We start from the raw sequence: 165057 nt of genomic DNA, 5'->3' as shown, positions 1-165057 counted from the left end.
CACCGTGTCTCCTCGCATCCAAGCCGGCGGACCGGAGGGGATGCGTACGCATACGCCACACGAGAGAAGGCCACGCCCGACTCGGGCGGTGCCGGAAATGGCCGCAGCGCTGTCAAGAGCGGCGCTGCGGGCCACCGCTAAAGATGGCTGTGTATCAACAATCCTCTATCGTTCTCCTAACAGCGGGACGATCGGGGAAAACATCTGCGCGCGCGGCGCGTCATGTGCCTGGGATCGGAGAGTCGAAGCCCAGCCCGCAACTTGGGGAAGACTCGGGCCGATTCGTCGATCGACTTGGACCGGGCCCGCCGTTGCAAGATTTTGTTAATCTACACGGTGCGGAGCGGCGGGCGCAACGGTGACTCCTTGACCTATGGTTAACGCGAAGTTGTCGGTGCCTCGATCGGACCGCTGCAAGCCGCGATTCGGGATAACCGGACGGGACCTGTGGAGAAGACGAAGCGCACGGTGCACAAGTCCGGCTCTGGAGGCCCTTGCGCCTCGGCGGCCGCGCGTCCGAACGCCATGGCATCCGCCCAGGGTTTCCACGGCTTCGGCCCGCGGTTCCCCAACCCTCGATGTCGGCGGGCCATATCATCGCGACGGCACCGCGGGTGGCCTCGGCGATCCGGCCCCGGATTACGGACATGGATCGGACGAAGGATCGCGATTGAAGAGACTTCAGCTCGCTCGATGGCGTGAAGGGGGAGCTCGACGGCCTACGGCATGCTCGACGAAATCGTCGTTGCGGACTGGCTTCTCATCGAGCCGCTCGATCTCGGCGAGCATTTCGCCTGGATCGGATCGGCGAAGATTGTCGTCCATGTTCAGGACAACAGGGTGATTGCCGTGGGGATCAACCAGAACGTCTTCGCAGCGGACGAGGTGGCACGGACACGAGCGTGAGTCGATCGAGCGAAGGGATGCAAGACAGAAGGGCAAGACATAAGGGAATGATGCGCGGCAGGCACCACAGGAATGGCGGCGAAGCCGCGGTTCCGGACGATCAAGCCGAGCGGGCAACAACGCCCAAAGATCGGAGGGATCGAAAAAAAGCCCGACCGAAGGGCCGGGCTTGATCAAGCTTCGAGATGGCGCGTCTCTCTGGCGACCTTCCGGCCGAAGAGAAGACCCGCGAGGCCTCAGGCTGCGATCGACTTCACGCGAGCGGCGAGGCGAGACACCTTCCGCGAGGCGTTGTTCTTATGAACGATGCCGTGCTGGGCGGCGCGCATGATCTCCGGCTCGGCAGCGCGAAGAGCGGCGAGGGCCTGGCCCTGATCGCCGGTGGCGATCGCCTCCTCGACCTTGCGAACGAAGGTGCGCATCCGCGAACGGCGCGAGCGGTTGATCGCGGTACGCTTGGCGATCTTGCGGGTCATCTTCTTGGCCGACACGGTGTTGGCCATGGGGCATCCTCGTTTGGTCGTGGCGGCAACGACCCGGTCCGGAAGCATCCGGTGTCGGTCAGCGCAGCCTGATGATAAGCAAAGGCGAAACGACCGGGCGCAGTGCTGCGGCCGGACGTGGAGGCCGCTCTATAGCCATGCCCCCGTGATCCGTCAACAAATCGTCACGCCGGCCGTCCCGCGGACCATTCGTGCATTTTGTTCGCCTAAAGAGCGTTGCCAAGCGGAATTCGATCGGCTAATGCCGCGTTCAGTTCGGCGGCGGCACCGCCCCCCGACACCGCGCTGCGGTAGCTCAGTGGTAGAGCACCTCATTGGTAATGAGGAGGTCGAGAGTTCAATCCTCTCTCGCAGCACCATTCTTCCCTAACGATATCAGTAGGTTAGGGCGAACGACACGCTGAGGATGACCGCACTCTCACACAGCGGTCTCACACATTGTCACTCAGAATAGCGCGACCGTGGAAGAACCCTAGGACGGGCGTTTTTCATCTACGGCAGCGAACGCCTATCGATCTTCTCGGACGCTTGAAGGGACAGTGCGTCTGCCTTCCCATCGGAGATATGCGGGCGTCCATAACCGTCGGTCCAATCGTTCAAGCATCATTGCGAACGAAAGAACCGCGTGAGGCCCGCCAGCGTCATTCGATTGCGGATGGCGCCCTCAAGCGATTTTGGCACGAGCAGCGCGTCGGTCCCTCTCCAACCTTCGATAGCAGTGACGCTGATGGAGGTAGGAGTGAGCATGTTCTGACGACGCCGCTCCTACAGATTGCCGTGACTGGCGACCGCGAATCGATTCCGGCAGTGTCTGACTCGGCCTCGGCGCCCCTAAGCGTGGACGCACTGTTTGAGCGGTGGGCAGCCTGCAACGCCGATAAGCGGGCACGGAACACGATCAAACGGTATCGTGCCAGTTTTCGTTCACTCGCCGCCTTTGCCAGCCAGCGTGATGCGCGCAGCCTAAGTGCCGACGACCTATTCGAATGGGCTGAAAAGCGCCGTGATGTCGAAGGCGTTTCACCGCGTGCAATCAATAAAAACGATCTGGTGGCGGTCAGTTCTGTTTTCCAATGGGCTTGCGGTCGATCTGGAAGACAAGTTCTGACGCGCAATCCAGCCAGGGGCCTATCTCTCGACGAACCTCGGGTTGTCGGACAGCGTGAAAGAACGTTCCGAGAGCAGGAGATCATCGCGATCCTGAAAGCAGCTTCGGCGGTACAGCAGGATCATGCTCATCCAACACGCTCGGCCGTTAGACGTTGGTGCCCGTGGCTAGCAGCCTACTCAGGAGCAAGGATCGCCGAACTGACTAGTCTTTTCAGGGAGGATATACGTATCGAATGCGGCGCTCTGGTCATGGACTTGCGGGTCACAAAAGCCGGCGAACCCCGCACTGTCCCGCTCCATAAGCATCTGCTCGAACAGGGGTTTTTGGAGTTCGTGGAAGCGTCAGGCAGCGGACCGCTATTTTATGACCTTAAACGACACAAGGCGAATGCAGAGACTTCCCCCGCTGAGCAACAAGCGAAAGCAGTGGCGAAGTGGGTTCGGGAAACTGTGCATCTTGATCCTGGCGTCGATCCCAATCACGGCTGGCGGCACACATTCAAGACAAGAGCACTTGGCGCAGGGATAGAAGAACGGTTACGTGACGCTATCACCGGTCATCGTGTTGCATCAGTAGGACGACGATACGAAACACCGTCGTTATCAATGCTAAGCGGTGCGATTGAACGGTTTCCTCGCTACGAAATCAGCACCAGCACGGCAACGCAACAACACTAGTCTAAGCGTGTCGAGGTCGCAAGAAAAACACTCCTCCCCCTGCATCAAGCTTAAAGCACCTAGAATCGCATTTCGTGACTGTCATTACGATCGGAAGTTTTTGGAGCGTGAATAAACTAGACAAGTTGCAGCAATAATCCTGGCGCATTGATGATGTTCGATATGATAGCAGTTTGGATCGATGTGCCCATTCAAGACGCCTTATCGTAACCTCGGACAATCTAGCTAATCTTCTATTGTGAACATTTCTTCGCTACAACACTTCTACTGACCAAGCACACACCAAGGATGAGAGTGCGGTCGGTAGCAACGCATATCAATCCAACATCTACTATCGTGAGCAGATTCGTCCTTTTCACGTATTATAGTAATGCATTGGTAGCTGTATAGACTTAGAGAAGGTAACATTACATTGTACTACAAAATATGTTTTCAGACTAGCGTGATGCCTACACAGCATCATACCGAAACTCCGAATATCGAGCTTCCAGAGTTTCAGAAGTCAGTTTTCTACTACGACTCCCGCAGGGCCGGTGGTGGCAAGACGCGTGACATTATATCGGCAGCGGGTAAGAGGGCCGAGCGAGGACAGAAGTGTCTTATCGTTCAACCTACTACCGGACTCATTGATGAAACGTTTGACAATCTGAAAAAGCAGTACCCGTCGATCATAGTCCGCAAGTTCCACTCCGATGATGGAGAAGGCGGTTATGTGAGCTTGAGGGTGATGAAGTACTTTAACAATGCCGATCTTGCAGGCGCTGTTGTATTAATCACCCATAGAACCCTAATCAGCCTGCCCTTCTTCTATCATAAAGATCGCTGGTCCGTCTATTTCGACGAATCTCCAAATGTGTTCGAAACATTTAGTGAAAACTTGTCGATAAAGCACGACCTCATCACCGATCATGTTCGCACAATGGATGCGGCCAGTGCTTATAGCCGTTTGAAAGTTACGAACCGGTCCGAGATGGTTAAGTTGGCACAGAATCAAGGCCAGGATACCATTGTCGGACATGTTCAAGACTTAGCCAAACTTCTGTTGTCGGAGCACTATGATAGTTACGTAAACATTGCGAAGTTCGAGGCACTCAAATCTAAGACATCGAACGATGGTATCCTCTCTGTGTTCTCCATCCTGAAACCAAGCATTCTGGATGGCTTCCATAGCGTGACTATATCCGCTGCGTTGTTCGAAGAAACCTTCGTCTTCCATCAGTGGTCTCAGGCGGGTGTCATATGGCAGAAATCTTGGGAGTTGGCACGTGAGAATGACTGCAACTCCCATCCGTATAACCCGAGCGTAACCATCTACTATGGGTACGAGCTACGATATTCGAAGTATCTACGAAACAAACTCGGTGGTGACAACACACCGATCATTGCGGCTACGGTCAAGAAGCTCGGGCGTGAAAGGTATGTGCGAGTTGAGAATAACGACGTCAAGCTTGAGAGTCCTTTGAATAAACTTGTAGGCGACAATCTCATTCCCGGCATCTCGCATGGTCTCAACCGATACAGAGATGTTCACCACGCAGCAATCATCATTTCTGCTAATCAGATACCGGAGGCTAGCAAGTTCCTGAGAGAGTATTGCGACTTCGATGATGATAAGCAGTTCAGGGCGTTCACCGATCATAGCGTCTACCAAGCGATCTGTCGTACGTCTATCCGGGATAATGATCTGGCCCATGATAAGACGTGGATAGTTGCTTCGAAAGACACCGCTGATTGGTTGCATCGAATCTTCCCTGGTTCACGTGTCGAATCACTCGGACTAGTTCAACCTGAGAAACAGAAGGTGGGCAGGAAGCGCACCCATAAAGGTGGTAATGAAAGGAAGAAAGCATCAAAGGAACGTATTCGAGTCGAGCTATCACTCGCCTCGGGCTTCGCCCATAACATTGATTCGTCATATCTTGAACAAGTTAGTTATCTCAATGGCGACGAATCAGCTATTAAAGATGTAAGCTATTTCGTCGCCCGATTCAGGGGTTCTTTCTTCAATAACTACTTTTCAACTGATCCATTTGTCATATCGAAGACAGAGGACCAGTTCATCGCCTATCTGAGGAATCATTCTAGACATGTGTACACGAGCAAAAACGAAATACCTTGTGTCAGCGGTGCCCTGTTCGACGTGACAAAGTCCGATGATACCAACAGAGGCGAGAATAACGTCGAGTTGGTCCGAGGTATGTGGATCGATATCGAGAAGGGGACTATGAGTCACGAGGACTTCTCTAGATCATTCCCATATCTACGCTTTGTCGCCTACAACACGTTTGGTCACACAAAAGACAGACACCGTTTTCGTATTTACATCCCCACTAGTAGAGTAATGATGGATAATGAGTACAGAATGATTTACAATGAGATAGTTTATGTACTTGAAACGGCTGGATACCGATCTGAGAAGCTGTCCGATGAAACGTGTCGGAGGAATCTAACAGGTAAGCATCACGGTATTGATCGCATTCCTCATCCTTGTGCTGTCTTCGCTCTCCCGTGTCAGGCTCAAGAGCGATCAGCGAGCTTCTTCAAAGAATACAAGGGTGATCGACGGGCGCCACTTGATGTTGATGACTGGATACAACACCGGATTGCTCCTGACGATACGTCTATGCCATTCAAGTACGTACCAGAAAGTGAGGATCATCTAGAAATCAGTCTGGAACAACGTGCGGGAATCGATACGTGTATGGCGGAATGGTACCGTATCGGTGTATTTCCAGGAGAGGGAGATACAGCGATGTTCATGTTATATCGATCTCTATGTGCCTTGAAGCTGCATCCTCAAACGATCTCTGAGCGTCTATATGAAGCAGCACAATCCGCGCATTCACCGAAGGACAGACGGAGGCAGGCTGATCGATTGATGACTAGCCTTCGGCGCTGGTACAAGTCAGGCTAGGGATCGCGTCTATGGAGCTAGGGGATGTCTCGTACCATTCATGATTTGAGACATCCCTCAACAAGCCCTACTTGCTAACCTCTAGGCTTGCCCTCTCATTTGTATTCGACATAGAGGCTGTTCCAATCGTCATCGTCCAGTCCAACTTTTCTAGAATAGTTCCGTCAAGACCGATCCGAATCCCTTTCTTCGGAGCAAGGTTGATGACTATCGAAACTGGACGTCCGAACGATGGTATTTCCTTGCCTCCAAATCGATCAAGCTTAACCTGTAATCCTGCCAATGCCTGATCGATGAATGTGTCTTCCGGCTGCGACAGGTCGAGGTCGATGCGTTTCAGATTCGCCGCTCCCAACGCCCATATCGTCATAAGCGAAGTAGGCGGCCAGTTCGCAGTTTCGATCACGGCATAGGGGATGAAGGGTTCGTCCATCAGTGCAGGCTCTCCGTGAAGAGACGATCTGCAAGGCCCTCGATCCGATCATTCCACGCGAGACGTTTTCGCCATCGTTCGGGAATGCCTGAAAGACCGTAGTAGGAACCGGCAAGCTGTCCTACGGTTGCCGCCGTAGTGTCAGCATCATCGCCCAGGTTCACCGCCTTTAGGACAGCCTCCGAAAAGCTGCCTGACGAACCCACGCACCATAGGGCCGCCTCAAGCGAATGGAGGACGTAGCCGGAGGATCGGATGCCGTCCCGGTGCTTACCCCGCCACGATCCTTCGATGATCGCCTGCACACCATCACATAGAGGATGGCCGCAGGATGCGCTCAGAACGTCGGTGAGAGGCTTTCCCTGGATCGCCGAGGCTAGGATCGCCGAGAACGCTTCACAGGCGTCTACGGCCTCTTGAGCGCCATGGGTCGTGTAGCTTTGCCGTCTTGCTGCGTTCCTCAGGCCGTCGGGATCATTCCAGTAGCGGATCGCGACCGGCGACAAGCGCATCAGACTCCCGTTGCCGGCCGTCATCCTATTAGTTGGGCCAGCGCGAACGTCGCCGGTCTGTTCGAAGTAGGTGAGGGCGGTCGCAGTCACGTTGCCGATATCGAAGCAGCGGCCCGTGACGGAGTTCTCGCCTTCCCTGAACCATCGGCAGAACCGTTCGAGTAGGTCACGTTCATCTAATCCGCCGCACGCGATCAGACTGTCCGCGAGGCACAAGGCCATCGACGTGTCATCCGTCCACTGACCCGGCCTCAGATCGAAGGGACCACCGCCAGACATGTCTGTGACGGGATCGAAGCTGCCACGCGGTTCGAACTCGACCGTGGTCCCGATAGCGTCACCCACGGCTAAGCCGACCAGGGCACCAAGGGCACGATCCTTGATCGCGTCTAGTGTTGCTGATGGAAGGCGTTCGGGGATAGACCGGATACCGTGGACGTACCGTTCCTGCTCAAGGGTCTCGATGGCGCCAGGACGAGCCTCACGAACCCTCTGAATGGCATCCTCGGGATCAGCACCAAGCTCCACTAAGAGACGCGCCGCGATGGTCCCGGCACGTCCGAGGCCACCCTTACAGTGGACGCAGACTTTGAAGCCGTTCCTAAGGCATGACCGCAGCCCTCCGCCGACCGTCACCCATGCTGCCTCAAACGCTTCGTCGGGGATCGACACATCCGGGATGGGAAGGTGGAGCCAATCGATACCGCGAAGCCGACACTCAGCCTCAAGACCGGGAACCCTGAGGGCCTCGATCTCGTGATCCTCGATCAGGGTGACGAGTGCGTTAGCTCCAAAACCGGCTATGGCCTTGATATCGGTCTTGAGATCGCGATTCCACGAGCCTGCAGCCCCATCTGCCTGAACTTTACCGGGACAGAACGTGATGCCGATCTCCCCGAAGCCAGTACCAGCCGGAAGCGTCGCAATCTCAAGGGGATGCGTCAGGCTGGTTCTCTGTTTCGGCTGACTGTGACAACCGAAGACCGTTTGGAAAGTATGGTATGTATCCTCTGACATAGAATGAATGCTCCTATCACCAATCTATGCCACACATGATTATTATTCAACAAATATCTTTTGAGCTCTCTGACTAGCGGTAGCTTCAATAATGACGAGCGCAAGCGTCCGGTCGTCCTGCGAGAGGCCGTTTAGGATTAGCTTGATACCCGACAACATTCGTTTATTCCTGCTTACTATCGGCCGTCTCAGCCATGAACGTCACCGGAACTCTTGTGACTTGGCTGATGCGGCAAAAGTGCCGAGTTAAGGCAGGTAAACACCTCTCACGATGCTAGAAACAGCTTCCTTTGTTTTCTCAATGAGTCCGACTAGCCGTTCTCGAGTGAGGTCGGCATTCTCACGGGCATGCGTGGGCTGCTTTCTTCCCTAACACCTCCGACTTAATAGGGTGAAACCGGCATTCCATTGAACAGCAATCCAAACTGCGCAGCTTAGTGGCCTCGTGTGGATATCCGGATGAGCCGAACGATGCCAGCGTAAGATCGTGCTGGACGACACCGACCTTGGTACTATACGGGATAGGCGATTGTGCCCGCCGATATCGGAGACGTGAGTGGCTAGCAAGGTTTTAAACGGAAACTTCGCAGAAGCCAAGAGAGTCAAGGAAGATGAGTTCTATACGCAGCTCGCCGACATTGAGCGCGAACTCAGACATTATAAAAAGCACTTTCAGAATAAGACTGTTTACTGCAACTGCGACGATCCTCATATCAGTAACTTCTTTCATTACTTTAGCTATAGCTTCGAACAGCTGGGTCTTAAAAGGTTGATAACGACCTGTTATAAGAATCAAGACGCAAACTTATTCAGCCGCAATGACTCAGATTTCGCCCTATACCTTGAATACTTCGGCGACAAAAATGGAAACATGGTACCTGATCCTAAAGAGATCGGCATCAAGCCCCTCAACGGTGACGGCGATTTCCGCAGCCCAGAAAGCATCGATCTGCTCAAGCAGGCCGACATTGTGGTCACAAACCCTCCGTTTTCTCTGTTCCGTGAGTATGTTGCGCAGCTAATCAAATACGATAAAAAGTTTATCATCGTTGGAAATCAAAACGCTATCAGCTATGCTGAAATATTCCGACTTATCAAAGACAACAAGTTGTGGCTGGGCTACAATAATGGGGACATGAAGTTCAGGGTGCCTGACTACTATGCTCCTCGCGACACGCGCTTTTGGATAGACGATGAAGGGAAAAAGTGGCGAAGCCTCGGCAATGCCTGCTGGTTCACCAATCTTGACATTGCCAAGCGTCATGAAAGTCTCATCCTATACAAGAGCTACAATCCCAACGACTATCCAGCATATGATAACTATGATGCCATCGAAGTTTCCAAAGTCGTTGATATACCTGCCGACTATAACGGCATCATGGGTGTGCCTCTGACTTTCCTCGACAAACATAATCCTGATCAGTTCGAAATCCTAGGACTCAGCGGGACAGATTATCCAACTACAAAAACATATGGGAAAAAGGAGCGGGTCGTAGACGGAGTGCGCAAGAAGTCCCTCACTGGAACACTGGGTTCTGTCATCAGAACAGAATCGTTCGGAGCGGGGGCTCATTTCGATGTTGGCTATCCTGTCAAGGGCACATACAGGCGTCTGTTTATCCGGCGCAAGGGGGCAAGACATGAAGATACAGCTCCAAAAAGTCACAATCCGTAATCTTACCGAAGGTTATGCTGATAATAACGAGGCGGGCGTTGTCGGCTACGGGGGTCAACTCGACATCCGTCCGCCCTATCAACGCGAGTTTATCTACAAGGACAAGCAGCGAGATTCTGTTGTTGAGACAGTATTTAAAAACTTCCCTCTAAATGTGATGTATTGGGCCGTACGAGATAGCGGTGACTTCGAAGTCATAGACGGCCAGCAACGCACAATATCTATCTGTCAATACGTTGCAGGAGATTTCTCCTTCAAGGGACGTTTCTTTTACAATCTTCATTCCGACGAGAAGGAGCAGTTCCTTAAGTATGAGCTAATGATTTACCAGTGCAGTGGGACGGACAGTGAGAAACTTGATTGGTTTCAGACCATCAACATTGCCGGAGCACAGCTGACCAATCAGGAGCTTCGCAACGCTGTCTATGCCGGGTCGTGGGTAACTGACGCCAAACGGTACTTTAGCAAGACTGGCTGCCCCGCCTACAATATAGGAAGCAAGTACATCACTGGTGAGTTGAATCGTCAGGCTTACTTAGAGACAGCCATCGACTGGATCAATGGCGGCAATATCGAACAATATATGGCGTTGCATCAGCACGACTCTGATGCAAGCAAGCTATGGCTTTATTTCCAGGCGGTGATGGCATGGGTACAAGTCACATATCCAACTTACCGCAAAGAGATGAAGTCTGTTCCTTGGGGCACGCTATACAACCAGTTTAAGGACGAACCGCTCAACTCAAAGGAGTTGGAAGCCGAAGTGACTCGTCTAATGCTGGACGAAGACGTAGAGCGCAAACGAGGCATTTACTCATATTTGCTAGATCGCAAGGAGAAACACCTCAGCATTCGAGCCTTTAGCCCTTCCATGAGACGTGAGGCATACGAGCGCCAAAAAGGCGTATGTCCGGACTGCGGCAAGCATTACGAGTTTGAGGCTATGGAGGCTGACCACATCACGCCTTGGCATGAGGGTGGCAAAACTACGGCCGCCAACTGCCAAATGTTATGTATGGAGGACAACCGCCGAAAGGGTGGACGCTAGATCAGTGGGCCGGCAAATGTGGTCGAACAGATGGTCTGGGGAAAGTATCCGCCTTCATATTAGAATCGGGCGACCTATACCCAGCAGCAAGGGGATGATCCAGCATTGGAAGCGGCCGCTCATATCGTTAGGCTGAAAGGTATCGATCTCGGCGATGGCCCGACCACATCCGCCGTTGCCAACGCCATAGTTCACAGTGCATGAATCCCTGACTACTAAGCAACCTCGAACTACCAGAGCGGCACCTATCGAGTTGCTTTGACGATCAGACGGATTGTGCGAGAGCCTCCGAACCGATGATCCGGTAAACTTGCATACGCGAGCAACCGAGCGCCTTGGCGATAGCGGCGGGTCCGTGACCTTCTGCCTTCATTGCCAGCACCTTGCTTCGGTCCAGCCGCCGTGTCCCACCCTTGTAGACACCCTTCGCCTTTGCCGCCTGAATGCCCTCCCGTTGACGCTCGAGGATGAATCGGCGCTCCATCTGCGATACCATTCCGAGGACGGTCAGCACGATCCTCCCACTCTCGCCACGGGTTGAGACGTGAGGGTCAAGGACGGTGAGGTAGGCGCCACGCTGATCCAGTTCGTGGACGATGTTGAGAACGTCCCTGGTGTCTCGCCCCAACCGGCAGCACCGTACCACGACTAACTCGTCACCCTCACGGATGAAGTCGAGGATCGCCGCCAGTTCCGTGCGACCGTCGCGGGATACACCGGACACCTTCTCTGATCGGATCGGCTGGCACCCTTCGGCCTTGAGCCGTTCGATCTGGATGTCGAGAGACTGATCCTCCGAACTGCATCTCGCATACCCGATCCTCGCCAAGCGTCACTCCAAGCTCTAGACCCAGTGACAATGCCGTAACATCAAAGACCATGCAAGCCTGATGTTACACTGGCGCTTAGGGAGGATCGTAGGCGATGTTACGTCACGCCACGGTGCACCCACATATGACAACCCAACGTCGCTTGAGCCGACAGCGACGCTTACTAAGGGGCTGCCATCGGAGATCGATTGGAACGACGCGGGATGAGCCGCGACCGCCTGCAATGCCTTCCACACCTTACTTACCGCCTCGAGTTGCAATCGCTATTTCAAGTATGCTCTCCTAACACCCTTGGCCTAGCCCTAAGGCATTGTCGGAAGAAGATTCATTTCGATGTCGGCCGTTGTTCAGTTCAGCATCTCATATTCTGGTAAGCAGTCAGACGATCATATCATAGATTTTTATGATGTATCTGATGCGCTGGTCGGCTTTCAACGATACCTCGCGCTTACGACACACTTCTTACTCAACGGCGAGATTATTACGCAGGCTCCCAAACTCAAAAAGGCTAGAATATACGCTCTGCCGGCAGAGGAGGGGAGCTGGAAGTTTACTGTCAATATAGCGATGCTCGGCGCCACATTAGCAGCGGTTAATCATGGAATATTCGTCATTGGAACCGCCGACAAAGACACGCCTATAGGCAACCTTGGTCGATCAGTATATGAGTATGTCGTATCAGAACTTACCGGAGTTAATCCCGATTATGAGAAAACAATCGGGAAGGTATACAGAGAAGAAAAAGCCAAAAATCCGAACTTTCCAGACCTTAGTCAGCATAGGCTAGATTCTCTTACCGAGAAATGTCAGGGCGCGCTGCTGAGAATGCATCGCCCTATTGTGGCTTCTAAAACAGCGAAGAAGGCTACGCTGCGTATAAACGAAGGCACTGGCGACGTAAATATGACGGGGAACCTGGACAAAGACAGCTACGATTATATGGCTCACGATATCAAGGACAAGAATGAAGTCGCGGTTGTGGGTCGTGTCACCAGCTACAACGTTAACACCTATAAAGGCCGCATATATCTTCCTGCTGAGAAGCGCCCCATACCATTCGTACTGTCGGAATATTCGCGCGACAAGGCTACTGTAGATGCCATTATAGACAGCCTGTCAGCCACGGCGAGAGACAAGATTGACGGCACCAGCGACATCAAATGCTTTGTATGCAGAACCAAAAGTAGAAGCAAAAGATTGAAAAGTCTTTTGATAACAAACGTACTCGCCCCCCAACAATGATTGCACCATAGTTTGATAACCGGCCCCCAACATGATTATGAATAGATCAATACTAATCATCATGGTCTAGATATTCGTTGAAGCCATCAATCGAATCCATATCGACGATGCGTTAGGTTCGGTTGACGGATACACTAAACTCTCGCACAATACGGTGTATCAAGTCGTACTCAGCTTCGGATCAACAGTAAAATGATGGTTCGAGTCCTCCTGGCTGGAACTTCACATCTTCTTTCAAGTCGTCACGAAGCGTCACAAATCACCGCTCAGGAAGCATAGCCGGTCGATTTGCGTGATTGATCCGCTGCCATCGTTGAAGTATGTTGACCTCGTAACTGGCTGATCATAAACGTGATTGTGGAGCAGAATGGTTGCCTACCCTTCGAGGAAGCTTCATTTAGCGTCCCTCCGAAGGCAAAACAAATATATCATGCACGCATACCGTAGGCTTGTAGATGGGTGATTCGGCAACTCAACCATCAGCCAGTCATTGTTGCGCTTCCGAATCTTTACCCACGTCGAAGCCTGACCGAGCGTCATGATCCTCGTTCGAAAAAAATCCTATGAACGTGTCGGAAACACGATTCGTTAGGTTCGCTTGACGGATACATAAAACTCTCACACAATACGGTCGATCAGGTTGTCCTTTGTACTGTTGTTAAGGTGTATTCGTTAGAGTTCAATCCTCTCTCGCAGCACCATTCTTCCCCCATCATCATTTCCGGCGCGACCGCGAATACCTTGACCGTTGGGTCCGGAATTGCGTTGTGCGTCGATGGATTGTCCCAAGACACGTGATTTTCAGTACGCGCTTGCCGCAGGCCTGCTGAAAATCGGTCAATCAGGATTGCACCCGACAATCTGGCGTTTTGACAGGACACGATTCGGATTTAGATCACATAAATCTAAGCAATCGCGCAATTATTATTGTAAATCTATAGATCTATAAAGCACAAATCATTTGATGTGCCGTAAAATACCGATGAATTTCGGTGATTTGGATCGATACCACAGCGTCTTCCGCAGGCCGCACGTTGCCGAAATCGTAGGATGCGGCACCTGGATCGGGATATTAACTGTCCCGAGCTCGACGTTGACGATTTGATTGATATCGCGCATGGCACCGCATCTGCGCTTGCGCGTTATAGGACGAATAGCTGCCAATCGGGCTGGATTCCCTCTGCGACAGAGACGGTCCAGTAAAGGATTTTTATCTTAAATTCATATCGGAGGCCAATGCATTGCCTGGGACAAGAAAAGCATTACACTCTATTTCAGAAATTTAGCAAGTCGATCCGGATCGTAATGTTGGAATTTTCAGTGACCATCTTCCGAGTACCCTCGACTCGGTGAGCTCGAACTCCGTCTCACCATCGATCGGACCGAACCGAGGCGTGGCTGCTGGCCGTGTCGGAACCCCTTCTTTGCGTATGGTTCGGTCGATGCAGCGTTTCGCGGCACGACCAGTGCGGGAGTTCAGCCGATGAGCGCCTCAGCGATGTGTCAGGACCAACATCGGCATCGCTCGCCCGATCGCGTGGCGACCCAGGGTATCGCGGCCTTGCCGGTCATGCTCGAAATCATCTGCCGTATCGCCGGCTTGGGCGTTGCAGCCGTTGCACAGATCAAGGACGATGCGTGGAAGGTCTGCAGCGTCAAGGATGATGTTGGCTTCGGCCTACGAGAGCACGACGTGTTCCGTATCGATGCCGTCCCTTGGCAGGAGATGCACACGCATCAGCGGCCGATTGTCATCGACGATGCGGGGGACGATCAGGCGATCCATCGGCTTTCCGATTTGGAGCGCTTCGGCTTTCGAAGCTGCATTGCCTTCCCGATCACGCTATCGCAGGGGGGCCTATTCGGAGCCCTCTGCGCGTTCGGCACGACGCCTGCTCGACTGGATCAGACGGAGATACGAGGGATATTCCGGCAATTCGCCGAACTCATCGGACTGCAGCTCGACGCGCAGCGTCAATCGTCCGGGCCGACGGGTTCGCTGTACGATGACGCGGTGATCGCATCCTCAAGGGGCGAAGAGCCGCTCGCCACCGTGATCGAACATCTGCCAATCGCTGCCGGATTGTTCACGCCGGAGGGCCGAGTCCTCCTCGATAACCCGATTCTTCGTCGGCTTCTCCGGCAGGGCCTCATCCCCGGCGTGGACTTCGGCACAGATCCGCGGTGGGCCGGTTGTGCGGCGGACGGCACCGTCCTCGATCCGCGCGAACATCCTTTCGCAAGGGCATTGCGCGGCCACGTCACGCTGCGCACGCGCTTCCTCTATCGGACGGACGACGGTTTCGAGCGCTGGATGCGTATCAGCGGGTTGCCTCTCAGAAGTCGTACCGCGCCGGCATGGCAAGCGAACCCGCCCGCGCCGGCCGTGCTCCTCATCGTCGAGGAGGAGCACGAGGCGGAACGGACAGCGGACGCGCTGCATCAGAGCGAGGCTCGACTACAGGCCGCCGTCGATCTGATCGGTCTGTCACCCTGTGATTGGAACCCGGTTACAGGGGCGCTGAACTGGAACGCGCGCCTCAAGGCGATCTGGGGATTGCCACCCGATGCGCAGGTCGATCGCTCCGCCTGGCTTTCGGCCATCCACCCCGAGGACCGTGCGCGCGTGGAGAATGCGATTGCCCGCTGCGGCGACCCGGCCGGAGACGGCATCTACAATATCGAGCACCGCGTGATCGGGATCGAGGACGAGGTCGAGCGGTGGGTGGCGATGCACGGTCGCACCGAATTCGAGGATGGTCGACCCATTGGCTTTGTCGGCGTCGGGCTCGAGATTACCGAACGGAAGCGAGAGGAAACCATCCGTCGCGAGAACGAGGAGCGCTTTCGGCGATTTGCCGAGCACTCGACCAACGTCCTCTGGCAGGCCAATCTCGAGAGCCGGCGCCTGACCTATCTCAGCCGCGCCCTTCGGCACGTCTGGGGCGTCGCGCCCGAGCAACTGGCATCGATCGAGAGTTGGCTTGCGACGATCCATCCCGATGACCGGGACACCGCGTATCGTACGGTCGAGCGCGTGGGCGGTGGCGACGTTGCCGTCTTGGAGTACCGCATCCTGCGCCCTTCCGACGGCACCGTTCGGCGCATACGTGACACCTTCTTCCCGATTCGGAGCGAGGATGGTCGCATCCGTCACATGGGCGGCATCGCCGAGGATGTGACCGGCCGTACCGGTGCACGGATATACGTGGTGGACGAGAATCCGGGCTCGCGGCAGGCACTGCTCTCATTGCTGCAGCCGGCCGGCTACGAGGTTCAGGTCTTTCCCAATGCCGCGGCCCTGGCGGAGATCGCGGGATCTCTGCAGCCGGGCTGCGTGATCCTCGACATGGAGGCGGCCGGCCCAGAAAGCCTCACGGTCGCGAAGGCGCTGAAGGCCGGTGGGCTCTCCTTGCCCGTCGTCATGATCGGGCGCAGCCACGGCGATGTCGGTTTCGGCGTGCGCGCCATGAAGGCCGGCGCCGTCGATTATCTCGAAAAGCCGTGGCAGCCCGCGGCGCTGTTGACCGCGGTGTCGGCCGCCTTGGCCGAACTGCGTACCGACACCGAGCGAAGCCAGGCGCGCGACGACGCCAAGCTTCGCATCGGCGCCCTGTCGCAGCGGGAGCGGGAGGTTCTTGAAGGATTGCTCGCCGGGGGCACGAACAAGTCGATCGGCCGGGCCCTCGGCCTCAGTCCCCGCACCGTCGAGATTCACCGAGCCCATGTCATGGAGGCGCTCGGGGTCAAAACCCTGCCGGAAGCCGTGCTGATGGCAGCCAGAGCCGGGGTGCAGCCGACCCGCGACCTCTGACGGATCTGGCAAGGTCTCGCCGGACGCCCCCGGGTCGCCGCCCCGAAACGGGGAGGGAGCCCTAAGCGGCGGGGCGGTCGCTCGCGGAGGGGCGGAGCGGCGTCGCCGCGGGCTTGAGATAGGACCCGTCGTATTCAGCCAGTGACTTGAGCCCGTCGGGCCTGAGGATCGTGAGCCTGCGGCCGGAAAGCTCGATGAGCCCATCGCGGCGAAGCTTCTGCAGGACGCGGTTGACGTGCACGCACGACATTCCGAGCGTATCGGCGAGATCCGCCTGCGTGATGGGGAAACTGTACTGGTTCTCCGAGGCGAGCCCGGTCGTCCGGAGCCGCAGCAGCATCTCGCACAGGAAGTGGGCCAGACGCTCCGGGCCGGACCGGGACCCGAGATTGGTGATCCACTCTCTCAACGTCGCGGCCTCGGTGAGCCGGGCTATTTGCAGAGCGTGCGCGATCCTCGGGCGTCGGCGGATGAGGTCCTCGTATTCCGGGCGCGGAATGAGGGCGAGACGACAGGCCGTCAGCGTTCCGAGGGCGCAGTCGAGCGGCAGTCGGAAATCGAGATCGAGTTCGAACAGGTCGCCGGGGAGGAGATAGGCTGTGATCTGGCGCCGTCCGTTCGGCAGGAACTTGTAGCGGCAGGCGAACCCGTCCAGGACCAGGATGGCGCTTTCCGGAATGTCCGACTGATGGAGGAGCGGAGTTTGCGCCGGGTAGCGGCGAGCACCCGCCGCCAAGCCGTCGAGTTCCCGGACATCGCCTGATGTCAGTTCCACATGCGCAGCGAGCTTGCGTCGCAGAGGATTGCCGGACTCCGACTCGATCACGCCCATTCGGAGTGTCGCCTCGTGATCGTGACGAGGATCGACAGCCTGTTTCTCATCGGGCGGTGCGTGAACCGGCGCAGGCATGAGAACGGATGTGATGAGGCGATTCGGATGAAGTGGCCGCATACGTTTTCGGTACTCGATGTCACAGGCTGCCGGACTATGCGGCTCGGCCTGTAACGTCGCATCCGGCACTTACCTTAGGTAGTCCCCCATGTCAAAAGGTTGTGTCCGCACCCCGAAGACGGTGTTTTAGGGACCTTTCGCAACTAAACAATCAGCTCCGAGCCCGACGGAAGGACACGATAGCGTCAGACGCTGCGGCGATGTAACTTTCGTCAATCTCGGGCGGTCGCGCCGCACCCGGCTCGCATCGCTGTGATTTGCGGCGCTGATCCGGTCATGCCCGAGCCGCGCAATCGACGAACACCCGAGTTCCGACACGACGATGGTTTCCACAGGCTACAACGCGGCTCTCGTGGCGCTGTCCGTCGCCATCGCCGTGCTCGCCTCCTACACGGCACTCGATCTCGGCTGGCGCATGCGTAGCACCGGGTCACGCGCGCGCTGGGCTTGGCTCATCGGCGCCGCCCTCGCCATGGGGGGCGGCATCTGGTCGATGCATTTCGTCGGGATGCTGGCCTTCGAGATGGGCCTTCCCGCGGCCTACGACCTCGGCAGCACGCTGCTGTCGCTTCTGATCGCCATCGGTGTGACCGGGGCGGCCTTGGCATGGCTCGGCCGCGGCGGGGCCGGCCGTTTGGATGTTCTCGTGGCCGGGCCCGTCATGGGGATTGGCGTCGCGGCGATGCACTATACCGGGATGGCCGCAATGCGGATGCCCGGCAACCTCGCCTACAGCGCGCCGATCGTGGCGTTGTCCGTCGGCATCGCCGTCGTGGCCGCGACCGTCGCCTTGTGGCTGACCTTTCGGCCGACCGGCGTCTGGCAGCGCTTCTTGGCCGCCCTCGTCATGGGCGTGGCGGTGGCCGGCATGCATTACACCGGCATGGCGGCGGCCACGATCACCGCTGAGGAAGCGGGCATCCATTCCGCCCATCTCGCCGCGACGAGCGTCGATCAGCAGAACCTCGCCCTCTCCGTCGCGGGCGTCACCTTCGTCATCCTGTTCCTCGCCATGCTCGCCGCCGCGTTCGACCAGCAGCGGATCCAAGGTGAATTGCGGGCGAGCGAGGAACGCTTTCGAGCCGCCGTCCGAGCTGTTCGCGGCGTTCTGTGGACCAATGATCCGCAGGGGCGGATGACTGGCGAACAGCCCGGCTGGGCCGCGCTGACCGGACAGACCCGCGCCGAGTATGAGGGCTTCGGCTGGGCCGACGCCGTTCATCCGGATGACCGGCTGCCGAGCGTCGAGGCCTGGAACGCGACGGTGGCAGCCCGCAGCACCTTCGTCCACGAACACCGGGTGCGCGCGAGCGACGGGCTGTGGCGCCACTTCTCAATCCGCGCGGTCCCCGTGCTCGACGCCCAGGGCGCCATCCGCGAATGGGTCGGCGTCCATACCGACATCACCGAGCAGCGCGAGGCCGAAGCCGAGCTGCGGGAATCGAACGAGGAAATCCAGCGCTACGCCTACATCGTCAGCCACGACTTGCGCGCGCCGCTCGTCAACGTGATGGGCTTCACCAGCGAGCTGGAGGCGGTTCGCGAGGAATTGCGTACCCTTTTGCGCGATCATCCGCAGGGTAAGCGGATCGACGACGACATCGGTGAGTCGCTGAGCTTCATTCAGGCGGCGATCATCAAGATGGAGCGGCTGATCGCGGCGATCCTGAAGCTGTCACGGGAGGGCCGGCGCCGCTTCAATCCGGAGCCGCTCGCGATGACTGCCCTCGTCCGAGGCATCGCCGATGCGCAGCGGCATCAGGCCGGCCGTCAGGGTGCGACGGTCACCGTCTCCGAGACGCTGCCTGAGATCGTCGCCGACCGCCTCGCCGTTGAGCAGGTGTTCGGCAACCTCATCGACAACGCTCTCAAGTATCTCGACCCCGCCCGACCCGGTCAAATCGCGATCTCGGCCGGGCCCGCGCCTGGTAAACGGATCCGGTTCACCGTGTCCGACAACGGCCGGGGCATCGCTCCCCAAGATCACGGCCGGATCTTCGAGCTGTTTCGGCGCTCCGGCGTGCAGGATCGCCCGGGGGAGGGGATCGGCCTCGCCAGCGTGAAGGCGCTGGTGCGCACACTCGGCGGACGAATCGAGGTGTCCTCGCAGCCGGGGAAGGGCACAACCTTTATCGTGACGCTGCCGCGCGAGCCGGTTACAGGCCGAAGCGAGGCGGCGACATCGAACCCTCCCGAGACGATGTCCCTGGCCGCGGAGTGACCATGCAGCCGCCCTTCCACGCCGTCAGCATCGTGATGATCGAGGATGACGAGGGTCACGCCCGTCTCATCGAGCGGAATATCCGCCGCGCGGGCGTCAATAACGAGATCGTGCCGTTCCGTGACGGCACCTCGGCGCTCGAATTCCTGTTCGGTGCCGACGGCTCGGGCGAGGTCAGCAACCGGCGCCATCTCCTGATCCTGCTCGACCTCAACCTGCCGGACATGACCGGCATCGACATTCTGGAGCGGATCAAGGCCAATCCGAACACCAAGCGTTCGCCGGTCGTCGTCCTGACGACGACCGATGACAGTCGCGAGATCCAGCGCTGCTACGATCTCGGGGCGAACGTCTACATCACCAAGCCGGTCAATTACGAAGGCTTCTCGAACGCGATCCGTCAGCTCGGGCTGTTCTTCTCGGTCATTCAGGTACCCGAGAACTCATGAGCGACGCGAGTCCGGCCCTTATCCTCTACATCGACGACGATCCCGGCCTCGGGCGCTTGGTACAGCGCTCGCTCCAGGCACGGGGCTATCGGGTCGAACTCGCCGTGAGCGGCGAGGAGGGGCTGGCGCGGGCGCAAACCGGCGGGATCGATCTGATCGCCCTCGACCACCACATGCCCGACCGGACCGGGCTTGACCTGCTGCCGCTGCTCCGCAGCCTGCCGGATGCGCCGCCGGTCGTCTACGTCACCGGCTCCGAGGACAGCCGGGTCGCGGTGGCGGCCCTCAAGGCGGGCGCGGTCGATTACGTCTGGAAGGACCTCCACGGACAATTCCGCGAATTGCTCGGCGGGGCGGTCGACACGGCCCTGCGCCAGGAATCGCTGCGGCGGGACAAGGAGCGGGCGGAGGCCGCCGTCCGCGAGGCGCGCGACCGGGCGGAGCTTCTGCTGCGCGAGGTGAATCACCGGGTCGCCAATTCGCTGACCCTCGTCGCCGCACTCGCGCGCATGCAGACCAATGCGGTGGCCGATCCGGCCGCCAAGCAGGCCTTGGAGGAGATGCAGGCCCGCATCTCGGCCATCGCCGGCATCCACCGCCGGCTCTACACCTCGCAGGACGTGGAGGCCGTGGAACTCGACGCCTACCTCACGGGGCTCGTCGAGGAATTGCAACTCGCGATGAAGGCGTCTGGCCGCGACCACGCCATCCGTCTCCAGGCGGAGCCGATCCGGCTCGCCACCGATAAGGCGGTCTCGCTGGGCGTCGTCGTCACCGAGCTGGTCACCAACGCCTACAAATACGCCTACCCGTCCGAGACCCAGGGCGAGATCCGCGTGCGCGTCGTGCGGGAGGGGCCCGATACGCTTTCCCTTGCGGTGGAGGATGACGGCATCGGCTGGACGGGGGAGGGCGAGGCGAAGGGCACCGGCCTGGGCTCGCGCATCATCCGGGCGATGGCCTCCAACCTGCGCTCCGCGTTGACCTACGCTCCCGGTCGGATTGGGACGCGAGCCGTGCTGTCCTTTCAGGCCTGATCTCGGATCATCGGTTCGGCGAGCGACGGAAAGACTCGGCCAGTAGCCTCGGCCCGCCAGAGCGTGACGCGTGATGCTGCCTGAGATTTCCGCTCTGGACAGGACCATGGAAGCTTGGCCTGAGGCGATAATTTCTATCGCAATCGATGAACCGAGTCCGCCGAGACAGGTTGCCCGAGCGGCAGGTCTGCTGCCTGTTTCTCCCAAGACTTCGACCCGCCCGACCCTGTCGGCGCGGGCTTCTTTTTGACCGGGGACCCTCTGATCGAAGATCGGTCGTCGGGCCCTCAGAAGCGGCGGCAGCGAACGGCCTCGTCGGCGAGGGAAGTGCGCACGACCTGCCCACCTGCCGCCTCGCAGGTCGAGCGGAACGACCGTTCGGGCCGGTGAAAACCCCAGATGGCGATCATCGGCGCCACCATGATGAACACGGTCATACCCATGATGAAGGCGGGAAACCATTCCGGCATCGGCCGGGAGGAGGGCGGTTCCGGACGGATCGGCGGCATGGGTGCCAGGAAGGCCAGGAGCGGGAGCAGATCCAAGGCGCTCATGGTTCGGGGTCTCTCGCGATGGCGGTACGGACCGCCGAGGCTGGACGTCTCGGGATCAACGCGTCGTCGTCCTATCCGGTCACGTTGAAGACGGAAGGCGATGCGTCGCAGGTCTGGTTGGCCGGCCGGGCGCTCACGGCACCGGGACCGGCTCGGTCAACGCGTCGACCGACAGCAGGTAGGTGACGAGGTCGCTCTGCTCATTGCCGCTCACGCCGGCGGCCGTATCCGCCCAGTAGCTGTGGCCTTTGCCCGTGACGCGGGCGGTGCGCGCCTTTTGTGAGGCGGCATTCGCTGCAACGACGCGCGCGCGCAGGCCGCGATCGACGAGAGCCCTCAGACTGTTGGCCGGATCAGGCGCGACGCCTGCGTCGAGCGTGCCCGGAACGCCGAGTTGCCTCTCCGCATCGGGACCGACCGCGACACCCGAGTCGTGCAGATAGGGCGCGCTCCAAGCGAGACCGACGAGATTCTGCACCTTGTAACCGCCCCTGGTGCCGGCATGCGCCCAGGCGAGCTGCACCTGCTTGAGGACATCGCCCTCCAGAGGAATCGGGACGAGCTTCGGATCGGGCGGGAGCGGAAAGGGGGTGTCGGTAGCAAAGACAGCCGGGGGCGCGAGACGCGCCTCCATCCGTACGGTCGATCGCGCACGGCTCGGCTGCGTCCCGATCTCCTCGACCGGAATGACCCGGTTGTTGCTGAGCGCCGGCCCGGCATGGCAACCGGCGCAGCCCACGCGCTCGAACACCGCGCGGCCACGCTTCACTTGCTCCGCGTCGACAGCGACACCGGGCGCACGCAGGAGATTCTGAAAGGCCGACATCGCATTGTTGGCGTAGTTGGCGGGTTCTCCCGGCACGGAAGCCAGAAGTCCGTTATCGGTCATGTAGTTCGTCGCAGGGAAGCTCGGCAGCACGGCGTAGCTGTTGAGACCCGATGTCCCCGGCGTCGGGTCGGCCGCTTCCAGTACCTCGGTGGGGAGCTTTCCAGAGCCCGGCTCGTAGCGGAGCGACGCCGCCGCGGCGCCCTGCAGCACCGTTCCGAGATAGACCTGAGGATCGATCCCGAACAGGGTCTTGGCGGCTCGCGTCTGCTGCGTCGTATCGGAATTGGCGGCGTGAACGTTGTTGTTGAGCGCCGACAATCCCCTGAAGGGTCCGATCCCGGCCCGCCCGCTCCAGCTATAGGGCTCGGCATAGGCCGAGAAGCTCGACGGGATCGAGGTCGGGTTGGTCTCGCGGTCGGCGGAGGAATCGAAGCTGCCGGCGGGCCAGCTCGCGACCTCCACCTTGGCCGCCGCCTCGAACGCGGCCCGATCGGGCAGCAGTGCCTGTCCGCCATCCTCGGTCGTCATGCTCCGGGCCGGATCGCCCGGATGGGCGGACGGGTCGGCGCTGCCGTGCATGAAGTAGGCGGTCGCGTTGCTCGCCAGCGCCATCAGCAGGCCGGCATTGAGGTCGGTGTTGGGCGCACCCTCCACCACCTTGCCCGAGGCCGGATCGACTGCTGCATGACAAAGCGCGCAGGTGATCCCCATGCGCAGGCGTCCGCGGTCATAGAAGGTGCGGATGCCGAGGATGAAGGCCGAGCCCCGCGGCACGTCGAGCCCGGTCGGCACCAGTTCCCCCGTCTTCCAGACCCTGTCGCCCACCGTCACGTCGCGGGCCATGCGGACCTGGAGATTGGACGTGCCCGCACCGCCGAGCAGGAGGATCGCGCGAGCCACTTCATAGGGCGTCACGCCGCCGTCAAGCATTCCCATCACGTCGGAGAGGAACACTTCGTTGCCGAAGGTCTCGCGATAAAAGGCGTTCCGGCCGCGCGTCACCAGCGCGTCGTCGATGGCAACGGCGCCCTTCTCGGCGGACAGATCGTTGCGCCCCTCCGGCGTGGCCTTGAGCCGCTCAGCCTCATCCCGCGCAACGCGCCGGCCGAGGATGTCGTACGCGGTCTGCAATGGGTAGCGCCCCGGATTCAGCAGGTCCGCCTCGTCCGGCATCGGCGCGTAGCTGAAGCGGGCGATAGCACCGAGCGCGATGATGGCGCCGGCTGCAACGGCGGAGATGGTGAGAAGACGAAGTGGCCTCGCCATTAGGGCGCATATCTCCGGCGGCAATAGGTGAAAAAGATGTTTCCGGACAACCTTGTCCGTAGAATGATGACCGCCATGACTGGGAATAACGTAGGCCAGGTTGTCTTTGACGAAGGACATATGGTGCGGCCGGCCCGTTTTCGGTCACGTCCACATGCCTCTGAACAACGATACGCTCTTTGGAGCCCTGATAATCTATGTTGGCGCAAGGCACAGCAAATCGCGGGACAAGTCCGAAGCCGGGGCACAAGCCCCTGCCCAAGTCCGTGATCTGCCACAGGACCTGATGCAACAGACTGCCCTTGACGAACTTGCCTCGCCCCTCGACGACGAGGTGCCGACGCTCCCCCCTGAGGTTCAGCAACGCCTCGGATCCCTCCTTGCCGAAGCCTATGCGCGAATGCCGGGTCATCCGAATGCGGAGGCCGGCCGTTTCGACGCCCTTCTGGCTCGGCTGGAGACCGTCCTCGTCGCCCAGGAAGGCAAGGACGAGGAATCGTTCCGGGCGTCCATCATCGAAATGACGCCGCGGCTCTACAACTTCGCCATGTCGCTGACGAAGAATCCGTCGGCCGCCGACGATCTCGTGCAGGACACGTTCCTTCGGGCTTGGCGCAGCCGCTCCCGCTTCACCGTCGGTACGAATCTCGGCGCGTGGCTGTTCACGATCATGCGCAACGCCTTCTATTCGCGCCACCGCAAGGAGGTGCGCGAGGTCGCCGACAGCGACGGCGATTACGCCGAGCGCCTCGCCGCGGCCCCCGAGCAATCGGGCCATGTCGATCTGATGGATGCGCAGACGGCGCTGGCCAAGCTGCCGCTGCCGATGCGCCAAGCGCTGATCCTCGTCGCGATCGAGAACCTCAGCTACGAGGAAGCGGCGACCGTCATGAATTGCCGCATCGGCACGGTGAAGAGCCGTGTCTGGCGTGCACGCGAACAGCTCGCGCAGATCCTCGGCTACAGCGCCGCCGATGTCGGCTCCGACAGCATGACGCTCTCGGCCGTCGGCGGCTCGACCTGGATGGCCTGACCCTCGGCGATCTGAGGCGCCGAGTCCGGCTCGGCGCCCGCTCCCATCAGGCGCTCATCTGCAATTGGAGCTGCGGCAGGCGCGACGTCCGTGCAAGGCCGAACTCCTTGAGCGACACGACCTCGACCAGCGCGTCCTTGCGGGCAATGACGACGCTGTTGTCCGGCACCGGCGTCCAGGTCGCGTGCTCCTTATCGAGCGGCTCCGAAACGACGACGACGCCGTCCGCCGACTGCCGGTAATACATGCTGTTGGCCGCATCGTTGGCGGCGTAGCGGAAGGCGTAGAGGTCGCGCCCGTCGGCGAGCGCCGCCGTGAAGCGGAATGGGTGCCCCCCCTCGATGCCGCCGACCATCTCGGTGACCTTGGCCAGTGCCAGAGCCGTCGCGGTAATCGGGTCGCGCTCGACCTCCGAGGCCATCAGGCCTTGCCCGAGGATCGCCAGGAACAGAGCCTCCGAGTCCGTGGTGCCGTTGCGCGAGGGATAGAGCTCGTCCGGAATCAGCGCCTCGATCGGGCGGCGCAGTCGCGCCCAGTCGCCGACATAGCCGTTATGCATGAACAGCCACGGCCCGCAGGCGAAGGGATGGCAGTTCGGCCGGGTGATCGGCGTGCCGGTCGCCGCCCGCACGTGGGCGAAGAACAGGTGCGAGTGCAGGTGGCGGCAGATGTAGCGCAGGTTCTCGTCCGACCAGGCCGGTTGCACCTCGCGGAAGCGGCCGGGCTCGGGATGGTCACCGTACCAGCCGAGGCCGAAGCCGTCGCCGTTGGTGCTCGCGGTCGATTCGAGCGCCTTGATGCTCTGCGAGACCAGCGAGTGCGCCGGCTCGGTCACATAATGTTCGAGCGGGATCGTGCGGCCCCGATAAGCGATCCAGCGACACATCGTTTCGGGTCTCCCACAGCGTTCCAGCGCATCGCGCATCGGGGATGATCGTGGAGAAACCGCGTCACCTTGAGCGCAGCCGCGCGCGCCGGTCCAGCGCGGCGGGTCATGCGGGCAACGCGGCAGCGGCGGATCAGATGCCGTGCGATTGCAGCCACGCTTCGAGCAGCGCCACCTGCCAGAGCTTGGAATTGCCCTTCGGCGTCAGCGTCCCGTCGGGATCGGCGAGCAGGCGATCGACGTAAGTTCGGTTGAAGATGCCGCGCGCGCGCGCCGCCGGCCGGTCGAGCACGTCGCGCACGAAATCCATGAACGGCCCTCGAATATGCTTGAGGGCGGGCACCGGGAAGTAGCCCTTCGGCCGGTCGATCACCTCGGCCGGCACCACGGCGCGGCTGGCCTCCTTGAGGATGAACTTGCCCCCGTCGCGCACCTTCAATTTCGCGGGGATGCGGGCAGCAAGTTCCACCAACTCATGATCGAGGAAGGGCACCCGCGCTTCGAGCCCGCAGGCCATGGTCATGTTGTCGACCCGCTTGACCGGATCATCGACGAGCATGATCCGCTGGTCGAGGTCGAGGGTCTTGTCGATGGCGCTCGCGCTGTTCGACTCTGCAAAGAAGCGGGCGATGAAGTCGCGGCTGTAATCCTCATCGACGAAATCGGGGGCCAGCGCCTCGCGCATCTCCGCGTGGTCGCGATCAAAATAGGCGCGGGCATAATCCGCAGTCGGGTCGGTCGAACCCATCAGCTTCGGATACCAGTGGTAGCCGCCGAACACCTCGTCGGCGCCCTGGCCGCTTTGGATCACCTTCACGTGCTTCGACACCTCCTGCGACAGGAGCAGGAAGGCCACCGCGTCGTGGCTCATCTGCGGCTCAGCCATGGCGTGGATTGCCGCCGGCAGAGCCTCCAAGGTGCGCGAGCCGTCCACGACGAGCTTGGCGTGGTCGGTCTCGAATCGTTCTGCGATGATGTCGGAATACTTGAACTCATCACCCTCGACGCCGTTCACCGCGTCGAAGCCGACCGAGAAGGTCTTCAACCCGCGTTGTCCGTTCTTGGCCAGGAGCGCGACAATGACAGAAGAGTCGAGGCCGCCCGAGAGCAGCACACCGGTCGGCACGTCGGCGATCTGGCGGCGGGCCACCGCGATGGCGAGCGAATCCAGCACCGCCGCGCGCCAATCCGCTTCCGTCATGTGGCGGTCCTCCTCACGCGGGCCGACCGTCAGCGTCCAGTAGGTCTCCTCCCGGCGGGAGCCGTCCGGCTCGAAGGTCAGGGTCGTCGCCGGATGGACCTTCCGCACACCCTTGAGGATCGTCAGCGGTGCCGGCACGCCGGCATGCCAGCTCATGTAATGGTGGAGGGCCACCTTATCGATCGTGGTGTCGACGTCGCCAGCCGCGAGCAGGGCCGGCAGCGAGGAGGCGAAGCGGAAGCGCCGGCCCGTTTCGGCGTAGTAGAGCGGCTTGATGCCGAGCCGGTCGCGGGCGAGCGTCACGCGGCCCGAATCGCGCTCGTGAACGGCGAAGACGAACATCCCGAGGAAGCGCTTCACGCAATCACGGCCCCAGGCGTGAAAAGCCTTGAGCACGACCTCGGTGTCGCTGGTCGAGAAGAAGCGGTAGCCCTTGGCGACAAGCTCCTCGCGCAGGTCCTTGTAATTGTAGATGCAGCCGTTGAAGACGATCGAGAGTCCGAGCTCGGCATCGATCATCGGTTGCTGGCCGGCCTCCGACAGGTCGATGATCTTCAGCCGGCAATGGCCGAACAGCACGCCGCCCTGGCCATGAACGCCGCCGGCATCGGGGCCGCGGGGGCGCAGCACCTCCATCATCGCCCGCACGGCGTTCGCATCGGCCGCCCCGCCGAAATTGATCTCTCCGCAGATCCCGCACATCGCCGCCGGCCGTCCTCGTTTCGTGCTCGGTGCCCGAACCTGAGCGTGAGAACCGGGCGGCGCCCGACACGTTCCCTTCCGCCCCCGCAACCCCGACCCTCGTTCGGTCCCGCACGGCCAAGCCGCCTGAGCCGCTCCGGCCAAGCGCTTTTCCAGCCATCACCGGAGGTAGGGGGACGGGCGCGTCGACGACGAATCGAGGCCGGGCCGGCGCCTCAGGCCGGCAGCGTCAGCCCCTCGCGGGCGAAGACGGTCCGAACGGCGGGGCGCTCGGCCATGCGGCGGGCCTGCGCCGTCCAGGCCGGGAAACGGGCCGGCATGTCGAAGCCGATGACGGGACCGCGAGCCCAGATCCAGAACACCATCAGGTAGGCATCGACGACGGAGTAGCGTTCGCCGAGCGCCCAGTCTCCGTTCGAGAGACGCACCTCGGTCATGGTGCAGAGATCGCCGAAGGTGTCGGTCCCCTTGGCTCGGATCTCCGGGAAGGCCGCCTCGTCGGCGCTGTAGCGCTCGGGACGGCGGACATGGGCGTAGGCGATGTGATGACCGGTCGAGAGCCACGCCATCCATTCGTCGGCCGCCGCCTGGCCGCGCAGATCTTCCGGCAGCAGGCCGGCCTCGGGATGCGAGCGGGCGAGATGGCGCAGGATCGCCGCGTTCTCGGTGAGCACCCAGCCGTCCTCGTAGAGCGCCGGCACGCGCCCGCGCTCGTTGACGGCGAGATATTCCGGCGCTCGCTGATCGCCTTTGGCGAGGTCGAGGCGGATCGTCTCGTAGGGCGCGCCGATCTCCTCCAGCACGATGTGGGAGGCGAGCGAGCAGGTGCCGGGGGCGTAGTAGAGGGTGCGGACGGTCATAGGCCTTCGTATCGCTGCGGACGACGGTCGGCTTTAGCTAGCGCCGTCCGCACAAACGTGCAGTTACAGCGGCTCCGCGCCGCGCCCCATGGCGGCGATGCCGGTGCGGGAGATCTCCACGAGGCCGATCACCGTCAGCAGGCGGATGAAGCGGTCGATCTCCTCGGTCGAACCGGTCAGCTCGAACACGAAGGAGTTGAGGGTCGCATCGAGCGTGCGGGCGCCGAATGCCGAGGCGAGGCGCAGGGCCTCGCTGCGATGTTCACCGGTGCCGGCCACCTTCACGAGACAAAGCTCTCGCTCCAGCGCCTGCCCCTGGAGAGTCAGATCGACGACGCGGTGGACCGGCACGAGGCGGTCGAGCTGCGCCTTGATCTGGTCGATCACGGCATTGGTGCCGGTGGTGACGATGGTGATGCGCGAGAGGTGGCGCGCCTCTTCCGTCTCCGAGACGGTCAGGCTCTCGATGTTGTAGCCGCGGCCGGAAAACAGGCCAGCGATGCGGGCGAGCGCGCCGGGCTCGTTGTCCACGATCACCGCTAGGGTGTGGCGGTTGACGGTCTCGATCCGCGTCGGCTCGGGGTAGTGCGTGTTCATCGCGTTCATCGTCTGGCGTTCCTCAACTTGAACCCTGTGTGTTTCTGCCTTCGCCACTTCAGGTCGGCACCGTGATGCTGGACCCACCTGCCGGTGGCGTGATACCGGCCGCGCCATGGATCGGCGCCAGCGTGTTTTGAATCTTGTCCTGCCGCAGGGCCGAACCGGCGTCGAGATCGGCCCTCTCACCAACCCTCTCATCCGCAAGGACGAGAGCGAGGTGCTCTACGCCGACCATCTGCCGACGGATGCGCTGCGCCGCCAGTACCAGGGCCATCCGACGCTCGGCCCGGCCGGCACCGACGGGATCCATCCGGTCGATATCGTGCTGGGTGAGGGCGGCTTGTCGGAAGCGCTCGGTTCGCGCGGGCCGGTCGATTACATCGTGGCCTCGCACGTCGTGGAGCACGTTCCCAACCCGATCGGCTGGCTGCGTGAGGCCGGCGACGCCCTCCGGGAGGGCGGTGTGTTCTGCCTGATCGTGCCCGACAAGCGCTTCACCTTCGACCATTTCCGCACTCCGACGACCGCCGGCGCGCTGGTCGCCGCCCATCTCACCGGCCTTCGCAAGCCGCCGCTGGCCACCGTCTACGAGCATTTCGCCCGCGCCAGCCCGGTCGATGCCGGTGCGATCTGGAGCGGCCGACCGGTGCCGCTCAGGCCGATCAGCGGCGGACCGGCCGAAGCCCTCTCGATCGCCGCCGGCCTCGCCGAGACCGGCGCCTCGGTCGATGTGCATTGCGCGGTGTTCACGCCCTTCAGCTTCGCCGAGATCCTCACGGAGCTGATCGGCCTCGACCTGCTGCCGTTCGAGTGCGCAGCCCTTGAGCCGACCCGCCCCTGGGAGAGCGAGTTCTTCGTGCTCCTGCGCAAGCGCAGCGATCGGAACGCGGCGGAGCGCGCCGCGAGCGTGCCGCGGCTCGATCCGCACCGCCACGACGCCCTGCCGCGGCCGACATGGCCGCAGCGGATCGGCCAACGGCTTCCGCGGCGCTGGCGACGGGCCTTCCGCTAGGGAAGGGCCCGCCACCACCGATCGAGGCGTCCGGTCCATGGCGCGCGTGCCGCGTGACGGATGCCGGCCCGATCAGACCAGCATCTTGCCCTCGGCCGAGATGACATCGCCGAGCTCCACCCCGGTCTCGCCGAGATAGTCGGACAGCAGCATTTCGTTGTGCGCCTTGCCCGACGGGATCATCGGGAAGCAGTTCTCGGTCTTATCGACGATGCAGTCGAAGATCACCGGCCCGTCATAGTCCAGCATCTCCTGGATCGCGGCGTCGAGCTCGCCGGGCTTCTCGCAGCGGATGCCCTTGGCGCCGTAGGCCTCGGCCAGCTTCACGAAGTCGGGCAGGCTCTCCGAGTAGCTCTGCGAGTAGCGCGAGCCGTGCAGCAGCTCCTGCCACTGGCGGACCATGCCCATGTACTCGTTGTTCAGGATGAAGATCTTGACCGGCAGCCGGTACTGCACCGCCGTCGACATCTCCTGGATGTTCATCAAGATCGAGGCCTCGCCGGCGATGTCGATGACGAGCCCGTCCGGGTTGGCGAGCTGCGTGCCGATCGCCGCCGGCAGGCCGTAGCCCATGGTGCCGAGGCCGCCGGAGGTCATCCACCGGTTCGGCTCATCGAACTTGAAGTACTGCGCCGCCCACATCTGATGCTGGCCGACCTCCGTCGTGACGAAGGTCTTGCGATCCTTGCAGGCCTCGTAGAGTCGCTGCACCGCGTATTGCGGCTTGATGATCGTGCCCGAGGGCCAGTAGGCGAGGCAGTCGCGCGACTTCCAGCGGCTGATCTTGTTGAACCAATCCTCCATGCGGCCCTTGTCGGGCTGCTTCGGCAGGGCGCGCCACTGGGCGAGCATCTCCTCCAGCACCGCGGCGCAATCGCCGAGGATGCCGACATCGACCTTCACGACCTTGTTGATCGAAGAGGCGTCGACATCGACGTGGATCTTCTTCGAGTACGGCGAGAAGGCATCGAGGCGGCCGGTGATGCGGTCGTCGAAGCGCGCGCCGATGTTGATCATCACGTCGCAGTCGTGCATCGCGAGGTTCGCCTCGTAGGTGCCGTGCATGCCCAGCATCCCGAGGAATTTTTCGTCCGAGGCCGGGAAGGCACCGAGGCCCATCAGCGTGGAGGTGACCGGGAAACCGGTCTCCGCGACGAGCTCGCGCAGCAGGCGCGAGGCTTCCGGCCCCGAATTGATCACGCCGCCACCGGTGTAGAAGATCGGCCGGCGCGCGCCCGCCATCAGCTCGACGGCGGCACGGATCTTCTCGGAATCACCCTTGACCGGCGGCTTGTAGGTCTTGTGGCCGTCCTGCGCCGGGCGGGAGTAGACGCCGCTCGCGAACTGAACGTCCTTCGGCAGGTCGATGACGACCGGGCCAGGGCGTCCATGGCTCGCGACGTAGAACGCCTCGTGCAGGATGCGCGGCAGATCCTCGATCGATTTGACGAGGTAGTTGTGCTTCGTGCAGTGCCGGGTGATGCCGACCGTGTCGCATTCCTGAAAGGCATCCGAGCCGATCAGGTGCGTCGGAACCTGGCCGGTGACGGCGACGAGCGGGATCGAGTCCAGCATCGCGTCGGTGAGGCCGGTGATGATGTTGGTCGCGCCCGGTCCCGAGGTGACGAGGACGACGCCGACCTTGCCCGACGAGCGGGCATAACCCTCGGCCGCATGGACCGCGCCCTGCTCGTGGCGCACCAGCACGTGCTTGATCGTGGTCTCGTCGAAGAGCGCGTCGTAAATCGGAAGCACGGCACCGCCCGGATAGCCGAACAGGGTGTCCACCCCCTGATCCTGGAACGCCCGGATGACCATCTGGGCCCCGGTCATGACCTCGCCGCTCATCGACTCCTCCATCAATCCGTTCTTCGTGTTCCGATCCGCATGCCGGCCCGTTGGATTTCGCGCAATAAAAAAGGGCCCCTAGGGGACCCTGCATGCGCCACCGACCGGGCCTGTCGGGCTTGAGATCAAGCCCGCCCCGTCCGTGGCGCTTCCACTACGATAAGAACCGTGCGCATCGTCGATCCGTTCGCCGCTTCCCCGCCGGATTCTGGCGAGGGTCTCTCAGCAAGTGAGGGGCGGGGAGTAAGCGATACGCATCGCTCCGTCAATCCGCGCCGCTGGTCTTTGCGGCGTCGCCCGCATTTTGTGCGTAGCGCCGCCGCTTTACCTCAGGCCGCCCGCACGGTGCCGAGGAAGCGAGCCACCTCGGCGCTGAGATGCTCCGATTGCCGCGACAATTCGGAGGCGGAGGACAGCACCTGGGCCGCCGCCGCGCCGGTCTCCTCGGAGGCGCGCGCCACGCCGGCGATGTTCGAGGTCACGGCGCCGGTGCCGCTCGCAGCCTGGGCGACGTTGCGCACGATTTCCTGCGTCGCCGCCCCCTGCTCCTCGACGGCCGCGGCGATCCCGTTGGCGACGTCGCTGATCTCGCGGATACGGGCGGTGATGCCGCCGATCGCGGCGACGGCTTGGCCGGTCGCTCCCTGAACGCGGCCGATCTGGCCGGAAATCTCCTCGGTTGCCCGTGCCGTCTGGTTGGCGAGTTCCTTCACCTCGGCCGCGACCACGGCGAAGCCGCGGCCAGCCTCGCCGGCGCGCGCCGCCTCGATGGTCGCATTGAGCGCGAGCAGGTTGGTCTGTCCCGCGATGGTTGCGATCAGGCCGACGACGTCGCCGATCCGGCTCACGACGGCATCGAGTTCATGGACTAGGATCGCGGTCCGATCCGCCTCGGTGACTGCGCCTGCGGCGAGGTCGGACGAGTTCGAGACCTGGCGGCCGATCTCCTGCACCGAGGCGCCGAGCTGCTCGGCGGCGGCCGCCACGGTGCCGACATTCGAGGCGGCGTCCTCGGCTGCGCCGGCGACGTGCCCGGATCGGGTCGCGGTCTGGCGCGCCGTCGCCGCCATGGTCTCGGCCGTGACCTGCAGCTCCGTGGCGGAGGCTGCCACCATGCCGACGATGCCGCCCACCGCCTGCTCGAACCCTTCGGCGATGGCGCCGAGCGCCCGCTTGCGCTCATCCTCGGAGGCGGCGCGGGCCAGCGCGCTCTCCCGTTCGAGTTCGCGGGTGCGGATCAGGCTCTCCTTGAACACCTGCACCGCGGCGGCCATGGCGCCGATCTCGTCCCGCCGGCTCAGGCCGGGCACCTCGGCCGCGATATCGCCCTCGGCGAGCCGGGTCATCGTCCGGCCCAATCCGTCGAGCGGACGCAGGGTACGGCGGATGGCGAGCCAGAGCAGGACCATCGCCGCCGCGATCATGCCGCCGCCCACCAGGGCCGCCTGACGGGTCATCCGGTCGAGCCCGGCCAGGACGTCGCCCCGCTTCAGGCCGACATAGAGGATGCCGGTGACATGACCGTCCGCGCCGAGGATCGGCTCGTACAGAGTCAGGTAGGGCATGCCGAGAATGTCCGCCTCGCCGCGATAGATCCCGCCGCGACCGAGCACGGTGTCGTGAACAGGGCCGGGGGCGAGCCGGGTGCCGACCGCGCGGCTGCCATCGGCCTTGCGCACCGTGGTGGCGGACCGGACCTCGCCGGTGAAGACGGTCGCGGTCCCGCCGGTCACGCTCTCGACACGATCGACGGCGGCGTTGAGGTCCGGTTTCTCCCCGGCCGCGTGCTCCATGCCGGCCCGGAGCAGGCGCATGGAGCTATCCAATGAATCCGCCGCCCGGGCGTGCATGACGGCGCGTGCTTCAAGCAGAAGGTTGCCGCCGACCGCGAGGGTCGCCACCAAAACGAAGAGGCTGCCAAGCAGGGCAACGCGGGCAGCCAGCGTCAATCGAATCGTTAGAGGCGAGCGAACGGGGTCCGCCATGATGTACTCCTCGATCGCATCGCGGAAGATGATGTATCGAGGGCGGGAAGTACGGACGTATCGTTACCGAATGATTGATCGAGGATGGACTTACCCATAGTGCAAAATTAACATACACTAAGGAATTTATATTCATCAGATCTGATCACAGCGCGATGATTCGAGGAAAGAATTCTTCTCAGGTCCCACAGAAAGTTCGATAGCCGCGTCCGCCGCCTTCGGGAGCCTCCGCAAATTGCGCAAAGTCGGGCTGGTCGTCAAAGGGCCGGGCGAGGACCTTCAGCAAAGTCTCGAACGGTGCGAAATCCTGGCGCTCGACCGCTGCCTCGATCATCGCCTCCACGCGGTGGTTTCGCGGAATGAAGGCAGGATTGGCCGTGCGCATCATCTGCCGCCGCGCCGTGCCATCACCCGGCTCTTCGGCAAGCCTGCGGTGCCAGCGCTCGGCCCAACGGTCGTAGGCGGTCGGATCGATGAAGAGGCTGCGCACCGCCTCGATGGCGGCCGGATCGGGAGCCTTGCCGGCCTCCGGCACGGCGTCGCCGAGGCGCCGGAAGGTGAGGGTGAAGTCGGCTTCGTTCTCGGCCATGGTCTTCAGAAGGTCGCCAGCGAGGGCGGCATCGCCGTCCCGCGTCGTGGCGACCCCGAGCTTACGATTCAGCCCACCGTGATAGGCGGTCTCGAACAGTGCGGCGAAGCCGCTCAGCGCGGCCTCGGCCTCGGCCACCGCCCGCGTCTCGTCGTCCGACAGGAGCGGCAGCAGCGCTTCCGCCAGCCGGGTGAGATTCCACAAGGCGATGCGGGGCTGGTTGCCGTAGGCGTAGCGCCCGTGCCGGTCGATCGAGCTGAAGGCGGTCGCCGGATCGTAGGTGTCGAGGAACGCGCAGGGACCGTAATCGATGGTCTCGCCGGCAATCGACATGTTGTCGGTGTTCATCACGCCGTGGATGAAGCCGACCGTGAGCCAGCGGGCCACCAACTCGGCCTGCCGGCGGATCACGCCTTCGAGAAAGGCCCGGTAGGGGTTGTCGGCGTCCGCCGCCGCCGGATCGTGCCGCGCGATGGCGTGGTCCGCGAGTGCGCGAAGGCCCTCGACATCGCCGCGGGCGGCGAAGAACTGGAACGATCCGACCCGGATATGGCTCGATGCGACCCGCGTCAGGACGGCGCCGGGCAGGACCGTCTCGCGGATCACCTGCTCGCCCGTGGTGACGGCGGCCAGCGCGCGGGTGGTCGGGATGCCGAGGGCATGCATGGCCTCGCTGACGAGATATTCACGCAGTACGGGCCCGAGGGCGGCACGCCCGTCACCCCGGCGGGAGAACGGCGTCGGGCCCGATCCCTTGAGCTGGATGTCACGCCGCCGCCCGTCGCGGCCGACGACCTCCCCGAGCAGAATGGCCCGACCATCGCCGAGCTGCGGCACGAATTGTCCGAACTGGTGACCGGCATAGGCCGCCGCGAGCGGCTCGGAGCCCTCCGCGACGTGCTGCCCGGCCAACACGGAGACACCCTCCGGACTTTCAAGCCGCACAGCGTCGAGCCCGAGATCCTCGGCAAGCGCTCGATTGAGCCGTATGAGCCGCGGTGCCTCGACCGGCGTTGGCGCGATCCGCTTGAAGAAGCGGTCCGGCAGGCGCGCGTAGCTGTTGTCGAAGGGGAAGAGGGCGGTCATCGGCGGTACCGGCGCGGGAAAGACTCGAAACAGAACAGAGGGAACCGCGCGGACACGCGCAAGGTCCACGCCCGTGGTTTCAGGGCGTCGTCCGGCGCGACATCGCTGCCGGATGGACCTGCCGTCGAAGCGGCTCTGGACATGGTCGGCCCACTTTTCCGGCGCGGCGACGCCGCGAGGAATTGATCGACAACGCCGCGTCCGGAAATTTAAAAGGGCGCTCGACTGAGGCATTCGAGACGGAAGAGACCGCGCCCGTTTTCGCCGGCCGGCACTCGTCCGTCGGGGACGGTGTCGGCCGAACGGAAGCGAGGGGCGGCTCAGCCGCTCCCTGCCTTGTTCGATGGCCGCGCCGCATCCTCGGTCGGCGGGGAATGGGGACCGGGCTGCGGATCGGATCGCGGCCGGTCGATCCCCGGGACGGGCCCCTGCGCGGGCGGCACGGAACGATCGTCGGAAACGGGACGCTCCGGCTCGGCCATGATCAAGCGGCCTTCTGGTTCACCCGGCTCTCAGCCAGTGCCGTGAGCTTCTGATCGGTCGCCTTCTCCTCGTCTAGCGTCTGCTGGAGCACGGCGGCGCAATCGTCCCGGCCGAGCCGCTTGGCCCAGGCGACGAGGGTTCCGTAGCGGGCGATCTCGTAATGCTCCACAGCCTGCGCCGCCGCGAGAAGCGCCGCATCGAGCACTTCTTTATCGGCGACCTCGCCCGCGGTCTCGTTGGCCTCCTTGATGATCCCGTCGATGGCAGGGCAATTGACCGCCTTCGGCTTGTGACCGTGCATCTCGAACACCTGCTCCAGGCGCTTGATCTGCCCTTCCGTCTCACGCAGATGCGTCTCGAAGCCCTGGCGGAGCTGCGCGTTCGTCGCCTTCCCGATCATCGTCGGCAGAGCCTTGGTGATCTGGTTCTCGGCGTAATAGACGTCCTGCAAGGTGTGGACGAAGAGGTCGTCCAGCGACTTGATGTCCTTCGTGAACAGACCCATGGCGTCCTCCTGTCACGATTGTCGGGGTCGTGCGGGAGCAGGACCCGTGACAGGAGAAGCCCGGCCGCGCGGCGGCGGTTCCGAGGGACGCTCAGGCCGGCGCTGCTCGATCTGAGCCCGCTTCTATCCGGCTGCCGGCAAGTTCGTTACGAGGGCCGGACGATGTGAAGGGTAGGACGAGCGAATGGCGGATGCGCTCACGGGCAAGGTGGCGCGGCGCCTGCTGCCCTTCCTGATGCTTTGCTACTTCTTCGCCTATCTCGACCGGGTGAATGTCGGCTTCGCCGCTCTCACCATGAACCGGGATATCGGCCTCTCGGCCACGGCCTACGGGCTCGGCGCGGGGCTATTCTTCCTCGGCTACGTCGTCTTCGAAGTGCCGAGCAACCTGATCCTGGAGCGGGTCGGCGCGCGGATCTGGATCGCGCGGATCATGGTGACGTGGTCGCTGATCTCCGCCTCGACGGCGTTTGTGACCGGCGAATGGTCGTTCTACCTCGTCCGCATCCTCCTCGGGCTTGCCGAGGCCGGCTTCTTTCCCGGCATCATCCTCTACCTGACCTACTGGTTTCCCGCCGCGCAGCGCGCGGGCATCGTCGGCACCTTCATGATGGCGGTCCCGCTCTCGGCGGCGATCGGCGCGCCGCTTTCCGGCCTCGTCATGAGCCTCACCGACGGTTGGCTCGGCCTCGCGGGATGGCAGTGGCTCTACCTGCTGGAGGCCGCCCCCAGCCTGGCTCTCGGCCTTGCGACCCTGTTCGTCCTCACCGACCGGCCCGAACGCGCCACCTGGCTGACCGACGCGGAGCGGGCAACCCTCATCGCGCGGATGGCGGAGGATCATCGCCTGCGGCCGGGCCGGACGGCCCATCTCAGCGACGCTCTGCGCGACCCGCGATTGCTCGGGCTCGGGCTGGTCTATTTCGGGCTCAGCACCGGCCTCTACGCCGTCGGCCTATGGTTGCCGCAGATCGTGAGCAGCTTCGGCTTCTCGACGACGGCGACGGGCTTCGTCACTGCCGTTCCCTATATCGTCTCGGCGGCCGGGATGCTCGCCTGGACGCGGCGCTCCGATCGTAGGGGAGAGCGGGTCCGCCACGTCGCCATCCCGACCGTCGCCGCCGGCCTCGCCCTTCTCGCCGCGAGCCAGGCCGGTACGCCGCTCCTCACCATCGTCACGCTGAGCCTGGCGGCTTTGGGGGTGTTCGCGGCGCTGCCGACCTTCTGGACCCTACCGACGCGGCTGCTCAGCGGAACCGCGGCGGCGGGCGGCATCGCGCTGATCAACGCGCTCGGCAGTCTCGGCGGCTTCGCCGGGCCGGCCCTCATGGGGTGGGTCCGCGACGCAACCGGGCGCTTCGACGACGGTTTGGCCGCGGTGGCCGTGGTGCTTATCGTGGCGGGCGCGTTGGTGCTGCGCATCGGCCGTGAAACCGAACGCGATATGGCCCCGACGGCCGATCCTGCAGGAGCGCTCAACCGGTCGAGGGAGACCGCGAAGCACGGGACGGCGGTAGGAGCGACGAAGCGACGATCGGATTGACCGGACGCTGAACGCGCACCTTGCGCTGAAGCACCGCGTGGAGATCCCCCGGAAGCGCGGCCGGCTCATCCTCGGCTTCGCTGCCTGCCGTCGCGTTCCCTTCGAGCGGCGTTGCGACCGGGCTCGGCACGATGGCAGGCCCGGCTTTCCGGCGCGGCATGAGGCGGGACACCCCGAAGAGAAGGAGCCCCAGGCACCCCCAGCCGAGCGATGCGACCGAGGGCTGACCGGCGAGCATCATCACGAGGAGGCCGCCGATGGCGGCGGCCACGCCCAGCACTCGAAACTCGGAATCAGGAAGACTCATGATCGCGTCGTACGCCGCCGCAGTTGCCGAGCCGTGCATGCGGCCTGTCGAATTTGAGATATCGGCCGGACCCTATGTCCTTCGAGGCCCGATACCGCGGCCGTATGAGCGGCGCAGGACTGGCGCTCTCGGCTGGAACGAGAAGCCCGGCCGTCCTGGTGAGACTGCGTAGCTTCGTGAAGCCGCCGGTCGCTTTCATCGTATTGGAAGCCCACGCGCCGCGTTTCGCAAACCGTCATGCACCCAGCCAGGACGAGCGGCCGCTGAACCGGTCCCGCGCGTACCCGTAGCGACGGAGAAGAGCGCGTCGTTCGATCAGATCGTGCTCACCCACGCCGTGGCGAAAGTTCTTATCCTTCCCTTCACTTCGGTCATTTTGGATGGCAATCGGCTGCCGGGATCCGATGCGATCTCCGCTGCGTGATCGGGAGCAGTCGGCAAGCGATCGAAAGAACACCGCCGACGGCCTCATCCTGCGGCGAACACGGCATCTCGGACGATCTCATCGCGTTGACTTGCCGCGACCCGCGAAGACGTGATGATCCGGCTTCTCGCAGGGGTCGCGATGATCGAGAAACCTCGTCAGCGGACGGGAGAGAGGGGCAACCGGATGCATGGACGACGGCCCGCGACCGCTCCTGACACACCCCGGCAGGCGCTGGCGACCCGCCTCTCGCACGAGATGATCGCGGCCGAGCGGCAGGGATTCGGGACGTCGACGGTCTGGCTCACGCGCGACGAGACCGACTTGATCTGCGAGGCCTTGCGGATGGTGGCGGGAAGCGATGCGGCCCGCCTGGATTTCCTGGACCGCTGCGCCACCGCCATGACCGCCCACGACGGAGTGGTTCGAAACTGGCGCCTGTCCATCGACCAGGATGGCTTGGTGCTCGACGCGTCGCCTGAGACACGCCGGTCGGTCACCGCGCCCGGCGGACACGCCTCCTGCCGAGAGGCCATCGACGAGCGGATCGACGAGTTGGACTCCGCCCGAGCCGTTCCGGGCGAAGACCGGCCGATCCGTGAACGACGCCTGAACGACGCGCCCAAAAGAGCCTGACGGAACGGCAGACCCTGATCGGGCCCGATCGGCCGGCACCGGCCTTTGTCTCACCGGCCGGGCTCGTGCCGAAAAAAGCCCATGCTCGACCGGCACGGAAATGCTATGCACGCCGGATCATGACGGCCACCCGATCCTTCTGGCGCTCGCTGCTGACGGTCTTTCAGATCGTGGCACTCGTCGCCTTCGCGGTGGCGGATGCCGGGCACGCGCACGCGGGAACGGCACATGCCGGCCATGTCGCGTCCGCACATGCGGAAGCGGCCGGAGCGCAGGCGCTCGGCAGTCTCGCGGACCATGCCGAGCCGATCGGCGATAAGGCGGCATGCGGCGCTTGCAGCCTGTGCTGCGGTCATGCGTCGTTCGTCCGGTTGGACGCCGCTGCAGTGATGCTCGCGCCGCAGCCCGGCCGGACCTTGTCCGGAACCCCGACGGTCGCGTTCGAGAGCGTGGCCCGCGAGACGCCGTCGGAACCCCCTCGAACCTTCGCCTGAGGTCCGCGCTCCGACGCGCGCTCTGAGCGGCGGCCCCTGACGGCTGCCGCCAGCCTCTCTGGCGAAGGCTCAGTTTTTCCATGCGTTTTTTCTCCGCCGCCGCCCTGCGGATGGCTGTCCTCGCGCTCGGCCTGTCGGCCGGGACGCCGACGATGTCCCTTGCCCACGAGGGCCACGATCACGGCAACGAGACGCCGGCCGCGCCGGTGGCCGCCGCGCCGCGCGGTGCTTCGAGCACGGACGCGCTCGAACTCGTCGCCATTGCCCGCAACGGCCGGCTGGTGGTCTTCCTCGACCGCGCGGATTCCAACGCGCCGGTCACGGACGCCGTGGTCGAGGCCGAGACTCCGGAAGGCCCCGCCAAAGCCCTGCCTCTGCCGGACGGCAGCTACGGGCTCGATGCGCATTGGAGCCAGCATTCCGGTGCGCACGACGTGCTCTTCACCGTGACGGTGAACGGAAGCGCCGACCTGTTCCCGGTGACACTGAATGTCCCGGAGCCGCCACCAGCGCCACCCGCAGCGGGTGCCTCGGCCTGGGCAGCCGGCCTCGCGGCGGCTCACGACTTCCAGAGCCACCTCAAGGAAGCCGATCCGCTCGCGTTCGCCATCGGTGGCGCCGGCTTCGTCCTCGGCATCGCCGTCACGCTGCTGATGCGCAGGCGGCGCTACTTGCCCGCCACGGCCCTGGTCGCGCTCGTCTTGGCCCTTGCGCTCGCCCCCCGCGCCTTCGCGGCCGAGGGCCACGACCACGGCGGCAGGCCCGCGCCCCACGCCTTGCCGATGGCCGCGCCGTCCACCGGCGGACAGGATCTGGCACGACGCCTGCCGGATGGGGCGATCTTCGTGCCCAAGCCGACCCAGCGGGTGCTCGCGGTCCGGACCGTGGTGACCGCCTCCGATACGCTCCGCCGCACCGTCGAGCTGCCGGGGCGCATCGTTCCCGATCCGAGCGCCAGCGGCGTCGTCCAATCCTCGGTCGGCGGCCGGCTGTCGCCACCGGAATCCGGCATCTTCCCGCGCCTGGGCACGCGGGTGCGCAAGGGTGAGGTGCTGGCCTATGTCACGCCGCCGGTCCAGGCGGTGGATGCCTCCGACATGCGCCAGCGCCAGGGGGAACTCGATCAGCAGATCGCCATCACGGAGCGCCGCGTCGAGCGCTACCGCAAGCTCGCGCCGGGCGGCTCCGTCTCGCAGGTCCAGCTCGAGGATGCCCAGGCCGAACTCAAGGGCCTGCTCGACCGCCGCGCGGCCCTCGACAACATTCGTCAGAAGCCGGAAGCGCTGGAGGCGCCGGTTGACGGGGTCATCGCCGAGGCGAACGCGGTGGCCGGCCAGATGGCGAGCCCCGGCGTGCAGGTCTTTCAGATCGTCGATCCTGCCCGCCTCTGGGTGGAGGCCCTGAGCTTCGATGCGCTGGCCGGTGGGCAGGACGCCACGGCCCGGATGGCCGACGGACGGATCCTGCGGCTCGCCTATATGGGGGCGGGCTTGGCCGACCGCAGCCAGGCGGTGCCGATGCACTTCGCCGTGCTCGGGGGCCCGCCTGAGCTGCGCACCGGACAATTTATCACCGTGTTGGCCGCGACCGACGCGCAGCAGGAGGGCTTGGCCCTGCCGCGCACCAGCGTGGTCCGCGGCGGCAACGGGCAGAGCATCGTCTACGAGCACGCCGCGCCCGAGCGCTTCGAGCCGCGCGAGGTCCGGGTCGAACCGCTCGATGCCGGGCGGGTCCTCGTGGTGTCGGGGATCGCTCCGGGCAAGCGGATCGTCAGCCAGGGCGCCGAACTCCTCAATCAGGTCCGCTGAGGAGGCCCGCCGATGTTCACGCTCCTCGTCACGCAGTCCCTGCGCAACCGCCTGCTCGTGCTGGCGCTCGCCGCCGTCCTCGTCGTCTACGGCGCGTTTACGGCGACCAAGCTGCCGGTCGACGTCTTCCCCGACCTCAACCGGCCCACCGTCACCATCATGACGGAGGCCGAGGGGCTCGCGCCCCAGGAGGTGGAGCAACTCGTCAGCTTCCCGGTCGAGACGCAGATGAACGGCCTACCCGGCGTCACGCGGGTGCGCTCGGTCTCAGGCGTCGGCCTCTCGGTGATTTATGTCGAGTTCGATTGGGGCACCGACATCTACCGCAACCGCCAGCAGGTCTCGGAACGCCTTGCGATGGTGCGGCCGCAACTGCCGCCGACGGTGACCCCGATGATGGGTCCGGTCTCCTCGATCATGGGCCAGATCGTGATGGTGGCGCTGAGCGGCGGCTCGGTCTCGCCGATGCAGTTGCGGGAGCTGGCCGATTTCACCATCCGGCCGCGTCTGCTCTCCATTCCGGGCGTCGCCCAGGTGATCCCGATGGGCGGCGAGGTGCGCCAGTTCCGCGTCGCCCCGCAACCGACGGCCCTGCGGGCGCTCGGCGTCACCCATGCCCAGTTGGAAACCGCGCTCGCGCAATTCGGCACCAATACCGGCGGCGGCTTCACCGATCAGTACGCCCGCGAGTACCTGATCCGGAATCTCGGACGGACGATGAACCTCGACGACCTCCGGAACATGGTGGTCGCGACGGTCAACAATCGGCCCGTCTACCTGCGGCAGGTGGCCGACGTGTCCTTCGCGGCGCGGGTGAAGCGCGGCGACAGCGGCTATATGGGCGCGCCCGCCGTCGTGATCTCGGTGGAGAAGCAGCCGGGTGTCGACACGGTCCGCCTCACCCGCGAGGTCGAGGCGGCGCTCGCCGAGATCACGGCGAGCCTCAACACGTGCGGTCCCGACGCCGACAAGCGTAGTCCGGGTCAGCTCGGTACCGAACCGGCCGGCGAAGCCTGCGCCTTCAAGGGCGTGCGCGCCGACCAGATCATTTTCCGCCAAGCCAAGTTCATCGAGACGTCGATCCGCAACGTCGAAACGGTGCTGGTCGAAGCGGTGGTCGTGGTCGCAATCGTCCTGTTCGCCTTCCTGCTCAACGTCCGCACCACCGCGATCTCGCTCACGGCGATCCCGGTCTCGATCCTGGCGACCGCCGTAGTGTTCCACGCCTTCGGGCTCTCCATCAACACGATGACCCTCGGCGGTCTCGCCATCGCCATCGGCGAGCTCGTCGACGACGCCGTGGTCGATGTGGAAAACATCTTCCGACGCCTCGGCGAGAACCGGCGGGCCGGAAATCCGAGGAGCGTCTTCGACGTGGTGGTCGCGGCCTCGAACGAAGTGCGTTCCGGCATCGTCTACGCCACGATGGTGATCGTGCTGGTCTTCGTGCCGCTCTTCGCCCTGTCCGGCATCGAGGGCCGGCTCTTCGCGCCGCTGGGCCAAGCCTACATCATCTCGATCCTGGCGAGTCTCCTCGTCTCGATCACGCTGACACCGGTGCTCGCCTACTATCTGCTGCCCGGCCTCAAACGTCTGGAGGAGCACGACAGCCGCTTCCTCAAAGCGCTCAAGCGCGGCAACGCCGCCCTGCTCAGGGGCCTGCTCGGGCATGCCCGCCCCGTCATGGCGGTCGCCGCGTTCGCCGTGGCGGCGGCCGGTCTCGCGGCCTTCTTCCTTCCGCGCACCTTCCTGCCGCCGTTCAACGAGGGTTCGTTCACGGTCAACATGACCTTCAATCCCGGCATTTCGCTCGCCGAGAGCAACCGCATCGGCCTCGTGGCCGAGCGCCTGCTTCTCGAGATGCCGGACGTCCGGTCGATCGGCCGCCGCACCGGCCGGGCCGAACTCGACGAGCATGCGGAGGGGGTGCACTCCTCCGACCTCGAGATCGACCTCAAGCCGGGGGCCCGGCCCAAGCCCGACCTCGTTGCCGATATCCGCGGGCGCCTCGCGGTGCTGCCGGTCAACGTCAATGTCGGCCAGCCGATCTCGCATCGGCTCGACCACATGCTCTCAGGCGTGCGCGCCGAGATCGCGCTCAAGATCTTCGGCGAAGATCTCGACACCCTGCGGGCGCTGGCCGAGGACCTGCGGCAACGCTTCGCCGATATCCCCGGCATTGCCGACCTGCAGGTCGAGAAGCAGGTGCTGATCCCGCAGCTCGAAATCCGCGTCGATTACAATCGCGCGGCCCTCTACGGCGTGCAGCCCGCCGCCCTGGTCGAGCAGTTGAGCCGTCTCTCGAACGGCCAAGTGGTCTCGCGGGTGGTGGACGGCTACCGCCGCTTCGACGTGGTGATGCGGCTCTCCGACGCGATGCGCACGACGCAGCGCCTCGGAGACCTCTTGATCGAGACGCCGTCCGGCTGGGTGCCGGCCCGCCAGATCGCCGACATTCGCGAAACCGACGGGCCGAACCAGATCCTGCGCGAGAACGCCCGCCGCCGCATCGTCGTGCAGGCCAACACGCAGCCCGGCGCCGACATGGGCAAGATCGTCGAGGCCATTCGGGAGAACGTCGCCGCAGCAAGCCTGCCCAACGGCTACACGACGCGCCTGGAGGGCTCGTTCCAGGCGCAGGCCGAGGCGAGCCGCACGATCGGTCTCCTGTCGCTCCTCTCGCTCGCCCTCGTCTTCGCGCTGCTCTACAGCCGCTACCGTTCGGTGACCTTCACGCTGATCATCCTCGGCAGCATCCCGCTCGCCCTGATCGGCTCCGTCGCCGCGCTGTGGCTCGCCGGGCAGCCCCTGTCGGTGGCTTCGATGATCGGCTTCATCACGCTGACCGGCATCGCCACCCGCAACGGCATCCTCAAGATCAGCCACTACCTGAATCTTGCCATTCACGAGGGCATGCCGTTCGGGCGCGAACTCGTCATCCGCGGCAGCCTGGAACGGCTCGCGCCGGTCCTGATGACCGCGCTGTCCGCCGGCGTCGCGCTGGTGCCGCTGCTCATCGGCGCCGACGCTCCGGGCAAGGAAATCCTGCACCCGGTGGCGGTGACGATCTTCGGCGGCCTGATCAGCGCGACGCTGCTCGACACGGTGCTGACGCCGGTCCTGTTCCTGACCTTCGGCCGAAAGCCCCTGGAGCGGTTGCGACAGGATGCCCGTCACCGGCCGCACGCGTCGCCGGTGGCCGCCCAGCGCACACCGTTCGAGGCGTTCTGAGCCGTTCTCAGCGTCGAACGGTGAGCGCTTGCCCATCGAATGGCGGCGTTAGTGAGATGTCTCACCGTCCGGGCTCGCTGACACCGGAAGCCGCCTCTCATTCGAGCGAAAGCCACCCAGATCTGCACCGTCGAGAGCATGGGAGACGAGTTCTACGGCATGATCCCCGTCCGATGCAGGCGGAGAGCAGCGTTCGACCAGACGGCGCGCTTTGTAGAGCGCCTTGTCGAAGTCATACTTCCAGGCGCGCGAGGGGTTGTCCGGAATCACAGCCTTAGCGCCTAAGTCAGCGACGAGCTTGCGCAGCCGGTCGCTGTCATAGGCGGCATCGGCCAGGATCACGTCAGCCGGCAGATCCTTCAGCAGCGTCTCGGTCTGTGGCGCGTCGCCCTTCTGTGCAGCCGTGAGGGCAAAGCGCACCGGTCATCGGAACGGTGAGTGCATCCGTTTCCTCAACGCCGTCGAAGCCGCCGTGCCGGCCGGCAAGACGATCCACGCGATCCTCGACAACGACGCCACCCGCAAGCCCCCGCAGGTGCGCGCGTGGCCGGCGCGTCATCCGCGCTGGACCTTCCACCTCACCCCGCCCTCCGCATCTTGGCTCACCGCGGTCGAGGGCTTCTTCTCCGCCCTGACCCGCCGCCGCCTGCGGCGCGGCACCTTCACCGGCGTCGTTGATCTTCAGGCCGCCATCAAGCGCTAGATCGCTGAGCACAACAGTCGCGCCCGGCCCTTCACTTGGACCCACCCGGCGGCCGAAATCGTCAGGGCCGTCAGCAGACTTGCGGGAATGATCCGTCTGCGTCAGTGCTTTACGTTTGGTCCTCATAGTCGCCGGAGCCCCTCGCCGTGACGGGTTCGAGCGGTCGCTCGTTCACGCTGAGGCTGAAGATGTCCGGGCGCGCGTAGTGGCCGACCACGTCGAAATCGAACTTGCCGCGGACGATGTCCGCCCGGTCCAGTTCGGCGAGTCGCACGCTCTCGCCCTCGAAATCGGGCTCGATCAGGACGTTCCCCAGGGGACCCACGATGCACGAGCCGCCACGGATCAAGACCGTTGCCAGGTCGTCGCCCTGGACCGCAGCGTAGTCGACCGGGCAATCCTTCCGGAGGAGGTATTGGCTCGCCGACACGACGAAGCACCGCCCCTCAAGGGCGATGGTCTGCATCGTCGGTAGCCACGTGGCGCGGTCGTCGACCGTGGGGGCGCAGTAGATCTCGACGCCCTTGGCGTAGAGCGCCGTGCGCAGGAGCGGCATGTAGTTCTCCCAGCAGATCGCGGTCCCGATCCGGCCGAGGGGCGTGCCGGCGACATCGAGCGTCGAACCGTCGCCGAAACCCCAGACGAGCCGCTCCGAGGCGGTGGGCATCAGCTTGCGGCGGCGTGATAGGAGCGCGCCGTCGGGCCCGAACGTCAGGGCACTGCAGTAGAGCGTGCCGCCGGCCCGCTCGATTACGCCGACGACGATGTGCAGCTTGCCGGCGCGGGCGACGGCGGCGATGGCCTCGGTCGCAGGCCCTGGTACGTCGATGGCGCCCGCGTGGTAGCGGAGGAAGTCGTCCCGGCCCGCCGGGGTGCGGGAGCCGATCCGGGCACCGAAGTCGAGCCCCTTCGGGTAGCCGCCGACGAACGCTTCGGGGAACACCGCCAGGTCGGCGCCGCGGGCCGAGGCGTCGCTCGCGAGGTCCGCAAGCTTGTCCAATGTCCGCGCGGTGTCGAACAGGATCGAGCCGGCCTGCACCACGGCGGCCGTGACGACGGGTTTCGCGGTCATCGGTTTCAGCTCCTCGAACGGGAGGCGGTCGGGACCGGGCGCCGCGGGTTCAGCCGGCCTTGAGCCACGCCCGCAGGAGACCGGCGACGAGACCGAGCGAGAGGATGCTGCCGGCCCACAGGGAGGCGAACCACACGAGGCGGCGCCACAGCGGGGTCGGCCGCTCGGGAGCGGCGCTGGTGCCCATCAGTGATACCCCGCCGCGTCGACCTTCCCGCGGAAGACCCAGTACGAGTAGGCCGTGTAGGCCAGGATGACCGGGATCAGGACGGACGCACCGACGAGCAGGAAGACCTGGCTCGAATGCGGAGCCGCCGCCTCCCAGATCGTGATCCGACCCGGCACGACGTCCGGGAAGATGCTGATCCCGAGCCCGACGAAGGACAGCAGGAACAAGCCGAGCGACAGCAGGAACGGCGCTCTCTCCGCCCCACCGCGCAGGAGGCGGAAGAACAGGAACGAGGCGAGCGCGACGAGGAGCGGCACCTGGGCGGTGAGCAACACGTTCGGCATCGCGAACCAGCGCTCCCAATACCTGCCTTCCAGGAAGGGCGTCGCCGCGCTGACGGCGGCGATCGCCGCGACCGTGGCCGCGCCGAGCCGGAGCGAGAAGATGCGCGCCCGGTCCTGCAGGCTCCCCTCCGTCCGCATCACCAGCCAGGTGGCGCCGAGCAGGGCGTAGCCGCAGACGATGCCGAGCCCGACGAGCAGGCTGAACGGGGTGAGCCAGTCCCACCAGCCGCCCGCATAGGCGCGGCCCTCGACCTTGATGCCTTGGAGCAGCGCGCCGAGGGTGATGCCCTGGGCAAGCGCCGCCACGACTGAGCCCCCGGTGAACGCGACGTCCCAGAGCGCCCGGTGGCGCGGGTCGCGCCAGCGGAACTCGAACGCGACGCCGCGGAAGATCAGGCCGAGCAGCATCGCGATAATCGGCGCGTAGAGGGCCGGCATGATCACCGCGTAGGCCAGCGGGAACACCGCGAACAGGCCGCCGCCGCCCAGCACCAGCCAGGTCTCGTTGCCGTCCCAGACCGGTGCGATCGAGTTCATCGCGGTGTCGCGCTCGTGTCCCGGCCGGAAGGCGGGGAACAGGATGCCGATGCCGAGGTCGAAGCCGTCCATCACGATGTAGGCGAAGACCGCGAAGGCGATGATGAGCGCCCAGACCACCGTCAGGTCGATATCGGCGAGCATGACGGGCTCCCTATTCGGCGGGGCGGAGGGTGCGGTCGCGATCGACCGAGGGCGCGGGCGTGATGCCGGCGGTGCGGATCGGCGCGCCGGGCTCCATCCCGTGCTCGCCCCGGTGCGGCGACTTCGCCATCAGATGCAGGATGTAGAGGATGCCCATCCCGAACACGGCGAAGTAGACCAGCACGAAGGCGGTGAGCGAGGCGGCGACGGCGGGCGCGTGGAGCGGCGAGGCGGATTCCGCCGTGCGCAGCAGGCCGTAGACCGTGAAGGGCTGGCGCCCGACCTCGGTGGTGATCCAGCCGGCCACCACGGCGACGAAGCCGGCCGGGCCCATGCCGAGGGCGAAGCGGTGCAGGGGCGCCCACTCGTAGAGCCTGCCCCTGTAGCGGGCGAGCAGGCTGACGCAGCCGAGCAGGAGCATCAGCATCCCGAGGCTCACCATCACCCGGAAGGACCAGAACACCACGGGCACCGGCGGCCAATCCTCCCGCGGCACGCTGTCGAGACCCTTCAGGGGCTCGTTCAGGCCGTGCTTGAGGATCAGCGAGGAGAGCTTCGGGATCTCGACCGCGTAGCGCACCGTGCCGGCTTCCTGGTCGGGCAGGCCGAACAGGACGAGCGGGGCGCCGTCCGGGTGGCTCCGGAAGTGGCCTTCCATGGCCATGACCTTGGCGGGCTGGTGCTCCAGGGTGTTCAGGCCGTGGGCGTCGCCGACGAGGATCTGGATCGGCGCGACGACGGCGAGCATCCACATCGCCATCGAGAACATCGTCCGCGCGCCCGCGTTGGCGCGGTCGCGCAGCAGGTGCCAGGCCCCGACCGCGCCGACGACGAGCGCGGTGGTGAGGTAGGCCGCCAGCACCATGTGGACGAGGCGGTAGGGAAACGACGGATTGAAGACGATGGCCCACCAGTCGACCGGGACGAACTGCCCGGCGGCGTTGACCGCGTGTCCCTGCGGCGTCTGCATCCAGGAGTTCACGGACAGGATCCAGAACGCCGAGAAGAAGGTCCCGATGGCCACCATCAGGGTGGCGAGGAAGTGCAGGCGTGGCCCGACCTTGCTCATGCCGAACAGCATCACCCCGAGGAAGCCGGCCTCCAGGAAGAAGGCCGAGAGCACCTCGTAGGCCATGAGTGGGCCGAGCACCGGTCCCGTCTTGTCGGCGTAGACCGACCAGTTCGTGCCGAACTGGTAGGACATGACCAGCCCGGACACGACGCCCATGGCGAAGCCGATGGCGAAGATCTTGATCCAGTACCGGAACAGGTCGATGAACACTTGGCGGCCCGTGGCCAGCCAGAGCCCTTCCAGCACGGCCAGATAGCTGGCGAGGCCGATGGAGAAGGCCGGGAACACGATGTGGAAGGCCACGGTGAACCCGAATTGCCACCGTGCGAGCAGCAGGGCGTCAGCGTCCGCCAGCATGTCGGTCACCTCGTTGCGTCTGTCGTCGGGGCGAAGCCGCGGTCAAGCGGCCAGCGAGACATCGCCCCAGCCCACGCGTGAGCGGACCTCGAGCAGCGCCGTCACGAGCGCCCGCATGTGCTCCTCGGTGTGCAGCGGCGTCGGGGTGATCCTCAGCCGCTCGCCGCCGCGCGGCACGGTCGGGTGGTTGATCGGCTGCACGTAGATGCTGTGCTGTTCCAGCAGTTCTTCGCTGATCCGCCGGCAATGGTGGGCGTCGCCGACCATGACCGGCAGGATGTGGCTCTGGCTCGGCAGGACCGGCAGGCCGGCCTTGCGCAGCATCGCCATCAGGCTCGCCGCGTTGCGCTGCTGCGCGTCCCGCTCCGTCTGGCTGTCCCTGAGGTGCCGCACCGCCGCCCGCGCGCCGGCCGCTAGGTGGGGGGAGAGCGAGGTCGTGAAAATGAAGCCGGCCGCGTGGCTGCGGATGACGTCGACCACCGTGGACGGACCGGCGACGTAGCCGCCCATCGCGCCGAAGGCCTTGCCCAGCGTCGCCTCGATCAGCGTGATGCGGTGGGCGACGCCCTCGCGCTCCGCGATGCCCGCGCCGTGCGTGCCGTACATCCCGACCGCGTGCACCTCGTCGAGATAGGTGAGCGCGCCGTGGCGCTCCGCGACGTCGCAGATCTCCGCGATGGGGGCGACGTCGCCGTCCATGCTGTAGACGCTCTCGAAGGCGACGATCTTCGGCCGTCCGGGCTCGTACCCGGCCAGCAGCCGGTCGAGCGCGGCGACGTCGTTGTGCGGGAAGATCGCCTTCTCGGTCCCGGAGCGGCGGATGCCCTCGATCATCGAGTTGTGGTTGTTGGCATCAGACAGGATCACGCTGCCCGGCAGCACTTGGCCGAGGACGCTGAGCGCCGCCAGGTTCGAGACGTAGCCAGAGGTGAACAGGAGGGCGGCCTCCTTGCCGTGCAGGTCGGCGAGGTCGCGCTCCAGCAGCACGTGCTCGTGGGCCGTGCCGGAGATGTTGCGGGTGCCGCCCGCACCGCCGCCGTACCGGTCGAGAGCCTCGTGCATGGCGCCGAGGACCTCGGGGCTGTGCCCCATCCCGAGATAGTCGTTGCTGCACCAGACCGTGACCGGCCGGCGGCTGCCGTCTGGATGCCTCCAGATGGCCGTCGGGAACGTGCCGACAATCCGCTCGAGCTCGATGAAAGTCCGGTAGCGACCCTCCTCGCGCAGCGTCCGAAGGGAGGCCTCGAATACGTCGGAGTAGGGCAGCATCGTCCCGGTCCTTGTCAGGTCTGATCGAGTCGGCCGTGAGATCCGAGCCGGACGGTCCATGCCGCAGCCCAGCATCCGTCCGGGAGCGCGCGGCGGAGCGGCAGGGTCAGTCGCCTGCTCCAGGTCCGGTGTTGGGGATTGGCGCGGTCGCGAGCCGGCCTTCGCCCGCCTTGTTGATGTACTGGCTGGCGATGAAGAGCCCCTTCAGCGGCCGGATGACCGGCACGCAAGCCAGCAAGAGCAGCGGAAGCGTCACAACCGCATGAATCCAGAGCGGCGGTTCGTAGGCGAGCTCCAGCCAAATGCCGAAGGCTGTGACCGGGAAGGCCATTGTCATCATGATGAAGAAGGCAGGTCCGTCGGCCGGGTCGGCAAAGCCGTAGTCGAGGCCGCACGCCTCGCAGCGTGGCTTGAGGGTGATGAAACCGTCGAACAGCCGCCCGTCGCCGCACCGAGGGCAGCGGCACCGCACGCCGACCGACATGATGGATTGATCGGTTGTCCTTTGCATCATCCACATTCCTGAACCGCTGACCACCCGACGGCATCGAGAGGCGCCTTGCGCACTCCGAATGTATGGCTTAATAATCCATACATTCGGAGTGGAGACCGACAGTCTTCAAAACGCTGTCACAGACAGAACCACGGCTCGCTTTGCGTGTATGTCTTGTGTATGCATACAGCAATGTGAGAGCAGGGGTCAATGATGGCATCCTGGAGCCCGACAATCGCCGGCGACGGAGGCCCGAAGTACCTGGCCATCGTCAAGGCGCTGGCCGACGACATCCGCGCCGGGCGCCTGGCGCCGGGCGTTCGCCTGCCGCCACAGCGCGTCCTGGCCAAACACCTCAACGTCGATCTCACCACCGTCACACGCGCCTTCAACGAAGCCCGCAGGATAGGCTTGATCGACGCGACAGCCGGTCGGGGCAGCTTCGTACGCGGGCCCACGCCGCCTGCGGAGATGCGCAGGCCGGACCCGTCCGGAAGCGTCGACTTCAGCATGAACATGCCGCCCCAGCCGGCGGCGGCGCGTCTGGCCGAGCGTATGGAAGCAGGCTTGTCGCGGCTTGCCGGCTCGCCCGGGTTCCTCGACCGCATGCAGTACCAAGACAGCGCCGGGAACATGGCCGACCGCGCTGCGGCGGCACAGTGGCTCGGTCGGCGGGTCGGGCCGCTTCCGGTGCACCGCATCCTCGTGGGAGGGGGCGCCCAGGTCGTGCTCGCCGCTGCGCTCGCCGCCATCCTCAAGCCGGGCGATGCGCTCTGCATCCCCGCCCTGACCTATCCGGGCCTGCGCATGGCCGCCGAGCGCCGCGGCGTTCGCCTCGTTCCGGTAGCCTGCGACGCGGACGGGCTCGACCCGGACGCATTCCGGGAGCGCTGCGAAGCCGAGCGGCCGCGCGCCCTGTACGTGGTACCGACGCTCGACAACCCGACGACCGCGACGCTGCCGACGGCGCGCCGCGAGCGGATCGCCGAGGTCGCGCGCTCGCGCGGCGTCACAATCATCGAGGATGACGCGTACGGCGCGCTGCCGTCCGATGCTCCGGCGCCCATCGCTTCCTTGGCCGGGGATATCACGTGGCATATCGCAACGCTGTCCAAGTGCGTCAGCCCGGGCTTGCGCATTGCCTATGTGGCGGTACCCGGAACGAACGAGGCGGTGCGGCTCGCCGCCGAGCTGCGGGCGCTCAACATGATGGCCTCGCCGCTCACGGCGGCGCTCGCCTCGCACTGGATCTTGGAAGGCGAGCTCGACGCGGTCGTCGCGGCCATCAGGCAGGAGAACGGCCGGCGGCAGGCCGTCGCGCGCGAGACCTTGCAGGGTCTCGACGTCCAGGCCCATCCTTGCGGGCACCACCTCTGGCTCCGGCTTCCCGAGCCTTGGCGTCGCGGCGAGTTCGGAGCGCATGCGCGTCAGCTCGGGCTGTCGGTCATCCTGAGCGATGCCTTCGCGGTGGGGCCGGCCCCCGAGGCCATTCGCGTTTCTCTGGGGGCGGCGCCGGACGCCGAGACCTTGCGGTACGGCTTGAGCCTGCTCGCGACGCTCCTGGCGCATCCGCCCGGCGCGATCTCCACGGTCGTCTGACGTGCCTGATGAGACGAGCTCGGTCGCGGAGCGAGAAGGTGCCGTCAAACCGCGGCGTGAATTCGCTTGGCTTCGACGGACCAGGGTCCCCGCCACCTTCTTCGGGATGGTGCTCGGACTCTGCGGTTTGGGAAACGGCTGGCGTGCCATGACCCGCCTCGCACTGGCCCCCGCCTGGGTCGGCGAGGTCCTTTCCCTGCTCGGCGTGGCGGTCTGGGCGACGTGGCTGGTCTTCTACGCCGCTCGGTGGCTGCACGACCGGGACACGGTTTTTGCCGAGGCGCGAGATCCGATATCCTCGTTCTTCGCCGCTCTGGCTCCTGTCGCGACCATGATCGCCAGCGTCGGCCTCGCGCCGCACTGGCCGGACGGCGCATGGGTGATGGCCCTAGCGGGCCTTGTCGGCACGACGCTCTTCGCCGTCTGGGGCGTGGGAGGCCTCTGGATGGGCGACCGCGCCTTCGAGGCGACGACGCCGATCCTCTACATGCCCACCGTCGGCGGAGGGTTCGTGGCGGCCATCACCTGCGCCGCCTTCGGCATGACTGAGCTCGGTCTGCTCTTCTTCGGCGCCGGCCTTCTGTCCTGGCTGACGCTGGAATCGGTCGTCATTCACAGGCTGATCCTGCGGACTCTGCCTGTGCCGCTGCGCGCCTCGCTCGGGCTGCACCTCGCGCCGCCGGCGGTGGCTTGCGTCGCTTACCTGGCCGTCACGGACGGACCGCCCGACCGGCTTGCGCAGATCCTGTTCGGCTACGCTCTGCTGCATGCCCTGGTCATGGTGCGGCTGGTGCCGTGGTTGCGCCAGCAGCCATTCTCGCCGGCGGCCTGGGCCTACACATTCGGTGTCTCGGCCCTTCCGCTCGCCGCGTTGCGGCTGACGGAGCGCGGGCTGGCAGGACCGAGCGCGTTCCTCGCCGTTCCGCTGTTCGTCGCGGCCAACCTGATCATCGGCTGGATTGCGCTGAGAACGTTGGGCCTGCTGCTGCGCGGCAAGCTCTTGCCTGTCCGATCTCACTGAAGGCGGACGAATATCGGCGATTGACGGTGGTTCACAGGATCGAACGGGTGAAGCGCACCTTCCATCTCCCCTTATTCCGCCGGCACGCCCTGCTGATCGCGCTGGCCTTCCTCGTCACGGCTTGTTCGGATGAGAGCGGGGAACGCCGCCGTTCACTGGGTGACAATCCGCGCTTCGGTGACTTCATGCGGGTAGCCGACGCGGGGCGGGGCAGCCGCTTGTTCGGTCAGTGCGCCGCCTGTCACACGGTCAGGGTGGGAGCCGGCGACCGAAACGGTCCCAGCCTCCACGACGTGGTCGGCAAGCCCGTCGCGAGCAACAGCCGACGTTTCGGCTACACGGGGGCTCTCCGGTCGACGGGCGGCGTCTGGACGCCGGAGAGGTTGGACGCTTGGCTTGCCGCCCCTGCGCAGTTCGCGCCGGGCACGAGCATGAGCTTTCGCGGAGTCCCCGACCCGCTCGACCGGGCGGACATCGTCGCATACCTGCAAGCGCAGTCGGTTGGGGCCGGAGGCGTTGAGGCGCTCTCCGCGCGGCCTTGATCATGTTCCTCCGACTTCCCCTGCTGCCAGGGTGCTGCCGGCCTCTCACGTCGTACGCTTCATCGGCGTCGATGGGTGCGGGGTGATGATGGTCGGCGGACGCAAGGCGATGGGCGTCGAGCAGAACCGGATCCCGACCGGCTGCGACCTGAAAGGCGTGGCGGATACGTGCGACGCGGCGATTCAGCGGCTGCCCATCGCCTTGACGAAGTGGATGGAAATCGACGGGGCGGCCCACCGGGTGGTCTGAGCGCTCCTGCCAGCGATCGTTGTCACTCAATTTGAGGATGGGTAAGCATGGCCGTCCCGCTCGACGCGGGCTCGGGGGGATCATGATCATCAACCAAGTGCTGACGGTCGTGCGGACCGAGGGCGCGGCCGGCCTGTTCGCGCGCGTGGGCAGTCGCATCCTCAAACCCCGCGCGAAAAGTTTCCGGGCTCTGCGCGAGCGATTCGTCGGGAAGCATGCCCTAGAGATCGGCGGTCCGAGCGCACCCTTCCAGGCGCGCGGCATCTTTCCCGCCTACCCGATCCTGGCGACCGTCGACAATTGCAACTTCGCCAGCCGGACGATCTGGGAGGGCGAGATCGATGCCGGCGCGAGCTTCCGCTTCGATCCCTCGCGCCCAGCCGGCCGGCAGTACATCGCCGAGGCCACCGCGCTGCCCGCGATCGCGGGCGGCAGCTACGATGTCGTTCTGTCCTCCCACACCATCGAGCACACAGCCAACCCGCTGAAGGCGCTTCAGGAGTGGCGGCGCGTGCTGAATGATGACGGTCTTCTCGTCCTGATCGTCCCGCACAAGGACGGAACCTTCGATCATCGCCGGCCGGTGACCCGTCTCGACCACCTCGTGGAGGACTTCGATCGCAGCACCGACGAGGACGACACCACCCACGTCCCCGAGATCCTGCGGCTGCACGACCTGCGACGCGACCCGGGCGGCACGACAGCAGAGGCGTTCGCGCAGCGCTCGGCCGCCAACCTCGCGATTCGGGCCCTGCATCACCACGTCTTCGACACGGCGCTCGTGGAGGCAATGGTGCGACAGGCAGGCTTCCGGCCACTCGCGGTGGAGGCACGCCGCCCATACCACATCCTGCTCGTGGCCGAGAAAGCCGGCGAGGCCGAAACGAGCACCGAGCCGATGCGCTTCGCGAGCCCGTTTCGCTCGGACGGATAGCGCGCAGGAAAAACGCCGCGCCGGCAGAGCGGGCGGGGCGAGGGAGGCGCCCGTCGTCCGACCGGGTGTTAGGTTAGACGGATGGTGGTGAGCGAGGCGTTCACCCTTTGGCGCTGCCGATGACATGGGCCTCATCAGGGCCCCGATCCTGCATCAAACGCCGCTCCTCGTCAGAGCGATAGGCCAGGCATCGGGTGTGCAGCGGCGGTGAGGTCGGACGAGGTGAATACCCTCGTCGAGCCGTACCTTGAGAGATCGCGTGGCAACGCCGTGGCTGCTCTTCGGCAAGCAACCTCAGATGCGCTCATGGACACTGTCGCGTGTCGGCAAAAACGGGAAACGGCTGAGCGCGCCGCTTCTCGCGGGTTCACAAGGCACAGGCCGGAGGCGTCCCAATAGCCAGCGGGCAAGCACAGCACCCCTGGTGCTAGCCTGCTGCCCGGCCGAGGTTACGATCGTTGATCGCGGTGCCCATCACGACTTGGCCGGCCCTGCCGCCCAGCGTGCGGCCAGCGGACGTATGTAGCGGCGGTGTGTTGAACGAAAGCGCTTCGACCTTCATGCCGCGGCCGAGGCTCTGCGGGAGATCGGATCGGTCACGATAGCCGGCCTCATGCGCCATCGCATCCATGGCTTGGATCTCGTTCGCGGCTTCACCCGTCCAGAGGATCGCGCCTGTTCCGCCCTGACGGATCTGAAAGATCGACATCGTGCATCCTCGCTTGCATCTCTCGCAGGTAGACGCGCAGGCCGTTACGTCGTTCCTTTTTGCGCCCGGACAGCGATCGGGACGCAATCGTTCGGCTACGTCGCACGACCGCAAGGTCCCGCAAGATTGGCCGGGCGCACCTGAGTGACGAGCAACCAACCGAGTCGGGGCGGATGATGACGAAACCGGCCGCAGGCTTTCGAAAGATGCGAGGGTCGGTGGTCGGTTGGTTGCCGCAGCTGAGGGGATGGTTGGCGGTTGTGCCGCTGTTCGGCCTCAGCACCGGTCTGTCAGCGCATGCCCTCGGGCATGCACACTTCGCGGCGACGACCTGGACCGTTGTGACCCTCGCAGTCCTCGTCGTGCTCGTGACCCAGGTGGTGAGAAGCCTGACGAAGGGCGACGTCGGACTCGACCTCGTTGCCCTGCTCTCTATGAGCGGCGCCCTCGCCCTGTCTCAGCCGCTGACCGGCGCCGTCATCGCTCTGATGTACGCGGGAGGCCAATCGCTGGAAGCCTACGCGGCAGGCCGTGCCGGCAAGGCCATGACGGCGTTGGTCGCACGCCAGCCGCGGACCGCCCTGCGCGAGGACGTCGGCGGGCTGACGGAGGTGCTCCTCGCGGCGCTGGCGCCGGGAGACCATATCCTGGTGCGTGCCGGCGATGTCGTGCCGGTGGACGGGCGGGTCTTCAGAGGCAGCGCCGTTCTCGACCGGTCGAGCCTGACCGGCGAGGCGCTGCCGATCACCCTCCTGGCGAACGAGCCGGTGCTGAGTGGGACGGTGAATGCAGGCACGCCGTTCACCGTGGTGGCGGAACGGCCGGCTGCGGATAGCACCTATGCCGGCATCGTCCGGCTGGTCGAGGCGGCCCAGGCCCGGAAGGCGCCCATGGCACATCTGGCCGACCGCTACGGCCTCGCATTCCTTGCTCTCACGCTCCTACTGGCCGGTGGCGCTTGGTCCGCCAGCGGGGATCCTCTCCGGGCGTTGGCCGTGCTGGTGGTCGCTACGCCGTGCCCGCTGATTTTGGCCGTTCCCGTCGCGCTCGTTTCCGGCCTCTCGCGCGCGGCTGGCAACGGCGTCCTGATCAAGGGCGGCGGCGCCTTGGAGACTTTGGCCGAGATCCGCGTGCTGGTCATCGATAAGACTGGTACCCTGACCCACGGCTCGGCCCGGCTGACCTCGACGCGGTCCTTCGGCCCCTACGACGCGGTGGAGGCGCTGAGGCTGGCCGCCTCCCTCGACCAAGCGTCCGGCCATCCGATAGCGCGTGCCTTGGTTGAGGAGGCGCGCCGTCGTGCCCTCGTGCTGTCGCAACCCCAAAACGTCACGGAGTCTCCCGGCGAGGGCGTGAGCGGCTGGGTCGAGGGGCGGCATGTTCTTGTCGGCGGTCCGCGCCTGATGCGGATGCACGATGTCCGCTTTCCGCCGCCAGACGGTGCCGGGCTCGTCGCCGCGGCGGCGACCGCGACGGTGCTGGTTGCCGTGGAAGGCGCGCCCGTCGCCGTCCTGGAACTCGTCGATCCGTTGCGCAACGACGGCGGCAGAACGCTCGCGGCTTTGCGCGAATGCGGCATCAAGCGGATCGTGCTCGCGACCGGCGACCGGCGCGCCGTCGCTGAGGCGCTCGTCGCCGGTCTGCCTGTCGATGCCGTCGCCGCAGACCTCGATCCGGCGGCCAAGACGGACATCGTGGCCGCCGAACGACGGAGCGGTCCCGTTATGATGGTCGGCGACGGAATCAACGATGCGCCCGCACTGGCGGCCGCCGACCTCGGCATAGCGCTCGGGGCGCGAGGGGCGGCAGCCGCGGCCGAGGCTGCGGATGTGGTGCTATTGGTCGACAGCCTCGCGCCGCTGCCCCAGGCCATCCTCATCGCCCGGCGAGCCCGCGCCATCGCGCTGCAGAGCGTATGGGTCGGCCTCGGGCTTTCGCTCGTCGGCATGGTTGCAGCGGCTCTGGGACACCTCTCGCCCCTCCGGGGCGCGGTGCTGCAGGAGATCATCGACGTCGCCGTGATCCTCAACGCCCTGCGCGCGCTCGGCGGCCCGCAGGATGGGGGCGAGCCGACGACGCAGGACGTCCCGCGCGGCGCATGAGGCCGGTGCCATCGACCTTGCGGTGGATCAAGGTGAGCCGGTGAGGCCGAGGCGAGGTTTCACCTGTCCGTATCGACACAGACGTGGATGGCCATGGACTACGCGAATATCCTTGTTTCCGCCGACCTTGGCGCGGCATCACCGGATCGGGTGCGCCTCGCCGCCAGTCTCGCCCGGCGCTTCGACGCGACCCTCACCGGCGCGGCCGCCTGCGAAGTGCCGGCGCCCATTCTGGTTCGCGACGCCGACGACGCCATCGACCAAGAGGAACGCAACAAGGCCAAGGTTCGCGAGATCCTGGAACAGGCTCGGGCTCTGTTCGAGCGCAGCGCCGGGGACGGGATCCGGACGGAGTGGCATGCCGCCCGCGCCAAGCCCTTCACCCATCTCGTTGAGCAGGCGCGCAGCGCCGACCTTGTCGTGGTCGGCCGGCGCGGACCCGACGACGAGGAGACGGGTGGACTCGGCGTGTCGCCCGGCCCGTTCCTGATGGAGGTGGGCCGGCCCGTCCTCGTCGCGCCGCCGCGTCTGGTCCACGTGAAGGGAACTCGCATCGTTGTCGCCTGGAAGGATACGCCCGAGGCGCGGCGAGCCGTGACGGCAGCGCTGCCTTTCCTCCGCGAGGCGGACGAGGTGTTCGTCGCGACGGTGGGAGACGATGCGGCACAGAATGGGGCCGAAGCCGTGGCCGGCCACCTCAGGCGTCACGGCGCCCCGGCCTCCGCCCACCTCATGCGCCCGGTCAGGCAGGAGAGCGACGACATCCTGGAATTCGCCCAGGGCCGGGAGGCCGACCTGATCGTGATGGGCGCCTTCGGCCGTTCCCGGCTACGGGAATGGATCTTCGGCGGGTTCACCCGCGACGCCCTCGAACGCTGCCCGGTCTGCTGCTTCATGAGCCATTGAAGCGCAGATTTATCCTATCCGCCGTTGCCGCCTTGAGCCTGTTCGTTGCCTCGCCCGTCGCGGCCCAGGCCCGATCGATGGCGCGGGCGAGGCGTCCGACCGCGAAGGGGGAGCCGCTGCCGACGGCTCTCCGCCTCCCTCAAAGCCCGCCTTCCGCCAGTGCGGCCGGTCTTGGACCGATCCATTCCCTTCCCAGTCCGGCCTGCCATCACGCCAGTTCGCAAGGAGCCGGCTCTGGGAGCCGCACCGTGGCGGCGGCCTGGGCGGCGAGGCCCTCGGCCCGGCCGACGAAGCCGAGCTTCTCCGCGGTCGTCGCTTTGATCGACACCGAGGAGAGCGGCACACCGGCGATCTCGGCGATGCGCTGGCGGATCTTCTCGCGGTGCGCGCCGATGCGCGGCGCTTCCGCCAGCACGGTGATATCGAGATGGTCGATCCTGCCGCCTCGGGCGCGGACCAGCTCGCAGGCATGAGCCAGGAACTGATCCGAGGCCGCCCCGCGCCATTTCTCGTCGGAGGGCGGGAAGTGGGTGCCGATATCACCGTCGGCGATGGCGCCGAGCAGCGCATCGGTGAGCGCGTGCAGGGCCACGTCGCCGTCGGAATGGGCGAGCACGCCGCGGTCGGCGGGGATCTTCACGCCGCCGAGCCAGACATGGTCGCCCTCCATGAAGGCGTGAACGTCGAAGCCGGTGCCGAGGCGGGTCACGAACTGCGTCAAATCGGATGCCTTCCAAGCGCGACCCCCCCCTCTGTCTGCATCCGCAGAAGGTCTGGTCCGGTGTCGGAACGGATTGAAGAAGCTGCTACGGATCGCCGGAGCCGGCGCTCTGCCGAGCGGGTTTCCCTTCCATTCTCGGCACGTTCTGCGATTGGTGATCGGCGAACGCTATCGGCCCTTCCACCAGCCGCCAAGCATGACCTCTCGGCATCGGTCAGGTGGCGGAACGCGCCCTTTCTCACATCGCCGAGACGGAGGCCGGCGACCGCGACGCGCACGAGCCGAAGCACGCCGACTCCGTTGAGTGCCATCAGGCGTCGGATCTGACGGTTGCGGCCCTCACTCAGGACGACCTCGAGCCAAGCGTTACGCTCGCCGACACGCAGTGGGGCCACCGATTTGGCGGTGAGCCGCTCCCCATCATCCACCGCGCCCTCTCGTAAACTGGACAGGAGAGCCTCGTCCGGCCGGCAGTCGATCTGCACATGGTAGACCTTATCGACATTGGAGGCCGGATCGAGGAGACGATGCGCCCACCGCGTATCGTTGGTCATGAGCAGCAGGCCCTCGCTGGCACAGTCCAGTCGTCCGACCGGCGCGAGGAACGGCAAGTCGTGTCCGGCGAGACAATCGTAGACCGTCTTGCGGCCTTGCGGGTCGCCATAGGTCGTGAGCAAGCCACGCGGCTTGTTCAGCAGCAGGTAGACCTTTGCCGCGGAGACGAGCCGGCGGCCATCGACGCAGATCGCGGCGCGCTGGGGATCCACGCGCACGCCCGCATTGCGGACCACACGGCCGTCGACGCGGACCCGCCCGCTCTCGATCAGGGCCTCCGCCAAGCGTCGTGAGCAAAAGCCGAATTTCGAAAGAACGCGCGGCAGACTGACAGGAGGAGGGCTCGAGTGAGCTGCGAACCTCCCCCGCGCGCGGTTCTGCGAGCCGGGAATGGATAGGGACATGTCGAGCGCTTCAGCTTGTGAAGAATTGCTGCGTCCCGTGAGCCTCGATCGCGCTCGCGAGCCGGGCCAGCGCGTGGACGTAGGCTGCGCTTCGGAGAGTGAGGTTGCGCTCCTGTGCCAAGCGCCAGATGGCGTCGCCCTCACGCTCCATCGTCGTCCGCAAGCGCGCATGCACGTCATCGACCGGCCAGTAGTAGCCCTGACGGTTTTGGACCCACTCGAAGTACGAGACCGTGACCCCGCCCGCATTCGCCAGGATGTCCGGCAGGACCACGGTGCCGCGACGGCCGAGGATCGCATCCGCCTCCGGCGTCAGGGGGCCGTTCGCCAGTTCGAGGACGACGCCGGCCTTGACCTGGGAGGCGTTGCCCTCGTGGATCATATCCTCCATTGCGGCCGGGACGAGCAGGTCGCACTCCACGGCGACGAGGTCGTCGCTCGATAGCCCCGAGACGCCCGCGGATCCGGCGAGCGACGTCACGCTGCCGCCCTGCTTCGCCCGGACGGCAGCGCCCGGATCGATGCCGTCCGAGCAATAGACCGCTCCGCGCGAGTCGGAGATTGCCACGATCTTGTGTCCGTCCTCGGCAAGGAGGCGGGCGATGTGCTGCCCAGCGTTGCCGAAGCCTTGTACCGCGACGCGTGCGCGAGACGGCAGGCCCAGACGCTCCTTGAGATACCGGACCAGGTAGTAGCCGCCGCGTGCGGTGGCGTCCTCACGCCCGAGCGAGCCGCCGAGCGCCATCGGCTTGCCGGTGATCACGGCGGGGGCCGGCTGGCCGATGATCGACGCGTATTCGTCGGCCATCCACCCCATGACCATCGAGTTCGTGTAGACGTCCGGCGCAGGAATGTCGCGATCGGGTCCGATGACCTTGGCGAAAGCCTGAATGTAGGCTCGGGAAAGCCGCTCCAGCTCAGTCTTCGACAGGGTACGAGGGTCGACGCGGACGGCCCCCTTTCCACCGCCATAGGGCAGATCCATCACGGCGCATTTGAACGTCATCCAGAAGGCGAGCGTCTCGACTTCCTCGACCGTCGCCTCGGGATGGAAGCGGATGCCCCCCTTTGTCGGGCCGCGCGTGTCGTCGTAGCGGCAGCGCCATGCCATGAATGATTTCCGCGATCCGTCATCCATACGGATCATCAGCCGGACTTTGGTCGTCTCGCGGGGGTATTTGAGCTTTTCCAACACATCCGCATCGAGCTCGAGATGCCGCGCGGCATCGTCCAGGCGCACCAACGCCTGATCGAAGATCTTCGCATCCTGCATGTTCGGGATTTCCTTTAGTTTATCTTCGCAAGCCTGCCAGGCCGCAGAATGTGATCGATCAGAATCGGGCGTTGACCCGATGCGCATTTTCCGTACGGACCAGCATCTCTTTGCCGAAAGGCGGTCTAGATCCGTTGTTTTTCCTGGGCGAAGGCCCAGTCGAGCCAGGAGGTGAGCGCCTCGATGTCGGAAGTCTCGACGGTCGCCCCGCACCAGATCCGCAGCCCGGCCGGCGCGTCGCGATAGGCGCCGAAATCGAAGGCCACGCCCTCACGCTCCAGGCGGCTGACGATCCCGGCGGCGACGGCCTTGACCACGGCGTCGCCCTTGGCGAGCACGTCCGGGTCGGTGATCACGAGGCACACGCCCGTGTTCGAGTAGGTCGCCGGATCCACCGCGAGGTGGCCGATCCAGGGGGTGCGCGCCACCCAGGCGTGGACCGCCCGCGCGTTCGCGTCCGCCCGCGCGTGCAGTGCATCGAGGCCGCCGATGCGCTCGGCCCATTTCAGGGTATCGAGGTAGTCCTCGACCGCGAGCATCGAGGGCGTGTTGATGGTGTCGCCCTTGAAGATGCCCTCGATGAGCCGGCCGCCCTTGGTCAGGCGGAACACCTTCGGGATCGGCCAGGCCGGCGTGTGGCTCTCCAGGCGCGCCACCGCGCGCGGCGAGAGGATCAGCATGCCGTGCGCGGCCTCGCCGCCCATCACCTTCTGCCAGGAATAGGTGACGACATCGAGCCTGTCCCACGGCAGCGGCATCGCGAAGGCGGCCGAGGTCGCGTCGCAGATGGTGATGCCTTCACGATCGTCGGCGATCCAGTCGCTGTGCGGGACCTTCACGCCGGCGGTGGTGCCGTTCCAGGTGAAGACGACGTCGTTCTTTTTCGTGTCGATGGCGTCGAGCTTGGGCAGGATGCCATGCTCGCCGACATGGACGATCGGATCGATCTTGAGCTCTTTCAGGGCGTCGGTGACCCACTCGGCACCGAAGGAATCCCAGGCCATGACCTCGACGGTCTTCGGTCCGAGCATCGACCACATCGCCATCTCGACAGCGCCGGTGTCAGATCCGGGGACGATGCCGATGCGATAGTCGGCGGGGACACGCAGAACCGTGCGGGTGAACTCGATGGCCTCGGCGAGCTTGGCCTTGCCGGCGGCCGAGCGGTGTGAGCGGCCGAGCGCCGCGCCGGCGAGGGCATCGAGGCTCCAGCCGGGACGCTTGGTCGTGGGGCCGGACGAAAAGTAAGGCACGCGCGGGCGCGCGGCGGGGCGATCCGGCGCGGCACCCGCCCGGCCGATCCCGACAGGACCGTTGCCGTCATCATCGGCGGCTTGGCCCGAAGAGAGGTCACAGCACGAACGCATTAGCTTGCCTCGATTGCGAGACGTGACGCCTCGTTGCCGAACCGGATCGCGCCCTCGATGCAGGTCCGCAGGCCTGTGTCGGTCCGGTCCCTGGCGATGAGGAGGTTGACCGACCTCGTTCGACTCGGCGCGCGGCTGCCGGAAGGGCCGGGATGATTGCCGTTGTCGATCGTCATCCCGCTTTGCGGATCGTGATCGGATCGGCAGCGGCCGCCGGTAGGACCGGCGGCCTCGTGGATGATCACCGGATACACGGCATCGACGAGATCGACGGCCACGCAGAGCCCGGACAGGCCGGCGCCCACGGTGTGAACCGTGTTCGGCAAAGTTTCGCTACCGAACGAGCACGTTGCGGAACTGCCAGGGATCGCTCGGGTCGATGTCCTCCGGGAACAGGCCGGGGCGATCGGTGAGCGGGGTCCAGTCCGTGTATACGCCCACCACCGGGCCGAGATACGGCGTCTGCACTTCCAGGCAGCGGCGGAAGTCGATCTCGTCGGCCTCGACGATGCCGGCCTCCGGGTTCTCCAGCGCCCACACCATGCCGGCCAGCACGGCCGAGGTCACCTGCAGACCCGTCGCGTTCTGGTAGGGGGCGACGCGCCGCGTCTCCTCGATCGAGAGCTGCGAGCCGTACCAGTAGGCGTTCTTCTCGTGGCCGTAGACGAGCACGCCGAGCTCGTCGATGCCGTCGACGATCTCGTCCTCGTCGAGGATGTGCTGGCGCTCCTGCACCTTGCCGGCATTACCCCACATCTCGTGCAGCGAGAGCACGGCGTCGTTGGCCGGGTGGTAGGCGTAGTGGCAGGTCGGGCGGTAGACCGCCTCGCCGTTCTCACGCACCGTGTAGTAGTCGGCGATCGAGACCGCCTCGTTGTGGGTCACGAGGAAGCCGAACTGCGCGCCCGCGGTCGGCACCCAGGTGCGCACGCGGGTGTCGGCGCCGGGCTGAAGCAGGAAGATCGCGCAGCGCGAGCCCTTGGTCTGCTCCTCGGCATTGGCCGGCTTCCAGGTCTCGTGCGTGCCCCAGCCGAGCTCGGCCGGCTGGTTGCCCTCGGACACGAAGCCCTCGACCGACCAAGTGTTGACGAAGACGCCCATGGGCTTGGGGGTCTTGGCGCGCTGGGTGTCGCGCTCGGCGATGTGGACGCCCTTGACGCCGAGCTCGCGCATCAGCGCGGCCCACTCTTCGCGGGTCTTCGGCTCCGGATCAGTGACGCCCGTGTCCTTGGCGATGTTCAGGAGCGCCTGCTTGACGAACCACGAGACCATGCCGGGATTGGCCCCGCAGCACGAGACCGCGGTCGGGCCGCCGGGGCTCGCGGCGCGCGCATCCAGAATGCGGTTTCGTAAAGCGTAGTTCGTTCGCTCCGCCTGGCTGGCTCCGGCGTCGAAGTAGAAGCCCGGCCAGGGCTCGGCCACCGTATCGATGTAGAGCGCACCGAGTTCGCGGCAGAGTTCGAGGATGTCGCGCGAGGACGTGTCGACCGAGAGGTTCACGCAGAAGCCCTGGCCGCCGCCCTCGGTGAGGAGCGGGGTGAGGACGTCGCGATAGTTCTCCTTGGTGAGCGCGACCTTCTCGAAGCGCAGGCCGTGCTTGTCGGCGAGATCCTTGTGGGTGTCGACCGGATCGATGACCGTGAAGCGGCTCTTGTCGTACGCGAAATGCCGCTCGATCAGCGGCAGGGTTCCCCGCCCGATCGAACCGAAGCCGATCATCACGATCGGGCCTGCGATGCGACCATGCACGGGCCAACGGCTCTCAGTCATTACTCAAAGTCCTGTGGAGGTAAGGTGTTTGCGAAGTTGCGGCCGCGATCATGCGGCCGACATGAAAGTTGATCGGCAGCCGGTACGGTCTGTGAGGATCAGCCGAGAAGACGATCGAATGGCCTGGGCGGTACGGCGTCATTCGTGCACCGTGGCGGTCCGACATCTGCGATTTCGACGACGTGCTCGCGTCCCGTGGCGGTGTCGCGAAACGGCATGCGGTCCCCTCTTCCGAGACCGAGCATCGCAACTCCGAGCGGACTCGTCGCAGAGATTTCGTCTTCGGAAGCGATCACGTTGCTTGGATATACAAGACGACGCGCATGGACCGTCGGCTCATCGTCGAGCCGATAGGTCACGCGACAAGTGACGACAACGACATCTCCGAGCGGCGGGCGAGCGTCGAAAGATGCCGCACGTTCAAGTTCTGACAGAAGAAAGTCGGCCTCGGGATCGCCGCGCTGATACGCAGCAAGACCAAGAGTGACGAGACGGTCGAAGTCGTAGGTCGGAAGCGTAATCGGAGGAGGTTTCCGAACAGCGCCCATTCTGACACCTCACAGCATGACCGCTCCGCACGGCCAAGCCGCGCAGAGTGGCTGACGGCGCAGCCCGTCCGGAACCTGCGCGTCGAAAAGAACGAAGTGCTGGAGATCTATCCCTGGAGCGGGCCGCGCCTTGTCAGGCCGGCCAGGCGCCAGGGCTTAGGAGCCTGCTTGCAGGCTGCCCGCACGCCCAAGAAGGCGAATGCTTTGGAGACGGTTCGGCATAATCTAACGGAGCATAGGCTAAGGCGTGCGGCTGTCAAGCAGGCCTAAGGAAATGGTTTTGCGGAGCTGGGTCGCCTCAATTGCCTTGTCGCAGCGAATTGACACGATCATCAACTTCGCCGATGTTCTGATGATCATGTACAGCACTTCCCCCCTCAGCCGTGCCCTGCTTCGGGCAGGTCGCGTCATCGCGGGCGATTAGCCCCGGGCCGGCGGCGCATCCGCGCACGCAGAGTTCGGGGATTGCGCGAGGGTTTTGCCGAGACGCTGTCGGCTGTCGCCGCAAGTGCGCATGACAATCACCACATCAAATTCTTCGTCCGGCATGTGAAGCGAGGGCGTTCTCCGCTCGACGACCATGCCGCGGATCCGGCTGCCGGATGGGCGGTCCTGATGCAGTATCGGAGCGGGATCAATGGATGCCCCTGAGCGCGAACCGGAACGTCATCCTCGCGGCGACGCAGGGCAGATGGCGACGGAGCGAGAGAAGCCCATCTCCGCGCACGCCGTGGCACCGCGTTCAAGTACCGTGCTTCCGTTCTCGCGCAGAAACTACTCGTATTCGCCAAGTCCAGCAAAAGCGGAAAATGATCTCTCGCTTCGTCTAGAAGACGAGAACGATCCGGGCCCGAGTGCAGCGTAGTACGACGACACTCTAAAAAGGATCTAAAAAATTGAAGAAGATTTTCCTTGGTGCGGCGAAGCCGCGCATCAAGATGACGGCCGATGACCACGAACGTTTGTCGCGGCTGGCAGCGAGCGCCATGGATCGCGCGCCGGAGGTCGCTTCCTTTCTTTCGGACGAACTCGACCGGGTCCAGATCGTCCGCAACGGGGCGGCGCGAGGCGATTTCGCACGCATGGGCAGCCGGGTGGACTTCCGTGACAATTCGACGGGAAGGACGCAATCCGTGACGCTGGTCTACCCTGGAGAGGCCGACATCGAGCAGAGCAAGGTTTCGATCCTGACTCCGATCGGCGCAGCCCTGATCGGCTTGAGCAAGGGGCAGTCCATCGATTGGGCCACACGAACGGGCGAGATCCGACGCCTGACCGTGCTCGAGGTTCGAGAGGCCGCCTTCGCCTGAGACGGCATGCATATCGGCTCTGTCGACGAACGATCCTGAGTGTCCCGTTCCAGCGCGACGAGGTCGCCCTCGGCGACAGCGACCGGCCTGAGGATGCATGGCCCCGCGCGCTGGGCGTGGCGATACGCCAAAACGCGACAGAAGTGCGTGACGCCTGGGACACCCGCTTCGACCGAGCGGTAGCGCCTGGATCCCCAGGCATCCCACCGACCGGGACACGAATGCTCACTTCGAACAGCGCTCGACGCCGAAACACTTGAGTCCACTTTGCTCGCCGCTGCGTCTTCGGCCAGGGCCCGCAGCTACGGCCACGAGACGATTCCGTGGTCGTGCCTGCCGGGCAAAGGCGAGAGTGACCGCGTCGGCGCCGACCGGCTCGACCGCAGAGATGGCGAGATCAGCGGGGCATGCGGACGGCAAGCCGTCGATCCCGGCCCGCACCATCTGTGCGCTTGCAGGGTGTCGGCTGTGAGCTGCGAGGCCGAGCCGTCCTCCCAGATCACTTCCCAGATCAAGATCACTTCCCAGATCACGTCGAGGCGGCGGCGCCCCTCGGTGAGCCTGATCTCGCGAGGGATCGCCGCCACATCCGTCCTCCTCGGCCAAGCCAGAGCCGTCGCAGGACGACCGGCCGATGCGGTTGGACCGCGGGCAGGGGACGAGGGACGCAAGGACTTGCCTCGCGCGGCGATCAAAGCGGCGGCTGTCGATGCCCTTTTGAGCTCGCCAAGACGAAACGCATCATTGCCGCATCATTGCGCAGAAAAATCTTCCTGAAACCGGCTGATATTTGGATTTTGCAGTCATTGATCTTGCCCCCATCGATCGATGATCTTGACTAAACACGGCCTTCGGTGCCGATCACCGGCTCTTGAGGCCGGGGACGGCGCAGCCGCGCCCGATTCCAAGAGCCGATGACGCGTTCCTTGCCCCACCTTGCCCTCGCCTCGGTCGCCTACCGTTATGGCTCCGCGCCGGTGCTCGACCGCGTCGATCTCGCGGTGGGGGCGGGAGAGCGTGTCGGCATCGTCGGCCGCTCCGGCGTCGGAAAGTCGACGCTCTTGCAGATCCTCGCCGGACTCGTCGCCCCGTCCTCGGGCACGGTGCAGGTCGATGGCGCGCCCGTGCGTGGGCCGGTGCCGGGCTGCACGGTGATGTTCCAGCGGCCCGCGCTGCTCCCGTGGGCAACCGTCCTCGACAATGTGCTGCTGCCGGCCCGGCTCGGGCGCGGCGAGAGCGTAGCGGAAGCCCGGCGCCTGCTCGACGATCTCGGCCTGACCGAGCGGGCGGAGGCCAAGCCGCATCAGCTCTCCGGCGGCCAGCAGCAGCGGGTGGCGCTCGCCCGCGCGCTGGCGAGCCGGCCGCGCATCCTGCTCCTCGACGAACCGTTCTCCGCGCTCGATCCCGAGATGCGGGCGAGCTTGCGCGCCGACGTGCTGCGGCTCGCCGAGGCGCGCGGACTGACCCTGATCGTCGTCACCCACGATCTGGCCGACGTGGCGGCCCTCGCCCGACGCGCCGTGGTGCTCGCCGGCCGCCCGGCCCGCGTCGCGGACGACTTTGCGCTCGGCGACGACGCGGAAGCCGCGCTTCGCCGCCTCGGGCCGACCGCGCCCCAGCGTGCCGCCGCCTGACCCGAAAAATCCCAAAAGAACCGAGACCAGATGAGCGCCCCCGACGACCTCTCCGCCCTGTGGACACACGAATGGACGCGTGCCGACTGGACGCGGCGCGATACCCTCGACGCGCTTGCCCGCGGCGGCCTCGCTGCGCTCCTCGGCGGCGGGGCACTCGGGTTGTCGGGCCGGGCGGCGCATGCGGCCGACGACGAGACCGTCCGCATCGGCTACCTGCCGATCACCGATGCCACCGCGCTCCTCGTCGCCCACGCCAAGGGCTATTTCGAGGAAGCCGGCCTCAAAGTCGCCGAGCCGACGCCGGTGCGCTCGTGGTCGGCCCTGGTCGAAGGGTTCGCGGCGGGCAAGTTCAACCTCGCGCATCTCCTGAAACCGATCCCGGTCTGGATGCGCTACAACAACAAGTTCCCGGTAAAGGTCCTGGCCTGGGCTCACACCAACGGCTCCGGCATCGTCGTCGGCGGCAAGAGCGGGATCGAGGACTTCAAGGGCCTCGCCGGCAAGCGTGTCGCGGTGCCCTACTGGTACTCGATGCACAACGTCGTGCTGCAATACGCCCTGCGTCAATCCGGTGTGACACCGGTGATCCGCGGCGAGGCCGGCCCGAGTGAGTGCGCCCTCCAGATCCTGCCACCGCCCGAGATGCCGGCGGCGCTCGCAGCGGGCAAGATCGACGGCTACATCGTCGCCGAGCCCTTCAATGCTTTGGGCGAACTCAAGGCCGGCGCGCGGATGCTCCGCTTCACCGGCGACATCTGGAAGAACCATCCCTGCTGCGTCGTCGTCGCCCACGAGCGGCAGGTGAGCCTAAATCCCGAATGGACCGGCAAGGCCGTCGAGGCGATCGTGCGGGCGCAGGCCTATTGCGTGAAGAACCGCGAGGACGTCGCCCGCCTGATCTCGAAGGAGGGCCGCGGCTACCTTCCGATGCCGGCCGATGTGGTGATCAAGGCGACCACCGATTACGGGCAAGCCTACGAGCGCAGCGGTGCGATCCGCCATCCTGACTGGGTGGCGCGGCGCATCGATTTCCAGCCCTGGCCCTACCCGTCGGCGACGAAGCTCATCGTCGAGGCGATGGGCAACACCGTGGTCGAAGGCGATGCCACCTTCCTGAAGGGCCTCGATCCGGACTTCGTGGCGCGCGACCTCGTGGACGACCGCTTCGTTGCCGCGGCCCTGAAGCGCCATCCCGAATGGCCGGCCGCGCTCACCCGCCAGGAGACCCTGAGCCTGTGAGCGGGGGCGCCACCCTCGCCGCCGAGGTCGCGGCCGTGCCGCCGCGCCGCCCGACCCGGATCGGCCCGGTGCTCGACCGGCTGGCGCCACTCGTCGGACTCGCCGGGCTCGGCCTGGTCTGGTTCGCCGCCGGCCTCGTGCTGGAGGCTGTGCCGGCCTACGCGGCATTTGCCGGTTTCGCCCCTGGCCCGGCGCTGGCCTCCTTCGCCGAGCTGCTGACTTCCGGCGAGGCGTGGCGGGCTGCCGCCCCAAGCCTCTTACGGATCGGCCAGGGGCTCCTCGCCGCCTTCGGGCTCGGCGCGCCGCTCGGGCTGCTGATGGGATCGTCGCGGCTGGCTGAGCGCATCCTCCAGCCGCCGTTCCAGTTGCTGCGGATGATCTCGCCGCTCGCCTGGATGCCGGTGGCGGTGCTGGCCTTCCCGAGTTGGGACGGGGCCATCGTCTTCCTGATCGCGGCGGCCGCGATCTGGCCGATCCTGTTCGCCACGGCCGCTGGGGTGAAGCGGGTCGATCCGGTCTGGCTCGCCATGGCGCGCAACCTCGGCGCCGGCCGCCTCGCCACCCTCCTGACCGTCGTGGTGCCCGCGGTGCTGCAGGACATCCTGACGGGCTTGCGGTTGGCGCTTGGCGTCGCCTGGATCGTGCTGGTGCCGGCCGAATCTCTCGGGGTCACGAGTGGGCTCGGCTACGCCATCAACGACGCCCGCGACACTCTCTCCTACGACCGGCTCGCCGCCGTCGTCCTGCTGATCGGCCTGATCGGCTACGCCCTCGACAGCGTACTCGGTCGGCTCGCTGCCCGTGCCCGCTGGATTCCCGCCACCTAAGGATTGGTTTCAAAATGTCCGCTACCGCCCGTGAGATCGTTCAGACCTTCGAAACGATCGACCGCGACAAGCTCCAGGCACTGTCCGAGAGGGGCCGCGCCGATCCGTCCGTGGTGAAGACCGTGCGGGCGAAAACCATCGCCGAGGGGCGCCGCTTCCGCCATCTCAACTACGTCCGCAACCTCGACGCCCACATCGTCGACGAGCCGCCCGCGCTTCTCGGCGACGACACCGCACCGAACCCGACCGAGGCGCTGCTCGCCGCGCTCGGCACCTGCGTCGCGGTCGGGCTCCAGGCCAATGCGGTCGCCCGCGGCTGGACCGTGCGCGGCATCACGATCGAATCGGAGGGCGACATCAACATCACCTCGGTCTGGGGCACGGGCGACCTCTCGGAGAAGCCGGTCGGGCTCACCGCCGTCCGGCTGAAAGCCCATCTCGACATCGACGGCGCGAGCCCGGACGAGCTCGACGCCCTCGTGGCCCATGCCGCGCAATGGTCGCCGGTGCTCAACACCGTGCAGAACCCGGTCTCCGTCACTCTCGCCCGGGCCTGACTCCGCCATGGTGGCATCCGCCCGCATCGCGCCCTCGCCTCGAACGGTCGCGGACATCGTGCGCGAGGACCTGCGCCCCCGCCTCGCGGCGATCGATGCCGGGGCCTACCCGGACGACGTGCTGCGGGCGCTCGGGGCGGCCGGGGCCTACGCCCACCATATCGACGGTTCGCCCGCAGGCCTGCTCGCGGCGATCGATGCGATGGCGCAAGCGGGCGAGGCCTGCCTCTCCACCGCCTTCTGCATGTGGTGCCAGGCTGCGCTGGTCTGGTACCTCGCCCGCTCCGAGGAACCGGGCGCGCGCCGCCACCTCGCCGCCCTCACCGACGGCGCGGGGCTCGGCGGCACCGGGCTGTCGAACCCGATGAAGGCGTTTTCCGGCATCGAACCGCTGGCGCTCCGCGGTGAGCGCGAGGGCGCGGGCTACCGGGTGCGCGGGCGCCTGCCCTGGGTCTCGAACCTCGCTCCCGGCCACCGTTTCGCCGGCATCTTCTCGCTGCCCGACGGGCGGCGGGTGATGGGCTTGTTCGAGGCTGGCAGCGAGGCTGTCGCGATCTCCGCCAACGCCCGCTTCGTCGCCCTCGAAGGAACCGGCACCGTCACCGTGATGGTGCGCGACGCATACCTCCCGGACGCCGACGTGATCGCCCACGACGCGGGCGCCTTTGTGCCGCGCATCCGCAACGGCTTCGTCCTGCTCCAGACCGGAATGGGGCTGGGGCTCGCCCGCGGCGTCGCCCGCCTGATGCGCGAGGATGCCCGCGGCCGCCACGACGGTCGGTTCCTGCCGCTCGGGTTTGAGACCATCGAGGCCCGCGCCGACGCGTTACACGAGCGGGTCGCGGCAGACGTCAAGCGTCATGCCGAGACCGACCGCGCCACCTTCCTCGACACCCTGCGGCTTCGCCTCGACGTGTCGTTCCTTGCGCTGGAGGCGGCGCAGGCCGCCATGCTCCAGTTCGGTGCCCGCGGCTATCGCGAAGGATCCGAGCCGTTCCGCCGCCTGCGTGAGGCGCAGTTCGTGGCGCTGGTGACGCCCTCGGTGAAACACATCACGACGGAACTCGCGAGGGGGGCCTGACCGGCCGGGACTGTGTCCGCACCGTGCCCGATCGCTCCTTCGGCTCGCCCCGCCGGTCTGCTCCGGGCATCTTCGATCAGCTCTTCCCTTTGCGTCGCGGTCGCGCTGACGATCCATCTGTGCGCCTCCGTTGCGAGACGGACGACATGGCGTGGAAAGGCGGGCACCCAAGGGAGGGGGAGCCGATGGCCGGCCGATCCGCCGCAGTCGCGCATCAAAGGCGAGCGCATGCGCGAGGAAGACGAACCGGACATGTGGGTGAAGGCCATCGGAGCGGTCCCCGACCAAGGCCCGGAAACGACAAAGGCGCCACATGGGCGCCTCGGGGAGAACTCTGTCATTCCAGGTATTTGATTGGTGGGCGCACTAGGGTTCGAACCTAGGACCCGCTGATTAAGAGTCAGCTGCTCTACCAACTGAGCTATGCGCCCGCAGCCTCTTTTGGAGAGGCTGGACCGCCGGGCCACCAGTCCCGTGCGATGGCGGCGAATTAGCAATGGGCGGGCGGCCTGTCCAGCCCCCATCGAAAAGTTTTCCGACAAAGCGTCGCGCACGGCTCTCGATCCAACGCGGACGGGGATGTGCGCCGACGCGTGACGGGCGTCGCCGTCTCGGGTACAGCGCGAGCATGACTCTCTCGCGACCACTGAGAATCGGAACCCGCGGCAGCCCGATGGCGCTCGCACAGACCGGCATGGTCCGCGATCGGATCGTCGCCGCCCATCCGGGGCTGGAGACGGAGATCGTCGTCGTCTCGACGGTGGCCGATCGGGTGCTCGACCGGCCGCTCTCCGAGATCGGCGGCAAGGGATTGTTCACCAAGGAACTGGAGCAGGCGCTCTTCGCCGACACGATCGATGTCGCCGTCCACTCCATGAAGGATGTGGAGACTTGGCTGCCCGACGGGCTCGCGATCGCCTGCATCCTGGAGCGGGATGACCCGCGCGATGCTTTCCTCAGCGCGGGCGCGGCCAACGGCCTTACCGAACTGCCGCCCGGTGCCCGCGTCGGCACGTCATCGCTGCGGCGGGGCGCTCAGGTGCTAATGCACCGGCCCGATCTCACCATCGTGCCCCTTCGCGGCAACGCCAATACCCGACTGCGCAAGCTCGAAGCCGGGGAATGCGACGCCACGCTGTTGGCGCTCGCCGGCCTCCAGCGGCTCGGGATGACGGAGGTCGCGCGCAGCATCCTCCCCGTGGAGGAAATGCTGCCGGCCGTGGCGCAGGGGGCGCTCGGAATCGAGTGCCGGTCCGGGGACGAAGCGATTCGGGCGTTGCTGGCGCCGGTAGCCTGCGCCACCACGACGACGGCGCTCGATGCGGAGCGCGGGCTGCTGGCCGAGCTCGACGGCTCCTGCCGCACGCCCATCGCCGCGCTCGCGCAGGTCGAGGGTGATCGCATCATCCTCGATGGTCTGCTCTTCCTGCCGGATGGCAGCCGCCACTGGGCCGTCCACCGTGAAGGTTTGACCGCGGAGGCCGATGCGATCGGCCGCGATGCAGGGGCTGAACTGAAACGGGCCGCCGGCGACGTCTACTTCGCCCATCTCAAGTAGCGCCGCCTCGGACCGGATCCCGTCAAGACGGCGCATCCGCGCCTCGGTCAGGCGAGGCTGCGCTCGATCGTCTCCTCGTCGCAGACGACGCCCGCCGTGCCGGCGAACTCCGCCTCGCTGACACGAGACGGCGGCTCCCGCCTCTCGACCGATTCGGGCGAGAAACTCGCCATGAAGCTGCGCATCACGTGGGCGACGCCGGCCTCGGCGATGCTGCGCTGGTCCTCCTCGTAGTAGCGCCCGCCGTTGGTGTGGCCGGTGATGATCTCGTAGGAGGGGAAGTAGACGAGGCGCGGATCGCCGCGCTCGCACACTTCGCCGGCTGCGGCACGCAGGACCGCCTTCGAGTGGGCGTTCGCAACGAGCACATGCTGGTCGCGATAGGTCGCGATCAGCGGTACCGGCGAGACCGTGAGGATGACGCGCGCCGCCGGGTTCACGTTCCAGAGGCGGTCGAGAAAGCCCGAGACGTCGGCGATCACCTCCGCGGTGCTCGCGTTGACGAAGGCGACCTCGTCCGGATCGAATTGCCCGCCGGCGACACCCGGCGCGAGCGAGAGTGCCGCCCCGTCGGTCCGGCAGCGCCAGCCCTCGGTGAGGCCGAGCGTCACGACCAACACGTCAAGGCTCTCGAAGAGCGTACGCACCTGAGCGAGATGGTGATCGCGGGCTTCGATTACCGCGGCCTCGTCGGCAAAGCCGTCGGGCTCGATCGTCGGGCGGAACGGATCGACGAAGCGCCCGTCCTCCCGCCGCCACGCCTTCAATTCCGGCTCGAAGACGCCGAAGGCCCGGTCGAACAACTGCACGAATTGGCGGGGGCCGTAGAGATTGCCGTAGCGCGCCGAGAAGGTGCCGTACTGGCGCGCCGACGCTTCCGCCTCTCCCATTCCCTCCGGCGCGGTCTCGGTGACGTGGTAGCGGAATCCGCCGCGCGCGAGCGCCTGCGACACGCGCTGCGCGAAACAGGAGCCGGCGGTCGCGACCCGGTCGGTACGCGCGATGCGGAAGCTGTCGCGCGGGCCCGGATCGATGGCGAAGGGCGGCACGCCCGCCACCGCCTTGCGCCAGAACCGCTCGGCCGGTAGATCGCGGTAAGGGTTCATCGCCTGATCCGACTCCTGCACGCCCGCCCGCGAGAGGCCGCGCGCCGCTTGGCCCCGCTCCCCGCCCTTTTCAAGCCGCTCGTCCCGGCCGTCCAGGCCGCCGCTTTGCGCTCCTTCTCCCCGCGATCCTGGGCGAGACCGTGGCGGGCATCGGCGGGCCGCCCCCGCATCGCGGTGATCGGCAATTGCCAAGCCACCGGGATCGCGCAGGCCCTGCGCCTGCTCCTGCCGGGGGCGGCAGTGGAGACGATCCTGATCGCGGGTCTGGGCCGCCGCTTCGGGCATATCGACCGGCTCGCGCGCCATCTGGCGGACGCCGACCATGTCTTCTCGCAGTTCTTCCCGGTCGGCTTCGTTGCCGGTGGCAACGTCCACGACCTCGCCGAGCGCGTACCCGGCCTGCGGCTGTTCCCGACGATCCTGTTCTCCGGCTTCCATCCCGATCTCGTTCACGTCGGGGACGAGGCGAGCCTGCGGCTGTCGCGGCTCGTCGCCTCGCCGATCGGGCCGTATCACTCGGCGATCGCGCTTCAGGGCTTCCGTCGGGGGCTGAGCGTCGAGGCGACCCTGCGGCTCTACACCGGCACCATCTTCGAACGGCTCGGCTACTTCGATCTGTGGCACTCGAGCGCGGCCTACCTGCTGCGCACGGCGCGTGATGTCGGCTTCGGCCTCGATCGAGAATTCGCCCGGTGGAGCCGCGACGGGGTGTTCATGCACGTCATCAACCACCCCAGGCTTCACGTGCTCGGCGACCTGGCCCGGCGCCTTGCCCGCGAGGCAGGCTGCGCCCCGCTCGATCTCCCGGTTGCCGCCTACGCCCCCGACACCCTCGCGGCCGAGCCGGTCTGGCCGGTTCTACCGGGCATCGCCGAGCGTTACGGCGTGCCGGGCTCTACCTTGTTCAAGGGTGACGGGCGCCGCGCCGCGCCGCGCCTTCTCGATCTGCCCGACTTCGTCGCCGAGAGCTTCGCTCTCTACGCCCGACACCGGCCGGAGGATCTCAGCTGTGTGCGCCTCGATACATGGGAGGCAGAGTCGGATATCCGCGCACTGTTCGCCGTGGCGGCGTAGGATGCCGCAGCGCCCGGCCCATCAGCGAGCAAGAACGCCTCGACCCTCGCCGGCGCGCGCGGCCATGATGCTGGCAAGCTCCACAATCGCCCGCGTTTCGAACGGCTTGCGGAGATAGAGGCTGCCGCGAACCGTCCGGCCCTCGATCTGCACCGCCGAGGAGGCATAGACGATCGGCCGCTGCGGATGACGCTCCCGATAAGCGCTGGCGACCGCCCAGCCGTCGACGAGGCCCGGCAGACCGATGTCGGTGAACAGCCAGTCGATCGACTCGCCCCCGTCCCGCAAGGCCGTCAGCGCGGCCTCGCCGCTGGAGGCCGCCAGCACGCGCATGCCCTCCCGCTCGCACAGCCGCGTCAGCATCTCCAACAACAGGTAATTGTCCTCGACGATGAGCACGGTCGTGACTGACGACATGGTCCTTATCCAATTTCGGGATGGACTTCATCACGCGGTTGAACGGTTAATGCTTCGTTAACTCGACAGCCGCATAGCAATCTTTCGCAAAGCTGAGCAATGGAATGATCCCGCCCGCCGCGCCGCAGCCCGACCCTGCCCGGGCAACCGTCTTCGACGCCGACAGCTTGGCCGAGCTGGAGGCACTGTTCGGCCATTCCCGCCTTATGGAACTGCTCGAAGTGCTCGATCGCGAAATCGCGGCGCGCCTCGATCCGCCAGCCACCGAGCCGTCGCGGCTGGCTCAGGACGCGCACAACCTCGTCTCGTCGAGCGGCGGCCTTTCCTTCCATGACCTGTCGGAGGCCTGTGCCGCCCTGGAGCAGGCCTGCCTTAGCGGCGCCGAGATTGCGACCCCACTCGGAACCGCGGTTCACGCCGCCCGCCACGCGCGGAAGGCCATCGCAACCCTGCGTGCCGCTTGAGCCTCCCCCTGTTGCCGCGTCGCAACATGGCTCGGCAATGCAGCGCGCCTGAGGCCTGCGCCCACGGCGCGCCCCATTTTTCGGCTGAACAGGGGCATCGCGGTGCGGTCGAGCTTGAACCGGTCACGGCTCTCCCCGTCTCGCGGGCAGACAGCAGCACGATCGCATCCGTGAGAGACACTTAACCATCGGCCGCTACACCATCTGGAACGAGAAGGCTCTCAGCCGGCGCAAGTGCGCGTGCGGTGATCGAGGTCTCATCCAAGCAGCAACTCGGCGCCGGTCCCGATCGCCATTCGATCGAGACGGCATCGGATAGGACAACCGGCACGGCTCGGCCGTGAGGAGACAGACGATGTCGACACCCGCGCGCATTCGTGGGCTTTCCCTGACGCTGGCGCTCTGCGCCGCGCTCGGGCTCGGCGCCTGCAGCAAGGACAGCGATCTCGCCGACGCCTCCGGCTTCGGCGCAGGCGGTGCGGGCGGCGTCGCGCGCCCCGGCAGCGCCCAGGACTTCGTCGTGAATGTCGGTGACCGGGTGTTCTTTGAATCCGATTCGACGGATCTGACGCCGACCGCCACCGCCACCCTCGACAAGCAGGCGTCGTGGCTCCAGCGCTACCCGCGCTACAGCTTCCTCATCGAGGGGCACGCCGACGAGCGCGGCACGCGCGAGTACAACTACTCGCTGGGTGCCCGCCGCGCGCAGACGGTTCAGGACTATCTCGCCTCCCGCGGCATCTCGGCCTCGCGGATGCGGACCGTCTCCTACGGCAAGGAGCGTCCGGTGGCCGTGTGCAACGACATCTCCTGCTGGTCGCAGAACCGCCGCTCCGTCAGCGTCCTCGACGGCGGCGCCGGATCCTGACACGAGTCGAGGCCCGGTTTTGCGGCCGACCGGGCCTTCTGTTAACGGGTGAGCGTGCCTCGCCGAACGCCCGGAGACGGGAATCGGGGGTCGCACCACGATGGCCGCGAGCCAGAAGACCGATCGGTGCCAGCCGCCATGTTCCGCCGCCCCCTCCTGACTCTCGGACTCGGCCTCTCGATCTCATCGGCTGCGTTGTGCGCGGCGCAGGCGCAGGACGCCTCCGAGCTCGTGGTGCGCCTCAACCGACTCGAGAACGTCTCTCGGCAACTCTCCGGGCAGATCGAAACACTTCAGTATGAGAACCGGCAGCTCAAGGAACAGCTTCGGAAGTTCCAGGAGGATGTCGAGTTCCGCTTCCAGGAAGGGAAGGGGAGCACCGCCGCCCCGGCCCGCAAGGCACCGGCTCCCGCCGCCTCGCCGCCCTCCGCCTCCCCCTACGGCACCAATCCCGGCGAAGCTCGGCCGGGCAAGCGCAGCGACGCCTTCGACCCTGAGCAGAACCCGAATGCGCCGGGGGCGCCGAAGCCGCTCGGGACGACGCAGCCCTCGCTGCCGCTGCCGACCGGCGCCATCGCCGAGGCCGAAACGCCCCTGCGCCGCTCCGTTCCTCCAACAGTGGCGGAGGCAGAGGCCGGAGCGGCCGACGACATGGATCTGCCGCCGCCCGGCTTCGGCGGGCCGGTCGATCTCTCGCCTCCGCCCGCGCGCACCGGCTCGATCGGGCCGGTCGAGGCGCCCGGCGCCAGTGCGAGCATCGCCGCCACCGGCAGCGGCGACGCGCAGGCCGATTTCGAGGCGGCCTATGCCCTGATCCGCGAACGCCAGTACGAGCAGGCCGAGATGAGCCTGCGCCAGTTCATCCAGTCCCATCCTCGTGACCGGCTGGTGCCGAAGGCGACCTACTGGCTCGGCGAGAGCTACCTCCAGCGCAACCGCACCCGCGAGGCCGCCGAGCAGTTCCTGAAGGTCTCGACCGATTACGCCAACTCGCCCGTCGCCCCCGAGGCCATGCTAAAGCTCGGCACCTCCCTGCATGCCCTCGGTGCCAAGGCGCAGGCCTGCGCCACGCTGGCCGAGGTCGAGCGGAAGTTTCCGGGGGCGGGTGCCGGCGTGCGCCAAGGCGTCGAGCGGGAGCAGAAGCGCGCCCGCTGCACCGCCTGAACGACGCGGCGAGCACCTCGTTCCGAGAGGTCGCCATCGGCTTTCGGAAGAAGACGATGCAGGAATCGGAAGCGAGAGCGTCCCTCGACGAACGGCTCGCCCGCGCCCTCGTCCCGTTCCTCGACACGGCGACGTCTCCGCTGCTGCTTGCCGTCTCCGGCGGGCCGGATTCCACCGCACTGATGCACGCGGCCCGCTCGGGCGGCGCGCGCGTCCATGTCGCCACCGTCGATCACGCCCTGCGCGCGGGTTCGTGCGAGGAAGCGGCCGGTGTCGGGCGCCTCGCGGCGGATCTCGGCCTCGTGCACACGATCCTGACATGGGACACGCCGCGCCGCGACAGCGGTATCCAGGCTGCCGCACGCGAGGCCCGGTACCGCCTCCTCAAGGACCACGCTGCGCGAATCGGCGCCGCTCACGTTCTCACCGCCCACACGCTCGATGATCAGGCCGAGACCGTCCTGATGCGGCTCATCGCCGGCAGCGGCCCCTCCGGTCTCGCCGGCATGCGCCGCGAGCGTGCGCTCGCACCGAACATCCGGCTGGCGCGGCCCTTCCTCGACATCCCGAAAGTCGACCTCGTGGCCTATTGCGAGGCCCACCGTCTCCCCTTTCTACGCGATCCGTCCAACGCCGATGCGCGGTTCACCCGAGCCCGGCTGCGCACCCTCCTGCCGCTTCTGGCGGGGGAGGGCCTGAACGCGGCTCGCCTTGGCCGGCTTGCCGTCCGCGCCGCGCGGGACGATGCCGCGCTCGGGCAGCGCGCCCTCGCGGTCTTGTCGGAGATCGCGGGCAGGGAGGAAGGGACGCTGCGCCTCGACGGCCATCGCCTGCGCCGGGAACCGGAGGCGATCGTGATGCGCGTGCTCGATGCCGCTCTCGACAGGGTCGTGCCGGATCACGGGTCGACGGTCCCGAAGCGCCTCGAACGGCTCGAAGCCCTCGTTCTCGAAGCCCTGTTGCCGGCGCTCGCCGAGGGGAGGGCGCTGCGCCGCACCCTTCGCGGCACCCTGATCGAAGCAGACGACGAGGGGATGATCCGTCTCGCCGCAGCGCCCCCGCGCAGGGCAGGCGGGGTGGGGCGCTAACGCTACGCGGTCACCCTCGCCGCAGGCGCGTCCGATTTACTTGGCAAGCGAGGGGGGGCCGCCTACATTGGCTTCGAGCGCGTGGGGTATGCCGCGACCTTGCGGGACGACGCTCGCACGCCTCCCAGGACCGATCGATGAACCCGAATTTCCGCAATTTCGCCCTGTGGGTCGTCATCTTCCTGCTGGTGCTCGCCCTTGTGACCCTGTTCCAGAACCCGGGTCACCGCGGCGGCGGCAGCGAGATCGCCTACAGCCAGCTCCTGAACGACGCCGATGCCGGCAAGATCCAGTCCGTCACGATCTCGGGTCAGGATGTCAGCGGCACCTACGTGGGCGGCGGCAACTTCTCCAGCTACCTCCCGAACGATCCGAGCCTCGTCTCGAAGCTGCAGGCCAAGGGCGTGCAGATCACTGCGCGTCCGCCCTCCGACAACACGCCCTGGTTCATCCAGCTGCTCGTGAGTTGGCTGCCGATCCTCGTGTTCATCGGCGCCTGGATCTTCCTCTCGCGCCAGATGCAATCTGGCGCGGGCCGCGCCATGGGCTTCGGAAAGTCGAAGGCCAAGCTCCTAAACGAGGCGCACGGCCGCGTCTCCTTCGAGGATGTCGCCGGCGTCGAGGAGGCCAAAGAGGATCTGCAGGAGATCGTTGAGTTCCTGCGCGACCCGCAGAAGTTCCAGCGCCTCGGCGGCCGCATCCCGCGCGGCGTGCTGCTCGTCGGCCCGCCCGGCACAGGTAAGACCCTGATCGCACGCGCGGTTGCGGGTGAGGCCAACGTGCCCTTCTTCACGATCTCGGGCTCCGACTTCGTCGAGATGTTCGTCGGCGTCGGCGCTTCGCGCGTGCGCGACATGTTCGAGCAGGCCAAGAAGAACGCGCCCTGCATCATCTTCATCGACGAGATCGATGCGGTCGGTCGTCACCGCGGCGCCGGTCTCGGCGGCGGCAACGACGAGCGTGAGCAGACGCTGAACCAGCTCCTCGTGGAGATGGATGGCTTCGAGGCCAACGAAGGCGTCATCATCATCGCGGCGACCAACCGTCCCGACGTGCTCGACCCGGCGCTGCTGCGTCCCGGCCGCTTCGACCGTCAGATCATGGTGCCGAACCCGGACGTCACCGGCCGCGAGCGCATCCTGCGCGTCCACGTCCGCAAGGTCCCTCTGGCGCCCGACGTCGATCTCAAGACCATCGCCCGCGGCACCCCCGGCTTCTCGGGCGCCGACCTGATGAACCTCGTCAACGAATCCGCTCTCCTCGCCGCGCGACGCGGAAAGCGCATCGTGACGATGCATGAGTTTGAGGACGCCAAGGACAAGGTGATGATGGGCGCCGAGCGGCGTACCCTGGTCATGACTGAGGACGAGAAGCGGCTCACCGCCTATCACGAGGGTGGCCACGCCATCGTCGCCCTGAACGTCCCGGCCACCGATCCGGTTCACAAGGCGACGATCATCCCCCGCGGCCGTGCGCTGGGCATGGTCATGCAGTTGCCCGAGCGCGACAAGCTGTCGATGTCGTTCGAGCAAATGACCTCCCGTCTGGCGATCATGATGGGCGGGCGCATCGCCGAGGAAATGATCTTCGGCAAGGACAAGGTGACTTCGGGGGCCCAGTCCGACATCGAGCAGGCGACGCGGCTGGCCAAGATGATGGTCACCCGCTGGGGCTTTTCGCCGGAACTCGGCACCGTGGCCTACGGCGACAACAACGACGAGGTCTTCCTCGGCATGTCGATGGGCCGTCAGCAGACGGTCTCGGAGGCCACCGCCCAGAAGATCGACGCCGAGGTGCGCCGCCTCGTCGAAGCCGGCCTGGAGGAGGCCCGCCGCATCCTCGCCGAGCACAAGGATGACCTCGAAGCGCTGGCGCAGGGCCTGCTCGAATACGAGACCCTCTCGGGCGAGGAGATCCGCAAGCTGCTCCAGGGCGAGCCGCCGGTGCGCGACTCGGGCGACGTGCCGCCGACGCCCGCGCGCGGCTCCCCGGTGCCCTCGACCGGGCGCGGCCGTCCCCGCGGCAGCGACGGTGGGCTGGAACCGAGCCCGCAGCCGCAGGGCTGACCTCCGAAGACGGGTAGGGGAGGGGCGCCGAGAGGCGCCCCTTTTCATGTCCGCGACTCGCACCCCACCCCTCTGAGTTGGACAGAACGGCCGGCCATGCCGAGTTCGGTCATCGTGATCGTCGCTCTCGGCGCAGCGATCGCCGGCTTCGTCCAGGGCCTGTCCGGCTTCGCCTTCGGCCTCGTGGCCATGTCGATCTGGGTGTGGGTGATCGATCCGCAGCTTGCGGCGGCGCTGGCGGTCACCGGCGCCCTGGCAGGCCAGGTCGTCGCCGCCTTCACCGTGCGCAGAGGCTTCGCCTTCGGCCTGCTGGCCCCCTTCGTCCTCGGCGGCCTCGCCGGGGTGCCGCTCGGGGCCTTCCTGTTGCCGCATCTCGACCTGCACTGGTTCAAGGCCCTCCTCGGGGCCGTGCTCGTCCTGTGGTGCCCGGCGATGCTCCTGTCGAAGGACCTCCCGCGGATCACCGTCGGCGGCCGGATCGCCGACGCGGCCATCGGCCTCGGCGGCGGCTTCCTCGGCGGTCTCGGCGGGTTCACGGGTACGCTGCCGACGCTCTGGTGCACGCTCCGCGGCTACGAGCGGGACGTCCAGCGCGCCGTCATCCAGAACTTCAACCTGTCGATGCTCGCGGTCACCCTGCTGGTCTACGTCGCCTCAGGGCTCATCACCCGCACCATGCTGCCGATGATCGGGCTGGTGCTCCCGGCCATGCTCGTTCCCGCGGTCGTCGGCGCCCGCATCTATGTCGGATTGAGTGAAGCGGCATTCCGCAGGCTCGTCCTCGGGCTCCTCACCGCTTCGGGCATCGCCCTGCTCGTCGCATCGGTCCCGCAACTTCTTCGATGACGCCGGTCGAACAGGCTCGACCGCCCCATTTCGACCGCCTTTGTCGCGGAGCAACCGATTCACCACGCCCGCGATCCGCTCCGCCGGCCGGGGGCATGATCTGGTAAGGTGGCCGTCTGCGAGCCACGCCGAGCGCGGAGAAGCGACGTTGCGCAAACACTTCGGAACCGACGGCATCCGCGGCCGGGCCAACGGCGTCATCACGCCGGAACTCGCCCTCAAGGTCGGGCAGGCCGCGGGCCTGATCTTCCAGCGCGGCGACCATCGCCATCGCGTCGTGATCGGCAAGGATACCCGGCTCTCGGGCTACATGATCGAGACCGCGCTGGTGGCCGGCTTCACTTCGGTCGGCATGGACGTGCTGCTGCTGGGTCCGATGCCGACTCCCGCCGTCGCCATGCTGACCCGCTCCATGCGCGCCGATATCGGCGTAATGATCTCGGCCTCGCACAACCCGTTCGAGGACAACGGCATCAAGCTGTTCGGGCCCGACGGGTTCAAGCTCAACGACGAGTTGGAGCTTGAGATCGAGAGCCTGATCGACGGCGACATGCGCCGCCGCCTCGCCGGGTCGCGCGACCTCGGCCGAGCCAAGCGGATCGAGAGCGTGCATGCCCGCTACATCGAGTTCGCCAAGCGCACGCTGCCCCGCCACGTCACCCTCGACGGCCTGCGCGTCGTCGTGGACTGCGCCAATGGCGCCGCCTACCGTGTCGCCCCGGAGACGCTCTGGGAGCTGGGCGCCGAGGTGATCGCCATCGGCGTCGAGCCGGACGGCTTCAATATCAACCAGGATGTCGGCTCGACCGCGCCGGAAGCCCTCGTACAGAAGGTGCGCGAGCTGCGCGCCGATGTCGGCATCGCCCTCGACGGTGACGCCGACCGGGTGCTCATCGTCGACGAGAAGGGCCAGAAGGTCGATGGCGACCAGCTCATGGCGGCCGTGGCCCGCTCGTGGAAAGAGGACGAGCGGCTCACACAGCCGGGCCTCGTCGCCACCATCATGTCGAATCTCGGCCTCGAACGCTTCATCAACGGGCTCGGCCTGACGCTCGCCCGCACAGCCGTCGGCGACCGCTACGTGCTCGAACACATGCGCGAGCACGGCTACAATCTCGGCGGCGAGCAATCCGGCCACATCATCATGTCGGATTACGCGACCACGGGCGACGGCTTGGTGGCCGCCCTACAGCTCCTCAGCGTCGTCAAGCGCCGCAACCTGCCGGTGAGCGAAGTCTGCCACTGCTTTGAGCCGCTTCCGCAGATCCTCAAGAACGTCCGCTTCCGCTCCGGCGAGCCGCTGCGCGCGGATTCGGTGGTGACGGCCATCGCCCATGCCAAGGACCGTCTCGGCCAGTCGGGCCGCCTCGTGATCCGTCCCTCGGGCACGGAACCCGTCATCCGCGTGATGGCCGAGGGCGACGACCATGACCTCGTCGCCGAGGTGGTGGACGAGGTGGTCGACGCCGTGACCCGCGCGGCGGCCTGACCTCGTTTCCGTTCGATCGCTTCGGGGCGATCCCGCATCGTCATCGCGCGCATCAGCGAAGCGGTGACCCGGGACAACGTCACCGAGCAGAACGGGCGGACAATGTTCGGGGGCTTTCCTCGACTCGACGACGGACTGCCTCCCGGCAGAGAGCGATCAGGGCGGCCCCTCGCAAGGCGGGACCGGCCCGAGCGGTGATGATCCACCGTGCGGCACAATCGGCGATGGTACTGAGTTTCTCTCGGCTATGACGGTCCAGGAAACGGATCGACAAGACTAATTTTTTACGTTAAGCGCGGCTTAACTTTCATAGACCATCCTTGCACTCGCATCTCGAGCCGGCCTGACCTTTCGGCGCGCTCGACGGGTGAAGGATATCTTAATGCGCCGCCGCTCCAGAATTCCCGCACTGGCGCGCTCTCTCACGCTCCTCGCGGGCGTCGGGGTGCCCTGCTTGGCACAGGCTGCCGACCTGCTGCCGCCACCGCCCCCCATGCCCGCGCCGCTGCCGGAACCGGAGGTGTTCGCCGGCGGCTGGTACCTGCGCGTCGATGGCGGTTACGGCTCGCTCGACCTGCGCAAGAGCATTGCCGAAGACGTTTCACACCCGCCGAAGCCGTACGACTACGCCGTCATCCAGGACAAGGTGTCGAACCAGTACTTCGTCGGCGGCGGTCTCGGCTACCAGATCAATCCCTGGCTCCGCGTCGATGCGACCGGTGAGTACCGCTTCCGCAGCAAGTGGACGTTCGTCGCCGAGGACAAGACTTTCGGCGGTTCCGGCGGCTACAACGTTACCAGCGGCAAGTTCGATTCCATCGTCGGCCTCGCCAACGGCTACGTCGATCTCGGCACGTGGTACGGCGTGACGCCGTTCATCGGCGCCGGCGTCGGCGTTGCCCATCACAGCTTCGGCGGCGTGACCGACAAGGGCTTCGGCGCCTACGAGGGCGGCTACGGGATCGGCCGTCACAACGAGCGGACGAACTTTGCCTGGGCGCTCCATGCCGGTCTCGGCTACGCCGTGACGCAGAACGTCCGTTTTGAGGCCGCTTACCGCTACCTCAACATGGGCGAGGCCACGACCGGCGTCGTCACATGCACTCTGGACTGCCCGAAGACGGTCTATCGAGTGAAGGAGCTTGAGGCGCACGACGTCAAGGTCGGCCTTCGCTACATGTTCGGTGCCCCGGTCGCCGTCGCCGCAGTCGACTATGCGCCGCCCCCGCCGCTGGTTCGCAAATACTGATTACAGCGACTTTCAATCGACACTTGTACGGCGCGGAATCATCCCGCGCCGTTCTTGTTTCAAGCTTTGAGGCTCCGCCCCGGGTTAAGGTTAAGCCAATCATAACTTTTGTCAGCGAGAGTTCCAGACAATCGAGGCGCGGATCCTCCTACCGCACCCTCCGACGAGGCTTCCCATGATTGCATCGCATCGTCTGGCGCTGGCGGCCACGCTCGCGACCGGCACGCTCCTCGGGGTCCTGACCGGCACGTGCGCGCTACCCGGAAGCGCCTCGGCTGCGGATCTGCTTCCGCCGCCGCCCGCTCTGGCCGAACCGGTCGCCATCGGCAGCGGCTGGTATCTTCGGGGCGACTTCACCCAGAGCTGGTACGAGCATCCGCGCGACGACGCCATTCCCGATCCGAGCGACCCCGCCATGCCGCCGCTGGTCGGATTGCGGCTGAGCTCGGAAGCCGGCTACGGCGGCGGTGTCGGCTATCAGATCAATCCCTGGCTGCGCGTCGATACCACGATCGACCAGCGCGGCGCCTCGTCCTTCCGCGGCTATTCCTCGCGCTCGGTGTTCCAGACCGGCTACAACCTTGAGGCGGGCAAGGTCGACGTGCTGACCGGCCTCGTCAACGTCTATGCCGATATCGGGACGTGGTACGGCTTCACGCCCTATGTCGGCGCCGGCGTCGGCTTCGCCGACAAGCGCATGAGCCGCAACTACACGCAGACGACCTGCCTGATCGATGGCTGCGACGGGGCCGCCGGCACCGGCCCGCGCGACGCCGCCTTCCGCGCCAACCACTCGGTCACGACCTTCGCCTGGGCCCTGACCGCCGGTGTCTCCTACGATATCGGTGCCGGCTTCAGCCTCGATGCCGCCTATCGCTACATCAATCTTGGCAAGATTCGCAGCGGGCTCGACGAGTATGGCGGCCTGACCCGCGTGAAGGATCTGGCAGCCAACGAGTTCAGGGTCGGCCTGCGCTATCGCTTCGCCGACGGCCTCCTCCCATCTGCGGCGCGGAACTTCGGCAACTGAGCCGACCAACCCTGCTTCTCATCGACAGGCGGCGTCCGGGGTCAGATCCGGGCGCCGCTGCCGTTTCGAGCCTTCGCGAGCAATCCGCGAGCGACACGGCGCCGGCGGGCCTTCGGGAGGCCACCCTGCACGATCCCATTGGGACCGATCATGGGCGTTCCGTGGTCCGGACCGGCTTACCCGTCATCTCGGGACGTCATCCAATGTTGGTTTGGTACAAAATATTAAGGTTACCGAGTTAGTACGAAAGGGTCAGCCCGGAGCCGCGACGGCCCGGTGCGTGAGGACGACGACGATGCGCATCGCGACCCTGGCTGTTCTGGCTTCCGTTCTGATTTCGCCCGCTTTCGCTGCCGATCTCGACTACGGCGTGCTGCGCGGCGCCGACGATGACTACCTCGCGCCGGCTCCGTTGATCGATTGGAGCGGTTTCTATGTCGGCGGACACGGGGGCTATTCGACTGCGTCTATGGGGTTCACGAACGTTTTCGGCAATCCATATCGCGAATACTTTCGTGCTCGCGACATTGAAGCCGAATTTGGCGTTTCTTCCCTGCTGACCTTTTCATCCCGGCGGGTCCATAGCACAACCTATGGTGCCTATGCCGGCTACAACGTCCAATTTGATGACGCCGTATTTGGCCTTGAGGTTGATTATACAAGCTTCAATAAGTCCGGGATTTCCTACAACGAAATCAGTCGCTTTTACACGACAAAAGCCAACATGTTCGACATCGTGAATCTGCGCGGATTCTCGAAGACTGAACTTGAGGATTACGGAACCATCCGCGGCCGAGCTGGCTACGCCTTTGGGAGCTTCCTGCCATTCGTCACGGCAGGTCTGGCGATCGGCCGCGCCACCATTCTGGACCAACCGGAAGTTCAAAATTACGGCTACGACGCGACCGCGGCTGCAGCCTATCAGGCCAATCCGAGGTCCGGTACTCCGGTCACCCACCACGGATACGCGAACGGAAACACTGCCTTCGATCCAGGCGCGCCTCAAGATCCGAACAAGTCAGTCCCCGATGGCTTCTATCAACTCCCTGCGAAGCCCAAAAGCAAAGCGGTCGCTGGCGTCGCGCTGGGTGGCGGTATCGAGTACGCGATTACGTCGAATTTTCTTCTGCGCGGCGAGTATCAATACGTGCTCTTTGACGATTTCGATGGGCACAAGGTGAACATCAATACCGTTCGCGGTGGTGCCGCCATCAAGTTCTGAGGCGATCGAACACGGGGGCCTGTCCATGCGTCACCTGCTTCCGCTCGCAGCCGCGACCCTGGCTGGTTTCGCGACGCTTCCGCAGGCAGAGGCCGGCGAAGTCGACAGGCGCGCGCGACCCGGCCCGGCAGTGACGGCCCTCCCGCCCGAGATCCCCTACCGCGATCCGCGCCCGCGCTTTCGTGCGCCACCGCCGGTCGAACGATTTGTGGTGCGGGCCTACCTGCCGCGGCCGACCAACCAACCGATGTTCAACGAGCCGCCGCAGCCGCTCCGCTGAAACAGCCAGAAGCATCTCCTTATTCCGAAAGTCGGCAACCACCATTCGGAACGATGGTCTAACTGTCGAGCTCGCTGTCCCAGTAGAGATAGTCGAGCCAGGTGTGATGGTACTGGCGGTGGTCGAATTCCGGCTGGCGGCGGTGGAGCTCATGGCGCGTCGGGCGGTGCGGCTCGTTGAGAAGCGGCATCTCCGCCTCGTCCGGCGTGCGGTTGGCCTTGCGCAGATTGCACGGCGAACAGGCTGCCACGACGTTTTCCCAGGTGGAGAGGCCCCCACGGGAGCGGGGCACGACGTGGTCGAAGGTCAGACCGCCAGAGGGCAGACGCAGGCCGCAATACTGGCAGGTGAAGGTGTCGCGCAGATAGATGTTGTAGCGCGTGAAGGCCGGGCTGCGGGCCAGCGCCACATAGCTCTTGAGGGCGACCACGCTCGGCACCTTGAGTGACCGGCTCGGGCTATGGGCCTCGATGTCGTAGTTCGCGACCAGGGTGACACGGTCGAGAAACAGGGCCGTGAAGGCGTCCTTCCAGGACCACAACGAGAGCGGATTGTAGGAGAGCGGCCGGTAATCCGCGTTGAGCACCAGGGTTTGCAGATCGATCATCGACGCCACTCACTGCTCGTGACGGCGCCCCGCGGGCGCCTCGGCCTTGGACGCTGGAGGTCCGAAGGGCCATGCCGCACCCGCGACAGTCGGAGCTCAAGGGGCACCCCGAGGAGCGCCCTCTGAGACACCGCGGAACCGTGCTGAAGGGCATGGCGCCCCGGCACGGCCGCGGGTCTCCGATCCGTCGCACTCTCTCGCACCAAACCCGCAGGCGAGGCGCGACGCGCTCCGAGGGGTGGGCGGAGATAAAGGAAGCTGGATGGACCTCGACGCCGACAGCTCCCCCGACCGGCGAGTCGTGCCGGTTCGAACCGAAGCGTGGCAGGGCGGACGATCAGCGCCGCCTCCTCGCTGCGTGAGGATATGGCCAAGTCCATCGCGGCTTAGTGTAATATCAGCGTGACAAGCTTGTGAAGGCGAGCGAGCCGTCCCTGGCGTCGCGGCCGCCGATTTTCCTTGCAAATCGGCTTTCGCCTTCCTTGGCCGCACGCTTTTGCCCCATTGCGCGGGCAGACACCGCCGGAAGAAACCGCGCGGACGACTATTGTGCATTGCAAAAAGTTTCGCTGCGCATCCCCTCGGCAAGCCGGGCTCAGGCCCTAGCTCAGGGGCAACAAGACAGAATCTCTCGATCCGGTTCGCCTGGGGCCGTCGTTGCGTGGGCATTCGCACCCGTGGCGGCCCGGCTGCTCAGGGCCCGTGGACCCGACGCGACCCGCTCCTCCCGCGAAGGATGACGATGCTACGACGCTCGCTTCTCACCCGCTTCCGCCACAGGACTCTCAGCACGGCCCTGATCGCGACCTTGGCCGCGACCGCCGTCCTGCCGAACGTGGCGTCGGGGCAGGGGAGTCCGCCGGCCGCTCAGGCACCGGCTGCGAAACAGCAGAACGCCGCGCCGGCCCCGGCGAACGGACAGCCGGCTCCGGCCAACGAACAGGCCGCGCCGGCCGCCAAGCCGGCCGCGCCCAAAGCCCCCGTGTCGGAGGCGCTGCAAACCCTCAGGGACCGGCTCGATACCATCAAGGACGATCTCGAAGCGCGCGAGAAGGCGATCACCGGTCCGAATGTCGGCGCGGGCGACCTGATCCGTGCCCGCGACGGTCTCGACCCGCTCGCCGACCGGCTGCGGTCCATGATCGATCTGCTGGGCCCCCGCCTGGAGGCCGCCCGCGAGCGTCTCACCCAGATCGGACCGAAGCCGAAGGAAGGGGAGGAAGGCGAGGAGGTCGCCCGCGAGCGCACCGAGCGCGAGCAGGCGGTCAACGACATCGACGGCACGCAGCGCCTGGCCAAATCGCTGCTGGTGCAGAGCGACCAGATCGTCGATCAGATCTCGAACCGCCGCCGTGCCGCCTTCACCCGCGGCCTGTTCGAGCGCAGCTCGTCGCTGTTGACCCCCGATCTCTGGATGCGGGTCGGCGCCGACATCCCGCGCGACATCAGCTCGCTGAAGAGCGGCTTCGACGAAACTGTCTCCCTGTTCCGCCGAAACGGCAGCCTGTGGAACCTGCTGATCCTCGGCCTCGCCCTCGGCCTGTCCTTTGCCCTGTATTTCGGTCGCCGCAACATCGCGCCGGCCCTGGGGCGCCGGGACATCAACCTCACCGCGCCGTCGAGGCGCGCCAAGCTTCTCGGCGCATGGCGCGTGCTCCTGCTCGGGACCTTGCCGGCCCTGGCGGGAAGCTATGCGGTCTACTACGCCCTCGACGTGACCGAGTTGCTGCCGGCCCGCTTCCTGCCGGTCGCCAGCACCATTCTGGGCGGCATCGCCTTCATCGCCTTCGTCGAGGCGACGGCCGACGCCCTCCTCGCCGTGAACAAGCCGGCTTGGCGTCCGGCACCGGTCTCCGATGCCGCCGCGTGGCGCATCACCGCGCTCGCCGTCAGCATCGCCGTCGTCATCACGGTGTCGAAATCGACCGAGGCCCTCAACTCGGCGATCTACGCCGCGCTGCCGATCTCGATCGCCACCCGCGGTATCGGCGCCATCACGGCGGCCTTGCTGCTCGCGATCGGCCTCCACCGCTTCGCCGATACGGCGGAGAAGGAGGAAGAGTGCTTCGGCCCCTATGTCGGCACCGAGACCTCGTCCAGCATCGGTGGGCCGCTGCGGCTGCTCGGCTGGGTCGCGGTCGCCGTAATCGCGGTTGCGCCGCTCGTCGGCTACGTCGCCTTCTCGGCCTTCCTCGTCGATCAGTTGATCTGGACCGCCAGCATCCTCGTGCTGCTTTGGCTGCTGGTCGTCAGCGCCGATGTGCTGATCGGCGGCTCGCTCTGCGAAGACACCCGCATCGCCACGACGCTCCAGGCCAATACCGGCCTGCGTAAGCGCTCGCTCAATCAGATCGCGGTATTGACGACAGGCTTCGCCCGCGTCCTGCTGATCGCGGTCGCCGCGCTTCTGGCGCTGGCTCCCTGGGGGCTCGATTCGACCGATATCTTCTCGTCGGTTCGCACGGCCTTCTTCGGCTTCAAGGTCGGCGACGTCACGATCTCCCTCTCGGCAATCGCCTTCGGCGTCAGCATCCTGGTGCTCGGCGTGTTCATCACCCGCGGCATTCAGCGCTGGCTCGAGAACACCTACCTGCCGGCGACTGACCTCGATGCGGGCCTGCGCAACTCGATCTCGACGGTGGCCGGCTATGTCGGCTTCCTCCTCGCCCTGGCGCTGGCCTTCTCCTATCTGGGCCTCAGTCTCGAGAAGCTGACCATCGTCGCCGGTGCCCTCTCCGTCGGTATCGGTTTCGGCCTGCAATCGATCGTCAACAACTTCGTCTCGGGCCTGCTGCTGCTGTGGGAGCGCCCGATCCGCGTCGGCGATCAGGTACTGATCGGCGACAGCGAGGGCATCGTGAAGCGGATCTCGGTGCGCTCCACGGAGATCCAGACCTTCGACCGCTCCGCCGTGATCGTGCCGAACTCGAACCTGATCTCCGGTATCGTCAAGAACCGCGTGCGCGGCGACCGGACCGGACGGGTCATCATCTCGGTCAGCGTGCTGCGCAGCAAGGATCCGGTCGAGGCAGCGGAGATGATGGTCGCCTGCGCCAAGGCGCACCCGGACGTGCTCAAGGAGCCGGCGCCGCGGGTGGTGTTCAAGAAGATCGGCGATCCCTTCCTGGAGTTCGAGCTGATCGCCATGGTGGTCGACGTCAACCTGAGCCAGAAGGTGCAGAGCGACTTGAACTTCTCGGTGTTCAAGACGCTCGCCGACGCCGAGTTCATCCCGCCAATGGGTCCCGCTTCGAGCTTCATCACCGTTCAGGGTCTGGAACCGGTGCGCGACGCGCTCGGTCAGATCGCGCACGCGGTCGGCAGCCCGGCGGCGCACATCATTGCGCCCCCGGCGGCCGCGCGAGGGGAGAGCGAGGAGAAGGTCTCGGCCGTAGCCGACGAAGCGTCGTCGGGCGACCCGCGCGAACCGGCCCGACGGTCAGGAAACGCGTCTCAGGACGGAAACCTGCGACGGCACGGGTAGAACGGCGCAAGTCCGAAGCCGCCCCTGGGGAAATCGGGGTCGACGGCGGCGATACACTTGAGTTTCCCGCGAGCAGGGCCCACCTCAACCGTCTGCTTACGGGAAAACTGCTTTCGTGCTCGGACGCCGGACCTTTCTCGCCGCCCCAGCGGTGCTCGCCCTCGCAGCCCTGCTCCAGGGTTGTGCGGGGCGGATCACGCCCGAGGCGAGCGGCGTACCGACCCTGTATCTGCCGCTGACGACCGGCAGCAGCACCGTCGACACGGTGGCGGCCCGGGACATGATCTCGGCCTATCGTCGCAACAATGGGATCGCGCCGCTCGTCGTCGACCCCGAATTGCAGCGGCTGGCCGAGACCGAGGCCGCCGCCATGGCCGCCTCCGATCGGCCGAGCAAGAGCCAGACGGTGCGAGCCGCGGTGACGCGCCTGGGCTATGACGGTGCCGATGCCAACCTTTCGGCGGGCTACCACACCCTCGCGGAAGCCTTTTCGGGGTGGCGCGACAGCCCTCCGCACCGTGCGGTCATGCTCGCGCCGGAAGCCAAGCGCATGGGCATCGCCACGGCCTACGCGCCGGGCTCCAAGTACAAGGTTTACTGGGCGCTGTTGGTCGCCAAATAGCCGTCAGGGCAGCGGACCTCAGGGCATTGTCTTGCCGTTTGGCGTCGGCGGCGGCTCGGAGAGGAGCGTCACCGTCACCCGCCGGTTGGCCGCGAGGTAGGGATTGTCGGGAAACATCGGCTCCGTATCCGCCTTGCCCGTGACCGAGGCGAAGCGGTCGTCGGGCAGGCCAGCATTGGCCAGAACGTCGCGCACGCTCAGCGCGCGGTTGGCCGAGAGCTCCCAGGGCGGAGCGGTGTCGCGGGTGCCGGGGCGGGCGGTCGCGGTGAAGCCGGTGATCGCGATGCGGTTCGGCAGCTTCATCAGCGTCGGCGCCAAGCGCTCCAGCAGACGGCGGGTGCGGTCGTTGGGGCGGCTCGACCCTTCCGGGAACATCGAACGCCCGTCCTGATCGACGATCGACACGTCGAGCCCCTTACGGGTCGGCGCGATGATGACGTTCTTCGAGAGTTCCGCCACCTCGGGCATGTCCTGCATCGCCTGCCGCAGGGAGGCGGCGGCCTGCCCGAATGCGTCGGGATAGCCGCGGTCGGGAATGCCGTCATCGAGGCCGCTGTCGGTCTGCGGCGGCGTCGTGCGGTCGGTGGCGCGCTCGGGCGGCACGTCGCGCAGGTGCTTGAACTTGTCCGCCGTCGGAATGCCCTCGCTTTCGAGGATGCCGGCGAATTTCGACTCCTTGTTCACGCCGAAGGCGTCACGCATCGAGCCGGCGACGACCTGAAGCTTCTTCTGATCCTGCGTCGAGTAGGCGGCGATCATGACGAAGAAGCTCATCAGGAGCGCCATCAGATCGGCGAAGGTCACGAACCAGCCGTGACCGCCATGGGCGCCGCCGCGCTTCTTCTTGGCCACCGCTCAAACCCCCGTCACGCCGCTTCCGCAGCGAGTTCGTCGCGGTGGTTCGCCGGCAGGTAGGCGATCAGCATCTCGCGCACCAGCGAGGGGCTCTTCTGGTCGCGGATCAGCAGGATGCCGTCGATGATGAGGGAGCGTGACACGTCCTCCTCCTCGAGCTTCACGTGCAGCTTGTCGGCGATCGGCAGGGCAACCATGTTGGCGATCAGCGCGCCGTAGAGCGTCGCGAGCAGCGCGGTCGCCATGGCGGGCCCGAGCTTCGAGGGATCGGACATGTTGGCGAACATCGTCACCATGCCGAGGATGGTGCCGATCATGCCCCAGGCCGGCGCGCAGTCACCGAAGGCGCGGTAGATCTTCGAGCCCTCATCCAGATGCATCAGGAAGTTGTCTCGGTCGCGCTCCATCGTGTCGCGGATGAAGTCGCGGTCGTAGCCGTCGGCGATGTAGCGCGCGCCCTGGGCCAGGAACGGGTCGGAAATCTCCATGTTTTCCAGAGCGATCGGGCCGGACTTGCGCACGACGTCGGCGATCTTGGTGATCTCCTCGATCAGGTCGTGCGGCTTCACCGAGCGCATGGTGAAGGCGTAGCGCAGGCCCATCGGCAGGCCGTGCAACATGGTCGAGAACGGGAAGCGGATCATGGTCGCGGCGATGGCGCCGCCGAAGATCACGATCACGGCGTGCTTGTCGAAATAGGCGGCGAAGTTGCCGCCATCGATCATGATCAGCGTAAATACCACGCCGACGCCGCCGAGCAGCCCGATACCGGTTGCGAGATCCATGACGCCGACGCCCGAAGCCCGGCCGATCCTGCCAGCCGTCCCCAAGGTGTAAAAAAACAGGCTGAAGGAACGGTAAAGGGGATTGGACGATCCGGCCTTTCGCCGTCATGTGCCGTTCAGGGGCGGAGCGGCATAAGTTCCCGTGCCGATTGGCCGAGTGCGCCTGCGCAGAGAATCGCAAGCCTCCGGTCCGCCGGCGCCGGAGCGTTCCGGTTCGAATGGCGTGGTCCCCGCGGCGGCAGCCGGACGGGGCGGGGAGCGAAAGCACGATGTCGATGATTCGCCTCTATGCGCGAGTGCTCGGCCTGCTGGGAGCGGAGAAGCGGCTGGCCGGCGGTCTGATCGTCGCCAATGTCGCGCTCGCCGTGGCGGCGTTTGCCGAACCATTGATCATGGGCCGTATCATCGACGGCCTCACCCATTTGTCCAAGGACACGCCCGCGACCACGCTGCTGCCGTGGATCGTGGCCTGGGTGGTGTTCGGCCTGTTCACGATCGGCGCGGGCGTCGCGATCGCCCTGCATTCCGACCGGCTCGCCCACCGCAACCGGCTCTCCACCATGGCGAACTTCTTCGAGCACGTGCTCGAACTTCCGATCGCCTTCCATTCGTCCAACCATTCGGGCCGCGTGCTGAAGGCGATGCTGGAAGGCACGAACGCCATGGCCTGGGTTTGGCTCAACTTCTTCCGCGAGCACTTCTCCGCGCTGCTCTCGGTCGGCGTGCTGCTGCCGCTGACCCTGTTCGTGAACTGGCGGCTCGGTGCGATCCTCGTGGTGCTGGTTCTCGTCTTCACGGCGCTGGCGAGCTACGTCCTGCGCCGCACCGAGACGCTCCAGGGCGAGGTCGAGCAGTTCCAGTCGGGTCTGGCCGCCCACGCCTCCGATGCGCTCGGCAACGTCGCGGTGATCCAATCCTTCACCCGCGCCCGCGCCGAGAAGGAAGCGATGCGCACCATCATCCACGACCTGCTCCGGGTGCAGATCCCTGTCCTGTCGTGGTGGGCGCTGGCCAACGTCGCCACCCGCGCCTCCGGCACCCTGACCATGACCGCGATCTTCATCACCGGCATCGCCCTGCATCAGAAGGGTGCGGCCACCGTCGGCGAGATCGTCGCCTTCATGAGCCTTGCCACCATGCTGGTGACCAAGCTCGACCACGTGGTCACCTTCGTGAACGGCGTGTTCATGCAGGCACCGAAGATGCGCGAGTTCTTCGAGGTGGTCGACACTGTCCCGACCGTCCGCGACCGGCCGCAGGCCAAGCAGGTCGCCCGGTTCGAGGGCGAAGTGGTCTTCGACGAGGTCGCCTTCTCCTATGACGGCCGCCGCAACGCGCTCGACGGTGTGTCCTTCGCAGCCCGGCCCGGTGAGACCGTGGCGCTCGTCGGCACCACGGGTTCAGGCAAGTCCACGACGCTAGGCCTGCTCCACCGCACCTTCGATCCGGATGCCGGCGCCATCCGCATCGACGGCATCGACATCCGCGATATCGGCCTCTCCAGCCTGCGCCACAACATCGGCGTCGTGTTCCAGGAGCCGATGCTGTTCAACCGCTCGATTCGCGAAAACCTTCAGGTTGGCCGCCCCGATGCGACCGATGCCGAGATGCTCGATGCGCTGGAGCGGGCCCAGGCCAGCGAGTTCATGGCGCGCCAACCCGACGGGCTCGACACGATCATCGGCGAGCGCGGCCGGTCGCTCTCCGGCGGCGAGCGCCAGCGCCTCTCGATCGCGCGGGCGCTTCTGAAGAACCCGCCGATGCTGATCCTCGACGAGGCCACGAGCGCGCTCGACGCCGCGACCGAGCGCAAGCTGCAGCAGGCGCTGGAGACGGTGATGGAAGGGCGCACCACCTTCGTGATCGCCCACCGCCTCGCCACGATCCGCAACGCCGACCGCATCCTTGTGTTCGAGAACGGCAAGATCGTCGAGGCTGGCAATTTCGACGAGCTGGTCGCCCTCAACCAGCGCTTCGCAGCGCTCGCCCGGGCCCAGTTCATGGCGGCCGAGTCCGAGGACGACATGCCGCTCGCGGCTTGAGACGGTGTCGGGCTGATCGCAAGCGGATCAGCCCGACACCACGGTCGTTCCGAGGCGCCGACAGGCGGACCGAGTTAGATGATTGGGCGGGATGCCAACTTGTACAGGCGCCGCTCGGTAGCCCCGGTGTCTCTTCGTCACTGCGAGGCGAGGCGCAAGCAATCCAGGGCTCCGCACGCTCCGGAACTGTCGCGCCCTGGATCGCTTCGGCTTCGCCTCGCGATGACGGCATCGGGCAAAAAGCCGAATGCGCCACTCACCTGCGAGGTCGATTACGGCCTATCCTGAGCCCGCGCCGGGGCAGGGGGCGCGTTCTGGGAAACCGGAGCCGGAGCGCCATCGAAGGCAGTCTCGTCGAGCGTCAGAACCGGGAGGGCTCCGAGATCGACCGTCGGAACCGGATCCCGCTTCTGAACCGACGTGGCCGGCGCGGCGATGACCGAGGCGGCCGGCTGCGGCTCGGTCGGCAGACCGGCGACGGGAGAGGTCAGCGGCGACGCGATGGCAGGCGTTGCTTCATCGGCCGGTGCCGTCTGCGGCGCTCGCGCGGCACCGACGATGCGGATGGGCTGGGCGGGTTCTGGAACAGGCTCAGCCAAGCTTACGGGTTCCTCCACCACGGCGACGCCGGTGCGGAGTTGCGAAGCGAGCGCCCAGGTCGTGACCAGCGAGAGGCCGAGCAGTCCGGCACACGCGGCCCAGGCCGGTGGGCGGCGATGTCCGCCAACGGGTTTCAGTGGGCCGGGCTGAATGCGGTTGCGCCGCAGGGCGAAGCGCGTCTGACGGACCCGCGGCCAAGCATCCAACGCGGCGGCGCCTTCGGCTGCTCCCATCGAGGTACTCCCGTTTCGACAAGGGTGAGCCGTTCATAGACGGGTAAGACCGGCGTCGAAAGTGAGGCGGATGCACACGCCTGGAGGAGCGAGGCGCGTTCGAGCGCCCGAGCATCGTGCCGGATACCGGATCCGGCACGATGCTCTATCCTCTTGTCTTCATTGGCTTTCCAAAAAGACCGGTGAGCATCTTTCGGGGCGCTGCTCTTGCATCAGATTATCGAAAATCAGGCGTCGGCGGCTTCGCGATCGATGTACCACGTCACCCGGCCCGCACTTTCGACGTGGCGCGCCGGCAGATCCTCGCCCCCGGCGAGCCGTCGCAGCGCGTCGCGCTTGCCCGCACCATTGACAAGGAAGAGCACGGAGCGTGACGAGGCCAGGGCCGGAAAGGTCAGGGTGATGCGCGGCACGAACGGTTCCATTCCCGCCTCCAGCACCGGCGCGACCCAGGCCGAGCGCTCGGCCAAGGCGGGCTTGCCCGGAAACAGAGAGGCGGTGTGCCCGTCGCTGCCGAGGCCGAGCAGAACGAGATCGAACAGCGGCCGATTTGGATCGAGCCGGTCGCTGCCGTAGAAGTCCTGCAGCGTTCGCTCATAGGCGCGGGCGCCCGCCTCGGCGCCCTTGTCCGAGGGCATGAAGTGCAGGTGCGTCGCCGGCACCGGCGCCGCGTGGCCGAAGGCGTCGCGCACCATGCGCACGTTGCTCGAGGGATCGTCCCACGGCACCACCCGGTCGTCGCCGAAGAACCAGTGGATGCGCGCCCACGGTACCCGCTCGACGAAGCCGGGGGAGGCCAACAGCGCGTAGAGCCGCTTCGGGGTCGAGCCGCCGGCAAGGCAGATCGCAATGCGGTCCCCCTCGCTGCGCTCGGTCATCGCCAGCAGATGCTCGGCGGCAGCGCGGGCCGTCGCCTCCGCATCCGCCATCAACTCGGTATTCGGCGGAAGCGGGATCATGGCGTGGGTCCGCGGCGCGGCGGCTCCTTGTGGCCGCCGAAGCCCTGACGCATCGCTGAAAGGAGCTTGTCGGCGTAGCTCTCATCCTCGCGGGAGCGGAAGCGGCGATAGAGGGCGCTGGAGAGCACGGTGGCCGGCACGGCCTCCTCGATCGCCGCATTGATGGTCCAGCGGCCCTCGCCGGAATCCTCGACATAGCCCGAAAATCCTTCCAGGCGCTCGTCACCGGCCAGAGCGGCGGCCGTGAGATCGAGGAGCCAGGACGAGACCACGCTGCCGCGCCGCCAGACCTCGGCGATGTCACCGAGATTGAGATCGAACCGCCGCTCCTCAGGGATGTCGGGGGCGTTGGCGTGGCGCAGGATGTCGAAGCCCTCGGCATAGGCCTGCATCAGCCCATACTCGATGCCGTTATGGATCATCTTCACGAAGTGGCCGGCGCCGCTCGGCCCGGCATGGATGTAGCCCTGTTCGGCCCGCGAATCCCGGCCGTCGCGACCGGGGGTGCGCGGGATCTCGCCGAGGCCCGGCGCCAGCGTGCGGAAGATCGGGTCAAGGCGGTCGACGGCGGCCTTGTGGCCGCCGATCATCATGCAGTAGCCGCGCTCCAGCCCCCACACGCCGCCGGAGGTGCCGACATCGACGTAGTGGATGCCCTTGGCGTCGAGATCTCGGGCCCGACGCACATCGTCCTGATAGAACGAGTTGCCGCCATCGATGATGCAGTCGTCCGCGCTCAGAAGGCCGCCGAGCGCGCGGACCGTCTCCTCGGTGATCTGGCCGGCGGGCAACATCACCCAGGCGGTGCGGGGTGCTTCCAGCTTCGCGGCGAGATCCTCGAGGCTCGATGCCGCCGTCGCGCCCTCGGCCGCCAGGGACTCGACCGCCTTCGGATCGCGGTCGTAGACGACGGCGGTGTGCCCGTCGCGCAGGAGCCGGCGAACGATGTTGCCGCCCATCCGGCCGAGGCCGATCATGCCGAGTTGCATCCGGTCGCGCTCCCATCGGGGTCGTCAGGGTCCGCCGCTCAGCCCCTTCCGGTCACGGGTCCTGTGGTTCTGAGCGGCGATTGCATCCGGCAATGGTAGGGCTGAAATTCCGGAATCAAGGCTTGGGCGGAGTCGCCCCCGAAGCCGGCACCTTTCCGGAGAGGGCATCCACCCGCTTCTCCGGGTTCTTGATCTGGCTATAGGCGACATTGCCGAACGAGCCGATCGTCGCGGACCAGGGCAAGGGCTCGGCGTCCTTCTCGGTGCGGTTCGCCTTGCAGAAGGCCGAGAGCAACCCGTTGACCACTGCATCGTCGCCGGCCTCGGGCGCGGCGGCCTTCACTTGCGGCGCGACGCGGGCGAGGAGCGGAACGAAGTCGTTCGGCTTCAGTCCCTTCAACGCGTCGGCGCCCGTGGCCTGCTCGATGCTGCTCTTCAGTTTTACATCCTCGATGGTCGAGCAGGGCGCGTTGCCGGCCATCATCGTCCGGATCTTCTGCCGAGCATTGGCGACGATTCCGGTCTCGGAGACGACTGGCGCCTTGTTGCCCCAGGAATTGCGGATGTAGTCGGTGACGTCCTTAATCTGCTGGTCGGTCATTTCCTGGCCGATGGCCGGCATCGGCGCGTAGTCGCTCTGGGCGGCCAATCCGCCAACGATCACGTTGATGACCGTCTCCGGACCGGCCGACTGGACCGAGGTGTTGCCGGCCAGAGCGGGAATCGCGCCCTCGACGCCCTTGCCGTCCGGCCGGTGGCAGGAGGAGCAGTAGGTCAGGTAGGTGTCCGCCCCCGGTGCTCCGGGCTGGTTGAAGGCCTGGAGGTCCTTCTCCTTGTAGGTCTGCTTGGCCGGAACCGTGCGCAGATAAGCCACCATCGCCTTGAGGTCGGCGTCGGTCATCTTGGAGAGCGATTCCTCGATGGTTTGGCGCATCGGCCCCGCCGCCACGCCCGGGCGGTTGCCCGGAGCCGTGCCGGTCTTGAGATAGGTGACGACTTCGGCATCGCTCCAGGCGCCGATGCCCTGGTGCCCGTCGGGCGTGATGTTGGGCGCGTACCAGCCGTCGATGACGCCGCCGCCGAACCGCCCGGCGAGGCTCGAATTGCCGACGAGCTTGCGCTCGTTGTGGCACATGCCGCAATGGCCGAGTCCCTCGACGAGGTAACCACCGCGGTTCACCTCCGCGCTGACGTTCGGATCGGGTTTGAACCTCTCGGCGGTGAAGAAGGCGGTGCGCCACGTGATCAGGGCGGTGCGGACGTTGAAGGGGAACGGGATCTCGTTCTCCTCCCGCTTCTCCTTTACCGGCGGCAGCGACTTCAGATACGCGAAGATGGCTCTCGTATCCTCGTCGGACACCTTGGTATACCAGCCGAACGGGAAGGCCGGGTAGAGATACTCGCCCTCGTCGCCGATGCCGTGGCGGAACGCCTTCTCGAAGGTCTCGTAGCTCCACTTGCCGATGCCGGTCTCATCGTCCGGCGTGAGGTTCGGCGTCTTGATCGCCCCGATCGGCGTGTCGAGCTTGTAGTTGCCGGCCAGGAACTTGCCGCCGGGCTTGGTGTGGCAGGCGACGCAATCACCCACCGTCGCTAGATACTCGCCGCGCTTGACGAGGTCGGCATCGGCCTCCTGCGCGCGGACGGAACCGACAGACAGGAATGCGGCGATGGCGAGCCATCCGGAGCCCAGGGCGGTGAGACGTGTCATGAACCCGATCTCCGATCTTGTAGAGCCCCGGCAAGAATTGTTCTAAGTCATCGGCGGACGCGCACCGAACGTTCGCCACTCTTGGTTGTTCCAAGTCGCTTTGTCACGGCAAGTCGCTTTGTCACGGTCCGGAGCGCGGTCAGGCTCGTTGCGGAAACGAAGCACCAACTCGGCAAGGTGCGCTCCGAGTGCGACGATCAGCCAAGCCGCGATCCCGGTCCAAGCGGCACCGGTGAGGGCGGCCCGGAGGGCCAGCATCAGCGCGGCCCCTGAGGCGAGATTGCTGAGGAGCGCCATCGGTGCCGGGCCGCGGCCCCAGCGCGCCCGCACACCGAGCAGCACCAGCGCCTCGATCGCGACCAGCACGAGGATGCCGTCGACGATGCGTCCGGAAACGAAGAGCGGGGCGAAGAGCTCGGCCATCGCTCATGGGTTCCCGAAGCGCGGCTCGAAGGGCGGATTGAGCCGGACGATGGTGAGGTTCAAGCCCGCGGCCACGCTCACCCAGGCAAGATAGGGGAGGTTGAGGAGTGCGGCAGGAACGGAGACCTGGCCGACCGCGAGCACCACGGCGAGGATCGAGAGCCAGAATAGCAGCACCTCGGCGAACGCCCAATCGGGCCGGCGCAGACGGAAGAAGATGACGCTCCAGGCGATGTTGAGCACACCGTTGACGGCAAAGACGGCGACGAGCCGCAAGCGCGCCGCTGGTTCGGGATCGGCGTTCCAGGCGATGATGGCCGAGGCAGTCGTGAGGGCGAAGATCACGGCCCAGACCGGGCCGAAGGCCCAGTCCGGCGGCTTCCAGCCGGGAACGCGCAGGCGGCGGTACCAGTCGTCGGTCCGCGTCGCGATTCCGCCCGCCACGGCAATGGTGAGAGCGATGAGGCCGGCGACGACGGGCGGGCCCCAGCCGCCGGCGAGCAGGCCGTTCACGGCGAGACCCAGCGGAACAGGTGGGCGAGATCCTTGAAGAAGATCCGCGCATGCGCGGCGGGCTTCGCGCGCACCAGCTCCTTGTTCATGTAGGCGTCCCAGGTGAGTTGCTGGACGTCCCTATCCTTGCAGATCGCGACGAAGCGCTCGCGCAGGGCGTCGCTGCGGTACCAGACCCACTGCATCATCCCGAGAATCCAGAAGACGCGCCCGTGCAGCCGCATGAAGCGCTTGCGCGCCTGGGCCAGGGCACGGGCCTCGCCCGTCACGAGGAAGGCCCCGGCCGCCTCCGCCGCGAGGCGCCCGCCGAGCATCGCGTAATAGATGCCTTCACCGGAGGCCGGCGCGACGACGCCCGCGGCATCGCCCGCGAGCAGCACGTCGCGCCCGTTGTCCCAGCGCCGCAGCGGCTTGAGGGGGATCGGCGCGCCTTCCCGTCGGATCGTCTCGCAGGCGTCGAGGCCGGTTCCGGCGCGCAGGTCACGAATCGCGCCGCGCAGGGAGAAACCCTTGCGGGCACTGCCGGTGCCGACGCTGACGGTCTCGCCGTGCGGGAAGATCCAGGCGTAGAAGTCGGGTGAGAGACGGCCCTGGTAATAGACGTCGCAGCGCGCCCCATCATGCGCGGCGTCCGTGGGGCGCCGGACGATCTCGTGATAGGCGAAGACCTGCCGCATCCGGGCGTGCCCCGGAATCTCGGCCCGTCCGACCGCGGAGGTTGCCCCGTCGGCACCGATGACGAGCCGCGCCCGAACCCGGCTCTCCTCGCCCGCCTTGCCGTTGCGGTAGTGGATCGTGGCGAGGCCCGGCTCCTCTCGGGCCATGCGCTCGAACAGGCCGTCGCGCAGCTCCACCCCGGCCTGCACGGCGCGCTCACGCAGAAACGGGTCGAAATGCTCGCGGTCGACCATGCCGACGAAACCCTCGCCGACTGGCATGTCGACGTGGCGCGCGCTCGGTGCGACCATCCGGGCGCTGCGGATGCGGGCGACGAGAAGCGCATCGGGGATCGCGAAGTCGCGGATCAGCCGCGGCGGGATGGCGCCGCCGCAGGGCTTGATTCGCCCGGCCTTGTCGAGAAGCAGCACCCGATGCCCAGCAGTCGCGAGATCCGCGGCCGCGGTCGCTCCGGCCGGGCCTCCGCCCACCACCACGACGTCGAAGATCTCGCAAGCGTCGTGGTGTGCCATGGCGCTACCTCGCCTCGAAGCCGGGATTGAGCTGAAAGGAGGCCGTTTCGGTCAGCGGGTTCTGCCGACGAGCGACGGTGACGTGCTCGACACGCAGGCTGATCGCCAGGGCGACGAGGAACAGGACGCCTTCGAGCGCGAAGACCGCGGCGTAGGCATAGACCGGCGCAGAGGCGACGAGGCGAGCGAGATCGACCGCGAGCGTGCCGAGGAAGCCGCCCGCGCCGAAGGCGACGCCCTGGGCCGCGCCCCAGACGCCCATGCGGGTGCCGCGCTCGGCCTCGCCGCCGCGTCCGGCGAGCGCCATCATCGAGCCGATCGCTGCCACGGCGTAGACGCCGTTGCCGAAGCCGAGTCCGGCCACCGCCGCCCGCAACGGAAAGTCCGGCCCGACGGGTCCGAAGGCGATGGCCCCCAGCGCCGCAGCGGACAGCGCGCAGCCGACCGCCGTCCAGAGCTTGAGCGAGCCGAGAATCGGGCCGCCGACGAAGACGGTGACGCCGGCGACGAACAGCATGCCGGCGAGCACGCCGCCGTGCTGGAGGCCCGCGAGCTTGGTCGTCGCCCCTGGCGTCATCGCGAAGACGAGACCGGCATAGGGTTCGAGGATCAGTTCCTGCGCGCTGTAGGCGAGCATCGAGACGAAGATGAACAGGGTGAAGCGCCGCGCGGCGGGCTCGGCCAGCACCTGCGCGAGCACGGCGCGGAATGGCGGCTTCTTTTCGACCTGCGCGGCCGGAGAGCTGTCCCGCTGCAGCTCGATGCCGGCGACCGCAAGGACGGCGACCGCGAAAGCGATCATCGAGACGGTGCCGGAGACAGCCATCAGCCGCCCACCGGAGAACGGATCGAGGAAGTGCCCCGCGAGTGGCGCAGTGACGGCGAAGCCGGCGATCATCATCACCCAGACGATCGTCGCTGCCGCACCCCGGCGCCCGGCTTCCACCCCGGTCGCGAGCAGGACGAGGAGCGAGGTGCCCGCCGCGCCCGCGCCCATGCCGACGAGCAGGAACGACAGCACCGCGAGCGCCAGCCCGGCCGCGACGTGAGTTTCGGCCAGCGCCGTCGCCGCCGCAGCGCCGAATCCGCCGAGGCAGAGCGCGGCCATGCCGCCGACGATCCACGGCGTGCGCCGTCCGCCGACATCCGAGCCGTAGCCCCAGCGCGGCCGCAACACCTGCGTGGCATAGTGCAGGGCGACGAGGCCGCCGGGCACGATCGCCGGCAGGGCCAGTTCCACCACCATGACCCGGTTGATCGTGGAGGTCATCAGAACCACGACCGCGCCGAGCGCGGTCTGAACCAGACCGAGCCGGACGATCTGGAGCCAGGAGAACGATCGGGGAAAAGCGAGGGCGGCGCGGCTCATGGCGCCAGCCCTTGCACGAGCGGGCGCAGGGCGAAAGCCGAGGCCAGCATGCCGAGAACGTAGAGCGTGGTGCCGGTGCCGTTGTACCAAGCGGCGCGGGCGCGCGGCGATTTCAGAAAGTGTGCCATCAGTGCGAGTTGCCCGGCGAGCAGGGCGGCAACCAGCGTCGCGTGCCAGGGACGCTCCCAGGCGAAGAGCAGCACCATCACAGCGACCTGCGGCAGGGCCATGACGAGGCAGGCGAAGCGCGCCGCACGTTCGGAGCCGAGTTGCACCGGCAGCGAGCGAAGGCCCATGGCCCGGTCGCCTTCCACCGACTTGAAGTCGTTGAGGGTCATGATGCCGTGGGCGCCGACGGAATAGAGCAGGGCAACGAGGAGCACCCGCTCGTCGGGCATCGAAGCGGCCATCACCGCCGCGCCGGTGAACCAGGGTAGCCCCTCGTAGCAGAGGGCCACCGCGGAATTGCCCCACCAGCCGTTGCGCTTCAGCCGGAGCGGCGGCGCGGAGTAGATCCAGGCGAGCACGAGCCCGAACAGGGCCGCGCCGAGGATCCAGGGACCAAGCATCGCGGCGACGATCAGCGACAGGATCGTCCAGCCGGCCGCGAGATAGAGCCCCCAGCGGCCGGGAATGCGACCGGACGGAATGGGACGATTCGGCTCGTTGATGGCGTCGACGTGGCGGTCGAACCAATCGTTGGTCGCTTGGCTCGTGGCGCAGACCAGCGGCCCGGCCAGCACCACCCCCGCCGCGATGACCGGCCATTGTCCTGTGGGAGCATGGCCGGACGAGATCACTCCGCAGCCGAAGGCCCACATCGGTGCGAACCATGTGATCGGCTTGAGAAGCTCGACGACGGCACTCGGTGCGGGCGTTGCCATACCCGAACGCTACCGGTGCCGGACATGATGTGTCAATCAGGCTTTACACTGGGGTTGAACTAAATTGCTTTTCCACCGCGATCGGAAAATCAGAATTATAATGCAAATTTCCGGCGCTGCGGTTCAGGACGTCAACTCAGGGTCGCTGGCATCGAGATCGCCGATGCCGTAGCGCCGCATCTTCGCATAGAGACCCTGCCGGCTGAGACCGAGCATTTCCGCTGCCGAAGCGCGGTTATCGCGGGTGATCCGGAGGGCCGCCTCGATGCACAGCTTTTCGATGAGGTCGGTCGTCTCACGCACGAGCGCCTTCATCGAGACGCGTCCGACCAACTCGGTCATCTGTTCGACGGAGCGTGGTAGGTCGTGGGTCGTGCCGACCACGTGAACGGGGGCGGCACGCCGGGGCGTCGCGCGGAGGGTAAAACCGAAACACGGCTGCTCGGCATGGGAGGTGGCGACGGCGGCGACCTCGACCTCTTCCAACGATCCGTACTGGCCCCGCACCACGGTCGGGAAGTGACGCACAGAGCCGTGATCGCGCAGCATCGCGAACAGCGACAGTGCGTCGGTCTCCTCGCGGCCGAGCCAGCTATCCAGCGTCCGTCCGCGCACCTGCTCCTCGGTGGCGTGCTGGGCCAGATCGAGGAAGGCGCCGTTGACGGTGAGGATGCGGCGTGCGGCGTCGGTGACGACGAAGCCCTCGGGCATGCGCTGGATCACGTCGAGCGCGCCGCCGACCGCGACACGCTCCGGCCTCACCGGCGCGAGCGGTGCAAGGCGCACCAGAACGGAGGTCGTCCCCTCGCCACGGAACAGGGAGGCGGAGACGCGGACGTCACCCCGCCCGCCGGTCAACGGCACGACGAGATCCGCCGCCTGGCCGGTGACGCGCAGGCCGGCGAACAGGGCCTGCAAGTCCCGCAGGCTGCCGGCATCGAACAGATCGGCGGCGTCCTGGCCGATCACGCGCTTCTGCGGACGACCGAGCAACCGCATGGCCGCCGGGTTGATCTCGGTGACGCGCCGGGTGCCCGCATCGACCACCAGCACCGGCTCGCCGGAGAGCTGGAACAGCAGCTTGTAGCGCGTCTCGGCAGAGCGGAGGCGGTCGTAATCGCGCTCTAAGGCCTGCTGGGTTTCGGCCAGACGCCGCTGCAGTGCGGCCGTCGCCCGAAGGTCCTGGCCGATCACGATGATCGGGCCGTCCTTGTTCGGGCGGAGCGTCGCGTAGCGAATCGGCAGGTCCGTGCCGGTGGGCGAGGGGTGGTTGACCTGCCGCCAACGGGTCATGGTGCCGGGCGCGGCGTCGCGCAGCAGCGCATCGATCTTCGGCCGACTCTCGATCGTGACCGTGTCGATCCACGGTTTGCCGAGCCAGGTTTCGATGCCCTGACCCTCGAAATCGGACCGGCCGGATGAGGTATCGCGGATGATCCCGCGATCATCGACCACGAGGGACAGATCGGAGGTCGCAGCGATCAGCAGCCCGGTGGTCTCCCCGTCGAGGAGACCGGCCGCCTGTTGCAGCGCCGGGGAAGGGCGCCAGGGAGAAGGGCTCGCCAAGCTGCTCAAGGTCAATACTTCGTGAGGGCGCGGAAGCCGTCCTTATCAACAGGGTCGGGTCCGCATTTCAAGCAAGCTTTCTGCGATCAGAGGGGCAAGCCGCCCATCTTCCGCAGTTCCGTCGGCGCCAACGAGGCGTACGTGACTCGGATTCCGGACAAAGTAAGGGCCGCCGACCAGCACCTTAAGCCCCGAATTGCGGGAAGCCTCGCGCAGGCTGTGGATCAGCGTCGGAAGGCTGGGCAGGAAGACGTCGCACGACAGCGTGAGTCCGACGATGTCGAACCACTCCGATCGGATCAGCCCATCGCAATCCGATCCGACACAGGTTGTCACATCCCACCCCGATTCTCGGAAGATGCTTGCCATCAGCGAGAGCGAGAAGACATGCGTCTCGCCGGGGCATGGAAGCAGAAGGATGCTGCGTCCGGAAGGACCGCTGGTCTCGTCCTCGAACTGCGCACACAGATCGTGTGCCGCCACCTGAAGCCGACCAAGCGCCAGGGACACGTCGACGAAATCACAGGCGTCCTCTTCCCAGAGGCGGCCCAGATGACGAGCCACGGGCGCGAGCAGCTCGACCAACACGCTCTCGAGCGACAGCCCCGCGTCGAGGAACTGCAGCAGGTGGTGGGCGAGATCGGTGTCGGTGCGCGCGAGGAGCAACTCGCAAAGGCGCTCAACCTCATCAGGTGCTGGATGGCGACCTGAAGTGGGGGCCTGGGGTCGGGCCTGATTCCGGTGGACCAGCATGAGCCGGGGCAGGATCTCGGCCTCGACGATGCTCGCCAGCTGACGGCGCATCCCCGAATCATCCGGCTCAAACGCTGCGGCCGAGCCTGTCTGCGGCTCCACCATGACACTGCAGTCCGGCACTCCCACAGGGAGTTCGAAGCGCCCGCCGAGATGCCTCCACTCACCCATAGGCGTCTCCTCCTGAGGAAGCGGCTCGACGGGGCAATGCGCATTTTAGTGCATCGCGCGACGCTCAAATCAACGGACGCGTGTAGGCCAACGATACGCTTCCCGCCGCCATTGGCAATCCCTTCAGCCAAAGCCGCGGTCGAAACATGTAATATCGAACAACCGTCAACCTGGATTGACACTCTCAAGCGACGGAGCCTACGCTCACTCCCATCCAAGGTTCTGCGGCGCAGGGCCGACAACGCGAGCGAGGGCGGACGCCATGCGTCAGCGCCAGGGCCGACATAAGCCGCTCTACACGCCGGCAGAGCGTCGGCGGCGCGACGCCTCGCCCTGGACCCTCGTGCAGGGTGTGCTGGCTCCGCTGCAATTCCTCGTCTTCCTAGCCAGCCTCGCCCTCGTGCTGCGCACGCTCGCAACGGGGGAGGGGGCCGAGATCGCCAACGCCTCCGTCGTCGCCAAGACGCTCGTCCTCTACACGATCATGGTGACGGGCTCGATTTGGGAGAAGGTCGTGTTCGGCCGCTACCTGTTCGCGCCGGCCTTCTTCTGGGAGGACGTGTTCAGCATGCTCGTGCTGGCGCTGCACACGGCCTACCTCGCCGCGCTCGGCTTCCGCCTGCTCGATACGCAGGGACTGCTGGTCCTCGCGCTCGCCGCCTACGCGACCTACCTCATCAATGCCGGCCAGTTCCTCCTGAAGCTCCGGGCGGCGCGGCTCGAAGCCCCAACCTCCCTCGCTTTCGCAGGGGAGGCTGCCCGGTGAACGCCCACGCGCCTCTTCCCTCCACTGGGTGCGGCGTCGCGGTCCGCACCGAGCACGGCCAACGGGCAGTGTTCTGCGGCCTCACCGGCATCGTCTGGCTCCACCGGAAGATCCAGGACGCGTTCTTCCTCGTCGTCGGCTCGCGCACCTGCGCCCACCTGATCCAGTCGGCGGCGGGCGTGATGATCTTCGCCGAGCCGCGTTTCGCCACCGCCATCATCGACGAGCGCGATCTCGCCGGTCTGGCCGACATGAACGAGGAACTCGACCGCGTGGTGACGCGGCTGATCGAGCGGCGGCCCGATATCCGGCTGCTGTTCCTCGTCGGCTCCTGCCCGTCCGAGGTGATCAAGCTCGATCTGTCGCGGGCAGCGCTTCGGCTGTCGCGGCGGCTCGCCCCGGACGTGCGGGTGCTCGACTATTCCGGCTCCGGCATCGAGACGACCTTCACGCAGGGCGAGGATGCCTGTCTCGCCTCTCTCGTGCCGGAACTGCCCGAGGCGGCGGCGGCGGATGAACTCCTCGTCGTTGGCGCTCTCGCCGACGTGGTCGAGGACCAGTTCGCCCGGTTGTTCTCCGATCTGGGCATCATGGCCCGCTTCCTGCCGGCGCGGCGCGCCGGCCAGATGCCCCCGGTCGGACGCGGCACACGCTTTCTCCTGGCTCAACCCTTCCTCGCCGACACCGGGCGGGCCCTGGAAGAGCGCGGAGCCCGACGAATCGCCGCCCCGTTCCCGCTGGGTGCCGAGGGCACGACCGAGTGGCTTCGCGCGGCGGCTGATGATTTCGGTGTCGCTCCCGCCCACTTCGAGGCGGTGACGGCGCCGGGCCTGCGCCGCTCGCGTCAGGCGCTCGCCGCCTATGCCGAGAAGCTCGCCGGCAAGCGGGTGTTCTTCTTCCCCGATTCGCAGCTCGAAGTGCCGCTCGCCCGCTTCCTGTCGCGGGAGATGGGCGCCGCGCTGATCGAGGTCGGCACGCCCTACCTCCATCGTGCTCACCTCGCCGCCGAGCTCGAATGGCTCCCCCACAACACCGCTGTGGTGGAGGGCCAGAGCCTCGACGACGGGCTCGACCGCTGCCGGCTCGCGCGACCGGACCTGACCGTGTGTGGCCTCGGCCTCGCCAACCCGCTGGAGGCGGAGGGGCTGACCACGAAGTGGTCGATCGAACTGCTGTTCACGCCGATCCAAGGCTACGAGCAGGCGGGTGACCTCGCCGAATTGTTTGCGCGCCCGCTCGACCGGCGCGCCCGGCTGGAGGTGTAGCGGCCATGCAGCTCACCGTCTGGACCTATGAGGGACCGCCGCATATCGGCGCCATGCGGGTCGCCACCGCGATGGAGGGGCTGCACTACGTGCTGCATGCCCCCCAGGGCGACACCTACGCCGACCTGCTCTTCACGATGATCGAGCGGCGCGCCAAGCGCCCGCCGGTCACCTACACCACCTTCCAGGCCCAGGATCTCGGACGCGACACCGCCGCGATCTTCAAGGACGCGGTCGCCGCCGCCTACGCGCGCTTCCGGCCCCAGGCGATGATCGTCGGCGCCTCCTGCACCGCCGAGCTGATTCAGGACGATCCGGGTGGGCTCGCCAAGGCGCTCGCCCTGCCGATCCCGGTGATCCCGCTGGAACTGCCGGCCTACCAGAAGAAGGAGAACTGGGGCGCCTCGGAGACCTTCTACCGGTTGGTCCGCGCCCTGGCCGGGGTGTCGGCCGAGCGTGCGCCCCGCGAAGGGCGGCGCCCCGCCTGCAACATCCTCGGCCCCACTGCGCTCGGCTTCCGCCATCGCGACGACCTGATCGAGATCCGGCGCCTCCTCGACGACCTCGGGATCGCGGTGAACGTGGTCGCGCCGCTGGGCGCTACGCCCGCCGATCTCGTCCGGCTGGGTGAAGCCGACTTCAACGTCGTGCTCTACCCCGAGGTCGCGCGCGGCGCCGCGCAGTACCTCGAAAAGACGTTCCGGCAGCCCTTCGTCGATGTGGTGCCGATCGGCGTCGGCGCGACGACCCGTTTCGTGGAAGCGGTGGCCGCGCTGGCCGGCGTCGATCCCGCGCCCGTCCTCGCCGACGCGCCCTCGCGCCTGCCCTGGTACAGCCGGTCGGTCGATTCGACCTACCTCACGGGCAAGCGCGTCTTCGTGTTCGGTGACGCCACCCACGCGCTGGCTCTCGCCCGCGTCGCCGCACACGAACTCGGCTTCAAGCTCGTCGGTCTCGGCACCTATACCCGCGAATTCGCCCGCGAAGTCCGGGCGGAGGCGGCGCTCCACGGCATCGAGGCGACGATCACCGACGACTATCTCGACGTCGAGGCGGCGATCCAGGCGGCAGCCCCCGAACTCGTGCTCGGCACGCAGATGGAGCGCCACATCGCCAAGCGGATCGGCATCCCCTGCGCGGTGATCTCGGCGCCGATCCACGTCCAAGACTTTCCCGCCCGCCAATCGCCGCAGATGGGCTTCGAGGGCGCCAACGTCCTGTTCGACACCCTCGTGCACCCACTGATGATGGGGCTGGAGGAACATCTCCTCGGGATGTTCCGCGAAGATCCCGAATTTCACGATGGCGCCGCCCCGTCTCATCTCGGCCGCCGGCCGAACGGGACGGCGGACGCCGTGGAACGGGCGCCGAAGACTCCTCCCCTCGCGTCGGCGCCCGTTCCATCCCCCATCCCAATCCAGGGTGCCGACGCGATTCGCACCGCGCCGTGGGCGCCCGATGCCGAGAAGGAGCTGAAGAAGATCCCGTTCTTCGTGCGCGGGAAGGCCCGCGCCAACACCGAGCGCTTCGCCCGAGAGCGGCAGCTCCCGCTCATCACCCTCGAGACCCTCTACGATGCCAAGGCGCATTTCGGCCGATAGGCCCACCATCCGCGTCGCCATCGTCACGCTCGACAATCACTTGGCGAGCGCGGTGGAACGGGCGCGCCTGCGGCTCGCAGCCGAGATGCCGGGCCTCGCCCTGAGCTTCCACGCCGCCGCGGAATGGGAGACCGACAAGACCGCGCTCCACGCCTGCGAGGTGGAGATCGCGCGGGCCGACATCATCGTCTCGGCGATGCTGTTTCTCGACGAGCATGTCCGGGCGATCCTGCCGGCGATCCTGGCGCGCCGCGACAGCTGCGATGCGATGATCGGCTGCCTCTCGGCCTCCGAGATCGTGCGCACGACCAAGCTCAACCGCTTCGACATGAGCGGGACCAAGCGCTCGGCCCTCGACTTCCTGAAGCGGTTGCGCGGCAAGCCGGGCGCGGAGGGCAACGCCGCCCGCCAGATGGCGCTGGTGCGCAAGCTACCGAAGATCCTGCGCTTCATCCCCGGCTCGGCGCAGGACGTGCGCGCCTATTTCCTCACCCTGCAATACTGGCTCGCGGGCTCGGACGAGAACGTGGCGAGCCTCGTGCGCTTCCTCGTGCAGCGCTATGCCGCCGGCCCCAGAACGATGTGGCGCGAGATCGCCGCCGCGCCCGCGCCCCAGCACTATCCCGAGACCGGCCTCTACCATCCGCGCATGCCGGGCCGGGTCGGCGAGCGCCTGTCCGCCGTGCCGACCGTGCCGGGCGCCCGCGGCCGCGTCGGCCTGCTGCTGATGCGCTCCTACGTGCTGGCGGGCAACACGGCGCATTACGACGGCGTCATCGCCGCTCTGGAAGCAAAGGGCCTCTCGGTGGTGCCAGCCTTCGCCGCCGGCCTCGACAATCGCCCCGCGGTGGACGCCTATTTCTCGGTCAACGGCCGGCCGGCGATCGACGCGCTGGTCTCGCTGACCGGGTTCTCGCTGGTCGGCGGCCCGGCCTACAACGACGCGGCGGCGGCCGAGGCGACGTTGGCGCGGCTCGACGTGCCCTACCTCGCCGCCCATGCGCTGGAATTCCAGACGATCGAGCAATGGGAGGCGGGCTCGCGCGGTCTGTCGCCCGTCGAGGCGACGATGATGGTCGCGATCCCCGAACTCGACGGCGCCACCGCGCCGATGGTGTTCGGCGGCCGCTCCTCGGCCTCCGGCCCCGGCAACGCCCGCGACATGCGCGTGCATCCCGAGCGCGCGGAGCGGCTCGCCGCCCGGATCGATCGGCTCGTGTCGCTGCGGCGGCGGCCGAAGCGCGAGCGGCGCCTGGCCGTGATCCTGTTCAACTTCCCGCCGAATGCCGGCGCCACCGGCTCGGCCGCCTTCCTCTCGGTCTACGCCTCGCTGCTGAACACCCTGCGCGGCCTCAAGGCCGACGGCTACGACGTCGCGGTACCCGACAGCGTCGATGCGTTGCGGGAAAAGATACTTGGCGGCAACGCCACCCGCTACGGCACGCCAGCCAACGTCCACGCCCGCGTTTCGGCCGAGGATCACGTCCGCCGCGAGACCTACCTGCCCGAGATCGAGGCGCAATGGGGCCCGGCGCCCGGCCGCCACCAGAGCAACGGGGCCGACATCCTCGTGCTCGGCGCGCAGTTCGGCAACGTCTTCGTCGGGGTGCAGCCCGCCTTCGGCTACGAGGGCGACCCGATGCGGCTGCTGTTCGAGCAGGGCTTCGCCCCGACCCACGCCTTCAGCGCCTTCTACCGCTGGCTGCGCGAGGACTTTTCCGCCGACGCCGTGCTGCATTTCGGCACCCACGGCGCGCTCGAGTTCATGCCGGGCAAGCAGGCTGGATTGTCGGAGGCGTGCTGGCCCGAGCGGCTGATCGGCGCGTTGCCGAACGTCTACCTCTACGCCGCCAACAACCCCTCCGAGGGCACGCTTGCCAAGCGCCGCTCCGCCGCGACGCTCGTGAGCTACCTCACGCCGAGCCTCGCCGCCGCCGGCCTCTATCGCGGCCTGAGCGAACTCAAGGCCTCGGTCGAGCGCTGGCGCGGTCTGGAACCGGAAGCGACGGCCGAGCGGACGGCGCTCGCCGCGATCATCCAGGCGCAGGGCGCGGCCGTCGATCTCGTGCCGGCCGAGCCCGCCTGGGAGGGCAATCCCGCCCCGCACGTCGCCGCACTCGCCGCCGCTTTGTTCGAACTCGAGCAGACGCTGATTCCGCACGGCCTGCACGTGATCGGCCAGGGGATGGCCGGCGAGGAACGCGTCGATCTGCTGCTCGCCCTGGCGGAGGCCTCGCACGGGCTGAAGCCGTCCCGCGCCGGGATCGAACTCCTGATTAAGGGCGCGTCCCTCAACGAGGCGTTGGCCGCCGCGGCTCTGCCCGCCGACGAGACCCACCGGGCCGCCTTCTCCGACCTCGCCCGGATCGATGCCGACCTTGCCCGCGACAGCGAGTTGCCCGCGCTGATGCGGGCGCTTGATGGGCGCTTCGTGGCCCCGGTGGCGGGCGGCGACCTGCTGCGCAATCCCGGCATCCTGCCCACGGGGCGCAACCTGCACGGCTTCGACCCCTACCGCCTGCCGACAGCGTTTGCGCTGGCCGACGGCGCCCGGCAGGTGGCACGGGTGCTGGAGCGCCATATCGCGGAAGGTCGGCCCCTGCCGGAGAGCGTCGCCCTCGTCCTGTGGGGTACCGACAACCTGAAGAGCGAGGGCGGCCCCATCGCCCAGGCGCTGGCGCTGATCGGCGCAGCGCCCCGCTTCGACGGTTATGGCCGCCTCGCCGGGGCCGAGCTGATCCCGCTCGAGCAACTCGGCCGCCCCCGCATCGACGCGGTGGTGACGCTCTCGGGCATCTTTCGCGATCTCCTGCCGCTCCAGACCAAGCTACTCGCGGAGGCGAGCTTCCTGGCGGCCAGCGCCGACGAACCGGCGGACAGGAACTTCGTGCGCAAGCACGCGCTGGCGATCCAGGCCGAGCAGGGCTGCGACTTCGAGACGGCGGCTCTGCGGGTCTTCTCCAATGCCGAGGGGGCCTACGGCGCCAACGTCAACCATCTCGTCGAATCCGGCCGCTGGGACGGCGAGGACGAGCTCTGCGAGACGTTTTCGCGAAGGAAGAGCTTCGCCTACGGCCGCACCGGGCGCCCGGAGCCACGCCGCGACCTGATGAAGGCGGTGCTCGCTCGGGTCGATCTCGCCTACCAGAACCTCGATTCGGTCGAACTCGGCGTCACATCCGTCGATCACTATTTCGACGGGCTCGGCGGCATGGGCCGGGCGGTGGCCCGCGCCCGCGGCGAGGCGGTGCCGATCTACATCAGCGACCAGACCCGCGGGGAGGGGCGCGTGCGCTCCCTCGACGAGCAGGTTGCGCTGGAAACCCGCACCCGCATGCTCAACCCGAAATGGTACGAGGGCCTGCTCGGCCACGGCTACGAGGGCGTGCGCCAGATCGAGGCGACCCTGACCAACACCGTCGGCTGGTCCGCCACCGCCGGCGCGGTGCAGCCCTGGATCTACGAGCGCATCACCGAGACCTTCGTCCTCGACGACGCGATGCGCGACCGCATGGCGACGCTCAACCCCACGGCCTGCGCCAAGGTCGCGAGCCGCCTGATCGAGGCCCACCGCCGCGGCTTCTGGACTCCCGACCCGGCGATGCGCGACGCGCTCGACCGCGCCGAGGAGGAACTGGAAGACCGGCTGGAGGGCGTGACACCCGGAATCACCGCAGGAGTCGCGGCATGAACATCGCCATCCGCAATCCGGTCCCGATCCGTCGCGAGGAAGGCAGCCTTCAGGTCGCGCTCGATCCGGATGACCGCATCGAGACGGCCAAGGTGTTCGCGGTCTACGGCAAGGGCGGGATCGGCAAGTCGACGACCTCCTCCAACCTGTCGGTGGCCTTCTCGAAGCTCGGCAAGCGCGTGCTGCAGATCGGCTGCGATCCGAAGCACGACTCGACCTTCACTCTGACGAAGCGCCTCGCGCCGACCGTGATCGACGCGCTCGAATCGGTGAACTTCCACTCCGAGGAGTTGCGGCCGGAAGACTTCGTGGTCGAGGGCTACAGCGGCGTGAAATGCGTCGAGGCCGGCGGCCCGCCGGCCGGCACCGGCTGCGGCGGCTACGTCGTCGGGCAGACGGTGAAGCTCCTCAAGGAGCACCACCTTCTGGAGGATACCGACGTCGTCGTGTTCGACGTCCTCGGCGACGTGGTCTGCGGCGGCTTCGCCTCGCCGCTCCAGCACGCCGACCGAGCGTTGATCGTCACCGCCAACGACTTCGACTCGATCTTCGCGATGAACCGGATCGTCGCGGCGATCCACTCCAAGTCGAAGAACTACGGCGTGCGCCTCGGCGGCGTCATCGCCAACCGCTCGGCGGGGACCGACGAGATCGACCGCTTCAACGCGGCGGTGGGCCTGCGCCGTCTCGCGCATTTCCCCGACCTCGACGTGGTGCGCCGCTCGCGCCTGAAGAAATCGACCTTGTTCGAGATGGATCCGTCGCCGGAGCTGAAGGCCGTCACCGACGAGTACATGCGGCTCGCCGAGACGCTCTGGGCCGGCGCCGATCCCTGCGAGGCCGCGCCGATGAAGGACCGCGACCTGTTCGAATTTCTCGGATTCGACTGATGAGCACGCCCTACCTCACCCGCCGCTCCCAGTTGGAGACCTACTTCGACCGCACTGCGGTCGAGGCATGGTCGCGCCTCACCTCCGATGCGCCGGTCTCGAAGATCCGCGCCACGGTGCGGGCCGGGCGCGACACCATGCGCGCCAACCTGCTCGGCTGGCTGCCCGCGGATCTGACCGGTCTGCGGCTGCTCGATGCCGGCTGCGGCACCGGGGCGCTCGCGGTCGAGGCCGCGCGCCGGGGTGCGGAAGTGACCGCAATCGACGTCTCGCCGACACTGATCGGGCTCGCCCGCGAGCGTCTGCCCGCGATCCCCGGCCCCGGCTCCGTCGAGTTCCGGGTCGGCGACATGCTCGACCCCTGGCTCGGCCGCTTCGACCACGTCGTCGCGATGGATTCGCTGATCCATTATCAGGCGCCGGACATCGTCCGGGCGCTCGCCGAACTCGCGCTGCGCACCGACGGCAGCCTGCTCTTCACGGTCGCCCCGCGGACAGTGCTGCTGACGCTGATGCACGCGGCCGGCAAGCTGTTCCCGAAGGCCGACCGGGCGCCCGCCATCGTGCCGATCACCGAGGGCGGCCTGCGGCGGCGCATCGCCGGGGAGCGGGCGCTGGCACACTTCGCTGTGGAGCGGACGCACCGGGTCAACAGCGGGTTCTACCTCTCGAACGCGATCGAGCTGCGCAAGAATGCGTCTCGCGCGATCGAGAGCGGGGGCGCTCGATGAGATCCGGCCTCGCCATCACCCAAGCGCTGCTCCGCCTCGGCCCGGCGATCCTTCCCTTCGCCGATGCGGCGACGAAGGAGCTGCCGCTCGGGCGCCTGATGCGGCTCGCGCTGTTCCAGGTCACGGTCGGCATGGCCGCCGTGCTGCTGATCGGCACGCTCAACCGGGTGATGATCGTCGAGCTTGCGGTGCCGGCCTGGATCGTCGCGGTGATGCTATCGCTGCCGCTGCTGTTCGCCCCCTTGCGGGCGCTGGTCGGCTTCCGCTCGGACACGCACCGCTCGGTGCTCGGGTGGCGGCGGGTGCCCTACATCTGGTTCGGCACGCTGCTGCAATTCGGCGGACTGGCGATCATGCCGTTCGCCCTGCTGATCCTGTCGGGCGACACCACCGGCCCGCTCTGGGTCGGGCACGTGGCCGCCGCGCTCGCCTTCCTGCTCGTCGGCGCGGGGCTCCACACCACGCAGACCGTCGGGTTGGCGCTGGCGACCGACCTCGCCCCTGCGCAGGCCCGCCCGAAGGTGGTGGCGCTCCTCTGCGCCATGCTGCTCGCCGGCATGATGGGCAGCGCCGTGCTGTTCGGGCTGGCGCTGGCGAACTTCTCGGCCGTCCGCCTGATCCAGGTGATCCAGGGCGCGGCGCTGATCACGATCGTGCTCAACGGCGTCGCCCTATGGAAGCAGGAGCCGCGCGATCCGCACCGCACCGACCGGGCGCTGCTGCGGCCGAGCTTCGCCCAATCCTGGCGCGGCTATGCCGGGGAGGGCACCGCGCGGCGGCGGTTGGCGGCGATCGCGCTCGGCACCGCGGCGTTCTCGATGCAGGACATCCTGCTCGAACCCTATGGCGGTCAGATCCTGGGTCTCACCGTGGCGCAGACCACAGCACTCACCGCAATGCTGGCGGCGGGTGGCGGGCTCGGGCTGATCGCGGCGGCACGCTGGCTCAACCGCGGCGGCGATCCCTACCGGGTCGCGGCGACGGGCGCGGTGATCGGCATCGCCGCCTTCTCGGCGGTGATCTTCGCCGCACCGCTCGCCTCGGCCCGTCTGTTCGCGGCGGGCGTCACCCTGATCGGCATCGGCGGCGGGCTGTTCGCCCACGGCACGCTCACCGCCTCCATGGCCAAGGCCGGGCCGGAGGATACCGGCCTCGCGCTCGGCGCCTGGGGCGCGGCGCAGGCCACCGCCGCCGGCCTCGCCATCGCCGCCAGCGGCATCCTGCGCGATCTCGGCGCCGCAGTGGCGCAGTCGGGTGCCCTCGGCGAGGGCATGAAAGAGCCGGCCATCGGCTACCTCATCGTCTACCACGTCGAGATCGCGCTGCTGTTCGCGACACTGGTCGCGCTCGGCCCGCTTGTGCGCGCGGACGCTTCCCATTCCAGCCATCCGGGCGAGCGGCGATCCGGTTCGTTCGACCCTCTCGTCAACCGTCCCACCTGATCGGAGGCCTGCCATGCCCAGAGGCGAGATCACCGGTTACATCGACGTCGCTCAGGTCACGCTCTACGCGTTCTGGATCTTCTTTGCGGGCCTCGTCTTCTACCTGCGCCGCGAGGATCGGCGCGAGGGCTACCCGCTCGAGAACGAGGCCGCCGGCCGCCTGAAGAGCCCCGACCCGATTCTGATCCCGACGCCGAAGGCGTTCCACCTGTCGAGCGGCCACACGATGTACGCGCCGCAGACCAATGTCGCCTATGACGCGAACGTGCCGAGCGCCCGCCGCGAGGTCTTCCCCGGCGCCCCCTACTTCCGCACCGACACCTCGCTGCAGGCCGGCGTCGGCCCCGGCTCCTGGGTGCCGCGCCACGACGAGCACGACCGGACCTGGGACGCGCAATACCGCATCGTCCCCCTGCGCGTCGCCGACGCCTTCGTCGTCCACGAAGACGGACCGAACCCGATCGGCATGCCGGTCTTCGGTGCCGACCGGCAGGTCGCCGGCACCGTGGTCGATCTCTGGGTCGATCGCGGCGAATCCTTCGTGCGCTACTACGAGGTGGAACTTGGCACGGGCGGGCGCCGGGTGCTGATGCCGGTGACCTTCTGCACCACCGGCCGCTTCTCCCGCACGGTGAAGACCGAGGCGCTGCTGGCGGCGCAGTTCGCCGACATCCCCGGCATCAAGGATCCGGACTCCGTCACCCTGCTCGAGGAGGAACGGATCATGGCGTACTTCGGCGCCGGCACCCTCTACGCCTCGCCCGCCCGCCAAGAACCGATACTCTGAACCCATTCTCTGAGGGCCGATCCTATGAGCGAGTCGGATTTCCTGCCCGAGGGGACGCTGCGCGGCCTGCCCGGTCCGCTCCCGCCGGGGGAGCGCATCCTGTGGCGCGGCGCCCCGACGCTTTCCGGCGTGCTGCTACGCGCCTTCCACGCCCGGCTCGTCATGGCGTGGTTTGCCGGCACCGCCACGATGCTGGCGGTCGGCGCCACCGCGACCGCTGGGCCGGCGCGCGCACTCACCGTGGCCGGTACGACCCTGCTGATCGGTCTCCTGGCTCTCGGGCTGCTGACCTTCCTCGCATGGCTCGTCCATCGCACCACGGTCTACACGCTCACCGATCGGCGCATGGTGCTGCATGTCGGCATCGCTCTCCCGATCACCCTCAACCTGCCGCTGGCCCGGATCGAGTCGGCGGATTTGAGACTGTTCTCGGACGGCAGCGGTGACATTCCGCTGCTTTTGCCGCCCGGCGAGCGGGTCGCTTACCTCCATCTGTGGCCGCATGCCCGCCCCTGGCGGGTGAGCCGCCCGGAGCCGATGCTGCGCTCCGTGCCCGATGCCCGGAGCGTAGCGGCCCTGCTCGCGCCCGCGCTTGCGGCGCAGGCCGGCGGTCTGGCCAAAGACCCGGCGCGCACCGGTGAGCCCGCCACCGTCACCGGTCGGGCGAGCGCTACATCCGGCGGTCTCGCCGCCGCCGGAGCGCGGTAGCCAGGGGAGGGATCAATGCCCGTCGAGCTGAACTTCCGCAGACAACCGGAGAAACCGCCGTCTCAGCGGCCGGCGCTGCTGGCCGTCGCGGCCCTGCTCGGGGTGGCTCTGACCGCAGTGGCCCTCGGCCGCGGGCAGGAGCCGGTGCCGGAGGAGCGTCCGGCCCGCCCGATCCAGACTCTGGCCTTCCACGCCGAGGACCAACCGGACGGCGCCATCGATCTGCGCAGCGCCGAACGCGGAACGCTGGTCGCCCGGATCGAGCCGGGGCAGGACGGTTTCATCCGCGGGACCCTGCGCGGGCTCGCCCAGGCCCGGCAGCGCGAGGGCCAGAGCCGCGAGCCGCCCTTCACCCTCACGCGATTCGACAACGGGACGTTGTCGTTGGAGGATGGGGCCACCGGGCGGCAAGTGCCGCTGCTGGCCTTCGGTCCTTCGAACGCGAAGGCGTTCGCCCGCCTGCTGCCCGGCACAGAGCTGCGGTGATGGGAGAGGGGGCGGACATGGCCTGGATCGGCAAGACGGTCGTCGAGGTGCCCTGCACCGTCGAGATCGAGCAGACGCCGGAGAGCCTGCACGCGCATGTGACGCTCGATGGCGGGTTCGAGATCGAGCCCGGCGACGAGGTCCAGATTCACGATGCGCCGACCGAGGTGCCCTACGGCGAGCGCCTCACCGTGCGCCGCACCGCCACCGTCACCCGCGCAGGCCGGCTGGAGCGGGCCTGGACCAAGCTGATCGCCCATCTCGAGCTGACCGAGCTCTACGAGGTGAGCTTTTCCGAACGGAGGAAGCTGTGAACGCCAACGTCCAGCCCGCTGCGGGAGTGCCGTTCCCGCGCCAGCCGCTCAACGACTCGACCAAGAGCGCGCAACAGACGACGTTCCTGAGCCCGCGCTTCTACACCACGGATTTCGATGAGCTCGACCGCACCGATGTCGAGCCCGTGCGTCGCGAGTGGGACATCCTGATCGAGGAGCTGCGCTCGGACCCGAACAAGCGCCACTTCGTGCGCAACGAGGAGTTCGACTGCGACCTCGCCGACATGGACCCGGAACTGCGCAAGGAGTTCCTCGACTTCCTCGTCTCCTCGATCACCGCCGAGTTCTCGGGCTGCGTTCTTTACGCGGAGATGCGCAAGCGGGCCAAGAACAAGGACATCAAGGAGCTGTTCGGCTTCATGAGCCGCGACGAGGCGCGGCATGCCGGCTTCATCAACGACACGCTGAAGGATTTCGGCGTCGGCGTCGATCTCGGCTTCCTGACGAAGGCGAAGAAGTACACCTTCTTCAAGCCGAAGTTCATCTTCTACGCGACCTACCTCTCCGAGAAGATCGGCTACGCGCGCTACATCACGATCTATCGCGAGCTGGAGCGACATCCGGAGCGGCGCATCCACCCAATCTTCAAGTGGTTCGAGAAGTGGTGCAACGACGAGTTCCGCCACGGCGAGGCCTTCGCGCTGCTGATGCGCGCCAACCCGAAGCTGACGGAAGGGGTCAACCGCTACTGGATCCGGTTCTTCCTGCTGGCGGTGTTCGCGACGATGTATGTCCGCGACCATTGCCGCCCGGCCTTTCACAAGGCGCTCGGGGTCGATCCGACCGACTACGACTTCAAGGTGTTCCGGATCACCTCCGAGATCTCGAAACAGACTTTCCCGATCACCCTCGACCTCGACGATCCGCGCTTCAAGGCGGGACTCGACCGGCTTTTGGTCTGCGCCGACAAGATCGCTGCCGCCAAGGCGGAAGGGGGCCTTTCCGGCAAGCTGAAGCACGGTGCCCAGACCGTCGTCGCGGCGGTGACCTTCGCCCGGCTCTACCTGTTGCCGGTCAAGCAGAACGCCATGCCCGCCGACATCCGCCTCGATCCGGTCTGGTAGCATGGGCGTCTACGCCGCTCCGGCGCTTTACGCCGTCCTGCTGTGGTGGTCGGCCACCGGGCTGGTGCTGGTGCTCCAGCACCTGCCACGACGGACGCATGCCCGCAGCATGATCGCGGCGAGCGCCGTGCTGGCCGGCGCGCTCTGGACCATCCGCGCAGTTGCGGACGACGATACGGAGACAGGCGCCTATCTCGGCTTCACCGCCGCGGTGGTCGTCTGGGGCTGGCAGGAGATGAGCTACTATATGGGCTTCGTCTCCGGCCCGAAGCCTGCCGCCTGCGCGCCGAACCTGCGCGGGTTCGACCGCTTCTTCGCGGCGCTCGCCACCAGCCTGTGGCACGAATTCGCGATCCTGATCGGCGGGCTCGCCATCCTCTGCCTCACCTGGGGAGAGGGGAACCGGGTGGCACTCTGGACCTACGGCCTGCTCGCGCTGATGAACGCCTCGGCGCGGCTCAACCTGTTCCTTGGCGTGCGCAACCTTCACGCCGAGTTCCTTCCGCCGCATCTCGGCTATCTCGCCTGCTACCTGAGCCGGCGGCCGATGAACCCGCTGTTTCCGTTCTCGGTGACGCTGGGCACCGCCGCGACGGTCCTGCTCGCCCGCTTTGCGCTCGGGGAAGCGGCTGCGCCGCACACGGTGACGGGCTTTGCCCTGCTCGCGACGCTCGCGGCCCTCGCCACGCTGGAGCACTGGTTCCTGATGCTGCCGCTGCCCTCGGCGGCGCTCTGGAACTGGAGCCTTCCCGGCCGTGCCGCCCCCACGGCGGCCGAGGTGCCCGAAACCGGGGCAGTGCACCGCGAATGAGGTGAGACGGACGCAAGATCCGCCCACCGGCATCATCTTCTTCGGGGAGGACGGCATGGATTACGAAGCGTTCTTCGGCAGTGCGATCACCAGTCTCCACCGGGAGGGGCGCTACCGCGTCTTCACCGATCTGGAGCGGCAGGCGGGACGGTTTCCCTACGCGACGCATCACAGCCCCGGCGGGGAGCGCGAGGTCACCGTCTGGTGCTCCAACGACTATCTCGGCATGGGCCAGCACCCCTCGGTGCTCCGCGCGATGCACGAGGCGATCGACCGATGCGGCGCCGGCGCGGGCGGCACCCGCAACATCTCCGGCACCAACCATTACCACGTGCTCTTGGAGCAGGAACTCGCCGACCTCCACGACAAGGAGGCGGCGCTGATCTTCTCATCGGGCTACGTCTCGAACTGGGCGGCGCTCGGCACGCTCGCCTCGAAGCTTCCGGGCTGCGTGGTCTTCTCCGACGAGGGCAACCACGCCTCGATGATCGAGGGCATCCGCTCCAGCCGGGCCGAACGCCAGATCTTCCGCCACAACGATCCGGAGGATCTGAACCGCAAGCTCGCTCTGATCGAGCCCGGCCGGGCCAAGCTCGTCGCCTTCGAGTCGGTCTATTCCATGGACGGCGACATCGCCCCGATCGACGAGATCTGCGATGTCGCCGAGGCGCACGGGGCGCTCACCTATCTCGACGAGGTCCACGCGGTCGGCCTCTACGGCGCGCGGGGCGGCGGCATCTCGGAGCGGATGGGTCTCGCTCACCGGCTCGACGTGATCGAGGGAACGCTGGGCAAGGCATTCGCCGTTCATGGCGGCTACATCACCGGCTCGACGCAACTCTGCGACTTCGTGCGCAGCTTCGCCTCGGGATTCATCTTCACGACGTCGCTGCCGCCCGCGGTCGCGGCCGGCGCCGTGGCCAGCATCCGCCATCTCAAGGCGAGCCGTGTGGAGCGGGCGCGGCATCAGGAGCGGGTGGCGCGAGTGCGGCAGGCGCTGGACGCGGCCGGCATCCCGATGCTGTCCAACCACAGCCACATCGTGCCGGTGATGGTCTGCGACCCCGTGCTGTGCAAGGCGATCAGCGACACCCTGCTCGACGAGTTCGGTATCTACGTGCAGCCGATCAACTATCCGACCGTGCCGCGCGGGACGGAGCGCCTGCGCATCACGCCCTCGCCGCTGCATTCCGACGCCGATATCGACCATCTCGTGGACGCGCTGAGCACGATTTGGCGGCGGATCGGACTGAGCAAGGCTGCGGCTGAGTAGAGGATCGGCGGGCCGCGCTACATCTTCTTCTCGAGCGCGGCTTTCACCTGCATGAGCTGATCCCACACCACACCGGGGCTGGTGCCCATCGCCTCGAGCACCGCGTTGACGCCCCAGAACACGCCGAACAGGATCACCGGCACCAGAATCCAGCCGAGGATCTCCTCGCCGCGGTGACGGGCCTTGCGGCGGCGGCGGCGCCTCTCGCGGGACGTCAGCGGATTCGGCCGCGCCGGAGCCGGCTGTGGCGCGACAGGCGTGAGGGGCCCCTCCTGCGCGTCGCTCGTCATGTGACCCCCATTGCTGGCCGAAGTCGCTCTCTCTGACAGAGAACGGCGCCGCCCATATCCGGGAGCCGGCGCAGGAACGCAACCCGCGCCGGCCTCGAAGATCGCTCACGGTTGCGCGTGAGCGACCCTGTGCCCTTAGACCTTGAGCGGCACTTTCGGCACGGTGCGGACGGAGCCACCACCGGAAGAACCGCCTCCGGACGGTCCACCGTCGCGCTTGGTCGTCTTCTTCCGCGGGGCCGAGCGCGGCTTTGAGCGCTTGCGCTTGGCCGCGTTGGCGACGTCCGTTTCCGGCTTCGGCGTGACCGGCCCGGCAGGGAACTCGAAGCCGAGTTCGCCCTTGCCCTTTGCGGTCTCGCCCTTGCCGTCCTCGCCCTCGGGCTTCTTCAGCACGACCTTGACGGCGCCGCCATCCTTGAGCCGGCCGAACAGCACCTCGTCGGCGAGCGGCGTCTTGATCGTGGACTGGATCAGGCGAGCCATGGGGCGGGCACCCATCGCGTCGTCGTAACCGTTCTCGACGAGCCAGTCGCGGGCCTCGTCCGAGAGTTCGATCGTGACGTTGCGGTCGGCAAGCTGCGCTTCGAGCTGCAGCACGAACTTGTCGACGACCTTGGCCACGACTTCCTTCGGCAGGTGGCCGAACGAGATGATCGCATCGAGGCGGTTGCGGAATTCCGGCGCGAACAGCCGGTTGATCGCCTCGACGTCGTCGCCCGAGCGCTTGGACTGGGTGAAGCCGTAGGCCGACTTCGCCAGATCCGAGGCACCCGCATTCGACGTCATGATGATGATGACGTTGCGGAAATCGACCTGCTTGCCGTTGTGATCGGTCAGCTTGCCGTGGTCCATCACCTGCAACAGGATGTTGAACAGGTCCGGATGCGCCTTCTCGATCTCGTCGAGCAGCAGCACGCAGTGCGGGTGCTGATCGATCCCGTCGGTGAGCAGGCCGCCCTGATCGAAGCCGACATAGCCGGGCGGTGCACCGATCAGCCGCGAGACCGTGTGGCGCTCCATGTATTCCGACATGTCGAACCGCAGCATCTCGACGCCGAGCGACGCCGCGAGCTGCTTGGCGGCTTCGGTCTTGCCGACGCCGGTCGGGCCGGCGAACAGGTAGGAGCCGATCGGCTTGTCGGGATCGCGCAGGCCCGCACGCGCCAGCTTAATCGCCGAGGTCAGCGCCTCAATGGCGTTGGTCTGGCCGTAGACGACCCGCTTCAGGTTCTCGGTCAGGTTCTTGAGCACCACCGCGTCGTCCTTCGACACGGTTTTGGGCGGGATCCGCGCCATCGTGGCGATGGTGGTCTCGATCTCCTTGACGCCGATGGTGCGCTTGCGGCGCGCCTCCGGCACCAGCATCTGCGAGGCGCCGGTCTCGTCGATCACGTCGATCGCCTTGTCGGGCAGCTTGCGGTCGTTGATGTAGCGGGCCGACAGCTCCACCGCCGCCTTCACGGCATCGGTGGTGTACTTCAGCTTGTGGAACTCCTCGAAGTAGGGCTTGAGGCCCTTAAGGATCTCGATCGTATCCGGGATCGACGGCTCGTTGACGTCGATCTTCTGGAAACGGCGCACCAGGGCGCGATCCTTCTCGAAGTACTGGCGGTACTCCTTGTAGGTGGTCGAGCCGATGCAGCGCAGCGCGCCGGAGGCGAGCGCTGGCTTCAGCAGGTTCGAAGCGTCCATCGCGCCGCCCGACGTGGCGCCCGCACCGATCACGGTGTGGATCTCGTCGATGAACATGATGGCGTTGGGATGCGCCTCGATCTCCTTCATCACCTGCTTGAGGCGCTCCTCGAAGTCGCCGCGGTAGCGGGTGCCGGCAAGCAGCGTGCCCATGTCGAGGGAGAAGACGGTCGCGTCGGCCAGAACCTCCGGAACCTCGTGCTGGATGATTTTTCGCGCAAGTCCTTCTGCGATGGCCGTTTTTCCGACGCCTGGGTCGCCCACCAGCAGCGGGTTGTTCTTCTGGCGGCGGCAGAGCACCTGAATCGTACGCTCGACCTCGGAATGGCGACCGATCAGCGGGTCGATCTTACCGTCGCGCGCCTTCTTGTTGAGGTTGACGCAGTAGGCCTCCAGCGCGTCGCCCTTCTTCTTGGGCCGCGCCTCGTTGTCCTCGCCGCCGGGACGCTCGGAGGCACTCTCCTCCTCGGCACCGCGCACGGGCTTGGCCTCGGAGGCTCCTGGGCGCTTGGCGATGCCGTGGCTGATGTAGTTCACCGCGTCGTAGCGGGTCATGTCCTGCTCTTGCAGGAAGTAGGCAGCGTGGCTCTCGCGCTCGGCGAAGATCGCGACGAGCACGTTGGCGCCGGTCACCTCCTCGCGGCCCGAGGACTGCACGTGAATCACCGCGCGCTGGATGACGCGCTGGAAGCCGGCGGTCGGCTTGGCGTCCTGGCGCCCGTCGCCCGTCAGATTCGAGAGTTCGGTGTCGACATACTCGACGAGATTGCGGCGCAGCACGTCGATCTCGACGTTGCAGGCCCGCATCACGGCGGCGGCATCCTGGTCATCGACGAGCGCGAGCAGGAGATGTTCGAGGGTCGCGTATTCGTGGCGGCGCTCTCCGGCCAAGGCCAGGGCGCGGTGGAGGGCTTGCTCGAGGCTGCGTGAGAAGCTTGGCAATGCTCTGGCCTTCGCTGGATGCCTATTTCTTTTCCATAACGCACTGAAGCGGATGTTGGTGCTTGCGGGCGAAATCCATCACCTGCGTCACTTTCGTTTCCGCGACTTCGTAGGTGAATACGCCGCACTCCCCCACGCCATTGTGGTGGACGTGCATCATGATCTGGTAGGCGTCTTCGTGGCTCTTGTTGAAGAAGCGCTCCACGACGTGCACGACAAATTCCATCGGCGTGTAGTCGTCGTTGAGCAGCAGCACGCGGTACAGGCTCGGTCGCTTCGCGCGCGGCTTGGTCCGGGTGATGATCGCGGTGCCCGAACGATCGTCGTCGCCCGGGTTGCGCGGGGTCGAAGCCGCACGCACCGGCACCCGTCCCCGACCCGCCTCCTGCACTTCGTTCTGGATCAGCTTAGAAGACATCTGAATCGAAGCGACCTTGGTCTGGCAGCCTTCGGCACCGGCATCCCGGTGGAGGGGCGCGGTGCTCACCAGGCAATCTATAGGCCGATCGGCGACTGCGCCAGAGAGGTGCGTGAAACTGTCCGGCCGCGCCATATCCTCCGGCCTCTACCTTCGACGTCGCTCGCACCCGCGTCCCCGCACATGCGCGTGAAACGCGCTCCAGCGGTCGCCGGTGCCTGATCGCGAGGAGCTAAATCATTGGCACGGGGCGGGCGCCGTTGCCGCGTCAAGATTGGCTTAATCCCTGTGGCAAAAGGGCGATCTCGAACTTGGATGCGGTCGCATTAACGGCCGCGTAACCGCGTTCATCCTACCGTCCTCGCCAGAGATTGCGGACCCGGTGGCGGTGTCCGTGAAGGGTGCCAGCCGGGCCGGAATGCCCGACTGTCGAGGCGAAGGTTTCGAGATGCGTCGCGTAGAAGGCCGGCCCACCACGGGGTCCCGCGCTGTCGCCGTGCTGCTCCTGGCGACGAGTTTTCTCGTCGCGGTGGCCGATCCCGCGGAGGCCAAGCGCCGGGGCCACGCCCGCAAGGCGGTGAGCGGCTACAACCCGCCCTACGCAGCCATGGTCGTCGACGTAAAGTCGGGCCGGACGCTCCACGCGGTCAACGAGGATGCGCTGCGCCACCCGGCCTCGATCACCAAGGTGATGACGCTCTACATGCTCTTCGAGCAGATGGAGCGGGGCCGCTACGACCTCGATTCGCCGCTCTCCATCTCGGCCAAAGCCGCCGCCCAGGCACCGTCGAAGCTCGGCCTGCGCCCCGGCTCGACCATCACGGTCGAGGAGGCGATCAAGGCGCTGGTGACCAAGTCGGCCAACGACGTGGCCTGCGCCATCGGCGAGAACATCGCCGGCTCCGAGCCGCGGTTTGCCGACATGATGACCCGCAAGGCCAAGGCGCTCGGCATGAGCCGCACCAACTTCGCCAACGCCTCGGGCCTGCCGGACCCGGATCAGATCACCACGGCGCACGACCTCTCCATCCTGGCGCGCGCCATTCAGGATCGGTTCCCGCGCCAGTACCGCTACTTCCAGACCCGCTCCTTCGCCTTCCGCGGCCGGGTCATCGGCAACCACAACCGCCTGCTCGGCACCGTCGAGGGCGTGGACGGCATCAAGACCGGCTACACCCGCGATTCCGGGTTCAACCTGATGACTGCGGCCAAGCTCGGCGACCGCCAGATCGTGGCGATCGTGCTCGGCGGAAAGTCGGGCGCGAGCCGCGACCGGATCATGGCCGACCTCGTGCGCGCCAACTTGCCCCGTGCCTATGCCGGCGCCCGCCAGACGGCGCCCGTGGTCGAGGTGGCCGAGCGCGGCCGTCCGGCGGTCGTCGCCGAAGCCGAGTCCCGCACCCGCACCGTCCTCGCCTCGGCAGATGACGACGGGATCGAGACCACGAGCTCCACCAGCACCGTGCCCCTCGACATTCGTCCCTCCACGACGACGCCGGGTTCGCGCCGCGCCGGCCTCCAGGCGCTGCCGAACGCCGCCCAGGCCTATGCCGGGCCGGCGAGCCAGGCGCCGTTCCCGAGCACCGGCGGCAAGACCACCGCCCGTCTGCCCGCCGTCGAGGGCGTCGCCTCCCGCGCCGAGGGCCCGCCGAAGGATGCCCGCGGCGACAGCGCCAAGCCCGTCACGCCGAGCCCCTGGGTGATCCAGCTCGGCGCCATGGACGACGAGGACAAGGCGAAGTCGATCCTCGCCGACGCCCGCAGCCGCACCGGCATGCTGTCCAAGGCCGCGCCCTACACCGTGCGCGTGACGCATGGCGGCACCACGCTCTACCGCGCCCGCTTCTCGGGCTTCTCCGAGCAGAGCACCGCGCAGGATGCCTGCGCCGCGCTGAAGAAGAACGGTTTCAACTGCTTCGCCACCCGGAGCTGATCGGATCCAACAAGCCTCCTCGGTGCGGCGGCCGGCGCGTTCGGCCGGCTACCGCCCGACGGCAAGAGCCGCAGCAAGACGGCCAGACTGCTCTCGTCATATCGACCCTGACAACGCGCGTGGAGTTCTAGCGATGTCGGTTCACCAGCCTGTCACGCGCCGCGTTCACACGCGCCGCCCGCTCGACGCTGCCGCCCTGGTCGGGATGCAGCCGCTTCATCAGCGCCCGATGAGCCGCGCGGACCTCCTCCAGGGACGCCCCGCGCTCAAGCCCCAGGACCTGATAAGCCTCCTCCTCCGTCATCGTCCCTGGCTTCGCCGCGCCGCCCGACCGCGGGTCTCGGTCGCTATCAGCGTCTACACGCCAGCCGGATTGCCGGCGGTCGAGATACGCCTCTAACAGGCGCGTGCCCTCGGGATCGTGCGGGCGCAGAAGGATCGTCAGCTCGATCAGCGCCTCCGTCGGCACCGCCGAGAGACGGCGCCCGGCGAAGGGGCCCACGAAGAGGGTCCCGTCCACCGGCGCGCCGTCGAAGGCGAATTCGAGTTCGAGCGAGGCCGTGCGCAGGGGCTGCGGTTCGCGATACCCACGCCACGCGCGGACCCGACGGATCACGCCCGCCTCGCCCTCCGTCAGCCAGGCTCCACCCGCGCCGAGCAATAGGGCAAGGAGGAAGCTGCCGCGCAGCGACAGCACGAAGGCCGCGGCCAGCAGGGTGTAACCGGCGAGCAGCCGGGGCGTCAGGCCGAAGGGCAGGCGCCCGTTGCGGCGGCCGAGCCACCAGAATCCGATGAGCGCCAGAAGGCCGAGGGCGAGGAGCATGCCTCGCTCTTCGGCTGGTTCGACCCGCGCGTAAAGCGCTCATCCGGAGCGACACCCGGGTGATCGACGTCACAACCGCGTCTGCGCCACATCCGCCGTGTTCACCCGAACGGTCCGCACCCGGCCGTCGCGCTCCACCAGCAATGTGACCGGGCGGTCGAGCCCCGCCTCCTCGACGACGGCGGTGAGATCCGACAGGCGGTGGACCGGGTGACCGTTGGCCCCGACGATGACGTCGCCGATAGTGCCGCTGCGGGGATCGACACCGCGCAAACCCGCCTGCGCCGCCGGCGAGCCGGGGAGCACCCGCAGCACCACGACGCCGTCGATGCCGAGGCGCGCGGCGGTCGCCTCCTGGCCGGCGATGATGCCGATGCCGGGATTTCGTACGCGCCCGTTCTTGATCAGGTCCGGCACCACCCGGTTCACCACATCGACCGGCACCGCGAAACCGATGCCGGCGCTGGCGCCCGAGGGCGAGAAGATCGCCGTGTTGACGCCGATGAGACGGCCCGCGGAGTCGAGCAAGGGTCCACCGGAATTGCCCGGATTGATCGCCGCATCGGTCTGGATCACGCCCGACAATTCACGGCCCTCCTGCGTCGGCAGGCGGCGCTGGAGCGCGCTGATGACGCCGGTCGTCAGGGTGTGGTCGAGGCCGAACGGGTTGCCGATGGCGAAGGCCGATTGCCCGACCTTGAGGTCGGCCGAGGTTCCGACGGCGAGCGGCGGGGGCATCTTGGCGACGCGTCCGAGCTGGAGCACGGCGAGATCGTAGCTCGGCGCGGTGCCGACGACCCGCGCGCCCACCACCTCGCCGGAGGCGAGCCGCACCGAGATCGAACCGCCACCTTTGGTCGCGGCCTCGACCACGTGGTTGTTGGTCACGACATGGCCGGCGGCGTCCCACACGAAGCCCGTGCCGGTCTGTGTGCCGGAGCCCTGCTGCTGCTCTCCCTGGCCGAACTCGTCATCCGGCTCCATCAGCGCACGTCCTTGCGCCGCCGCCTGGGCGAAGACGTGGACGACGGAGGGCGCGGCGCGGGCGAACAGGTCGACCGTCGTTTTCTCCGCCGCCGACAGGTCACCGCGCGCGGTCACCGAACGCGGCGCGTCCGCCGAGTACAGGAAGGCGAGGATGTAGGGCTGCGCCACGAAGGCGATCAGCAGCCCGAGAGTGACGCCCAAGGCGATCCGCACGAAACGATCCGGCACCGACAACCCCAACCGATGAGCCCGCTCTCGCCTGAGCATGGCCCGAGCCCTTGCCTCGACCGGCCCGCGCGTCCATCCACCACGTGCCCCCGCGTCGGCGGTACGGACAGCGTTCAGACTCGCTCGATCACACTCCGCGATATGCAGTCGATGGCGACGGCGATCGTGGAACCTCGAAGAATGAGACTTAGCTGTGTCCGGTGTGGCCTCCGGTCAACAAATCCCCGCTTTCCCGCACAGGCCGGGTGGGTGCGGCACCGCACGGCCAAGCCTGCTGCCTCAGAGTAACCAATTGCATACTGTTTCGTACGCAGTGTCGTCTTACTGATGAAGGCATCCGTGGGCGGGTCTGGACCAATTCTTGGCGAAACCAAGGCAAAGTTCAGATGAGGAACTGCGACGAAACGGTGACCGACTGGCTGTCGAGCACTCGAATTGATCGCAAAGCCGCCCCAGAGATGCTCCGATCGCCCTTGAAACTTTGAACATACCGTCCCGACGGCATCAATCGTCGCGGCGTCCTTCAACGGACGGATACGGTTCGCACAGGAAGAACCCGAGATGGAAACCGAAGCTCTCGAACGTCCTGCCGATCTCACCATTTGGCGCACGCTGCCGGCCTCCTCTCCGCTGGCTCAGCCCGAGCGCTACGGCACCCTGCGCGAGGCGCTCGCCGCCGCCAAGGGCGCGCTGGGCGACCCCTCGAAACAGCCCTGGATCATCACGGAAGAGGGCGAGATCCTCTCCCCGAACTGGATCCGCACCTACGTCAACTGATCGCCGCCTCAGCGCGCGGGTCGCGGCTGCGCCGGATCGGCGGGCCGCGCGGGTTCCGTCTCGGAGCAAGGCTCCGGCCGGTTCACCAGCGTGACCAGCACATAGGACACGATCATCAGCAGGAACCACGAGCCGAGCTTGGCCGCCGAGACCGGCGACCAGCCGGCCGTCTGGTTCGGGTAGAGCCAGACACGGCTCGCCGTGCCGATGTTCTCGGCGAACCAGATGAAGAGCGACACGAGGACGAAGCCGAGCAGCAGCGGCATCTGACGATGCACGTGCCAGACCTTGAAGTGCACGATCGTGGCGCCGAACAGCAGACCGGTTGCGACGAACAACAGCGCGCGTAAGTCCGCCATATAGTGGTGGCTGAAGAAGTTGACGTAGATCGCGCCCGCCAGCGGCAGCGTGAACATCAACGGCGGGTGCCGCGTGAAGCGGAAGTCGAACAGGCGCCAGACACGGGCGATGTAGGAGCCGATGCTGGCATACATGAAGCCGGTGAACAGCGGCACGCCCATGATCTGGAGCCAGCTCGCCTCCGGGTAGACCCACGAACCGACGCCTGTCTTGAAGATCTCCATCGCCGTTCCGACGACGTGATAGAGCGCGATGACCTTGGCCTCCTCCCACGTCTCCATGCCGAGCGCGAGTAGCGCGACCTGGATCAGCACGGCCGCGAGCGTGAGGAAGTCGTAGCGCGAGAGCGATGCGTCGGCCGGGTAGAACAGGTGCGTGCCGATCAGGAGAGCGCAGATCAGCCCGCCGAACAGGCAGGCCCAGCCCTGCTTCACCCCGAAGCGCAGGAACTCGTAGGCGAAAGACGGCATGCGGCCCGCAGCCTGAGCGCGCTCGCCGAGCCTTTGCTCGGCCGCGACGAAGCCCGCGAGAAACGGCCAGGTCCGCGCCGCGCTCGGCGCCGTTCGCCACCGCCTCATTCCGATCCCCCGCCACGCTCGTCACTCGTAGCGACACAGGCGGTCGAAAGCGGCCGTTTGACGGTCACGCGCGCCTCACCGCACATTCGGCGCAGCAAGCGCAGCGGGGAGGGGGCGTGCAGGCGAGCGAAGTCGAGGATCGGGCGCAGGCCCGGCAACGAATGGAGCGCGAACTGCGCCGGCTCGAAGGGCTCGCGGCGCGCAAGCGGTTCCGCAGGCGGAGCCTGCGGGCGCTGCGCGGATCGGCCGGCGCTGCGGCGACCTTCGCCGCTCTCCTGAAAGTGAAGGTGATCGGGACGCTTGCCGGCAAGGTGGCCATCGCCGTCCTCGTCGGTCTCGGCCTCGCGTGGCCGGCCTTGATTATCGGCGTGGTCGGCCTCGTCGGGATCGTGCTGGCCTTCGTCAGCCTGTTCTCGGGCGAGGGCGGCTCACACCATTTCGACTGCGATTGCCCCAGCGACTGCGCCGGCAAGGAGAAGCGGGCCGAGCGGCTCAAAGGGCTGATCGCCCAGCGCCGCGCGTGGCTGGCGACACCGTCGGGACCGGCCCCGAGCGTGCGCTGGGACGCCCGCGGACGTCATCACCTGTCGGAAAGCCGGCGCAAGCGCGGCCGATGAACCCCGCCTTATGGACAGTAGCCGCGTTTGGTGGCTTGCCTATAATGCTCAAAAAAATTCATCGTCTTGGCCGACGCCGAGACTGACGCCAGGAACAGCCGCACGATGAGCTCCCGGATCCCCGATTTCGCCTCCGTCGCCTATGCGACCGACGGCTTCAAGGCGCCGCCTCCGCCGGCCGGGGAGCCGTGGATGACGCCCGAGGGCATTCCGGTGAAGGGGTTCTACGGTCCCGAGGACCGCGAGGGCTGCGAGGGCATCGACTCGTTCCCCGGCCTGCCGCCCTACCTGCGCGGGCCTTATCCGGCGATGTATGTCACCCAGCCCTGGACGATCCGGCAATATGCCGGATTCTCCACGGCGGAGGATTCGAACGCCTTCTACCGGCGCAACCTCGCGGCCGGCCAGAAGGGCCTCTCGGTCGCCTTCGATCTCGCGACCCACCGCGGCTACGATTCGGATCACCCGCGCGTCTCGGGCGATGTCGGCATGGCGGGTGTCGCGATCGACTCGATCTACGACATGCGCACCCTGTTCTCCGGCATCCCACTCGACGAGATGACGGTGTCGATGACGATGAACGGCGCGGTGCTGCCCGTGCTCGCCCTCTACATCGTCGCAGCCGAGGAGCAGGGCGTGCCGCCGGAAAAGCTCGCCGGCACGATCCAGAACGACATCCTCAAGGAGTTCATGGTCCGCAACACCTACATCTATCCCCCCAAGGGATCGATGCGGATCATCTCGGACATCTTCGGCTACACCTCGAAGAACATGCCGAAGTTCAACTCGATCTCGATCTCCGGCTACCACATGCAGGAGGCCGGGGCGACGCAGGATCTCGAACTCGCCTACACGCTGGCCGACGGCGTCGAGTACATCAAGGCGGGTCTTGCGGCGGGCCTCACCATCGACCAGTTCGCGCCGCGTCTGTCGTTCTTCTGGGCGATCGGGATGAACTTCTTCATGGAGATCGCCAAGATGCGGGCCGCGCGCCTGATCTGGGCCAAGCTCGTCAAGGAGTTCGAGCCGAAGAGCGACAAGTCGTTGCCGCTGCGCACCCACTCGCAGACGAGCGGCTGGTCGCTCACCGCGCAGGACGTGTTCAACAACGTCACCCGCACCTGCATCGAGGCGATGGCGGCGACGCAAGGCGGGACGCAGTCGCTCCACACCAACGCGCTCGACGAGGCGCTGGCGCTGCCCACCGACTTCTCGGCCCGCATCGCCCGCAACACGCAGCTCTTCCTGCAGCAGGAGAGCGGCACCACCCGGATCATCGATCCGTGGGGCGGCTCCTACTATGTCGAGCGGCTGACCCGGGACATCGCCGACCGCGCTTGGGAGCATATTCGCGAGGTCGAGGCGCTCGGCGGCATGGCCAAGGCCATCGAGGCCGGCATCCCGAAGCTGCGCATCGAGGAGGCGGCAGCGCGCGCCCAGGCGCGGATCGATTCCGGCCGGCAGACGATTGTCGGCATCAACAAGTACAAGCCCGACGACGAGATGAAGATCGATCTGCTTCGCGTCGACAACGCCGACGTGCGCGCCAAGCAGATCGACAAGCTCAAGCGCCTGCGCGCCGAGCGCAACCAGGCCGACGTCGATGCGGCACTCGCCGCCCTAACGAAGGCCGCGGACGGGGAGGGCAACCTGCTCGAACTGGCGGTGAACGCGGCGCGGGCCAAGGCCACGGTCGGCGAGATCTCGGAGGCGCTGGAGAAGGCCTGGGGCCGTCACCGCGCCGAGATCCGCTCGATCTCGGGCGTCTACAAGCGAGAGGTGGGCGGCATGTCGCCGGTGGTGGAGAAGGTCCGCGGCCTCGTCGAGGCCTTCGAGGAGAATGACGGGCGCCGCCCGCGCATCCTGGTGGCCAAGATGGGCCAGGACGGGCACGACCGCGGCCAGAAGGTGATCGCCTCGGCCTTTGCCGACCTCGGGTTCGACGTCGATATCGGGCCGCTCTTCGCCACGCCGGAGGAAGCTGCGCGGCAAGCGGTGGAGAACGACGTGCACATCGTCGGCGTCTCCTCGCTGGCGGCCGGTCACCTCACGCTGGTGCCGGAATTGAAGGCCGCGCTGAAGACGGAGGGACGCGACGACGTGATGATCGTGGTCGGCGGCGTGATCCCGCCGGGGGATTACGACGCGCTCTACGCCGCCGGCGCCTCGGCGATCTTCCCGCCGGGGACGGTGATTGCGGAAGCGGCGGTGAAGCTGCTGGGCGAGCTCAACGGACGTCTCGGCTACGGCGAGCGGCAGGCGGCTGAATAGCCCTTTCCAAGTCCGGGCGGAGGCTCTGCCTCCGCCGTTTCTCGACCGGCTTTCTCCGGATTTACCTGAATCGCAGGCATGTCGGCCCGCCTCGTGGTGCCGTGCGGGTGGATCAGCTAAGAGGGCGGGGCTGATTTTCGCGCTTGCCGCTCCCGCACTTGTTCCGACCGGCTGGCGCCTCTCGATACGCGACGGGGCTGGGCCATGGCCGAGGCGGACCACGAAACAATCCTGCCCGTGATCCTCTGCGGCGGTTCGGGCACGCGGCTGTGGCCGGCCTCGCGCGAGAGCATGCCGAAGCAGTTCACGCCGCTCGTCGATCCCGCAACCTCGACCTTCCAGGCCACCGTCCGCCGCGTCGCCGACGGGCGCGTGTTCGCAAAGCCGACCGTAATCGCGTCCGCCGAGTCCCGCTTCATCGTCGCCGAGCAACTGGCGCAGAGCGGTATCTCCGCCGACATTCTGCTCGAACCCGAGCGGCGCGATTCCGCCGCCGCCGTGGCGGTGGCCGCGCTCCACGGCGCACACCGGGGTCCGGCGACGGTGGTGCTGGTCATGGCCGCCGACCACGTGATCGAGGATGCCGCCGCCTTCGCTCAGGCCGCGCAGGAAGCCGCCCGCGGCGCCCGGCTCGGCCAGATCATGACGCTGGGCATCACCCCGACCCGGCCCGCGACCGAGTACGGCTACATCCGCACCGGCGGCGCACTTCCCAACGCTCCGGGTATCTACCGTGTCGAGCGCTTCGTCGAGAAGCCGGATATCGCTGGGGCCGAGCGTCTGATCGGGGACGGCGCCCTGTGGAACTCGGGCTACTTCCTGTTCCGCGCCGACGTGATGATCTCTGAGCTGGAGGCGTACGCTCCGCAGGTGCTGGAAGCCGCCCGCGGGGCGCTCGCGAACGCCGCCACCGATCTCGACTTCGTCCGGCTTGAGGCGGCGTCCTTCGCGCGGGCCCCGAAAACCTCGATCGACTACGCCGTGATGGAGCGCACCACCCGCGCGGGGGTGCTGGCGGTCTCCTTCGCGTGGTCGGATGTCGGCACCTGGGACGCCGTCTGGCAAGTGCTGGAGCGCGATGCGCAGGGCAACGCCGTACGCGGGCGGGTCGAGCTGGTGGAGACGACCGGCAGCCTCGTGCACAGCGAGGGCGACGGGCTCACCACGGTGGTCGGGCTCGACAACGTGGTTGTGGTCGCGACTCCGGATGCGGTGCTGGTCGCCTCGAAGGCGCAGTCGGGCAAGGTCAAGGATCTCGTCACGGTGCTGCGCGAGAAGGCGCATCCGGAGGCGGACGCCCATCGCCGGATGTACCGGCCTTGGGGCTGGTATCAGCGCATCGACATCGGCGAGCGCTTCCAGGTGAAGCGGATCATGGTGACGCCGGGCGGGCGGCTCTCGCTGCAGAAGCACTTCCACCGGGCCGAGCACTGGGTGGTGGTGAAGGGCACCGCCGAGGTGACGCTCAACGATTCAATCATCCTCGTCCACGAGAACGAGGCGGTCTACCTGCCGATCGGCGCGATGCACCGCCTGACCAACCCCGGAAAGATCCCGCTCGAACTGATCGAGGTGCAGGTCGGCTCCTATACCGGCGAGGACGACATCATCCGCCTGGAGGACGTCTACGGCCGCTGAGATCCGGGACCGGATGCGGCGGCGAGGTAGCGCCCGAGCCGCGCGACCCCCTCTCGATCCATGTGCAGGCCGAGCTTCGAGCGGCGCCAGAGGATGTCGTCGGACGCGCGCGCCCATTCGTGCCGCACCAGGTAGTCGACCTCGCGGGCGCTGAGATCGCCGCCGAAGGTCTCGCCGAGATCGGGGAGGGCACGCGCATCGCCGAGCAGCCGGGCGGCGCGGGTGCCGTAGGCGCGGGCGAGCCGCCTGACCGTCGCCTCGGGCAGGAACGGGTACTCGGCTGCGAGCGTACTCGCAAACTCTTCGAAATCCGCGCCGGGCATATCGCCGCCGGGCAGCGGCGCTCCGCCGGTCCAGGCAGGCTTCATGCCCGGTAGGTGCGGCCTCAGCTTCTCCATCGCGTGCTCGGCGAGCCGCCGATAGGTGGTAATCTTGCCCCCGAACACCGACAGGACCGGCGGCCCGTCGTGGTCGAGTTCGAGCACGTAGTCGCGGGTCACCGCCGAGGCGTTCGCGGCGGCATCGTCGTAGAGCGGGCGCAGCCCCGAAAAACTCCAGACCACATCGTCCGGGCCGATCGAGCGCTCGAACGAGCGGTTGATGCAGGCGCAGAGATACCGCGTCTCCTCGGCCGAGATGCGAACCGGGCCGGGCTCGCCCTCGTGCGCCACGTCGGTGGTGCCGATCAGGGTGAAGTCACGCTCGTAGGGGATGGCGAAGACGATGCGCCGGTCGGGCTGCTGCAGGATGTAGGCCTGATCGCCCTCGTAGAGCCGCCGCACGACGATGTGGCTGCCCTTGACGAGCCGCACCTTCGGCCGGGCCTCGAGCGCGAGCGTGCGCAGCAGCGTCTCGCCGACCCAGGGGCCGGCGGCGTTGACGACGATGCGGGCCCGCACGCTCTCCCGCTGCCGCCGCTCGGAATCGTAGAGGGTGATGGTCCAGGCGCCGGCCTCGCGCCGGGCGGATTCCACGGTGGTGCGAGTGCGGATCTCCGCGCCGTGCTCGGCGGCGTCGAGGGCGTTCAGCACGACGAGGCGGCTGTCCTCGACCCAGCAATCGGAATAGGCGAAGCCGCGCGTCAGGCGCTTCTGGAGCGGCGCGCCGACACCGTCCCGGCCGAGGCGCAACGCCTCCGAGCGCGGCAGCGTCTTGAGGCGCGCGAGGTGGTCGTAGAGGAACAACCCGACCCGCAGCATCCAGGCCGGGCGCAGGCCGGCATCGTGCGGCAGGACGAAGCGCAGCGGCCAGATGATGTGCGGGGCGAGCCGCATCAGCCGCTCGCGCTCGGCCAACGCCTCGCGCACGAGCCGGAACTCGTATTGTTCGAGGTAGCGCAGGCCGCCATGGATCAGCTTGGTCGAGGCGGACGAGGTGTGCTCGGCCAAGTCGCCGCGCTCGCACAGCAGCACGCGAAGCCCCCGCCCAGCGGCGTCGCGGGCGATGCCAACGCCGTTGATGCCGCCGCCGATCACGAGGAGATCGAAGGGGCCGCTCACGCGCGGCCCAGACCGCCGAAGCCGAGGCTGACCACGATCCCGATCAGCACGGCGGCCCCGAGGCAGCGCCGCCACGGATTGACCCCACGGGCGATCTCATCGATCGCCCAGACGCTGAGGCTCAGGAGCGCGACGACCCGAAGTCCAGCGAAGACCGGAGCCGGCAGGCCGGGCATCACCGCCTCAAGCAGCCATTCCAGGGCCGAGGCGGCGGCGAAGATCCACAGGGGGGCATTCGGCCATTGGCCGATCACGACGGCGCCGGTGCGCCGATCGCGGAAGAACCAATCGAAGGCCCGGCGCAAGCGAGGTCTCAGGTCCGGTCCGTGCCCTTCGCGGCACGGATCGGCTCGCAGATCTTCGGGCTGATCTGGTCGAGATACGGGCAAGCGTTGGTCTCGTACCAGCCGCGCAACTCGGGCTGCTTCGGCGCGACGTACATGGCCGTCAGGACGAAACCGCCTGCGATCAGGATCAGAAGCAGGAGAAGGTTGCGCAAGGGCGGGCTCCAAGCCGTCGGGTCTCGGCGGAAAAGCCGGGCTCCTCGCGGCAGACGCGCGAAGGCCGGGAGAGTTCCCTAGCCAAGCCTTGCATCGGCGCCCCGTCAACGGCGCAAGTCGTCCACGGTCTGCGGCCGGGTATGGGTCAGCGGACCCTGCGAGCCGGGCAGGAGACCGAGATCCTGAAGCAAGAGCATGGCAAGCAGTGCCGCGATCAGGCTGCCGATACTCATCAGGATGGTAAGGTTCCGCCGCCGGACGATGATGAGGACCAGCACGACGAGCAGGGCAAGTGAGAGCGCGAGCGTCAACATGGAGGACGTTCTACGACGATCCGGCCTGCCGCGTCCCGCCTGCCGCGGGTCTCCGCGATCGGAACGAGCGTCAATTTATCTCCGAGCCAATTCGGATCAGGAACGAGGAGCGACAGTCCAAAGCTTCAAGACATCTGCCCGAATCGTCCTTCCGCAAGCGTCATCAAAAATTCACGGAACCGCAAAGCTCATAAACATTTGTAAGTTCGGTGGCGGATCCGGTGCGGCGGCAGGTGCTGCCTTGTCACTTCAAGGCGGTGGCCCGGCGAGCGGGATCGGTCCGCATCCATGCCGACCCATACCGATCGCAGCCGTCGAAGGTCTTCGAGGTTCAGATGTCAGACGCTCTCAGCCTGGCGAGCGACGGTTCGACCGCCGAGCGCGCCGAACCGTCGGCCCACGGTCCAAATCTCGGCGGGCGCACGCATCCGGCGGGTATCGGCCTGTTCTTTCTCGTGCTCGTCGGCGGCATCGGCTACGCGCTGTTCAACCTGATCACCGACATGCAGGCGGCCGGCCAGCCGCCGCTGGCGATCGGCGCCTTCGCGTTGCTCGGCCTCGCGCTGCTCATCGCACTCGGCTTCGAGTTCGTGAACGGGTTTCACGACACCGCCAACGCGGTCGCGACGGTGATCTACACCCACAGCCTGCCCCCCGCCGTCGCAGTGGTCTATTCGGGTGTCCTGAATTTCCTCGGTGTCGTCGTCTCGACCGGCGCCGTCGCCTACAGCGTGGTGACGCTGCTCCCCGTCGAACTGGTGCTCAAGGCGGGTTCGAGCGCGGGCTACGCGATGATCTTCGCGCTGCTCATCGCGGCCATCATCTGGAACCTCGGCACCTGGGCGCTCGGCCTGCCGAATTCCTCCTCACACGCGCTGATCGGCTCGGTCCTCGGCGTCGGCCTTGCCAACCAGCTCCTCGCTCCCGAGGGGTCGGACACGTCCGGCGTGCAGTGGGATCAGGCGTGGAGCGTGCTGCGCGCCCTGCTGTTCAGCCCGGTCGTCGGCTTCGTCATGGCGGGCCTGCTGCTGCTGGCGATGCGCTTCCTGATCCGCAACCGCGCCCTCTACCGGGAGCCGGAGGCCGACGCGCCGCCCCCGCTCTGGATCCGCGCCCTGCTGATTTTGACCTGCGGCGGCGTCTCCTTCGCCCATGGCGGCAATGACGGGCAGAAGGGCATGGGCCTGATCATGCTGATCCTGATCGGTGCCGCGCCCACCGCCTACGCGCTCAACCGGACGATGTCGGAAGCATCGACGCCCGCCTTCATTCAGGTCTCCGAGCACGCCCGAACGGTCTTCCAGAAGCGGGCGGAACAGGCTCCGCTGCCGAGCCCGGCCGAGGCACGGGCGCAGATCACCGAGGCCGCGGGCAAGAAGGATCTCGATCGGCCGGAGGTCTACGCCGCGCTCGCTGCCCTCTCGAACGACATCGCCACGCAGGTGAAGGCGTACGGAGCGCTCCGGCACGTGCCGGCGGAGGCGACGCCGAACCTGCGCAACGACATGTATCTCGCCTCCGACGCCATCCACAGCCTGAGGAAGCGTGAAGGCCTGTTCGTCAGCGACGAGGCGGAGACGCTGAAGACCTACGAGACGAGCCTGAACGACGGCACTCGCTACATCCCGACCTGGGTGAAGGTGTCCGTCGCCCTGGCGCTCGGCCTGGGTACCATGGTCGGCTGGAAGCGCATCGTCGTCACCGTCGGCAGCCGCATCGGCAAGAAGCACCTGACCTACGCCCAGGGGGCGTCCGCCGAGATCACCGCGGCGGGCACCATCGGCCTCGCCGAGGCCTACGGCCTGCCGGTCTCGACCACCCACATCCTGTCGAGCGGCGTGGCCGGCACCATGGCGGCCAACGGGTCCGGCCTGCAATGGGCCACGGTGCGCAACCTCGCCATCGCGTGGCTGCTCACCCTCCCCGCGGCGATCACCCTGGCCGGGCTCCTCTACGCCGGCCTGCGGTTCGTGTTCTGACGCGGCGTTCGATCAGATGCCGGCATACATCCGGCCGGGGTTGAAGATACCGGCCGGATCATGCGCGGCCTTGATGCCGGCGGTGATCCGCATCAGCGGCTCGGACAGCGGCTCGAAGACGGGGACCGCGGCGCGCAGGGTCTCGGGCGCGCGCACCAGCGTCGCGTGGCCGCTCCCGGCTGCCTTCACGGCGGCGCGGATCACGGCGGCACCGGCATCGTCCGCAGGGTCGGTGGCGAGCCAGATCAGGCCGCCGCCCCAATCGTAGAACCAGCGCGCGCCGCGCTCGGCCCCGATCGCTGCGGTGACCGCCGGCCCGCGGGTCGGCGCGGTGGAGATCCGCCAGATCGCGGCGCCGCGCGGCTCGGCCAGCGGCGTCGCATCGCGCACCGCGCCCCAGAGCGCGGCGCTGGCCTCGCCCTCGGCGGTATGCGCCTCCCCGTAACGGCGCAGCAGCCGGCGCAACTCGCCGAGGCGATACGCCACCGACTTAGAAAAACCCTCGACGCGCATCAGTGTGCGCGGCTCGCCGCCGCCGACCCCGCCGGGCAGATGGGCGGCGCCCGTGAGTTCGAACGGCGAGCCGAGGGCGGCGGCGAGCGCCTCGACCGCCGTCGCGTCGTCAAGGCCCGGCAGGACCAGGGTCGTGACCTGCTCCTGCACCGGCAGCACCTTGAAAGTGACTTCCGTCAGCAGGCCGAGGGTGCCCCAGGAGCCGGCCATCAGCTTCACGAGGTCGAGGCCGGTGACGTTCTTCATCACCCGCCCGCCGGACTTGATCGCTTGGCCGCGGCCGTTGACGAAGCGCACGCCGATCAGGCTGTCGCGGGCCGCGCCCGCATTGATGCGCCGCGGCCCGGAATTGTTGGCGGCCGCCACCCCGCCGAAGGTCGGCTCGCCGGTGGACCCGAGGAGCGGGCGGTGATCCATCGGCTCGAAGGGCAGCATCTGGCCGCGCCCGGCCAGCAGAGCCTCCACCTCGGCGAGCGGCGTGCCGGCGCGGGCGGCGACGACCATCTCCGCCGGCTCGTAGAGGGTGATGCCGGTGAGTCCGGTCGCGGAAAGCGTCGCCTCGTCCTGGGGCGGACGTCCGAACGCCGCCTTGGTGCCGCCGCCGACGAGCCGCAGCGGCTCCGAGCGGCCGGCCGCCTGCGCGACGATAGCGGCCGCCTCCTGCTCAGTCGCCGGCGCGTATGAGATCATCGTTTCCGTCCCGTGGGGTTTCTTTTGGGCGTTTTTGAAAGCGCGTCCGGACTCAAACCCCGATTGGACGAGCCTGGCAAGCGGGCCTTGATGCCCGCCTCAACGAACGGGCGCGGTAAGCCGTTTCGGAAAGCGCTCCCGCACCACCGTGCGCAGCCCCGCGATGTCGAGGAACCAGACCAGCGCGCCGTAGACCAGCACCCCGGCACCGATGCAGGCCGGCAGGGCCAGCGTCGGCTCCAGGCCGCGGAACGGCAGCACTGCCAGAACCATGGCGAAGCAGGCGCCCACGGTCAGGGCGAGGTCGCGCCCCGGCAGAGGCAGGCGCTCGGCTCCCGTCAGGGCCCGCAAGCCGAGCACGACGACCGCCGTAGCGAGACCCAGCGTCTGCGCGACAGCGACGCCCTGCGGTCCAATCCACCGCGGCAACACGAGGAGGCCGACACCGTTGACGGCCAAGCCGGCCAGGGCGGCGGCGACGACCGGGCTGGTCCGGCGCCGGATCTGGAAAATCGGATTGAGAGCGAAGTTCATGATCGAGAGGCAGAACAGGCCCGGGATCAGCAGGTCGGTGTAATCCGCGAACGGCCCGCGGAATTCCTCCGGCACGATCAGCGCCTGAAGCGCCGGGGTCACCGCCCAGTAGCCGGCGGCGCAGGGCAGGAGCAGCGCCACCACGATGGCGATGTTGCGTGAGACCTGGGTCTCGGCGGCCTCGCGCCCGTGATGCTCCTCGGCCTGCACGGCGATCTGGAACAGGAGCAGGTCGAGGGCCGCCCCGAGCGTCGAGAAGGCGCGCGAGCCGAGATCGGCGGCGAGCGCGAAGTAGCCCGCCTCGGCGAATCCCGCGGTCCCGGCGATGGCGGCCCGGTTGAGGAAGGGCATGATCTGGTAGACGGCGTTGGCCGCGATCAGGGGCAGGCCGTAGGCCGCGAACAGGCGCAGGGTCCTTCGCATCTGGCCGTGGGGCGAGGCGGGTGCGTGTCCGAGCAGCCCGTCACCGAGAAGCTTGTCGCCGAGAATTTTGCGCATCGGCAGCACCGCGAGGAATTGGCTCGCGCCGCCCGCGATCAGCACCCAGACCGGTTGGGGAAACAGCCAGGCGGTGCCGGCCATCAGGATGAAGGCGAGACCGTTCTTCCACACCACGAGCCGGAGATAGGCGCCGCCGATGAAACGGGCGCGGGCGAGCGCCGCATGATAATCGAACAGTCCGATGCCGATCGCCGCGACCATGGTGCCGGCGGTCATCACCCACCGGCCCTCGGGGGTCGGATCGACGGCGATCCCGAGCCCGGCGCAGAGGGCGGCGGCGGCGAACAGCGCCACCGCGACGGCCCCATAGGCCTGATCGAGCCCCCGGCGGATCCACGGCTCGGCCTCGCGCACCCGCGCCGAGTAGAACCGCGTCGCCGAGAGCCGCAGCCACTCGAACAGCAGGGTGTTGAGCACGACCGCCCCGGCCGTCGCCAGGGCGAAGCGACCGAAATCGGCCGGCCCCAGCATCCGGGCGATGGCGATGCCGAGGACGAAGTTCAGCCCGGCATTGAGGATGAAGGCGGCGATGACGGCCATGGGACGGGGTGCGCTGCTCGCTCAGCCTGGAGCCAAGTGTCGTTCACAGGCGAGACTCGCAGCTAGCCGCCAACAAAGCCTGAATTGTGGGGCGGCCGCGTCACCGCCGTTGCGGTACGGACCCATATCCCCGCTCGCCGTTGCCGATCGATGCCGGCCCGCCGTGCCGAGGCCCGCGGCATGCTATGAGCCGGACGCGTTCGAAACAGAGGCTCGCGATGTCGATCGACCTACCCTTCGTCACGAAGGTCTTCGCTGCCCTGTTCGCCATCATGAACCCGATCGCGAACGTACCAGTGTTCCTGTCCCTCACCGAGGGCGCGTCGGACGCCGTACGTCGGCGGGTGGCCGCCACGGCGGCGCTCGGGACCACGATCGGCTGCCTCGTCTCGATCCTCGGTGGGCAGCTTGTCCTGGACGCCTTCGGGCTCAGCGTCGACGACTTTCGTCTGGCGGGCGGGCTCATCGTTCTGACGATCGCGCTCTCGATGCTGCAGGGCTCATCGAGCCGGACGCACGGCCGCACCCCCAATGAGAGGGAAGACACGATCGATGCGGCGAGCGTCGCGATCTATCCGCTGACGATCCCTCTGCTCGTCGGTCCGGGAACGATCGCCACGCTCATCGTCTACGGCCACGCCGCCGAAACGAAGGGGAACTGGCTGGAACTCGCGATCGGCGTCGGCGCCTTCCTCGCCCTGCTGACGGTCGCGCTGCTCTCCGCCCCATGGCTGGGCCGGCACCTCTCCGCAACAGCAACCGCGATCACGCGCCGCCTGATGGGCATGATCCTCGCCGCCGTCGCGATGGAGATGATGGTGACGAGCCTGCAAAACCTTTTCCCCGGCCTCAGCCACTGAGACGCGGGATGCTCCCGAAACGTGCGCCTCCCCACGCGGCGCGAGAGCACCGTCCCTGACGGTGGTCACCGACTCTTCGGAAATGGCGGTGCAAAACGATAGCTTAGAGCCAGCCCTTCGTCTTGAAGTAGAGCAGCGGGACGACCGCTGAGATCGCGATCAGGGCAAGGCCGTAGGGGTAGCCGTAGGCCCAGTCGAGTTCCGGCATGTGCTTGAAATTCATGCCGTACATCGAGGCGACGAGAGTGGGCGGCACGCCGACCACCGACACGACGGTGAGGACGCGGAAAGCGTTGTTCTGCTCGATGTTGATGAGCCCGAGGGTCGCATCGAGCAGGAACTGCACAGTCTCGGAGAGTCGCGTCTCGAACTCGTCGATCGAGGCGATGTCGCGCGCCAGCGTGTCGAAGCGGGGCAGTTCGTCCTCGCCGAGCGTCTGCTGGCACTCGCTCTTGGTGAAGGCGACGATCCGCGCGAGCCCGAGCAGGCTGGCACGGACCTTGGCGAGCGACTTGCCGTGGCGCCCGACCGAGCGGAGCAGGCGGCGCAGCGCGAGGTCGCGGCGCTTCGGGGCTGTGGTGTCGCCCTTCCGTGCGCCCGGCCGTGCGCCGCCATCGAAGTCGAAGATGCGGGTGGAGAGGCTGTCGAGATCGCCCGACATCTCCTCCAGCAGATCGGCGAGATTATCGACCAGTTCCTCGATCACGAGCAGGAACATCCGCGTGCTGGTGCTGCCGTCGCCGTCCCCGTCATCCACACGTTTGCGCACCGCCGCGAAGGCCCGCATCTCGTGAAAGCGCACGGTGACGAGATGATCGGCGGTGAGCAGGAAGCCCAGCGGCTTGAGGCTGAAATCCGAGCGGTCGAAGGTCACCATCGGCGTCGAGAGCGAGAGTCCGTCGCGGTTGCGCCGCAGGCGGCTCGACGATTACACCTCGCTGAGGGCTGCGCGCGACGGAATGCGAATGCCGGTCTTCTCCTCGACCCGTGCCGCCTCTTCCGCGGTCGGGTCGTTCAAGTCGATCCAGAGCGCATGATCGGGCAGGCTCGCGCTGCCGTCCGTGCCGCCGTGTTCGACGGCGCCGCTCGCTCCGTGCAGGCTCATCATCGGGAGGAATCGTCCGTGTCGTGCGGGATGCACGCGAAATTCGTGCAGAAACGCCGCAGCCGGGAAGAAGCTGCGCCTTGACTCGAAAACCGCCCGAGCCTATCTCGCGGCCGTCGTTGGCACTCAGTCGTTTCGAGTGCTAACAATCAGGTGGAGCGCGGTCGTCCCGGCCGCATGAAGACCAACCGCCATTTCGAAGCAAGAGGGCAGCTCATGAAGTTCCGTCCGCTGCACGACCGCGTCGTCGTCCGTCGCATCGAGAGCGAAGAGAAGACGAAGGGCGGCATCATCATCCCGGATACCGCCAAGGAGAAGCCGCAAGAGGGCGAGATCGTCGCCGTCGGCCCTGGCGCCCGCGACGAGCAGGGCCGCGTCAACGCCCTCGACGTGAAGGTCGGTGACCGCGTGCTGTTCGGCAAGTGGTCCGGCACCGAGGTCAAGATCGACGGCCAGGATCTCCTCATCATGAAGGAATCCGACATCATGGGCGTCGTCGCCGCCTAAGGCCGCGCCCGCTTCACCGCCCTTCGAGGCCGCTCCCGCTGGCTTCAGGGCTTTCCGACACTCTCATTTGAGGCAGGTACTCACATGGCAGCGAAAGACGTTCGTTTCTCCGCCGACGCTCGCGACAAGATGCTGCGCGGCGTCGACATCCTCGCGGATGCCGTCAAGGTCACCCTCGGTCCTAAGGGCCGCAACGTCGTCATCGAGAAGTCCTTCGGCGCCCCCCGCATCACCAAGGACGGTGTGACGGTCGCCAAGGAGATCGAGCTCTCCGACCGCTTCGAGAACATGGGCGCCCAGATGGTGCGCGAAGTGGCCTCGAAGACCAACGACATCGCCGGTGACGGCACCACCACCGCGACCGTGCTGGCCCAGGCCATCGTCCGCGAGGGCGCCAAGTACGTGGCCGCCGGCATCAACCCGATGGACCTGAAGCGCGGCATCGACCTCGCCACCCAGGCCGCCGTGAAGGACATCACAGCGCGGGCCAAGAAGGTCGCCTCCTCCGAGGAAGTGGCCCAGGTCGGCACGATCTCCGCCAATGGCGACAAGGAGATCGGCGAGATGATCGCCCACGCCATGCAGAAGGTGGGCAACGAGGGCGTCATCACCGTCGAGGAGGCCAAGACCGCCGAGACCGAGCTCGACGTCGTCGAGGGCATGCAGTTCGACCGCGGCTACCTCTCCCCGTACTTCGTCACGAACGCGGAGAAGATGGTCGCCGAGCTCGAGGACCCCTACATCCTCATCCACGAGAAGAAGCTCTCCTCGCTCCAGCCGATGCTGCCGGTGCTCGAGGCAGTGGTGCAGACCGGCAAGCCGCTCGTCATCATCGCCGAGGACATCGAGGGCGAGGCGCTCGCCACGCTCGTCGTGAACAAGCTGCGCGGCGGCCTGAAGGTCGCGGCCGTGAAGGCTCCGGGCTTCGGTGATCGCCGCAAGGCGATGCTCGAGGACATCGCGATCCTCACCAAGGGCCAGACCATCTCCGAGGATCTCGGCATCAAGCTCGAGAACGTCGCCCTGCCGATGCTCGGCCGCGCCAAGCGCGTCCGCATCGAGAAAGAGAACACCACGATCATCGACGGTCTCGGCGAGAAGGCCGACATCGAGGCCCGCGTCGGGCAGATCAAGGCGCAGATCGAGGAGACCACCTCGGACTACGACCGCGAGAAGCTTCAGGAGCGTCTGGCCAAGCTCGCGGGCGGCGTCGCGGTGATCCGCGTCGGCGGCGCGACCGAGGTCGAGGTCAAGGAGAAGAAGGACCGCGTGGACGACGCGCTCAACGCCACCCGCGCTGCGGTGGAAGAGGGCATCGTCCCCGGCGGCGGCACGGCTCTGCTCCGCGCCAAGAAGGCGGTCGCCGAGCTGAAGTCCGACGTTCCGGACGTCCAGGCCGGCATCAAGATCGTGCTCAAGGCGCTTGAGGCCCCGATCCGCCAGATCGCCCAGAACGCGGGCGTCGAGGGTTCGATCGTCGTCGGCAAGATCACCGACAACACCGGCTCCGAGACCTTCGGCTTCAACGCGCAGACCGAAGAGTACGTCGACATGATCCAGGCCGGCATCGTCGACCCGGCCAAGGTCGTGCGCACCGCCCTTCAGGACGCGGCGTCGGTTGCCGGCCTGCTGGTGACCACGGAAGCCATGGTCGCGGACGCGCCGAAGAAGGACAGCCCGGCCCCGGCGATGCCCGGCGGCGGCATGGGCGGCATGGACTTCTAAAGTCCACGTCCAAGATCGAAGAACGCGGGAGGGGTCGCCGAGAGGCGGCCCCTTCTTCGTTGGCAGATCCCGGATTGGCAGACCCTGGGCTGACCCGAATGCGGCCGCCGGGGCGCAGCTCTGGGCCCCTGCAGGAAAAGCACGCCAAGTCTATCCTATGCAGTGGCCGCGGAGGCCAGGTCTCGGCAGCTTCGTCTCGGCAGCCTTCTGACGTTGTCGGCCTGACTTTCGCGAGTACCGTGACGGACCGTATCCCCGCCTCCTCGACACCGCAGGCGCATATCCGCGAGGAGATGCTGGGTCTGATGCAGGCGCTGGCGGAGGGAATACGGATCGATGGCCTGATGGCCGACCAGCTCTCGCAGATCTCCGATCGGGCCCGCCTCTGCGGTGAGGGCGAGATGGCCGACGGTCTCCTCGACGTGACCCGCCAGCACCGGGTCGCCGTGCTGGAGGGCCAGGGTCGGCTCGCCGCGCTCGAAGCGCGCTACGCCGTCCTGTTCAGCGACGAGCCGTAATCTCGTTTCGGTTTGCCCGCGTCGGGTCTTGCCCGCCTCCGTCATCGCGAGGCGGAGCCGAAGCGAGCCAGGGTGCCACAGGGCCGGAAAGGTCGCGCCACCGGAATCGCTTCGCTGACACTCGCGAGGGCGGCAGACGATATCCCACCAGTCGAGCGGCTATCTGGAAAGCCCCAGACCCGGCGCGGCGAGCGGGAGGAAGGCTACGTCAGCCCTTCTTCTTCTTGCCCTTGCGCTCCTTCCGATCCTTGTCCTTATCCTTCTTTTCCCGGCCTTCCTTCACGGCCGGCGCGTCGTGGTCCTTGCCGTCCCACACGGCGGCGAAGGGGCGGCTGGCCAGCGCGCGTTCCGGGGGCGCCTCGACGGTCCGGGCCTTGGTCACCGCATCCTCGGGCCGGGTCTCGCCTTTGCGGAATGGAGCGTCGCCCGCGGCCAGGGCGGCGAGGCGGTGACGGTGCCAACCCGGCGTCGCAGTCTTCAGCGCAGGATGGTGGGGATCGAGGCGGGTCACGAGCCCTTTCACCTCGGGCTCCGACATGCCGTCGGCGATCAGGGCGAAGCTCTCGCTGCCCAGGATCTCTCGGATCATGCGCAGCGACGCCACGCGCAAGCTCCGCGCCTTGAGCTGCTTCACGACGAGGGTGCGGGCGACCTTGGGAATTTCGGTGCGGATGTCGGGAAAGGCTTCCGGCGCGGAGGCCATCGCCTGCAACACGGCGTAGCCATCGACATCAAGGGCCATGGAGGAGTTCCTTCACTTCCGCGACGAGCGGAATCAGCACGTTGGAGACATGGGCGCCGTACTTGGCAGAGAAGGTCGGCGGTGCGCCGTCGGCCGGCACCAGCGCGTCGGCAAGCGCCGCCGCCTGCGGGATGCGGGTTTGGAGCAGGCGGAAGCCGGCATCCTCAGAGCCCGCCTCGGTCTGGAGCCGGGCCAGGGTCCGCTGATGCTGGCGCACCTGAGCCTGGAAGCGGGTGACAAGAACGTGCGGCTGGCTCCGCGGGGCGATGTGGCTCGCCTGCCGGCCGGAGCGCCGCCAGATCGTCTCGACGAAGGCGTTGAGACCGTAGGTCGAGAGAAAGTCGGGGATCGACGTGACGAGCACGAGGTCGGCAGCCCGCACCGCCACCTCGGTCATCGGTGAGATGCCCGGCGCGCAATCGAAGAAGATGTAGTCGTAGCGCGCGGCCAGCGGCACGAAATCCTCCTGGAAGACCGACCACAGCCGCTCGTCGATGGCGTGCATCGAGAATTTCCGCTCGGTCAGCTCGTAGAGGATCTCCCGCTCGACGAGCCGCAGATGCGGGCCGGACGGGAGCAGTGAGAGCGAGAGCGGCGCGTTCTTGTGGACGGTCAGGCTGACGCCGGGCTGGATCCGGGCGGACAGGTCCGGCTTGTGGCGGGTGATGAGCTTGAGAGCGAGATAGGCCTCCAGCGTGCGCCCGCGGACGATCATCTCGCCGAGCAGCCTGTCGCCCGCGAGGCAGACCGAGACGCTGGCCTGCGGATCGAGATCGACCACCAGCACACGCGCCCCGTCGGCCGCCAGCGCCTCGGCAAGCATGACCACGGTGGTGGTCTTGCCGACCCCGCCCTTCATGTTCGCCACCGCGATCAGCTTGCCGCCCACCGACATCCCCTCACAAACGATCCCCACGTCAGGACCCACGCGACCCGGAAGGCGAGCCGTTCGACGACAATCTAGCGCATCGAGCGTTGCCGTGACCGGCAACGGCTTTCGGCAGAGTGCTGAATGTTATCCCGCCATTTGCCGATCAAGGGCCGGTCCCGGGCGCCGATGCGTGACCGTCGCGGCAAGGATACGCCATCGTGATCGTGGTTGCGGGCGGAACGCGGCGCGCATCATCCTATGTTGCGAAGCGCCGACGACATCCGCCGCCCGGCGGGTCGCACTTCCAATCCGAGGTTTTGCGCTGTGATCTTTCCGACCACCACGGCCTTCTATGCCGCGATTCTGGGCCTGATCTATGCCGGCCTGTCCGGCTGGGTGATCGGCGGCCGTGTCACCGGCAACGTCCTCCTCGGCGATGGCGGGCAGGATGCCCTCCAGCGCCGCATCCGCTCCCACGGCAACTTCCAGGAATACGTGCCGCTGACCCTGCTGCTGATCGCGCTCTACGAGGCGGGCGGTGGTTCTCCTGCCTGGGTGCGGGGCCTGCTGATCGTGCTGGTGATTGCGCGCATCCTGCACCCGATCGGCATGTTCGCGCCGACGAACTCGCCGCGCCAGTTCGCCTGCCGCGGCGGCGGCATTCTCGCGACGATCGCCGTCATGACGGTTGCCGCGCTCCTGCTGCTCCTGCGCGCCGGCTGATTGATCGACCGACTCGGCTCTACGGCGCGGCGGCAATCCGCGGCGCCGTCTCCTTCGAGAGCGGCGCCGACCCCGCGCGTTCGAGGGTCGCGACGGAGAGGGGCTGTCCGCGCCCGCGTAGGGAATGCGTGCCGAGCGGTCTGACGACGACGCCTTCGGGCAGGCACGGCAGCCGCTTCAGCAGATCCTCGGAGATCAGCGTGTCGACGCCGAGCGGCCGGCACAGGGCCTCGACACGGGCGACCACGTTCACGGCATCGCCGAAATAAGCGATCTTGTGCCGGTCCACGCCCACTTCCGCCGTGATCACCCGGCCGCCATGCAGGCCCGCCCGCAGCCGCGGGACCGTCCCGAAGCGCGCCTCCCACGCTTCCGCCTCGGCCTCGATCCGCTCGCGCACCGCGAACAGGCACTCGACGCAGCGCGCGTCCTTCAGGCCGCGCTCCATCGGCCAGGTGATCATGGCGAGGTCGCCGATGTAATCGTCGGTCGAGCCGTAGAACCGCCGCACCGGCTCGGCGAGGGTGGCGAAGACGGCGCTGAGATATTCCTGCGCCCGCAGGTCGCCATGGGTCTCGGCGAAGGCGGTGGAGCCGACGACGTCGAGGAACAGGAAGATGCGCTCCTCCTCCACCGGGCGGTGGTAGCGCCCGACGAGGAAGTTGATGAAGACCTCGCCGCCGATCAGGTCGCGCATGCGGATCACGAAGACGAGCAGCGCCGAAACGGCGAGCGCGTAGGCCAGCACCCGAGGCGTTGTGCGCACCGCCTCGCTCAAGCTGTCACCGGTGAGGCCAAGCAGCCAGACGACGAAGCCGCCGAGCGCATTGCCGACGATGATCATCGCCACGTAGGAGAGTTCCGCCGCCACGACGTAGAGGCCTGCGGGCAGGCGGCGGATGCGCGACTGGACGCCGGCGAGCAGCACGCCCCGGTCGAAGGCCAGCGCCGAGATGCCAACGCAGAGGCCGTAGGTGAAGCCGGCCAGCGGCGAGGCGCCGCCGGCGAAGATGACGTTGTAGAGCAGCCCCGCCCCGCCCGAGGCGAGGAGGATGAGGAGCCAGAACCAGCGATGGTGCGGCAGCATCAGTTCGGGCTCCGGCGGCCGTCGGAGGAGCCCGACCCGTGCGCGGCGGCCCCGGGGCCATGCGTGCAACGGTCGGGCAGGCGGGTCGACACGGGGGCTCCTTCCGTCGCCGATCAGGAGGTTCAGGAGAAACCCTGACCCTGTCCAGGCTGTCGAAGGCTCATGCCTGCAACGTGGCGCGAATGTGGCGCACAGCCGCATGCAGGGTTCGGGCCCGGCCAGAAATTTTGCCGAGGGTGACCCGGTGGGAGGAATTGTCCTCCCCGCCGGGCGATGTGAGCCAAGCCTACTCGCCGACCCCGAACAGCTTCTCGAGGAAGTTGCGGTCGTCCCGGCTCGGGCCCCGCTCGCGGCCGACCGGCCGTGGGGGGAGGGCGGAGGCGGTCTGCTCCGGTTCGCCGAGCAGCGCGCCGATCAGGCCGCCGGGGCCGGATTCGCGCTCGGGCGCCGCCTCGGGCCGCGGCGCGCGCCAGCGGTTCATGCCCGGAAGGCCGACCGGCTTCTCGCCCTTGAGCGCCGTGGTCATGTAGGCCTTCCAGATCTCGACCGGGAGGCTGCCGCCCGAGGCTCGCTTGGTCGGTTCGCCGTCGTCGTTGCCGAGCCAGACGCCCGTCACCAGCGTGGCGGAGTAGCCGACGAACCATGCGTCGCGGAACTCCTGGCTGGTGCCGGTCTTGCCGGCCAGCTCCCAGCCGGGAATGTCGGCCTTCTTCGCCGTGCCCATGGTGAAGACGTCGTGCATCATGGCATTCATCATGCCGGCGGCGTTGGGGTCCATGACGCGGCCGAGTCCGCCCTCGCCGCGCTTGTACAGCACCTTGCCGTTGGCACTCTTGATGCTGGCGATGACGTAGGGGATCACGCCGGTGCCGCCGTTGGCAAAGGCGCAGTAGGCGCCCACCAGTTCGAGCGGCGTCACCTCGGAGGTGCCGAGCGCGATCGAGCCGTTGGCCTGAAGCGGGGAGGAGACACCGAGCCGCTGCGCGGTCTGCACCACCGCCTTCGGACCAACCTCTTGGCCGAGCTTCACCGCCACCGTGTTGAGCGAGAGCGCCAGCGCCTCGCGCAAGGAAACCGGGCCGCGATAATTGTGCGAGTAGTTCTCCGGCGCCCAGTTGCCGATGCGCACGGGGCCGTCGTCGCGGACCGTATCCGGGGTCAGACCGCGCTCGACCGCGGCGAGGTAGACGAAGGGCTTGAAGGCCGAGCCCGGCTGGCGCCGGGCGGTGGTGGCGCGGTTGAACTGGCTCTGTGCGTAGTCGCGCCCGCCGACGAGCGCGCGGATCGCGCCATCCGGACGCATCGAGACGAGCGCGCCCTGGGCGACGTTGTAGCGGGTGCCCTTGGCGTTCAGTTCGTCGGTGAGCGCCTTCTCGCCCGCCGTCTGCAGGCTCGCATCGACGGTGGTGGCGACGACGATGTCCTCGTCGAACTTCGGCAGGAAGTCGTCGAGCACGTCCATCACGAGGTCGGCGACGTAGTTCGGCGAACCGCCGCCGCGGGTCGAGGCCGGGCGCGCCGGCTGGGCCAGGGCCACCTTCGCGTCGGCGCTCTTGGCGAAGCCCAGATCCTCCATCGCCGCGAGCACCTGGGCGGCGCGAGCTTGCGCCGCCTTCAGGTTGCGGTTGGGCGCCAGTCGCGAGGGCGCCTGAACCAGGCCGCCGAGCATGGCGGCCTCGGCCAGCGTCACGTTCTTGGCCGGCTTTCCGAAATAGCGCTGGGCCGCGGCCTCGACGCCGTAGGCGCCGGCGCCGAAATAGACCCGGTTGAGGTAGAGTTCGAGGATCTCGTCCTTCGAGTATTTATGCTCCAGCCACAGCGCCAGGATCGCCTCCTGGATTTTTCGCGATGCCGACCGTTCCGGAGTGAGGAACAGGTTCTTGGCAAGCTGCTGCGTCAGCGTCGAGCCGCCCTGCGCCACGCCGCGCCGCGTCAGGTTCTGCGTGATCGCGCGGGCGATGCCCACGGGATCGATGCCGAAATGGTCATAGAAGCGCCGGTCCTCGATCGCGACGAAGGCGCGGGGCAGGTAGGGCGGCAACTCCTTGATCGAGACCACCCGGCCGCCGGTCTCGCCGCGATTGGCGAGCAGGCTGCCGTCGCTGGCCAGGATCGCGATGTTGGGCGGCCGCTTCGGCACGGCGAGCTGATCGATCGGCGGCAGTTGCGAGGCGTGGTAGGCGATGAGGCCGGCGAGCCCGATCACTGCCCAGATGCCGAGCACGAAGCCGGCATAGGCCAGCCGGCCGAGCCAGGAGCGCCGCCGCGGCGGGCGTTGGCCGCCGCCGCCGGACGCCTTGCGCCCGCGCGCCTTCGGTGCCGGGGCCGCGCGTCCGGCCGAGGCGCGCTGTCCGCCCGCGGACCGATCGTTGCGCGACAGGCGCACGTCGAGGCGGCCCGGATCGCTCCCTTCCGGGATGTCGAAGGTGGGTTCGCTGCGTGGTTTGCGTCCGCGAGACTGCGCCATGCGTTCCATGCGTCCGGGGCCGCCGATCCCGCACGGGATCTCGAGCCTGCCGCGACTGTGCTCCCCTGCTCGGAATCCGCGCGTCCGTGGTCCGCCGGATCGATCCCGTCGAACGTGCCGGCCGGCCCTGCGGCACGGCGGTTCGCCCCTTGCGTCAGAGAGCGTAAATGCGGCGGGTTTAAGGGTTGTTAAACCACCCGGAATGCACCCCGCCCGCCTACACCGGATCTTCACGCGTGATCCTCTCGCGCACGATCCTTAAGGGCCGTCGGGGACTGGCGCCGCGGCGCGACAGCCTTTATCGACAGTCCCGCTCTCGCAGCGCCTGTCGTGCAGCGCCTGGGCGGAGAGCCGGACTGAACCGGACCGGGACGGGCTCGTCGAGGGACCGGAAGCCTTTCTTCTCCGACGGCATGGAGCCGTCTCTGATCCAGGCTCGAGGGTTTGATGGCGCGCTCCGTTTTCGTTCTGCTGCACCGGTGGGCGGGTCTGACGATCGCCGCCTTCCTGCTCGTGGCAGGGCTCACGGGCGCGGTGATCTCCTGGGATCACGAACTCGACGACTGGCTCAACCCGCATCTCCACACGGTCGAGAGCCGCGGTGCGGCGATCCCCGCCCTCGATCTCGTGCGTCAGTTCGAGACCCGCGAGCCGCATGCCCGCGTCGGCTATGTCCCGCTGGCGGCCGAGCCCGGCGGGTCGCTGTCGCTGTTCGTGGTGCCGCGGGTCGATGCCGCGACGGGCAAGCTTTACGTGCTCGGCTACAATCAGGTCTTCCTCGATCCCGTGACCGGAGCCGAACTCGGCCGTCGGGAATGGGGGCAGGTCTGGCCGATCACCCGCGAGACGCTGATCTCGTTCCTGTACAAGCTGCACTTCTCCCTGCACCTGCCGGAGATGTGGGGGGAGGAGCGCTGGGGTGTCTGGCTCCTCGGCATCGTCGCCGTGGTGTGGACCCTCGATTCCTTCGTCGGCTTCACCCTGACGCTGCCGGTGCGCAAGCCCGCCAACCCAGCGCGTCCCGCCTCCGTCGAGCGGCAGCTCGGCCGGGGCTGGTGGTCGCGCTGGAAGCCGGCCTGGAAGGTGAAGACGTCGGGCAGCGCCTACCGGGTGACCTTCGACCTGCACCGCGCCTTCAGCCTCTGGACCTTCGCGCTCCTGTTCCTGCTCGCCTTCACGGCCTTCTCGCTCAACCTCTACCGGGAAGTGTTCCTGCCGCTGATGTCGAGCGTCTCGCAGGTCACGCCCGATCCGTCGAACACCCGCTCCTTCGTCTCAGCCCTCGAACCGATCGAGCCGAGGGTGAGTTACGCTCAGGTTCTGGAGGCGGCGCAGGCCGAAGGCCAGCGCCGCGGCTGGAAGGAGCCTGTCGGCGCGCTGGCCTACACGCCGATGCAGGGCTTCTACACCGCGCGCTACTTCGAGCCCGGCGACGATCACGGCGCCGCGGGCGTCGGGCCGGCGGCGATCTACTTCGACGGGGCGGATGGCCGGGTGATCGGCGACCGCCAGCCCTGGGTCGGCACCGCCGCGGACATTTTCGTGCAGGCGCAGTTTCCGGTCCATTCCGGCCGCATCCTCGGCCTTCCGGGCCGCATCCTGATCTCGCTGATGGGGCTCGTCGTGGCGATGCTCTCGGTGACCGGCGTCGTGATCTGGTGGCGCAAGCGCGCCGCGCGGCTCTCCGTGCGCCGCAAGACGGTGGTGCCGCCCTCCGGCCGGCCGGTGCCGGCGGAGTAGCCTTTCCGAGCCTCGTCCCGAACGGCGGCCACCGTTCGGGACGAGGCTCGATATGATTGTTTTTGCATCGTCTTTTCCCGAAAGCCGGAGACCGCCTTTCGGGACGATGCTCTCGCCTCAGCGTCCCGCCGTCATCACGCGGCGACTGGCCCGGCGAGTCGGCGCCAGCGTCGAGAGGTCGTCGTGGTGCAGGAGCATGACACCGGTCGTGCCGGCGAGCTTGCGGGCGGCGGGTGTGAAGCCGGCATTCGAGACGACCGCCGCCATGTCACCGGACCAGTGCAGGGCCGCCGCCGCGACCTCCTGCACCGCCGCGTTGCCGACCGGACGCGTGTAGCGCTTGCATTGCACGACAAGGCGCACGCCCGCCTTCTCGGCGATGACATCGCAACCCTGGTCGCCGCTCGCCCCGGTTGGCCGGGCATCCCAGCCCGCCTCGCCAAGGCGTTCGGCGCAGTATCGCTCGTAGGCGACCCCGTCCTCCGGCGTATCGATCTCGTCGGGCAGCGCGTGCGCGCAGGCGACCCGCTCGACGATCGCCTCCATCGCGTCGAAATGCGGCTCGACGTAGTCGGCGAAACCACGCTCCTCGATGATCGGGAGAATGGTGCGCTCCACGAAGTAGGCGCGCTCGCGCAGCCACCCATCCTCGATGGTGTTGCCGTAGGCGTCGACGAAGCATTCCTGCCGGCGTCTCAGCGCCAGCGTCGCGGCGTGACGCCGAGCGCTGCGGCGCACGAGTGAGCGAAACCGGCGCGGGCGGTCGAGGCGATGAAGCAGGATCGCGAGACAGGCCGCCGCCGTGGCGGCAAGAGCCGGTACCCCATAGCGAAGCACGGCACATCCTCCGAGGACGACCGTCCAGAACAGGCGCGTGGCAGTGGGCGACCGGCCGGACATCACAATTCCTGCGAGAGGCCGGGCCCCGGCCCGGTTTCCGCCGGAACTGTTCCGCTCAACGCGTTGCCTGACTTCTAACGTCGCCGCCGCGTGCGAGGATCTTCGAGGCGAGGACGGCGGATCGCGTGTGGATAAGCCGCCGCGATTGAACTCGATCGCTCAAGAGCAGTCGCAGTCCCGCCCCTGCGACGGCTGCGCTCAGGCGGCGTCTTCCGCACGGGCACGGCCGCGGCGGCGCGGCGCCGGGGCGACGTCCTGAGCCGATTCCGCGGTGACCTCGGGCGCAGCCTTCGCAGGCCACTTCCGGCGTTGCTGGCCGAGTCCCATAGTCCGGGCGAGTTCCGAACGTGTGGCGGCGTAGCTCGGGGCGACCATCGGGTAGTCGTCGGGCAGGTTCCAGCGCGCGCGATACTCGTCGGGCGAGAGGTTGTAGCGCGTCCGCAGATGCCGCTTGAGCGACTTGAATTTCTTTCCATCCTCAAGGCAGATGAGGAAATCTTGCTGAATCGAGCGGCGGATCGGCACCGCCGGCGTCAAAGCCGGCTGCTCAGGCTCAACAGCCTTGTTCGACAACTGCGCAAGAGCGCCATGAACCGAAGTGATCAGCCCGGGCAATTCACCCACGGCCAGCGAGTTGTTCCCCACATAGGCTGAGACGATGTCGACAGCCAGGGTCACGTAATCGCCAGCGGAGTCGTCCTCAAGCGACATCATCAATATCCCTTCCGGTATGTGCAAGCCACTGTCACAATACGCACCGCAGGGGCGACACCATCATTGCGGAGCACGGAGCGACTGCGCTGAATGACGCCGGACTTAACCTTTGATCGGTTCGGCCGCAAGACGCATTTCACGGACTTGCGAGAATCAATTGAACTTTTGTTCAGGCTAAAAACCCATTTTCGCCAAAAGTCGTATAGAGAACTCCACAATACCGTCGGAAAACCTGATGCAACTTGGCACTTCAAGCCGGGAAGAGTACGCAGATCGGCCCGTAGAACTGAGCAAGCCTTTTCTCCCTCCTTGGCTGCACCGAAATCCTGCCGACAACCGCAGAACGAGGAGCATTTTGGCTCACGCTGCACCAAAACGGCAGAAACAGCACCCGACACGCGGCAGGTAAAAATCTGTATATATTTGTAATCTATCGAAATTTTCGCTTTTGAGAACAAGTATCAGGACACCGACAGGCTGCTGCGCTATAATGCCTAGTTCTTTATTCGCCAAAATTATATTTCTGCACCTCTCTCCGACGCCGCACCTCAATCTGCAGGCCGCCGAAGCGACGAGCCCATCGTCGCTTGGGCAAATGTCTGATTGTAGACGCTCGATGCGGCAATCGATTCTAGGCTCGGCCGTCAGATTAGAACGATAATAATCGGCGATGCCATCGCATGTATTCGGATCGCAGCCGGCAAACGGCGCCGGCCGATCTCAGTGGTTCGATTTCTCTCGGGGGCCGTAGGAGCGGAAACGCTCCACCGTCTCGGCGATTTCGGCATCGGACAGAATCAATGGCGTGCCGACCTGCAGCGCGATGGCGTATTGGCGGCACAGGGCCTCGACTTCGACGGCGAGCCACATGGCCTTCGACAGATTGGGTCCGGTGGCGATCATTCCGTGATTGGCAAGCAGACAGGCACTGCGGCCTTCGAGGGCTTCGAGGGCAAAGTCTGAAAGTGGTTGCGTGCCGTAGGGCGCATAGGGCGCGCACCGGATCGTCGGCCCGCCTGCCATGGCGATCATGTAATGCACCGCCGGGATCTCACGGCCGCAGATCGCAAAGCCCGTGGCGTAGGGTGGATGCGCATGGACCACGGCGCCGATTTCGGGCCGTGCCGCGAGGATGTCGCGATGGAACCGCCATTCGGAGGAGGGGGCGAGCGGATGGTTCCAACGCCCGTCGAAATCCATCTCGACGAGGTCGTCGGGACTAAGCTGCTCGGCGGGGATCCCGGACGGGGTCACGAGCATGCCCGCACCGGATCGAACCGAGAGATTGCCCGAGGTCCCCTGGCTGAGGCCGAGATCGAGCATCCGGCACATCGCCTCGACCATCGCTTGGCGGGTCGCAAAAGACGGCACGGACAACTCCTCGGATTGAAAGCGGACCTGACGAGAGCCCGGAACGGGCTCTGTCGGGCGCGGTTGGACCGACAGGTCCGGGCAGACCGCCGTGCGACACTAACCCCAGGAGCCTGCCGGTGAAACAGGGATGGGTCACCCTCGCCGAGGTCGCCCGGATGGAGCACCTGACGTTCGCCGCTGCCCGTCTGCTCGCCGAGCGCGAGCACTGGCCGATGGTGTTCAAGCAATGCGCGACCTTTGTCCTCCCGCCGCGCGCCGATTCATCGACATCACCCGCCCGCAGGGCCGGTTGAGACCGTTATCAACCGTTTGACGCTCGGTCTCTCGCCTCGGGATGCTATAGGCGGCCCATGAGCACCTATCGATTCGAGGCTCTGCTCGCGCCGCGCCGCATCGCCGTGGTGGGAGCGGGCGACCGGCCCGGCTCCGTCGGCCGGGCGATCATCGACGGCCTGCGCGCCGGCGGCTTCACCGGCGAGATCGTCCCCGTTCATCCGCGCGAGGCCAGCGTCGACGGGCTGCCATGCAGCCCCCGCCTCGCCGACATGCCCCAGCCGCCCGATCTCGTCATGGTCGCGACGCCCCCGGACGCGGTGCCGGCGATCGTCGAAGAGGCGGGCCGGATCGGCGCCGCAGCGGCGGTGATCCTGTCCGCCCATCTCGGCCACGGCGAGGCGGCTCCCGTCGGCGCGGCCCAGGCGGCGGCGCGGCAGCACGGCCTGCGGCTGATCGGCCCCGACAGCGTCGGACTGAGCGTGCCCGCCCGCGGCCTGAACGCGAGTCTGCTCGCACGGCCGCCGAAGCCGGGGGACCTCGCCCTCATCTCGCAATCCGGCACCGTCGCCTCGGCCATCGCGGAGTGGGGCTGGCGACATGGCGTCGGCTTCTCGGCGGTGATGACGCTGGGGCGCTCGGCCGACATCGATATCGCCGACTGCCTCGACTACTTCGCCGAGGACTATCACACCCGCGCGATCATCCTGTCCCTGCACCATGTCGCGGATGCGCGGAAGTTCCTGACGGCCGCGCGGGCGGCGGCCCGCGCCAAGCCGGTGGTGGTGCTGCGCACCGGCCGCCACGAGGCACCGGGCCGCCAGCCGGAGACCCATACGGGCGCGCTCGCCCGACCCGGCGCCGTCTACGAGGCCGCCTTCCGCCGGGCGGGACTGCTGGCCGTGGACGGGCTCGACGCCATGTTCTCCGCCGTGGAGACCCTGGGGCGCCAGCGGCCTTTCCCCGGCAACCGGCTGATGATCGTCTCCAACGGGCGCGGCATCGGGGCGCTCGCCGCCGATCATCTCACCGACCGCGGCGGCACGCTGGCAGCGCCGGCGGAGGCGACGCTGGAGGCGCTCGCCTCCGTGCGGCACGGACGGCACGCCAACCCCCTCGATCTCGGCATCGACGCGGTGCCGGAGGATTACGTCCGCGCCCTCGAACCGCTGCTGGCGGGCCGCGACAGCGACGCCATCGTCGCGGTCCACGTGCCGACCGCGCGGGCGGGCAGCCGCGATGTGGCACAGACCGTGGCCGGGACTGTCTCCAAGGCCCGCAAGGCCGGGCGCCGCAAGCCGGTCTTCGCCGTGTCGATCGGCGAGGACGAGGCGATCCGGTCGATCTACGCTGATGCCAACATCCCACTCTTCGCCACCGATGCCGACGCAGTCGAAGGCTTCCTGCATCTCGTGCGCTACCGCGAGGCGCAAAATGACCTGATGCGCACGCCGGACGCCCTGCCGCGCGACTTCTCGCCGGACGTCGCGGCCGCGCGCCGGATCGTGGACGGGGCTCTCGCCGAAGGGCGCACCTGGCTCGACCCGCACGCCGTGACCGAGTTGCTGACGGCCTACCGGATCGTCTCGGTGCCGGTGACGCTCGCCCCCGATCCCGACGGGGCCGCGGCGGCCGCGTGGCCGCTGATCGCCGGCGGCAGCACGGTGGTGCTCAAGCTCGTCTCGCCGGACGTGGTGCACAAGTCGGAGGTCGGTGGCGTGCGCCTCGGCCTCACTTCGGAGGCCGACGTGCGCGAGGCGGCGCATGCGATGATCGCGCGAGTCCGGGAATTGCGGCCCGACGCCCGGGTAGCGGGTTTCGCCGTGCAGCCGATGATGCGGCGGCCGCAGGGACGGGAGTTGATCGCCGGCCTCGCCGAAGACCCCGTCTTCGGTCCCGTGGTCGTGTTCGGCCGCGGCGGCACGGCGGTGGAGGTGATCGACGACCGCGCTCTCGCGCTGCCGCCCCTCGACCTTGCGCTCGCGAGCGAGCTGATCGGCCGCACTCGCGTCGCCCGGCGGCTCGAAGCCTATCGCGACGTTCCCGCGGCGGACCTGCCGGCCATTGCGCTGCTGCTGGTGAAGCTCGCCCAGCTCGCCGCCGACCTGCCGGCGGTGCGCGAACTCGACATCAACCCCCTGCTCGCGGATGCCGACGGCGCCGTCGCCCTCGATGCGCGCGTGCGCATCGCGCCGGAGCCGCCCCCCTCGGAGCGCCGCCGCGGCAACTGGCACCCGCGGTTCGCGATCCGGCCCTATCCGTCCGACTGGGAGAGGCGGCTCGATGTCGGGGAGCGGTGCGTCCACGTCCGGCCGGTGCGGCCCGACGACGAGGACATGTTCCGCAGCTTCTTCGCGCAGGTGGACCCGGAGGACGTGCGCCTGCGCTTCTTCGCCCCGGTGCGCGACTTCAGCCACGTCTTCCTCGCGCGGCTGACGCAGCTCGACTATTCCCGCGCCATCGCCTTCGTCGCCATCGACGAGGCGGCGGAGGAGGGTCGGCGCATGCTCGGCGCGGTGCGCCTGCACGCCAACGCCAATCACGATACCGGCGAATTCGCCATCCTCGTGCGCTCCGATATCAAAGGCACCGGTCTCGGCGTCGCGCTGATGCGGATGATGATCGACTGGGCACGAGCCGAAGGCATCGGCTGCGTCGAGGGGAGCGTGCTCGCCGAGAACCGTGCGATGCGCGCGGTCTGCCGCCACCTCGGCTTCGAGGAGAGGCCGATGCCGGACGACCCGAGCTTGGTGACGGCAATCCTGAAGGTCGGGGGATAGCCAGGGGTCTCTCCCGTCCCTTGGTATGACGGCTTCGGTTCTTTCCCCGTCGACACGAGCGTCAGCGCGGCGAGAACGGAGGGGAGCGAAGCCGGAGGCAATCGACCGGAAGCCGCGAATACCGCAACGCGCCGCCTCCTCTTACATCGAAGAAAGCCGCCGGCCCTCGCGGGCCGGCGGCTTTTCGGCAGACAAGCGCCGGATGGTGGATCAGTGGCCGCTCTCGGTCGCCTCGCGGGTCGACTCGTACAGGAACCATGTGCGCTCCTCGGACTGGTCGATCCACTCCTCGAGAAGGCTCGTGGTCGAGACGTCGTTGGCCTCGTCGGTGACGGCGTGCAGCTCGCGCATGTTGGCGGTCAGCGCCTTGTTGTCGTCGCGCAGCTCCTTGAGCATCTCGAGCGGGCTGACGTAATCCGCGTTGTTGTCGGGCACGCGCTTCATCTGGTCGGCCTGGCCGAGCGAGCGCAGGGTGGTGCCGCCGATCTTGCGGGCGCGCTCGCCCACCGCATCGATGATGCCGAAGATCTGCTCGGACTGCTCGTCGAGCAGCAGGTGATAATCGCGGAAATTCGGTCCGCTGACGTGCCAGTGGAAGTTCTTGGTCTTAATGTAGAGCGCGAAGAGATCCGAGAGGAGGACGGTCAGGCCCTCGGAGATCTTCTTGACGTCGTTCGGATCGAGGTCGGTCGGGGTGTTGAGCCGATCGCTGGCGACGCGCAGCTTAGCCTTGGCCATGGGGTGTTCCTAACGTTCTGCAACCGGATTTCAGCCGGCGACAACCGTGCCGGCACTCGATCGGCAGAATGAGGAAGCGGGAGGCTTTGTTCCGCTCCGCATGGCAGCGCTGCTGTGGATGGGATGCCGAACAGCCGAAGCACCGTCAGCCGCGCCCGCCGACGAGGCCGGGCGGCAGGAGTGCCGGTTCAGCCTCCGGGCTGCGCACCGGCGGCGCGGTCCTGCGGGCCTGCGGCTTCTGCTGGGCGGTAGCCGGCGGCAGCGCAGCGGGCGCGGGAACATCCCGGGCCGCCGCCGGCCTCGACGGAGCGGGCTTGGTGGAGGTCGGCTTGGCGGATCCGCCCTGCGCTGCAGCAGGCACCGGCACCGTGCTTGGAGCCGGGGAGCGTGGCAGCGGCGCGCGCGGCGTGATCGCGCCCGTGGTGGTGACGTCCTGCGCCGGAGGCGTCGCGGCCGCCGGGGCCGCCGGCGTGTCGAGGCCGTAGATGTCGTCGCGGAAATGCACGCGTCCGTCCGGGGTGGCGTAGCCGGTGAGATAGACGAAGGCGACCGGCGTCGGCTTCACCAGCTTGACGTCGCGCCGCTCGCCCCCGGCGATGGCGGTCTCGATCTCGATCGGCCCCCAGGTCGAACCGGCGCCGTTCGGTCCCTCGGTGCCCTGGAGCAGCCACGCGGCGAACTCCTTCACTTGGCCCACGCGGACGCAGCCGTGCGAGTGGAAGCGCACCGAGCCCGCGAACAGCGACTTCGAAGGGGTGTCGTGCATGTAGATCGCGTGCCGGTTCGGCATGTCGATGCGGATCTGCCCGAGCGAGTTGTCGAGGCCGGAATCCTGGCGCAGCGTGTAGTTCACCGCCTTCTGCGTGGTCCAATCGATCGTGGCCGGGTCGACCTCGACGCCGCCGGGGCCGAGGATGCGGATGCGGTTCTTGGCGAGGTATCCGGGATTCTTGCGCATCGTCGGGATGATCTCGTTCCGGATCACGGAGACGGGCACGGTCCAGGTCGGGTTGAGATTGACGTCGGTGATGCGGGTCTCGACCGCGG

139 protein-coding genes, 2 tRNA genes and 7 pseudogenes (1 of these 148 cut by a window edge) are annotated in these 165057 nt (G+C 66.8%); 78 read left to right on the top strand and 70 right to left on the bottom strand.

Features of this window, described 5'->3' with window-relative positions; genetic code table 11:
* The first annotated feature begins 726 nt into the window (after positions 1-726).
* The gene (locus tag LPC10_RS24950; protein ID WP_231344938.1) at positions 727-906 is read left to right on the top strand and encodes a hypothetical protein; all 180 of its coding nucleotides are present in this window, start codon (positions 727-729) and stop codon (positions 904-906) included.
* Between the two features lie 236 nt (positions 907-1142).
* On the opposite strand, the gene rpsT is transcribed toward LPC10_RS24950, so the two are convergent.
* Positions 1143-1409: a 30S ribosomal protein S20 gene (gene rpsT, locus LPC10_RS24945; protein WP_108942715.1), complete on the bottom strand. Its 267-nt coding sequence runs from the start codon at positions 1407-1409 to the stop codon at positions 1143-1145.
* A 284-nt stretch (positions 1410-1693) separates the two neighbouring features.
* On the opposite strand from rpsT, the gene LPC10_RS24940 reads away from it, so the two are divergent.
* The 4 genes and pseudogenes from LPC10_RS24940 to LPC10_RS24930 all read left to right on the top strand — a co-directional run bounded on the left by LPC10_RS24940 (position 1694) and on the right by LPC10_RS24930 (position 6111).
* Positions 1694-1768 (top strand) — tRNA-Thr (locus LPC10_RS24940).
* Between the two features lie 79 nt (positions 1769-1847).
* A pseudogene (locus LPC10_RS25755) lies at positions 1848-2039 on the top strand (hypothetical protein); the annotation flags it as partial.
* Positions 2040-2246: 207 nt separating this feature from the next.
* Positions 2247-3197: a tyrosine-type recombinase/integrase gene (locus LPC10_RS24935; RefSeq protein WP_231344937.1), complete on the top strand. Its 951-nt coding sequence runs from the start codon at positions 2247-2249 to the stop codon at positions 3195-3197.
* A gap of 445 nt (positions 3198-3642) precedes the next feature.
* Entirely contained in the window at positions 3643-6111 is a 2469-nt protein-coding gene (locus LPC10_RS24930) for a hypothetical protein (RefSeq protein WP_231344935.1), read from the top strand.
* A 67-nt stretch (positions 6112-6178) separates the two neighbouring features.
* On the opposite strand, the gene LPC10_RS24925 is transcribed toward LPC10_RS24930, so the two are convergent.
* Together LPC10_RS24925 and LPC10_RS24920 are read right to left on the bottom strand one after the other, a co-directional pair.
* Positions 6179-6544, bottom strand: coding sequence for a hypothetical protein (locus LPC10_RS24925; RefSeq protein WP_231344934.1), 366 nt, complete (start codon positions 6542-6544; stop codon positions 6179-6181).
* A complete protein-coding gene (locus LPC10_RS24920) occupies positions 6544-8073 on the bottom strand; it encodes an ADP-ribosylglycohydrolase family protein (protein ID WP_231344932.1) in 1530 nt (509 codons plus the stop codon). The genes LPC10_RS24925 and LPC10_RS24920 overlap by 1 nt, the downstream gene beginning before the upstream one ends.
* A 556-nt stretch (positions 8074-8629) precedes the next feature.
* Here LPC10_RS24920 and LPC10_RS24915 point away from each other — a divergent pair.
* Both LPC10_RS24915 and LPC10_RS24910 read left to right on the top strand, forming a co-directional pair.
* Positions 8630-9748 (top strand): adenine-specific methyltransferase EcoRI family protein, encoded by a 1119-nt coding sequence (locus LPC10_RS24915; RefSeq protein ID WP_231344930.1) that lies wholly within the window; start codon positions 8630-8632, stop codon positions 9746-9748.
* Positions 9714-10796 (top strand): DUF262 domain-containing protein, encoded by a 1083-nt coding sequence (locus LPC10_RS24910; protein WP_231344929.1) that lies wholly within the window; start codon positions 9714-9716, stop codon positions 10794-10796. Before LPC10_RS24915 ends, LPC10_RS24910 begins: the two co-directional genes overlap by 35 nt.
* Before the next feature lie 265 nt (positions 10797-11061).
* Here the strand turns inward: LPC10_RS24910 and LPC10_RS24905 are convergent, their stop codons facing one another.
* The gene (locus LPC10_RS24905) at positions 11062-11625 is read right to left on the bottom strand and encodes a recombinase family protein (RefSeq protein WP_231344928.1); all 564 of its coding nucleotides are present in this window, start codon (positions 11623-11625) and stop codon (positions 11062-11064) included.
* Positions 11626-11959: 334 nt separating this feature from the next.
* On the opposite strand from LPC10_RS24905, the gene LPC10_RS24900 reads away from it, so the two are divergent.
* Together LPC10_RS24900 and LPC10_RS24895 are read left to right on the top strand one after the other, a co-directional pair.
* Positions 11960-12868, top strand: a complete 909-nt coding sequence (locus LPC10_RS24900; protein ID WP_231344927.1) for a hypothetical protein — start codon at positions 11960-11962, stop codon at positions 12866-12868.
* 1483 nt (positions 12869-14351) lie between these two features.
* The gene (locus LPC10_RS24895) at positions 14352-16682 is read left to right on the top strand and encodes a PAS domain-containing protein (protein ID WP_231344926.1); all 2331 of its coding nucleotides are present in this window, start codon (positions 14352-14354) and stop codon (positions 16680-16682) included.
* A gap of 61 nt (positions 16683-16743) precedes the next feature.
* Here LPC10_RS24895 and LPC10_RS24890 read toward each other — a convergent pair whose 3' ends face one another.
* Positions 16744-17514 (bottom strand): Crp/Fnr family transcriptional regulator, encoded by a 771-nt coding sequence (locus LPC10_RS24890; protein WP_370644750.1) that lies wholly within the window; start codon positions 17512-17514, stop codon positions 16744-16746.
* A 442-nt stretch (positions 17515-17956) separates the two neighbouring features.
* Between LPC10_RS24890 and LPC10_RS24885 the strand changes: the two genes are divergently transcribed.
* The 3 genes from LPC10_RS24885 to LPC10_RS24875 are packed head-to-tail and all read left to right on the top strand — an operon-like array spanning position 17957 to position 21341.
* On the top strand, positions 17957-19855 hold the full coding sequence (locus tag LPC10_RS24885; RefSeq protein ID WP_231344924.1) for an MHYT domain-containing protein: 1899 nt from the start codon (positions 17957-17959) through the stop codon (positions 19853-19855).
* A 2-nt stretch (positions 19856-19857) separates the two neighbouring features.
* Positions 19858-20304 carry a response regulator gene (locus LPC10_RS24880; protein ID WP_231344923.1) on the top strand — a complete coding sequence of 149 codons (447 nt, stop codon included), beginning with the start codon at positions 19858-19860 and terminating at the stop codon, positions 20302-20304.
* A complete protein-coding gene (locus LPC10_RS24875) occupies positions 20301-21341 on the top strand; it encodes a response regulator (RefSeq protein WP_231344922.1) in 1041 nt (346 codons plus the stop codon). Before LPC10_RS24880 ends, LPC10_RS24875 begins: the two co-directional genes overlap by 4 nt.
* 287 nt (positions 21342-21628) lie before the next feature.
* Here LPC10_RS24875 and LPC10_RS24870 read toward each other — a convergent pair whose 3' ends face one another.
* Both LPC10_RS24870 and LPC10_RS24865 read right to left on the bottom strand, forming a co-directional pair.
* A complete protein-coding gene (locus tag LPC10_RS24870) occupies positions 21629-21895 on the bottom strand; it encodes a hypothetical protein (RefSeq protein WP_231344921.1) in 267 nt (88 codons plus the stop codon).
* A gap of 133 nt (positions 21896-22028) precedes the next feature.
* A complete protein-coding gene (locus LPC10_RS24865; RefSeq protein WP_231344920.1) occupies positions 22029-23990 on the bottom strand; it encodes a cytochrome C oxidase Cbb3 in 1962 nt (653 codons plus the stop codon).
* A 286-nt stretch (positions 23991-24276) separates the two neighbouring features.
* Here LPC10_RS24865 and LPC10_RS24860 point away from each other — a divergent pair, with 286 nt between their 5' ends.
* Complete coding sequence (locus LPC10_RS24860) at positions 24277-25023, top strand: sigma-70 family RNA polymerase sigma factor (RefSeq protein ID WP_231344919.1); 747 nt, start codon at positions 24277-24279, stop codon at positions 25021-25023.
* A gap of 46 nt (positions 25024-25069) precedes the next feature.
* Here the strand turns inward: LPC10_RS24860 and LPC10_RS24855 are convergent, their stop codons facing one another.
* From LPC10_RS24855 to ilvN, 4 genes are all read right to left on the bottom strand, one after another.
* Entirely contained in the window at positions 25070-25909 is an 840-nt protein-coding gene (locus LPC10_RS24855; protein WP_231344918.1) for a class II glutamine amidotransferase, read from the bottom strand.
* 133 nt (positions 25910-26042) lie between these two features.
* Entirely contained in the window at positions 26043-27812 is a 1770-nt protein-coding gene (locus tag LPC10_RS24850; RefSeq protein ID WP_231344917.1) for an N-acetylglutaminylglutamine amidotransferase, read from the bottom strand.
* A 215-nt stretch (positions 27813-28027) separates the two neighbouring features.
* On the bottom strand, positions 28028-28672 hold the full coding sequence (locus LPC10_RS24845) for a glutathione S-transferase family protein (RefSeq protein WP_231344916.1): 645 nt from the start codon (positions 28670-28672) through the stop codon (positions 28028-28030).
* Positions 28673-28735: 63 nt separating this feature from the next.
* A complete protein-coding gene (ilvN, locus tag LPC10_RS24840; RefSeq protein WP_108942706.1) occupies positions 28736-29278 on the bottom strand; it encodes an acetolactate synthase small subunit in 543 nt (180 codons plus the stop codon).
* 106 nt (positions 29279-29384) lie between these two features.
* Between ilvN and LPC10_RS24835 the strand changes: the two genes are divergently transcribed.
* The gene (locus LPC10_RS24835) at positions 29385-30284 is read left to right on the top strand and encodes a methyltransferase domain-containing protein (protein ID WP_231344915.1); all 900 of its coding nucleotides are present in this window, start codon (positions 29385-29387) and stop codon (positions 30282-30284) included.
* Between the two features lie 72 nt (positions 30285-30356).
* On the opposite strand, the gene LPC10_RS24830 is transcribed toward LPC10_RS24835, so the two are convergent.
* The 4 genes from LPC10_RS24830 to LPC10_RS24815 form a co-directional block, all read right to left on the bottom strand.
* On the bottom strand, positions 30357-32132 hold the full coding sequence (locus tag LPC10_RS24830; RefSeq protein WP_231344914.1) for an acetolactate synthase 3 large subunit: 1776 nt from the start codon (positions 32130-32132) through the stop codon (positions 30357-30359).
* A 329-nt stretch (positions 32133-32461) separates the two neighbouring features.
* Positions 32462-33946 carry a methyl-accepting chemotaxis protein gene (locus tag LPC10_RS24825; RefSeq protein WP_370644614.1) on the bottom strand — a complete coding sequence of 495 codons (1485 nt, stop codon included), beginning with the start codon at positions 33944-33946 and terminating at the stop codon, positions 32462-32464.
* Positions 33947-34295: 349 nt separating this feature from the next.
* Positions 34296-35792, bottom strand: a complete 1497-nt coding sequence (locus LPC10_RS24820; RefSeq protein WP_231344912.1) for a YdiU family protein — start codon at positions 35790-35792, stop codon at positions 34296-34298.
* Positions 35793-36276: 484 nt separating this feature from the next.
* Positions 36277-36780 carry a ferritin-like domain-containing protein gene (locus LPC10_RS24815; RefSeq protein ID WP_003598253.1) on the bottom strand — a complete coding sequence of 168 codons (504 nt, stop codon included), beginning with the start codon at positions 36778-36780 and terminating at the stop codon, positions 36277-36279.
* Between the two features lie 184 nt (positions 36781-36964).
* On the opposite strand from LPC10_RS24815, the gene LPC10_RS24810 reads away from it, so the two are divergent.
* The gene (locus LPC10_RS24810) at positions 36965-38323 is read left to right on the top strand and encodes an MFS transporter (protein WP_231344910.1); all 1359 of its coding nucleotides are present in this window, start codon (positions 36965-36967) and stop codon (positions 38321-38323) included.
* Here the strand turns inward: LPC10_RS24810 and LPC10_RS24805 are convergent.
* Positions 38256-38669 carry a hypothetical protein gene (locus tag LPC10_RS24805; protein WP_231344909.1) on the bottom strand — a complete coding sequence of 138 codons (414 nt, stop codon included), beginning with the start codon at positions 38667-38669 and terminating at the stop codon, positions 38256-38258. The genes LPC10_RS24810 and LPC10_RS24805 overlap by 68 nt on opposite strands.
* 499 nt (positions 38670-39168) lie before the next feature.
* Between LPC10_RS24805 and LPC10_RS24800 the strand changes: the two genes are divergently transcribed.
* The 4 genes from LPC10_RS24800 to LPC10_RS24785 all read left to right on the top strand — a co-directional run bounded on the left by LPC10_RS24800 (position 39169) and on the right by LPC10_RS24785 (position 45223).
* On the top strand, positions 39169-39690 hold the full coding sequence (locus LPC10_RS24800; RefSeq protein WP_231344908.1) for a hypothetical protein: 522 nt from the start codon (positions 39169-39171) through the stop codon (positions 39688-39690).
* A 119-nt stretch (positions 39691-39809) separates the two neighbouring features.
* Positions 39810-40184: a hypothetical protein gene (locus tag LPC10_RS24795; protein ID WP_231344907.1), complete on the top strand. Its 375-nt coding sequence runs from the start codon at positions 39810-39812 to the stop codon at positions 40182-40184.
* Between the two features lie 80 nt (positions 40185-40264).
* Complete coding sequence (locus tag LPC10_RS24790) at positions 40265-41992, top strand: efflux RND transporter periplasmic adaptor subunit (RefSeq protein WP_231344906.1); 1728 nt, start codon at positions 40265-40267, stop codon at positions 41990-41992.
* Between the two features lie 12 nt (positions 41993-42004).
* Positions 42005-45223, top strand: a complete 3219-nt coding sequence (locus LPC10_RS24785; RefSeq protein ID WP_231344905.1) for an efflux RND transporter permease subunit — start codon at positions 42005-42007, stop codon at positions 45221-45223.
* A gap of 186 nt (positions 45224-45409) precedes the next feature.
* On the opposite strand, the pseudogene LPC10_RS24780 reads toward LPC10_RS24785, so the two are convergent.
* Positions 45410-45646, bottom strand: a pseudogene (locus tag LPC10_RS24780) (transposase); the annotation flags it as partial.
* Between the two features lies 1 nt (position 45647).
* Between LPC10_RS24780 and LPC10_RS24775 the strand changes: the two are divergent.
* A pseudogene (locus LPC10_RS24775) lies at positions 45648-46076 on the top strand (IS630 family transposase); the annotation flags it as partial.
* On the opposite strand, the gene LPC10_RS24770 reads toward LPC10_RS24775, so the two are convergent.
* The 6 genes from LPC10_RS24770 to LPC10_RS24745 all read right to left on the bottom strand — a co-directional run bounded on the left by LPC10_RS24770 (position 46036) and on the right by LPC10_RS24745 (position 51374).
* The gene (locus tag LPC10_RS24770) at positions 46036-46998 is read right to left on the bottom strand and encodes a nitrilase-related carbon-nitrogen hydrolase (protein ID WP_231344904.1); all 963 of its coding nucleotides are present in this window, start codon (positions 46996-46998) and stop codon (positions 46036-46038) included. The pseudogene LPC10_RS24775 and the gene LPC10_RS24770 overlap by 41 nt on opposite strands.
* A 49-nt stretch (positions 46999-47047) precedes the next feature.
* The gene (locus LPC10_RS24765; RefSeq protein ID WP_231344903.1) at positions 47048-47185 is read right to left on the bottom strand and encodes a DUF2474 family protein; all 138 of its coding nucleotides are present in this window, start codon (positions 47183-47185) and stop codon (positions 47048-47050) included.
* Positions 47185-48192 carry a cytochrome d ubiquinol oxidase subunit II gene (gene cydB / locus LPC10_RS24760; protein WP_231344902.1) on the bottom strand — a complete coding sequence of 336 codons (1008 nt, stop codon included), beginning with the start codon at positions 48190-48192 and terminating at the stop codon, positions 47185-47187. The genes LPC10_RS24765 and cydB overlap by 1 nt, the downstream gene beginning before the upstream one ends.
* 10 nt (positions 48193-48202) lie before the next feature.
* Positions 48203-49621, bottom strand: coding sequence for a cytochrome ubiquinol oxidase subunit I (locus LPC10_RS24755; RefSeq protein ID WP_305080621.1), 1419 nt, complete (start codon positions 49619-49621; stop codon positions 48203-48205).
* Between the two features lie 42 nt (positions 49622-49663).
* Positions 49664-50890 (bottom strand): 5-aminolevulinate synthase, encoded by a 1227-nt coding sequence (gene hemA, locus LPC10_RS24750; RefSeq protein WP_231344901.1) that lies wholly within the window; start codon positions 50888-50890, stop codon positions 49664-49666.
* Between the two features lie 106 nt (positions 50891-50996).
* Positions 50997-51374: a DUF983 domain-containing protein gene (locus LPC10_RS24745; RefSeq protein WP_231344900.1), complete on the bottom strand. Its 378-nt coding sequence runs from the start codon at positions 51372-51374 to the stop codon at positions 50997-50999.
* 219 nt (positions 51375-51593) lie between these two features.
* Here LPC10_RS24745 and LPC10_RS24740 point away from each other — a divergent pair, with 219 nt between their 5' ends.
* The 5 genes from LPC10_RS24740 (at position 51594) to LPC10_RS24720 (ending at position 55729) form a co-directional block, all read left to right on the top strand.
* Positions 51594-52982, top strand: a complete 1389-nt coding sequence (locus tag LPC10_RS24740; protein ID WP_231344899.1) for a PLP-dependent aminotransferase family protein — start codon at positions 51594-51596, stop codon at positions 52980-52982.
* A 106-nt stretch (positions 52983-53088) separates the two neighbouring features.
* On the top strand, positions 53089-54003 hold the full coding sequence (locus tag LPC10_RS24735) for a dicarboxylate transporter/tellurite-resistance protein TehA (RefSeq protein ID WP_231344898.1): 915 nt from the start codon (positions 53089-53091) through the stop codon (positions 54001-54003).
* Between the two features lie 47 nt (positions 54004-54050).
* Complete coding sequence (locus LPC10_RS24730) at positions 54051-54545, top strand: cytochrome c family protein (RefSeq protein ID WP_231344897.1); 495 nt, start codon at positions 54051-54053, stop codon at positions 54543-54545.
* A gap of 85 nt (positions 54546-54630) precedes the next feature.
* Positions 54631-54795 (top strand): hypothetical protein, encoded by a 165-nt coding sequence (locus LPC10_RS24725; protein ID WP_231344896.1) that lies wholly within the window; start codon positions 54631-54633, stop codon positions 54793-54795.
* 82 nt (positions 54796-54877) lie between these two features.
* Positions 54878-55729 (top strand): methyltransferase domain-containing protein, encoded by an 852-nt coding sequence (locus tag LPC10_RS24720; protein ID WP_231344895.1) that lies wholly within the window; start codon positions 54878-54880, stop codon positions 55727-55729.
* Between the two features lie 427 nt (positions 55730-56156).
* Here the strand turns inward: LPC10_RS24720 and LPC10_RS24715 are convergent, their stop codons facing one another.
* Positions 56157-56438 carry a hypothetical protein gene (locus tag LPC10_RS24715; protein WP_231344894.1) on the bottom strand — a complete coding sequence of 94 codons (282 nt, stop codon included), beginning with the start codon at positions 56436-56438 and terminating at the stop codon, positions 56157-56159.
* A gap of 176 nt (positions 56439-56614) precedes the next feature.
* Here LPC10_RS24715 and LPC10_RS24710 point away from each other — a divergent pair, with 176 nt between their 5' ends.
* Positions 56615-58540 carry a heavy metal translocating P-type ATPase gene (locus tag LPC10_RS24710; RefSeq protein WP_231347144.1) on the top strand — a complete coding sequence of 642 codons (1926 nt, stop codon included), beginning with the start codon at positions 56615-56617 and terminating at the stop codon, positions 58538-58540.
* A 93-nt stretch (positions 58541-58633) separates the two neighbouring features.
* Positions 58634-59446, top strand: coding sequence for a universal stress protein (locus LPC10_RS24705; protein WP_231344893.1), 813 nt, complete (start codon positions 58634-58636; stop codon positions 59444-59446).
* Between the two features lie 208 nt (positions 59447-59654).
* Here LPC10_RS24705 and ispF read toward each other — a convergent pair.
* The 7 genes and pseudogenes from ispF to LPC10_RS24670 all read right to left on the bottom strand — a co-directional run.
* Positions 59655-60209: pseudogene (gene ispF, locus LPC10_RS24700) on the bottom strand (2-C-methyl-D-erythritol 2,4-cyclodiphosphate synthase); the annotation flags it as partial.
* Between the two features lie 149 nt (positions 60210-60358).
* Positions 60359-61126, bottom strand: a pseudogene (locus LPC10_RS24695) (pseudouridine synthase); the annotation flags it as partial.
* A gap of 10 nt (positions 61127-61136) precedes the next feature.
* The gene (locus tag LPC10_RS24690) at positions 61137-62399 is read right to left on the bottom strand and encodes a Glu/Leu/Phe/Val dehydrogenase (protein WP_231347143.1); all 1263 of its coding nucleotides are present in this window, start codon (positions 62397-62399) and stop codon (positions 61137-61139) included.
* Between the two features lie 125 nt (positions 62400-62524).
* Complete coding sequence (locus tag LPC10_RS24685) at positions 62525-63766, bottom strand: phosphoserine transaminase (RefSeq protein ID WP_231344891.1); 1242 nt, start codon at positions 63764-63766, stop codon at positions 62525-62527.
* A complete protein-coding gene (locus LPC10_RS25750) occupies positions 63766-64071 on the bottom strand; it encodes an FAD-dependent oxidoreductase (RefSeq protein ID WP_370644612.1) in 306 nt (101 codons plus the stop codon). The genes LPC10_RS24685 and LPC10_RS25750 overlap by 1 nt, the downstream gene beginning before the upstream one ends.
* 28 nt (positions 64072-64099) lie before the next feature.
* A complete protein-coding gene (locus LPC10_RS24675) occupies positions 64100-65536 on the bottom strand; it encodes a homospermidine synthase (protein ID WP_231344890.1) in 1437 nt (478 codons plus the stop codon).
* 98 nt (positions 65537-65634) lie between these two features.
* The gene (locus LPC10_RS24670) at positions 65635-66084 is read right to left on the bottom strand and encodes a GreA/GreB family elongation factor (protein ID WP_231344889.1); all 450 of its coding nucleotides are present in this window, start codon (positions 66082-66084) and stop codon (positions 65635-65637) included.
* Positions 66085-67022: 938 nt separating this feature from the next.
* Between LPC10_RS24670 and rnk the strand changes: the two genes are divergently transcribed.
* From rnk to LPC10_RS25740, 7 genes and pseudogenes are all read left to right on the top strand, one after another.
* Positions 67023-67394, top strand: coding sequence for a nucleoside diphosphate kinase regulator (gene rnk / locus LPC10_RS24665; protein WP_370644748.1), 372 nt, complete (start codon positions 67023-67025; stop codon positions 67392-67394).
* A gap of 914 nt (positions 67395-68308) precedes the next feature.
* Positions 68309-69028, top strand: coding sequence for an ABC transporter ATP-binding protein (locus LPC10_RS24660; protein ID WP_231344886.1), 720 nt, complete (start codon positions 68309-68311; stop codon positions 69026-69028).
* 30 nt (positions 69029-69058) lie between these two features.
* Positions 69059-70270 (top strand): ABC transporter substrate-binding protein, encoded by a 1212-nt coding sequence (locus LPC10_RS24655; protein ID WP_231344885.1) that lies wholly within the window; start codon positions 69059-69061, stop codon positions 70268-70270.
* Positions 70267-71097 (top strand): ABC transporter permease, encoded by an 831-nt coding sequence (locus LPC10_RS24650; protein ID WP_231344884.1) that lies wholly within the window; start codon positions 70267-70269, stop codon positions 71095-71097. The genes LPC10_RS24655 and LPC10_RS24650 overlap by 4 nt, the downstream gene beginning before the upstream one ends.
* A 14-nt stretch (positions 71098-71111) precedes the next feature.
* The gene (locus LPC10_RS24645) at positions 71112-71654 is read left to right on the top strand and encodes an OsmC family protein (protein WP_231344883.1); all 543 of its coding nucleotides are present in this window, start codon (positions 71112-71114) and stop codon (positions 71652-71654) included.
* Positions 71584-71874 (top strand): annotated as a pseudogene (locus LPC10_RS25745) (hypothetical protein); the annotation flags it as partial. The gene LPC10_RS24645 and the pseudogene LPC10_RS25745, both read left to right, overlap by 71 nt.
* A gap of 535 nt (positions 71875-72409) precedes the next feature.
* Positions 72410-72688 carry a phage DNA packaging protein J gene (locus tag LPC10_RS25740; protein WP_370644747.1) on the top strand — a complete coding sequence of 93 codons (279 nt, stop codon included), beginning with the start codon at positions 72410-72412 and terminating at the stop codon, positions 72686-72688.
* 402 nt (positions 72689-73090) lie between these two features.
* On the opposite strand, the gene LPC10_RS24635 is transcribed toward LPC10_RS25740, so the two are convergent.
* A tRNA-Lys gene (locus tag LPC10_RS24635) sits at positions 73091-73166 on the bottom strand.
* Between the two features lie 197 nt (positions 73167-73363).
* Between LPC10_RS24635 and hemC the strand changes: the two genes are divergently transcribed.
* Positions 73364-74293 carry a hydroxymethylbilane synthase gene (hemC, locus tag LPC10_RS24630; RefSeq protein ID WP_231344880.1) on the top strand — a complete coding sequence of 310 codons (930 nt, stop codon included), beginning with the start codon at positions 73364-73366 and terminating at the stop codon, positions 74291-74293.
* Positions 74294-74340: 47 nt separating this feature from the next.
* Here hemC and LPC10_RS24625 read toward each other — a convergent pair whose 3' ends face one another.
* Positions 74341-75399, bottom strand: coding sequence for a GSCFA domain-containing protein (locus LPC10_RS24625; RefSeq protein WP_231344879.1), 1059 nt, complete (start codon positions 75397-75399; stop codon positions 74341-74343).
* Between the two features lie 48 nt (positions 75400-75447).
* Between LPC10_RS24625 and LPC10_RS24620 the strand changes: the two genes are divergently transcribed.
* Positions 75448-76473 (top strand): WcbI family polysaccharide biosynthesis putative acetyltransferase, encoded by a 1026-nt coding sequence (locus tag LPC10_RS24620; RefSeq protein WP_231344877.1) that lies wholly within the window; start codon positions 75448-75450, stop codon positions 76471-76473.
* A gap of 21 nt (positions 76474-76494) precedes the next feature.
* On the opposite strand, the gene LPC10_RS24615 is transcribed toward LPC10_RS24620, so the two are convergent.
* The gene (locus LPC10_RS24615; RefSeq protein ID WP_231344876.1) at positions 76495-76890 is read right to left on the bottom strand and encodes a response regulator; all 396 of its coding nucleotides are present in this window, start codon (positions 76888-76890) and stop codon (positions 76495-76497) included.
* Between the two features lie 104 nt (positions 76891-76994).
* Between LPC10_RS24615 and LPC10_RS24610 the strand changes: the two genes are divergently transcribed.
* From LPC10_RS24610 to LPC10_RS24560, 11 genes are all read left to right on the top strand, one after another.
* A complete protein-coding gene (locus LPC10_RS24610) occupies positions 76995-77354 on the top strand; it encodes an Hpt domain-containing protein (RefSeq protein WP_231344875.1) in 360 nt (119 codons plus the stop codon).
* A gap of 355 nt (positions 77355-77709) precedes the next feature.
* Complete coding sequence (gene pal / locus LPC10_RS24605; RefSeq protein ID WP_231344874.1) at positions 77710-78222, top strand: peptidoglycan-associated lipoprotein Pal; 513 nt, start codon at positions 77710-77712, stop codon at positions 78220-78222.
* 138 nt (positions 78223-78360) lie between these two features.
* Positions 78361-79386 (top strand): tol-pal system protein YbgF, encoded by a 1026-nt coding sequence (gene ybgF / locus LPC10_RS24600; protein WP_231344873.1) that lies wholly within the window; start codon positions 78361-78363, stop codon positions 79384-79386.
* 56 nt (positions 79387-79442) lie between these two features.
* Positions 79443-80474, top strand: coding sequence for a tRNA lysidine(34) synthetase TilS (gene tilS / locus LPC10_RS24595; protein WP_231344872.1), 1032 nt, complete (start codon positions 79443-79445; stop codon positions 80472-80474).
* Between the two features lie 137 nt (positions 80475-80611).
* Positions 80612-82540: an ATP-dependent zinc metalloprotease FtsH gene (gene ftsH / locus LPC10_RS24590; protein ID WP_231344871.1), complete on the top strand. Its 1929-nt coding sequence runs from the start codon at positions 80612-80614 to the stop codon at positions 82538-82540.
* 96 nt (positions 82541-82636) lie between these two features.
* Positions 82637-83386, top strand: a complete 750-nt coding sequence (locus tag LPC10_RS24585) for a sulfite exporter TauE/SafE family protein (protein WP_231344869.1) — start codon at positions 82637-82639, stop codon at positions 83384-83386.
* Between the two features lie 148 nt (positions 83387-83534).
* Positions 83535-84875: a phosphoglucosamine mutase gene (gene glmM, locus LPC10_RS24580; protein ID WP_231344867.1), complete on the top strand. Its 1341-nt coding sequence runs from the start codon at positions 83535-83537 to the stop codon at positions 84873-84875.
* Positions 84876-85257: 382 nt separating this feature from the next.
* Positions 85258-86124 (top strand): outer membrane protein, encoded by an 867-nt coding sequence (locus LPC10_RS24575; protein ID WP_231344864.1) that lies wholly within the window; start codon positions 85258-85260, stop codon positions 86122-86124.
* A 175-nt stretch (positions 86125-86299) separates the two neighbouring features.
* Entirely contained in the window at positions 86300-87154 is an 855-nt protein-coding gene (locus LPC10_RS24570) for an outer membrane protein (protein ID WP_231344862.1), read from the top strand.
* A gap of 295 nt (positions 87155-87449) precedes the next feature.
* Positions 87450-88376 carry an outer membrane protein gene (locus LPC10_RS24565; protein WP_231344861.1) on the top strand — a complete coding sequence of 309 codons (927 nt, stop codon included), beginning with the start codon at positions 87450-87452 and terminating at the stop codon, positions 88374-88376.
* Between the two features lie 25 nt (positions 88377-88401).
* Positions 88402-88656, top strand: a complete 255-nt coding sequence (locus LPC10_RS24560) for a hypothetical protein (protein ID WP_133088845.1) — start codon at positions 88402-88404, stop codon at positions 88654-88656.
* A gap of 58 nt (positions 88657-88714) precedes the next feature.
* Here LPC10_RS24560 and LPC10_RS24555 read toward each other — a convergent pair whose 3' ends face one another.
* On the bottom strand, positions 88715-89263 hold the full coding sequence (locus LPC10_RS24555) for an HNH endonuclease (RefSeq protein ID WP_012457067.1): 549 nt from the start codon (positions 89261-89263) through the stop codon (positions 88715-88717).
* A gap of 742 nt (positions 89264-90005) precedes the next feature.
* Between LPC10_RS24555 and LPC10_RS24550 the strand changes: the two genes are divergently transcribed.
* Both LPC10_RS24550 and LPC10_RS24545 read left to right on the top strand, forming a co-directional pair.
* Complete coding sequence (locus tag LPC10_RS24550; RefSeq protein ID WP_231344860.1) at positions 90006-92747, top strand: DUF3772 domain-containing protein; 2742 nt, start codon at positions 90006-90008, stop codon at positions 92745-92747.
* Between the two features lie 115 nt (positions 92748-92862).
* Entirely contained in the window at positions 92863-93369 is a 507-nt protein-coding gene (locus LPC10_RS24545; RefSeq protein WP_231344859.1) for a CAP domain-containing protein, read from the top strand.
* Positions 93370-93387: 18 nt separating this feature from the next.
* Here LPC10_RS24545 and LPC10_RS24540 read toward each other — a convergent pair whose 3' ends face one another.
* Positions 93388-94221 (bottom strand): flagellar motor protein MotB, encoded by an 834-nt coding sequence (locus LPC10_RS24540; protein ID WP_231344858.1) that lies wholly within the window; start codon positions 94219-94221, stop codon positions 93388-93390.
* Between the two features lie 14 nt (positions 94222-94235).
* The gene (locus LPC10_RS24535; RefSeq protein ID WP_231344857.1) at positions 94236-95009 is read right to left on the bottom strand and encodes a motility protein A; all 774 of its coding nucleotides are present in this window, start codon (positions 95007-95009) and stop codon (positions 94236-94238) included.
* A gap of 269 nt (positions 95010-95278) precedes the next feature.
* Between LPC10_RS24535 and LPC10_RS24530 the strand changes: the two genes are divergently transcribed.
* The gene (locus tag LPC10_RS24530; protein WP_231344856.1) at positions 95279-97051 is read left to right on the top strand and encodes a glucan ABC transporter ATP-binding protein/ permease; all 1773 of its coding nucleotides are present in this window, start codon (positions 95279-95281) and stop codon (positions 97049-97051) included.
* 272 nt (positions 97052-97323) lie between these two features.
* Here the strand turns inward: LPC10_RS24530 and LPC10_RS24525 are convergent, their stop codons facing one another.
* The 11 genes from LPC10_RS24525 to LPC10_RS24475 all read right to left on the bottom strand — a co-directional run bounded on the left by LPC10_RS24525 (position 97324) and on the right by LPC10_RS24475 (position 108412).
* On the bottom strand, positions 97324-97884 hold the full coding sequence (locus tag LPC10_RS24525; RefSeq protein WP_231344855.1) for a hypothetical protein: 561 nt from the start codon (positions 97882-97884) through the stop codon (positions 97324-97326).
* A 227-nt stretch (positions 97885-98111) separates the two neighbouring features.
* Positions 98112-98843 carry a 6-phosphogluconolactonase gene (pgl, locus tag LPC10_RS24520; protein ID WP_231344854.1) on the bottom strand — a complete coding sequence of 244 codons (732 nt, stop codon included), beginning with the start codon at positions 98841-98843 and terminating at the stop codon, positions 98112-98114.
* Positions 98840-99832 carry a phosphogluconate dehydrogenase (NAD(+)-dependent, decarboxylating) gene (gene gnd / locus LPC10_RS24515; RefSeq protein ID WP_231344853.1) on the bottom strand — a complete coding sequence of 331 codons (993 nt, stop codon included), beginning with the start codon at positions 99830-99832 and terminating at the stop codon, positions 98840-98842. Before gnd ends, pgl begins: the two co-directional genes overlap by 4 nt.
* Before the next feature lie 115 nt (positions 99833-99947).
* Positions 99948-101543, bottom strand: a complete 1596-nt coding sequence (locus LPC10_RS24510; RefSeq protein WP_231344852.1) for a cytochrome c — start codon at positions 101541-101543, stop codon at positions 99948-99950.
* A gap of 42 nt (positions 101544-101585) precedes the next feature.
* Positions 101586-101966: a hypothetical protein gene (locus tag LPC10_RS24505; protein ID WP_231344850.1), complete on the bottom strand. Its 381-nt coding sequence runs from the start codon at positions 101964-101966 to the stop codon at positions 101586-101588.
* 3 nt (positions 101967-101969) lie between these two features.
* Positions 101970-102479: a TspO/MBR family protein gene (locus tag LPC10_RS24500; protein WP_231344848.1), complete on the bottom strand. Its 510-nt coding sequence runs from the start codon at positions 102477-102479 to the stop codon at positions 101970-101972.
* On the bottom strand, positions 102476-103669 hold the full coding sequence (locus LPC10_RS24495; RefSeq protein WP_231344847.1) for a geranylgeranyl diphosphate reductase: 1194 nt from the start codon (positions 103667-103669) through the stop codon (positions 102476-102478). The genes LPC10_RS24500 and LPC10_RS24495 overlap by 4 nt, the downstream gene beginning before the upstream one ends.
* A gap of 4 nt (positions 103670-103673) precedes the next feature.
* A complete protein-coding gene (locus LPC10_RS24490; protein ID WP_231344846.1) occupies positions 103674-105038 on the bottom strand; it encodes a BCD family MFS transporter in 1365 nt (454 codons plus the stop codon).
* On the bottom strand, positions 105035-105922 hold the full coding sequence (gene chlG / locus LPC10_RS24485) for a chlorophyll synthase ChlG (RefSeq protein ID WP_231344845.1): 888 nt from the start codon (positions 105920-105922) through the stop codon (positions 105035-105037). Before chlG ends, LPC10_RS24490 begins: the two co-directional genes overlap by 4 nt.
* A gap of 123 nt (positions 105923-106045) precedes the next feature.
* Complete coding sequence (ppsR, locus tag LPC10_RS24480; protein WP_231347142.1) at positions 106046-107488, bottom strand: transcriptional regulator PpsR; 1443 nt, start codon at positions 107486-107488, stop codon at positions 106046-106048.
* A 45-nt stretch (positions 107489-107533) separates the two neighbouring features.
* Positions 107534-108412: a B12-binding domain-containing protein gene (locus LPC10_RS24475; RefSeq protein WP_231344844.1), complete on the bottom strand. Its 879-nt coding sequence runs from the start codon at positions 108410-108412 to the stop codon at positions 107534-107536.
* 262 nt (positions 108413-108674) lie between these two features.
* On the opposite strand from LPC10_RS24475, the gene bchF reads away from it, so the two are divergent.
* The 14 genes from bchF to hemA (LPC10_RS24405) are packed head-to-tail and all read left to right on the top strand — an operon-like array spanning position 108675 to position 124262.
* Positions 108675-109178 (top strand): 2-vinyl bacteriochlorophyllide hydratase, encoded by a 504-nt coding sequence (bchF, locus tag LPC10_RS24470; protein WP_231344842.1) that lies wholly within the window; start codon positions 108675-108677, stop codon positions 109176-109178.
* The gene (locus LPC10_RS24465; protein WP_231344840.1) at positions 109175-110443 is read left to right on the top strand and encodes a ferredoxin:protochlorophyllide reductase (ATP-dependent) subunit N; all 1269 of its coding nucleotides are present in this window, start codon (positions 109175-109177) and stop codon (positions 110441-110443) included. Before bchF ends, LPC10_RS24465 begins: the two co-directional genes overlap by 4 nt.
* 5 nt (positions 110444-110448) lie before the next feature.
* Positions 110449-112044, top strand: a complete 1596-nt coding sequence (gene bchB, locus LPC10_RS24460) for a ferredoxin:protochlorophyllide reductase (ATP-dependent) subunit B (protein WP_231344838.1) — start codon at positions 110449-110451, stop codon at positions 112042-112044.
* Complete coding sequence (locus LPC10_RS24455; RefSeq protein ID WP_231344834.1) at positions 112019-115735, top strand: magnesium chelatase subunit H; 3717 nt, start codon at positions 112019-112021, stop codon at positions 115733-115735. The genes bchB and LPC10_RS24455 overlap by 26 nt, the downstream gene beginning before the upstream one ends.
* The gene (bchL, locus tag LPC10_RS24450; protein WP_231344832.1) at positions 115732-116625 is read left to right on the top strand and encodes a ferredoxin:protochlorophyllide reductase (ATP-dependent) iron-sulfur ATP-binding protein; all 894 of its coding nucleotides are present in this window, start codon (positions 115732-115734) and stop codon (positions 116623-116625) included. Before LPC10_RS24455 ends, bchL begins: the two co-directional genes overlap by 4 nt.
* Positions 116625-117356: a magnesium protoporphyrin IX methyltransferase gene (bchM, locus tag LPC10_RS24445; protein ID WP_231344831.1), complete on the top strand. Its 732-nt coding sequence runs from the start codon at positions 116625-116627 to the stop codon at positions 117354-117356. Before bchL ends, bchM begins: the two co-directional genes overlap by 1 nt.
* Positions 117353-118798, top strand: coding sequence for a BCD family MFS transporter (locus LPC10_RS24440; protein WP_231344829.1), 1446 nt, complete (start codon positions 117353-117355; stop codon positions 118796-118798). Before bchM ends, LPC10_RS24440 begins: the two co-directional genes overlap by 4 nt.
* Before the next feature lie 13 nt (positions 118799-118811).
* The gene (puhA, locus tag LPC10_RS24435; RefSeq protein ID WP_231344828.1) at positions 118812-119585 is read left to right on the top strand and encodes a photosynthetic reaction center subunit H; all 774 of its coding nucleotides are present in this window, start codon (positions 118812-118814) and stop codon (positions 119583-119585) included.
* A 24-nt stretch (positions 119586-119609) separates the two neighbouring features.
* Positions 119610-120293, top strand: a complete 684-nt coding sequence (gene puhB, locus LPC10_RS24430; protein ID WP_231344826.1) for a photosynthetic complex putative assembly protein PuhB — start codon at positions 119610-119612, stop codon at positions 120291-120293.
* 15 nt (positions 120294-120308) lie between these two features.
* The gene (puhC, locus tag LPC10_RS24425; protein WP_231344825.1) at positions 120309-120779 is read left to right on the top strand and encodes a photosynthetic complex assembly protein PuhC; all 471 of its coding nucleotides are present in this window, start codon (positions 120309-120311) and stop codon (positions 120777-120779) included.
* Positions 120780-120796: 17 nt separating this feature from the next.
* Positions 120797-121093 carry a hypothetical protein gene (locus LPC10_RS24420; protein WP_231347141.1) on the top strand — a complete coding sequence of 99 codons (297 nt, stop codon included), beginning with the start codon at positions 120797-120799 and terminating at the stop codon, positions 121091-121093.
* Positions 121090-122178, top strand: coding sequence for a magnesium-protoporphyrin IX monomethyl ester (oxidative) cyclase (gene acsF, locus LPC10_RS24415; RefSeq protein ID WP_231344823.1), 1089 nt, complete (start codon positions 121090-121092; stop codon positions 122176-122178). Before LPC10_RS24420 ends, acsF begins: the two co-directional genes overlap by 4 nt.
* A gap of 1 nt (position 122179) precedes the next feature.
* Positions 122180-122989, top strand: a complete 810-nt coding sequence (gene puhE / locus LPC10_RS24410) for a putative photosynthetic complex assembly protein PuhE (RefSeq protein WP_231344822.1) — start codon at positions 122180-122182, stop codon at positions 122987-122989.
* 55 nt (positions 122990-123044) lie between these two features.
* Positions 123045-124262 carry a 5-aminolevulinate synthase gene (hemA, locus tag LPC10_RS24405; protein WP_231347140.1) on the top strand — a complete coding sequence of 406 codons (1218 nt, stop codon included), beginning with the start codon at positions 123045-123047 and terminating at the stop codon, positions 124260-124262.
* Positions 124263-124279: 17 nt separating this feature from the next.
* Here the strand turns inward: hemA (LPC10_RS24405) and LPC10_RS24400 are convergent, their stop codons facing one another.
* The 3 genes from LPC10_RS24400 to clpS all read right to left on the bottom strand — a co-directional run bounded on the left by LPC10_RS24400 (position 124280) and on the right by clpS (position 127604).
* A complete protein-coding gene (locus LPC10_RS24400) occupies positions 124280-124552 on the bottom strand; it encodes a hypothetical protein (protein ID WP_133088872.1) in 273 nt (90 codons plus the stop codon).
* Between the two features lie 135 nt (positions 124553-124687).
* Positions 124688-127186, bottom strand: a complete 2499-nt coding sequence (gene clpA, locus LPC10_RS24395) for an ATP-dependent Clp protease ATP-binding subunit ClpA (protein WP_231344821.1) — start codon at positions 127184-127186, stop codon at positions 124688-124690.
* 22 nt (positions 127187-127208) lie between these two features.
* Positions 127209-127604 carry an ATP-dependent Clp protease adapter ClpS gene (gene clpS, locus LPC10_RS24390; protein WP_133089059.1) on the bottom strand — a complete coding sequence of 132 codons (396 nt, stop codon included), beginning with the start codon at positions 127602-127604 and terminating at the stop codon, positions 127209-127211.
* Positions 127605-128052: 448 nt separating this feature from the next.
* Between clpS and LPC10_RS24385 the strand changes: the two genes are divergently transcribed.
* Complete coding sequence (locus tag LPC10_RS24385; RefSeq protein WP_231344820.1) at positions 128053-129537, top strand: SPOR domain-containing protein; 1485 nt, start codon at positions 128053-128055, stop codon at positions 129535-129537.
* Positions 129538-129664: 127 nt separating this feature from the next.
* Here LPC10_RS24385 and LPC10_RS24380 read toward each other — a convergent pair whose 3' ends face one another.
* Positions 129665-130360: a DnaJ domain-containing protein gene (locus LPC10_RS24380; protein WP_231344819.1), complete on the bottom strand. Its 696-nt coding sequence runs from the start codon at positions 130358-130360 to the stop codon at positions 129665-129667.
* Between the two features lie 69 nt (positions 130361-130429).
* Positions 130430-131575, bottom strand: coding sequence for a S1C family serine protease (locus tag LPC10_RS24375; RefSeq protein WP_231344818.1), 1146 nt, complete (start codon positions 131573-131575; stop codon positions 130430-130432).
* Between the two features lie 561 nt (positions 131576-132136).
* Between LPC10_RS24375 and LPC10_RS24370 the strand changes: the two genes are divergently transcribed.
* The gene (locus LPC10_RS24370) at positions 132137-132352 is read left to right on the top strand and encodes a hypothetical protein (protein ID WP_108942654.1); all 216 of its coding nucleotides are present in this window, start codon (positions 132137-132139) and stop codon (positions 132350-132352) included.
* Positions 132353-132360: 8 nt separating this feature from the next.
* On the opposite strand, the gene LPC10_RS24365 is transcribed toward LPC10_RS24370, so the two are convergent.
* Complete coding sequence (locus LPC10_RS24365) at positions 132361-133290, bottom strand: DUF817 domain-containing protein (RefSeq protein ID WP_231344817.1); 930 nt, start codon at positions 133288-133290, stop codon at positions 132361-132363.
* A 116-nt stretch (positions 133291-133406) separates the two neighbouring features.
* Between LPC10_RS24365 and LPC10_RS24360 the strand changes: the two genes are divergently transcribed.
* The 3 genes from LPC10_RS24360 (at position 133407) to LPC10_RS24350 (ending at position 137816) form a co-directional block, all read left to right on the top strand.
* On the top strand, positions 133407-133907 hold the full coding sequence (locus tag LPC10_RS24360; protein WP_231344816.1) for a hypothetical protein: 501 nt from the start codon (positions 133407-133409) through the stop codon (positions 133905-133907).
* Between the two features lie 105 nt (positions 133908-134012).
* Positions 134013-136178, top strand: coding sequence for a methylmalonyl-CoA mutase (scpA, locus tag LPC10_RS24355; RefSeq protein ID WP_231344815.1), 2166 nt, complete (start codon positions 134013-134015; stop codon positions 136176-136178).
* Positions 136179-136382: 204 nt separating this feature from the next.
* A complete protein-coding gene (locus LPC10_RS24350; protein ID WP_231344814.1) occupies positions 136383-137816 on the top strand; it encodes a mannose-1-phosphate guanylyltransferase/mannose-6-phosphate isomerase in 1434 nt (477 codons plus the stop codon).
* Here LPC10_RS24350 and glpD read toward each other — a convergent pair.
* From glpD to LPC10_RS24330, 4 genes are all read right to left on the bottom strand, one after another.
* Complete coding sequence (gene glpD / locus LPC10_RS24345; protein WP_231344813.1) at positions 137804-139315, bottom strand: glycerol-3-phosphate dehydrogenase; 1512 nt, start codon at positions 139313-139315, stop codon at positions 137804-137806. The two genes, LPC10_RS24350 and glpD, sit on opposite strands and share 13 nt — an antisense overlap.
* The gene (locus LPC10_RS24340; protein ID WP_231344812.1) at positions 139312-139620 is read right to left on the bottom strand and encodes a hypothetical protein; all 309 of its coding nucleotides are present in this window, start codon (positions 139618-139620) and stop codon (positions 139312-139314) included. Before LPC10_RS24340 ends, glpD begins: the two co-directional genes overlap by 4 nt.
* Positions 139621-139628: 8 nt before the next feature.
* Entirely contained in the window at positions 139629-139814 is a 186-nt protein-coding gene (locus tag LPC10_RS24335) for a hypothetical protein (RefSeq protein ID WP_231344811.1), read from the bottom strand.
* A 105-nt stretch (positions 139815-139919) separates the two neighbouring features.
* Positions 139920-140129, bottom strand: a complete 210-nt coding sequence (locus tag LPC10_RS24330) for a hypothetical protein (RefSeq protein ID WP_231344810.1) — start codon at positions 140127-140129, stop codon at positions 139920-139922.
* Positions 140130-140464: 335 nt separating this feature from the next.
* On the opposite strand from LPC10_RS24330, the gene LPC10_RS24325 reads away from it, so the two are divergent.
* The gene (locus LPC10_RS24325) at positions 140465-142108 is read left to right on the top strand and encodes an inorganic phosphate transporter (protein ID WP_231344809.1); all 1644 of its coding nucleotides are present in this window, start codon (positions 140465-140467) and stop codon (positions 142106-142108) included.
* A 12-nt stretch (positions 142109-142120) separates the two neighbouring features.
* Here LPC10_RS24325 and glcE read toward each other — a convergent pair whose 3' ends face one another.
* Positions 142121-143311: a glycolate oxidase subunit GlcE gene (glcE, locus tag LPC10_RS24320; protein ID WP_231344808.1), complete on the bottom strand. Its 1191-nt coding sequence runs from the start codon at positions 143309-143311 to the stop codon at positions 142121-142123.
* A gap of 99 nt (positions 143312-143410) precedes the next feature.
* Positions 143411-144886, bottom strand: coding sequence for a lipopolysaccharide biosynthesis protein (locus LPC10_RS24315; protein WP_231344807.1), 1476 nt, complete (start codon positions 144884-144886; stop codon positions 143411-143413).
* A gap of 218 nt (positions 144887-145104) precedes the next feature.
* Between LPC10_RS24315 and LPC10_RS24310 the strand changes: the two genes are divergently transcribed.
* Complete coding sequence (locus LPC10_RS24310; protein WP_231344806.1) at positions 145105-145746, top strand: MarC family protein; 642 nt, start codon at positions 145105-145107, stop codon at positions 145744-145746.
* A 103-nt stretch (positions 145747-145849) separates the two neighbouring features.
* Here LPC10_RS24310 and LPC10_RS24305 read toward each other — a convergent pair.
* A pseudogene (locus tag LPC10_RS24305) lies at positions 145850-146854 on the bottom strand (CorA family divalent cation transporter).
* Between the two features lie 213 nt (positions 146855-147067).
* Here LPC10_RS24305 and groES point away from each other — a divergent pair.
* The 3 genes from groES (at position 147068) to LPC10_RS24290 (ending at position 149601) form a co-directional block, all read left to right on the top strand.
* On the top strand, positions 147068-147358 hold the full coding sequence (gene groES / locus LPC10_RS24300; RefSeq protein WP_012457015.1) for a co-chaperone GroES: 291 nt from the start codon (positions 147068-147070) through the stop codon (positions 147356-147358).
* A gap of 84 nt (positions 147359-147442) precedes the next feature.
* Entirely contained in the window at positions 147443-149083 is a 1641-nt protein-coding gene (gene groL / locus LPC10_RS24295) for a chaperonin GroEL (protein ID WP_231344805.1), read from the top strand.
* A 239-nt stretch (positions 149084-149322) separates the two neighbouring features.
* Positions 149323-149601 (top strand): hypothetical protein, encoded by a 279-nt coding sequence (locus tag LPC10_RS24290; protein ID WP_231344804.1) that lies wholly within the window; start codon positions 149323-149325, stop codon positions 149599-149601.
* 208 nt (positions 149602-149809) lie between these two features.
* On the opposite strand, the gene LPC10_RS24285 is transcribed toward LPC10_RS24290, so the two are convergent.
* A complete protein-coding gene (locus LPC10_RS24285) occupies positions 149810-150343 on the bottom strand; it encodes a hypothetical protein (protein WP_231344803.1) in 534 nt (177 codons plus the stop codon).
* Positions 150333-151238 (bottom strand): ParA family protein, encoded by a 906-nt coding sequence (locus tag LPC10_RS24280; RefSeq protein ID WP_231344802.1) that lies wholly within the window; start codon positions 151236-151238, stop codon positions 150333-150335. The genes LPC10_RS24285 and LPC10_RS24280 overlap by 11 nt, the downstream gene beginning before the upstream one ends.
* Before the next feature lie 300 nt (positions 151239-151538).
* Between LPC10_RS24280 and LPC10_RS24275 the strand changes: the two genes are divergently transcribed.
* On the top strand, positions 151539-151937 hold the full coding sequence (locus tag LPC10_RS24275) for an MAPEG family protein (RefSeq protein ID WP_231344801.1): 399 nt from the start codon (positions 151539-151541) through the stop codon (positions 151935-151937).
* Between the two features lie 19 nt (positions 151938-151956).
* Here the strand turns inward: LPC10_RS24275 and LPC10_RS24270 are convergent, their stop codons facing one another.
* Both LPC10_RS24270 and LPC10_RS24265 read right to left on the bottom strand, forming a co-directional pair.
* Positions 151957-153024: an adenylate/guanylate cyclase domain-containing protein gene (locus tag LPC10_RS24270; RefSeq protein ID WP_231344800.1), complete on the bottom strand. Its 1068-nt coding sequence runs from the start codon at positions 153022-153024 to the stop codon at positions 151957-151959.
* Between the two features lie 286 nt (positions 153025-153310).
* A complete protein-coding gene (locus LPC10_RS24265) occupies positions 153311-155491 on the bottom strand; it encodes a transglycosylase domain-containing protein (protein ID WP_231344799.1) in 2181 nt (726 codons plus the stop codon).
* Between the two features lie 447 nt (positions 155492-155938).
* Between LPC10_RS24265 and LPC10_RS24260 the strand changes: the two genes are divergently transcribed.
* A complete protein-coding gene (locus LPC10_RS24260) occupies positions 155939-157231 on the top strand; it encodes a PepSY domain-containing protein (protein WP_231344797.1) in 1293 nt (430 codons plus the stop codon).
* A gap of 117 nt (positions 157232-157348) precedes the next feature.
* Here the strand turns inward: LPC10_RS24260 and LPC10_RS24255 are convergent, their stop codons facing one another.
* The 3 genes from LPC10_RS24255 to LPC10_RS24245 form a co-directional block, all read right to left on the bottom strand.
* Positions 157349-158131, bottom strand: a complete 783-nt coding sequence (locus tag LPC10_RS24255) for a restriction endonuclease (protein ID WP_231344796.1) — start codon at positions 158129-158131, stop codon at positions 157349-157351.
* A gap of 198 nt (positions 158132-158329) precedes the next feature.
* Complete coding sequence (locus LPC10_RS24250) at positions 158330-158842, bottom strand: MucR family transcriptional regulator (RefSeq protein WP_231347139.1); 513 nt, start codon at positions 158840-158842, stop codon at positions 158330-158332.
* A gap of 723 nt (positions 158843-159565) precedes the next feature.
* On the bottom strand, positions 159566-160216 hold the full coding sequence (locus LPC10_RS24245; RefSeq protein WP_231344794.1) for a class II aldolase/adducin family protein: 651 nt from the start codon (positions 160214-160216) through the stop codon (positions 159566-159568).
* 119 nt (positions 160217-160335) lie between these two features.
* Between LPC10_RS24245 and LPC10_RS24240 the strand changes: the two genes are divergently transcribed.
* Complete coding sequence (locus LPC10_RS24240; RefSeq protein ID WP_231344793.1) at positions 160336-160512, top strand: hypothetical protein; 177 nt, start codon at positions 160336-160338, stop codon at positions 160510-160512.
* A gap of 57 nt (positions 160513-160569) precedes the next feature.
* Complete coding sequence (locus tag LPC10_RS24235) at positions 160570-163272, top strand: bifunctional acetate--CoA ligase family protein/GNAT family N-acetyltransferase (RefSeq protein WP_231344791.1); 2703 nt, start codon at positions 160570-160572, stop codon at positions 163270-163272.
* A gap of 210 nt (positions 163273-163482) precedes the next feature.
* Here the strand turns inward: LPC10_RS24235 and LPC10_RS24230 are convergent, their stop codons facing one another.
* Together LPC10_RS24230 and LPC10_RS24225 are read right to left on the bottom strand one after the other, a co-directional pair.
* Complete coding sequence (locus LPC10_RS24230) at positions 163483-164010, bottom strand: Dps family protein (RefSeq protein ID WP_231344790.1); 528 nt, start codon at positions 164008-164010, stop codon at positions 163483-163485.
* Positions 164011-164155: 145 nt separating this feature from the next.
* Positions 164156-165057, bottom strand: partial view of a murein L,D-transpeptidase gene (locus LPC10_RS24225; protein WP_231344789.1) — the 3' portion only. It continues 877 nt past the right edge of the window; only the last 902 of its 1779 coding nucleotides appear in the window; the start codon falls outside the window, past its right edge; the stop codon is at positions 164156-164158.

Origin of the sequence: Methylorubrum sp. B1-46 (genome assembly GCF_021117295.1) — a bacterium.
GTDB lineage: Bacteria > Pseudomonadota > Alphaproteobacteria > Rhizobiales > Beijerinckiaceae > Methylobacterium.
This window is presented reverse-complemented; position numbering and strand designations above follow the sequence as displayed.

Coding starts and splice junctions, on each gene's coding strand:
- LPC10_RS24950 (WP_231344938.1), top strand. CDS start 727: ATGCTCGACGAAATCGTCGTTGCGGACTGGCTTCTCATCGAGCCGCTC.
- rpsT (WP_108942715.1), bottom strand. CDS start 1,409: ATGGCCAACACCGTGTCGGCCAAGAAGATGACCCGCAAGATCGCCAAG.
- LPC10_RS24930 (WP_231344935.1), top strand. CDS start 3,643: ATGCCTACACAGCATCATACCGAAACTCCGAATATCGAGCTTCCAGAG.
- LPC10_RS24925 (WP_231344934.1), bottom strand. CDS start 6,544: ATGGACGAACCCTTCATCCCCTATGCCGTGATCGAAACTGCGAACTGG.
- LPC10_RS24920 (WP_231344932.1), bottom strand. CDS start 8,073: ATGTCAGAGGATACATACCATACTTTCCAAACGGTCTTCGGTTGTCAC.
- LPC10_RS24910 (WP_231344929.1), top strand. CDS start 9,714: ATGAAGATACAGCTCCAAAAAGTCACAATCCGTAATCTTACCGAAGGT.
- LPC10_RS24900 (WP_231344927.1), top strand. CDS start 11,960: ATGTCGGCCGTTGTTCAGTTCAGCATCTCATATTCTGGTAAGCAGTCA.
- LPC10_RS24895 (WP_231344926.1), top strand. CDS start 14,352: ATGAGCGCCTCAGCGATGTGTCAGGACCAACATCGGCATCGCTCGCCC.
- LPC10_RS24890 (WP_370644750.1), bottom strand. CDS start 17,514: ATGGGCGTGATCGAGTCGGAGTCCGGCAATCCTCTGCGACGCAAGCTC.
- LPC10_RS24885 (WP_231344924.1), top strand. CDS start 17,957: ATGGTTTCCACAGGCTACAACGCGGCTCTCGTGGCGCTGTCCGTCGCC.
- LPC10_RS24880 (WP_231344923.1), top strand. CDS start 19,858: ATGCAGCCGCCCTTCCACGCCGTCAGCATCGTGATGATCGAGGATGAC.
- LPC10_RS24875 (WP_231344922.1), top strand. CDS start 20,301: ATGAGCGACGCGAGTCCGGCCCTTATCCTCTACATCGACGACGATCCC.
- LPC10_RS24870 (WP_231344921.1), bottom strand. CDS start 21,895: ATGAGCGCCTTGGATCTGCTCCCGCTCCTGGCCTTCCTGGCACCCATG.
- LPC10_RS24865 (WP_231344920.1), bottom strand. CDS start 23,990: ATGGCGAGGCCACTTCGTCTTCTCACCATCTCCGCCGTTGCAGCCGGC.
- LPC10_RS24860 (WP_231344919.1), top strand. CDS start 24,277: ATGCAACAGACTGCCCTTGACGAACTTGCCTCGCCCCTCGACGACGAG.
- LPC10_RS24855 (WP_231344918.1), bottom strand. CDS start 25,909: ATGTGTCGCTGGATCGCTTATCGGGGCCGCACGATCCCGCTCGAACAT.
- LPC10_RS24850 (WP_231344917.1), bottom strand. CDS start 27,812: ATGTGCGGGATCTGCGGAGAGATCAATTTCGGCGGGGCGGCCGATGCG.
- LPC10_RS24845 (WP_231344916.1), bottom strand. CDS start 28,672: ATGACCGTCCGCACCCTCTACTACGCCCCCGGCACCTGCTCGCTCGCC.
- ilvN (WP_108942706.1), bottom strand. CDS start 29,278: ATGAACGCGATGAACACGCACTACCCCGAGCCGACGCGGATCGAGACC.
- LPC10_RS24835 (WP_231344915.1), top strand. CDS start 29,385: ATGGATCGGCGCCAGCGTGTTTTGAATCTTGTCCTGCCGCAGGGCCGA.
- LPC10_RS24830 (WP_231344914.1), bottom strand. CDS start 32,132: ATGAGCGGCGAGGTCATGACCGGGGCCCAGATGGTCATCCGGGCGTTC.
- LPC10_RS24825 (WP_370644614.1), bottom strand. CDS start 33,946: ATGCGCCTGCTCCGGGCCGGCATGGAGCACGCGGCCGGGGAGAAACCG.
- LPC10_RS24820 (WP_231344912.1), bottom strand. CDS start 35,792: ATGACCGCCCTCTTCCCCTTCGACAACAGCTACGCGCGCCTGCCGGAC.
- LPC10_RS24815 (WP_003598253.1), bottom strand. CDS start 36,780: ATGGGTCTGTTCACGAAGGACATCAAGTCGCTGGACGACCTCTTCGTC.
- LPC10_RS24810 (WP_231344910.1), top strand. CDS start 36,965: ATGGCGGATGCGCTCACGGGCAAGGTGGCGCGGCGCCTGCTGCCCTTC.
- LPC10_RS24805 (WP_231344909.1), bottom strand. CDS start 38,669: ATGCACGGCTCGGCAACTGCGGCGGCGTACGACGCGATCATGAGTCTT.
- LPC10_RS24800 (WP_231344908.1), top strand. CDS start 39,169: ATGATCCGGCTTCTCGCAGGGGTCGCGATGATCGAGAAACCTCGTCAG.
- LPC10_RS24795 (WP_231344907.1), top strand. CDS start 39,810: ATGACGGCCACCCGATCCTTCTGGCGCTCGCTGCTGACGGTCTTTCAG.
- LPC10_RS24790 (WP_231344906.1), top strand. CDS start 40,265: ATGCGTTTTTTCTCCGCCGCCGCCCTGCGGATGGCTGTCCTCGCGCTC.
- LPC10_RS24785 (WP_231344905.1), top strand. CDS start 42,005: ATGTTCACGCTCCTCGTCACGCAGTCCCTGCGCAACCGCCTGCTCGTG.
- LPC10_RS24770 (WP_231344904.1), bottom strand. CDS start 46,998: ATGACCGCGAAACCCGTCGTCACGGCCGCCGTGGTGCAGGCCGGCTCG.
- LPC10_RS24765 (WP_231344903.1), bottom strand. CDS start 47,185: ATGGGCACCAGCGCCGCTCCCGAGCGGCCGACCCCGCTGTGGCGCCGC.
- cydB (WP_231344902.1), bottom strand. CDS start 48,192: ATGCTCGCCGATATCGACCTGACGGTGGTCTGGGCGCTCATCATCGCC.
- LPC10_RS24755 (WP_305080621.1), bottom strand. CDS start 49,621: ATGCTGGCGGACGCTGACGCCCTGCTGCTCGCACGGTGGCAATTCGGG.
- hemA (WP_231344901.1), bottom strand. CDS start 50,890: ATGCTGCCCTACTCCGACGTATTCGAGGCCTCCCTTCGGACGCTGCGC.
- LPC10_RS24745 (WP_231344900.1), bottom strand. CDS start 51,374: ATGTCGGTCGGCGTGCGGTGCCGCTGCCCTCGGTGCGGCGACGGGCGG.
- LPC10_RS24740 (WP_231344899.1), top strand. CDS start 51,594: ATGATGGCATCCTGGAGCCCGACAATCGCCGGCGACGGAGGCCCGAAG.
- LPC10_RS24735 (WP_231344898.1), top strand. CDS start 53,089: ATGGTGCTCGGACTCTGCGGTTTGGGAAACGGCTGGCGTGCCATGACC.
- LPC10_RS24725 (WP_231344896.1), top strand. CDS start 54,631: ATGATGGTCGGCGGACGCAAGGCGATGGGCGTCGAGCAGAACCGGATC.
- LPC10_RS24720 (WP_231344895.1), top strand. CDS start 54,878: ATGATCATCAACCAAGTGCTGACGGTCGTGCGGACCGAGGGCGCGGCC.
- LPC10_RS24715 (WP_231344894.1), bottom strand. CDS start 56,438: ATGTCGATCTTTCAGATCCGTCAGGGCGGAACAGGCGCGATCCTCTGG.
- LPC10_RS24710 (WP_231347144.1), top strand. CDS start 56,615: ATGACGAAACCGGCCGCAGGCTTTCGAAAGATGCGAGGGTCGGTGGTC.
- LPC10_RS24705 (WP_231344893.1), top strand. CDS start 58,634: ATGGACTACGCGAATATCCTTGTTTCCGCCGACCTTGGCGCGGCATCA.
- LPC10_RS24690 (WP_231347143.1), bottom strand. CDS start 62,399: ATGCAGGATGCGAAGATCTTCGATCAGGCGTTGGTGCGCCTGGACGAT.
- LPC10_RS24685 (WP_231344891.1), bottom strand. CDS start 63,766: ATGCGTTCGTGCTGTGACCTCTCTTCGGGCCAAGCCGCCGATGATGAC.
- LPC10_RS24675 (WP_231344890.1), bottom strand. CDS start 65,536: ATGACTGAGAGCCGTTGGCCCGTGCATGGTCGCATCGCAGGCCCGATC.
- LPC10_RS24670 (WP_231344889.1), bottom strand. CDS start 66,084: ATGGGCGCTGTTCGGAAACCTCCTCCGATTACGCTTCCGACCTACGAC.
- rnk (WP_370644748.1), top strand. CDS start 67,023: ATGACGGCCGATGACCACGAACGTTTGTCGCGGCTGGCAGCGAGCGCC.
- LPC10_RS24660 (WP_231344886.1), top strand. CDS start 68,309: ATGACGCGTTCCTTGCCCCACCTTGCCCTCGCCTCGGTCGCCTACCGT.
- LPC10_RS24655 (WP_231344885.1), top strand. CDS start 69,059: ATGAGCGCCCCCGACGACCTCTCCGCCCTGTGGACACACGAATGGACG.
- LPC10_RS24645 (WP_231344883.1), top strand. CDS start 71,112: ATGTCCGCTACCGCCCGTGAGATCGTTCAGACCTTCGAAACGATCGAC.
- LPC10_RS25740 (WP_370644747.1), top strand. CDS start 72,410: ATGCCCGCGGCCGCCACGACGGTCGGTTCCTGCCGCTCGGGTTTGAGA.
- hemC (WP_231344880.1), top strand. CDS start 73,364: ATGACTCTCTCGCGACCACTGAGAATCGGAACCCGCGGCAGCCCGATG.
- LPC10_RS24625 (WP_231344879.1), bottom strand. CDS start 75,399: ATGAACCCTTACCGCGATCTACCGGCCGAGCGGTTCTGGCGCAAGGCG.
- LPC10_RS24615 (WP_231344876.1), bottom strand. CDS start 76,890: ATGTCGTCAGTCACGACCGTGCTCATCGTCGAGGACAATTACCTGTTG.
- LPC10_RS24610 (WP_231344875.1), top strand. CDS start 76,995: ATGATCCCGCCCGCCGCGCCGCAGCCCGACCCTGCCCGGGCAACCGTC.
- pal (WP_231344874.1), top strand. CDS start 77,710: ATGTCGACACCCGCGCGCATTCGTGGGCTTTCCCTGACGCTGGCGCTC.
- ybgF (WP_231344873.1), top strand. CDS start 78,361: ATGTTCCGCCGCCCCCTCCTGACTCTCGGACTCGGCCTCTCGATCTCA.
- tilS (WP_231344872.1), top strand. CDS start 79,443: ATGCAGGAATCGGAAGCGAGAGCGTCCCTCGACGAACGGCTCGCCCGC.
- ftsH (WP_231344871.1), top strand. CDS start 80,612: ATGAACCCGAATTTCCGCAATTTCGCCCTGTGGGTCGTCATCTTCCTG.
- LPC10_RS24585 (WP_231344869.1), top strand. CDS start 82,637: ATGCCGAGTTCGGTCATCGTGATCGTCGCTCTCGGCGCAGCGATCGCC.
- LPC10_RS24575 (WP_231344864.1), top strand. CDS start 85,258: ATGCGCCGCCGCTCCAGAATTCCCGCACTGGCGCGCTCTCTCACGCTC.
- LPC10_RS24570 (WP_231344862.1), top strand. CDS start 86,300: ATGATTGCATCGCATCGTCTGGCGCTGGCGGCCACGCTCGCGACCGGC.
- LPC10_RS24565 (WP_231344861.1), top strand. CDS start 87,450: ATGCGCATCGCGACCCTGGCTGTTCTGGCTTCCGTTCTGATTTCGCCC.
- LPC10_RS24560 (WP_133088845.1), top strand. CDS start 88,402: ATGCGTCACCTGCTTCCGCTCGCAGCCGCGACCCTGGCTGGTTTCGCG.
- LPC10_RS24555 (WP_012457067.1), bottom strand. CDS start 89,263: ATGATCGATCTGCAAACCCTGGTGCTCAACGCGGATTACCGGCCGCTC.
- LPC10_RS24550 (WP_231344860.1), top strand. CDS start 90,006: ATGCTACGACGCTCGCTTCTCACCCGCTTCCGCCACAGGACTCTCAGC.
- LPC10_RS24535 (WP_231344857.1), bottom strand. CDS start 95,009: ATGGATCTCGCAACCGGTATCGGGCTGCTCGGCGGCGTCGGCGTGGTA.
- LPC10_RS24530 (WP_231344856.1), top strand. CDS start 95,279: ATGTCGATGATTCGCCTCTATGCGCGAGTGCTCGGCCTGCTGGGAGCG.
- LPC10_RS24525 (WP_231344855.1), bottom strand. CDS start 97,884: ATGGGAGCAGCCGAAGGCGCCGCCGCGTTGGATGCTTGGCCGCGGGTC.
- pgl (WP_231344854.1), bottom strand. CDS start 98,843: ATGATCCCGCTTCCGCCGAATACCGAGTTGATGGCGGATGCGGAGGCG.
- gnd (WP_231344853.1), bottom strand. CDS start 99,832: ATGCAACTCGGCATGATCGGCCTCGGCCGGATGGGCGGCAACATCGTT.
- LPC10_RS24510 (WP_231344852.1), bottom strand. CDS start 101,543: ATGACACGTCTCACCGCCCTGGGCTCCGGATGGCTCGCCATCGCCGCA.
- LPC10_RS24505 (WP_231344850.1), bottom strand. CDS start 101,966: ATGGCCGAGCTCTTCGCCCCGCTCTTCGTTTCCGGACGCATCGTCGAC.
- LPC10_RS24495 (WP_231344847.1), bottom strand. CDS start 103,669: ATGGCACACCACGACGCTTGCGAGATCTTCGACGTCGTGGTGGTGGGC.
- LPC10_RS24490 (WP_231344846.1), bottom strand. CDS start 105,038: ATGAGCCGCGCCGCCCTCGCTTTTCCCCGATCGTTCTCCTGGCTCCAG.
- chlG (WP_231344845.1), bottom strand. CDS start 105,922: ATGGCAACGCCCGCACCGAGTGCCGTCGTCGAGCTTCTCAAGCCGATC.
- LPC10_RS24475 (WP_231344844.1), bottom strand. CDS start 108,412: ATGGGTGAGTGGAGGCATCTCGGCGGGCGCTTCGAACTCCCTGTGGGA.
- bchF (WP_231344842.1), top strand. CDS start 108,675: ATGCGTCAGCGCCAGGGCCGACATAAGCCGCTCTACACGCCGGCAGAG.
- bchB (WP_231344838.1), top strand. CDS start 110,449: ATGCAGCTCACCGTCTGGACCTATGAGGGACCGCCGCATATCGGCGCC.
- LPC10_RS24455 (WP_231344834.1), top strand. CDS start 112,019: ATGCCAAGGCGCATTTCGGCCGATAGGCCCACCATCCGCGTCGCCATC.
- bchL (WP_231344832.1), top strand. CDS start 115,732: ATGAACATCGCCATCCGCAATCCGGTCCCGATCCGTCGCGAGGAAGGC.
- bchM (WP_231344831.1), top strand. CDS start 116,625: ATGAGCACGCCCTACCTCACCCGCCGCTCCCAGTTGGAGACCTACTTC.
- LPC10_RS24440 (WP_231344829.1), top strand. CDS start 117,353: ATGAGATCCGGCCTCGCCATCACCCAAGCGCTGCTCCGCCTCGGCCCG.
- puhA (WP_231344828.1), top strand. CDS start 118,812: ATGCCCAGAGGCGAGATCACCGGTTACATCGACGTCGCTCAGGTCACG.
- puhB (WP_231344826.1), top strand. CDS start 119,610: ATGAGCGAGTCGGATTTCCTGCCCGAGGGGACGCTGCGCGGCCTGCCC.
- puhC (WP_231344825.1), top strand. CDS start 120,309: ATGCCCGTCGAGCTGAACTTCCGCAGACAACCGGAGAAACCGCCGTCT.
- LPC10_RS24420 (WP_231347141.1), top strand. CDS start 120,797: ATGGCCTGGATCGGCAAGACGGTCGTCGAGGTGCCCTGCACCGTCGAG.
- puhE (WP_231344822.1), top strand. CDS start 122,180: ATGGGCGTCTACGCCGCTCCGGCGCTTTACGCCGTCCTGCTGTGGTGG.
- hemA (WP_231347140.1), top strand. CDS start 123,045: ATGGATTACGAAGCGTTCTTCGGCAGTGCGATCACCAGTCTCCACCGG.
- LPC10_RS24400 (WP_133088872.1), bottom strand. CDS start 124,552: ATGACGAGCGACGCGCAGGAGGGGCCCCTCACGCCTGTCGCGCCACAG.
- clpS (WP_133089059.1), bottom strand. CDS start 127,604: ATGTCTTCTAAGCTGATCCAGAACGAAGTGCAGGAGGCGGGTCGGGGA.
- LPC10_RS24385 (WP_231344820.1), top strand. CDS start 128,053: ATGCGTCGCGTAGAAGGCCGGCCCACCACGGGGTCCCGCGCTGTCGCC.
- LPC10_RS24380 (WP_231344819.1), bottom strand. CDS start 130,360: ATGCTCCTCGCCCTCGGCCTTCTGGCGCTCATCGGATTCTGGTGGCTC.
- LPC10_RS24370 (WP_108942654.1), top strand. CDS start 132,137: ATGGAAACCGAAGCTCTCGAACGTCCTGCCGATCTCACCATTTGGCGC.
- LPC10_RS24365 (WP_231344817.1), bottom strand. CDS start 133,290: ATGAGGCGGTGGCGAACGGCGCCGAGCGCGGCGCGGACCTGGCCGTTT.
- scpA (WP_231344815.1), top strand. CDS start 134,013: ATGAGCTCCCGGATCCCCGATTTCGCCTCCGTCGCCTATGCGACCGAC.
- LPC10_RS24350 (WP_231344814.1), top strand. CDS start 136,383: ATGGCCGAGGCGGACCACGAAACAATCCTGCCCGTGATCCTCTGCGGC.
- LPC10_RS24330 (WP_231344810.1), bottom strand. CDS start 140,129: ATGTTGACGCTCGCGCTCTCACTTGCCCTGCTCGTCGTGCTGGTCCTC.
- LPC10_RS24325 (WP_231344809.1), top strand. CDS start 140,465: ATGTCAGACGCTCTCAGCCTGGCGAGCGACGGTTCGACCGCCGAGCGC.
- glcE (WP_231344808.1), bottom strand. CDS start 143,311: ATGATCTCATACGCGCCGGCGACTGAGCAGGAGGCGGCCGCTATCGTC.
- LPC10_RS24315 (WP_231344807.1), bottom strand. CDS start 144,886: ATGGCCGTCATCGCCGCCTTCATCCTCAATGCCGGGCTGAACTTCGTC.
- LPC10_RS24310 (WP_231344806.1), top strand. CDS start 145,105: ATGTCGATCGACCTACCCTTCGTCACGAAGGTCTTCGCTGCCCTGTTC.
- groES (WP_012457015.1), top strand. CDS start 147,068: ATGAAGTTCCGTCCGCTGCACGACCGCGTCGTCGTCCGTCGCATCGAG.
- groL (WP_231344805.1), top strand. CDS start 147,443: ATGGCAGCGAAAGACGTTCGTTTCTCCGCCGACGCTCGCGACAAGATG.
- LPC10_RS24285 (WP_231344803.1), bottom strand. CDS start 150,343: ATGGCCCTTGATGTCGATGGCTACGCCGTGTTGCAGGCGATGGCCTCC.
- LPC10_RS24280 (WP_231344802.1), bottom strand. CDS start 151,238: ATGTCGGTGGGCGGCAAGCTGATCGCGGTGGCGAACATGAAGGGCGGG.
- LPC10_RS24270 (WP_231344800.1), bottom strand. CDS start 153,024: ATGCTGCCGCACCATCGCTGGTTCTGGCTCCTCATCCTCCTCGCCTCG.
- LPC10_RS24265 (WP_231344799.1), bottom strand. CDS start 155,491: ATGGCGCAGTCTCGCGGACGCAAACCACGCAGCGAACCCACCTTCGAC.
- LPC10_RS24260 (WP_231344797.1), top strand. CDS start 155,939: ATGGCGCGCTCCGTTTTCGTTCTGCTGCACCGGTGGGCGGGTCTGACG.
- LPC10_RS24255 (WP_231344796.1), bottom strand. CDS start 158,131: ATGTCCGGCCGGTCGCCCACTGCCACGCGCCTGTTCTGGACGGTCGTC.
- LPC10_RS24250 (WP_231347139.1), bottom strand. CDS start 158,842: ATGTCGCTTGAGGACGACTCCGCTGGCGATTACGTGACCCTGGCTGTC.
- LPC10_RS24235 (WP_231344791.1), top strand. CDS start 160,570: ATGAGCACCTATCGATTCGAGGCTCTGCTCGCGCCGCGCCGCATCGCC.
- LPC10_RS24230 (WP_231344790.1), bottom strand. CDS start 164,010: ATGGCCAAGGCTAAGCTGCGCGTCGCCAGCGATCGGCTCAACACCCCG.